Source organism: Pseudomonas salmasensis (assembly GCF_014268375.2).
Taxonomy (GTDB): Bacteria; Pseudomonadota; Gammaproteobacteria; order Pseudomonadales; family Pseudomonadaceae; genus Aquipseudomonas; species Aquipseudomonas salmasensis.
Window position 1 is genome coordinate 346,029 of record NZ_CP077083.1, and the last position, 230,686, is coordinate 576,714.

At 59.8% G+C, this 230,686-nt stretch carries 193 protein-coding genes, 1 tRNA gene and 2 pseudogenes (2 of these 196 only partly in view); 113 read left to right on the forward strand and 83 right to left on the reverse strand.

All coding sequences use genetic code 11. The features are described 5' to 3' along the window. Both HU731_RS01395 and oxdA read right to left on the reverse strand, forming a co-directional pair. Positions 1-659: the 5' portion of a transporter gene (locus tag HU731_RS01395; RefSeq protein WP_186606707.1), read on the reverse strand. Its footprint begins 208 nt before the window's first position; 659 of the gene's 867 nt are visible here — the first part of the coding sequence; its start codon is at positions 657-659; its stop codon lies beyond the left edge, outside the window. An 82-nt stretch (positions 660-741) separates the two neighbouring features. Then, a complete protein-coding gene (gene oxdA / locus HU731_RS01400; protein ID WP_186606708.1) occupies positions 742-1,800 on the reverse strand; it encodes an aliphatic aldoxime dehydratase in 1,059 nt (352 codons plus the stop codon). A 982-nt stretch (positions 1,801-2,782) separates the two neighbouring features. On the opposite strand from oxdA, the gene HU731_RS01405 reads away from it, so the two are divergent. Beyond that, on the forward strand, positions 2,783-3,718 hold the full coding sequence (locus HU731_RS01405) for an AraC-like ligand-binding domain-containing protein (RefSeq protein ID WP_186608173.1): 936 nt from the start codon (positions 2,783-2,785) through the stop codon (positions 3,716-3,718). A gap of 94 nt (positions 3,719-3,812) precedes the next feature. Here the strand turns inward: HU731_RS01405 and HU731_RS01410 are convergent, their stop codons facing one another. Then, positions 3,813-4,727: a LysR family transcriptional regulator gene (locus tag HU731_RS01410; protein ID WP_138763023.1), complete on the reverse strand. Its 915-nt coding sequence runs from the start codon at positions 4,725-4,727 to the stop codon at positions 3,813-3,815. Positions 4,728-4,995: 268 nt separating this feature from the next. Between HU731_RS01410 and HU731_RS01415 the strand changes: the two genes are divergently transcribed. The 4 genes from HU731_RS01415 (at position 4,996) to pgm (ending at position 11,503) form a co-directional block, all read left to right on the forward strand. Continuing rightward, positions 4,996-6,018 (forward strand): zinc-dependent alcohol dehydrogenase family protein, encoded by a 1,023-nt coding sequence (locus HU731_RS01415; protein ID WP_186608172.1) that lies wholly within the window; start codon positions 4,996-4,998, stop codon positions 6,016-6,018. A gap of 705 nt (positions 6,019-6,723) precedes the next feature. Further along, positions 6,724-8,148, forward strand: a complete 1,425-nt coding sequence (locus HU731_RS01420; protein ID WP_186608171.1) for a hypothetical protein — start codon at positions 6,724-6,726, stop codon at positions 8,146-8,148. 36 nt (positions 8,149-8,184) lie between these two features. After that, positions 8,185-9,588 (forward strand): aminotransferase-like domain-containing protein, encoded by a 1,404-nt coding sequence (locus HU731_RS01425; RefSeq protein WP_186608170.1) that lies wholly within the window; start codon positions 8,185-8,187, stop codon positions 9,586-9,588. Positions 9,589-9,859: 271 nt separating this feature from the next. After that, a complete protein-coding gene (gene pgm / locus HU731_RS01430; protein ID WP_186608169.1) occupies positions 9,860-11,503 on the forward strand; it encodes a phosphoglucomutase (alpha-D-glucose-1,6-bisphosphate-dependent) in 1,644 nt (547 codons plus the stop codon). A 114-nt stretch (positions 11,504-11,617) separates the two neighbouring features. Here pgm and HU731_RS01435 read toward each other — a convergent pair whose 3' ends face one another. Next, on the reverse strand, positions 11,618-12,313 hold the full coding sequence (locus HU731_RS01435) for a pirin family protein (protein WP_186608168.1): 696 nt from the start codon (positions 12,311-12,313) through the stop codon (positions 11,618-11,620). Positions 12,314-12,530: 217 nt separating this feature from the next. On the opposite strand from HU731_RS01435, the gene HU731_RS01440 reads away from it, so the two are divergent. Further along, positions 12,531-14,993 carry a UvrD-helicase domain-containing protein gene (locus HU731_RS01440; RefSeq protein WP_186608167.1) on the forward strand — a complete coding sequence of 821 codons (2,463 nt, stop codon included), beginning with the start codon at positions 12,531-12,533 and terminating at the stop codon, positions 14,991-14,993. Positions 14,994-15,018: 25 nt separating this feature from the next. Here HU731_RS01440 and HU731_RS01445 read toward each other — a convergent pair whose 3' ends face one another. Further along, complete coding sequence (locus tag HU731_RS01445) at positions 15,019-15,720, reverse strand: aspartate/glutamate racemase family protein (protein ID WP_186608166.1); 702 nt, start codon at positions 15,718-15,720, stop codon at positions 15,019-15,021. A gap of 211 nt (positions 15,721-15,931) precedes the next feature. On the opposite strand from HU731_RS01445, the gene HU731_RS01450 reads away from it, so the two are divergent. Next, positions 15,932-16,603, forward strand: coding sequence for a DUF3313 domain-containing protein (locus tag HU731_RS01450; protein WP_186608165.1), 672 nt, complete (start codon positions 15,932-15,934; stop codon positions 16,601-16,603). Between the two features lie 54 nt (positions 16,604-16,657). On the opposite strand, the gene HU731_RS01455 is transcribed toward HU731_RS01450, so the two are convergent. From HU731_RS01455 to HU731_RS01465, 3 genes are all read right to left on the reverse strand, one after another. After that, positions 16,658-18,058: a DUF1254 domain-containing protein gene (locus HU731_RS01455; protein ID WP_186608164.1), complete on the reverse strand. Its 1,401-nt coding sequence runs from the start codon at positions 18,056-18,058 to the stop codon at positions 16,658-16,660. A 115-nt stretch (positions 18,059-18,173) separates the two neighbouring features. Next, positions 18,174-18,527 (reverse strand): response regulator, encoded by a 354-nt coding sequence (locus tag HU731_RS01460; RefSeq protein ID WP_186608163.1) that lies wholly within the window; start codon positions 18,525-18,527, stop codon positions 18,174-18,176. A gap of 206 nt (positions 18,528-18,733) precedes the next feature. Beyond that, entirely contained in the window at positions 18,734-22,264 is a 3,531-nt protein-coding gene (locus HU731_RS01465; RefSeq protein WP_225931556.1) for an Mcf1 protease effector domain-containing protein, read from the reverse strand. Between the two features lie 286 nt (positions 22,265-22,550). On the opposite strand from HU731_RS01465, the gene HU731_RS01470 reads away from it, so the two are divergent. The 5 genes from HU731_RS01470 to HU731_RS01490 all read left to right on the forward strand — a co-directional run bounded on the left by HU731_RS01470 (position 22,551) and on the right by HU731_RS01490 (position 29,118). Beyond that, positions 22,551-26,048 carry a response regulator gene (locus HU731_RS01470; protein ID WP_186608162.1) on the forward strand — a complete coding sequence of 1,166 codons (3,498 nt, stop codon included), beginning with the start codon at positions 22,551-22,553 and terminating at the stop codon, positions 26,046-26,048. Continuing rightward, the gene (locus tag HU731_RS01475) at positions 26,049-26,879 is read left to right on the forward strand and encodes a CheR family methyltransferase (RefSeq protein ID WP_437180727.1); all 831 of its coding nucleotides are present in this window, start codon (positions 26,049-26,051) and stop codon (positions 26,877-26,879) included. Continuing rightward, positions 26,876-27,475 carry a chemotaxis protein CheB gene (locus HU731_RS01480; RefSeq protein ID WP_186608160.1) on the forward strand — a complete coding sequence of 200 codons (600 nt, stop codon included), beginning with the start codon at positions 26,876-26,878 and terminating at the stop codon, positions 27,473-27,475. The genes HU731_RS01475 and HU731_RS01480 overlap by 4 nt, the downstream gene beginning before the upstream one ends. Further along, positions 27,469-28,662, forward strand: coding sequence for a hybrid sensor histidine kinase/response regulator (locus HU731_RS01485; RefSeq protein WP_047710888.1), 1,194 nt, complete (start codon positions 27,469-27,471; stop codon positions 28,660-28,662). Before HU731_RS01480 ends, HU731_RS01485 begins: the two co-directional genes overlap by 7 nt. A gap of 78 nt (positions 28,663-28,740) precedes the next feature. Continuing rightward, complete coding sequence (locus tag HU731_RS01490) at positions 28,741-29,118, forward strand: response regulator (RefSeq protein WP_032897270.1); 378 nt, start codon at positions 28,741-28,743, stop codon at positions 29,116-29,118. Between the two features lie 73 nt (positions 29,119-29,191). On the opposite strand, the gene HU731_RS01495 is transcribed toward HU731_RS01490, so the two are convergent. The 4 genes from HU731_RS01495 to HU731_RS01510 all read right to left on the reverse strand — a co-directional run bounded on the left by HU731_RS01495 (position 29,192) and on the right by HU731_RS01510 (position 37,047). Continuing rightward, positions 29,192-32,491, reverse strand: a complete 3,300-nt coding sequence (locus HU731_RS01495) for a hypothetical protein (protein WP_186608159.1) — start codon at positions 32,489-32,491, stop codon at positions 29,192-29,194. Positions 32,492-32,612: 121 nt separating this feature from the next. Next, entirely contained in the window at positions 32,613-34,283 is a 1,671-nt protein-coding gene (locus HU731_RS01500) for an ATP-binding protein (protein ID WP_186608158.1), read from the reverse strand. Then, positions 34,283-35,782 carry an ATPase domain-containing protein gene (locus tag HU731_RS01505; protein ID WP_186608157.1) on the reverse strand — a complete coding sequence of 500 codons (1,500 nt, stop codon included), beginning with the start codon at positions 35,780-35,782 and terminating at the stop codon, positions 34,283-34,285. Before HU731_RS01505 ends, HU731_RS01500 begins: the two co-directional genes overlap by 1 nt. A gap of 206 nt (positions 35,783-35,988) precedes the next feature. Beyond that, on the reverse strand, positions 35,989-37,047 hold the full coding sequence (locus tag HU731_RS01510; protein WP_186608156.1) for a tetratricopeptide repeat protein: 1,059 nt from the start codon (positions 37,045-37,047) through the stop codon (positions 35,989-35,991). A gap of 381 nt (positions 37,048-37,428) precedes the next feature. Here HU731_RS01510 and HU731_RS01515 point away from each other — a divergent pair, with 381 nt between their 5' ends. From HU731_RS01515 to HU731_RS01535, 5 genes are read left to right on the forward strand one after another with little or no spacing between them, the layout of a single operon-like run. Beyond that, positions 37,429-39,078, forward strand: a complete 1,650-nt coding sequence (locus HU731_RS01515; protein WP_186608155.1) for an AMP-binding protein — start codon at positions 37,429-37,431, stop codon at positions 39,076-39,078. Positions 39,079-39,099: 21 nt separating this feature from the next. Then, positions 39,100-39,867 (forward strand): SDR family NAD(P)-dependent oxidoreductase, encoded by a 768-nt coding sequence (locus HU731_RS01520; protein WP_186608154.1) that lies wholly within the window; start codon positions 39,100-39,102, stop codon positions 39,865-39,867. A 6-nt stretch (positions 39,868-39,873) separates the two neighbouring features. Then, a complete protein-coding gene (locus HU731_RS01525; RefSeq protein ID WP_186608153.1) occupies positions 39,874-41,064 on the forward strand; it encodes an acetyl-CoA C-acyltransferase in 1,191 nt (396 codons plus the stop codon). Between the two features lie 9 nt (positions 41,065-41,073). Next, positions 41,074-42,201, forward strand: a complete 1,128-nt coding sequence (locus HU731_RS01530; protein WP_186608152.1) for an acyl-CoA dehydrogenase — start codon at positions 41,074-41,076, stop codon at positions 42,199-42,201. Between the two features lie 11 nt (positions 42,202-42,212). After that, positions 42,213-42,986, forward strand: coding sequence for an enoyl-CoA hydratase (locus HU731_RS01535; RefSeq protein ID WP_186608151.1), 774 nt, complete (start codon positions 42,213-42,215; stop codon positions 42,984-42,986). A gap of 159 nt (positions 42,987-43,145) precedes the next feature. On the opposite strand, the gene HU731_RS01540 is transcribed toward HU731_RS01535, so the two are convergent. Further along, positions 43,146-43,418: a DUF1652 domain-containing protein gene (locus HU731_RS01540; RefSeq protein ID WP_003191138.1), complete on the reverse strand. Its 273-nt coding sequence runs from the start codon at positions 43,416-43,418 to the stop codon at positions 43,146-43,148. A 258-nt stretch (positions 43,419-43,676) separates the two neighbouring features. On the opposite strand from HU731_RS01540, the gene HU731_RS01545 reads away from it, so the two are divergent. From HU731_RS01545 to HU731_RS01565, 5 genes are all read left to right on the forward strand, one after another. After that, positions 43,677-44,486 carry a helix-turn-helix transcriptional regulator gene (locus HU731_RS01545; RefSeq protein ID WP_186608150.1) on the forward strand — a complete coding sequence of 270 codons (810 nt, stop codon included), beginning with the start codon at positions 43,677-43,679 and terminating at the stop codon, positions 44,484-44,486. 49 nt (positions 44,487-44,535) lie between these two features. Continuing rightward, positions 44,536-45,942: an NAD(P)/FAD-dependent oxidoreductase gene (locus HU731_RS01550; protein WP_186608149.1), complete on the forward strand. Its 1,407-nt coding sequence runs from the start codon at positions 44,536-44,538 to the stop codon at positions 45,940-45,942. Positions 45,943-45,968: 26 nt separating this feature from the next. Further along, entirely contained in the window at positions 45,969-46,310 is a 342-nt protein-coding gene (locus HU731_RS01555) for a cupin domain-containing protein (protein WP_186608148.1), read from the forward strand. Between the two features lie 60 nt (positions 46,311-46,370). Then, positions 46,371-47,450: a polyamine ABC transporter substrate-binding protein gene (locus tag HU731_RS01560; RefSeq protein ID WP_186608147.1), complete on the forward strand. Its 1,080-nt coding sequence runs from the start codon at positions 46,371-46,373 to the stop codon at positions 47,448-47,450. A gap of 187 nt (positions 47,451-47,637) precedes the next feature. Then, entirely contained in the window at positions 47,638-48,105 is a 468-nt protein-coding gene (locus tag HU731_RS01565; RefSeq protein ID WP_186608146.1) for a M10 family metallopeptidase C-terminal domain-containing protein, read from the forward strand. A gap of 2 nt (positions 48,106-48,107) precedes the next feature. On the opposite strand, the gene HU731_RS01570 is transcribed toward HU731_RS01565, so the two are convergent. Then, positions 48,108-48,893, reverse strand: a complete 786-nt coding sequence (locus HU731_RS01570; protein ID WP_003191146.1) for a helix-turn-helix transcriptional regulator — start codon at positions 48,891-48,893, stop codon at positions 48,108-48,110. 199 nt (positions 48,894-49,092) lie between these two features. Between HU731_RS01570 and HU731_RS01575 the strand changes: the two genes are divergently transcribed. The 10 genes from HU731_RS01575 (at position 49,093) to HU731_RS01620 (ending at position 66,267) form a co-directional block, all read left to right on the forward strand. Continuing rightward, positions 49,093-50,457, forward strand: coding sequence for an APC family permease (locus HU731_RS01575; RefSeq protein WP_186608145.1), 1,365 nt, complete (start codon positions 49,093-49,095; stop codon positions 50,455-50,457). A gap of 9 nt (positions 50,458-50,466) precedes the next feature. Next, the gene (locus tag HU731_RS01580; RefSeq protein ID WP_186608144.1) at positions 50,467-51,570 is read left to right on the forward strand and encodes a DmpA family aminopeptidase; all 1,104 of its coding nucleotides are present in this window, start codon (positions 50,467-50,469) and stop codon (positions 51,568-51,570) included. Between the two features lie 369 nt (positions 51,571-51,939). Further along, the gene (locus tag HU731_RS01585) at positions 51,940-53,373 is read left to right on the forward strand and encodes a serralysin family metalloprotease (protein ID WP_186608143.1); all 1,434 of its coding nucleotides are present in this window, start codon (positions 51,940-51,942) and stop codon (positions 53,371-53,373) included. Between the two features lie 48 nt (positions 53,374-53,421). Next, positions 53,422-53,790 (forward strand): AprI/Inh family metalloprotease inhibitor, encoded by a 369-nt coding sequence (locus HU731_RS01590; protein ID WP_186608142.1) that lies wholly within the window; start codon positions 53,422-53,424, stop codon positions 53,788-53,790. 100 nt (positions 53,791-53,890) lie between these two features. Beyond that, positions 53,891-55,642 carry a type I secretion system permease/ATPase gene (locus HU731_RS01595; protein ID WP_186608141.1) on the forward strand — a complete coding sequence of 584 codons (1,752 nt, stop codon included), beginning with the start codon at positions 53,891-53,893 and terminating at the stop codon, positions 55,640-55,642. Continuing rightward, positions 55,639-56,952: an HlyD family type I secretion periplasmic adaptor subunit gene (locus tag HU731_RS01600; RefSeq protein WP_032897414.1), complete on the forward strand. Its 1,314-nt coding sequence runs from the start codon at positions 55,639-55,641 to the stop codon at positions 56,950-56,952. The genes HU731_RS01595 and HU731_RS01600 overlap by 4 nt, the downstream gene beginning before the upstream one ends. A gap of 2 nt (positions 56,953-56,954) precedes the next feature. Further along, on the forward strand, positions 56,955-58,295 hold the full coding sequence (locus tag HU731_RS01605) for a TolC family outer membrane protein (protein WP_186608140.1): 1,341 nt from the start codon (positions 56,955-56,957) through the stop codon (positions 58,293-58,295). Between the two features lie 125 nt (positions 58,296-58,420). After that, on the forward strand, positions 58,421-61,378 hold the full coding sequence (gene eprS / locus HU731_RS01610) for an autotransporter serine peptidase EprS (RefSeq protein ID WP_186608139.1): 2,958 nt from the start codon (positions 58,421-58,423) through the stop codon (positions 61,376-61,378). Positions 61,379-61,559: 181 nt separating this feature from the next. Further along, a complete protein-coding gene (locus HU731_RS01615; protein WP_186608138.1) occupies positions 61,560-64,667 on the forward strand; it encodes an autotransporter serine protease in 3,108 nt (1,035 codons plus the stop codon). 175 nt (positions 64,668-64,842) lie between these two features. Beyond that, positions 64,843-66,267, forward strand: coding sequence for a polyurethane esterase (locus tag HU731_RS01620; RefSeq protein ID WP_186608137.1), 1,425 nt, complete (start codon positions 64,843-64,845; stop codon positions 66,265-66,267). 59 nt (positions 66,268-66,326) lie between these two features. Here the strand turns inward: HU731_RS01620 and HU731_RS01625 are convergent, their stop codons facing one another. Beyond that, positions 66,327-66,551 carry a YgdI/YgdR family lipoprotein gene (locus HU731_RS01625; RefSeq protein WP_003191162.1) on the reverse strand — a complete coding sequence of 75 codons (225 nt, stop codon included), beginning with the start codon at positions 66,549-66,551 and terminating at the stop codon, positions 66,327-66,329. Between the two features lie 189 nt (positions 66,552-66,740). On the opposite strand from HU731_RS01625, the gene HU731_RS01630 reads away from it, so the two are divergent. After that, positions 66,741-68,387 carry a VRR-NUC domain-containing protein gene (locus HU731_RS01630; RefSeq protein ID WP_186608136.1) on the forward strand — a complete coding sequence of 549 codons (1,647 nt, stop codon included), beginning with the start codon at positions 66,741-66,743 and terminating at the stop codon, positions 68,385-68,387. Further along, on the forward strand, positions 68,384-70,645 hold the full coding sequence (locus HU731_RS01635) for an ATP-dependent DNA helicase (protein WP_186608135.1): 2,262 nt from the start codon (positions 68,384-68,386) through the stop codon (positions 70,643-70,645). Before HU731_RS01630 ends, HU731_RS01635 begins: the two co-directional genes overlap by 4 nt. 102 nt (positions 70,646-70,747) lie before the next feature. Here the strand turns inward: HU731_RS01635 and HU731_RS01640 are convergent, their stop codons facing one another. Continuing rightward, positions 70,748-71,698, reverse strand: coding sequence for an alpha-E domain-containing protein (locus HU731_RS01640; RefSeq protein WP_044273752.1), 951 nt, complete (start codon positions 71,696-71,698; stop codon positions 70,748-70,750). Positions 71,699-71,700: 2 nt separating this feature from the next. After that, positions 71,701-73,110 (reverse strand): circularly permuted type 2 ATP-grasp protein, encoded by a 1,410-nt coding sequence (locus tag HU731_RS01645; RefSeq protein ID WP_098951525.1) that lies wholly within the window; start codon positions 73,108-73,110, stop codon positions 71,701-71,703. 407 nt (positions 73,111-73,517) lie between these two features. Here HU731_RS01645 and HU731_RS01650 point away from each other — a divergent pair, with 407 nt between their 5' ends. The 3 genes from HU731_RS01650 to HU731_RS01660 all read left to right on the forward strand — a co-directional run bounded on the left by HU731_RS01650 (position 73,518) and on the right by HU731_RS01660 (position 74,510). After that, positions 73,518-74,063 carry a hypothetical protein gene (locus tag HU731_RS01650; RefSeq protein WP_014718415.1) on the forward strand — a complete coding sequence of 182 codons (546 nt, stop codon included), beginning with the start codon at positions 73,518-73,520 and terminating at the stop codon, positions 74,061-74,063. Between the two features lie 85 nt (positions 74,064-74,148). Continuing rightward, positions 74,149-74,361 (forward strand): hypothetical protein, encoded by a 213-nt coding sequence (locus tag HU731_RS01655; protein ID WP_186608134.1) that lies wholly within the window; start codon positions 74,149-74,151, stop codon positions 74,359-74,361. Between the two features lie 11 nt (positions 74,362-74,372). Further along, positions 74,373-74,510, forward strand: a complete 138-nt coding sequence (locus tag HU731_RS01660) for a hypothetical protein (protein ID WP_186608133.1) — start codon at positions 74,373-74,375, stop codon at positions 74,508-74,510. On the opposite strand, the gene HU731_RS01665 is transcribed toward HU731_RS01660, so the two are convergent. From HU731_RS01665 to HU731_RS01680, 4 genes are all read right to left on the reverse strand, one after another. Then, the gene (locus tag HU731_RS01665; RefSeq protein WP_186608132.1) at positions 74,501-74,848 is read right to left on the reverse strand and encodes a helix-turn-helix domain-containing protein; all 348 of its coding nucleotides are present in this window, start codon (positions 74,846-74,848) and stop codon (positions 74,501-74,503) included. The two genes, HU731_RS01660 and HU731_RS01665, sit on opposite strands and share 10 nt — an antisense overlap. A gap of 55 nt (positions 74,849-74,903) precedes the next feature. After that, positions 74,904-76,250, reverse strand: a complete 1,347-nt coding sequence (locus HU731_RS01670) for a cation:proton antiporter (protein WP_186608131.1) — start codon at positions 76,248-76,250, stop codon at positions 74,904-74,906. 211 nt (positions 76,251-76,461) lie between these two features. Further along, positions 76,462-76,785, reverse strand: coding sequence for a thioredoxin family protein (locus HU731_RS01675; RefSeq protein WP_186608130.1), 324 nt, complete (start codon positions 76,783-76,785; stop codon positions 76,462-76,464). Positions 76,786-76,996: 211 nt separating this feature from the next. Further along, positions 76,997-77,440: an Lrp/AsnC family transcriptional regulator gene (locus HU731_RS01680; RefSeq protein WP_032897385.1), complete on the reverse strand. Its 444-nt coding sequence runs from the start codon at positions 77,438-77,440 to the stop codon at positions 76,997-76,999. 108 nt (positions 77,441-77,548) lie between these two features. Between HU731_RS01680 and HU731_RS01685 the strand changes: the two genes are divergently transcribed. Next, positions 77,549-78,457 (forward strand): DMT family transporter, encoded by a 909-nt coding sequence (locus HU731_RS01685; protein ID WP_186608129.1) that lies wholly within the window; start codon positions 77,549-77,551, stop codon positions 78,455-78,457. A gap of 76 nt (positions 78,458-78,533) precedes the next feature. Here HU731_RS01685 and HU731_RS01690 read toward each other — a convergent pair whose 3' ends face one another. The 3 genes from HU731_RS01690 to fabF form a co-directional block, all read right to left on the reverse strand. Beyond that, entirely contained in the window at positions 78,534-80,513 is a 1,980-nt protein-coding gene (locus HU731_RS01690) for a peptidase U32 family protein (RefSeq protein ID WP_186608128.1), read from the reverse strand. A gap of 733 nt (positions 80,514-81,246) precedes the next feature. Then, positions 81,247-81,627, reverse strand: a complete 381-nt coding sequence (locus HU731_RS01695) for a RidA family protein (protein ID WP_094774842.1) — start codon at positions 81,625-81,627, stop codon at positions 81,247-81,249. Positions 81,628-81,698: 71 nt separating this feature from the next. Continuing rightward, positions 81,699-82,967 carry a beta-ketoacyl-ACP synthase II gene (gene fabF / locus HU731_RS01700; RefSeq protein ID WP_186608127.1) on the reverse strand — a complete coding sequence of 423 codons (1,269 nt, stop codon included), beginning with the start codon at positions 82,965-82,967 and terminating at the stop codon, positions 81,699-81,701. Between the two features lie 107 nt (positions 82,968-83,074). Here fabF and HU731_RS01705 point away from each other — a divergent pair, with 107 nt between their 5' ends. Next, positions 83,075-83,551: a winged helix-turn-helix transcriptional regulator gene (locus HU731_RS01705; RefSeq protein ID WP_186608126.1), complete on the forward strand. Its 477-nt coding sequence runs from the start codon at positions 83,075-83,077 to the stop codon at positions 83,549-83,551. A gap of 4 nt (positions 83,552-83,555) precedes the next feature. Here the strand turns inward: HU731_RS01705 and HU731_RS01710 are convergent, their stop codons facing one another. The 3 genes from HU731_RS01710 to HU731_RS01720 all read right to left on the reverse strand — a co-directional run bounded on the left by HU731_RS01710 (position 83,556) and on the right by HU731_RS01720 (position 85,513). Further along, positions 83,556-84,425 carry an oxaloacetate decarboxylase gene (locus HU731_RS01710; protein WP_186608125.1) on the reverse strand — a complete coding sequence of 290 codons (870 nt, stop codon included), beginning with the start codon at positions 84,423-84,425 and terminating at the stop codon, positions 83,556-83,558. A 108-nt stretch (positions 84,426-84,533) separates the two neighbouring features. Beyond that, positions 84,534-85,202, reverse strand: a complete 669-nt coding sequence (locus tag HU731_RS01715; protein WP_186608124.1) for a DUF3313 domain-containing protein — start codon at positions 85,200-85,202, stop codon at positions 84,534-84,536. Then, complete coding sequence (locus tag HU731_RS01720; RefSeq protein ID WP_186608123.1) at positions 85,202-85,513, reverse strand: hypothetical protein; 312 nt, start codon at positions 85,511-85,513, stop codon at positions 85,202-85,204. The genes HU731_RS01715 and HU731_RS01720 overlap by 1 nt, the downstream gene beginning before the upstream one ends. Before the next feature lie 119 nt (positions 85,514-85,632). Here HU731_RS01720 and HU731_RS01725 point away from each other — a divergent pair, with 119 nt between their 5' ends. The 7 genes from HU731_RS01725 to HU731_RS01755 all read left to right on the forward strand — a co-directional run bounded on the left by HU731_RS01725 (position 85,633) and on the right by HU731_RS01755 (position 94,329). Continuing rightward, positions 85,633-86,388 carry a response regulator gene (locus HU731_RS01725; RefSeq protein WP_186608122.1) on the forward strand — a complete coding sequence of 252 codons (756 nt, stop codon included), beginning with the start codon at positions 85,633-85,635 and terminating at the stop codon, positions 86,386-86,388. Then, positions 86,385-87,713 carry an ATP-binding protein gene (locus tag HU731_RS01730; protein ID WP_186608121.1) on the forward strand — a complete coding sequence of 443 codons (1,329 nt, stop codon included), beginning with the start codon at positions 86,385-86,387 and terminating at the stop codon, positions 87,711-87,713. The genes HU731_RS01725 and HU731_RS01730 overlap by 4 nt, the downstream gene beginning before the upstream one ends. Before the next feature lie 139 nt (positions 87,714-87,852). Further along, positions 87,853-88,692 (forward strand): helix-turn-helix transcriptional regulator, encoded by an 840-nt coding sequence (locus HU731_RS01735; RefSeq protein WP_186608120.1) that lies wholly within the window; start codon positions 87,853-87,855, stop codon positions 88,690-88,692. Between the two features lie 36 nt (positions 88,693-88,728). Further along, entirely contained in the window at positions 88,729-90,111 is a 1,383-nt protein-coding gene (locus HU731_RS01740; protein ID WP_186608119.1) for an aspartate aminotransferase family protein, read from the forward strand. A 145-nt stretch (positions 90,112-90,256) separates the two neighbouring features. Next, positions 90,257-91,624 carry an APC family permease gene (locus HU731_RS01745; RefSeq protein ID WP_186608118.1) on the forward strand — a complete coding sequence of 456 codons (1,368 nt, stop codon included), beginning with the start codon at positions 90,257-90,259 and terminating at the stop codon, positions 91,622-91,624. A gap of 149 nt (positions 91,625-91,773) precedes the next feature. Continuing rightward, the gene (locus HU731_RS01750) at positions 91,774-93,264 is read left to right on the forward strand and encodes an aldehyde dehydrogenase (RefSeq protein ID WP_186608117.1); all 1,491 of its coding nucleotides are present in this window, start codon (positions 91,774-91,776) and stop codon (positions 93,262-93,264) included. Between the two features lie 132 nt (positions 93,265-93,396). Continuing rightward, entirely contained in the window at positions 93,397-94,329 is a 933-nt protein-coding gene (locus tag HU731_RS01755) for a cupin domain-containing protein (protein ID WP_186608116.1), read from the forward strand. Between the two features lies 1 nt (position 94,330). Here HU731_RS01755 and HU731_RS01760 read toward each other — a convergent pair whose 3' ends face one another. Then, on the reverse strand, positions 94,331-95,236 hold the full coding sequence (locus tag HU731_RS01760; protein ID WP_186608115.1) for a LysR family transcriptional regulator: 906 nt from the start codon (positions 95,234-95,236) through the stop codon (positions 94,331-94,333). Positions 95,237-95,341: 105 nt separating this feature from the next. Next, positions 95,342-95,569, reverse strand: coding sequence for a hypothetical protein (locus tag HU731_RS01765; RefSeq protein ID WP_003191203.1), 228 nt, complete (start codon positions 95,567-95,569; stop codon positions 95,342-95,344). A 217-nt stretch (positions 95,570-95,786) separates the two neighbouring features. Here HU731_RS01765 and HU731_RS01770 point away from each other — a divergent pair, with 217 nt between their 5' ends. From HU731_RS01770 to HU731_RS01790, 5 genes are all read left to right on the forward strand, one after another. Next, on the forward strand, positions 95,787-97,514 hold the full coding sequence (locus tag HU731_RS01770) for a hydrogenase maturation protein (protein WP_186608114.1): 1,728 nt from the start codon (positions 95,787-95,789) through the stop codon (positions 97,512-97,514). Between the two features lie 143 nt (positions 97,515-97,657). Then, entirely contained in the window at positions 97,658-98,284 is a 627-nt protein-coding gene (locus tag HU731_RS01775; RefSeq protein WP_186608113.1) for a dTMP kinase, read from the forward strand. 10 nt (positions 98,285-98,294) lie between these two features. Then, positions 98,295-99,062, forward strand: coding sequence for a hypothetical protein (locus tag HU731_RS01780; protein ID WP_186608112.1), 768 nt, complete (start codon positions 98,295-98,297; stop codon positions 99,060-99,062). Positions 99,063-99,080: 18 nt separating this feature from the next. Continuing rightward, entirely contained in the window at positions 99,081-99,674 is a 594-nt protein-coding gene (locus HU731_RS01785) for a hypothetical protein (protein WP_186608111.1), read from the forward strand. Between the two features lie 112 nt (positions 99,675-99,786). Continuing rightward, positions 99,787-100,035, forward strand: coding sequence for a CsbD family protein (locus tag HU731_RS01790; protein WP_014718439.1), 249 nt, complete (start codon positions 99,787-99,789; stop codon positions 100,033-100,035). A gap of 72 nt (positions 100,036-100,107) precedes the next feature. On the opposite strand, the gene HU731_RS01795 is transcribed toward HU731_RS01790, so the two are convergent. Together HU731_RS01795 and HU731_RS01800 are read right to left on the reverse strand one after the other, a co-directional pair. Next, entirely contained in the window at positions 100,108-101,538 is a 1,431-nt protein-coding gene (locus tag HU731_RS01795; RefSeq protein ID WP_186608110.1) for an amino acid permease, read from the reverse strand. A 105-nt stretch (positions 101,539-101,643) separates the two neighbouring features. Then, positions 101,644-102,678 carry a histone deacetylase family protein gene (locus tag HU731_RS01800; RefSeq protein WP_186608109.1) on the reverse strand — a complete coding sequence of 345 codons (1,035 nt, stop codon included), beginning with the start codon at positions 102,676-102,678 and terminating at the stop codon, positions 101,644-101,646. Between the two features lie 119 nt (positions 102,679-102,797). Here HU731_RS01800 and HU731_RS01805 point away from each other — a divergent pair, with 119 nt between their 5' ends. Then, on the forward strand, positions 102,798-103,298 hold the full coding sequence (locus HU731_RS01805) for an Lrp/AsnC family transcriptional regulator (RefSeq protein ID WP_186608108.1): 501 nt from the start codon (positions 102,798-102,800) through the stop codon (positions 103,296-103,298). A gap of 184 nt (positions 103,299-103,482) precedes the next feature. Here the strand turns inward: HU731_RS01805 and HU731_RS01810 are convergent, their stop codons facing one another. Then, positions 103,483-103,653, reverse strand: a complete 171-nt coding sequence (locus HU731_RS01810) for a helix-turn-helix domain-containing protein (protein ID WP_186608107.1) — start codon at positions 103,651-103,653, stop codon at positions 103,483-103,485. 20 nt (positions 103,654-103,673) lie between these two features. Here HU731_RS01810 and HU731_RS01815 point away from each other — a divergent pair, with 20 nt between their 5' ends. Continuing rightward, positions 103,674-103,862: an AbrB/MazE/SpoVT family DNA-binding domain-containing protein gene (locus HU731_RS01815; protein ID WP_186608106.1), complete on the forward strand. Its 189-nt coding sequence runs from the start codon at positions 103,674-103,676 to the stop codon at positions 103,860-103,862. A gap of 246 nt (positions 103,863-104,108) precedes the next feature. Here the strand turns inward: HU731_RS01815 and HU731_RS28895 are convergent, their stop codons facing one another. Both HU731_RS28895 and HU731_RS28900 read right to left on the reverse strand, forming a co-directional pair. After that, the gene (locus tag HU731_RS28895; RefSeq protein ID WP_411829346.1) at positions 104,109-104,972 is read right to left on the reverse strand and encodes a methyl-accepting chemotaxis protein; all 864 of its coding nucleotides are present in this window, start codon (positions 104,970-104,972) and stop codon (positions 104,109-104,111) included. A gap of 42 nt (positions 104,973-105,014) precedes the next feature. Beyond that, positions 105,015-105,722 (reverse strand): annotated as a pseudogene (locus HU731_RS28900) (MCP four helix bundle domain-containing protein); the annotation flags it as partial. Positions 105,723-105,880: 158 nt separating this feature from the next. On the opposite strand from HU731_RS28900, the gene HU731_RS01825 reads away from it, so the two are divergent. Next, positions 105,881-107,092 carry a multidrug effflux MFS transporter gene (locus tag HU731_RS01825; protein WP_186608104.1) on the forward strand — a complete coding sequence of 404 codons (1,212 nt, stop codon included), beginning with the start codon at positions 105,881-105,883 and terminating at the stop codon, positions 107,090-107,092. Positions 107,093-107,575: 483 nt separating this feature from the next. Here the strand turns inward: HU731_RS01825 and HU731_RS01830 are convergent, their stop codons facing one another. After that, positions 107,576-108,490 carry a site-specific integrase gene (locus HU731_RS01830; RefSeq protein ID WP_056783188.1) on the reverse strand — a complete coding sequence of 305 codons (915 nt, stop codon included), beginning with the start codon at positions 108,488-108,490 and terminating at the stop codon, positions 107,576-107,578. Positions 108,491-108,598: 108 nt separating this feature from the next. Further along, positions 108,599-109,411, reverse strand: coding sequence for a M949_RS01915 family surface polysaccharide biosynthesis protein (locus tag HU731_RS01835; protein ID WP_186607629.1), 813 nt, complete (start codon positions 109,409-109,411; stop codon positions 108,599-108,601). Between the two features lie 411 nt (positions 109,412-109,822). On the opposite strand from HU731_RS01835, the gene arnC reads away from it, so the two are divergent. From arnC to HU731_RS01910, 15 genes are all read left to right on the forward strand, one after another. Further along, on the forward strand, positions 109,823-110,857 hold the full coding sequence (gene arnC, locus HU731_RS01840) for an undecaprenyl-phosphate 4-deoxy-4-formamido-L-arabinose transferase (protein ID WP_186607628.1): 1,035 nt from the start codon (positions 109,823-109,825) through the stop codon (positions 110,855-110,857). Further along, on the forward strand, positions 110,854-112,845 hold the full coding sequence (arnA, locus tag HU731_RS01845) for a bifunctional UDP-4-amino-4-deoxy-L-arabinose formyltransferase/UDP-glucuronic acid oxidase ArnA (protein WP_186607627.1): 1,992 nt from the start codon (positions 110,854-110,856) through the stop codon (positions 112,843-112,845). The genes arnC and arnA overlap by 4 nt, the downstream gene beginning before the upstream one ends. Next, the gene (gene arnD / locus HU731_RS01850; protein WP_186607626.1) at positions 112,845-113,729 is read left to right on the forward strand and encodes a 4-deoxy-4-formamido-L-arabinose-phosphoundecaprenol deformylase; all 885 of its coding nucleotides are present in this window, start codon (positions 112,845-112,847) and stop codon (positions 113,727-113,729) included. Before arnA ends, arnD begins: the two co-directional genes overlap by 1 nt. After that, positions 113,726-115,381, forward strand: a complete 1,656-nt coding sequence (arnT, locus tag HU731_RS01855; protein ID WP_186607625.1) for a lipid IV(A) 4-amino-4-deoxy-L-arabinosyltransferase — start codon at positions 113,726-113,728, stop codon at positions 115,379-115,381. Before arnD ends, arnT begins: the two co-directional genes overlap by 4 nt. Further along, positions 115,378-115,725, forward strand: a complete 348-nt coding sequence (gene arnE, locus HU731_RS01860) for a 4-amino-4-deoxy-L-arabinose-phosphoundecaprenol flippase subunit ArnE (protein ID WP_186607624.1) — start codon at positions 115,378-115,380, stop codon at positions 115,723-115,725. Before arnT ends, arnE begins: the two co-directional genes overlap by 4 nt. Then, positions 115,722-116,135, forward strand: coding sequence for a 4-amino-4-deoxy-L-arabinose-phosphoundecaprenol flippase subunit ArnF (gene arnF, locus HU731_RS01865; RefSeq protein WP_186607623.1), 414 nt, complete (start codon positions 115,722-115,724; stop codon positions 116,133-116,135). The genes arnE and arnF overlap by 4 nt, the downstream gene beginning before the upstream one ends. Next, positions 116,132-117,514 carry a UDP-glucose dehydrogenase family protein gene (locus HU731_RS01870; RefSeq protein ID WP_034127447.1) on the forward strand — a complete coding sequence of 461 codons (1,383 nt, stop codon included), beginning with the start codon at positions 116,132-116,134 and terminating at the stop codon, positions 117,512-117,514. Before arnF ends, HU731_RS01870 begins: the two co-directional genes overlap by 4 nt. After that, positions 117,515-119,137: an ArnT family glycosyltransferase gene (locus tag HU731_RS01875; protein WP_186607622.1), complete on the forward strand. Its 1,623-nt coding sequence runs from the start codon at positions 117,515-117,517 to the stop codon at positions 119,135-119,137. A gap of 332 nt (positions 119,138-119,469) precedes the next feature. After that, positions 119,470-119,646, forward strand: a complete 177-nt coding sequence (locus HU731_RS01880; protein WP_186607621.1) for a hypothetical protein — start codon at positions 119,470-119,472, stop codon at positions 119,644-119,646. Between the two features lie 165 nt (positions 119,647-119,811). Continuing rightward, complete coding sequence (locus HU731_RS01885) at positions 119,812-120,519, forward strand: HPP family protein (protein ID WP_186607620.1); 708 nt, start codon at positions 119,812-119,814, stop codon at positions 120,517-120,519. Between the two features lie 350 nt (positions 120,520-120,869). Next, a complete protein-coding gene (locus HU731_RS01890; protein WP_186607619.1) occupies positions 120,870-122,408 on the forward strand; it encodes an acyl-CoA dehydrogenase family protein in 1,539 nt (512 codons plus the stop codon). 1 nt (position 122,409) lies between these two features. Further along, positions 122,410-124,023: a cytochrome P450 gene (locus HU731_RS01895; RefSeq protein ID WP_186607618.1), complete on the forward strand. Its 1,614-nt coding sequence runs from the start codon at positions 122,410-122,412 to the stop codon at positions 124,021-124,023. After that, the gene (locus HU731_RS01900) at positions 124,008-124,883 is read left to right on the forward strand and encodes an alpha/beta hydrolase (protein ID WP_186607617.1); all 876 of its coding nucleotides are present in this window, start codon (positions 124,008-124,010) and stop codon (positions 124,881-124,883) included. Before HU731_RS01895 ends, HU731_RS01900 begins: the two co-directional genes overlap by 16 nt. Positions 124,884-124,999: 116 nt before the next feature. After that, positions 125,000-126,103 carry an enoyl-CoA hydratase/isomerase family protein gene (locus HU731_RS01905; protein ID WP_186607616.1) on the forward strand — a complete coding sequence of 368 codons (1,104 nt, stop codon included), beginning with the start codon at positions 125,000-125,002 and terminating at the stop codon, positions 126,101-126,103. A 3-nt stretch (positions 126,104-126,106) separates the two neighbouring features. Continuing rightward, positions 126,107-127,258, forward strand: coding sequence for an acyl-CoA dehydrogenase family protein (locus tag HU731_RS01910; RefSeq protein WP_186607615.1), 1,152 nt, complete (start codon positions 126,107-126,109; stop codon positions 127,256-127,258). A gap of 105 nt (positions 127,259-127,363) precedes the next feature. Here HU731_RS01910 and HU731_RS01915 read toward each other — a convergent pair whose 3' ends face one another. Further along, positions 127,364-127,876: a GNAT family N-acetyltransferase gene (locus tag HU731_RS01915; RefSeq protein WP_186607614.1), complete on the reverse strand. Its 513-nt coding sequence runs from the start codon at positions 127,874-127,876 to the stop codon at positions 127,364-127,366. A gap of 227 nt (positions 127,877-128,103) precedes the next feature. Here HU731_RS01915 and HU731_RS01920 point away from each other — a divergent pair, with 227 nt between their 5' ends. From HU731_RS01920 to HU731_RS01935, 4 genes are all read left to right on the forward strand, one after another. Then, the gene (locus tag HU731_RS01920; RefSeq protein WP_186607613.1) at positions 128,104-129,075 is read left to right on the forward strand and encodes a helix-turn-helix transcriptional regulator; all 972 of its coding nucleotides are present in this window, start codon (positions 128,104-128,106) and stop codon (positions 129,073-129,075) included. Positions 129,076-129,172: 97 nt separating this feature from the next. After that, the gene (locus HU731_RS01925; protein WP_186607612.1) at positions 129,173-130,045 is read left to right on the forward strand and encodes a transporter; all 873 of its coding nucleotides are present in this window, start codon (positions 129,173-129,175) and stop codon (positions 130,043-130,045) included. Between the two features lie 21 nt (positions 130,046-130,066). Continuing rightward, positions 130,067-131,221 carry an MFS transporter gene (locus HU731_RS01930; RefSeq protein ID WP_186607611.1) on the forward strand — a complete coding sequence of 385 codons (1,155 nt, stop codon included), beginning with the start codon at positions 130,067-130,069 and terminating at the stop codon, positions 131,219-131,221. Beyond that, positions 131,218-132,330, forward strand: coding sequence for a histone deacetylase-like amidohydrolase (locus tag HU731_RS01935; protein WP_186607610.1), 1,113 nt, complete (start codon positions 131,218-131,220; stop codon positions 132,328-132,330). The genes HU731_RS01930 and HU731_RS01935 overlap by 4 nt, the downstream gene beginning before the upstream one ends. Here the strand turns inward: HU731_RS01935 and HU731_RS01940 are convergent. The 3 genes and pseudogenes from HU731_RS01940 to HU731_RS01945 form a co-directional block, all read right to left on the reverse strand. Further along, positions 132,320-133,459: a glycerate kinase gene (locus HU731_RS01940; RefSeq protein ID WP_186607609.1), complete on the reverse strand. Its 1,140-nt coding sequence runs from the start codon at positions 133,457-133,459 to the stop codon at positions 132,320-132,322. The genes HU731_RS01935 and HU731_RS01940 overlap by 11 nt on opposite strands. A 98-nt stretch (positions 133,460-133,557) precedes the next feature. Continuing rightward, positions 133,558-133,656: pseudogene (locus HU731_RS28215) on the reverse strand (outer membrane lipoprotein carrier protein LolA); the annotation flags it as partial. Positions 133,657-133,664: 8 nt separating this feature from the next. Continuing rightward, the gene (locus tag HU731_RS01945; protein WP_186607608.1) at positions 133,665-134,765 is read right to left on the reverse strand and encodes a sugar diacid recognition domain-containing protein; all 1,101 of its coding nucleotides are present in this window, start codon (positions 134,763-134,765) and stop codon (positions 133,665-133,667) included. Positions 134,766-134,922: 157 nt separating this feature from the next. On the opposite strand from HU731_RS01945, the gene HU731_RS01950 reads away from it, so the two are divergent. Next, positions 134,923-136,233 (forward strand): MFS transporter, encoded by a 1,311-nt coding sequence (locus tag HU731_RS01950; protein ID WP_186607607.1) that lies wholly within the window; start codon positions 134,923-134,925, stop codon positions 136,231-136,233. A gap of 189 nt (positions 136,234-136,422) precedes the next feature. Continuing rightward, a complete protein-coding gene (locus HU731_RS01955; RefSeq protein ID WP_186607606.1) occupies positions 136,423-137,289 on the forward strand; it encodes a hypothetical protein in 867 nt (288 codons plus the stop codon). A gap of 22 nt (positions 137,290-137,311) precedes the next feature. Here the strand turns inward: HU731_RS01955 and HU731_RS01960 are convergent, their stop codons facing one another. Beyond that, positions 137,312-138,016, reverse strand: coding sequence for an SDR family oxidoreductase (locus tag HU731_RS01960; protein WP_186607605.1), 705 nt, complete (start codon positions 138,014-138,016; stop codon positions 137,312-137,314). Between the two features lie 101 nt (positions 138,017-138,117). On the opposite strand from HU731_RS01960, the gene HU731_RS01965 reads away from it, so the two are divergent. The 3 genes from HU731_RS01965 to rarD all read left to right on the forward strand — a co-directional run bounded on the left by HU731_RS01965 (position 138,118) and on the right by rarD (position 141,030). Then, positions 138,118-139,020 (forward strand): LysR family transcriptional regulator, encoded by a 903-nt coding sequence (locus HU731_RS01965; RefSeq protein WP_186607604.1) that lies wholly within the window; start codon positions 138,118-138,120, stop codon positions 139,018-139,020. A gap of 81 nt (positions 139,021-139,101) precedes the next feature. Continuing rightward, a complete protein-coding gene (locus tag HU731_RS01970; RefSeq protein WP_186607603.1) occupies positions 139,102-140,112 on the forward strand; it encodes an aldo/keto reductase in 1,011 nt (336 codons plus the stop codon). Positions 140,113-140,148: 36 nt separating this feature from the next. Continuing rightward, positions 140,149-141,030: an EamA family transporter RarD gene (gene rarD, locus HU731_RS01975; RefSeq protein WP_186607602.1), complete on the forward strand. Its 882-nt coding sequence runs from the start codon at positions 140,149-140,151 to the stop codon at positions 141,028-141,030. A 69-nt stretch (positions 141,031-141,099) separates the two neighbouring features. Here rarD and HU731_RS01980 read toward each other — a convergent pair whose 3' ends face one another. From HU731_RS01980 to HU731_RS01990, 3 genes are all read right to left on the reverse strand, one after another. Beyond that, positions 141,100-142,320, reverse strand: coding sequence for a dermonecrotic toxin domain-containing protein (locus HU731_RS01980; protein WP_186607601.1), 1,221 nt, complete (start codon positions 142,318-142,320; stop codon positions 141,100-141,102). 293 nt (positions 142,321-142,613) lie between these two features. Continuing rightward, the gene (hppD, locus tag HU731_RS01985; protein ID WP_186607600.1) at positions 142,614-143,690 is read right to left on the reverse strand and encodes a 4-hydroxyphenylpyruvate dioxygenase; all 1,077 of its coding nucleotides are present in this window, start codon (positions 143,688-143,690) and stop codon (positions 142,614-142,616) included. A 246-nt stretch (positions 143,691-143,936) separates the two neighbouring features. Further along, on the reverse strand, positions 143,937-144,860 hold the full coding sequence (locus HU731_RS01990) for a DMT family transporter (RefSeq protein WP_186607599.1): 924 nt from the start codon (positions 144,858-144,860) through the stop codon (positions 143,937-143,939). Between the two features lie 77 nt (positions 144,861-144,937). On the opposite strand from HU731_RS01990, the gene HU731_RS01995 reads away from it, so the two are divergent. Continuing rightward, positions 144,938-145,816 carry a LysR family transcriptional regulator gene (locus HU731_RS01995; RefSeq protein ID WP_186607598.1) on the forward strand — a complete coding sequence of 293 codons (879 nt, stop codon included), beginning with the start codon at positions 144,938-144,940 and terminating at the stop codon, positions 145,814-145,816. Here HU731_RS01995 and HU731_RS02000 read toward each other — a convergent pair whose 3' ends face one another. From HU731_RS02000 to HU731_RS02020, 5 genes are all read right to left on the reverse strand, one after another. Then, on the reverse strand, positions 145,817-146,524 hold the full coding sequence (locus HU731_RS02000) for a fimbrial biogenesis chaperone (RefSeq protein WP_186607597.1): 708 nt from the start codon (positions 146,522-146,524) through the stop codon (positions 145,817-145,819). Positions 146,525-146,556: 32 nt separating this feature from the next. Continuing rightward, on the reverse strand, positions 146,557-147,561 hold the full coding sequence (locus HU731_RS02005) for a fimbrial protein (RefSeq protein ID WP_186607596.1): 1,005 nt from the start codon (positions 147,559-147,561) through the stop codon (positions 146,557-146,559). Between the two features lie 35 nt (positions 147,562-147,596). Continuing rightward, positions 147,597-150,137: a fimbria/pilus outer membrane usher protein gene (locus tag HU731_RS02010; RefSeq protein WP_225931572.1), complete on the reverse strand. Its 2,541-nt coding sequence runs from the start codon at positions 150,135-150,137 to the stop codon at positions 147,597-147,599. Between the two features lie 83 nt (positions 150,138-150,220). Continuing rightward, positions 150,221-150,994, reverse strand: coding sequence for a fimbria/pilus periplasmic chaperone (locus tag HU731_RS02015; protein ID WP_186607594.1), 774 nt, complete (start codon positions 150,992-150,994; stop codon positions 150,221-150,223). 53 nt (positions 150,995-151,047) lie between these two features. Beyond that, positions 151,048-151,608 (reverse strand): fimbrial protein, encoded by a 561-nt coding sequence (locus HU731_RS02020; protein WP_032897223.1) that lies wholly within the window; start codon positions 151,606-151,608, stop codon positions 151,048-151,050. A gap of 290 nt (positions 151,609-151,898) precedes the next feature. Between HU731_RS02020 and HU731_RS02025 the strand changes: the two genes are divergently transcribed. Both HU731_RS02025 and HU731_RS02030 read left to right on the forward strand, forming a co-directional pair. Next, positions 151,899-153,440, forward strand: a complete 1,542-nt coding sequence (locus HU731_RS02025; protein WP_186607593.1) for an EAL domain-containing protein — start codon at positions 151,899-151,901, stop codon at positions 153,438-153,440. A gap of 198 nt (positions 153,441-153,638) precedes the next feature. Beyond that, the gene (locus HU731_RS02030) at positions 153,639-154,004 is read left to right on the forward strand and encodes a histone-like nucleoid-structuring protein, MvaT/MvaU family (protein ID WP_014718508.1); all 366 of its coding nucleotides are present in this window, start codon (positions 153,639-153,641) and stop codon (positions 154,002-154,004) included. A 111-nt stretch (positions 154,005-154,115) separates the two neighbouring features. Here the strand turns inward: HU731_RS02030 and HU731_RS02035 are convergent, their stop codons facing one another. After that, the gene (locus HU731_RS02035; protein WP_186607592.1) at positions 154,116-154,652 is read right to left on the reverse strand and encodes a DUF4946 domain-containing protein; all 537 of its coding nucleotides are present in this window, start codon (positions 154,650-154,652) and stop codon (positions 154,116-154,118) included. Between the two features lie 180 nt (positions 154,653-154,832). Between HU731_RS02035 and gloA the strand changes: the two genes are divergently transcribed. Beyond that, the gene (gloA, locus tag HU731_RS02040) at positions 154,833-155,354 is read left to right on the forward strand and encodes a lactoylglutathione lyase (RefSeq protein WP_186607591.1); all 522 of its coding nucleotides are present in this window, start codon (positions 154,833-154,835) and stop codon (positions 155,352-155,354) included. Positions 155,355-155,461: 107 nt separating this feature from the next. Here gloA and ahpF read toward each other — a convergent pair whose 3' ends face one another. From ahpF to HU731_RS02055, 3 genes are all read right to left on the reverse strand, one after another. Then, a complete protein-coding gene (gene ahpF, locus HU731_RS02045; RefSeq protein ID WP_186607590.1) occupies positions 155,462-157,027 on the reverse strand; it encodes an alkyl hydroperoxide reductase subunit F in 1,566 nt (521 codons plus the stop codon). Between the two features lie 130 nt (positions 157,028-157,157). Then, entirely contained in the window at positions 157,158-157,721 is a 564-nt protein-coding gene (ahpC, locus tag HU731_RS02050) for an alkyl hydroperoxide reductase subunit C (protein WP_003191303.1), read from the reverse strand. 133 nt (positions 157,722-157,854) lie between these two features. After that, the gene (locus tag HU731_RS02055) at positions 157,855-158,787 is read right to left on the reverse strand and encodes a site-specific integrase (RefSeq protein WP_186607589.1); all 933 of its coding nucleotides are present in this window, start codon (positions 158,785-158,787) and stop codon (positions 157,855-157,857) included. Positions 158,788-158,955: 168 nt separating this feature from the next. On the opposite strand from HU731_RS02055, the gene HU731_RS02060 reads away from it, so the two are divergent. Further along, entirely contained in the window at positions 158,956-159,963 is a 1,008-nt protein-coding gene (locus HU731_RS02060) for a DNA-binding protein (RefSeq protein WP_186607588.1), read from the forward strand. Here HU731_RS02060 and gorA read toward each other — a convergent pair whose 3' ends face one another. Both gorA and galU read right to left on the reverse strand, forming a co-directional pair. Then, on the reverse strand, positions 159,964-161,322 hold the full coding sequence (gorA, locus tag HU731_RS02065; RefSeq protein WP_186607587.1) for a glutathione-disulfide reductase: 1,359 nt from the start codon (positions 161,320-161,322) through the stop codon (positions 159,964-159,966). It abuts the gene before it with no gap. Between the two features lie 105 nt (positions 161,323-161,427). After that, entirely contained in the window at positions 161,428-162,267 is an 840-nt protein-coding gene (gene galU, locus HU731_RS02070) for a UTP--glucose-1-phosphate uridylyltransferase GalU (RefSeq protein WP_003173830.1), read from the reverse strand. A 311-nt stretch (positions 162,268-162,578) separates the two neighbouring features. Here galU and HU731_RS02075 point away from each other — a divergent pair, with 311 nt between their 5' ends. Together HU731_RS02075 and HU731_RS02080 are read left to right on the forward strand one after the other, a co-directional pair. Further along, positions 162,579-162,764, forward strand: a complete 186-nt coding sequence (locus tag HU731_RS02075; protein ID WP_003191311.1) for a hypothetical protein — start codon at positions 162,579-162,581, stop codon at positions 162,762-162,764. Positions 162,765-162,901: 137 nt separating this feature from the next. After that, positions 162,902-163,183 carry a hypothetical protein gene (locus tag HU731_RS02080; protein WP_003191312.1) on the forward strand — a complete coding sequence of 94 codons (282 nt, stop codon included), beginning with the start codon at positions 162,902-162,904 and terminating at the stop codon, positions 163,181-163,183. A 5-nt stretch (positions 163,184-163,188) separates the two neighbouring features. On the opposite strand, the gene HU731_RS02085 is transcribed toward HU731_RS02080, so the two are convergent. Both HU731_RS02085 and HU731_RS02090 read right to left on the reverse strand, forming a co-directional pair. Continuing rightward, positions 163,189-163,419: a hypothetical protein gene (locus HU731_RS02085; RefSeq protein ID WP_032897196.1), complete on the reverse strand. Its 231-nt coding sequence runs from the start codon at positions 163,417-163,419 to the stop codon at positions 163,189-163,191. A 145-nt stretch (positions 163,420-163,564) separates the two neighbouring features. After that, entirely contained in the window at positions 163,565-163,915 is a 351-nt protein-coding gene (locus tag HU731_RS02090; protein ID WP_003191317.1) for a hypothetical protein, read from the reverse strand. A gap of 212 nt (positions 163,916-164,127) precedes the next feature. Between HU731_RS02090 and HU731_RS02095 the strand changes: the two genes are divergently transcribed. The 11 genes from HU731_RS02095 (at position 164,128) to HU731_RS02145 (ending at position 173,866) form a co-directional block, all read left to right on the forward strand. Then, positions 164,128-164,430 (forward strand): DUF1883 domain-containing protein, encoded by a 303-nt coding sequence (locus HU731_RS02095; RefSeq protein ID WP_003191319.1) that lies wholly within the window; start codon positions 164,128-164,130, stop codon positions 164,428-164,430. Between the two features lie 26 nt (positions 164,431-164,456). After that, complete coding sequence (locus HU731_RS02100) at positions 164,457-164,624, forward strand: hypothetical protein (protein WP_098951408.1); 168 nt, start codon at positions 164,457-164,459, stop codon at positions 164,622-164,624. Between the two features lie 3 nt (positions 164,625-164,627). Continuing rightward, the gene (alkB, locus tag HU731_RS02105) at positions 164,628-165,293 is read left to right on the forward strand and encodes a DNA oxidative demethylase AlkB (protein ID WP_186607586.1); all 666 of its coding nucleotides are present in this window, start codon (positions 164,628-164,630) and stop codon (positions 165,291-165,293) included. Between the two features lie 75 nt (positions 165,294-165,368). Next, positions 165,369-166,442, forward strand: a complete 1,074-nt coding sequence (gene ada / locus HU731_RS02110; protein WP_186607585.1) for a bifunctional DNA-binding transcriptional regulator/O6-methylguanine-DNA methyltransferase Ada — start codon at positions 165,369-165,371, stop codon at positions 166,440-166,442. Positions 166,443-166,513: 71 nt separating this feature from the next. After that, complete coding sequence (locus tag HU731_RS02115; RefSeq protein ID WP_186607584.1) at positions 166,514-167,578, forward strand: NAD(P)H-dependent flavin oxidoreductase; 1,065 nt, start codon at positions 166,514-166,516, stop codon at positions 167,576-167,578. Between the two features lie 112 nt (positions 167,579-167,690). Beyond that, positions 167,691-168,443 (forward strand): molybdate ABC transporter substrate-binding protein, encoded by a 753-nt coding sequence (modA, locus tag HU731_RS02120; protein WP_186607583.1) that lies wholly within the window; start codon positions 167,691-167,693, stop codon positions 168,441-168,443. Continuing rightward, positions 168,444-169,124, forward strand: a complete 681-nt coding sequence (modB, locus tag HU731_RS02125; RefSeq protein ID WP_186607582.1) for a molybdate ABC transporter permease subunit — start codon at positions 168,444-168,446, stop codon at positions 169,122-169,124. Between the two features lie 5 nt (positions 169,125-169,129). After that, a complete protein-coding gene (gene modC / locus HU731_RS02130) occupies positions 169,130-170,209 on the forward strand; it encodes a molybdenum ABC transporter ATP-binding protein (RefSeq protein ID WP_186607581.1) in 1,080 nt (359 codons plus the stop codon). A 74-nt stretch (positions 170,210-170,283) separates the two neighbouring features. Next, positions 170,284-171,333: a DNA topoisomerase IB gene (locus tag HU731_RS02135; protein ID WP_186607580.1), complete on the forward strand. Its 1,050-nt coding sequence runs from the start codon at positions 170,284-170,286 to the stop codon at positions 171,331-171,333. Between the two features lie 124 nt (positions 171,334-171,457). Continuing rightward, positions 171,458-173,092 carry an ATP-binding cassette domain-containing protein gene (locus HU731_RS02140; protein ID WP_186607579.1) on the forward strand — a complete coding sequence of 545 codons (1,635 nt, stop codon included), beginning with the start codon at positions 171,458-171,460 and terminating at the stop codon, positions 173,090-173,092. 69 nt (positions 173,093-173,161) lie between these two features. Next, entirely contained in the window at positions 173,162-173,866 is a 705-nt protein-coding gene (locus HU731_RS02145; RefSeq protein ID WP_186607578.1) for a YoaK family protein, read from the forward strand. Between the two features lie 148 nt (positions 173,867-174,014). On the opposite strand, the gene HU731_RS02150 is transcribed toward HU731_RS02145, so the two are convergent. From HU731_RS02150 to HU731_RS02165, 4 genes are all read right to left on the reverse strand, one after another. Continuing rightward, complete coding sequence (locus HU731_RS02150) at positions 174,015-174,368, reverse strand: hypothetical protein (RefSeq protein ID WP_186607577.1); 354 nt, start codon at positions 174,366-174,368, stop codon at positions 174,015-174,017. A 172-nt stretch (positions 174,369-174,540) separates the two neighbouring features. Further along, positions 174,541-174,852: a branched-chain amino acid transport AzlD family protein gene (locus HU731_RS02155; protein WP_003191337.1), complete on the reverse strand. Its 312-nt coding sequence runs from the start codon at positions 174,850-174,852 to the stop codon at positions 174,541-174,543. Beyond that, positions 174,849-175,544 carry an AzlC family ABC transporter permease gene (locus HU731_RS02160; protein ID WP_032897176.1) on the reverse strand — a complete coding sequence of 232 codons (696 nt, stop codon included), beginning with the start codon at positions 175,542-175,544 and terminating at the stop codon, positions 174,849-174,851. The genes HU731_RS02155 and HU731_RS02160 overlap by 4 nt, the downstream gene beginning before the upstream one ends. A 71-nt stretch (positions 175,545-175,615) precedes the next feature. Continuing rightward, on the reverse strand, positions 175,616-175,831 hold the full coding sequence (locus HU731_RS02165; protein WP_003191339.1) for a hypothetical protein: 216 nt from the start codon (positions 175,829-175,831) through the stop codon (positions 175,616-175,618). Between the two features lie 177 nt (positions 175,832-176,008). Here HU731_RS02165 and HU731_RS02170 point away from each other — a divergent pair, with 177 nt between their 5' ends. The 8 genes from HU731_RS02170 (at position 176,009) to HU731_RS02205 (ending at position 183,865) form a co-directional block, all read left to right on the forward strand. Further along, on the forward strand, positions 176,009-176,365 hold the full coding sequence (locus tag HU731_RS02170; RefSeq protein WP_186607576.1) for a metalloregulator ArsR/SmtB family transcription factor: 357 nt from the start codon (positions 176,009-176,011) through the stop codon (positions 176,363-176,365). A 19-nt stretch (positions 176,366-176,384) separates the two neighbouring features. Beyond that, complete coding sequence (locus HU731_RS02175; RefSeq protein WP_186607575.1) at positions 176,385-177,668, forward strand: arsenic transporter; 1,284 nt, start codon at positions 176,385-176,387, stop codon at positions 177,666-177,668. An 11-nt stretch (positions 177,669-177,679) separates the two neighbouring features. Beyond that, entirely contained in the window at positions 177,680-178,162 is a 483-nt protein-coding gene (locus tag HU731_RS02180; protein ID WP_186607574.1) for an arsenate reductase ArsC, read from the forward strand. Positions 178,163-178,448: 286 nt separating this feature from the next. Continuing rightward, a complete protein-coding gene (locus HU731_RS02185; RefSeq protein WP_186607573.1) occupies positions 178,449-179,060 on the forward strand; it encodes a LysE family transporter in 612 nt (203 codons plus the stop codon). Between the two features lie 318 nt (positions 179,061-179,378). Further along, positions 179,379-179,672 (forward strand): hypothetical protein, encoded by a 294-nt coding sequence (locus tag HU731_RS02190; RefSeq protein ID WP_186607572.1) that lies wholly within the window; start codon positions 179,379-179,381, stop codon positions 179,670-179,672. 235 nt (positions 179,673-179,907) lie between these two features. After that, positions 179,908-182,622, forward strand: a complete 2,715-nt coding sequence (mgtA, locus tag HU731_RS02195) for a magnesium-translocating P-type ATPase (RefSeq protein ID WP_186607571.1) — start codon at positions 179,908-179,910, stop codon at positions 182,620-182,622. A 64-nt stretch (positions 182,623-182,686) separates the two neighbouring features. Then, positions 182,687-183,034 (forward strand): DUF2493 domain-containing protein, encoded by a 348-nt coding sequence (locus tag HU731_RS02200; RefSeq protein ID WP_003191350.1) that lies wholly within the window; start codon positions 182,687-182,689, stop codon positions 183,032-183,034. A gap of 18 nt (positions 183,035-183,052) precedes the next feature. Beyond that, positions 183,053-183,865, forward strand: coding sequence for a PA4824 family protein (locus HU731_RS02205; protein ID WP_186607570.1), 813 nt, complete (start codon positions 183,053-183,055; stop codon positions 183,863-183,865). Here HU731_RS02205 and HU731_RS02210 read toward each other — a convergent pair. Continuing rightward, positions 183,862-184,560: a tellurite resistance TerB family protein gene (locus HU731_RS02210; RefSeq protein WP_186607631.1), complete on the reverse strand. Its 699-nt coding sequence runs from the start codon at positions 184,558-184,560 to the stop codon at positions 183,862-183,864. The two genes, HU731_RS02205 and HU731_RS02210, sit on opposite strands and share 4 nt — an antisense overlap. 124 nt (positions 184,561-184,684) lie before the next feature. Here HU731_RS02210 and HU731_RS02215 point away from each other — a divergent pair, with 124 nt between their 5' ends. Continuing rightward, on the forward strand, positions 184,685-185,212 hold the full coding sequence (locus tag HU731_RS02215; RefSeq protein WP_186607569.1) for a DinB family protein: 528 nt from the start codon (positions 184,685-184,687) through the stop codon (positions 185,210-185,212). A gap of 482 nt (positions 185,213-185,694) precedes the next feature. On the opposite strand, the gene HU731_RS02220 is transcribed toward HU731_RS02215, so the two are convergent. Continuing rightward, entirely contained in the window at positions 185,695-186,171 is a 477-nt protein-coding gene (locus tag HU731_RS02220) for a hypothetical protein (RefSeq protein WP_186607568.1), read from the reverse strand. A 223-nt stretch (positions 186,172-186,394) separates the two neighbouring features. On the opposite strand from HU731_RS02220, the gene HU731_RS02225 reads away from it, so the two are divergent. Then, positions 186,395-186,481, forward strand: a tRNA-Leu gene (locus HU731_RS02225). 536 nt (positions 186,482-187,017) lie between these two features. Here HU731_RS02225 and HU731_RS02230 read toward each other — a convergent pair. The 15 genes from HU731_RS02230 to ycaC form a co-directional block, all read right to left on the reverse strand. Further along, a complete protein-coding gene (locus HU731_RS02230) occupies positions 187,018-187,380 on the reverse strand; it encodes a PIM8 family immunity protein (protein WP_186607567.1) in 363 nt (120 codons plus the stop codon). Positions 187,381-187,698: 318 nt separating this feature from the next. Next, positions 187,699-188,022 carry a hypothetical protein gene (locus HU731_RS02235; protein ID WP_225931573.1) on the reverse strand — a complete coding sequence of 108 codons (324 nt, stop codon included), beginning with the start codon at positions 188,020-188,022 and terminating at the stop codon, positions 187,699-187,701. Further along, positions 188,015-188,251 (reverse strand): hypothetical protein, encoded by a 237-nt coding sequence (locus tag HU731_RS29080; protein WP_496198646.1) that lies wholly within the window; start codon positions 188,249-188,251, stop codon positions 188,015-188,017. Before HU731_RS29080 ends, HU731_RS02235 begins: the two co-directional genes overlap by 8 nt. A 149-nt stretch (positions 188,252-188,400) precedes the next feature. Continuing rightward, positions 188,401-188,838, reverse strand: a complete 438-nt coding sequence (locus tag HU731_RS02240) for a WapI family immunity protein (RefSeq protein ID WP_186607566.1) — start codon at positions 188,836-188,838, stop codon at positions 188,401-188,403. Between the two features lie 205 nt (positions 188,839-189,043). After that, positions 189,044-189,256 carry a hypothetical protein gene (locus HU731_RS02245; protein WP_186607565.1) on the reverse strand — a complete coding sequence of 71 codons (213 nt, stop codon included), beginning with the start codon at positions 189,254-189,256 and terminating at the stop codon, positions 189,044-189,046. A gap of 1 nt (position 189,257) precedes the next feature. Beyond that, positions 189,258-206,168 (reverse strand): hemagglutinin repeat-containing protein, encoded by a 16,911-nt coding sequence (locus HU731_RS02250; RefSeq protein WP_186607564.1) that lies wholly within the window; start codon positions 206,166-206,168, stop codon positions 189,258-189,260. Between the two features lie 33 nt (positions 206,169-206,201). Then, on the reverse strand, positions 206,202-207,923 hold the full coding sequence (locus HU731_RS02255) for a ShlB/FhaC/HecB family hemolysin secretion/activation protein (RefSeq protein WP_186607563.1): 1,722 nt from the start codon (positions 207,921-207,923) through the stop codon (positions 206,202-206,204). Positions 207,924-208,194: 271 nt separating this feature from the next. Then, the gene (locus HU731_RS02260) at positions 208,195-210,054 is read right to left on the reverse strand and encodes a calcium-binding protein (protein WP_186607562.1); all 1,860 of its coding nucleotides are present in this window, start codon (positions 210,052-210,054) and stop codon (positions 208,195-208,197) included. Between the two features lie 369 nt (positions 210,055-210,423). Beyond that, positions 210,424-211,041 (reverse strand): hypothetical protein, encoded by a 618-nt coding sequence (locus HU731_RS02265; protein WP_186607561.1) that lies wholly within the window; start codon positions 211,039-211,041, stop codon positions 210,424-210,426. Next, complete coding sequence (locus HU731_RS02270) at positions 211,041-211,739, reverse strand: hypothetical protein (RefSeq protein ID WP_044274066.1); 699 nt, start codon at positions 211,737-211,739, stop codon at positions 211,041-211,043. Before HU731_RS02270 ends, HU731_RS02265 begins: the two co-directional genes overlap by 1 nt. Positions 211,740-211,793: 54 nt before the next feature. Continuing rightward, positions 211,794-212,555: a phosphate ABC transporter ATP-binding protein PstB gene (gene pstB, locus HU731_RS02275; RefSeq protein WP_019817112.1), complete on the reverse strand. Its 762-nt coding sequence runs from the start codon at positions 212,553-212,555 to the stop codon at positions 211,794-211,796. A 76-nt stretch (positions 212,556-212,631) separates the two neighbouring features. Beyond that, the gene (gene pstA, locus HU731_RS02280; protein ID WP_003191515.1) at positions 212,632-213,525 is read right to left on the reverse strand and encodes a phosphate ABC transporter permease PstA; all 894 of its coding nucleotides are present in this window, start codon (positions 213,523-213,525) and stop codon (positions 212,632-212,634) included. After that, entirely contained in the window at positions 213,525-214,490 is a 966-nt protein-coding gene (pstC, locus tag HU731_RS02285; RefSeq protein WP_003191517.1) for a phosphate ABC transporter permease subunit PstC, read from the reverse strand. Before pstC ends, pstA begins: the two co-directional genes overlap by 1 nt. A 74-nt stretch (positions 214,491-214,564) precedes the next feature. Next, complete coding sequence (gene pstS, locus HU731_RS02290) at positions 214,565-215,596, reverse strand: phosphate ABC transporter substrate-binding protein PstS (RefSeq protein WP_032897158.1); 1,032 nt, start codon at positions 215,594-215,596, stop codon at positions 214,565-214,567. A gap of 823 nt (positions 215,597-216,419) precedes the next feature. After that, positions 216,420-217,046, reverse strand: a complete 627-nt coding sequence (ycaC, locus tag HU731_RS02295) for an isochorismate family cysteine hydrolase YcaC (protein ID WP_003191542.1) — start codon at positions 217,044-217,046, stop codon at positions 216,420-216,422. Between the two features lie 349 nt (positions 217,047-217,395). Between ycaC and HU731_RS02300 the strand changes: the two genes are divergently transcribed. After that, positions 217,396-218,292 (forward strand): LysR family transcriptional regulator, encoded by an 897-nt coding sequence (locus tag HU731_RS02300; protein WP_186607560.1) that lies wholly within the window; start codon positions 217,396-217,398, stop codon positions 218,290-218,292. A 65-nt stretch (positions 218,293-218,357) separates the two neighbouring features. Here the strand turns inward: HU731_RS02300 and HU731_RS02305 are convergent, their stop codons facing one another. Beyond that, a complete protein-coding gene (locus tag HU731_RS02305; RefSeq protein WP_003191546.1) occupies positions 218,358-218,816 on the reverse strand; it encodes an Hsp20 family protein in 459 nt (152 codons plus the stop codon). A 225-nt stretch (positions 218,817-219,041) separates the two neighbouring features. Here HU731_RS02305 and HU731_RS02310 point away from each other — a divergent pair, with 225 nt between their 5' ends. Beyond that, on the forward strand, positions 219,042-219,470 hold the full coding sequence (locus HU731_RS02310) for a glycine zipper domain-containing protein (protein WP_186607559.1): 429 nt from the start codon (positions 219,042-219,044) through the stop codon (positions 219,468-219,470). A gap of 161 nt (positions 219,471-219,631) precedes the next feature. On the opposite strand, the gene treS is transcribed toward HU731_RS02310, so the two are convergent. Together treS and HU731_RS02320 are read right to left on the reverse strand one after the other, a co-directional pair. Next, on the reverse strand, positions 219,632-221,695 hold the full coding sequence (gene treS / locus HU731_RS02315) for a maltose alpha-D-glucosyltransferase (RefSeq protein WP_186607558.1): 2,064 nt from the start codon (positions 221,693-221,695) through the stop codon (positions 219,632-219,634). 185 nt (positions 221,696-221,880) lie between these two features. Next, positions 221,881-222,669 (reverse strand): AraC family transcriptional regulator, encoded by a 789-nt coding sequence (locus HU731_RS02320; protein ID WP_186607557.1) that lies wholly within the window; start codon positions 222,667-222,669, stop codon positions 221,881-221,883. A gap of 187 nt (positions 222,670-222,856) precedes the next feature. Here HU731_RS02320 and HU731_RS02325 point away from each other — a divergent pair, with 187 nt between their 5' ends. The 5 genes from HU731_RS02325 (at position 222,857) to HU731_RS02345 (ending at position 229,360) form a co-directional block, all read left to right on the forward strand. Continuing rightward, positions 222,857-224,482 carry an APC family permease gene (locus HU731_RS02325; RefSeq protein ID WP_186607556.1) on the forward strand — a complete coding sequence of 542 codons (1,626 nt, stop codon included), beginning with the start codon at positions 222,857-222,859 and terminating at the stop codon, positions 224,480-224,482. An 11-nt stretch (positions 224,483-224,493) separates the two neighbouring features. Continuing rightward, positions 224,494-225,420, forward strand: a complete 927-nt coding sequence (locus HU731_RS02330) for a 4-hydroxyproline epimerase (protein ID WP_186607555.1) — start codon at positions 224,494-224,496, stop codon at positions 225,418-225,420. 37 nt (positions 225,421-225,457) lie between these two features. Continuing rightward, positions 225,458-226,405: a dihydrodipicolinate synthase family protein gene (locus HU731_RS02335; RefSeq protein WP_186607554.1), complete on the forward strand. Its 948-nt coding sequence runs from the start codon at positions 225,458-225,460 to the stop codon at positions 226,403-226,405. Between the two features lie 133 nt (positions 226,406-226,538). Beyond that, entirely contained in the window at positions 226,539-228,110 is a 1,572-nt protein-coding gene (locus HU731_RS02340) for an aldehyde dehydrogenase (NADP(+)) (RefSeq protein WP_186607553.1), read from the forward strand. 2 nt (positions 228,111-228,112) lie between these two features. After that, positions 228,113-229,360: an NAD(P)/FAD-dependent oxidoreductase gene (locus HU731_RS02345; protein WP_186607552.1), complete on the forward strand. Its 1,248-nt coding sequence runs from the start codon at positions 228,113-228,115 to the stop codon at positions 229,358-229,360. A 3-nt stretch (positions 229,361-229,363) separates the two neighbouring features. On the opposite strand, the gene HU731_RS02350 is transcribed toward HU731_RS02345, so the two are convergent. Together HU731_RS02350 and HU731_RS02355 are read right to left on the reverse strand one after the other, a co-directional pair. Then, the gene (locus tag HU731_RS02350) at positions 229,364-230,278 is read right to left on the reverse strand and encodes an ADP-ribosylglycohydrolase family protein (RefSeq protein WP_186607551.1); all 915 of its coding nucleotides are present in this window, start codon (positions 230,276-230,278) and stop codon (positions 229,364-229,366) included. A 37-nt stretch (positions 230,279-230,315) separates the two neighbouring features. After that, on the reverse strand, positions 230,316-230,686 hold the 3' portion of the coding sequence (locus HU731_RS02355) for a transcriptional regulator SouR (protein WP_186607630.1). It continues 613 nt past the right edge of the window; the window shows 371 of its 984 coding nt (coding positions 614-984); the start codon falls outside the window, past its right edge; it ends in the stop codon at positions 230,316-230,318.

Here is a 230,686-nt window from a genome sequence, read left to right on the forward strand (position 1 = left end):
ATACCAAAGGTGGTGGTGGCGTCCGGCATGTAACGCCCCATGATCTGCGCTGCGTAGGACACGTCCTGCTTCAGGCGGTCGGCATTGGCACCGTAATCGGTGTTGTCGCCATACCAGGTCGCGCCGCCGACCAGGTCCATCGCCCATTTCTCTGTGAAGTGCTTGACGTAGGCACTCTGCAGTTCGAATTTCCAGCGATTCTCCCCGAGGTTGAGCGCATCGTCCTTGTCATACGTGCCCGAAGGCACATACACATAGGGGGCGATACTGAGGGTGTCGCGGGCTTCGTTGAACCGCCATTTCACCGGCGCGGTGAGGATCAAGTCGCCCACGCCGCGAGTACTGCCCAGTGCCGAGGCGTCACCTGCGCCGGAGACGTGGCCGAAAGGCAAAAGAAATTGCGGGTCGATGGTGACCGTGTCGCTGAGTGCATACACATGGAGCAGACGCAGGATGCCGACGTCGGAGGTCACCCTGAAGTCAGAGCTGGCCTTGTGGCCGTTGGCGTAAGCCGAGTCCGTAGTGGCGTGCTGGTAATAAATCGCCCCGATAGTGGCACCGACCGGATATTGCTCGTAGTCGCCAGGCGCGACTTCACCCGCGTTCGCGTGGAGGGCGGGTAACAGGGTGGAGAGGGTCAGCAGGTGGATCTTGTTCATTGTTTATTCCTCGCACAGGGGACCGGGCCACCCGTGAAGGGTGGCAAGGCGGTAGAAGCTGGGGGTTAAACGCCGAGGGCGCTCAGGCTGTGGGCGGCAGGGCGTCGCGCAACATGCCGGTTTGCGCGTGACAGTTGATGTACTCGAAGACCTGGCTCTTGGCGTCGGACACGGACACCTCGTGGTACAGCCTCAACTTCTTCAAGCCCGCGGCCACGCGAAAGAACGTCACGAAAATACGCAGGTGGGTCGGGTGGGATTCGGCCCAGCGTTCGAGTTTCTCCACTGAGCGCCAGTGACCGATGTTGTAGCTCAGGTCGAGCACGTTGCCGTCCAGGTCGATATTGCGCACGAACCTGTTGCTGTAGCAGCCCAACGGCTGGCCGTTGTCCCGCAGGAAGTCCATGCCGTCCTGTAACGTCGGCAAAATTTCATCGAGGTAGAGCGAGCGCTCCTCTGCCTCGGCATCCGCCCAGTCCTGGCCGGAACGAATCAGTGTGAGGTTGTCATGCCCCAGCACCACCACGCGTCCGCCCTTGGCGGGGTCGCCCGCGACCACTTGCAGCTCGCTCGTGGGCTTCATCCAGTCGGTCTGGGAGATCGGGAAACGGTCGCGCATCGAGCCCCAGTAGCCGTGCTCTTCGATCTCGCCACTGGTGGCATCCATAACTGCGCCGACCCCGGGCAGGTTCTCCTGGAAGGCGTATAGCGTCTCGAACTGCTCAGCGCGCGGCGCGGTGATTTCGCGGAAGTAACCCAGGCCTTCACCCAGGCGATCCGGCGAACTCCACCAGTCATTCACCTGGGGTGAACGCAACCAGCGGCAATGGGCGGCAGGGTCTTTCCAGTACCCGACCACAATCAGATTATCAAAGCCGCTGCTGTCGGTGTGCTGAGTCAAATCGTAGTTCTGCGGGCCGTCGGCCTGGCTGAAACTGCCGACGATATGACGCATAGCCTGCAATGCAGCCGCGCGCTGGGCATCGCCTTGAAATTGCACCCCCAGATAAGCCATCACCACTTGTTGCAGCTGCTCGTCAGCGCGCGCCACCCACATCGGGAACGGCGGTTGATACTCCTCGGGCACGCGGCGGGACAGGGTGCGTGGGCATTTGAGATGTGTGTCGATTGCAGATTCCATCTTGAGCTCCTCGTTATTTTGGTTCAGGCCTACGGGTGGGCGTCAGCGCGTCGGCGGCAGGCTGCGCTTGGCGACCTGCCGTCGGTGCAGCAGCTGCATGGTTCCCCATTCAATCAACCAATAAGCCGACTCCTCAGGCGCGAGGTCGCGCCGTTGCAGAAGCCAGGAGGAATCAGCCAATCGTGGTGCAGAGTGTCGATGCATGGCGTACCTCATCAGCGGGGTATGAGCTGCTGTGAGGTGGAAATTAGGCCGGCAGAGGAGGGCGCGCTTTGTTCGGTGAGACAACCGCTTGGTTGGCAAAGACAGGCCGGCTACGGAGGTTTACCTGTGGTCTTCGTTGGTGCACACGGGCTGATGATGTGATGTGCTGTGCCCTTAAACGGGCCACAACTGCGGTGCGACGCGGGCCAACTGTGGGAGCTGGCTTGCCTGCGATGGCGGCCTGCCAGTCGATATCTATCTACCTGACACCCCGCGGTCAAACTTGTGGGAGCGGGCTTGCTCGCGAAGGCGGCCTGGCAGTCAACACAGTTGGACCGTGTACATATCCATTGCTGCGGTAACGGCCACTTAGGGTTCCGCCTGACGGCGGGTCACTTTGGAAAAGAGCCCCAAAGTAACCAAAGGGCTCTTGCCCCACCACTCGGCACCTCGCCTAGGCTCGGTGTGCCCGTAATCGGCCAGTGATTTGGGGGGCCGCCGCCACGCGCCATCCATGGCGCGGGGCGGCTAAACCGGCATCCCTGCCGGTTTACCCCCCAAATCCCTGTCGAATTCCGGCCAGCGTGGTTTAACGGGGCGCCTGAGATCAAGATCACAAGCAGATCAAGATCAAGAGCGGCTCGCTTCGCATCGTAGTTACCGTTGGCTACAGCCGGCCTGCCACTGCGTTTGGCGTGTTAATTGCTTCGATGGCTGACAATTGGCCGCACGTTACAACTTCTCGCGCGCCTATTGCATCGTTGTCGAGGTCAGCGTCATGAACCCGAACACTCAGTATTCGACCCTTGCCGTCCCTGCAACACGTCGGTTTGATTATTGGAAAGAAGTGGTCTGTCGCCATTGCCTGGCGGCCGATAGCAAACCCTTGTCCCAGAGCCGCTTTGATGGCTCGCTCACCCTTAATACAGTCGGCGCGCTGGACATTTGTACGCTGTCTTCGCCGCTGCATTACTGGGAGCGTTCCGAACAGCACCTGCGCAGCGGCCCGGCTGAAGATTTATGGTTGGGTTTCGCTCGAAAGGGCCATGGGCAAATCGAGCAAGGCTCAAGAAAAGCCAACCTGGCAACGGGCAATTTGTTTCTTTATGACGCAACACAGGCGTTTCGCTTCAGCCTGGGTGGTACCGAAAACCACTTGATCCGTATTCCCAGAGCGTTGCTCACCGAGCGCCTGCCGCGCATTACCGAGTACACCGCGATGGTCCTCGACGACCGGCGCCCAGGTGTCGTGCCCTTGCGCGAAATGCTGCACCAGGCCGCGAGCACGCCTGCGTCGCTGCAGGATGAGCGCATCTCCAATCGTTACTCAAGTGCTGTGCTTGATCTGCTGGTGATCAGCCTGGAACTGCAGGACCTGAAAACCAGCCATCAGGAAATGGACCTCTACGGCCGCATCATGCAGTACATCCAACGCCACCTGACCGAGCCGGACCTGTCGATCGAAGCCATCGCCAAAGCCCACAACGTGTCCACCCGCACCGTTACACGGGCCTTCGCCCGCTACCAGAAAACCCCCGTTGCAGAGATCTGGAAAGAGCGCCTGAATGCCAGCCGAGAAGCGATCGAGCGGGGCCAGGTGCGCTCGGTGTCTGAGGCGGCGCTGGACTTTGGGTTTTCTGATTTTTCGCATTTCAGCCATGCGTTTCGTAAGGCATTTGGCGTGGCGCCGAATACGCTTTTGCGCCGGAATTGAGGTTGGCGGGGTATTAAATCGTTGAGAGAAGGGGCGCTTTTGCCGGGTAGCGAGCCTCTGAAAAGCCAGGAATGATCAGCCTTCCCGGCGACGCCTAGAGACTATCCGGATCCCCAAAGAACATCTGAATCCGCGACCTCAACCACCGCTCCCCCGGATCATTATCCTGCGAACCTCGCCACGCCATGTGCAGCTCAAACGAGCGCACCGGCAACGGCGGGTCTTCGGCCCGCAACCCACCCGCCGAGGTCAGCGCTTCCGCCGCATAATCCGGCACGGTGGCCAGAATGTCCGTACCCGCCAGCAACGTGCCCAGGCCATTGAACTGTGGCACCGCGAGCACAACGTGGCGCTTGCGGCCGAGTTTTTCCAGCTCTTCATCGATAAATCCGCTCAAGTCGCCGGCAAAGGACACAAGCGCGTGGGGCCGTGAGCAGAAGTCGTCCAGGCTCAGCGAGCCCGGTACGCTGTCGGCGCGCAGCAGTTTGGGCAGGCTGCGGCGCAGTACCTTGCGTTTGGCGTTGGCGGGCAGGTCGGCGGTGTAGCTGACGCCGATGGAGATTTCGCCGGAGGCGAGCAGGTTGGGCATCAGGATGTAGTTGACGCGGCGTACCACCAGCACGATGCCGGGGGCTTCCGAGCGCAGGCGTTTGAGCAGCTGCGGAAGCAGGGCGAATTCCACGTCGTCGGACAGGCCTATACGGAACACGGCAGTGCTGGTGGCCGGGTCGAATTCGGCGGCGCGGCTGACGGCGGTGGAGATCGAGTCCAGGGCCGGAGAGAGCAGGGCGAAGATTTCCACGGCGCGGGCCGAGGGTTCCATGCTGCGTCCGGTGCGCACGAACAGGGGGTCATCGAACAGCCCGCGCAGGCGTGACAATGCCGCGCTGATGGCCGGCTGGCCGAGGAACAATTTCTCGGCGGCGCGGGTCACACTGCGCTCATGCATCAAGGTTTCGAATACGATCAAGAGGTTAAGGTCGACACGACGCAGGTCGTTACGGTTCATCTTGTGTCCTGGAAGAGTCAGCAAACTTGATGTGAGCGGTCACGTAGCAACCCCTGAGGTTCGATTCAGAAGGATGACCGGCATGAATCTTACGGGGAAAGGCTGGTACTCTGCACCGGCTAATTGATTTTTCCTACGATAGTTGAGGGGTGTTCCTCCTTCGCGGAATCAATGACAGGCATGTCGACTATTAATGGTGACCGGTGGTCTTACCCCCAAAGCCCAGATAAAGTTCATGGCATTAGAGGTTACTTTGACGAGGTTTGCGATGTCCCGCACGATCCGTTTTCACAAGTTTGGTCCGGCCGAGGTGCTCAAATGCGAAGAGCATGCAGCCGCGCAGCCCGCACCGGGCGAAGTGCAGGTGCGTGTCGACGCGATCGGCATCAGTTGGTATGACATTCTGTGGCGCCAGAACCTGGCGTCTTCCCATGCACGTCTGCCTTCTGGCCTGGGCCATGAAATGGCCGGTGTCGTAGTTGCCCTCGGCGACGGCGTGGATGACTTGGCGGTGGGCGATAAGGTGGCCAGTTTTCCGGCCGAGAGCCCCAATGATTACCCGGTGTATGGCGAGCAGATCGTCTTGCCCCGTTCGGCCCTGACCCGCTACCCGGATGTCTTGAGCCCGATTGAAGCCAGCGTGCATTACACGCCGCTGCTGATTGCGTACTTTGCCTACACGGACCTGGCGAGGGTCAAACCCGGCCAGTTTGCCCTGGTGACCGACGCCAGCCACTGTGCCGGCCCTTCTTTTGTGCAACTGGGTAAGGCCCTGGGTGTGCGGGTGATTGCCGCCACCAAAGACAGTGCTGAGCGCGAATACCTGCTGTCCCTCGGGGCGGAAAAGGTCATTGTTACCGAAGAACAAGACCTGCTGATGCAGATCAACAAGTTCACGGACAACCGTGGCGTCGACGTGGTGTTCGATGGCCTGGGTGGCCCGCAGATGTCGCTGCTTGGGGACGTTCTGGCGCCGCGTGGCAGCCTGGTGCTGTATGGCCTGCAAGGTGGCAACCAGACGCCGTTCCCGGCCTGTGCGGCGTTTCAGAAGAACATTCAGTTCTTTGTGCACTGTATCGGCAACTTCACCGGCAAGCCGGAGTTGGGCATTATCCAGGACCAGGTGGCGTTGCAGCGTGCGTTACGCGATATCAACCAGCTGACAGCCGACCGGGTGCTTGTCCCACTGAAGACCACGGTATTTCCGTTCAGTCAGTTCGTCGAAGCGCACCGATACATGGATGAATGCCCGTGCCGCGAACGGGTGGCGTTGCAGGTTGAAGCTGTTTGAGCTGTAGGAGTATTCGCAAATGAATACTCCGGCGCCTGAGCTGATGAGGCAAATGCGCCATTTGACAGGGCTTAACCCGCACTGGGGTTGAGCCGCCGCAGGGGCGTTCTACCCCGCAAACAATACCGTTATTGCCGTGCGCCGCCCTGAAATCCAGTGCGGCGCTTGTGTGTGGGCGTCATTTAAGTTGGGCAGGCAGGTCATCTGAGCTGCTTTTTGACGCTGTTCTGTATCTGTTAATCATTATTTGAGTGCCGATAATTGAGTCTTCATTGTCATCTCAAGGATTGAGCCATGATTGATTACACGGCAGTTGCGTCACGCACCTTCAGAACTAACGAGGCTCGGATTGTTTTTCCCGGCAAGTGCAAAACGAATACCCTTTTGCTTTACGCGCAGCCCAGGCGCGCAGGTGATTAATATTCGTCGGACAATTCTCTAATTGCTTAGTTAAAACAGTGTAGGACGTTGTCGGAACATTCCTAAGGCTAACAGCTATTTCGCTGGAGCCCGCGCAGGCGCTGGATCCTCCGGCGGGGCGGCCATAGGCGCCATCAATGCTCTCACCTGCGCTTTTGTTGCAAGGTGCTAATGTTGACTCAAACTTGTGCTGCGCGCTGGATGACAAGCCTACAGATGTAATAGGTCGAGCAACGCTGTTTGGTAGTTGCTTGAAACTGATATTTCAACTCAGGTAGTAGAACGATGAGCACTATTCATGAACAAGCCATGAGCTATGTTTACCAGCAAGTTCTGCAACGTTTAATCGGGCACTTTACGCGTGCCGAACGAACGTCACTTCAATTGCTCGTTCAGCGAATCGTGGTGGCCGCAGGCGGCATGGAACAAGTGGGCAATTACAAAGTACTGATCGCCCACGGTGGCGGCGAAGTGAGCAGCTATACCCTCGCGTTGCTGCGTGCGGCGCAACTGACCATTGCCGGACGCTCGCCCAAGACTTTTCAGATACGGGTGGCAACATTGCGGCATGCCGGTATGACCCAGGCAACGCTCGACTCCCTGAATCAAGGCTACGCAGCGCTGTTCTTCCATGACGACCCACGGGTAGAGCTGTTGATGGTGGAAAACCATGAGGTGCTGCCCTTCAACCATCAGCGTCCGGCGTCCAGTGCCGCTCGGGAAATCAGCCAGCGTAACAAATTGATGATCGGGCACCTGACGTCCGGCGATATCCGCGCCGCCCTGTGCGACGACACACTCCTGGCCCTCGGCGATTTCTATCAGCGGGTCGCTACCTGGAACGGCGGCGTGCATGCCCTGGTCAGCGGTGATTCAGCGCGCAAGCAAAGCCAGTACATCGCGTGGCTGAAAAAAAATGCGCTGGCGACCGGCCTTGCCTTTGCGCCCGGCAAGCCATCGTCGCTCAACGGGTGGTTTGCACGCATGGAGGAATGGAGCGTGGGTTGCTACCGCGACCTCTATGGCGAGCACTATGCCGGCAACGAAAGTCCGGGCCGGGGCGGGCATCGTTATTTGGCCTATATCGGCATCGCCGACCTGCTCAAGGACGCCGACGTCGGCCATGCGCCACTGCTTACCGGGTTCCTCGCCCACAAGCGGGACCCGTTCGAGTTCCATTTCAGCCATCCTGCCTATCCCAACCCATTGCTCATGGCGCATTTGCACGGCGTGCAGGCCCAGTGTCTGCGTGAGCTGTCCTACGAACATGGCGTCGCGGGGTTTGTTCGACGTGCGGCAGACTTCCTGCACCGTAGGCAAGTGCCGGTCGCGCTGATCAAAGAAGCGTCCGGGCGAGAAGGGCAGTTGCTGTCCACCGCTTATATCCAGGAGTTCTCCGGCCTGGACGACAACCAATTGACCTGCCTGTTGTTTGCGCCCTTCGTTCAGCATGGCGAACGGTTGGAGAGTTTCCTGCGTCAATGCCATCCCGGCATGCTGGTGGCACTCCCCGAACTTCACAAGGCACTGCAGGGCAAGCCCGCTGCGGACATCCTGCACCAATGGCTGGTGGATACCAGTGGGCTGCCGCTGCCGCTGTTGCAGCACCTGTATCGCAAGCGCCCACTGTCGCAAGGGCGCGGCATGCGGGTACGCAAACAAACGTTGGCGCGGCCCAAGGCACGCATCGCCCAAGTGTCGGAGCGTTAGCAACGTGTATTTGTTAATGAAAGCCGGTGATCAACGATGAATCTTCGGGGGGAGCGGCAAGTAGACTTTGCCTATCAGGCGGTGTACCGCTACATGATCAACCTGATCAACGAAGTCAGCCGGGAAACGCCGGTGAAACTGCCGTCCCTGCGGCAGTTATCGACGCGCATGAATGTGTCGATCTCGACGATTCAGTACGCCTATTCGTTGCTGGAAAAGGAAGGGCGGGTGTACTCAGTGGCCAAATCCGGCTACTTCGCCTGGCCCGTGGCCGTGAACGCGCCCGTCATGGCGGGTACTGACCTGCTCGAGCGTTTGTACACGGCCGCACGGCGACCGGCGATGGTGGTGCTCAGTGGCGATGAGCCGGCGCTGTTGGGGTCGCTGGATGGCGCGTTGCTGGCGCTGGAACGCCAACTGGTACGTCGATATCCCCATTACCTGCAACCTTCGCAACCCTGCGGTGTGTGGGAGCTGCGCGCTGCATTGGCCGCCCGTTATACCTCGTCGCCCAGCCGTTGCTGGCAAGCGGATGAGGTGTATGTGGGCGCCGATCTTCAAGGCGTATTGGACATCCTGATTGACGCCCTGGGCCTCAAAGGCACGGTGGTGGTGGTTGAATCGCCCTGCGATTACCTGGTGTTGCGCCTGCTACAGGCCGCTGGCGTGCGGGTTATTGAATGGCCCTGGCGGGCCGACGGTCGCCCGGACCTGAGTACATTGGAGCACCTGCTGCGCCATGAGCCGGTGCACCTTGTGCTGCTCTCATCCGTGGTCAGCATGCCCTCGGGTGACGCCATGTCCGAACACGAGCGGCTGCATGTAGCGCGTCTGCTCGACCAGCACGGTTGCTGGTTGCTAGAGAACGATACCTTTGGTGACCTGAGCTTTGCGCCGCCCGGGTCGGCCTTGCGCAGCCTGGTCAACCCAGAGCGGCTGATTGTGTTTTCTTCGTTCGAAAAGGTACTGGGCCCGGAAGCGCCCTTTGGTTACCTGCTGGCGCGGCAGATGAGCAGTGAATTGCAGCGCCAATTCCTGCTGCGTTCGTTTCGACTGTCCGCCATTCGACAACGCGCCATCGCCCGACTGTACGAAAGCGGCCGGTTCGACCAGCACCTGCAGACGCTGCGCCAGCGCCTTCACGAGCAGGCGCATGCCATGAGTCATCGTTTGGATGCGCGTCTGCAAGGGCGTGTGCATTACCGCATGCCCGTGGCTGGGGCGAGTTTCTGGTTGCAGTCGACGGCGCCGGTGGACATGCGCTTGGTGTTCCAGCGCATGCTCGCCCAGCAGGTGGTGATTGCCCCCGGCGAACTGTTCAGCCTCAGTGGCTTGCACCACCAGCATATGCGCTTGAGCCATACCTTCAGCGGCCATCCCAACCTGGACATCGCCCTGGATACGCTGGCGCAGTCACTACGGCAGGCGCAGATTGAGTAGGAGCGAGCTTGCTCGCGAAAAACGTCAACGATACCGCGCGCTGCCTGAATAAACGCGGCGCCGGTGAGTGTTTCGCGAGCAAGCTCGCTCCTACAACGATCCAATGTGGGAGCTGGCCTGACAGCCGGTCAGGCTGTCAGGCCGAGTGCATATCCTCACCTAAATTATCCGAAATTTCTCTTCAGGCTGTCGGATCGATACCGTCGCGCAGTAGTCCAACTCTCAGTAAACTGTCATTTTTTCCGAAATCCTTCTTTATCGAGGTTTATGCATGACTATCAGTCCTTTTGCGGGCAAACCGGCGTCAGCCCAGTTGCTGGTGGATATCCCGCGACTGGTCACGGCCTACTACACCGGCCAGCCTGATGCAGCGATCTCCACTCAGCGCGTGGCTTTTGGTACCTCCGGGCACCGTGGCAGTTCGTTCGAACTGAGTTTCAACGAGTGGCATGTGCTGGCTATCAGCCAGGCCATCTGCCTGTACCGCGAAGCGCAGGGCATTACTGGCCCATTGTTTGTCGGCCTGGATACCCATGCATTGTCGACGCCAGCCGGTGCCAGTGCGTTGGAAGTACTGGCGGCCAATGGCGTGCACGTGATGCTGGCTGAGGGCGATGAGTACACGCCGACACCGGCGATTTCCCACGCCATCATTTGCTACAACCGTGGCCGTACCAGCGGCCTGGCAGACGGCATTGTGATTACACCGTCCCACAACCCGCCGCAAAGTGGCGGCTACAAGTACAACCCGCCTAACGGTGGCCCGGCCGATACCCACGTCACCAAGTGGATCGAAGCCAAGGCCAACGAGCTGCTGGCCAACAAGCTGGCCGGCGTCAAGCGCATCACGCACGCCCAGGCGCTCAAGGCAGACACCACCCATCGTCATGACTACCTCAACAGCTATGTGGCTGACCTGATCAATGTGATCGACATGGATGCCATCCGCAGCGCCGACCTGCGCTTGGGCGTCGACCCGCTGGGCGGAGCAGGGGTGCGCTACTGGTCGGCGATTGCCGAGCACTACCGCTTGAACCTGGACGTGGTGAATACCGAGGTCGACGCAACCTTCCGCTTCATGAGCGTCGACTGGGACGGCCAGATTCGCATGGACCCGTCTTCCAGCTACGCCATGCAAAGCCTGATCGGGCTCAAGGAGCGTTTCGACGTTGCCTTTGCCTGTGACCCGGACCACGACCGCCACGGCATCGTCACGCCTTCCGGTGGTTTGCTGGCGCCCAACAACTACCTGGCGGTGTCCATCGACTACCTGTTCCAGAACCGCCCGGACTGGCGCGCCGACGCGGCCGTGGGCAAGACCGTGGTCAGCAGCGGCCTGATCGACCGCGTCGCGGCGCGCATCGGCCGTCGCCTGTACGAAGTGCCAGTGGGCTTCAAATGGTTTGCCGATGGCTTGTTCGAAGGTTCGTTGGGGTTTGGCGGCGAAGAAAGCGCCGGCGCCTCGTTCCTGCGCAAAGATGGCAGCGTTTGGAGCACCGATAAGGACGGCCTGATCCCGGCCTTGCTGGCCGCAGAAATGACCTCGCGCAAAGGCCAGGACCCGAGCCAGATCTACCGTGGCCTGACCGATGCCCTCGGTGAGCCGTTCGCCATTCGCGTGGATGCCAAGGCCACCCCAGCGCAAAAAGCCCTGCTGGGCAAACTGTCGCCGGAGCAGGTGACGTCCACGCAGTTGGCCGGGGAGAGCATTCAACAGATCCTCAGCCATGCGCCGGGCAACAATCAGGCGATTGGCGGTTTGAAAGTCATGACCGACAACGGCTGGTTTGCCGCACGGCCCTCGGGCACTGAGGATATCTACAAGATCTACGCCGAAAGCTTTATCGGTGAAGAACACCTCAAGCAACTGGTGGAAGAGGCGCAGGTGTTGGTAGACGGCGCGATCAGCCAATAACTGACATTGTATGTAGGAGCGAGCTTGCTCGCGAAAAACGTCAACGATAACGCGTGCTTCCTGAGTGAACGCGGTGCCGGTGAGTTCTTCGCGAGCAAGCTCGCTCCTACATGATCAGGCCAGGTCCACCAGCACGATTTCGCTGTCTTCAATCGCCGTCACCCGCAGCACCTGCTCATCCTCAACCGCCACACCGTCTCGCGCCTGTGCCCGCACACCATTGACGTCAATCACGCCCGTGGCTGGCACCAGATAGGCACGGCGACCGCTGTCCAACCGGTACTCCGCGCTTTCCCCGGCCTTCAGGTTCGCGGCCACCAAGCGTGCATCCGCACGAATCCGCAAGCTTTCACTGTCGCCAGCCTTGCCGCTGGCCAGCGTTACAAAGCCCTCGCGGTCGCCTTGTGGAAACGGCTTGGCACCCCAGGATGGCGGCAAGCCGGCCTCATTGGGGATGATCCAGATCTGGAAGATTTTGGTCGGCGTGGCCTCCAGGTTGTACTCGCTGTGGGCAATGCCGGTGCCTGCGCTCATTACCTGCACATCGCCGGCTTCGGTGCGGCCTTGGTTACCCAGGTTGTCGGCATGGCTGATGGCGCCTTCGCGCACATAGGTGATGATTTCCATGTCGCGGTGCGGGTGCTGGGGAAAGCCGCTGCCGGGGGCGATGATGTCGTCGTTCCACACCCGCAGGTTGCCCCAGTGCATGCGCTGGGGGTCGTGGTATTCGGCAAAGGAAAAGTGGTGATGAGCGTCAAGCCAGCCATGGTGGGCGCCGCCCAGGCTGGTGAAAGGTCGAAGTTCAAGCATGATCGTCTCCTGTTGATGGGCCTATCATCCAGCAGCGCATGATCGAGAAAAAGCGTAAAAACTGCCGGATTATTATCTGTTTGTTCGATGGTTTATCCCGGTGTTCACTTTCACTTCATCGCTTAAGTGCATGACAGCAAAGCATTTGGCTGGAACTGAGCGGCGTTTCCGGCGACCATGACGGCCTGGTCAAAACAAGCTCACCGCAGGAGTCCGCGTGTCGCAACAACAGCCTGATCTACCCCCCGAACTGCGCCCCTTGGCTGAAATGCCGCTGTTGAAGCGGCTTGCCGCTCGCCTGTTCGGCCATGGCCTCACCCGTTTGCGTGCGCAGCATCGGTTTTCCTGGTTGCACGGCCAGGCGGACGGCTTTCGCAGTGGGCATGAGGCGGGTGTTGAATACGGCTACCGCGAGGGCAAGGCCGATGGCATTGAGGAGGGCCGTCAGGTCCTGTTGATTCGTGACTTTCGCCCCGATGAGCACCGTGCGCCAGGCGTCGATGACAGCCTGTTCGACGATTGGCGATTGCCGCTCACCGCAGAGGTGAAGAAACGCATGAAGGCCGATGTCGCGCGGCTGCTGCCAGCCCATGCGCAGCCAAGTGCGGCGCAATGGAAGATGATCTTCAGCGACACGCCCTCGACCTCGGTGATTGCGGGCGCAGGCGCCGGCAAGTCGACGTCCTTGGTGCTGCGCATCCTGCTGCTCAGCCATTACCTGGGCTTTGAGCTGAGTTCCATGACGGTGGTGACGTTCACCCGCGAGTCGCGCAAGGACTTCATCAACAAGCTCATGGAAATACTCAGCCTGTGGGGCGAACCCCTTGGCAGCAAAGAAGCCCAGGCGGTGGTGCGTACTTTTCATTCGCGCATCTTGCCGATGGTGCGCAGCCTGCCGGGTTTTGAGCGGCTGCAGGCCTTTGAGAACCTCAACGGTGGTTTTGAAGACGCCGACAGCAACGCCTTCGACCTGCGTATCAGCGATGCCCAGCGCCAGCAGATGAACGCCTGTTATCACCGCTTGTATGGCCGCCATCAGCGTTTTCGCGAGTTAATTGCCCCCTTGGCCCGCCATGGCCTTCAGCTCAAGGAGCTGGAGCGCGATCATCCGGACGTGCAAAAGCGCATGGCGGTGACCGAATTGGCGGCCAAGCGCGATGAAGAACTCTGTGATGTGATCGAAGACCTGTGGTTTCGTGCCGGTGCCTGGCCGATCAAAGGCATCGAACCCAGCCGTCAGACGTTTGAAATCAACGGCGCGCAATTTCATTGCCACGGCTATATCCCGGAGCTGGATGCCTGGGTGGTGCTGGGGTTCGATGGGCGCGAAAACCCGCAGATCAGTCGGCCGAACTCGAAACTCTCGGTGCGGGCCGAATGGGCGGTAAAACGCACCTTGTTTCAAGCTTTCTGTAATAAGCCTCTGATATGGATCGATAATTACGAATCTTCCAAGCGCCTTTTGAGCAGCCTGGGCGGCGAGGCCACTGCCGGGCCGGGCTTTGATTACAAGGTCAAAGGCGAACTCGCTTCGGCGCCCCTGTTGGACAGTTTTGTCATGGCGGCCGGGTTTATCGAGAACCTTGGCTTGGATGTGCCTACGGCGATTGGCCAGATGAGCTTCGCCAAGGACGAGCCGGACCGGCTGTTCTTCGAGGCCCTGAGCATTTTCTGGAAGGCCCTGGAAGATCACCTGCTGGAACAGTCGCCGCCGATCATGACCTACAACCGGATGTTCTCCCTGTTTGGCGAAAACACCCCGGAGAACCTCAAGCTGCTGAGTGATCCGCTGTTGCGGCCGATGTCGCACCTGATGATCGATGAGTTCCAGGACGTGTCGCCGCAGATCGTGTCCTGGCTCCGCGCCAGCCTGCGGGAAATCCGCAGCCGCGGGCCGGCCATGCATGTCGGGCGCGGCGCGCAACGCTCGTCGTTGCTGTGCGTGGGGGATGACTGGCAATCGATCTATGGCTGGCGCGGCAGTTCGCCCAAGTACTTCATGGAGTTCAACAAGGAGTTTGTTTCGCCCAGCACTACCCGCGTGATGCTGGGGGAAAACTACCGCAGCCACCAGCACATCATCGACGCCGCCGAACATATCGTACGCAGCGCGCCGGCCATCCCGGGCAAGAAGGCCAAGGCCAGTGGCGAGCCCAAGGCATTGGTGCCCGTCACGGTGTTGGAACGTGACGACGCGGCGCTGGGGCAGCGGTTGCTGGAGCATTATCAGCGGGGCGATTCGATCCTGATGCTTTATCGAAAAAGTAGCGATAAGCTATTGATTCAAGAGCATATTAAGTCTGTAGTTAATGTGGATTCTAGCTTGGCGCCACAGGCGCGCAGGCTCAAACAGCTGACTTATCACAGTGCCAAGGGCCTGCAGGCGGATGCGGTGTTTTTGCTGGGCGATTGTCAGCATGTCACCAGCTCGCCGTACAAGAACCAGGTCTATCGTATGGCCGGCTTGGGCAAGGATGGCGACAGCGAGCCTTATGACAATGCGCAGAGAGACGAAGTATTGCGCCTGGCCTATGTGGGGATTACCCGGGCGGTCAGCCATTGCTATTGGTATGTGGAAAAGCCGGAAGGCCAGGGCGTGAATGTGCCGAGGGCGTCTGAGCGGGTGGATGGCAGGAAAGCTTTTTTTGATGATCAGCGTGCAGTGAAAGGGGCTGGCTGATCTGCGCCGGCCTTGCCCCCAAAAATCACTGTCCAATGCCCGCTAACGCAAACTCCACAGCGGCCTGCGCATGCAGCGCGGTGGTGTCCAGCAGCGGCAAGGCGCTGTGTTCGGGCTGGATCAGCAGGCAGATTTCCGTGCAGCCGAGGATGATCGCCTGGGCACCGCGCGCGGCGAGTGCCTGGATCGCCCGCTGATACACCTGGCGCGAGGCGTCACTGATGACGCCCACGCACAACTCTTCATAGATGATGCGGTGCACCGCCTTGCGTTCATCCGCGTCTGGCACCAGCACCGTGAGCCCCTGGGCAGCGAGGCGCGATTTAAGGAAGTCCTGCTCCATGGTGAACGCGGTACCCAGCAAGCCCACCGTCAAGGTCCCGGCCTCCAGGGCCGCAGCCGCAGTGGCATCGGCAATATGCAGAAAGGGGATCGACACCGCCGCCTCAATGCGCGGCGCCACTAAATGCATGGTGTTGGTACACAGCACCACACAATCAGCGCCCCCGGCCTGCAAGCGTCGCGCGGCATCTTCCAGGATCAGCGCGGTATCGTCCCAACGCCCGGCATGCTGAGCCTGTTCCACCGGGCCGAAATCCACGCTGTACATCAACACTTGCGCCGAACGCAGCGCGCCGAGCTGGTCGCGCACGCGCTGGTTGATAAGGCGGTAATACTCGGCGCTGGACTCCCAGCTCATGCCGCCGATAAGGCCGATGGTGCGCATGTGATGCTCCGGACAAAAAGTGTGGCTTCACCTTACCCACTGCAGGCGGATCAGTCATACGCAGTTACCAGCCAATTCACCGGAGCAGTTCAAATAACCTTGATCAACGATCACTTCTGATCAATATCCGGCGCTAAATAAGGTGCGATGCCTCAACATTGGCTATACCTACCACTCGTTCTTACGATGATGGTCGCCAGGGAGTTCAATAATGAAATTCAGGTTAATGATCGGCACACTGTGCGTCGCTTCGCTCGGTATGGCCGGTTGCGCCAGCAAGGTGGTGCAGCCGGATGAGTATTCAGGGTTTCTTTCCAACTACAGCCAACTCAAGGAAGCCAAGTCACCGTCGGGGGCCGAGGTGATGCGCTGGGTCGATCCACAGCTGGACCTGAGCCGCTACACGGCGGTGTACATCGAGCCCACCCAGTTCTACCCCAAGCCCCAGGCCACCTCCCGGATTCCCGAGAGTACGCTGCGCGGCATCAACGACTATTACAACCAGGCGCTCAAGCGCGAGCTGGCCCAGTCACTGCCCGTGGCCAATGCCCCAGGCCCTGGGGTGATCGTGGTAAGGGCGGCGATTACCGCGGTGAGCAGCAAGACCGAAAGCCTCAAGCCTTATGAATTTATTCCCGTCGCCCTGGTGGCCGCGGCAGTGAGCACCGGCACCGGCATTCGCGATCAGGAAACCACTCTGGGCACCGAGGCGCAGTTTCTCGATGGCAGCACTCATAAAGTGCTGGCCCAAGTGGTGCGCAAAGGCACCGGCAAGCCGCTGGCCAATGATTCTCAGGTCATGAAGGCCGACGATGTGAAAAGCGTCATTGACGGTTGGGCGTCGGACCTGCACCAGTCTTACGTGAAACTGAAAAAACACTGAGTCAAAAAAAGCGCGGCGGGTAATCACCCGCCGCGCTTTTTTTATTCGCCGAGCTTATTTAAGCGGCGTCAACGCTGGCAGCTTCCACTGGCCGCTAGCGACTTCAGGCTTGGGCAGGTAAATGCGCAATACCGCGTAGAACGGGCCGGGCGGGGCTGGCAACCAGTTGCTCTGCTCAGCCTTGGGCGGTTCGTGGTGTTGCAATGCCAGGGTCAGGCCACCGTCGGCGTCGAATTTGAGCGCCGGCAGCATCTGCGAGTTGATCACATAGCGCTTCTTGTGGTTGGGCACCAGCCATTTAGTCTTGGCGTCGTACATCGTCAGCGACCAGAACGCATCGGTCGGCGGCAACTGGTCCTTGGCAAAATGCACGGTGTAGCTGTGGCGGGCACCATTGGCCGGCTTGCCCTCGCTGTCGATAAGGTAGCTTTGGTGCGCCGCTTCATCACTGGAGTGGCCGAACAGGCCCAGCTCGGCACCGGCGTAGCGGTACAGGTAGTTGTTTTGCAGGTGGTCGCGGCTGCCGTACAGCTCTGCGCTGGTCACTTGGTGGGTGTCGACCTTGGCCTTCTTGAACGCGGCGAATTCGGCGCGGCCATCGGCGATGCCGTCTTCCAGGGCCTTGCGCTGCTCGGCGGTCAACTGGTTCACCTTGAACGGCGCGCCTGGGGCGATACCGATCTTGGCGAAGCGCGCCAGCAGGTCTTTTTCGCTGTCCTGAGGCGCGGCGAAGGCCAGCATGAAGTTCAGGTAGCGAAACAGCTGCGGGCCTTCGGTCATGGTTGCCATCGGCTTGGGCCATTGGATCTTCGGCACGTTGGCGGGGGCCGGTTGTTTCACATAGCTGCTCAGCGCCTGCACCTTGTAGCCGTTCTGGATCTGCTTGACCTTGCCCAGGTCTTTGTCATCAAACAGCTGCGTGCGGTAAAGAGCGTAGGCGATGTTGCTTTCGCTGTAGATCACACGGTCGATGTCCACCGGCTGCTGACCTTTCCAGTCTGGCCCGGCAATCATGTAGTGGCCGCCGTTATTGCCGGTACTGCGGGTGCCCAAGTAGGCGAAATTCTGCGTATAGAGGTCGATCAACTGCACCGAGTAGTAGCGGTTGTCTTCGACCTTGGGCAGGGTCAGCACCAGCGGCTCTTTACGCAGGTCCATCCACACGAATGAGTAGGGCGTGTCGACGTTAGGGGTGGTAACTGCATTGTCCTTGGGGGTGAGCACCTGGGCGTTGTTGTCTATACGGTTGAACGGCGCCTTGAAGTGGGCGCCGCCTTTATCCACGGCCTGGGTGTAGAGCGTTTTGTACATCTGCACCACGGGGAAGCCGTACAGGTAGGCTTCCTTGGCGATGGCCCGGGCTTCGCTGGGGCTTGCGGTGAAGTCAGCCCAGGCGCCGGAGCTCATGAAAATCGAGAGGCTCGCCAACAGCAGGCGCGTCGGTTTTCCAATCATGTTGTTGCGTCCTTCCTGAGTGCTATCTGAGAGCGTGGCGTGAAGGCGCTGAGTTTCCTGTTTTATTGGGCGCACGTCACGTTAATCTCTGCAAAGGACGATGGCGGGAGGGGCGTTAAAGCATGGATTTGACTTTGTCGCGCAACTGATCGATCGAGAACGGCTTGGCAATCACCTGCATGCCGGCAGGCACGTCAATGTTTTCGGCATAGCCGCTGGCAAACAGAATCGGCAGGGTGGCGCGCAGTTCGCGCACTTTGGTTGCCAGTTGTTTGCCGTCCATGTCGGGCAGGCCGACGTCGGTCATCATCAGGTCGATGACCTGGGCGGTATCTTGCACCACCGTCAATGCTTGCCCAGCATCAGCGGCTTCGAGCACCTGGAACTCCAACTCTTCGAGGACATCGACGATCAGCATGCGCACGATGGCGTCGTCTTCGACTACAAGGATGGTGGAGGTGGAGGGCATAAGGGATATTCCTGAAAAATGGAGAGCGTACGGGGCTATGGGATTGACTGACTGCTTACTAGTGAGTGTTGCGCTTCCTGGCAAGTTCCCACAAAAGGTGCCTATTGTGATCATTGTGCGGGATAAAGTCTCACACGCGGGCGAAACCCTATGAGCGTTCGCTGGAAAACAAGCGCGCCAACATTCTTAGGCGCGCTGTAAAACCTTTACAGTGCGGCGTCCAACAGCTCTTTGTAAACGTCGTTCACCGTGTCCATATCGCTGGCGGAAAAATCACTGGTTTCATAGAAACTGCCTCCCTTACCCGTTTTGTGCGGATTTAAACTCGCTGCATGTCCGCCACTGTTGAGTGCTTTCTCCATGCCCTCCTGCATTGATTGCAACGTCGTGAATTTAGCCAGCCCGCCATTGGGGTCGTAGAAAAACCAGCTTGTTACGCCTCCTTCAACTTTTATTCCCGCGATCATTGCATGGTCCTTGGTCGCGATTCGGATGGTTTTTGACGTTGGGGAGTTGGTCAGTTCGTCGATGATTTCGAGATGACTTTGCTGCTTGAAGGTTTTGCCCATGTGAAACGCCGATCGGTCTCCCACGACGCGCTGAAAGTTCTGCATCTCCTGAATAAACTCAGCCGCTTTTGTGTCTCCCGGGTTTCTCGCCGCTCGGTAAAGGTTATTCATCAACTCGTCTTCTTTACCGAGCATGATCGCCAAGGCCATGAGGTTGGATAAACCTGCGCAATGGCCGCTGGATGTTATGTCAGTACGTGCGAGATAATCGATCTGCGATACAGGGGTAAAATGCACATCAGGCTTATACACGTCATGTTTGAGAACTGCTGATACGGCCTTGGCCTCCTCGATTCTGCGCGCGGTGAGTTCCTTGACAAGGGCGCCCAGTTGTTCAGGGCTCAAATGATTATTTAGCGCAATACGCAAGAGATGGTTGGAGGATACATTGGCGTCATAGCCCGGCAGGCTATGAGGAACGCCCTGAGTTAAACCTCGCTGATAGGCAACAGCATTCGCTGGCGATTGGGCGCGGGTCAGGATATGCCGAAAAGCCGCGTTATTGGAACCGTGGGCGCGGTCAATCAGAAGTCCCGGCGCACCCAACGGGGTAAAATCCCTGATCGGCGGCCCGTATACGCGGTTTTTCACCGGGTCATAGTGATGCCACTGATTGTTTTTTAATACGGCGACGGTATGACTACTGCGATTTGCGGAGGTATAAGTGCCGATCAGTGCGGTGCCGTGCTCCTTGCTCACGGCCTTGAGCACATCATAGCTGCCCGTAGCCCCGCGTACTGCATTCACGATCTTGGCGCCTTTGTTTCCAAGAAACTGAAGGCCCTTGCCGGCCAACCGTACCCCACCTACCGCTGCGTCGCCCAGCCCTCCCAACGGGTTCAGTGCGCTGAAAGTCGCCATGCCGATCACCTTGGCTACCCGCGCACCCTTGCTTGCAATTGAGGCTGCGGTGCCTGCAATCTTGATAACCTTTCCGGCCGTCGCAACACCTGCCGTCAGGAATCCGAACACATCCAGCCCCAGGTCAACCGCGCCTGCGCCGACATTGCCGTGGCTAAAATTTTTGATCGCGGAATAAAACGGCACCATGTCCAACAGAAAACCTTCGAACACTTTGGACCGTTTGTTATTCTTGTCGTCGTACGTAAGGCCCCGTGCCCGTTCCAGAATGGCCTCATCATCAAAGTTGGTGTGTTCTACAAACGCATCGGCAATGAGTTGACTGCGGGCAGAATTGAAGCTGTCAGGCACGGCGTTGTCTGTCGGTCGCTGTTCCTTGCCAAGCGCGTCGGCACCGTTGGAAGGTTTGAATACCTTGGTTTCGTAGGTTACGTTGCCATTTCGTCTCGTTCCGGGCTCCGCTTTACTGTGGTAAAAGCTCCGAATCGAGCCCTCCGCGAAGCTGATTTCATAAGCAACCGCCTTGCCATCGCGTTCGACGCGTAATAACAACGGCTCTTTTTTGGGGTGGACTTTGTTACGAAAGAACGGAAAGAGTTCTGTGCTCAAGGTTGTGGCTTGTTCTTGAAAAAAGGTGATCTTGCCTAACTCTAAATTCTGCCTGTCTACCAAGGGCAACTGCGCGATCAAGTGCCTTATGGCAGTGTTCATCGCAACTTTCTTTTCCTTAATGGCCGCCTTGAATTCCTGATTGAACGATTCACGCACGCCAAAGGTGGAGGTCGCGTTCAGTTTGTCTACAGGAACCTGCGGGTCTTTACTCTCGTAATGAAGTGGCCCTTTCAAGTCCATCATCACGATATCCCTGAGTGAGTGCGGGCCGACCGGGCCGGGCTCATAATAAAGGTCGCCCCACGGCCTGCGCCGCTCATGCGACACGTGAATCAACCTTTTGTCGTATATCGCTTCCAAGTCGGGAAAGCGCTCTTTGAGTACGATGTCGGCTTTCAGCGCACGAGAGGGCAGGTCTTTCTCGAAGACGTCATTTGCCGAAGCCATCGCTGAGTTGCGTGCTTCGAACTCGCCCATAAGGGCAGCCAGCTCTTCTGCGGTGTAGAGGTGGTCGGCTTTCTTGTCCAACACACGATTCACAACGCCCCAGTCGATCAGGGCTTCGCGTTGCGCATCGTGAGTGACTGACCGGTCGGCCAGGCTTGCACTCTCGGCCTCGAGCATGACCTGTGCGAATGTCATGCTCGCAACCCGGCCGGGGGTCTGGGCTTCAATGGTTGCTGCGGCAACGGTCAGGTTGACCCAGGCCGGGCTGCCGTAGGTCACGGTTTTAGGAATGTCTTTGATCAAAAACACCGGCGCCCGGGATGCCAACAATACGTATGCTGCCGCCGCTGCCATATCAGGGCTGGTCTTGCCGTTGGCCACCAAGTGTTTGCCCAAGTTGTCTACCACTTTCCCAGCGGTTTGGCCCCAGTGGTGTTCGTGGCCAAGATCGAAGCCAGCCAACAGGTTGCGGTTGGTCTCAGTGATGGACTGGGGGTCCAGTTGCAACGTCATCGCTGCCAAAAGATGGTCCATGGCGCTGCTGTCTGTGGCGACATGCTGCATGCTTTCCTGCAAGTGCTTGCCCAGCGCCTGGGCTTGGGTAGAGCTGACCAGCGCATTCAGCGTTTTGACCGGGTCGGCCAGCACCTCGGGCGATAGCGGCGTATGCCTGCACAAATACTCCAGCAGCGATCCGGTTTCCTTGACGGTGGGTTCATCAGGCGTAGCTGCGTAGTTCAGGGTGAAGTTGCGCAAACGCTCCTGCTCATCGGCGCTCATTGGCACCGGCCAGCCTAGTGCGCCTTCCAGGTTGCCCAGCGGGTGCACTTGAGAACGATCAATCACCGCGACAGACAGACCGCAGACTTTGAAATGACTGTCCGGCAATGGCAGCCCGATGCCTTTGATGAACGATTCCAGTGTGGTGCGGGCACCTGTTACCGCGTAAGTCGCCGAGTCCGGGTGTACATCCATCGGGGTTGCCTTGAGCGCCGCTAGCACTTCATGAGCGGGGGCATCCTGGCCCAGGCGCTGAGCGATCCCGGCCAGGGCATCGCCAAGGCGCTTCAAGTTTTGACGGCCGCCCAGTTGCTCGTTCAGATTGGAACTTTGGACGTCAGGGGTGGCTGAGAACACATCGTGGGGCTGCGGTTTAGGGGGAGGGGTATACGGTGTGCTGGTTATGGGTGTCGGCTGTGGCAGGTTAATGAAAGGATTAGAGTGGTTACGTTCCAAGGTGAACGACATATAAGGTACCTGGCTCAGAAAGAAGAATACGCCTGCCTACGAACTCTCCCTGTTCCAAAGGCGCACTGGTGTGTGGGAATGCCCAGTGGCCAGGTTCCCCACTCGCTGATTTGCAGCGGTGGGAACTGTTTCAAGGTACTTTAGGTTGCACGACTAACCGTAAGGGATCAGTGCTGCAAAGCCTCGAGCATTGAGGTTATCGCTGCCAATCAACGCACAAACATAGCGTTGAGCAATGTTATTCGGGCAAACTTGCGGTTTTTCCGCATTTGGCCAAGGCATGCCCATGACACCCGCGTCGTCCGTCGATGAAAAAAGCTTCCGTACCCTGCTGAGCCGAAACGTGGCCTTGCCCTTGGGCGTGGGCGTGCTCAGCGCGGTGTTTTTCGTCTGCCTGATTACCTATTTGCTTTCGGTTATCCAGTGGGTGGAGCACACCGACCGCGTCATTAACAACCTCAATGAGACGTCCAAACTGACGGTTGACCTGGAAACAGGTATGCGCGGCTTCCTGATCACCGGTGACGAGCATTTCCTTGACCCGTACGAAGTCGCCAAGCCGCGGATCATTGCCGACCTGCGCAATCTGCAAGACCTGGTAGCCGACAACCCGCAGCAGGTCGACCGACTCAAGCGCTTGGAAACCTTGCAAACCGAATGGAACAACTACGCGCAGTCGATGATTGAACTGCAGCGCAACAGCGGCGATTACCGGGGCGCTGTCAAGGCGGGCCGGGGCAAGCGGCTCACTGATGAGATCCGCAAGGAATACGAAGACGCGGTGGCGATGGAACAACAGTTCCGTATCACCCGTAACGCAGAAGTCACCCGTACGACGGTGATCAGTGTCACGTTGTACCTGGTGTTTGTACTGGGGTTGAGTGGCTTTCTGGCCTACATCGGCAGGAAGAATTTAATTTCACTTTCAAAGAGTTACAGTGCAAACCTCGCGTCACAACAGAAGATTGCACGGCGCCTGGAGCAAACCGCCTGGCTGCGCAATGGCCAGACCGAACTGGCCGAACAAGTGCTGGGCCAACTGACCCTGAACATGCTGGGGCGCAATATCCTGCAGTTCTTCGCCCAGTACATGGGTTCGGCCGTCGCCGCACTGTATGTGCGCGAAGAACACGGCGGCCTCAAGCGCGTGGCCACGTATGGCTTTTCCCGCGAGCAGGAACAACAGGAACAGTCGATCTACAGCGATGAAGGCATCGTTGGCCAGGCCGCCCAGCGCGATCGCCTGATTCGCCTGGACGATGTGCCGGTGGATTACTTCAAGGTCAGCTCGGGACTGGGCGAGGGCGCGACCCGTAGCGTATTGGTAGTGCCTACCAGCGATGACGACCGTGTCAATGGCGTGGTCGAGTTGGGTTTCCTGCGCCCACTGGATGAGCGTGATATTGAACTGCTGGAACTGATCGCCGGTAATATCGGCACCTCCATCGAAGCCGCACGCTATCGCCAGCGCTTGCAGGAAGTGTTGGCCGAGACCCAGCAGCTCAACGAAGAGCTGCAAGTGCAGCAGGAAGAACTCAAGACCGCCAACGAAGAGTTGGAAGAACAGTCGCGCATCCTCAAGGAGTCCCAGGCCCACCTGGAAACCCAGCAGGCTGAACTTGAGCAGACCAACGAGCAACTGGCCGAACAGACCCAGACCCTGGCCGAACAGCGCGACGCCATGGACCGCAAGAACATCGAACTGAACCAGGCCCAACTGGAGCTGGAAGACCGCGCCGATGAGCTGCAGCGTTCCAGCAAGTACAAGTCCGAATTCCTCGCCAACATGTCCCACGAGCTGCGTACACCGCTGAACAGCTCGCTGATCCTGGCCAAACTGCTGGCAGATAACCCCCAGGAAAACCTCAGTGCCGAGCAGGTCAAGTTTGCCGAGTCGATCTATTCGGCCGGCAATGATTTGCTCAACCTGATCAACGACATCCTGGATATTTCCAAGGTCGAAGCCGGCAAGCTGGAAGTACGCCCGGAAAACGCCAGCGTCGAGCGCCTGGTGGATGGCCTGCGCGGTATGTTCGAGCCGCTGGCAATGGACCGCAAGCTGGGCTTCCAGGTGGACGTGCAGCAAGGCTCGCCAACCCTGCTGTTTACCGATCGCCAGCGTCTGGAGCAGATTCTCAAGAACCTGTTGTCCAACGCCATCAAGTTCACTGAACAGGGCGAGGTCAGCTTGGCGGTGTCCCGTGCGCCGGGGGAGGGCATTGCCTTCACGGTGCGCGATTCCGGCATTGGTATCGCCCCGGACCAACAGGAAAGCATTTTCGAAGCCTTCCGCCAGGCCGACGGCACCACCAACCGCCGTTACGGCGGTACGGGCTTGGGCTTGTCGATTTCCCGTGACCTGGCCACCTTGCTGGGCGGCTATATCAGCGTGACCAGCGAGCCGGGCAAAGGCAGTATTTTCACGCTGGTGTTGCCGGAACAATATGTTGAACGCGACGAGGACGCGGCGCCCATCGAGCCCCCGCGCCAAGTGGTGGTCGCGCCGGCACCGGCGCCCGTCAAGGTGTCGCCATTGCCGGTGGCCGACGCCAAGCTGATCCCACGCTTTGCCGACGACCGCGAAAAAGCACCGTTCAGCACCCGTTGCATCCTGGTGGTGGAAGACGAGCCGAATTTTGCGCGCATTCTGTTCGACCTCGCCCACGAGCTGGGTTACCACTGCCTGGTCGCCCACGGCGCCGACGAGGGCTACAGCCTTGCCGAGCAATACATCCCCGATGCGATCCTGCTGGACATGCGCCTGCCCGACCATTCCGGGCTGACCGTGCTGCAGCGCCTCAAGGAACACGCCAACACGCGCCACATCCCGGTGCACGTGATTTCCGTGGAAGACCGCGTCGAAGCCGCCATGCACATGGGCGCCATCGGTTATGCAGTCAAGCCCACCACCCGCGAAGAGCTCAAGGACGTGTTCGCGCGCCTGGAAGCCAAGTTGACCCAGAAGGTCAAGCGCATCCTGCTGGTGGAGGACGATGACCTGCAGCGCGACAGCATTGCCCGCCTGATCGGCGACGATGACATCGAGATCACCGCCGTAGGCTTTGCCCAGGAGGCCCTCGACCTGCTGCGCAGCACTATCTACGACTGCATGATCATCGACCTCAAGCTGCCGGACATGCTCGGCAACGAGTTGCTCAAGCGCATGGCCACCGAGGATATCTGCTCGTTCCCACCGGTGATCGTATACACCGGACGCAACCTGACCCGTGATGAAGAAGCCGAGCTACGCAAGTATTCGCGTTCGATCATCATCAAGGGCGCGCGCTCCCCTGAGCGCTTGTTGGACGAAGTCACGCTGTTTCTGCACAAAGTCGAATCGCAGTTGTCCCATGACCGCCAGAAGATGCTCAAGACCGCCCGCAGCCGCGACAAAGTCTTCGAAGGGCGCAAAATCCTGCTGGTGGACGACGATGTGCGCAATATCTTCGCCCTGACCAGCGCCCTGGAGCACAAAGGCGCGGTGGTGGTGATCGGGCGTAACGGCCAGGAGGCCATCGACAAACTCAATGAAGTGGACGATATCGACCTGGTGCTGATGGACGTAATGATGCCGGAGATGGACGGTTACGAGGCCACGGCCTTGATCCGTCAGGACCCACGCTGGAAAAAACTGCCAATCATTGCCGTGACGGCCAAGGCCATGAAGGACGATCAGGAACGTTGCCTGGCAGCAGGCTCAAACGATTACCTGGCCAAGCCGATTGACCTGGACCGCCTGTTCTCACTGATTCGCGTATGGCTACCGAAGATGGAACGCATTTAAGTGGAGCAGTGTTTCTTGGATAAGAGCAGCGATATTGAGCTGCGCCTGTTGATCGAGGCGATTTACCTCAAGTACAGCTATGACTTTCGCGACTACTCGGGCGCGTCGGTCAAACGCCGGGTGGCCCATGCCTTGCGCCAGTTCGACTGCGCGACCATTTCTGCACTGCAAGAGCGCGTGTTGCACGACCCGTCGGCGTTCATGCAGTTGCTGCAGTTCTTGACCATCCCGGTGAGCGAGATGTTTCGCGACCCGTCGCACTTTTTGGCGATTCGCCAGGAAGTGGTGCCGTTGCTCAAGACCTACCCGTCGATCAAGATCTGGATCGCTGGCTGCAGCACGGGCGAGGAGGTGTACTCCATGGCCATCCTGCTGCGTGAAGAAGGCTTGCTGGAACGCACCATCATCTACGCCACCGACATCAACCCGGCGTCGCTGGAAAAAGCCAAGCAGGGCATCTTTTCCCTGGATAACGTGCGTGCCTATACCGCCAATTATCAGCAGGCCGGCGGGCAACGTTCATTTGCCGACTACTACACAGCGGCTTACGATTACGCGATCTTCGACAAGACATTGCGCGAGAACGTAACCTTCGCCGATCACAGCCTGGCGACCGACAGCGTATTTTCAGAAACTCAATTAATTTCATGTCGTAACGTATTGATTTATTTCAATAAAAAATTGCAAGATCGAGCGTTTGGCTTGTTTCATGAGTCGCTGTGTCATCGCGGCTTTTTGGTGCTGGGCAGCAAGGAAACCCTGGATTTTTCCGCCTATAGCAAGCAATTCGAGCCCTTGGTCAAGCAGGAACGGATCTACCGCAAATCATGAGCGACGCGCCAGACACCCCGATTCTTGGGATCGAAGCCATCGTCGTCGGCGCTTCCGCCGGCGGCGTCGAGGCGTTGCTGAGTATTTTCGGCCAACTGCCGAGCAGCTTCGGCCTGCCGATCGTTGCCGTGCTGCACCTGCCGGACGAGCGCCGCAGCCAACTGGCAGAAGTCTTTGCGCGGCGCCTGAACATCCCGGTCAAGGAAGCGAGGGACAAAGAAGCGCTGGAGGCGGGCACCTTGTACTTTGCCGGGCCCGGTTATCACCTGTCGGTAGAACAGGACCGCAGCCTGTCCCTGAGCCAGGAAGACCGGGTGCACCACTCCCGGCCCGCCATCGACTACCTGTTTTCCTCGGCGGCCGATGTATATGGGCCGCGCCTGCTCGCCATTTTGTTGACCGGCGCCAACCAGGACGGCGCAAGCGGGCTGGCCCACGTCAAGCAATCGGGTGGCATTACCATCGTGCAGGACCCACAAGAGGCGCGCATTGCCGTCATGCCCCTGGCGGCCCTGGCCTTGCACACACCAGACCATATTCTTTCCTTGAGCCGAATCGGCTCATTGCTGGCTTCCCTGGAACCTTTCCCATGTTAAGTACTGTCCAGGCCAAACTGCTGATCGTCGACGATCTGCCAGAAAACCTGCTGGCCCTCGAGGCGCTGATCAAGCGTGAGGATCGCCAGGTCTTCAAGGCATTGAGTGCCGACGAGGCGTTGTCCCTGTTGCTGGAACATGAATTCGCCATGGCGATCCTCGACGTGCAGATGCCCGGCATGAACGGTTTCGAACTGGCCGAACTGATGCGCGGCACCGAAAAGACCAAGAACATCCCCATCGTGTTCGTCAGCGCCGCTGGCCGCGAACTCAACTACGCCTTCAAGGGTTATGAAAGCGGCGCGGTGGACTTCCTGCACAAGCCTTTGGATATCCATGCGGTCAAGAGCAAGGTCAATGTGTTCGTCGACCTGTATCGCCAAAGCAAGGCGATGAAGCTGCAAGTCGAGGAACTGGAGCGCAGCCGTCGTGAGCAGGAGCTGTTGCTCACGCGTCTGCAGGCCACCCAGGCCGAGCTGGAACAAGCGGTGCGCATGCGTGACGACTTCATGTCGATTGTCGCCCACGAAGTGCGTACGCCCCTCAACGGGCTGATCCTGGAGACTCAACTGCGCAAGATGCACCTGGCCCGAGACAATGCGGCGGCATTTACCCTGGACAAGATGCACGCCATGGTTGACCGCGATGAGCGCCAGATCCAGAGCCTGATCCGCCTGATCGAGGACATGCTCGACGTGTCGCGTATCCGCACCGGCAAACTGTCGATTCGCCCGGCACCCATCGACTTGGCGCAACTGGTGCGCAACCTGGTCGATAACTTCGCGCCGCAAGTGGCCGCCGCCGAGTCGTCCATGCAATTGCAGGCCGAGAGCCCGGTGGAAGGCTGTTGGGATGAGTTCCGCATCGAGCAGGTGATCACCAACCTGCTGACCAACGCACTGCGCTACGGGGCCAAGAGCCCGGTGCAGGTGCGGGTGTATACCGAACATGGCGAAGCGCGGGTAGAGGTGCGCGACCATGGCATTGGTATCAGCGAGGAGAACCAGAAGCGTATTTTTCAGCAGTTCGAACGGGTTTCCGCCAACCACTCCGCCGCCGGCCTGGGGCTGGGCCTGTTTATTTCCGAACAGATCGTGGCTGCCCATGGCGGTACCATTGAGGTCGAGAGCCAGATAGGCGAGGGCGCGCTGTTTCGCGTATGCCTGCCCCTTGAGGTGGCCGAGTGAAATCAATCGTCACCCCAACGCAACCTCTGCGTGACCCCATGGTCGTAACTGCAGCAATTGACCGGACAAAGGCTTCCCATGAGTGAAGATGCACAAGATGTCGTACTGATCGTCGAGGACGACGAATCCATTATGTTTGTGCTGGGCGAGTACCTGGCAGGTTTGGGTTACCGGGTCTTGAAGGCAATCGACGGGGAGCAGGCCTTCGAAATCCTTGCGACCAAGCCGCACCTGGACTTGATGGTGACCGATTACCGCTTGCCGGGTGGGATTTCTGGCGTGCAGATTGCCGAGCCGGCAATCAAGTTGCGTCCGGAATTGAAAGTAATCTTTATCAGCGGTTACCCGCAGGAGATTCTCGACTGCCACAGCCCGATCACGCGCAATGCGCCGATCTTGGCCAAGCCGTTTGATTTGGATACGCTGCAGGAGCATATCCAGAGGTTATTGGCGTAATAACCAAGGTTCTTCTCGAACGCCGAGAAGAACCTTTTAATGCAGGGCGTTTCTTTTCAGCTTGATGCCGCCTTTATGCCGAAGGCACGAAATCCTTTAAAGGCAGGCCATAGGGCTGTTTGCTGACGGGATCAAGTGCATACCATTTGCCATTTTTCTGAGTGGCCGCAATTTTAGTCGTGCTGCCCTCCATCCTGGCGCTCCCCACGATGGCGTTCTCAACGTTCCTGAATATCTTTACAGGGTCATAGTTGACTTTAAGTCGGGGTTGGCTATTTCCGGTGGGGCCGAGGCTGGCTAAGTAACTGATACCTTCCTGCGCCCCGGCCAGTAGAAGGCCCTGGGCATCTATGGGGTTGAGCGCGCCTATTGCGCCACGCAACAACTTTTTCGCGGTGCCCCCCAGCGTAGACGTGGCCGTCCTGACGCCAGTGCCCGCGGCCCGTGCGACCCCGCCGGCGCCGGCCAGGATAAAACCAAATATATCGAGCGACAAATCGATGAGGCCTTCTTGCCAATTGCCTTTGATAAAGTTGGTGATGGCGTTGTAACCCGGAATAAGACCCAACAGGAAATCTTCTAATTTTTGATAAAAAGGTACTTCACCATCGAACGTGGTAGTACCCCGTAGTTCTTCTGCGTAACTGCGGATGTTAATTTTTTTCACCATCGCATCAGCAATGTACTGCGTCTTTTCGCTGGAGAAACTGTTGGGCGCGTTGTGGGTGCTGTTATTAGACCAGGGCGAGAGGACGTTTTCATGGTAGTTGCCATCAGGGGTGATAGGAACAAGGCTCCTTGTACGAGGCACGCTATCACCTATAGCACGGACGCGGCCGGTCGTGTTGTCACGTAAGGAAGGGATGGTGGCAGGCGTTTTATCATTCAGGTCCTCACGCTTTCGAATACTATTGCTTGCGTTATCTATTTCGTAACTATGAATACGTTTATTGCCGTTCTTATCTATAATTTCGCTTTGTACAATGATGCTTGTGGGAGAGCGTTCCACGCCTACCGGATCGCTGTTGTAGCCCCGGACAACATCAAGTTCTCTAGAGACGGTAATGTTCCCATGCTCAATAATTTTTCGATCTTCAAGTGGCAGCTTTGATATCAAATACTTGACTTGCGATTGCACGGCTCGTTCAGAGGCGTCGAGATACAACCTCAGCGCACCTTCAAAATGAGAGTTCACGAAATTGTGTTGGAAATCCCGAGCGGAAATGGTGCTAAGGTCAATGTTTTTATCGCTGGATGTATAGGTATGCAAATCGACTTCCTTGTGGATTTGCGCGGTGTGGACGAATATATCCAGCAATGAGTAGGGGCCTGGAAATGACAAAACGACCGATTCCTTAGGCGTCAGCACTTTTTGTCTGATTTGCTCATCCGATAAATGCGGGTTCTGCTCTTTTATGTAGGCCATTGTCATGTCATGAAGATTAGGGGGCCTCTTCGCAAACGTATTGGAAGCCTCATTCAAGCGATCCACTTGGTCTTTGAATGCAGCACGTACCTTCGCCATATCCTCTTCTGAGTAGCTATCTGCGCTGTTCCAGTCCAGCACGCCGCTCTGCACACCCCAATCTTTCAATGCGTCGTTTTGAGCCTGCTGCTCAACCAGTTTGTCTGCCAGCGTTATCGGTGCCAGCTCATTTCGCATCATGACCTGCGCATACGTCATTTTGCTGGTTGAGCCAGGGGCCTCGGCTTCTAGGCGGGCGACGGCGGTCGTAAAACTTACCCAGGAGTGGGTGCCCTTTACCACTGCTGCGGGTATGTCCTTGACCAGAAGTTCCGGTGCCTTGCGGGACAACAGGATTTCCATGGCAAGCTCCAGGTTTTCAACTGAAGCGATTTTGTTTATGAGTAAGTGCTGAGCCAGCTCATTGTGTATCTCGGCGGAGTTCTTGCCTGAGAGGTTAACGTGGGCCAGATCGAATCCTGCAACTTTGGTCCGGCTGGAGTCTGGCGCAGTCGTGTTGACGCCAAGTGCATCCATCGACGTGTAGAGCGCCGTCAACACCCATTCGGCGATTACGTCGGGCGATGCAATTTCGCCAAATTCACGTTCGGCTGCACGTGCAAAAATTTCAGCATTGGGTGACTTGAGGATGCGGTCGATGGCACCGCTACGGTCGTTCGACACGTCGTCTCCCAGATCAAGACCGCGCGTCAGATAGTCGAGCAAGTTGCGTTCTGGCTGGTCTTCCAAAAACGTATTAGTCATGGAGATGAGTGCACGCTGATCGACATTACTCATCGGCGTTGGCCATGAAAGCGCGCCTCCTAGATCACCATACGCCGGTGTTTCAATTGGCGGGCTTGCCAATGCCTGCGCAATGCTCTTTAACTCAGTCTCATTAGTCGGAAGTGATAGGCCACTTCCTACGAGGTAGTCGCGCAGCGTCACGGCCACACCTGGTTTCAGATTGCGGTCCTTGAAGTAGGACGACGCAGGATCTATCTGGATGGGCGTATCCAGAATAGCGTTAATCCTCTGCTTAATAATTAGGTTATATTCTGCGTGGTCTTTTTCATTGGCAAATGTATTTTTGGAGTCGTGGTCTTCCAGCCCCTCAACGACACTGTCTGCAACCTTTGTTATTTCCGCAATCACAGTATTTCGGTTATTCAGATCGCCCAGCTGCGAGGCTTGGCTATCCAGATGTTCCTTGGAGGGCTTATTGAAGTTTTCAGGGAACAGGTCATCTTTATGTTCCCAGTTGTTGATGTACTGCGTGATGGCTGCCTGTTGCTCAGCAGGCGAAAGAGCGCTGTCAAAAGGCAGGGTATGACCATGAAACTGGGCGATCTCAGCGATCTTCGCACTGGTCGCGGTGGTCGCGGGGTCAACCTTTATGACGTTGCCGGAGCCTGCCAGCGTTTTCGCAGCGCTCTTGAGCAGCGGCCAACCCATAAAACTTTGAAGGTCAAGGGTTCCGGCAGTGGGATTGGCCGGTGAGAAGTCGAAAGCATTTCGGGGCTTGGCGCTTAGGGTGGTGAAACCGATGGTACCGCTGTCGACATTGATCGTGATCTCTTTTGAGAGATCGACGTCATTCGTCTTGGCCCAGTCTTTGAACGCTGGGCTTTTAAGGAGGTTATCCAACAGCGCACGCGACTGCCCGAAGGACGAATCGGGCGGGATACGTTCAACAGTGGCCTGTCGATAGTCTTGATTGCCGGCCGACAATTCTTTCAAGTCCTGGGTGTAGAACTCGAGTAACTTTCGATCCCCCCTTTGCTGAAGGCTTCCTCCACGGCCCGGAAGCTCTGTCGCGATCTCGATGTGGGCAGGTGGTGGTGGATCGGCTTTTGCCGTTTGAGGGGTATGCAAATCCGGCACGCGTGAATTGGAAATAGCAGTCATCAGAAATATTCCTAATCGATGTGGGTAACATGTTGTTCGCCCCCATGTGTGGGCGAACAACCACAACGATTCCATCTATTTCCTGCTCAACCGTAACGCCATATTACGTAGCGCGGCCGCTCTAGGCCTTGATCATCTCCCGGACTTTGGCGGTTAATAAATCGAATGTAAACGGCTTGGTGATCAGTTGCATGCCAGGGTCGAGAAACCCGCCGCGCACGGCCGCATGCTCGGCATACCCGGTAATGAACAACACCTTGAGTTCAGGGCGAATTTGCCGGCCGATTTCCGCCAATTGCCGACCATTCATACCGGGTAAACCGACATCGCTGATCATCAGGTCGATACGCCGTTCGGACTCAATGATCGACACTGCCGTGTTTGCGTCCCCTGCCTCGATAAACCCATAACCCAGCTCCTTGAGCACGGCGCTGACCAGCACCCGTACGGCAGGGTCATCTTCGACGATCAACACGGTTTCCCCTGCATTGGCAAACGGCAGCAATGTCGGGTTGAGCGGTTCCTGGGCCGTGGTTTCGCCGATAAAACGCGGCAGGAACAAGCTGACCGTCGTGCCCTTGTTGACTTCACTGTGGATGGTCACATGCCCACGCGACTGACGAGCGAAGCCGTAGATCATCGACAGCCCCAGCCCGGTGCCCTGGCCGATGGGTTTGGTGGTGAAAAACGGATCGAATACGCGGCCCATCAGGTGTTGCGGTATGCCGCAACCGTTGTCGCTGACACTCAGCTCTACGTAATCGCCCGGTGTCAGGGTGCCGTAGGCGGCGGTGAACACGCTGTCGAGGTGGCGATTGGTGGTTTCCACCCTGAGCGTGCCACCGGTGGGCATGGCGTCGCGCGCATTGATGACCAGGTTGAGCAGGGCGCTTTCGAGTTGGTTCGGGTCGGCTTCGGCCGTCCACAACACCTCGCTCAAGCGCATGTCCAGGCTGATACTTTCATTGATGCTGCGTTGCAACAATTCGCCCATGGCCGTGACCAACTGGTTGATCTGCACGGGCTTGGAATCCAGCGATTGTCGACGGGAGAACGCCAACAATCGGTGGGTAAGGCTGGCGGCGCGGTTCGCGGAGGTCACGCCCAGGTCGATCAGGCTGTCCAGATCATCCAGTTTGCCCCGCGCCACACGCCGGCGCAGCAGTTCCAGGCTCCCAATGATGCCGGTGAGCATATTGTTGAAGTCATGGGCGATACCGCCGGTCAACTGGCCGACAGCTTCCATTTTCTGCGATTGGCGCAGGGCCTCTTCGTTGTGACGCAGTTGGGCGGTGCGTTCTTCCACTTGCTGCTCGAGGGTTTCCAGGGTGCGCTGCAGCCGCAGCTCACTCTCGCTCAAGTCAATCAAGCGGTCCCGCGCCTCGTATTGGCGCCGCCGACCGCGCAGGGCGGCGCTGACCAGGCTGATCAGGGTGATGGGATGGAACGGCCGCTCCAGAAACGTGACGTTACCCAGCAAGCCGCTCAGCCGGGTCGAGCCGTTCTGCTCTTTGCCGCCATGTTGGGTCATCAGTACGATCGGCAGGTCGGACCAAGCCGGCTGCTGGTGCAACAGCTCAAGTAACGGCTCAAGGTCGATGCCACGTAGTGCCTCAGCCGCAATGATGAGCAGGCCGGCGCCATGCGTCAGCTCTTGGCACAGAGCGGCGAGGCTGTTGGCGACGATCCCGCTGTAGCCGGCTTCGTTGAGCATCATCAGCGCCAATGAGCCATCGCGGCCCATGGGCGCCAGCACGATGGCGCGCTCGGAGGCGGGAGATAGGGCCGGCACTAGCCCTCATCCTTGAGCAAAGGAGAGCCGGCGCCCATATAGGTCGGAATGCCCCGCAGCACACCCTGGAAGTTATCCAGGGGAACACCCACCGTCATGCCGCGGCTGCCGATGCGATATTCGCGAATGGTGGACTCATGGGAGCCGGTTCTTTTCTTGATGATCGAAATCGCCCGGCGAACTTTACCCAGGGCCTCGAAATAACGCAGCAGGATCACGGTGTCGGCCAGGTAGGTGATATCGACTGGCGTCTGCATGTCGCCGACCAGGCCGTGCTGGGCCACCGTCATGAAGGTGGCAGCCCCTCGGCGGTTGAGGTACAGCAGCAGCTCATGCATATGCAGGATCAGCGCGTTCTCTTCGGGCATGGCCGCCTGGTAACCGTTGATACTGTCGATGACCACGGTCTTGATACCGCGCTCATCCACGCAGCGGCGCACCCGGTGCGAAAATTCGCCAGGGGAGAGTTCGGCGGCGTCGACCTGCTCGATCAGCAGATTGCCGGTGTCTCGCAACGCCGCGAGGTCGATGCCCATGTTCTTCATGCGCTCGAACAGCAGGCCCAGCTCTTCATCGAAAATGAACAGCGCAGCTTTTTCGCCACGGGCCACGGCAGCAGCGGCGAAGATCATCGAGATCAGCGACTTGCCCGTACCGGCCGGGCCAAGAATCAAGCTGCTGGAGCCAGTCTCGATACCGCCGCCGAGCAGAGAGTCCAACTCCTCGATACCGCTGCTCAAGGTTTGACGGTTGTAACCGCCGCGATGCTCGGCCGCCACCAGGCGCGGGAATACGTGAATGCCGTCGCCCATAATGGTGAAGTCGTGAAAGCCGCCACGGTATTTCTGGCCCCGGTATTTCACCACCCGGATGCGACGACGCTCGGCACCGTAGTTGGGGGTCAGTTCCTCCAGGCGAATCACTCCGTGGGCCACGCTGTGCACGGTCTTATCCAGGGATTCGGTGGTCAGGTCGTCCAGCAGTAATACGGTGGCGTCATAGCGCACGAAGTAGTGCTTGATCGCCAGGATCTGCCGGCGATAGCGCAAGGAGCTTTGCGCCAACAGGCGGATCTCCGACAGGCTGTCGACCACCACGCGGGTTGGCTTGACCCGTTCCACCACTTCAAAGATCTGGCGGGTGGCTTCGCCCAGCTCCAGGTCGGAGGAGTACAGCAGGCTTTGCTGGTGTTCGGCGTTGAGCAGGCTTTCCGGTGGGGTCAATTCGAAGATATGAATATGGTCATCGAGGTCCCAGCCGTGGGATTTGGCGCCCTGGCGCAATTCGTGCTCGGTTTCGGACAGGGTGATATACAAGCAACGTTCGCCGTTCTGTGCGCCGGCCTGCAGGAAGTGCAGGGCCACGGTGGTTTTACCGGTGCCGGGTTCGCCCTCAAGCAAAAACACATGGCTACGCGATAGCCCGCCGGCAAGAATGTCATCAAGACCTTCGATGCCGGTGGCCGCCTTTTCACTCAACTGCTGTTTGGATGTACTCAAGAAGTACCCTCAGGTCACGTACAAGTAGAGGGGCACGCCCGCTAGGACGCGCCATATTCACTTGACCGTAGCGGCACGTAGCGGTTCAACGTTTTGGATCAATTGCAGCCTTATAGGAGCGAGCTTGCTCGCGAAGACCCGGAGGGCGCCGCTGTGAACCAGGCAGCCCGCGTTATCGTTAACGATCTTCGCGAGCAAGCTCGCTCCTACAGGCCCTGCTGTAACGCCGGATCATCCGGGTTCTGTTGCTCCAGTTGGGCGAGCAGCACCTGGACATTCTGCAACTGCCCGGTCTCTTTCCAGTAGTTGACCAACAACACGCGGGCTTTGCGGTTGGCAGGATGCCGCTGGACGATTTCTTCCAATTGACGCTGGGCCGCCTCTACTTCGTCCTGGTCGTGCAGGGTCGTGGCCAGGTCGTAGCGATAATCCGGGTTGTCCGGCGCAAGCTCCACCGCCTTGGACAGGCCGAGCAGGGCGTAGGGGCGTTCACCATGGTGCAGCAGCCACATGCCCAAGGCATGTTGCAGGTAGGCCGACTCAGGGTGTGCAGCCAGTTGCCGGGCCAGCAGTTGGCGCGACTCGTCGGTCTTGCCTTGCTTGTCCAGCAGTTCGATTTGCGACACCACCGCTTGCAGGTTGTCCGGCTGCAAACGCATTGCTTGCTCCAGGGCGTTTTGTGCCTCAGGCAGCAGGGCGCTGTGGATGTACAGGCGCGCCAGTTGAATCCAGCCTTCGGCGGTTTCTGGCTGCGCCTTGAGGGTTTTTACAAATTCGTCGAGCACCTGCTGCAGCGGGCCAAAGTATAAACCCAGGGTGTCCGGCGACAAGCCGAGCAAGGCATTGGCGGCGGCAAAGCGCACCGACTGTTCGGGATCATCCAGCACCGGGCCGAGCAGCAAGGTGCGTTGGCCGGTGGGCACCAGCCCGACGATGCTGTGAATCGCGGCCTCGCGCACCAGCGCTGATTCATTGGCCAGGTCTTTATCAGCCAGCTTCAGCGCCTGGGGGCTGGGGTAATTGGGCAGTTCAGCATGCAAAGCGGCGCGGCGCTCGGGCGACAGGTCCGGCCGGCCCAACTGTTGGTACAACACTCGTGCGGCGCCGGGCTCGCCGTTATGCGCCTGCTTCAAGGCCTTGGAATAGCCATGGGCGATGGCCGGGGGCACGGCCACCGCCGGGGTGCGGGAGAAAAACCAGGTGATCAGTACGATCAGCAACAGGGCGCACAGGCCGATGATGGAGTAACGGCGTGACTTTGACATGCAGGCGTCCGAAAGCTTGGGCAGCTAAAAGTGGACAGCTTCGGTCAGCGCACGGCGAGTGTCAAACCGGTGGTTCAGTGCCACAGGGATTTACGCCTGGCGCTGATTCTGTGGGCGATACATAACCCCTGTGGGAGCTGGCTTGCCTGCGAAAGCGGTGGTGCAGTGACAGCTGTGTCGACTGACACACCGCCTTCGCGAGCAAGCCCGCTCCCACAGAAAGGCGAAAAAGCCCCCCGCGTTTCACTACGGACTGGCCAAACCAGTCAGCCAAGTTGAAAGCTTTGACCATTGCCGCTGCGCCGCTCTGGAGCGACTATTTCAGCGCTTTTATCGAGTTGAAAACGTCCTGAAAATAAAAACACAGAAGGATAGGAAGCGATGCGTGAGTATTTGGCTGCCACCACCGAGTTTGATTACCAGCACACCGTCGACGCCGCACTGGCCGGTAACCTGCAAGCGCTCAACGCCTGTGTGGAATGCTGTGACCGTCACGCGCTACCAGGGCGCATCGCGTTGTTCTGGGAGGGCAAGGACGGGCGTAGCGCCACCTCGACCTTTACCGAGCTGCAGGAGCAGGCCGCACGTTTCGCCAACTTCCTGCTCGCCCACGGCGTCAAGCGCGGTGACAAGGTGGCGGGCCTGTTGCCCCGCACCGCCGAATTGCTGGTGGTGGTGCTGGCGACCTGGCGCATCGGCGCGGTCTATCAGCCACTGTTTACCGCGTTCGGCCCCAAGGCGATTGAACACCGCTTGAACAGTTCCGGCGCAGCGCTGGTAGTCACCGATGCAGTGAACCGCCCCAAATTGGCTGAAGTCGCCGACTGCCCGACCATTGTCACCGTCGCGGGGGCCAAGGGCGAAGGCATCGTGCGTGGTGATTACAGCTTTTGGGCTGAACTGCCCAATTACTCTTCTCACTGCGAGCCGGTGCTGCTGGGCGCAGAGGACCCGTTCCTGCTGATGTTCACCTCCGGCACCACCGGCCCGTCCAAGGCGCTGTCGGTGCCGCTCAAGGCCATCGTCGCGTTCCAGGGCTACATGCGCGACGCCGTGGACTTGCGCCCCGAAGACGCGTTCTGGAACGTCGCTGACCCGGGCTGGGCCTATGGCATCTATTTCGGCGTGACCGGGCCGTTGTCCATGGGCCACCCGATCACCTTCTACGATGGCCCGTTCACCCTGGAAAGCACCTGCCGGGTGATCAATAAATACGCGATCACCAACCTCACCGGTTCGCCCACGGCGTATCGGCTGTTGATTGCCGGTGGCGAACAGTTCGCGCGTTCGATCAAGGGTAAGTTGCGTATCGTCAGCAGCGCCGGCGAGCCGTTGAACCCGGAGGTGATCCGCTGGTTCGCTGACAACCTGGGCGTGACCATCCACGACCATTACGGCCAGACCGAGCTGGGCATGGTGCTGTGCAACCACCATGGCCTGGCGCATCCGGTGCATGTGGGCGCGGCGGGCTTTGCCTCGCCGGGGCATCGCATCGTGGTGCTGGATGACAACCATCAGGAGCTGGCGGCCGGTCAACCCGGCATCTTGGCCATCGACCGCGAGCAATCGCCGATGTGCTGGTTTGCCGGTTACGACGGCGTGAAGACCAAGACGTTCGTCGGCAAGTACTACCTCAGCGGCGACACCGTGGAGCTGAACCCGGACGGCAGCATCAGCTTTGTCGGGCGCAGCGACGACGTGATCACCACGTCCGGCTATCGCGTGGGCCCCTTCGATGTAGAAAGCGCGCTGGTCGAGCACCCGGCAGTGGTCGAGGCTGCCGTGGTCGGCAAGCCTTGCCCGGAGCGCACCGAGCTGGTCAAAGCCTTTGTGGTGATCAGTGAACAATACCGTGCCACCCCGGAGCTGGCTGAAGAGCTACGCCTGCATGTGCGCCAGCGCCTGGCCGCGCATGCGTACCCACGGGAAATCGAATTTGTCAGTGACTTGCCCAAGACCCCGAGCGGCAAGTTGCAACGCTTTATTTTGCGCAATCAGGAAATAGCCAAGGCCCAGGCGGCCGTGGCGTGATCTCTTTAAAAGGAAACAACAATGCAGATTGAAAACAAGGTATTCCTGGTCAGCGGCGGCGCGTCGGGCCTCGGCGCGGCCACCGCTGAGATGCTGATTGCCGCAGGTGCCAAGGTGATGCTGGTGGACTTGAACGCCGACGCCGTGGCCGCCAAGGCCGAGCAACTGGGCGACAACGCCCGCTGCGCCGTAGCGGACATCAGCCAGGAAGCCGCTGCAGAAGCGGCCGTGAAGGCCGCGGTCGAAGCCTTTGGTGGCTTGCATGGCCTGGTCAACTGCGCGGGTGTGGTGCGCGGCGAGAAGATCCTCGGCAAGAACGGCCCGCACGGCCTGGCAAGCTTTGCCCAGGTGATCAACGTCAACCTGATCGGCAGCTTCAACCTGCTGCGCCTGGCCGCAGCGGCGATCGCTGAGACCGAGGCGAATGCCGACGGCGAGCGCGGCGTGATCATCAATACCGCCTCGGTGGCGGCCTTCGATGGGCAGATCGGCCAGGCTGCGTATGCCGCCTCCAAGGGCGCGATTGCCAGCCTCACCTTGCCTGCCGCACGGGAACTGGCGCGCTTTGGTATCCGCGTGATGACCATCGCACCGGGCATTTTCGAAACCCCGATGATGGCCGGCATGACCCCCGAGGTTCGTGAGTCCCTGGCTGCCGGCGTGCCGTTCCCGCCACGCCTGGGCAAACCCGCCGAATATGCCGCGCTGGTACGCCACATCATTGAAAACAGCATGCTCAATGGCGAGGTGATCCGTCTCGACGGTGCCTTGCGCATGGCTGCCAAATAAGGAGCAATGGCTATGAACGACCCTATTGTGATTGTCAGCGCCGTGCGCACGCCCATGGGCGGGTTCCAGGGCGACCTTAAAAGCCTGACCGCGCCGCAACTGGGCGCTGCCGCCATTCGTGCGGCGGTCGAGCGTGCCGGTATCGCCACCGATGCGGTGGACGAAGTGCTGTTTGGCTGTGTACTGCCCGCCGGGCTTGGGCAAGCGCCTGCTCGCCAGGCTGCCCTGGGAGCCGGGTTGGACAAGGGCACGCGCTGCACCACCCTCAACAAAATGTGCGGTTCCGGCATGGAAGCGACGATTCTGGCCCACGATTCGCTGCGCGCTGGCAGCGTCGATGTGGTGATCGCCGGCGGCATGGAAAGCATGTCCAACGCCCCATACCTGCTGGACCGCGCGCGCAGCGGTTACCGCATGGGCCACGGCAAGGTGCTTGACCATATGTTCCTCGATGGCCTTGAAGATGCCTACGACAAGGGCCGCCTGATGGGCACCTTTGCCGAGGACTGCGCCGAACACAACGGTTTTACCCGTGAAGCCCAGGACGCGTTCGCCATCGCCTCCCTGACCCGTGCACAAGAGGCCATCACCCACGGCAGCTTTGCCAGCGAAATCGTCCCGGTGCAGGTCACCGTGGGCAAGGAACAAAAAACCATCCTGCACGATGAGCAACCACCGAAAGCCAGGCTGGACAAGATTGCCAGCTTGAAACCGGCGTTCCGTGACGGCGGCACGGTGACAGCGGCCAACTCCAGCTCGATTTCCGATGGCGCCGCGGCGTTGTTGCTGATGCGTGAGTCCGAGGCGCTCAAGCGTGGCCTCAAGCCCTTGGCGGCGATCCATGGGCACGCCGCGTTTGCCGATGAACCTGGGCTGTTTCCGGTGGCGCCGGTGGGCGCGATCCGTAAGCTGATGAGCAAGACCGGCTGGAGCCTCGACGAAGTGGACCTGTTCGAAATCAACGAGGCCTTCGCCGTGGTCAGCCTGGTGACCATGAGCAAGCTGGAGATTCCCCACGACAAGGTCAACGTGCATGGCGGCGCCTGTGCATTGGGCCATCCCATTGGTGCCTCCGGCGCACGCATCCTGGTGACATTGCTCGCGGCCCTGCGCCAGAAGGGGCTCAAGCGTGGTGTCGCCGCCATCTGCATTGGCGGCGGTGAAGCCACGGCGATGGCCGTTGAATGCCTGTATTGAGGATGACCCATGTTGCCCAATGACGAACAACTGCAAATCAGCGACGCCGCCCGGCAATTTGCCCAGGAACGCTTGAAACCCTTCGCCGCCGAGTGGGACCGCGAGCATCGCTTTCCCAAGGAGGCCATCGCGGAAATGGCCGAACTGGGCTTTTTCGGCATGCTGGTGCCAGAACAGTGGGGCGGTTGTGACACCGGCTACCTGGCCTACGCCATGGCCCTGGAAGAAATCGCCGCGGGCGACGGCGCCTGCTCCACGATCATGAGCGTGCACAACTCGGTGGGTTGCGTGCCGATCCTCAAGTTTGGCAATGATCAGCAGAAAGAGCAGTTCCTCACACCCTTGGCCAGCGGCGCTATGCTCGGCGCCTTCGCGCTGACCGAACCCCAGGCCGGCTCCGATGCCAGCAGCCTGAAAACCCGGGCACGCCTGGAAGGCGACCACTATGTACTCAACGGCTGCAAACAGTTCATCACCTCCGGGCAAAACGCCGGGGTCGTGATTGTGTTTGCGGTCACCGACCCCGCCGCGGGCAAGCGCGGAATCAGCGCGTTTATCGTGCCCACCGATTCGCCGGGCTACACCGTGGCGCGGGTGGAAGACAAGCTGGGGCAACATGCCTCGGACACTTGCCAGATCCTCTTTGAAGACGTGAAAGTGCCGGTGGCCAACCGCCTGGGCGAGGAGGGCGAAGGTTATAAAATTGCCCTGGCCAACCTGGAAGGCGGCCGCGTGGGCATCGCGTCCCAGTCGGTGGGCATGGCCCGCGCCGCCTTCGAAGCGGCGCGCGACTATGCCCGTGAACGTGAAAGCTTTGGCAAACCGTTGATCGAACACCAAGCGGTCGCCTTTCGCCTGGCCGACATGGCCACCCAGATCGCCGTCGCCCGGCAGATGGTGCATTACGCCGCCGCCCTGCGTGACAGCGGCAAGCCGGCGCTGGTGGAGGCGTCCATGGCCAAGCTGTTTGCCTCGGAAATGGCCGAGAAAGTCTGCTCGGCCGCCTTGCAAACCTTGGGCGGTTACGGTTACCTGAACGACTTCCCCCTGGAGCGGATCTACCGCGATGTGCGGGTCTGCCAGATTTACGAAGGCACCAGCGATATCCAACGCATGGTCATCTCACGCAATCTTTAAGGAGCCGATACATGAGTTACGAAACCATCCTGCTTGACGTCCAAGGCCGCGTCGGGCTGATCACCCTTAACCGCCCCGATGCGCTGAACGCCTTGAATGCGCAACTGGTCAGCGAGCTGAACCAGGCGCTGGATAGCCTGGAAGCCAACCCTGAAATTGGCTGCATCGTGCTGACCGGCTCGAAAAAAGCCTTCGCGGCCGGTGCCGACATCAAGGAAATGGCCGAGCTGACCTACCCGCAGATCTACATGGACGACCTGTTCAGCGACAGTGACCGCGTGGCCAACCGCCGCAAGCCGATCATTGCCGCCGTGAATGGTTTCGCCTTGGGCGGCGGCTGTGAACTGGCCTTGATGTGCGACTTTATCCTTGCCGGCGACACCGCCAAGTTTGGCCAGCCGGAAATCAACCTGGGCGTGCTGCCAGGCATGGGCGGCACCCAGCGCCTGACCCGTGCAGTGGGCAAGGCCAAGGCCATGGAAATGTGCCTGACCGGGCGCTTTATCGACGCGGTAGAAGCAGAACGTTGTGGGATTGTGGCGCGTATCGTGCCCGCCGATGAGCTGCTCGAAGAGGCGCTAAAAGTGGCTACCCTGATCGCCGGTAAATCCGTGCCGATCAGCATGATGGTCAAGGAAAGTGTGAACCGCTCGTTTGAAGTGAGCCTGTCTGAAGGCGTGCGCTTTGAGCGCCGGGTGTTCCATGCGGCGTTCGCCACCCAGGACCAGAAGGAAGGCATGGCCGCGTTTGTGGCCAAGCGGGCGCCGCAATTCAAGGATAAGTAACACCGAATGTGTGTGGCTTGCCTACGGCGGCCACACAACTACAGGACGACGCGGGACCTGTGGTGACTGAGCTTGAGCCGCCCCACCGTCCAAGTGTGGGAGCGGGTTTGCTCGCGAAGGCGGCCTTACAGCCGCCACAGCTATACAGGTTGTTTCGCCTCACGCCCGCAACGACAACGGCGGCACAAAACTCTCCAGTTCATCCTCCACGGCCTCGATGATGCGCTCCACATCAGCCGCGTTCATCACCGTGGCGCACGGAATTCCCGCGATGGCGATCAATGTCTCGCCGCTGGCCCGGTCGAACAGGCGGGCGATCATGCTGCCGGGGGCGTCCATGCTGCCCTCGAAGCCCATCGGATGAAAATGCCAGCGCATCAGCTGGCAGGCGTTAGGGAATGTCACTTTGTTCATGTTGCCCACCTTGTTCATTGAGCGCTTCCTTTAGCTCGCGGCAGGGGCCAGGACCTTCACTGGTCATGACAGCTAAGGACTTAAAAATAGCATTCGTTCGCAACGCCAAGGTGACTTTTTGGCGGCCGTTCGGCGGTTGTTTCGCCTAATTTTGATATGGATCATGTCCTACAGAGGAATAGGCAAAAGGCCATTAGTCAGAAGCACGATCTGACCCTTGAAGGGCCGGGTAAACTTCGGCACTCTCAAGCATTTTCCCCCGCCGTAGAGCCCGATATGCCCGACATCGCTCCAGACGATGAGTGCCACAACTCCCACGCTACTGGCGCGCTGGTGCTGCGCCATCACCTGTGCTGGCGCCATCGCGATCTGGACGGGGTGATGGCCTACTATCACCCTGAGATCCAGTACCACGATTTCTTCCAGAACCGTGTGGTGGGCTATGCCCAGTTGCGCGAGTACTTGCAGGCCAGCATGCCCCGTGAGGCAGACGAGGCGATTGAACACACTGATCGCATCCGTGCCGATGGCGATACGGCGTTTATCCAGTACCGCATTACCTTGCGTGGCGGTCAGGGCCTGGTGTCGTTTCGCACCAGTGAGGCCATTACGGTGCGCGACGGGTTGATCTGGCGGGTGAATGAATATGCGTCCCTGGTGCATGAGCAACCGGCCCAGGCACTGCGCCCTACGGTCAGCCGCCTGGGCCTGTCGCCCCAGCAATTGGGTTATATGGCCAATGACCTGCAGCAGTATTTCGAGCGTCAACAGCCCTATCTGGACCCGGAGCTGGACCTGCAGCGGGTCGCCAAGGCCTGTGGCTACAGTCGCAATCAGATGTCCTACCTGCTGAACCAGGTGCTGGGGCAAAGCTTCTATCGCTACGTCAACCAGGCGCGACTCCAGCATGTGCTGGCCGCACTGGACAACGCCGCAGCGCCGGTCAAAGTCGATGAGTTGGCCTTTGCCGCCGGGTTCAATTCACTCTCGGCGTTCTACAGCGCTTTTCGCCAGCACACCGGGCAATCGCCCAAGGCGTACCTCAAACAAATTTCTGTGCGTGCACGCGCGCAAGACAGCCCCTGACGCTGCACTCTAGGATCGGCCCTATCGAACCGAGGTAGGGGAACCTGGCATGCCGGCATGGCGCAGTATCAGTTTATGGATGGACCAGTTGGACGACCCGCTGGCCGCGCGCCCGTCGCTGGAGCACGACCTGGACGTCAATGTGGCGATTATCGGCGCCGGCTACACTGGCCTTTGGACCGCCTATTACCTGAAGCGTCAGGCCCCCGAGCTGAAAATCGCCATCATCGAGGCACAAACAGCCGGTTTCGGCGCATCCGGTCGCAATGGTGGCTGGTTGATGGGCAACCTCTTGGGGGAAGACCGCCTGCTGGCTGAGCTTGCCCCTCAGCAGCGACGCGCTTCGTTTGACCTGCTGCACGGTATTCCCGATGAAGTGGCCCAGGTGCTGGCCCGTGAAGGCATTGACTGCGACTACCGCAAAGGCGGCGCCTTGTATTGCGCCGCACGCTACCCCGAGCAAGAAGTCAGCCTGCGCCGCTATCTGGACAAGCTGTACGCCCAAGGCCTGACCGAAGACGATTACCGCTGGCTCAGCCCGCAGCAGTTGGCCGAGCAGGTCCGCATTGCCAAGCCCTATGGCGGCATCTATGCCCCCCACGTCGCGACGATCAACCCGGCGAAACTGGTGCGTGGCCTGGCGCGCGCCGTTGAGAACCTGGGTGTAGCCATCTACGAGAACAGCCCCGTCACCCATTGGCAGTCCGGCAGCCTGCGCACCGCCAAGGCCAGCGTACGCGCTGCCTGGGTGGTACCTGCTGTCGAGGGTTACGCCAATACCTTGCCGCCGTTGGGCCGCTACCAGTTACCGGTGCAGAGTTTGATCGTCGCCACCGAACCGCTGCCAGCCAGCACCTGGGCAGACATCGGGCTCAGCCAGGGCCAGGCTTTTGGCGAGAGCAGCCGACAAGTCACCTACGGCCAGCGGACGGCCGACAATCGCCTGGTGTTCGGCGCCCGTGGCGGCTATCAATTTGCCGGAAAGTTGCGACACAACTTCGACCTGACGGACAGCGAAGTGGAGTTGCGTCGCTACCTGTTTGGCGAACTGTTCCCGCAGTTGAAGAAGGCCAGGATCACCCACTCCTGGGGCGGCAACCTCGGCATGTCGCGCCGTTTTCGTCCGCACATGCTCTGTGACCCTGCCACTGGCATCGCACTGTCCGGCGGTTATGGCGGGGAGGGCGTGGGCGCCACCAACCTCGGCGGCCGCACCCTGGCCGACCTGATCCTGGGCCGTGACACTTTGCTGACCCAACAACCTTGGGTGATTCGCGAAGGCGGCCTCCAGGCGCTCAAGGCCTGGGAGCCCGAGCCGTGCCGCTGGCTGGGTTACAACGCGATCATTCGCAGCTTTGTCCATGAAGACCAGGTCTTGGCCAACCCCAATACCCCACCCTGGCGCCGCAAGCTGGCAACCGGCATTGCCGGTTTCATGGAAGGCTTCATGCACTGACTCGTTCCACCCACAGGGGAAAACCCATGAGCATCACCCAATTCAAAGACACGCTGAACACCCCTCTGCCGGACTCATCACCGGTAGCGGCGCCCATCGGCGAGCCCATCGCCGTGGCCTCCACGCTGAGCGTGGAGCGCAACGATGGCGTGGAGACCGGCATTTGGGCGTGTACGCCGGGGCGCTGGCGTCGGCAGATCACGTCCCAGGAGTTCTGCCATTTCATCCAAGGGCGCTGCACCTTCACGCCTGACGACGGAGAAACCCTGCACATACAAGCCGGTGACGCACTGATGTTGCCAGCCAATAGCACCGGTATCTGGGATATCCAGGAAACCGTGCGCAAGACCTACGTCCTGATTCTGTAACGCTTTGATCCTTGATCGCCTGCCATAAAAACAGCCCTAAAACCGCCAGGAAATCGAACCATGAAAGCCATTGCCCTGTTGCCCTTGATGTTGGTGGCCTCTATCAGCCAGGCCGCCGAAACCGTGAAGATCTATAACTGGTCGGACTACATTGCACCGGATACCACCAAGAACTTCCAGAAAGACACCGGCATCGGTTTTACCCTTGACGTGTACGACAGCAACGAGACCCTCGACGGCAAGCTGATGACCGGTAAATCGGGCTACGACGTGGTGTTCCCCTCCAACCATTTCATGGCGCGGCAGATCCAGGGTGGGGCCCTTAAAAAGCTCGACAAGAGCCAGTTACCCAACTGGAAAAACCTCAACCCGGTGTTGCTCAAGGCCCTGGAAAACAACGACCCTGGCAATGCCCACGGTTTCCCGTACCTGTGGGGCAGCACTGGCATTGGCTACAACATCGACAAGGTCAAGGCGGTACTCGGCGACAACGCGCCGGTGGATTCCTGGGACTTGATCTTCAAACCGGAAAACATGGCCAAGCTGCAAAAATGCGGGGTCGCCATCCTCGACAACGGCCCGGAACTGCTGCCGGCCGCGCTGAATTACCTGGGCTTGCCGCACCACAGCAAAAAAGCCGAGGACTACAAAAAGGCCGAAGCCCTGCTGATGAAAGTGCGCCCTTATGTGGCCTATTTCCATTCCTCGAAATACACCGCTGACCTGGCCAATGGCGATATCTGTGTCGCCGTCGGTTTCTCCGGCGACATCCTGCAGGCCGAAAGCCGTGCCAAGGAAGCCAAGAACGGCGTGAATATCGGTTACAACATTCCCAAGGAAGGCGCGGCGATCTGGTTCGACATGGTCGCCATGCCCGTCGACGCACCGAATGAAAAAGCCGGCTATGCGTTCATGAACTACCTGCTGCGCCCCGACGTGATGGCGAGTATCACCAACTACGTGCACTACGCTAACGGCAACGCGGCGGCCGACAGCCTGGTAGACCCGGCGATCAAGGCCGATACCAAGGTGTATCCAAGCGCGCAAATGATGGGCAAGTTGTTTGCGCTGCAAGCCATGCCGTTGAACATCGACCGGGTGCGCACTCGGGTTTGGAACACCATTCGCACGGGGCGTTGATTAATACGAAAGCAGCGTTATCGGGAAGGCCGATAAGTCATCGGAATTGGGTTGGATAAATAATCACGTCATAGTTAAGACATTTGATGTCAATTATTTAAAGTGGAAAGTGTTGTTGCCTGCGTGAGAGATTTCGATCCGCAGCGCGCAACACTTTCATACACTCATTACCTGACAGGTGACTTATATGTCTTCCATACAAACCCTTCCCACCGGCGGTACATGGACCCATCCGGAAAACAGCCCGCCCACCTTGCGCGGCACAGACCAGCGTGAGCGCCTCGAAGCCAAGCGCGGCGAGCCCTCCGTCATCATCGGCGGCGGCGGTGCCGACCAGTTGGTGGGGCGCCAAGGTGAGAATACATTCAAATATGAAAAAAGCACCGACTCCCTTAGCGATGACCCCGACACGATCTTGAACTTCAACCCCAAGGAGGATGAAATCGATGTATCCGGGGTATTAAAAGACCACGACATCTCAGCTGTTAATATTCAGCCAGGCCCGCCCGTGGACGTGGGGGATGTGCAACTGACCCATGAGTTTGGCGTGAGCACTTTGAATATCAAGGTCACCCCTGAAGGGCCGAACTTTTCCGTACGTGTTGATGGCGTAAATTTATTGCCGCAGCATATTAATTTCTTTCATTCGGATTAAGCCTATGGATTCTCCAGGTCATGGCCCAACGACTGAATGAACAGGGAAAACAACTCAGGCTGCGACGAGATGTCCAGCTTGGCGTACAAATGCCGGCGGTGCACTTTTACGGTGTCCGGCGAGATCTTCAGGCGTTCGGCCATGGCCTTGGAGGAGAACCCACGCAACACCAGCCGGGCGATTTCCAGCTCGCGGTCCGACAGCACACCGCTGCCGAAATGACTCAGCGCATCGCGAATCTGGCTGTCCATGGCCGGTGCCCGCTGGGTGCTTTGCTGCCAATGCTGCTGCATGAGCGGCAACACCCAGGCCGACAGCGTGGTCAACAGCCCGGTTTCCTCAAAGCTGAAGCGCCGCTGCATGCCCAGTGACAGCGACAGTGTGCCGGCGCCAGGCAATTGCAGGATCAATTGCACCTCGTCTTCCAGCACGTTGTCGTGGAAATAATTGAGGAAGTACTCACTCTGGCGAAAATGGTCCGGCGCCACTTCCTCCAAGCGGTATACGCCGCTGGCATAGTGCTCGCGGCAGGCCTGGTAAAACGGGTCGAGCAGGTACAGGCCGTTGAGGTACACCAGCATCGACGCCGGCTTGCTGCTGGGTTGGGCGTCGTACTCTTCCAGGGCCTGGGGTGGGCCATCCAGCGGGTAGAAAATCGCCAGGGCATTATCGAAGGGCAGGCATTGGTGCAACAACAGCACCAGTTGCTTCCAGAACCGCTCGGTGCCGATCTGAGACAAGGTGCGGCCCAACCCCGCATGCATACCCACTTCCCGGAACAGGCTCATCCAACCATCCCCACCCTAAAATGATCGGCCAAGGGTTAGGCTTCTGGCGAGCACCGTCAAGGGGAGTACGCCAATAGGGGAATTGGCCGACAGGCCCGTCAGCCGATAACGTCGCCACTACTCAACGGGAAGCATATCCCGAGCAAATATCATTTTTCGTTTCTGCCTCACACCAAAAACAACGACAGAGGATAACGATATGAGTGCTACCCCCGCGCCCGATGGCGTGCTCAAGCCCACCCTGAGCGTCTTTGATGTCGTGGCCATTACCGTTTCAGCGGTAACGCCGGCCAGTTCCGTCTTTGTAATCGCCCCGTTTGCCATCCAGCAGGCGGGCAGTGGCGTGTTCCTGGCGTTCGTGATGGCGGCGTTACTCGCGTTGATGTTCGCCTTCTGTTACGCCGAACTCGGCCGCGCCCATAACAGCGCCGGTGGCGAGTACGTGTATGCCAAGCGCGTGTTTGGTGGCATGGCCGGTTACGCCACCTTCCTGACGGTGCTGGTGATGTTGCTGTTTATCCCCCCGGTGTTGGCCACCGGGGCGGCGACTTATCTGAATAACGCACTGGGCACGAAGTTCGACGCGCAAACGGTCGCCCTGGTGATCGTGGTGTGCAGCTACGCCCTGGGCATCCTCAATATCAAGCTCAACGCCTGGATCACCGGCACGTGCCTGCTATTGGAAGTGGCGGCGTTGCTGGTAATTGTGGTGATCGGCTTCGGTAACCCGGTGCAGCCGGCCAGTGTGTTGTTGCAGCCGCAGATCGTCGAAAACGGCGTGTTGCACCTGGCGCCCTGGGCCTTGGTGATCGGCGCCGTCGGCATCGGCCTGTTCTCGTTCAACGGCTACGGCCCAGCGGTGTTGCTGGCCGAAGACATGAAATGCGGCGGCAAGGGCGTGCACAAGGCGGTGCTCTGGTCGTTGGGGTTGGTGGTGGTGATCGAGTTGGTGCCGATCACCGCGCTGTTGATTGGCGCGCCGTCCCTGAGCGAGATGATCAGCAGCCCCGACCCGATCGGCTACCTGTTGACCAGCCATGGCAACGAAACCCTGTCGCGGTTGGTGAGCGCCGGGATTTTCCTGTCGGTGTTCAACGCGATCGTCGCCATCGTGATCCAGATTGGCCGGGTGGTGTTCAGCAGCGGCCGCGATGCGCTGTGGACGCCTGGCATCAACAAGCTGTTCACACGTATCCATCCGCGCTGGGACTCACCGTGGCTGGCGACGCTGTTCCTGGCGATACCCTCGGCGCTGTTGAGCTTCAGCTCCAACCTGGCCGACCTGACCTCGTTCAGTGTATTGCTGATCATGCTGGTGTACCTGGTGGTGGCGCTGAGCGCGCTGATGAGCCGGGTGCTGCTGCGTGATCGCGAGCATCCTTATCGCATGCCGTTATGGCCTCTGCCGGCCATGCTGGCGGTGCTCGGTGCCGGTTACCTGCTGGTCACCTTGATCCTGGAGGCGTCGGTACGCGACATCATGATCATCCTCGGCTTGCTGGCCCTGTCGGTGATTTTGTATTGCATCAGTGGCCGGTTGAGTCCGGCGTTTCAGAAATTGTAAGGAGTGGGTATGCGTGCACGTCAGTTGGGTATCACGTTGGGGCTGGGCATGCCCGGCGAATTGAATGCCATCACCGATGTTCCTGGGGTTCGCGTCGGCCATGCCACGCTCAAGGCGCAGGTCGACGGCAAGCAGGTGCGCACCGGCGTTACGCTGATCCAGCCGCGTGCCGGGGAAGCGCGGCATCAACCGTGTTTTGCCGGCTGCCACGTGCTCAACGGCAATGGCGACGCCACGGGGCTTGAATGGATTAGCGAGGCGGGGCTGTTGACCACGCCGATGGCCATTACCAACACCCACAGTATCGGGGTGGTGCGCGACAGCCTGATCGCCCTGGAGCGCGAGCGCCTGGCGGACCCGGCGGTGTACTGGTGCATGCCGGTGGTCATGGAGACCTACGATGGCCTGCTCAACGATATCTGGGGCCAACATGTGCGCCCAGAGCACGTGCGCCAAGCCCTGGAGCAGGCTGAAAGCGGCCTGGTGCAGGAAGGCGCGGTTGGCGGCGGCACCGGCATGATTTGCCACGAGTTCAAGGGCGGCATCGGCACCGCGTCACGGCGGTTGCCAGCGGAGCAGGGCGGCTGGACCGTCGGCGTACTGGTGCAGGCCAACCATGGCAAGCGCCAGGAGCTGCGGGTCGATGGCTACCCGGTGGGCCGTCACTTGATGGACATTGCCTCGCCTTTTACCGAGCGTGGCACCCCCGGCATGGGCTCCATCGTGGTGATCATCGCCACGGACGCACCTTTGCTGCCCCACCAATGCCAGCGCCTGGCACAGCGTGCGTCCATCGGCATTGCGCGCACCGGTGGCGGCACCGAGGATTCGAGCGGCGACCTGTTCCTGGCGTTTGCCACCGGTAACCGTGATTTGCCACCAGCGGACTATGGGCGCAAGGACCTGCCGCTCAGCACCGGGTTGCAGATGGTCAACAACGATCATATTTCGCCGCTGTTCAGCGCGGCGGCAGAGGCGGTGGAGGAGGCGATCATCAACGCCATTCTGGCAGGTGAAGACATGGCCACCCAAGACGGCGTCAAGGTACCGGGCCTGGCTGGCGAAACCCTCTTGGCGGCGTTGAAACAGTGTGGCTGGAGTGTGTCCCGGTAATGGGGGACAGCGCACTTTAATAGTGCCGATAGTGGCTCTTTAATGTTGCTAATGACACCGTGACAATATATTGGATCCATTAATCAAGTGGGCCGCTCACTTAGAGCGGCTTTACTTGTATTTAATATTTAAATAGTGCTGTGCGCCGATTCGGCCACGCAAACGCAACGGCCCCCAATAAACACTGCGTGGGACTTCTTCAACTTGAACCTGCGTCACAAGTGTGCGATGGAAATAGATGTAGACGAAAGATTTCAAGTTGTGTCAGTTTTCTTACGCCTTCAAAAGAGGTGAGTGATAGGACTATCCTCGCCCGCGAGGTTCCTATCGAACAAAGACTGATGCACTTGCAAACAAGGAAGTACGTTTATGTCAAAAGTAAAAGACAAGGCTATTGTATCTGCCGCGCAAGCCAGCACTGCTTACTCGCAAATCGATAGCTTCAGCCATTTGTATGACCGTGGTGGCAACCTCACGGTCAATGGCAAACCGTCCTACACCGTGGACCAGGCAGCGACCCAGCTGCTGCGGGATGGTGCTGCGTACCGGGACTTTGATGGCAACGGCAAGATCGATCTGACCTACACCTTCCTCACCTCGGCTACCCAGAGCACCATGAACAAACATGGCATCTCGGGGTTCAGCCAATTCAACACCCAGCAGAAAGCACAGGCCGCACTGGCCATGCAATCCTGGGCGGATGTCGCCAACGTGACCTTTACCGAAAAGGCTTCCGGCGGTGACGGCCACATGACCTTCGGCAACTACAGCAGTGGCCAGGACGGCGCCGCGGCCTTCGCTTACCTGCCCGGTACCGGTGCAGGCTACGACGGCACCTCGTGGTACCTGACCAACAACAGCTACACGGCGAACAAAGCGCCGGACCTGAACAACTATGGTCGGCAGACCCTGACCCATGAAATCGGCCACTCCCTGGGCCTGGCTCACCCTGGCGACTACAACGCCGGGAACGGCAACCCGACCTATAACGACGCAACCTATGGACAGGACACGCGTGGCTATAGCCTCATGAGTTACTGGAGCGAGAGCAACACCAACCAGAACTTCAGCAAAGGCGGCGTCGAGGCTTACGCTTCCGGCCCGCTGATCGACGACATCGCCGCGATCCAGAAGCTCTACGGTGCCAACCTCAGCACCCGCGCCACCGACACCACCTACGGGTTCAACTCCAACACCGGGCGTGATTTCCTCAGCGCCTCCTCCAATGCCGACAAGCTGGTGTTCTCGGTATGGGACGGTGGCGGCAACGACACCCTGGACTTCTCCGGTTTCACCCAGAACCAGAAGATCAACCTCACTGCCACTTCGTTCTCTGATGTGGGCGGCCTGGTGGGCAACGTGTCCATCGCCAAGGGCGTCACCATCGAGAACGCGTTCGGCGGTGCGGGCAACGACCTGATCATTGGTAACCAAGTCGCTAACACCCTCAAGGGTGGGGCCGGCAGCGACCTCATCTACGGCGGCGGCGGTGCGGACCAACTGTGGGGCGGCGCGGGCAGCGATACATTCGTGTACGGTGCCAGTTCCGACTCCAGGCCAGGGGCTGCGGACAAGATCTTTGACTTCACCTCCGGTTCGGACAAGATCGACCTGTCTGGTATCACCAAGGGTGCGGGCGTGACCTTCGTCAACGCCTTTACCGGGCATGCCGGCGATGCTGTACTGAGCTATGCCTCGGGTACCAACCTGGGCACATTGGCCGTGGACTTCTCCGGGCACGGCGTGGCGGATTTCCTCGTCACCACCGTTGGCCAGGCCGCTGCCAGTGACATCGTAGCCTGATGTAAAGCGCGCGGCGCTTCGGCGCCGCGCTCCTGGCTGGAGTTGGATATGCCACGTTTTTCCCCTTTGATCGCCTGTGTTGTGCAGGTGTTGTTCGTGTCGGCAGGAGCCCACGCAATGGCTAGCAGTCTTGTATTACCCACCGCCGCGCAGCTTGCCGGGCAGTGGGAGCTGAAGCAGCAGGATCAGGTGTGCGCGCTCAAGTTAGTGGAGCAAGCCAATGCCCTGGAAGGCGATATCGCCTGTGCCGAGCAATGGCTGGGTGACAAGCCGCTGACGTGGTCGCCCACGCCGGATGGCATCTGGTTGTTTAACGCTGAAGGCTCAGGGATCACCCATTTGAATCGCCAGAAAGAGGGCGACTATCAAGCCCGTACTAAAGCTGGCAATGTTGTAACGCTGCAACGAAAACGTTAATTAAAAGTTATAAGCATATAACTCGATTTGTTAGGCGGCCGTACCCTACTTGGTAGGGGTGACCCTTTTGCGTAATTCGCTGCAAGGAAAAACAATTAATATGGCGAAGTCCCATGGGGTGGCGCCCTTATTCAGGGCGCTGGGTGAGTATAAGAGCATTTTGATCAGCGTTGGCTGTTTCACGGCATTGATTAACCTATTAATGCTGGTGCCCTCGATTTACATGCTGCAAGTGTATGACCGTGTGCTGTCCTCCCAGAATGAAACCACCCTGGTGATGTTGACGCTGATGGTCGTGGGCTTCTTTGCGTTTATCGGCCTGCTGGAAGTGGTACGCAGCTTTATCGTGATCCGCATTGGCAGCCAGTTGGAGCGACGTTTCAACTTGCGCGTGTACAAGGCCGCCTTCGAGCGCAACTTGCAGCGTGGCCAGGGGCATGCCGGGCAATCCTTGGGCGACCTGACTGCTTTGCGCCAATTCATCACGGGGCCAGCGCTATTCGCGTTTTTCGATGCGCCGTGGTTCCCGATCTACCTGTTCGTGATTTTCCTGTTCAACGTGTGGCTCGGCGTACTGGCCACGGCGGGCGCGGTGCTGTTGATTGGCTTGGCGTGCCTTAACGAATACCTGACCAAAAAGCCGTTGGGCGAGGCCAGCGGTTATTCGCAGCAGTCCACCCAACTGGCCACCAGCCATTTGCACAACGCCGAAACCATCCAGGCCATGGGCATGCTCGGCGCGCTGCGCCAACGCTGGTTTGGCGTGCATTCGAAGTTCCTGGGCTTGCAGAACCAGGCCAGCGACACCGGTTCGATCATCACCTCCTTAAGCAAATCCCTGCGCCTGTGCCTGCAATCCTTGGTGCTGGGCCTGGGCGCCTACCTGGTGATCAAGGGCGACATGACCGCCGGGATGATGATCGCAGGCTCCATCTTGATGGGCCGCGTACTCAGCCCCATCGACCAATTGATTGCAGTGTGGAAGCAATGGAGCTCGGCCAAGCTGGCCTACCAGCGCCTCGACGAACTGCTGCGCGAGTTCCCGCCTGAGGTCGAGCACATGGCATTGCCCGCGCCCAACGGCCAGGTCAGTTTCGAGCAGGTCAGCGCCGGCCCGCCGGGGCGGCGCATGGCGACCTTGCATCAGGTCAGCTTCAGCCTGGCTGCCGGTGAAGTGCTGGGCGTGCTCGGCGCGTCGGGCTCCGGCAAGTCCACCCTGGCTCGCGTGCTGGTGGGCGTGTGGCCGACCCTGGCCGGTACCGTGCGCCTGGACGGTGCGGATATTCACCGCTGGAACCGCGACGACCTCGGCCCGCATATCGGCTATTTGCCCCAGGACATCGAGCTGTTCAGCGGCAGCATCGCCGACAACATCGCGCGCTTTCGCGAGGCCGACCCGGAGCGGGTGGTCAAGGCCGCGCAACAGGCCGGCGTGCATGAATTGATCCTGCGCCTGCCCCAAGGCTACGACACCGTGCTGGGCGACAACGGCGGTGGTTTGTCCGGCGGCCAGAAACAACGCGTGGCCCTGGCCCGCGCCCTGTACGGCGGGCCGCGCCTGATTGTGCTGGACGAACCCAACTCCAACCTCGACACCGTCGGCGAAGCTGCATTGGCCAGCGCCATCATGCAGATGAAAGCCCAGGGCAGCAGCGTGGTGCTCGTCACCCACCGTTCCTCGGCACTGGCCCAGGCCGACAAATTGCTGGTGCTCGGCGAAGGCCAACTGCAAGCGTTCGGGCCCAGCCAAGAGGTGCTGCGCGCGTTGTCCGGGCAGCAGGAAGCGCCGAAAGAAAAAACCGGTGTCAGTTTCAGTCGTCAGTACCCGGCCGCAAGGAATCCAGGCGCATGAGCAGCCTTACTGTTGAACCTCGTAGCAAAGAACGCGATGCCGGCTTTTTCGTAAAAATGGGCTGGGTGATGACCATTGTCGGTGCCGGCGGGTTTTTCCTCTGGGCCAGCCTCGCACCGTTGGACCAAGGCATCCCGGTCCAAGGCACCGTGGTGGTGTCGGGTAAGCGCAAGGCGGTACAAACCTTCAGCCCCGGCGTGGTCAGCCGCATCCTGGTGAAAGAGGGCGAACTGGTCAAACAAGGCCAGCCACTGTTTCGTCTCGACCAGACCCAGAACCAGGCCGATGTGCAATCGCTGCAAGCCCAGTACCGCATGGCCTGGGCCAGCGTGGCGCGCTGGCAGAGCGAGCGTGACAACCTCTCCAGCATCACCTTTCCCGCTGAGCTAAGCGCCAATCCAGACCCAGCCCTGATGCTGGTGCTCGAAGGCCAGCGCCAACTGTTCAGCAGCCGTCGCGACGCGTTTGCCCGCGAACAAGCCGGGATCCGCGCCAGCATCGAGGGCGCCACGTCACAGTTGAGCGGCATGCGCCGTGCGCGCAGCGACCTGACCGCCCAGGCCCAATCCCTGCGCGCGCAACTGAGCAACCTGCAACCCTTGGCCGACAACGGCTACATCCCGCGCAACCGGCTGATGGACTACCAGCGCCAGTTGTCCCAGGTGCAGCAGGACCTGGCGCAAAACGCCGGTGAAAGCGGCCGGATAGAGCAGGGCATTGTCGAATCGCGGCTCAAACTCCAGCAGCACAGCGAGGAATATCAAAAAGAGGTGCGCAGCCAACTGGCCGACGCGCAACTGCGCAGCCTGACCCTGGAGCAGCAACTGACCTCCGCCGGCTTCAACCTGCAACACAGCGAGATCAACGCGCCGGCCGATGGCATCGCCGTCAACCTCAGCGTGCACACCGAGGGCGCCGTGGTGCGCGCCGGTGAAACCCTGCTGGAGATCGTGCCCCAGGGCACGCGCCTGGAAGTAGAAGGGCATTTGCCCGTGCATCTGGTGGACAAGGTCGGCACGCACTTGCCGGTCGATATCCTCTTCACCGCCTTCAACCAAAGCCGCACGCCACGGGTGCCGGGCGAAGTCAGCCTGATCTCCGCCGACCAGATGCTCGACGAAAAGACCGGTGCGCCGTATTACGTGCTGCGCACCAGCGTCAGCGAGGCGGCGATGGAAAAACTCAACGGCCTGGTGATCAAGCCCGGCATGCCCGCCGAGATGTTCGTTCGCACCGGCGAGCGTTCCTTGCTCAACTACCTGTTCAAGCCGCTGCTGGACCGCGCCGGCTCCGCGTTGACTGAGGAATGAGCATGAAGCCAGTGTTCATTTCGCTGCTGCTGGCGTGTGGCAGTGCCCAGGCAGCCATGGGGCCGTTTGATGTTTACGAGCAGGCACTGCGCAACGACCCGGTGTTCCTCGGCGCCATCAAGGAGCGCGACGCCGGTCTGGAAAACCGCACCATTGGCCGCGCCGGCTTGCTGCCGCGGCTGTCTTACAACTACAACAAGGGCCGCAACAACTCCGAGGCGCACCTGCCTGACGGGCGCGGCGGCAGCTATCGCGACGACCGCAACTACAACAGCTACGGCTCCACCTTCAGCCTGCAACAGCCACTGTTCGACTACGAAGCCTATGCCAACTACCGCAAGGGCGTGGCCCAGGCGCTGTTCGCCGATGAAAGCTTTCGCGACAAGAGCCAGGCGTTGCTGGTGCGGGTGTTGACCTATTACACCCAAGCACTGTTTGCCCAAGACCAGATCGACATCGCCAGGGCCAAGAAGAAGGCGTTCGAACAACAGTTCCAGCAGAACCGGCATCTGTTCCAGCAAGGCGAGGGCACCCGCACCGATATCCTTGAAGCCGAGTCGCGCTACGAGCTGGCCACCGCCGAAGAGATCCAGGCCCTGGATGAGCAGGACGCCTCGCTCCGGGAACTGGGCGCGTTGATCGGCGTGCAAAGCGTCAACATCAACGACCTGGCACCGCTGAACCAAAGCTTCGCCGCGTTCACCTTGACCCCTGCCAACTACGACACCTGGCATGAGTTGGCGCTCACCAACAACCCCGTGCTGGCTTCGCAGCGCCAGTCCCTGGAAGTGGCGCGCTATGAAGTGGAACGCAACCGCGCCGGGCATTTGCCCAAAATCACCGCGTATGCCACCTCGCGCAAGCAGGAGTCCGACAGCGGCAACACCTATAACCAGCGCTACGACACCAACACCATCGGCGTCGAAGTGAGCATGCCGCTGTATGCCGGCGGCGGCATCTCGGCCTCCACTCGCCAGGCCAGCCGCACGATGGAGCAGGCGGAGTACGAGCTGGAAGGCAAGACCCGCGAAACCCTGATCGAACTGCGTCGCCAGTTCAGCGCGTGCCTGTCAGGCGTGAGCAAGTTGCGCGCCTATCAGAAAGCGCTGGCATCCGCCGAGGCGCTGGTGGTGTCGACCAAGCAAAGCATTCTCGGCGGCGAGCGGGTCAACCTCGACGCTTTGAACGCCGAACAGCAGCTGTACAGCACCCGCCGCGACCTGGCGCAGGCGCGTTATGACTACTTGATGGCCTGGACCAAATTGCACTACTACGCGGGCAACTTGCGCGACACCGACTTGGCCAAAGTGGACGAAGCCTTCGGCCCGGATGGAAAACTGTAGGAGCGAGCTTGCTCGCGAAAAACGTCAACGATGACGTGGACATCCTGGCTATACGCGGTGCCAGTGAGTTCTTCGCGAGCAAGCTCGCTCCTACAGGGGGAATAACAATAATAGGGAGTGTGCACATGATCACCGATTCACCGCGTTTCAAACCCTTCACCGCAGGTTCCTTGCTCTTGCTGTCCGTTGCGGCGCAGGCGCAATACACCGAAACCGGCCAACCCGGTAACCCCGCCAGTTGGCGCTCCGCCGAGTACCAGAGCGACTGGGGCCTGGGCCGTATGAAAGCCGATGAAGCCTACGCCGCCGGGATCAGCGGCCAAGGCGTGAAAATCGGTGCGTTGGACTCAGGGTTCGATGCCAATCACCCCGAAGCCGCCAAAGATCGCTTCCACCCGGTCACCGCCACTGGCACCTATGTCGATGGCAGCGCCTTCAGCACCACCGGCGCGCTCAACCCGAACAACGATTCCCACGGCACCCACGTCACCGGCACCATGGGTGCCGCCCGCGACGGCGTGGGCATGCATGGCGTTGCGTACAACGCGCAAGTCTATGTGGGTAACACCAATGCCAACGACAGCTTCCTGTTCGGCCCCACGCCAGACCCCAAATATTTCAAGACCGTGTACACCGCCCTGGTGGACTCCGGCGTGCGCGCCATCAACAACAGCTGGGGCAGCCAGCCCAAGGACGTCAGTTACCAGACCCTGGACAACATGCACGCGGCGTACGCCCAGCATTACAACCGGGGCACCTGGCTGGACGCGGCAGCGGACGTGGCCAAGGCCGGTGTGATCAATGTGTTCAGCGCCGGCAACAGCGGCTATGCCAACGCCAGCGTGCGCTCGGCCTTGCCGTATTTCCAGCCGGAACTGGAAGGCCACTGGCTCGCCGTGTCCGGGCTGGATAAAGCCAATAACCAGAAATACAACAAGTGCGGCGTCGCCAAGTACTGGTGTATTTCTACCCCTGGCGCGCTGATCAACAGCACCATTCCCGACGGCGGGTATGGGGTCAAGTCCGGCACTTCGATGTCGGCGCCCCATGCCACCGGCGCGTTGGCGCTGGTGATGGAACGTTATCCCTACATGACCAACGAGCAAGCCTTGCAGGTGCTGCTGACCACCGCCACCCAGCTCGACGGCTCGATTACCCAGGCGCCCAACGCCATCGTTGGCTGGGGTGTGCCCGACCTGGGCCGGGCGATGCACGGCCCAGGGCAATTGCTTGGGCCTATGGAGGTCAACCTGGCCGCCGGGCAGGGCGATGTGTGGAGCAATGGCATCTCCGACCAGGCACTCATCCAGCGCCAGGCCGAGGACCGCGCCGAGCACACGGCCTGGCAGCAAACCCTGATCGACAAGGGCTGGCAAAACGGCGTGGGCGCCACTGCCAGCCAGCAGGACCAGACCGACTACGCCATCGGCAATGCCCGCGACCAGGCTGCCGCCAACCGCGTGTACGAGGGCAGCCTGATCAAGGCCGGTGCCGGCAGCCTGGTGCTCAGCGGCGACAGCACCTACCGCGGCGCAACCCTGGTCAACGGCGGTCTCTTGGCCGTGAATGGCTCGCTGATTTCGGCGGTGACGGTGAATGACAGCGGCACCCTGGGTGGTTCCGGACGTATCGCCGCGTTGTCGGTAAACAGTGGCGGTCGTGTAGCGCCGGGCAATTCGGTGGGTACCTTGCAAGTAGCAGGAGACGTAAACCTCGGCGCCGGCTCGACCTATGCCGTGGAACTGACGCCCACCAGCAGCGACCGCATTGTTGCCGGCGGCCAGGCGATTCTGGGCGGCGGTACCGTCACGCTGGCGCTGGAAAACAGCCCCACCTTGCTCAGCCAGAGCGAGGCCCAGAGCCTGATCGGCCGCCAGTACTCGATTCTTGAGGCGGCGGGCGGTATCCAGGGCCAGTTTGGGCAAGTGCTGCCCAACTATCTGTTCCTCGGTGGCACTCTCGACTACGCCGCCAATGCCGTGCAACTGAATGTGGGACGCAACGACGCCAGCTTCGCCAGCGTCGGCGCTACCCGCAACCAGCGCAATGTCGCGGCCGCCGCCGAGCAATTGGGCGCCGGCAACCCGGTGTATGAAAGCCTGCTGCAGTCGCAATCGGTTGCCGTGGCCCAGCAGGGCTTGCAGCAACTGTCCGGGGAAATCTACCCGGCGGTGGGTGCGATGCTGATCAACGACAGCCTGCAACTGCGCAATGCCGTAGGCGAGCGCCTGCGCCATGCGCCAGTGTCCGGTGAAAGCAACCTGTGGTTCAAAGCACTGGGCGCCTGGGGCAAGACCGATAGCCGCACTGAAACGGCGGGGTCCACCACTTCCATCGGTGGCCTGTTGGCGGGCGTGGATGGCGCGCTGGATGAGCAGACCCGCGTGGGTGTGGTTGCCGGCTACAGCGACAGCTCGCTGAATATGGGCAGCGGTACCCATTCATCGGCGTCCATCGACAGCTACCACTTTGGCGCGTACGCCGGGCGTGAGCTGGGTGACTGGCGCCTGAGCGTCGGTGGCGCCTACAGCTGGCATCGCGGCGATGTGAAGCGCGACCTGCAATGGGGTGATGTCAGCGGCAAGCAAAAAAACAAGCTGGACGCGACCACGGCGCAAGTCTTCACCGAAGCCGCGTACCGCATCCGCCTGCAAGCAGTGGCGCTGGAGCCGTTCGCCAACCTGGCTTACGTGCATCTGAACAGCGAGTCCTTCCACGAAAAAGGCGATGCCGCTGCCCTGGAACGCGGCAGCGACCGCCGTGATGCGGCGCTCAGCACCCTAGGCGTACGTGCCATAAAAACCCTGGCCCTCAACGACCATCAGCAACTGGACCTGTCCGGTTCGTTGGGCTGGCAACACAGCCTGACCGCGGTGGAGTCCGAAGAACACTTGGCGTTTGTCGCAGGCGGCCCTTCATTTGCCGTGCGCAGTGCGCCATTGCTGCGCGATGCCGCCCTGGTGGGCGTGCAGGCCAGCCTGGCGCTGAATGCATCGACGCGGGTCAACCTGGATTACAACGGCCAACTGGGTGGGCGCGCGAAAACCCAGGGCGTGGGTTTGAGCCTGAACTGGCAGTTCTAAGCACACCGCGAACTTGTAGGAGCGAGCTTGCTCGCGAAGAACTCACAGGCGCCGCGTTGATACAGGAAACCCGCGTTATCGTTGACGTTTTTCGCGAGCAAGCTCGCTCCTACATTGGTGCGGCGGTGTTCTGGAGAAAGTGATTTACACACGTGCAATAAGAAAACTAAGGAAGGTCACCGTGAAAAAACGCAAGTCAGGGTTAACTACCGCCATCCACACAGGCCCGGGCTATCCGCTCAAGGCACTGAGCTGCGTGCCATACGGCGCGTTGCTGTGTTGCCTGGCAAGCCTGGGAACCGCCCAGGCCGCGCCCTACGTGGAAACCGGCAAACTGGGCGACGCCGCCAGCTGGCGCAGCAATGAGTTCAAGGCCGACTGGGGCCTGGGCGCCGTGCACGCCGACACCGCCTATGCGGCCGGCTATACCGGCAAGGGCGTCAAGCTGGGGATCTTCGACCAGCCGGTGTACGCACCACATCCGGAATTCGCCAGCCCCAACAAAGTGGTGACCATTGTCACCGAGGGCATCCGCCAATACACCGACCCGTATATCCCGGTGAAGGCCGGTGATGCATTCCGTTACGATGGCACGCCGTCCCTGGGCTCCAACGGCAAGCTGGGCAACCACGGCACGCATGTCGGCGGGATTGCTGCGGGTAACCGCGATGGCGGGCCGATGCATGGCGTGGCGTTCAATGCGCAAATCATCAGTGCCGAAAACGGTGACCCAGGCCCGGAAGACGGAATTATCCTGGGCAACGATGGCGCGGTGTACAAGGCCGGTTGGGATGCGTTGGTTGCCAGCGGCGCTCGCATCATCAACAACAGCTGGGGTATCGGCATCGGTGACCAGTACGCCAAGGGCGGGCGCGATCCGGCGTTTCCCAATTTCACCGTCAACGAAGCCCAGGCGCAATTCAACACCATTCGACCGATCCTCGGCACCATCGCAGGAGGGGCTTATCAAGGCGCCATCGATGCGGCCCGCAGCGGTGTGCTGACCATCTTCGCCGCGGGTAATGACTACAATCGTAACAATCCGGATGCCATTTCCGGTCTGGCGTACTTTGTGCCGGAGATTGCCCCGAACTGGCTGTCGGTGGCCGCTTTGCAGCAAAACCCGGATACCGCGAGTGCCAACCCCTATGTGATCAGCACCTTCTCGTCGCGCTGTGGCTATGCGGCGAGCTTTTGCGTATCGGCGCCCGGCACCAAGATCTACAGCTCGATCATCAACGGCACCAACCTGGACAACCTCACCAACGACTACGCCAACTTCAACGGCACCTCCATGGCCGCGCCTCACGTGGCCGGCAGCGCAGCGGTGCTGATGGAGCGCTTCCAGTACATGAGCGGTGACCAAATATCCACTGTGCTCAAGACCACCGCCACCGACCTCGGCGCGCCGGGCATCGACTCGCTGTACGGCTGGGGCATGATCAACCTGGGCAAGGCAGTTAACGGCCCCGGGATGTTTATCACCGCGGAGGATATTCCAGCCGAGTTCCGTATCGACGGCGCCTACGGCAGCGGCCAGTTCGTCGCGGACTTGCCGGGTGTCGGCGCGGTGGTGGATGCCGGCAAACCCACCCAGCGTGTGTGCGATGACCTGCACTGCGGCCGGGATGTGTGGAGCAACGACATTTCGGGCCACGGCGGCCTGACCAAGCAGGGCATCGGTACCTTGGTGCTGAGCGGCACCAACACCTACAGTGGGCCGACGCTGGTCAACCAGGGCTTACTGGCAATCAACGGTTCGGTCACCTCCGACGTTACCGTGAGCCAGAGCGGCGTGGTCGGGGGGGCGGGGCGTATCGGTTCGCTTAGCGCAAAAAGCGGCGGCACCGTGGCGCCGGGCAATTCCATCGGCACCTTGAACGTCGCGGGCAACGTCAACTTTGAACCAGGCTCGACCTACGCGGTAGAGCTGTCGCCCACCAGCAGCGATCGCATCGTCGCGGGCGGCACCGCCACCCTCAATGGCGGCACCGTGACCCTGGCCTTGGAAAACAGCCCGACCTTGCTGAGCGCGACCCAGGCCCAAAGCCTGATCGGCCGCCAGTACAACATCCTGCAAGCGGCAGGTGGCGTCACCGGCAGCTTCGCGGCAGTGGTGCCCAACTACCTGTTTGTCGGCGGCACCTTGAACTACGCCGCCAACGGTGTGCAGTTGGATGTGGCACGCACCAACAGCTTCGCCAGTGTGGCCGCCACGCCGAACCAACGCGCCGTGGCCGCCGCCGTCGAGCAATTGGGGGCGGGCAACGGTGTGTATGAAAGCTTGCTGCTGGCACCCACGGCCGCCTCGGCCCAGGGCGCGTTCCAGCAACTGAGCGGCGAGGTTTACCCGGCGCTGGAAACCGCGCTGGTCAATGACAGCCGCTACGTGCGCGAAGCCGTGGGCGAACGCCTGCGCAACGGTGAAATGGGCGCTGCCAGCCAAGCCATCGACAGCCGTGGCAACGTGTGGGTCAAGGCACTGGGTGCATGGGGCAAGACCGACAGCCGCAACGACACCGCAGGCTACACCACCTCCATCGGCGGCATGCTCGCCGGTGTGGACGGCGCCCTCGATGAGGCCACGCGCATTGGCCTGGTGGCCGGCTACAGCGATACGTCGCTGAACATGGGCAGTGGCACCCACAGCCGCGCCTCGGTCGACAGCTACCATTTCGGCGCTTATGCCGGGCATGAAATCGGCGCCTGGCGCCTGACTGGCGGCGCGACCTACAGCTGGCACCGCGCCGATGTCAAACGCGAGCTGCAATACGGCGACGTCAGCGGCAAGCAAAAGGCCAAGGTCGATGCCCACAGCACCCAGGTGTTCACGGAAGCTGCGTACCGCATCAACCTGCAACCCCTGGCCCTGGAGCCGTTCGCCAACCTGGCCTACGTGCACCTGGCAACTGACAGCTTCAAAGAGAAGGGCGACGCCGCCGCGCTGAAAAGTGGCGACGACAGCCGTGACCTGGTGCTCAGCACCCTGGGTATGCGCGCCTTGAAGACCTTCAACATCAACGACCATCAGCAACTGGAAGTCTCCGGCACCCTGGGCTGGCAGCACAACCTGAGCAGCACCGATTCGGAGCAACACCTGGCGTTTGCCTCGGGCGGCCCTTCGTTCACGGTGGAAAGTGCGCCGATGGTGCGCGATGCGGCGTTGGTCGGGGCACGGGTGAGCCTGGCATTGAGCAAGGATGCGCGGGTGAACTTCGATTACAACGGCCTGCTGGCCAGCAAGGAGAAGGTGCACGGCGTCGGCTTGAGCCTGGATTGGGCGTTCTAAAGCTTTAAAATCACTGTAGGAGCGAGCTTGCTCGCGAAGATCGTCAACGATGACGCGTTCCACCTGAAGGAACGTGGCGCACTTGAGTTTTTCGCGAGCAAGCTCGCTCCTACAGGTAACGGATAACAGGTGTTTTGGCTTTCTCTACAAATCCAACAACAGAGAGGCACTACCAATGGGTATCTTTGACTATAAAAACCTCGGTACCGAGGACTCCAAGGCGCTGTTCGCCGACGCCATGGCGATCACGCTGTATTCCTACCACAACCTGGATAACGGCTTTGCCGTCGGCTACCAGAACAACGGCCTCGGCCTGGGTTTGCCCGCCACCCTGGTCAGCGCGCTGATTGGCGGCAGCAACGCCCAAGGGGTCATCCCCGGCATCCCCTGGAACCCCGACTCGGAAAAAGCCGCCCTGGAGGCGGTGCAAGCAGCCGGCTGGACGCCTATCAGCGCCAGTACCCTGGGCTACAGCGGCAAGGTCGATGCGCGCGGCACCTTCTTTGGCGAAAAATTCGGCTACGGCACGGCGCAGGCCGAGGTGTTGGGCAAGTACGATGACGCCGGCAAGCTGCTGGAACTCGGCATCAGTTTTCGCGGCACTTCGGGGCCTCGGGAAAGCGTGGTCACCGACTCCATCGGCGACGTGATCAGCGACCTGCTCGCCGCCTTCGGGCCCAAGGATTATGCCAAGAACTACGCGGGCGAAGCCTTTGGCGGCTTGCTCAAGAACGTGGCGGATTACGCCACTGCCCAGGGCCTGAGCGGCAATGACGTCGTGGTCAGCGGCCACAGCCTTGGGGGCCTGGCGGTCAACAGCATGGCCGACTTGAGCGACAGCACCTGGTCGGGGTTCTATAAGGACTCCAACTACGTGGCCTACGCGTCACCCACCCAGAGCGCCGGCGACAAGGTGCTTAACGTCGGCTATGAAAACGACCCGGTGTTCCGTGCCCTGGATGGCTCGTCATTCAACCTGTCGTCTCTGGGCGTGCACGACAAACCCCACGAATCGAGCACCGACAACATCGTCAGCTTCAATGACCACTACGCCTCATCCCTGTGGAACGTGCTGCCGTTTTCCATCCTCAACCTGCCCACCTGGGTCTCGCACTTGCCCACCGGTTACGGCGACGGCATGACCCGCATCCTCGACTCGGGCTTCTACGAACAGATGACCCGTGACTCCACGGTGATCGTCGCCAACCTGTCCGACCCGGCACGGGCCACCACCTGGGTGCAAGACCTCAACCGCAATGCCGAGGCGCACAAAGGCAATACCTTCATCATCGGCAGTGACGGCGACGACCTGATCAAAGGCGGCAGGGGCGCGGACTTTATCGAAGGCGGCAAGGGCAATGACACGATCCGCGACAGCAGCGGGCATAACACGTTTTTGTTCAGCGGGCAGTTTGGCAACGACCGGGTGATTGGCTACCAGGCGACGGACAAGCTGGTGTTCAATGACGTGGCGGGCAGCAATGATTACCGCGATCACATCAAGGTGGTGGGCGGGGATACCGTCATTGGCTTTGGTACGGATTCGGTGACGCTGGTGGGGGTGAGCAGTCTGTCGGGGGAGGGGATAGTCATCAGCTAACGCATTCGGTATGGGAGCTGGCAAGCCAGCTCCCACATTTGATGGGTGTTGCTAGAGGATCATTTTTCCTTACGCACAGTGGCCACATCATCGGCCTTGATACGAATACGCTTGCCGGCAATATCGGTGAACTCGTAGAAGCCGTCGGCCGTCTTGGCGTTGGGCGTGTCCTTGGTCAAATATTGCGTGCCGTTTTGCAAGGTCACTACGGTTTGCGTGGAGCAACCGGCCAATACCAGAAAAGTGAGTGCAACCAGTGGCAGACCCAAATTCTTCATGTTCATAACCCTTACCTTTAACCCTGAAAAGTCCCGCAGCGTCTGGCTGCGCGGCCATAAATATTACTTGATCAACCCCCTCATCAGATTGTTTTTTTGCAAAAAGTTGCAGGCGCCATTTATCTATTACTGATTGCAACAACCCCTTTGCCCCGGCACTCTGTATGCATAACCAGTATTTGATTGCTTTGCGCCATGGCCAACCCTCTCGAAGCCCCCTTGTATTACCTGCATAACTTCCGCCAAGTGCTGGTGTGGTTGGGGCAACGCTATGCCGATTTGCTCGATGCGCACGAACAGCATTTCATTCAGCAATTTGACAGGTTGCCCCAGGCCTCCCAGGCGTTGTTGGTGCGGATGGTGATGCGCAAGGGCGTGCATTTTCGTGCCACCAAGCTCCATTACCTGGAAATCGGTTGCCCTCATGCGGCGGCGGGGCCATTGCGTGAGTTGGGATGGGTAGAGGATCAAAGCCCGCTGGCGTTTGCCACCCTGTTTGCGCTGCTGCAAAAGGGTGAACTGCTCGGCGCCTTCAAGCCCTGGATCGATCAACCCAAGGGCAACAAGGTCGATTGGCTTGAACCTTTGGCGGCGCAATTTACCGAACCGCGCAGCTTTGCCCAGTGGTGTCCCGACGTGGGGGATGTGCTGTATAGCCTGACGGTGATGGAGTTGTGTGATCGCCTGCGCCTGATGTTCTTCGGCAACCTGCACCAGGATTGGTCGGAGTTCGTGTTGGCAGACCTGGGCATCTACACCTATGAAAAAGTCGAATTCTGCGCCGAGTCTCGCGGCTTACGCAGCCGTGACGACGTGCACGGGTTTGTGTTCCTGCAGCAGTGCCAGCAAGCCTTTGAAGCCGGTGAGGCAGTGGATACGGTGCTGGCGCAGGTCGCCACGTTGTGTACTGACAACCCCTGGCTGGAAAAGCGCCGCGCCAAGCTGCTGTTCCAGATCGGCCAGTATTCTGAGCGTTGCGCCGAGCTGGCACTGGCCGAACAGATCTACCGCAATTGCACTCATCCCGGCGCGCGGGCGCGGTTGATTCGCGTACTGGAGCGTCAGGAGGATTACGCCCAAGCCATGGCCCTGGCGACCGAGGCGCAACAGGCCCCACACAGCGCAGCGGAACAACAACACCTGCTGCGGGTAGTGCCGCGCCTGCGGCGCAAACTAGGCGGGCCGGCGCTGCCCAGGGCCAAGCCCCAAGCGATTGCGCGCCTGGACCTGGCGCTGGTGCAAGAGCCGCTGCTGTCGGTGGAGTCCTGTGTGCTGGCGCACCTGAGTGAACCGGATGCGCCGGTGCATTACGTCGAGAATGGCCTGATCAATTCGCTGTTTGGCTTGCTGTGCTGGGAGGCGATTTTTGCGCCGCTGCCGGGGGCGTTCTTCCACCCATTCCAGCGCGGGCCGGCGGACCTGCACAGCGAAGACTTTTATCAACGCCGTGAAGCCTTGTTTGCCGCGTGCTTTGCACAACTGGAGGACGGTCGCTACAAGGCCAGCATCCGCCAACGCTACGTGGACAAATGGGGCATTCAGTCGCCGTTCGTGTTCTGGAACCTGCTCAGCGAAGAGCTGCTGGAGCAAGCCCTGGCCTGCCTGCCCGCCGAGCACTTGCGTCATTGGTTTACGCGCCTGTTGCAGGATATCCGTGCCAACCGGGCCGGGATGCCGGACCTCATTCAGTTCTGGCCCGCACACAACACCTATCGCATGATTGAGGTCAAGGGCCCCGGCGACCGCCTGCAAGACAACCAGTTGCGGTGGTTGGCGTTCTGCGGCGAGTACCAGATGCCGGTCACCGTTTGCTACGTGCGCTGGGCGGAGCAACTCGCTTGAGTTACAGCGTGGCCGTGCGGGCGCTGTGTGAGTTCACCGCCAAGGTCGGCGACCTCGACCTGCGCTTTACGCCATCGCCCAGCGCCCAGGAAGGCATTGTCGGCCATCGTACGGTGGCGTCCCGGCGCAGCGCGCATTATCAGCATGAGGTTGCCCTGGAGGGCGACTACCACCAGCTCAAGGTGCGGGGCAGGGCTGACGGCTACGACCCGGACGCCAATCGCCTGGAAGAAGTCAAAACCTACCGTGGCGATCTCGCTGCTCAGCCCGCCAACCACCGGCAACTGCACTGGGCCCAGGTCAAGGTGTATGGCTGGCTGATGTGCCAGAAGCTCGGGCTCGATCATATCGACCTGGCGCTGGTGTACTTCGATATCGTCGGCGAAGGCGAAACCGTGCTGAACCAGCGATTCGATGCGCCAGGCCTTGAGCAGTTCTTCAATCAGCAATGCGCGCTGTTCCTGGACTGGGCCCGGCAAGAGATGCAGCATCGCGACGCACGCAACGCCGCTGCGCAGAGCCTGGCGTTTCCCCATGCCGACTTCCGTACCGGGCAGCGCGACCTGGCCGAGTCGGTCTACAAAGCGGTGACTACGGGCCGGTGCCTGATGGCTCAGGCGCCCACTGGCATTGGCAAGACCATCGGCACTATTTTCCCGCTGCTTAAGGCCCTGGCGCCGCAGCAACTGGACAAGCTGTTCTTCCTCACCGCCAAGACGCCCGGGCGCAAGCTGGCCCTGGATGCCGCCCAAGTGCTGTACGACAGCAGCCCCGAGCTGTCACTGCGCGTGCTTGAACTGGTGGCTCGGGACAAGGCGTGCGAACACCTGGACAAAGCCTGCCACGGTGATTCCTGCCCGTTGGCCAAGGGTTTTTACGACCGCCTGCCTGCCGCCCGCCAGGCCGCGTCCCAGGTGCGCCTGCTCGACCAGCGCAGCCTGCGTAACGTGGCGCTGGCCCATCAGGTATGCCCGTACTACCTGAGCCAGGAAATGGCGCGCTGGAGCGACCTTATCGTCGCCGACTACAACTATTATTTTGACTTTGGCGCCATGCTGTTCGGCCTGGCCCAGCTCAACCAATGGCGCGTCGCGGTGCTGGTGGACGAGGCGCACAACCTGGTCGAACGGGCACGCTCGATGTACAGCGCCAGCCTGGATCAATACAGCCTCAAGACCTTGCGCGATAGCGCGCCCGAGACCCTGAAGAAACCCTTGCAGCGCCTGAACCGCGAGTGGAATGCGTTGCACAAGGACCAACTCGCGCCGTATCAGGCGTACGCGGCCAAACCAGACAAACTGCTCCAGGCCCTGAGCCTGTGCACCAGCGCCATGGGCGACTACTTCAACGACCACCCCGAAGCCCTCAGTGGCGACCTGCAAGCCTTCTACTTCGACGCGCTGCAATGGGCCAAAGTGGCCGAGCTGTTCAACGAGCACTTTATCTTCGATATCACTAAACGCCAGTTCAGCGCCAAGCGCAGCAGCTCGACCCTGTGCCTGCGCAATGTGGTGCCGGCCGAGTTCATCCGGCCCAGGCTGACCGCCGCACGCAGCAGCGTGCTGTTTTCCGCGACCCTGAGCCCGCGCCATTATTACGCGGACTTGCTGGGCCTGCCGGCGGATACCGCCTGGGTTGATGTGGCGTCACCGTTCAAGGCCGAGCAATTGCAGGTCAGCATCGTTGACCGCATCTCTACGCGGTTTGTGCATCGCCAGGCGTCGCTGGAACCCATTGTGGAGCTGCTGGCCCGGCAATTCGCCGCGCAACCGGGTAACTACCTGGCGTTTTTCTCAAGCTTCGATTACCTGCAACAGGTGGCCCAGTTAATGGCCGAACGGCACCCGCAGGTTGCGTTGTGGTTGCAGGCGCGGGGCATGGCCGAGGCCGAGCGCCAAGCCTTTTTGGACCAGTTCACTCACCACAGCCAGGGCATTGGCTTTGCGGTGCTGGGCGGCGCGTTTGGGGAAGGTATCGACCTGCCCGGTGCGCGCCTGATCGGTGCCTTTATCGCCACCCTGGGCTTGCCGCAGCTCAACCCGGTGAATGAACAGATCAAGGCACGCATGGGCGCGGTCTTCGGCACGGGGTATGACTACACCTACCTGTATCCCGGCATTCAGAAAGTTGTGCAGGCGGCGGGGAGGGTGATCCGCAGCCAGCAGGATCGCGGGGTGGTGATGCTGATCGACGACCGCTTCGGCGAGTCGCGGGTGCGCCAGTTGCTCCCACGTTGGTGGGCGATCAACCCCCTGTAGGAGCGAGCTTGCTCGCGAAAAACGTCAACGATAACGCGGGTTTTCTGAATAAACGCGGCGCCGGTGAGTTTTCGCGAGCAAGCTCGCTCCTACAGGTGTGTGTTAGACCACTTCCAGGTAGGAGCTTTGTATCTCCCGTGCCAGCTCACGCACGGTGTCGATGAATTCTGTCAGCCGAGTGTGCAGCCCATCTTCCAGAATCTCATCAATCCCCGTGTACCGCAGCCGCGCCTCGAACTCCGCCGCCAGGCGTTGCGCCGTGCGCCCATAACTGCCGGGCAGGTCGGCCAGGATATGGCTCAACTCCTCAATGCAGGCATGCAGCGAGCGCGGTACATCACTGCGCAACAGCAACAGTTCGGATACCGAGCGTGCATTCAAGGCATTCGGATACAGCTCGGTATACGCCTCGAACGACGACAACGCGCGCAGCAGGGCGCTCCACTGGTAATAACCGCGTGCCGAGAGGTCGCTGACTTCTTCGGACTCTTCGCCGAACATTTCATAGCGTGCATCCAGCAGGCGCAGGGTGTTATCGGCGCGCTCGACAAAGGTGCCCAGGCGAATGAAACGGTAGGCGTCATTGCGCATGATGGTGCCCGAGGTTGCGCCACGAAACAGGTGCGAGCGTTGTTTGACCCAGTCACAGAAGTGGCTGATGCCGTGTCGCGCCAGGCCACCGGCGGCGATGCTGCGCATTTCCAGCCAGGTGGCGTTGAGGTTTTCCCACATGTCGGCGGTGATGCGCCCGCGTACCGCATGGGCATTGCCTCGGGCGGCTCGCAGGCAGTTGTAAATGCTCGCGGGGTTTTCTGCATCGAGGGCAAAGAAGTGCAACATGCGCTCGGCATCCAGGGTCTGGTGACGTTCCAGGTAGTTGTCCAGGGTGCCGCTGCTGAGCAACGACATCGCCAATTCGTCCAAGCCATCGCTGCGCCCGGCCTGGGGCATCAAGGACAGCGAATAACTGACTTCCAGCATGCGTGCCAGGTTCTCGGCGCGCTCCAGGTAGCGCGACATCCAATACAGATCTGCAGCCGTTCTACTCAGCATACTCAGCCCTCCACCACCCAGGTGTCCTTGGTTCCACCGCCTTGCGACGAGTTGACGACCAGCGAGCCTTCCTTCAGCGCCACGCGGGTCAAGCCTCCGGGCACCAGGCGGGTTTCCTTGCCCGAGAGCACGAAGGGCCGCAGGTCGATGTGCCGGGGTGCGATGCCGTTTTCGACAAAGGTCGGGCAGGTGGACAGGCTCAGGGTCGGTTGGGCGATATACGCGTGGGGACGGGCCTTGATGCGCTGGCGGAAGTCTTCGATCTCGGCGGCCGTCGACGCCGGGCCCACCAGCATGCCGTAGCCGCCGGAGCCCTGGGTTTCCTTGACCACCAACTGCTCGAGGTTGGCCAGCACATGGGAGAGTTCATCGGGCTTGCGGCATTGGAAGGTCGGCACGTTCTGCAGGATCGGTTCCTCGTCCAGGTAGAAGCGGATCATGGCCGGTACGTAGGGGTAGATCGACTTGTCGTCAGCTACGCCGGTGCCGATGGCGTTGGCCAGCACCACATTGCCGGCGCAGTAAGCCGCCACCAGACCGGGTACGCCAAGCATCGACTCGGGGTTGAACGCCAGGGGGTCGAGGAAAGCGTCGTCAATGCGCCGGTAGATAACGTCCACGGCCTTGGGGCCGTCGGTGGTGCGCATGAACACCTTGAGGTCCTGCACGAACAGATCGGCGCCTTCCACCAGCTCCACGCCCATTTCCCGGGCAAGGAACGCGTGTTCGAAGAAGGCGCTGTTGAAGCGTCCGGGGGTCAGGACGACCACGTTGGGATTGTCCAGGCGGCTGGAGCTCTTCAAGGTTTTGAGTAGCAGGTTAGGGTAATGATCCACTGGCGCGATGCGCTGCTTGGCGAACACTTCCGGGAACAGGCGCATCATCATCTTGCGGTCTTCGAGCATGTAACTCACGCCGCTGGGGGTGCGCAGGTTGTCTTCCAGCACGTAGTAGGTACCGTCGCCGTCGCGTACCAGGTCCACGCCGGAGATGTGAGAATAGATGCCGCGGTGCAGGTCAAGACCGACCATCGCTTTCTGATAGCCTTCATTGCCGAGAACCTGGTCGGCGGGAATGATGCCGGCCTTGATAATGCGCTGGTCGTGGTAGATGTCGGCGAGGAACATGTTCAGTGCATTGACCCGCTGGATGCAGCCGCGCTCGATCAGGCTCCATTCACTGGCGGGGATGCTGCGGGGAATGATGTCGAAGGGAATCAGGCGTTCGGTGTCTTGCTCGTCGCCATACAGGGTGAAGGTGATCCCGGCGCGATGGAACAGCAAATCCGCTTCACGGCGACGCTGGGCCAGCAGTTCGGGCGGCGTATTGGCCAGCCAGCGAGAGAAGTCCTGATAGTGCGCACGGCATACGCCGTTTGCGTCATTCATTTCATCAAAGAAAGATCGAGCCATTCCAGTACCTTGTCAGTGCCCAGTGTGGCTTTGGGTGGCACTGCCGCTTAAAAAAACGCATGTTTTTATGAGCCCGTGGCTGAAGGTGCCAACAGGCCTGGTCCTTACTTTCTTATGGGGGCGGCTCTGGGTCGGGGGGTAACGCATGCTCCTGTTTTCGGGATGGTGAATGGATAAAGCAATGCCTGTGCCGGAATGCCAATAAACCTCTGTAGGAGCGAGCTTGCTCGCGAAAAGCTCACCGGCACCGCGTTTATTCAGGCAGCACACGTCATCGTTGACGTTTTTCGCGAGCAAGCTCGCTCCTACAGAGGGCGGTGGTTGCCCTGAATTGGTGCGCTAACCTACTTGAACTTCACCAGGCCCCGATTCTTCTAAGGAGTTTCGTCACCTTGTGGAGCACCGTCGTGTCCAGAATCATCTCACCCCATACTCCGGAAGCGGCCCTGAACGACCACAGCGAACACAACGCAAAGATCTTCGGCTCGCCCAAGGACCGCCTCGACTTTTACCGGCGCGAGATCCAGTACGAAACCAGCATCCTGGCCAACCGCACCGACGCCTACCTCACGGCGCAATCCTTCCTGGTGATTGCCTTTGTCTCAGGCATGGGCAACCTCAACCCGGAATGGGGCAAATTATTCACCCTGGTGGTGCCGATCTTCCTGGTTTCGCTGGGCATTCTCAGTTCGCTGAATGCCTGGCCAGGTATCCGTGCGGCCTATGAAATCATCGACCACTGGCACTACAAGCAAAGCGAATTGCTGCGCAGCGAGCCGGTGATGGGCATGGCCTACGATGAATCGCCGCTGTTTTCCGAGGTGGAGTCGAGCCACAAGGGCTATCGCAAGTCGTTGTTGTTTTCCATGCGTGCGCCATGGCTGTTCATGGTGTTCTGGCTGGTGTTGGGCATCTATGCGTTTTATATCCAGGTGGACAACCCACTGCGCTGAGCAAGCGAACGGAACTTCAGCCGTGGCCATGACGCCTTACCTCTATGCAGTACAGATTTTTCACCGGCCTGCCAAGAGGTGCCTCATGACCCAACCTAACGATCCCCAGACGAGCAATCGCAACGACCCTGCGATCGACGGCGGCGAGCCCGCCCCTGGCACCGCCGCCGATGCGCCCAAGGACCCAACGCCTGCGAGCGACCCAAAGGCCAAGGAGAACGACTACAGTCCAGACTTCAAGCCTGAGCGCGAGCACAAGCCTGAAACCGATGCCGATATCGATACCCAAGGCGGTTAGAGGAGACGCACATGTCAAAAGAACTGGAAGAAGAACCCAACGACCCGGGCAACGAAGACCCGGGTTCGCTGATGGACGATGCTCAAGTGCCGCTGAGCGAGCCGGATGAAGAAGTGGCAGACGTCGGCAACACTGAAAATCAGGACTGATCCGGCGGCGGACCCGAGGGATTGCTGAGCTTGAAGTAGACGTCTTCCTCGGCTTCGCCGTCCAGCGATACCTCCTGGCCCACCACGCGGTTATCGATCAGCGTCTGCGCCTGGTCGCGGCTGATATTGACCACCGTGCTGCGCTTGCCGGTAATCACATACACCACATCCACCCCATGCTCGGCCAAGGCTGCCAGGTAGTCGGCATGGGGCAGGTCCTCGCCCAGTTCATATTGGCGTTGCTCGCGTGTGGTCACGCCGCCTGCCTGCGCCAGGTATTGCTGCGAATATCCCAGGCGTTGGCGTTCTTCAAGCAAGCGTTGGGCGATCTTTTTCATTAGCTGACTCGCACTGTAGGTCCTGACTGTTTGAAACCACGGCGAGGTGCAGGATTCAATTTTTTTGCGCAGCCTGACGCTCATACCACGCCAGCATCGGCTGAGTGCTCAGGCCATGGACCAGGATGCTCAACGCGATAACCGACAGCGTCAGGTTGACCGCCACCGCACTGCTGGTGCCCACCAGCCCATGGTTGAGCGCATAAAACAGGTAGTAAATGCTGCCGATCCCACGAATGCCGAACCAACTGACCAGGCCGCGTTGCCGACGGTCCAGCAGGCTGCCCCAAGGCATTGCGAATACGCTGGCAGGGCGGATCACACAGAACAGCAGCGGCGCCACCGCCAACGCAGCCCACTCCCAGTGGCTGACCAGCACGATGCCCAAAACCGTCACCAGGAACACCTCCATGGCCCGCTCCACCAGGCTGCCGAAGGCCAGCATGTCGCCCATCATCACGCCTGCTGCGATCTGGGTGTCTTTCAGGTGGCTGACGTCGCCATGCAAGGCTTGCTCGGGCTCGATTTCAAGGTGGCCCACCACCGGTTGCGCCAGGTGCTCGGCGGGTGTCTGGGCGTTACCGGTGGACTTCACCTCGGCCTGACGCAACCCCAGGCCCGCCGCGAATACCGACAGAAAGCCGTAACCGCCCACGGCTTCGGCGCTCACATAAGCGAGAGCGATCAAGGCCAGTGTCAGGTAATCATTGGGCGAGAGGGTGCTGTCGGCATTGATCAGGCGCAGGCGCAACGTCACACGGCCGATACCTCGGCCCATCCAGTAGCCGATCAAAAGCCCGACCGGCACCGCCCACACCAGGTTTTTCAGCACCCAACCGCCGACCCAGTCGCCATCGAAACCGCCGTGTTGCATGAACAGCAGGCCGAAGATCACAAACGGAAAGGCGCTGCCATCGTTGAGCCCCGCTTCGCCCGACAGGGCGAAACGCAGCGCGTCGTAGTCCTGGGCATTGTTGACCTGAACCAGGCCCGCCAGCACCGGGTCGGTCGGCGCCAAAATCGCGCCCACCAGCAAAGACACGCCCCACGACAGATCCAGCAGGTAATGCAGCAACAGGCCGGTGCCGAGGATGGTCAGCAGCATGACCGGGCCGGCCAGGCCGAAGGCGATGCGCCAGGTGCGATGCTTGAGTGGCAGGCGCAGTTTCAGGCCGCTGACGAACAGCGAAAACAGCACCGCCACTTCGGTCAGGTGCTCCATCCAACGCGCCGAACCCTTGATGTCCAGGTGCAGCAGGTCCACGCCCAACGGGCCGATGGCGATACCCAGCAACAGGCACACCGCCGAGGTGGTGACTGGCATCCAGCGCAGGTAGGAGGAGGTGAGGGCGAGGGTGAGCAGCACCGCGCCCAATACGGCCAACCATAAAATGAACGTCATTGTGCGTGTACCCGGCCGTGGTTCATTCAGGTTGGAGGGCCGTGGCCAAGTGCGGGTTCAAACAATCAACGGGCTGAAGTGGCAATCTGTGGGAGCGGGCTTGCTCGCGAATGCGGTATACCCGTCAACATAGTCGGTGACTGACACCCTGTATTCGCGAGCGAGCCCGCTCCCACACTTGACTGTGTTTGGCCTGGAAGATCGTAAAGGGTCACAAGTAGCGATCGAGAAAGGCGCTCAGATCGTTTTTTGAAAAAATGCCTACCTTGGTTGCGTCATGTTCCCCCTTCGTGAAAAGAAATACGGTTGGTAGGGCACGTACGCCATATTTATTTGGTGTTTGTGTGTTTTCGTTCGTATTCAGCTTGGTAACGGTTAACCTGCCCGCGTAGTCAAGTGCTAAGCCTTCCAGAATAGGTTCCAGCAACTTACAGGACCGACTTAACTCATGCCAAAAGAACACCAGCACTGGGCCGTTTGCTTTGAGAACATCCGCGTCAAATGAATCATCTGTAACAACTTGAATGTAGCTCATGAAAATCTTCCTTTTATCTTTAATGAGCATCAGAACCGGCGCGTTGCCTGCCTTGTACTGCGAGGCATCACCGGAAGGCATTTAAAATTAACAACTGCCACAGGCACACGCACCTGTGAAAACTGACAGTTTTTTAGATTGATCGGCGATAGAGCTGGCCGAGTTCACATGCCGCCATGACCTTCCCTTGGCATGGCGCTAATCACAAACCTCAGCGATCCCCCAACGGCGGCAAACGCCGTTTCACCGGGGTTTTCTTCACGATCGCCGTGTTGGTTTCGGCATACCCATTGATCCGGTCCAGCAGGCTGTCCAACTGGTCCATGGTGCGCACATGCAGGCGGGCGATGAAGCAATCTTCGCCGGTGACCTTGTCGCATTCGGTGAACTCGGGGATCGCCTGGATCTGGCGCTCCACTTCCTGCAATTTGCCGGGCAGGGGGCGGATGCGCACGATGGCTTGCAGCAGGTAGCCGAAGTGCTTGGGGTCGATGTCGACGGTGTAGTGGGTCAGCACGCCGCGTTCTTCCAGGCGCCGCAGGCGTTCGCTGACGCTGGGCGAGGACAGCCCGGTGATGCCTGCCAGGGCCTTGAGGGACAGCCGCGAGTCGTCCATCAAGGCGGCGATGAGTTGCTGGTCGATGGTGTCAATCATGGTCTGTGCCTAATAAGAAAAGGTGAATTCGGGGTTTTGCCTTTTTTAGACGCTGTAGCCGTCGCGAACAGATTGCCATACTGGAGCCTCACTTGAGGAGCTTCAATCATGGACTCATCCATCCGTCGCGGGTCGTGGGAAATGGTCGCCGCCATGCTGATCTCGGGCAGCATTGGCTGGTTTGTGCTGGTGTCTGGCGTGTCGGTGATCGAGGTGGTGTTCTGGCGCTGCGTGATCGGCGCGCTGACACTGTTACTGGTGTGCGCCTGGCTGGGTTACCTGCGCCTGGACCTGCTCAGTTGGGCAAAACTGGGGCTGGCCGTGCTCAGCGGCGTGGCCATTGTCGGCAACTGGCTGTTGCTGTTCGAATCCTATTCCCGTGCCTCCATCGCTATCAGCACGGCGGTGTACAACGTGCAGCCGTTTATGTTGGTGATGCTGGCGGCGATGTTTCTGGGTGAAAAAATCACCGTGCAGAAACTGGCGTGGTTGAGCGTGGCGTTCCTGGGCATGTTGGCGATTGTCACCGCCCATGGCGAGCAAACGGGTGGCGGTGATTACCTGGTAGGCATCGCGCTGGCCCTGGGCGCGGCATTTTTGTATGCGATCGCAGCGCTGATCATCAAGCGCCTCAAGGAAGTACCGCCGCATTTGATGGCATTGATTCAGGTGACCACTGGCGCGGTATTACTGGCGCCCCTGGTGCCCTGGAATGGCTTGCCTGCCTCCACAAATGCCTGGGCTGCGCTGCTGACCTTGGGGGTGGTGCACACGGGTTTGATGTATGTGTTGTTGTATGGCGCGATCCAGAAACTGCCAACGGCCATTACCGGCGCACTCTCATTCATCTACCCGATTGCGGCGATCTTTGTGGATTGGATTGCGTTCGGACATCGCCTGGGGTGGCTGCAATGGCTGGGCGTGGCGGCGATTCTGCTGGCAGCGGCGGGGTTGCAGCGGGGCTGGTGGTGGCCCCGCAACCTCGGTAGGAGCGAGCTTGCTCGCGAAGAAGGTTAACGATAACGCAGCGCATCGGGTTGAAACGCGGCGTTCTCAGGTTTTTCGCGAGCAAGCTCGCTCCTACAGGTGAGGGTTAGTGCGTGCCTTGGTAGATAAGGTTTTCCGGGTTGAAATGCTCCACGGCGCTGCCAGGCTGCGGCAGGCCGAGGATATGCCCCTTGATCTTGCCTACCACGTGCATCTCGCAGGGTTTGCAGTCGAACTTCAGGGTCAGCACTTCGTCGCCGTGGATCAATTGCATCGGCGCCACCTTGGTCTTCACCCCGGTCACGCCCTTGGCCTGTTTAGGGCACAGGTTGAACGAGAAACGCAGGCAGTGCTTGGTGATCATCACCGGCACTTCGCCGGTTTCTTCGTGGGCTTCGAAGGCCGCGTCGATCAGCTTCACACCGTGACGGTGGTAGAAGTCCCGGGCCTTCTGGTTGTAGACGTTGGCCAGGAAGGACAGGTGCGCCTCGGGGTACACCGGCGGCGGCGAGGTTTCAGCCTTGCGCCCGCCACGGGGGTGCGCGGCGACGCGTGCGGCAGTCAGCGCTTCGATCACTTCACGGCGCAAGGCCTTGAGCTGCGAGTTGGGGATGAAGAACGCCTGCGGCGCATCCAGCTCGATGCGGGTGGCATGGTATTCGGTGGTGCCGAGCTGGCCGAGCAAGTCGCGCAGGGTGTCCAGCGCCTGTTCCGGCTTGTTGGCCACGCCAAACGGGCCGGGCAGGGTGACGCTGGCGCTGATGCCTTCTTCGCTGGTCGCGGTGATTTGCAGCTGCTCTTCACGCAGGCGCGCGGCCCATGACAAGCCGATACGGCGCTCGGCCGAGGTCTTGAGCAGGGCCTGTTGCCAGTTGTGGTCCAGGTTGCGATTGAGCGGGTGATGCGGGCGCAGTTGATGCAGGCCGGCCGGCATTTCGTTGGGCTCGACGCGGTAGCGGTAGCGCTTCTCACCGTCTTCTTCGAACTCACCCTTGGGCTCGGCGATGTTGGCACGAAAGCCCACCACTTCACGCTTGATCAGCACATTGAGACCGTCGCCGTTGGACAGCGGCTCATGGGTGACCACCTGCAAGTCGCGCTTGCCGGCTTTTTCCACGGTGCCCACGGGCAGGCCGGTGAAGGTCGGGGTGTCAAAGGCGCCGATGTCGATCTTGCGGTCGCTGACAAAATAATCGGTGCTGCCACGGTGGAAGGTTTTTTCCGGGTCGGGCAAGAAGAAGTGCGCGGTACGGCCGCTGGAAGCGCGGGCCAGGTCTGGGCGGTCTTCGAGGATCTCGTCGAGGCGCTGGCGGTAGTAGGCGGTGATGTTCTTCACATAGCCCATGTCCTTGTAGCGGCCTTCGATCTTGAACGAACGCACACCTGCTTCCACCAGGGCACGCAGGTTGGCGCTCTGGTTGTTGTCTTTCATCGACAACAGGTGCTTTTCAAAGGCTACAACGCGGCCTTGGTCATCTTTCAGGGTGTAGGGCAGGCGGCAGGCCTGGGAGCAGTCGCCACGGTTGGCGCTGCGGCCATTTTGCGCGTGGGAGATATTGCACTGCCCGGAGAACGCCACGCACAGGGCGCCGTGGATAAAGAACTCGATGGCCGCATCGGTCTCGTCGGCAATGGCGCGGATCTCTTGCAGGTTCAACTCGCGGGCCAATACCAACTGCGAGAACCCAGCCTGGTCGAGAAACCTGGCACGGCCCAGGGTGCGGATGTCGGTCTGGGTGCTGGCGTGCAGCTCGATCGGTGGAATATCCAGCTCCATCACGCCCAGGTCTTGCACGATCAGCGCATCGACACCGGCATCGTAAAGCTGATGGATCAGCTTGCGTGCGGGCTCCAGCTCGTTGTCATGCAAGATGGTGTTGATGGTGGTGAAGACGCGGGCGTGGTAACGGCGGGCGAACTCCACCAGTTGAGCGATATCGCTCACGTCGTTACACGCATTATGGCGGGCGCCGAAGCTCGGCCCGCCGATATAAACGGCGTCGGCGCCGTGCAGGATAGCCTCGCGCGCAATGGCGACATCGCGGGCAGGGCTGAGCAATTCCAGGTGATGCTTGGGCAAGGACATAGTTTTTTTAGTCAGGCTTGTCACGGTTGAGGCGCGCATTGTAGCCGCGAAATGCCTGGGCGGCATCTACCGCAGGGCTGTCGGCCTAATGCAAGCCCGTTAAGCGAACGCAATGCTCAACGCAACGAAGGCCCAATGTGGGAAGCTGGCTTGCCAGCCGACGCCAATCTAGCTGACACCGCACGATCCCACTGTGGGAGCGGGCTTGCTCGCGAAGGCGGCCTGACGGTCAATACAGTTGGACCGGGTGTATATCCGTTATTTAGGTAACGGCCACTTAGGGTTCCGCCCTGACGGCGGCTCACTTTTGAAAAGCCGGAATGCCGGCCCAGACAAAAGTAAGCAAAACGCTCTTGCCCCACCACTCGGCACCTCGCTTAGGCTCGGTGTGCCCGTAATCCGCCAGTGATTTGGGGGGCCGCCGCCACGCGCCATCCATGGCGCGGGGCGGCTAAACCGGCATCCCTGCCGGTTTACCCCCCAAATCCCTGTCGAATTCCGGCCAGCGTGGTTTGACGGGGCACCTGAGATCAAGATCAAAAGCAGATCAAGATCAAAAGCGGCTCGCTTCGCATCGTAGTTACCGTCGGCTGCTACAGGCTACAAAGTTGTGTAGATACCTATGCTGCGATAGCGGTGGTGAATGTTCCATCGCCATCGCAGGCAAGCCAGCTCCCACCTTTCTGACCGACTTCGACCTCCCGATCAGCTAGGCGCTAACGTCGCCAGAGATTCAAGCCTTGGCAGCCATCGCCGTCACTTCCACGCGCATGCCTTCCACCGCCAAGGCGGCAACGCCCACTGCTGCCCGCACTGGCCAGGGCTTGGCGAAAAAACGCTTGTAGACCTCGTTGAACGCGGCACGGTCGGCCATGTCGGTGAGGTAAATAGTCAAGTGCATAACCCGGTCCATGGAGCTGCCGGCTTTTTCCAGCGCGACTTTCAGCGCTTGCAGGGTGCACTCGCTTTGCTGGGTGATATCGCCCAGCTCCAGGCTGCCATCGGCGTGGGTAGGAATCTGCGTGGAGACCAGGATGCCGTTGAAGCCGATCACGTCAGAGGAGATGGAATCGGCGTCCGGATCAGGGGTATAGGACAGGTCGTGGTTGGCCATGGGCACCTCGTGTTGGCAGGAACAGAAAGGCGCCATGGTCGGTGAAATTCACCCCTGGGGCAAACCCTGGCTCATCTCCAGCGTCGGAACAGCACGCTGGCGTTCACGCCGCCAAAGCCGAAGCCATTGGACAGCGCATATTCAATCGCCATGGGCCGCGCCTCACCACGCACCATGTCCAGGCCGTCGGCGAGGGCGTCCGGGTTTTCCAGGTTGAGTGTTATTGGCGCGACCTGGTCACGCAGGGCAAGCACGGTGAAGACCGCTTCGATGCCCCCCGCAGCACCGAGCAAGTGGCCGGTGGCGGATTTCGTCGAACTGATCGCCGGGCTGCCGCCGGTACCAAATACCGTCTTGATCGCCGCCAGCTCGCCTTTGTCGCCCACAGGTGTGGAGGTTGCGTGGGCATTCAGGTACTGCACCTGCGACGCCTCGATGCCCGCCTGGCGCAACGCTTGAGTCATTGCCCGGCGCGCACCATCACCATCTTCAGGCCCTGCGGTCATGTGATAGGCGTCTGCGCTGGTGCCATACCCCACCAGTTCAGCAATCGGTTGTGCGCCCCGTGCCAGGGCATGCTCCAGTTCTTCAATCACCAGAATGCCAGCGCCTTCGCCCATCACAAAGCCGTCGCGCGCCTGATCGAAGGGCCGCGAAGCACGCTCCGGGCTGTCATTGAAATCGCTGGACAACGCTCGCGCCGCGGCGAAGCCGGCCAGGCTGACGCGATGAATCGCCGCTTCGGCACCGCCGCACACCGCCACGTCGACTTCGCCGGCGCGGATCATTCGCGCTGCGTCGCCGATGGCCTGAACCCCGGCGGCACATGCGGTGACTGGCGCACCCAGAGGGCCTTTCAAGCCATAGTTGATCGACACATGCCCGGCAGCCATGTTGCTCAGAAACGACGGAATGGTGAAGGGCGACAAACGACGAGGGCCCTTGCTGTCGGTGGTGCGCACCGCATCGGCAATGGCCGGGAAACCACCGACACCGGAAGCGATGATGGTCGCCGTGCGTTCCTGCTCATCGAGCGTTTTGGGGGCCCACTTGGCCTGTTTCAGAGCTTCATCTGCCGCCGCCAGGGCGAACAGGATAAAGCGGTCCATCTTGCGCTGTTCCTTGGCCGCCATCAGTCGATCAGGATCAAACCCGGCTTCGGGGTCTTGCAGCACGCTTTGCACCTGGCCGCCGATGCTGACCGCCAGATCACCGATCAATTCTTGCGGCAGACGGCGGATGCCCGACTGCCCGCCCAGCAAGCGCTGCCAAGTGGATTCCACGCTCGACCCCAGCGGCGTCAGCGCGCCCATGCCTGTCACGACGATACGTTTACTCATGCTCAATCGACTCCTGTTGCTTGAAGGATACACAGCGTATGGACGTTACTATCATAATGAAAGTAACATGGCGTCATACAAGTTTGTACTCGCACACAGGAATACTTATGCAGCGCAAATCCCTCATCAGTGCCGAATGCCCCATTGCCCGCAGCCTTGAACGAGTAGGGGAGTGGTGGAGCATGCTGATCATGCGCGACGCCTTGCACGGCCTGCGCCGTTTCGACGAGTTCTCGCGCAGCCTGGGCATCGCCCCCAACATGCTGACGCGCCGTCTTAATGGCTTGGTAGATGCGGGGATGCTGGAGCGCCGTGCCTACAGCGAGCGACCGCCACGGTACGAATATGTGCCGACGGCCAGAGGCGAAGACTTTCGTATCGTGCTGATGGCGTTGGTGGCGTGGGGCAATCGGCATTACGCCCAGGAGGGCATCAGTGTCGAGGTGGTGGAGCGCGAGACGGGCCGACCGGTGCAGCCGGTGATGGCGACGGCTGAAGGTGCGTTGGTGGCGATGGATCAGTGCGAGGTACAGCCCGGCCCGGCCGCCAGCGCGGGTATGCGCCAACGGCTGAGCCGTGAGTGATTGATTACTCTTTTACATCCATGAACTCTTCAGCCCACGCCACATAGCTCTCAGGCAAGGTGTAGGTGTGGGTCAGTTCTGTCGCACTGAGGTTCGAAGTGCTGTGAGTCAGCTGACGCTGGGCACGCAGGCTGTCGTAGGTGGCCTTGATCGCGGCGAAGTAGGCGCCATGCCCAGCCACCACAATGCGTACGCCCAGGCTGGCCAGGCGCTCGCTGTCGTGCAGTTGCGGGTTGCCGTAGGTTACCAGCATCAGCGGAACGCTGAGGTTCTGCGCGATCTGCTCCAGGTGGTCGAAGTCCTTGACGCCGACCATGCAGATGCCGTCAGCGCCGGCCTTTTCATAGGCCTTGGTACGCGCAATCACGTCGGCAGTAGGCAGTACACCGGCATTGGTGCGGGCAATGATCGACAGTTCTGGGTCGACACGCGCCTCTAAGGCGGCTTTGACCTTGCCGATGCCTTCTTCCACGGAAATCAGGTCTGTGGATTTACGCCCGAATTGCGCGGGCAAGAGTGTGTCTTCGATGGTCAGCGCCGCGACGCCGGCGCGTTCCAGTTCCTCGACGGTGCGCATCACGTTCAGGGCGTTGCCGTAGCCGTGGTCGGCGTCTGCAATGAACGGCAACTGCGCAACACGGCCGATACGGGTAGCCTGCTCGACGAACTCACTCAGGGTAATCAACGCAAAATCGGGGGCCGCCAGCACCTGTAGGGAGGCGACTGAACCGCCCAGGATCCCCACTTCAAACCCCAGGTCGGCCGCGATGCGGGCAGACATGGGGTCGAATACGGAGGCGGTTTCAACGCAGATCGGCGTTGCCAGCAGGTCACGGAAATTACGGCGTAGCGCTGAGTGAGAAATCTTGGGCATGGTCTTTCCTGGCTTTGGTCATCGTCAAGTGACGATCAATGTCTATTCGTGGTGCCGGGAGATTACCACGCAGATGCCCGTGTGATTATGACGTTTGAGCAGGGCAGGCTAACGGGTGACGACGCTGTATGTCTGGCCCAGGTCGCGGGCCCAACCGTCGAGCACCGCCTTGACGTTGTCGACGGTCACCACTTGCCGGTCGTTGTCCAGGGGCGTGCCGGTGCCTTTGCGTACCATTGCGGCCACGACATCGCCGGTCGAACCGTCTTCCAGGGACAACTCCGTGGCGATCTCACTGTCCTGGTCGCGGATGCCGGTGGCGGTGCTCACGCCTGCTGCGACCAGGGTGATCGGCAGCCATTCATAAAACCTCAGCCCTTGGGTGCTGGTGGCAATGCGCGTGATGGCGGGCCGTACCGTCAGGGTGTCTGGCCCTGGTTTTGCGGCCAGGTACACGACCTTGCCCAGTTCCGAGCGCAGTACCAGGTCGTAGTAGCCCGTCACGTGGGAGAGGGTGCTTTGGGGGATCCGAGCGCTGGGGGCAACGGCCGGGTAGAACTGGCTGGGCGCCAGGTAGACCTGCTTGTAGCGACCGCGCTTCAAGGCCGGGCTGATCCAGCTCAGGATGGCCTCGCCCGAAGGGCTTTGTTGTGCTTGGAGCAGGCTGTAATCGTGAAGAAACCCGGTATATCGCTCGGGCTCCACCGTTTTGCTGCTGCAGGCAGTAAGGCCCAGGGCGGCCGCTATCAAGAGCGACAGTGAATGCGTGCGGGTCATCAATGGGTGGCCTGTTCGTTTAAGGTGTCGTGGGAAGCCTCGATGTGCAACTGGCCATGGGTCATGATCCAGTGGACAAGCTCGGCGACGGGAATGGAATGGGCGTACTCGACCCAGCGCCCGGCATCCGGGCTGTAGTGTTCGAAGTAGCGACGCAGCACGATACGGTCCAGATCTGCGTTCAGCCCCAGGCACGACTCCTGAAACAACATCGGGCTATCCTGAGCGGGGGACGAGGTGCGCTGGCTCAGTACCAATGGCCGTACGTCGCCCGCGGCCTGCTCGGTGTACCTGCTGCTCGAAACTTTCATAGGCGTCTCCTTGAATGCAAGGCGTGCAGAATGCCGGACAGGTTTTGCCCAAAGATGTCCGGGTTGTGTCCGTGGCGAAGGAATGTTGCTCGATTGAAATAAATGACCCCGACACCGGAATGGTTTTAGATGTCTTTCTTTTTTTGGCTTGGGAACCTGTGAACGTGAGCAGACTGCTGATCGTCGATGACGACATGGAAGTGCTGGCATTGCTGAAGAAGTTTTTCGTCCAGCACGCCTATGAAGTCGACGTGGCCGCCGAGGGCGAGGCCATGTGGGCGGCCATCGCAAAGCAGCGGCCGGACACGATCATCCTCGACCTCATGTTGCCCGGCGAAGGCGGCCTCAGCCTCTGCCAGAAGGTACGGGGGCAGTTCGGCATTCCTATCATCATGCTCACGGCCATGGGCGAGTTGAGCGACCGCATTGTTGGCCTGGAACTGGGCGCCGACGACTACCTGACCAAACCCTTCGCCCCGCGCGAATTGCTGGCTCGCCTGCGCGCCGTGCAACGGCGTGCGGGGCAGGCAGTCAGTGCGGTCGACGAGCGTTCACGCCCGGTGATTGCCTTTGCCGGTTGGCATCTGGATATCACCTGTCGCGAACTGCGCTCGCCTGAGGGCGTCATGATCCCGCTGTCCGGTGGTGAGTTCGATTTGTTGGTGGTGTTTCTCGAACACCCCCAGCGCATCCTCACCCGAGACCAATTGATCGACCTGACCCACGGCCAGGGCCACGACGCCTTCGACCGCAGCATCGACGTGCAGGTCAGCCGGCTGCGGCGCAAGATCGAGCCCGACTGCAAACGCCCGGACCTGATTCGCACGGTGCGCAATGGCGGCTATCTGTTTACCGCGCCGGTGACCCGCTCATGATCCGCCGCCTGTTGCGCCGCGACACCCTGAACCGGCGCATCGCCCTGACCATCCTCGCTGCTATGCTCGCCTCGCTGGCCCTCAACGCCTTGTTCGTGCAGGTGGCCGGGGTGTGGGCGCGCCCGCCCATCGACCGCACGGGGTTGCTGGAGCAGATGGCCGCGACACTGAAAGTGATCGAGGCCGCGCCTGCGCCGTTGCGCTCGCAGCTGGCGACAGCGGCCAGCGATACCCGCCTGCATGTGGCATGGCATACCGACCCTGCGGATTTCGGCCTGCCCAGCGGCGGCAACGTGCTACAAGCCGGCGAAGTCCCTGGGATACAGGCGCTGTTTGGCAAAGGGCGCACCATTGAGGTGTACAGCCCGGACGATTGGCCGCGAGGAAGCCCCGACGCGCATTATGTGGCGCTGGTGGAGTTACTTGACGGTAGCTGGTTGTCTTTCATACCGCCCGAACGCAGTTGGGGCCTGAGCGCACCCACGCGGATTGCCGTCATCATCATCCTGGGGTTGATCGCTACCTTGCTGGTCGCCTGGATCGCCACCCGGCAATTGGCCCAGCCGTTGCAGCGTTTCGCCAGCGCCGCCAGACGCTTCGGTGGCGATCTGCGCGCACCGCCCATCGACATCGAAGGCCCCCACGAAATACGCCAGGCCACTATCGCCTTCAACGCCATGCAGGCGCAGATCCAGCATTTTATCGGCGAACGCACCCAGATGCTGGCAGCCATCTCCCATGACTTGCGCGCGCCCTTGACGCGGATTCGCCTGCGCTGCGAGTTCATGGAAGACCTGGACCATCAACACAAGCTGATTCGTGATGTCGAAGAAATGCAGTCGATGATCAACGCCGCGCTGGCGTTTTTTCGCGACGATACGGTGCTGGAGCACAGCACGGCATTCGATCTGTCTGAACTGCTGCAAACCATCATCGATGACTATCGCGACCAGCAGCTTGAGGTCGACTTTTGCGGGCCGCCCCATCTGGTCTATCACGGCCGGCCGCTGGGGCTTAAACGGGTGGTGGTCAACCTGCTGGAAAACGCCGCCAAATATGCCCGGAACCCCAGCATTGCTCTGAGTGTTGACGACCAGAGGGTATGCATCGAGGTCAGCGACGAGGGCCCGGGGATTCCTGAAGCGGACCTGGAGCGTGTATTCGACCCGTTCTTTCGTCTCGAGACCTCACGCAACCGCAACACAGGCGGTGTGGGGCTTGGGCTCTCGGCGGCGCGGGCGATTGTGCGCGAGCAGGGCGGTGAACTGAGCCTGAGCAATCGGCGTGGTGCGGGGTTGGTGGCCCGGGTTGAATTGCCACGATAGCTTGATGCGAGGCCGCCAAACGCGCCCCTCACCCTAAGGGGTGATTTCGATGACTTTGCGGGTGTGGGACTATCACTTCAGTCCCCGGCGCCAGTGACCTGGTGTCGCACCCCAACCGTTATGACGGCGAGTCTTCGACGTGGAAAATGATCGACTGTCTTCAGCCCAGTGGTTCGAACAGATCGCCAGGGTCACCGAGAGCATCGGGCACGCGGGGTTTGCCGCCACGTTGTTCGAAGCCCTGGGGTGTATCCACCCCATTCAGGCCACCACCTTGTACCTGTACCCCCATGACGGCATGCCCAGCGCATTGTTCGAACTGGACGGGCCATGGCTACCCCAGGGCAATGTGCGCCAGTACCTCTCCGGTTTTTACTTGCTCGACCCGTTCTACGGCGCCTGCGTCGAGGGCGCGGCATCCGGCTGCTACGACCTCGCCGACGTAGCGCCCGATCACTTTGAGCACAGCGAGTACTACCAGTCGTTTTACCGCCATTCGCACCTGGAGGATGAGCTCAACTACATCCTGCAAGCGAGCAACGGCTTGAGCCTGGCAGTGTCGCTGGCCTTTACGCAGAAGCTCGATGCGGCCACCACCTTGCAATTCAAGCGCATAGCGCCTTGGGTACTGGCGGTGCTGGGCAAGCACTTTGTCGGTTTGGATAACCAAGGCGCGCGTTTTGAAAGCCTGTTGGAGCAGCGCATTCACTCGGCGCTCAACAACTTCGGCTCGTCGCTGCTCACCGAGCGCGAATGCCGGATCACCCAGTTGATCCTGCGCGGCCACTCCACGCGCTCGCTGGCCGAACGCCTCGGGGTCTCTGAAGACACCATCAAGTCCCACCGCAAGCACATCTACAGCAAGCTCGACATCGGCACGCAATCGGAACTGTTTTCGCTGTTTATCGACTCGCTGGCCGAGGCCCAGGGCGGGCTGAGCAAAGACCCCCTCGAACGCTACATGAGCAAAGGCCGTTGACCGGCTGCATGACTACCCACAACAAGAGAAAAAGCCATGAACCTACCCTTTGAACCGCAACGCCAGACCCAGGACTACCAGGCCTCGGACGCGGCCCACCATATCCATGCCTTTGTGGATCAAAAGGCACTGAATGCCGAAGGCCCACGGGTGATGGTCCGCGGTGAGGGGCTGTACCTGTGGGACAGCGAGGGCAAGCGTTATCTGGACGGGATGTCGGGCCTGTGGTGCACGCAGCTGGGTTATGGCCGCAAGGACCTGACCGCTGCGGCGGCTGCGCAGATGGATCAGTTGGCGTACTACAACATGTTTTTTCACACCACCCATCCGGCGGTGATCGAACTGTCCGAGCTGCTGTTCAGCCTGTTGCCAGGGCACTACAGCCATGTGATCTACACCAACTCCGGTTCCGAAGCCAACGAGGTGCTGATCCGCACCGTGCGCCGCTACTGGCAGGTGCTCGGCCAGCCGCAGAAGAAAGTCATGATCGGCCGCTGGAACGGCTATCACGGCTCCACCCTGGCGGCGTCTGCCCTGGGCGGCATGAAATTCATGCATGAAATGGGCGGCTTGATCCCGGACGTCGCGCACATTGACGAGCCCTATTGGTACGCCCAGGGCGGTGAGTTGACCCCGGCCGAGTTCGGGCGACGCTGCGCTCTGCAACTGGAAGAAAAGATCCTGGAACTGGGCGCGCAAAACGTCGCCGGTTTTATCGCTGAACCTTTCCAGGGCGCCGGCGGCATGATTTTTCCGCCGCAAAGCTACTGGCCAGAGATCCAGCGTATCTGTCGCCAATACGATGTGCTGCTGTGCGCTGATGAAGTGATTGGCGGTTTCGGCCGTACCGGTGAGTGGTTTGCCCACCAGCATTTCGGTTTCGAACCCGACACACTGTCGATTGCCAAGGGCCTCACTTCCGGCTACCTGCCCATGGGTGGTTTGGTATTGAGCAAACGCATGGCCGAAGCCCTGGTGGAGCGGGGCGGGGTGTTCGCCCATGGCCTGACGTATTCCGGGCACCCGGTTGCCGCGGCGGTGGCGCTGGCCAACCTCAAGGCGCTGCGTGATGAAGGGATTGTGCGCCAGGTGAAGGACGACACCGGGCCGTATCTGCACAAGCTCCTGCACGACGTCTTTGGCAGCCACCCGCTGATCGGCGAGATCCAGGGCACCGGCCTGCTCGCCGCCCTGCAGTTTGCCGAGGACAAGGACACGCGCAAACGCTTTGCCAATGAAAACGACCTGGCCTGGCAGTGCCGCACCTTTGGCTTTGAAGCAGGCGTGATCATTCGCTCGACTCTGGGCCGCATGATCATGGCCCCGGCCCTGGTGGCCAGCCGAGCGGAGCTCGATGAGCTGGTCGACAAGACCCGCATTGCAGTAGACCGTACCGCACGGATTGCGGGAAAGCTGTGAAGGGCTGAGCGCCTGCATGCCGCTCGGTTGAACAAGGTGGGCGCCGGATAGCGGACCGCCCACCGCTCCCAATGGATGACTCATCAAGGGTGTCGATTTGATCGAACGCCGCGGCGCCCTGCATTTCACTTCCCAGGAGTCAGCAATGAATACAATAACAAACGTAGCCGATACTCCCGCCCACCACACTTGCTCTTCACGCCGTTTCCGACAACCCCTGGGCCTCGTCGGGTTGGTGCTGTTCGGCCTGGCGTATATGGTGCCGCTGGCGGTGTTCACCACCTACGGCCTGGTGACCCAGATGACCAAGGGCCACCTGGCCACCGCCTACCTGTTGACCCTGGCGGCCATGCTGCTGACGGCCTACAGCTATGGGTGCATGGTCAAGGCGCACCCTTATTCGGGCTCGGTCTACACCTACACACGCAAGGCGTTTGGCGCCTCTTTCGGTTTTATCGCCGGCTGGACCTTGCTACTGGACTACATCTTCCTGCCGCTGCTCAGCTATTTGCTGATCGGCATCTATCTGTCCGAATACTTTCCTGCCGTGCCCACCGCCGTGTGGGTGCTGGGCTCCATTGCCCTGGTGACGGCGCTCAATCTGGTGGGCATCGAGTCGATTACCCGGGTCAATTGGGTGCTGATCGTGGCCCAACTGGTGTTCATCGTGGTGTTCGTGGCGTTGTCGATCCACAACCTCAGCGGGCAGGCCGAGCCGGTGTCGCTGCTCAAGCCGTTTCACCACGAAGGTTTCAGTGTGCCGCTGATCATGACCGGGGCGGCGGTGCTGTGCTTGTCGTTCCTGGGTTTTGATGCGGTGTCGACCATGGCCGAGGAAACGCCGGACCCGCGTCGCACCATTCCCCAGGCGATCATGGCGGTGTCGCTGATCGGCGGGCTGTTGTTTTTGGTGGTGTCGTATTGCGCCCAGATGGTCTTCCCGCAATGGAATAGTTTTGCCGATCCCGACTCGGCTTCGGTGGATGTGATGCGCCGGGTCGGCGGCGAGCTGCTGGTGAGTGCGTTTACCGCCACCTATGTGGCGGGTTGTTTTGCTTCTGCGATGGTCTCCCAGGCCAGCGTGTCCCGCGTGCTGTTCGCCATGGGCCGCGACGGCGCATTGCCCAGGGTATTCGGCAAGCTGGTGACAAAAAAACGCGTGCCGGCCAACGCGATCATGCTGGTCAGCCTGTTTTCGCTGATTGCCCTGTTTATCAGCCTGGACACCGTGGCCAACATGATCAGCTTTGGCGCGCTGTTCGCGTTTTCGGCGGTGAACCTGGCCGTGATCAAGCATTACCTGGGCGACCAGAAACTGCGCGGCACGCGCAATTATCTGCTGTACGCCGCACTGCCGGGCCTGGGGTTTTTCAGCACGCTGTGGTTGTGGACGAGCCTGTCGGGCATGTCCTTCACCATCGGCCTGTGCTGGATGGGCCTGGGGCTGCTGTGGTTGCTCTGCCTCACCCGAGGGTTCCGGGTGGGGATGCCGCAATTGCACATAGCCGAATAAGCGACATATCCACCCCTTCCCACCGTAGGAGCGAGCTTGCTCGCGAAAAACGTGAACGATCACGCGGGCTTCCTGGAAAAGCGCGGTGCCTGTGAGTTTTTCGCGAGCGAGCTCGCTCCTACCGGTGTCAACCCCTTCAGGAGTACAACATGTTGGACCTCAGCTACTGGCAGCAACGCGCTGCCCGTCAAACCTTCATCAACACCGCCTTGATCGACGGCCAGGCCGTGGCCGCACTGTCCGGGGCGACCTTTGACGCCATCAACCCGGCGACCAACCAGCGCCTTGCACGTGTCGCCGCCTGCGGTGAGGTTGAAGTAGACCTGGCAGTGCGCTCTGCACGCCGCGCCTTTAACAACGGCCCGTGGCGGCGCATGCCTGCGGGCGAGCGCAAGAAAATTCTGCTCAAGCTCTGCGAGCTGTTGATGGCCCACCGCGAAGAACTGGCGCTGCTCGATTCCCTGAACATGGGCAAGCCGGTGATGGACGCCTATAACGTCGACGTGCCCGGTGCCGCCCATGTTTTCGCCTGGTACGGCGAAGCCCTGGACAAACGCTACGATCAAGTCGCCCCGACTGCCGCCAATGCGTTGGCAACCATTACCCGCGAACCCCTGGGCGTGATTGCCGCCGTAGTGCCGTGGAATTTCCCGCTGGACATGGCCGCCTGGAAACTGGCGCCCGCCTTGGCGGCAGGCAATAGCGTGGTGCTCAAGCCCGCCGAACAATCGCCATTCTCCGCCCTGCGCCTGGCCCAACTGGCGCTGGAGGCGGGCATGCCCGAGGGGGTGTTGAACGTAGTGCCAGGCTTGGGCGAGGGCGCCGGCAAGGCCCTGGGGTTGCACCCGGATGTCGATTGCCTGGTGTTTACCGGTTCGACCCAAGTGGGCAAGTACTTCATGCAGTACTCCGCGCAGTCCAACCTCAAACAGGTGTGGCTGGAGTGTGGTGGCAAGAGCCCGAACCTGGTGTTTGCAGACTGTCAGGACCTGGACCTGGCGGCAGAGAAGGCGGCCTTTGGGATTTTCTTCAACCAAGGCGAAGTGTGCTCGGCCAACTCGCGCCTCTACGTGCAACGCTGCATTCACGACGAATTCATCGAGCGCCTGATCGACAAATCCCGTGCCTGGATGCCCGGCAACCCACTCAACCCCGCCAGCGCCGCCGGTGCAATCGTCGACAGTGGGCAAACCGCACGCATCATGCAAGCCATCGGCCAGGCGCATGCAGACGGTGCCACGCTGTTGACCGGTGGCCAACAGGTGAGCATCGAGGGTTGTTCGAACTTCATCCAGCCGACGATATTCGCCAACGTCACCGCTGACATGAGCCTTTCCCGCGAAGAGGTGTTTGGCCCCGTGCTGGCGGTGAGCGCCTTCGATACCGAAGAACAGGCCATACAGCAAGCCAATGACAGCCTTTATGGCCTGGCGGCATCGGTGTGGAGTGATGACCTGAACCGTGCGCACCGCGTGGCGCGTGCCCTGAATGCCGGTACCGTGTCGGTCAACACCATGGATGCCCTGGACGTGACCGTGCCTTTCGGCGGCGGCAAACAGTCGGGGTTCGGGCGCGATTTGTCGCTGCATTCGTTTGATAAGTACACGCAGCTGAAAACCACCTGGTTCCAGTTGCGTTAACTGCCCCGTTTTGCATAACTGCTGTGCCGTCACAGGCATTCATCCGCCAGCGCGCAATGCCTATAGTCCACTCACCCCGTGCAGCGCGTTCAACCGCGCTGCGCGATCCAGCCCAAGACTGAGGTGAGCCTGATGAACCGTGAATTCGACCCCGCACTGACGGATATCAACCAAGTCGACGCCGAGTACTTCGAGTACAGCAAGGCGGCAAACCCCATCAGCGCCAATCTGATTTCCCGCATTCCCTACCACAGCTTTCCCGCCTCGCTGTATGACCGTGGCCCCTCGCGCGTGGTACCGCTGGACCTCAGCGAGGCCTTGGGCTGCGAAGGCCCTGCGACAGGCCCCGGACTGTGCGCGAACTTCATGCGCCTTAACCGTGGCGACACGTTATCCCTGCAACCCAGCGCCACCTCACAGGTGTTCTACGTGATTGCCGGGGAGGGCAGCGTGGTTCAGGGCGAGTATGAGATTCAATGGTCCAAGGGCTGCTTTATCGCCCTGCCTGGGTTACAGCAGGCGCACTTCAGTGCCCGCGAGGATGCGCGCCTTTACTATGTGCACGATGAGCCGTTGCTGCGTTACCTGGGGGTGACACCCAGCGCCGATCGCTTTGCGCCGACCCTGTACCCAGCGGCACTGGCCAACGCCAAGTTGCGCGAAGCGGCCGATGACCCCAGGGCGCAGGACCGCAGCCGCATCAGCATCCTGCTGGGCAACCGCCATTTCCCGCAGACGCGCACGGTGACCCACGTGCTGTGGGCCATGTATGGGATTCTGCCGGCGGGATCAATACAGAAACCCCATCGGCATCAGTCGATTGCACTGGACTTCATTATTGATTGCCCCAAGGGTTGTTATTCCCTGGTGGGCACCGAGCTGGACGCGGATGGGCAAATCCGTCACCCGCAGCGGGTCGACTGGTTGCCCGGCCTGGCGTTTGTCACGCCACCGGGTTATTGGCACGCGCACTTCAATGAGTCCGATAGCGAGGCGTTCCTGATCCCGATTCAGGATGCGGGGCTGCAAACCTACTTGCGCGCGTTGGATATTCGCTTCAGTTGAGTCACGTCCAGTCCGGTGTTTCGCCCAGTCGCTCGACAATAAAGTCGATAAAACACCGGACCTTGGACGACACAATGCGCTTGGGCGGGTAGACAAACCACACCGCAAACGCCCGCTCCACGCCCTGGATATGCCATTCCGGTAGCCAGACTACCAAGTCGCCGGCCTCGATACTTCGCGCCACGAGCCAGTCGGGCAACAGCGCAAAGCCCAAGCCTTGGCGCACGGCGATCAGTTGCGCGTCCAGGTCGTTGATTCGAATCGCGCCGTCATGCTGCAGCGGGAGCGCACGGCCGGCGGATACAAAACTGATATTGCCGGTGGTAACCGTGCCTAACACCGCGGGCACACCGGCCAAGTCCGTGGGCGTGGACGGAGGAGGGTGCTGCATGCCAAACGTCGGGCTGACCACCAAGCGGTAATGGCCGTCGCTGAGCTTGCGTGCCTTAAGCGTCGAATCGGCCAGCTCGCCAATGCGGATGGCTAAATCGACGCCGGCATGAATCAAATTGACCTGGCTGTTATCCAGCACCAGTTCCACGCTGATTTGCGGGTAGCGCACCAGAAAGTCATGCAACGCCGGCAGGATGTGGTGGCGAGCAAACGCCGGTGGCAGGTTGAGTTTCAACACGCCGCGAGGATGCTGGTTCAGCGCAGATGTGGCGGCCTTGGCGTGTTCCAGCTCATCCAGCACCCTGCGTGCGTGTACCAGGAAGGTCTGGCCGCCTTCGGTCAGGTGCAGCGTGCGTGTAGAGCGGTTGAACAGCGCGATGCCCAGGTCTTGCTCAAGGTCCTTCACGTAGCGTGAAACCGTTGAGGCCTTGATCCCCAGGCGCTCAGCGGCGCGGGAGAAGTTGTTGCCTTCGGCGGCTTCGATGAAGGCGGTGAGGGCGGTGAAATAGTCCAAGGGCAGCCTCAGGGCAGGGCGATGAGAGGTGCAGGTTGTTGAGTTTTGGCGGGGGCTGTCAACTGCACGACCGTAGAACCACGATGCAGCCCCCGTTTTCATAAATCAGGGCTGCTGGTAATGCCCTGGAATGTCATGGCCTTCATCCGCGGGCTTGTTGCGTTTTTGCACCTGGACGTCGCTCAATTTCGCGTCCTTGAGCTCTGCAAAGCGCTGCCTGAGCAGGGACTCGGCCCATTGCGGGTCCAGCGTGTCTGCATCGTGTTCAAGTGTGCGGCTTTGCGGCTGGTTGTCGAGGATGAAACTGATGAGGTAATGCGGTTTCTCGAACATGAACGTGGCTCCGTTACGGTTAACAAGGCGGACCCGAGCAGGGCATGTTCGTTTGATGAGTTGGCGGCGTGGTGATTCAGAAAAAATAGGCCGCTTTCATCTATTGATCTCGATCAGGTGGGAAGGCTGGCCCGCTCTATAACCTTGGGCGCTTATCGATGGCCAGGGACGGCTCAACGAGCAGCTCTGGTCGCACATTCTCAAGGAAGAGTCAGCCATGCGATCACTGAAGATCCTGTTGTTATCATCGGCATTCAACGGTTTAACCCAACGGGCCTGGCTGGATTTGCGCCAGGCGGGCCACGACCCCAGCGTTGTGGTGTTCACCGATCAAGCCACCGTGTGCCAGCAGGTCGAGGCGTCCGGCGCCGACCTGGTGATCTGCCCGTTTCTGAAGGACCGTGTGCCGCATCAATTGTGGAGCCATCCCCAGCGCCCGGTGGTGATCATCCATCCGGGCATCGTCGGCGACCGTGGCGCCAGTGCGCTGGATTGGGCGATCACCCAGCAGGCCAGCCGCTGGGGCGTCACCGCCTTGCAAGCGGTGGAGGAAATGGACGCAGGGCCAATCTGGTCGACCTGTGAGTTCGACATGCCCGCCCAGGTGCGTAAATCCGAGCTGTACAACGGCCTGGTGAGCGACGCCGCGATGGTTTGCATTCGTGACGTGGTGGCGAAATTCGCCAACGGCTTCGTCCCGACACCGCTCGATTACACCCAACCCAGCGTCATCGGGCGCTTGCAGCCGAACATGACCCAGGCTGACCGCACCTTCAGTTGGTTCGATTGCGCAGGCTTTATCAAGCGCAGCATCGACGCTGCCGATGGCCAGCCCGGCGTGTTGGCGAGCCTGCTGGGCGGGCAATATTACGTGTATGACGCGCACTTGGACGCCCGCCAGGGCACCCCGGGCGAAATCCTCGCGGTGCAGGACGATGCCGTGCTGGTAGCGGCTGGGGATCACAGCCTGTGGATCGGCTCGCTCAAACCCAAAGGCCCAGAGACTTTCAAGCTGCCGGCACGTCACGTTCTGGCTGAGCAGTTGGCCGGCGTGCCGGTGCTGGACAGTTCAATCGCCTGCCAGGCGTTCAACGCACAGGCCTATCAACCGATCCGCTACCAAGAGTTCGGCCACATCGGCGAACTGACGTTCGAGTTCTACAACGGCGCCATGAGCACTGAACAATGCCAGCGGCTGGTAGCTGCATTGCGCTGGGCCAAGGCGCGAGATACCCAAGTGTTGCTGATCAAGGGCGGGCGCGGCAGCTTTTCCAATGGTGTTCACCTCAACGTCATCCAGGCCGCCGACGTGCCGGGGCTGGAAGCCTGGGCCAATATTCAAGCCATCGACGATGTATGCCTGGAGCTGCTCACCGCCCGGCAACTGGTGATCAGCGGCCTGACTGGCAGCGCAGGCGCAGGCGGCGTGATGCTGGCGCTGGCCGCCGACATTGTATTGGCCCGCGAAGGAGTGGTGCTCAACCCGCACTACAAGACCATGGGGCTCTACGGCTCTGAATACTGGACCTACAGCCTGCCACGGGCCGTGGGCAGTGAAATCGCGCACAAGCTCACTGAAGAATGCCTGCCCATCAGCGCCATTCAGGCCCAGCAGTACGGCATGGTTCAGGCCATTGGCCCCCGCTGTCTGCAGGCATTCGGCCTGTGGCTTTTGCAAGAGGCTGACCGTGCGTTGACCGATGACAAGTACCTTCACGCACGCACGCGCAAAGCCACGCTGGAGACTCAGCAAGTTGAACGCTGTCGCGAGCAGGAGCTGACACAGATGCGACTGGACATGGTGGACAACCGCCAGCAGTTTGCCGGGAAGTGCAGCAACTTCGTGCTCAAGCGCAAAACCTGCCAAAGCCCGCAGCGGTTGATTGCGCCGTGGGCGTTGAGGTACGAGACCGGTGTGCCGCAAAGCCAGATGCTGAATGACTGACCGTCGATGCGGGGAGGGCGCGTCAGCCAGTACAGCCTCGCATTGGGCAATAGGGTTGCCCATAATGGAGGCCAACTCGCCCAACCGCACAGACCCCGAGGCCCCATGGAACTGCACAACCTGAACGATAACGCAGCGCTCGTATGACGCGGGCGCTGTTTATTTCGTTGGATGGGCCCAAGGGCACCGGCAAAACCACGCTGTTGGAGGCCGTTACGACAGCGCTGAGGGCCGACAACAAAAAAGTTGTCCGACTGTGCGAGCGCAAAAGCGATCCCTATCGAGCGCAAACGATGGCGCTGGTTAACAAATTCGCCAGAGACCCCAGCCGGGATCTGGAACTTGAGGTGTGTGAGCGCTTTGCTGACAGCCGCAGCTGGATTACCCGACACATACTGGCCGCGCAGCCACCTGACAGCATCATCCTGATGGATCGCTGGTACCCGTCTGATGCCGCGTTTCGTCGGTTGATACCCTTTGCAGACATTCTTGAGCTGAACATTAATCGGCAGGTGCAAGTGCCGGATCTGCATGTGGGGGTTGTCACCACGGCGCAAATATCCTGGGCGCGGGCGGCAACACGACGGCGCGGGCTGAGCAGTACGGTGATGTATAAGCTGGAGGAGCAAGTTGTGTGTACCGAGGCGTTTGAGCGGGCGGCTGTGGGGCAGGGGTGGGTGATGTGTCGCAATGAAGGGACGATTGAAGAGGCGATGAGGCGGGTGGTTTTGCAGATATATAAGGTCCTTCATTCCACGCATCAGGAGTAACGGAGTGCCGTTGAACCAGCAAGATCAGGATGATGTTGGTCATCAGAACAAACGTCACCGAACGAAGAAACTCTATGAAAACGTCGTGATAGGAAACTTCCTGTACGGTCTCGGATTCGCCGTGCGGTCATGTCTAGACGCAAACACCTCGATCCCAAGCGTGGTCAACCTGCTACAGCAGACGCCTGCAGACAAAGAGCTGGCTGACGTACTGCTGAGCTTTCCAGGTGTCGTGCGCTTGATCGAATTCAAGATGAAGGGCGCCAGCCTGAAAAAAGAGCGACTACGACATCGTTTACTCATGGCCGCCCTGACAGGTGAGAATCAGGTATTGGTCGAAACGTCCAGAAGCCTGCACTGGTATGTGGAGGTGGGCGCCAATGACACCGACACGCCTCTGGTTTCGCGAGCCGTTCCATATCTCGACGCCTTCGACGACGAACACTTGGCGTTGTCCGCGGGAAGCCTTGAACGACTCGTGGAGCAAACCGCGCGCGAAGCTGTTCGCGGCCTGGACCCGATGATGCGCGAGCGTTCACAGATATACCTGCGATTTTTACGCAATATTCAAGCTGACGACCCGGTGGGCGCAGGTGGTGTGCTTCTGGTCATGGGCGCAGGTGGAGCAATGCATTTTGTTCAGCTGCGAGACGTCTGTGATTTGAGTATGCCGCACAGGCAATGGCTGGAGCTGGAAATGAGCGGTCCGCAGCTGGAGCGATCTGTGCCTGCATTGGAGCGAAGCATGAAGCGTCCCAAACACCGCGACGGCCCCTAATATGGAAGGTAATGCCCCATGGACGAACACGTGAACGAGAATGACCTCAGCCTGCGGGCCATGGCCGTCGCTGCCAAGGGCATCATGAGCGCAGCGGAAAATGACAGAAAAGCCGCTGAGCAGGCGATTGCGCGTCTTGGCTATCTGGAAAAACGTGTTGAGCAGAGCTTGCAACAGATTCCGACGATACTGGGCGCTTCAGCGGCGCAGATCGCAGATTCAGTGGCTTCAAAGGCGGCCGAGCAGTTGGTTGGCAGGTTCAGACAGGCCGATGCCGCGGCGCTTGATGCGGCGCAAAAGTACCAGGCCGCCAGTGACAGCCTTAAGCGTCGATTCTGCCTCAGCATCTTCGCCATTCATCTAGGTGTGGTATTGCCTCTGGCGTTGCTGTTTTTCTTTGCGGTCCCCAGCACCGATGAGATTGCGCAAAGGCAACGAGAGTTAGCGGTGCTTGAGCAAAACATAGAAGCGTTGAAACGCCAGGGTGGTGACGCTGCCATTATTGACTGCGAGGGACGCCCGTGCGTGCGCACGCGAGAGGTCCCGGGCGAAAATCCCTATCACGATGCCGCTACAGGGAAGAAGACTTATCGGTTGATCTGGACCAAGTGAGCTTCATCAACTTTGAACTAATCACTAAGCCTGTCCACCTAACGCTTTGCACGTTGCCTCAAGCCCGGGGTTTTCCTGGGTTACCCAATCACACACGAAGGTTTGGTTAATCATGAAGAGCGAACAGGTAGAAGGCGTTGTAGAAAAGGTTGCTGGCAAAGCGCAGAGCGCAGTCGGGAAGCTTTTTGGCGATTCGAAGTTGGAAGCCGAAGGCGCTGGACGCCAAGCTGCGGGTCAACTGACGCAAACCTATGGCGACGCACTGGACAGCGTTTCTACATTCGTCAAAGAGAAACCGGTTGCTGCACTGGCAATCGGAGCTGTTGCTCTACTGGTGCTGAAAAGATTGCTTGGTCGCTGAACCTCAACAAGATTTCCCTCGTACTCCTTGGAGTTCCGCGCCAGGAGGTACGAGGGCGGTAAGCCATAGCCCTTAAACCAAGCCTTCGCGTTTGTATTGATTTGCCGAACTGTCAACGCGCTTGGGTTTTCTGGAACAGGTCAACTGGTAAGCAATTGCCAACCATAGGAACCACCCCGGCATGACCATCAAGGCAATTCGGGTGTCTGGTCTCAATGCCAGCAGACAAAGAACAAAGCCCAGAAACGCCAAAGAGAACCAGGCCATCGGCGCGCCGCCAGGCATCTTGTAGGTCGATTTTGCATGCAGGTCAGGGCGAGTGTTGCGATAGGCAATGTACGACGCGAGGATCGTCGACCAAGTGAAAATCACCAGAATTGCTGACACGGTAGAGACGATGGTGAAGGCGGTCATGACTTCTGGAACGATGAACAGCAACAACACGCCCAGCAGCATCAACAAGGTGGTGAACGCCAAACTCAGCAGAGGCACGCTGTTGCTCGACAGACGCCGGAAAATCCCCGGAGCGTTGTCCTGATTGGCCAGCCCGAACAGCATCCGACTGGACGAAAATACGCCACTGTTGGCCGATGAGGCGGCGGATGTCAGCACCACAAAGTTGACAATACCGGCTGCTGCGGGGAACCCCGCAACCAGAAACAGCTCGACGAAGGGGCTCTTGTTGGGCGAAACCTGTTGCCAGGAAGTCACTGCAATAATGCAGGCCAGTGCCAGCACATAAAACAAGATGATTCTGAGCGGAATCGAGTTGATGGCTTTAGGCAGGGTCTTTTCGGGGGAGCGCGTTTCGGCGGCTGCGGTGCCGATCAGCTCGGTGCCCGCAAACGAGAAAATCGCCATCTGAAACCCGGCAAAGAAACCGAACAAGCCGTTGGGGAATGCGCCCTGTTTATCCAGCAAGTTGTTCAGGGACGCGGTGACGCCACTGGGTGAGACAAAGGAGCTGGCAATCAGCACCATGCTCACCCCAATCAGGGCAACGACGGCAATGATTTTGATGATCGCGAACCAGAACTCCACTTCACCGAAGAGCCTGACAGTCAGCACGTTCAAGGCGAACAGTGTTATCAGCATGCCGATGGCTGGTATCCAGGCGGGTACATCAGGGAACCAATACTGAAAAAATCCACCCACCACGACTGCATCACCTATCACTGCAACGCTCCAGCTTAGCCAATATGACCAGCCGAGAAAGAATGCTGCGCGTGGGCCAAGATAGGCACCGGCAAAATCAGCGAAGGTTTTGAAGCTCAAGTTGGAAAGTAACATTTCGCCCATGGCACGCATGACGAAGTAGACGAACAGACCGATGATCATATAGATGAGGATGATCGACGTGCCTGAGAGGGCGATGATCTTCCCGGAACCCATGAACAGGCCTGTCCCGATAGCACCGCCCATGGCCATTAACTGAATGTGACGATTGCTGAGTGTGCGCTGCAGCGCGGGCTGTTCAACCCGCTCGGACGGAGTCGATTTCATTACAAAACCTCTTGATTTTATGTTTTTGAGTTTTGGTAGAAAAGTGGGAATCACGTGACCTTGATAGAGATGTAATGGCTACTGACGGTAGTGGTTTGCGGAGTTTCAGGCCCGTTTGCTCTCGTAACCATGCAGCACATTGACTGCATTGATCCCGATTTCATCGACCATGTAGCCACCCTCCATCACAAACAGGGCAGGGCAGCCCACGCCGGCTATCAGCTCGCCGATGCCGATGAAGTCTTCGCTTTCAAGCAAAAAGTGGCTGATGGGGTCGTCCTTGAAGGTGTCGACGCCCAGTGAAATAACCAGCACGTCAGGGGCAAATTGCTGGAGTTTCTTGCAGGCGTGTAGCAAGGCGTTGCGGTAGTTTTCCCAAGAGGTGTTCTTCGGCAGCGGATAGTTCAGGTTGTAACCTTCGCCGTGACCAGCGCCGACTTCGTGGCTGTAGCCTGAGTAGTACGGATAGGACACCGTCGGTTCGCCGTGCAGCGAGACAAACATGACGTCACTGCGCCCGTAGAAAATATTCTGGGTACCGTTGCCATGATGAAAGTCGACGTCCAATACCGCGACACGCTTGGCGCCTCGGGTAATAGCCTGTTGTGCGGCAATGGCCGCGTTGTTCAGATAGCAATAGCCGCCCATGTATTCACGTGCAGCGTGATGGCCGGGCGGACGGCATAGGGCAAAGGCACTGTCGTGGCCTTCATCGATCAGCGCCAGTCCGGTCAGTGCGATATCGGCACTGGTTTTTACCGCTTGCCAGGTGGTGGCAGTAATGGGCGAGCCGGCGTCCATGGCGTAGAAACCCAGTTTGCCGTCGATGAAAGTCGGGACTTGCTCGTTGGCCAGATCACGCACTGGCCATACCAGCGGCAACGCATCGTGGGTGCGCCCGGTTGCGCACCATTCAGACCAGGCAGATTCCAGAAAAGTTACGTAGCGCTCGCTGTGCGCGTTGACATAGCACGACCGATCAAATGCTCGCGGTTCGATGATCTGGCCAAGACCTACCTGTTTGACCCGATTGTGGACGGTATCGGCCCGACTGGGCTGTTCGAAGGACGGCTTGAGCACGCCGTCTTTCAATTCGGTGCCGTGGTGCAAACGGTGGGAATCACTGAAAACTGTAAACATTGTGCGCATCCGCTGATATGGGCCAGTGCAAATATTCTGTTCCGGCTCTGAAGCGCTTTCTTTGCTTTGTTTTCGTGGTTTACTGGATTATTCGGGCGTTTTTACTCAGGAATGACGTAATGCAGAAAAAAACATCCAAACGCATCAGTCTCGACAACACCGACCTGGCGATTCTCGCGTTGCTGCAGGAGGATGCGGGTATTTCCAACTCTGAGCTCAGTGAGCGCTTGTCGTTAAGCCTGACACCTTGTTGGAGGCGGCGTAAGAGAATGGAGGAGGCGGGTGTGATTAAAGGTTATCAGGCGAACCTTGATCGACGAATGCTGGGGCTGGATATCATGGCGTTCGTGCACATCCGTTTTTCCACCCACGCCGACCACGCTCCCGATGCTTTTGAGGCGGTGATTGCTCAACTGCCTGAAGTGTTGTCCTGTCACAAGATCACCGGGGATGCCGATTACGTGCTGCAAGTGTTGGCAGAGGACCTTGATAGCTACAGTGACTTTATCGAACAGGTGCTCAGGCGTCAGGTGGGTATTGCGTCCATCCAGTCCAGTCTGGCTTTACGCGAAGTTAAGACCAGTAGCCGTATCGCGATACCCAAATCGATTAAGGAGTGAGTGGGCAGGTTAGATCACCTCAGTGATTTAGGCTGCTCATGAACGTCTATGATATGTGATTTAACATAATATACATTATGCGAACCGCCCTATACGGAGCTGGGGGGCTCTTGGAGGCTGCTTTTCACCAGGTGATCAGCGTTAAGGTGTTGCTACTAGCAACACACGTTCAGGACGATGACTCCTAGGCTTGGCCATCTGCCTCGATACGAATCTTGGCGCGTGCAACAACGACCATGGCTTCGACAATGAAAGCCGCGTCACCGGTGTCGTGTGCATCAGCCAAAAATACAGCTACGGCCTCTGAATCAACCAGCGAGTCTGCTGGGTCATAATCATAAATTGGCTCTGTCATCTGATCACCCGGAGAAAATAATGAACCCGAAGCCCAAGGCTAAAAATACGAGCTGGAAAGTCTGCCAGGATGCAGCTGATGGCACTGGCGATTTAATCATACCGCTGACTGACGATCTCCTGTCGGCCATCAAGTTGGCCAGCGGCGACAAACTCGACCTGGAAGTTAAACCTAACGGCACGATAATCCTGACGCCAGTTCGTGCGTAGGACTAATTCAGCTATCTACGCGCCTGATGGCTGCAGCCCATAAAGCACGGGGTTGTTACCGATTACACGTGATTTCACTGGGTGCTAATTTCCTTTCCTTGAGAGATAGCGTTCAAATTTGGAAGATAACGAGCAAGGATGAACTACCCCTAGTTCATCTGTTGATCTACCCTCCTCCTTTTAATAGCCTTTAAGAATAACTAAACTAAATGACTATTTAGTATAGTTATATATGAGTGTCCTCCATCAAAGCCTAAACCTATCCACCGACTGCGAAAGCTTCCCCGCCAAACTCGACAATTCATCCGTCGTCGACGCCGTCTCGCCAATCACCCGACTATTACTTTCCGACATCCCCGCAATCCTCTCCACCTGATGGGCAATCTCATTACTGGCCAGGCTCTGCTCACTAATAGTGCGGGAAATATCATTGACCAATTCAGTGGTACTCAGCGTAGCCTGGAGAATCTCGCGAATGGCGCGTTCCACTTCGGCAGTCACTGCCATGCCCTTATCCACTTGGGCAACGCCCTCCTCCATGCTGATTACCGCTGCTCGGGTGTTCTGCTGGATGCTCCCAACCATGCTGGCGATTTCCTGGGTGGAGGCGCTGGTGCGTCCGGCCAGGCTGCGCACTTCGTCGGCCACGACCGCGAAGCCGCGCCCTTGCTCACCGGCGCGGGCGGCTTCGATGGCGGCGTTCAGGGCCAGCAGGTTGGTCTGGTCGGCAATCCCCTTGATCACCTGGATGATGCTGTAGATCGCTTCAGACTCCTTGTCCAGTGTGCGGATCACTTGGGCTGACTGTTGGGCAGAACGGGCGATGCCGTCCATGTCGCTGACCACCTGGTGAATGACGCGGCCGCCGTCCTTGGCCAGGGTTTCAGCCTGGCTGGCCATGTCCAGGGCACGCTGGGCGTGACGGGTGATTTCTTCGATGCTGGCGGTCATTTCGCTCGCGGCGGCGGCCATGGTGCTGGCGGCGACGCTTTGTTGCTGGCTGCTGCCTGCCACTTCATGGCAACCCTGGCTGAGGCGCTCGCTCATGCCATTGACGCCATGGGCATTGCTGCGAACCACTTCGATCATGCCGCGTAAATCCCGCTGCATCGTCGCCAGGCTGCGAATCAGTGCACTGGCTTCGTCCTGGTTCTTGGGTTCGACAATCGGCTCGCTCAGGTTGCCATGGGCAATGCTCTGGGCAATACGGCTGGCGGTGCGCAACGGCCCCATGATGCTCAGTGTCACCCAACGTCCTTGTGCCAGCAGCAACAGCAGACTTGCCCCCAATACGATGATCAAGGTCCAGTTAGCGTTACTGATGGTTTGCCGGGTACCGGTGCTGGTGAGGTGGGTATGACTTTCGATCAGCTCGCTCAACGCCGCCATTTGATCTTCCAGCTGGCTGAACGCGGCATTGAAGGTCTGCAGTTCCCCACGTGCGGCCTCGGGGTTGTCCAGGGCGAGCGCGACGATGCGCTCGCCGGCACCGATGTAGGTGTCCAGGCTGGGTTTGATTTTTTCCAGGCTGGCCTTGATCGAGGCGTCCAGCGGCAGCTTGAGATTGTCCGCCAGCACCTCGCGAAAGTGCTCGGCATGCTCCTTGATCGAGCTGTTGACCTCGGCCGGCGTGCTGGTGCTTTTGCCCAGCCCGACCAACATGGCCGACAGCACATCCGCACGCAGGGCGTCGTGCATCATGTCGGCTTCCATGTGATTGCGCAGTACCGTCATGCTGACGTCGTTGTCCTGTACCGCGTCGGCCATCCGCGTATTACCCAGGTAACCGGCCAGGCTCATGATCAAGGCGGTGAGCAACCCGGTCGCAATCAACAGCACCAAGCGTAATTTGATCGTCATAGTGATATCCCTGTACCAGGACCGCCGGTTGGGAACCCAACCGTTTCAGTGTCGCTGCTAGCTGTATCGGCAGCTGTTGCTTGTTAGTGAAGCCTAAGTTTGCGGATCTGCGCGGTTCCCTTAAGCTGACCGTCCATTGCTCTACCTGGATCTGCCAAATGCCTCAACGTATCGCCCGTCTCGCCCTGTTGCTGGGCTTGATTACCGCCGTCGGCCCGTTTGCCATCGACATCTATCTGCCAGCGCTGCCCACCCTGGGCACCAGCCTCCAGGCCTCGCCGGCGGCGGTGCAGATGAGTTTGACGGTGTTTTTCATGATTATCGGCGTGTGCCAGCTGTTCTACGGCCCACTCAGCGATGTGTTCGGGCGTAAACCACCGATTTATGCGGGTTTGGTGATTTTTGCCGTTGGCAGTGTTGGCTGCGCGCTGGCACCGACCATCGAAGTGTTGATCGGCTTTCGTGCGGTGCAAGCGTTCGGTGCCTGTGCGGGGATGGTGATTCCACGGGCGATTGTCCGCGACCTGTATACCGGCCATGAAGCGGCGCGCCTGATGGCGTTGTTGATGCTGGTGATGAGTGTTTCACCGATCCTCGCGCCACTGGCTGGCAGCCTGGTGATTTCGAACTGGAGTTGGCGCGAAGTGTTTGCCGTGTTGGCGGTGGTGGCCGTGCTGTGCCTGGTGATGACCGCCGTACAACTGCCAGAAACCCACCCGGCCGAGCGCCGCCTGGGCAAGACCCTGGGCCAGGCGTTCGGCAGTTATGGCGCCCTCCTGCGCGACCCGGTCTTCACGGGGTTGTCGGTGGTGTGCGGGTTTGGGCTGGCGACGTTTTTCGTGTTCATTGGCAGTGCGCCCTTCGTGTACATCGAGTTTTTTGGCCTGACGCCAACCCAGTTCAGCCTGTGCTTTGCGCTCAACGCGGCTTCGTTTTTCGCCATGAGCCAACTGACCGCCCGCCTCAGCGCCCGCTTTGGGCTGGCGCCGTTGATTCGCTGGTCGGTGGTGGGCGTGGCGGCGGTCATGAGCTTGCTGGCGGCCACCACGTTGTGGGGTGACAGCCTGGCCTTGATGATGGGGCTGTTGTTTATCGGTTTTGGCTTTCTTGGCCTGCTATTACCAGCGGCCGGGGTACTGTCGCTGGAGGATCATGGTGCGGTGGCAGGTTCTGCGTCTGCACTGCTGGGCGCGATCCAGATGGTCACGGCGGCTGTGGCGATGACCTTGGTGGGCGTGTTTGCTGACCATACACCGGCGCCAATGTTGATCGGTATTGCGCTGTGTGCGCTGGCCGCGATGCTGACCACCTGGTGGACCTTGCGACGTTTGCCTGCTCATTTGGCTTCAAGCGCCCCGCCCTCTTCCTGAGTATGGTTGTAGCAGCCAACGGTAACCACGATGCGAAGCGAGCCGCTCTTGATCTGCTTTTGATCTTGGCGCCCCGTTAAACCACGCTGGCCGAACGCAGGCTTGAATTCGTGGGTAACCCGGCAGGACGCCGGGTTAGCCGCCCCGCGCCATGGATGGCGCGTGGCGGCGGCCCACGGATTCAAGCCTGTGTTCGGGCACACCGAGCCCAAGCGAGGTGCCGAGTGGTGGGGCAAGAGCCCTTTTGGTTACTTTTGGGGCTCTTTTCCAAAAGTGACCCGCTGTAAAAGCGGAACCCTAAGTGGCCGTTACCGCAGCAATGGATATGTACACAATCCAACTGTGTTGACTGTCAGGCCGCCTTCGCGAGCAAGCCCGCTCCCACAGTTGGATTGTGGAGTGTCAGGTAGAGAGATGTCGGCTTTCAGGCCGTCATCGCAGGCAAGCCCGCTCCCACATTTGGATCGTGGTGTCCCCGCCCCCCTACAAATCAAACCGATCCACCGCCCGCCGCCGCTCATTGTCGTCACGCACGTCATAGCTGGCAGTGGTCTGGATGTTGGTGTGGTGCGCCAGCTTCTGCGCAATCGACAAATCATGCTCCTCGATCACCCGCGTGATAAACGAACGACGGAAATCATGGGGCATGATCTTGACCCCCACCTGATCACCACGCTGGCGCGCGATGTAGTAAATCGCGTGTTTGGTGATGCGTTCCCGGGTGATATGGCTGCCTCGACGAATGCGATTGAACAGGAAGCTATCATCCTGCTCACCTTCCTTGAGCTGCTCGCGACGAAACGCCAGCCAGGCCTGCAGTTTGGCAAACGCCCAGTCCGGCGCGTACTTGACCAGCTCTTTGTTGCCCTTGCCGATCACCCGCAAGCTGCGCTCGTCAAAGTTGATCTGCGCCAGGTCCAGATTCACCGACTCCGACTTGCGCATGCCCGAGCCATATAACAGCCCTATCACCGCGGCATCCCGCAGGCCCTGGGGCCGAGGGTCGGCGGCGCAGACGTCGAGCATCTCGCGGATCAAGGTGCGGCGCAGGTTGCGGCCCTGGCCCAGGCGCGTACCGGGTGTGGCCTTGACCGAGCGCATCTTCAACAGGTGGTCCTGGCTGATCAAGCTCATGCGCCACGCCTCGTTCATCACCCCGCGCACCGCATTCACATACAACGACGAGGTGTTCGGCGCAAAGCCGTCCTCGCGCAAGGCAGCCACCAGTGCGATGACGTGTTCGGGCTGCAGCAGGTGCCAGTCAATTTCTTCGAGGTTGAGGTCTTCGAAACCCAGGCGGTCGGCGGCATCCTGCAGCACGTAGCGCATGGTCAGTTGGCTGGAAGGCGCCAGGCGGGTGAGATAAAGGGTCAGCGGGTTGCAAATGGACTCGGTCAAGGTAGATCAGCCTTTGGATTAAATACACCGACCAACTATTTGATTAGTCGATGTATTTAGTGGATTGGCGAAGGCCGAGTCTAACCCAGGACCGGCCCTTGCACAAAATCACGGGGCGGTGTCGTCGTCCTCGCTGGCTGCCTGGGGTTGGGCCAGGGACTGGCTCCAGTCGGCGTCCTGTTGCTGCATCAGCGCGAACCACTGCTGGCGCATAAAGGCGAGGTAGCTGTCCGGTGCCTTGGCAAAGTCCTTCTCGTCGCCATAGCAGCCCGGCAGTGGCAGTTCGGTGCCCTGCTCCTTGTATTGGCTGACCAACGCTTGCTGCGCCACGACGCTACAGTCAGTAGGCAGTGGCATACCGCGCAAGGCGCCAGCGTCCTCGTCCCACCAACTGGCGCCCACGCGGTCAAGACCACGCAGACGATACTTCTCGGACTTGCCGACATGCATGATCAGCTTGAATTCGTTGGGGCTGACGTCACTGGTGCAAGCGCGTGAATAACCGACGGTAGCCTGGGTATTGCCGTCGCCCAGCAGGTCGGTGACCCTGGTGGCAGCCCGGTCAAAGCGCAGCCCGGCGTCAAACTCGCAGTGCTGCACATCGTCGTACAGCATCCACACGCGCTTGGGGCGCTCGCCACTCAGCACGTACTGCGCCGCGTAGACAAAGGCCGATTGGGTACCATCGTCATCGCGCTCACCGACTTGCTCGGCGAGTACCAGCAGGTTTTTGCCCTGGCGGTCATCCCAGGTATACGCGGCGACTTGCTTGCCGCGCACTTCCACCCCTTCCGGCACCTGGTCCAGAGGCGTCAGCGCGACGCCCTGTTCGGCCCGCACGCTGGTGACACAGGCCACCGTCATCAACAATCCCATCAGCACGGGCCGCAATGGGCCGCGCAAAAGCTGCACGCTATTCATCCGAGTACCCTGGCAAGAGAGGGCTTACTTTACCGGCACTTGAGCGCCAATGCAGAGAAGATTGTTGAAGGGCGCGCATTGGCCGGATCCCAAGGCTGAGATTGAACCAAGCGCCCTGTATAACGCTCCGATACTGCCATCGGACGTCTAGATGTAACGCCTTGATTACCTAGCTGAACCCTAGCTGTCTACCTGTCAAATAAACGGGTTTTTCATCCGCCTTTCATATTCGTTGAACATTTTTGCGCTTAACCTTGTATCCAACACTTCAGAGCAATCCGGGGTTTATCGACTAACCTATTGATTACGCTTTATCTTTAGCTCCGCGTTGTAGTCTGCGGGCTGTAGTTTTGCCCAATAATCACTGCCGTTTTCGCGCTCCAAGTTGCTCCAGCCCGAGGTCATGAATCTTTGAAACCCTACCCTATTCATTGCGTGTCGATCGTTATCCCGGTCTACAACGAACAAGAAAGCCTGCCTGAGTTGCTGCGTCGCACCACGGCAGCCTGCAAGCAACTGGCTTACGAATACGAAATCATCCTGGTGGATGACGGTAGCCGCGACAATTCGGCCCAACTGCTCGAAGACGCCGCCGCCGAAGACGGCAGCAACGTAGTGGCGGTGATCCTGAACCGCAACTACGGCCAGCACGCGGCGATCATGGCCGGCTTCGAACAGTGCCGTGGCGACGTGGTGATCACCCTCGACGCCGACCTGCAGAACCCGCCGGAAGAAATCCCGCGCCTGGTCGAACAAGCCGCCCTGGGTTACGACGTGGTCGCCACCGTGCGCAATAACCGCCAGGACTCGGCCTTCCGCCGCTGGCCGTCGCGCTTGATCAACCTCGCCGTGCAACGCTCTACCGGCGTGGCCATGAGCGACTACGGCTGCATGTTGCGCGCCTACCGCCGCACCATCGTCGACGCCATGCTCGCCTGCCGTGAGCGCAGCACGTTCATTCCTATCCTGGCCAACGGCTTTGCCCGCCACACCACGGAAATCCTCGTGCACCACGCCGAACGTGAGCACGGCGAATCCAAATACAGCGCCATGCGCCTGATCAGCCTGATGTTCGACCTGCTGACCTGCATGACCACCACGCCCTTGCGCCTGCTGTCCATCGTCGGCTTTAGCCTCGCGGCGCTGGGCGTGCTGTTTGCCTTTGCCCTGATCGTCATGCGCTTGGTGTTCGGCGCCGACTGGGCCGGTGATGGCCTGTTCGTGCTGTTTGCGGTGCTGTTCGTGTTCACCGGTGGCCAGTTTATCGGCATGGGGCTGCTGGGCGAATACCTGGGCCGCATGTACAGCGATGTACGTGCCCGCCCACGCTTCTTTATTGAAAAAGTGCTGCGCAACCAACCGGCAGCACCGGCCCCAGTCGTCGTGGTCGACGGCCTGGTGTCTTCCCATACTTCTACTTCTTCTTCGGATCAGGTCCAGTCATGAGTTCAAAAGCTGTTGTATTCGCCTACCACGATATTGGCTGCGCAGGCATTGAAGCGCTGCTCAGCGCCGGTTACGAAATCGCCGCCGTGTTCACCCATGCCGATGACCTTAAGGAAAACAACTTCTACGGTTCCGTCGCCCAACTCTGCGCACGCAACGGCATCCCGGTACATGCTCCGGAAGACGCCAACCACCCGCTGTGGATCGAACGTATTGCCAAGCTGAACCCGGAGTACATCTTCTCGTTCTACTACCGCAACCTGCTGAGCGAACCGCTGTTGGCCACCGCTCGCAAAGGCGCGTTCAACCTGCACGGCTCGTTGCTGCCTAAATACCGTGGCCGCGCTCCGGCCAACTGGGTGTTGGTCAACGGCGAAACCGAAACCGGCGTGACCCTGCATCGCATGGTCAAGCGTGCCGATGCCGGCGCCATCCTGGCCCAGCAGGCAGTCACCATCGAACGCAGCGATACCGGCCTGAGCCTGCACGCCAAACTGCGGGATGCGGCCGCTGCCCTGCTGCGCGATGCCCTGCCACAGCTGGCCCAGGGCAAGCTGAGCGAAACCGCCCAGGACGAGAGCAAAGCCACCTACTTCGGTCGTCGCACCGCCGCCGATGGCAAGCTGGACTGGAAACAGCCCGCCGAGCAACTGTTCAACCTGGTGCGTGCAGTGACCCAGCCGTACCCGGGCGCCTTCTGCGCCGTGGGCGAGCACAAGCTGATCGTCTGGCAAGCCGACGTGGTCAAGGGCAACGAAGGTCTGGCGCCTGGCCGTGTGATCAGCGTCAACCCGCTGCGCATTGCCTGCGGTGAAGATTCCCTGGTGGTCGAGTTCGGCCAGCGCAACGAAAACGGCCTGTACCTGGCGGGCCCGTCCCTGGCCGATGAACTGGGCCTGGTGGATGGCTCTGTACTGCGCGGCGCCGAGTCAGGCCGCAAGCCACGCCGCACTCGCGTGCTGATCCTGGGCGTCAACGGCTTTATCGGTAACCACCTGTCCGAGCGCCTGCTGCGTGACGACCGCTACGAAGTCTACGGCCTGGACATCGGCTCCGACGCCATCGAACGCCTGCGCAGCCACCCGAACTTCCATTATGTGGAAGGCGATATCAGCATCCACACCGAGTGGATCGAGTACCACATCAAGAAATGCGACGTGGTGCTGCCGCTGGTGGCTATCGCCACGCCAATTGAATACACCCGTAACCCGCTGCGCGTGTTCGAACTGGACTTCGAAGAAAACCTCAAGCTGGTGCGCTACTGCGTCAAGTACAACAAGCGCGTGATTTTCCCGTCGACCTCCGAAGTCTATGGCATGTGCCAAGACCAGTATTTCGACGAAGACACCTCCAACCTGGTGGTGGGCCCGGTCAACAAGCAGCGCTGGATCTACTCCGTCTCCAAGCAACTGCTGGACCGCGTGATCTGGGCCTACGGCGACAAGGGCCTGAAGTTCACCCTGTTCCGCCCGTTCAACTGGATGGGGCCGCGCCTGGACCGCCTGGACTCGGCACGTATCGGCAGCTCTCGCGCCATTACCCAATTGATCCTGAACCTGGTGGAAGGCACGCCGATCCGTCTGTTCGACGGTGGTGAGCAGAAGCGTTGCTTCACCGACATTGCCGACGGCATCGAAGCCCTGGCGCGCATCATTGATAACGACAATGGTGTGTGCGACGGCCAGATCATCAACATCGGCAACCCCGAAAACGAAGCCAGCATCCGCCAGTTGGGCGAAGAGCTGCTGCGTCAGTTCGAGGCTCACCCGCTGCGCCACAACTTCCCGCCGTTCGCCGGTTTTCGCGACGTCGAGAGCAAGGCGTTCTACGGCACGGGCTACCAGGACGTGGCGCACCGCAAGCCGAGCATCGAAAACGCCAAGCGCCTGCTGAACTGGGAGCCGAGCGTAGAGATGAGCGAAACCATCGGCAACACGCTCGATTTCTTCTTGCGTGAAGCCATGCTTGAAATTGCGGACAAAAAGTAATGCAGGCAGGTCTTCGCATCGACGTCGACACCTACCGCGGCACCCGTGAAGGTGTGCCGCGGTTGCTCGACTCCCTGGCCGAAGCCGGGGTCAAAGCGACGTTCTTCTTCAGTGTCGGGCCGGACAACATGGGGCGCCATTTGTGGCGCCTGATCCGCCCGCAGTTTTTGTGGAAGATGCTGCGCTCCAACGCTGCCGGCCTGTATGGCTGGGATATCCTGCTGGCCGGCACCGCCTGGCCAGGCAAGCCGATTGGCCGCGACCTGGGGCATTTGATGCGCCAGGCCAAGGCCGCCGGGCATGAAGTCGGCCTGCACGCCTGGGACCACCATGGCTGGCAGGCCAACACCGGGCGCTGGAGCGAGGCACAGCTGGTCGAGCAGATTCGACGCGGCGTAGACACCTTGAGCGACATCCTCGGCGAGCGCATCGACTGTTCAGCGGCCGCCGGTTGGCGTGCCGATGAGCGCGTGGTGCAAGCCAAGCAAAGCTTCAACTTTCGCTACAACAGCGATTGCCGGGGCACCAGCCTGTTTCGACCGACCTTGGCCGATGGCAGTGCCGGCACCCCACAAATTCCGGTAGACCTGCCGACCTTCGACGAAGTCGTCGGGCCGGTGGTGGCTGCCAGCGATTTCAACCGCTTCATTCTTGATCGGTTCAACGCGTCAAAGCTGAACGTCTACACGATCCACGCGGAAGTAGAAGGGATTTTGATGGCCAATGATTTTCGCCAGTTGCTCGCCCAAGCCGGGCAGCGCGGCATCGAGTTCAAACCCTTGGGCGAGCTGTTGCCCACGGATGTGACCACCCTTGCCCAGCAACAGCTGGTGCGCGGCGCCTTGAGCGGCCGCGAGGGTTGGCTGGGAGTGCAGCAGGCATGATTCGCCGCTGGGCTCTGCCCCTGCTCCTGCTGGTGTTCGCCGTGTTCTACCTGCTGCCGTTGGCCACCCACGGTCTGTGGATTCCCGATGAAACCCGCTATGCGCAAATCAGCCAGGAAATGCTGCTGACCGGCAAATGGGCCGCGCCGCACTTCATGGGCATTCGCTACTTCGAAAAGCCCGCCGCAGGCTATTGGATGATTGCGCTGGGCCAGGCGATCTTCGGACAGAACCTGTTCGGCGTACGGTTTGCCTCGGCGTTGAGTACCGGCTTGAGCATTCTGCTGGTGTACCTGGTCTCTCGCCGGTTGTGGAACGACCCGCAAAAGAGCCTGGTCAGCACGCTGCTCTACATGAGCTTCGTCAGCGTGGCCGCGTTGGGCGGCTATGCCAACCTGGACCCGCAATTCACCTTCTGGGTCAACCTGACAGGCGTGGCCTTGTGGTTCTGTTTCGACAGCACCACACGGCGTGCGCGCTTGTGGTCCTGGGCCTTGCTGGGCCTGGCATGCGGCATGGGCTTCATGACCAAGGGCTTTCTGGCCTGGTTGCTGCCGGTGTTGGTCGCCCTGCCCTACGCCGTCTGGCAAAAACGTTTTGGTGAGTTGTGCAAGTTTGGCCCTGTTGCCGTGGTGGTAGCGATTGCCGTCAGCCTGCCGTGGGCGTTAGCTGTGCACCTGCAAGAGCCGGACTACTGGCATTTCTTTTTCTGGCACGAGCACATCCAACGCTTTGCCGGTGAAGCCGCCCAGCACGCCGAACCGTTCTGGTATTACTTGCCGCTGCTGGTGGGGTTCGCACTGCCGTGGGTCGCACTGCTGCCGTCCACGCTCAAGCAGGCCTGGCTGCAACGACGCGTGCCGAAAACCGCGTTCCTGTTGCTGTGGTTGTTGATGCCCCTGGCGTTTTTCAGCCTGGCAAAAGGCAAGCTGCCCTCCTACATCATGCCGTGCATGTTGCCCCTGGCCTTGCTGATGGGCTCGGCCCTGAGTGACAAACTGGCTCAAGGGCGCGGCCGCGTGCTGCGCATCAATGGTTGGTTGAACCTGGCGATCGGTGTGCTGGTATTGCTGGCCCTCAGCTGGTTCCAGTTGAAGAAACCGGTATACGAACCGGGTGAGGAAACCCTCAGCCTGGTGCTGGTGTTTATCTTTTTGTTCGGTTGGATCGTGGTCAATCTGCTGCAAGCGGCACGCCCCTTGGCATTGTGGGCTGCGCCCTTGATCGGCAGTGGCTTACTGGTGCTGCTGGTGCCTGCGGCGTTGCCTCATTCGGTGGTTTACAACAAGACCCCGGACCAATTCATCATCGATCACATCGACGAACTGCAGCCCAGCGTTGCCCTGCTGAGTAACGACCTGGGTGCCGCCTCGGCGTTGTCCTGGCGCCTCAAACGCCCCGATATCACGCTGTACAACACCTCGGGTGAGGTCAAGTACGGCCTGGGTTACGAGGACACGGCGCCGCGCCTGGTCGACCGTAACCGCATCCAGTCATGGATGGCCGAAACCCGTCGTACCGGCGCAGTAGGCGTGGTGATGCGCGTCAATAGCACCGGCGAAAAGGAAGAGCTCGCCCTGCTGCCCACCGACGGCAAGCGTTATGCGCAGGGCAAGATCGTGATCCTGATTTTCCCGCAGGTCGCGCCATGATCACCCTGCTGCTATTGCTCACCGCCTGCCTGCTCACTTGCATGGGCCAGGTCTCGCAAAAATTCGCCGTGGAAAGCTGGCGCGACGTGCCGGACGGCTGGGCACCGAAACTGCGCTCACCGTGGTTGTGGTCGGCGCTGGTGTGCCTGGGCCTTGGCTTGCTGGTATGGCTGCTGGTGTTGCAGCGTCTGGAGGTAGGCGTTGCCTACCCCATGCTCAGCCTGAATTTTGTGCTGGTCACGCTGATGGCGCGCTTTGTGTTTCACGAACCCATTGATGGCCGTCACTGGCTGGGCGTGGGGCTGGTGATTGCCGGCGTGGTCTTGCTGGGGCGTCAGGTATGAGCCGCGTGCGGGGTTTCGCCCTGGCCCTAGGCAGTGTCGGCCTGGTGAGTGGCGCCCAACTGGGCATGCGCTGGAGCATGACGCGCCTGCCCCTCCCCACTGAATGGCTGGCCGCCTTCACCGATAACAGCATCGACCTGGGCGCCCTGAGCGTGGTGAGCCTGGCGATCATCGCCTATGCGCTGTCGATGCTGTGCTGGCTCGGCGCACTGAAGCACTTACCCCTGGGCCGCGCTTATTCGCTGCTCAGCATCAGCTACGCGCTGGTGTATTTGCTGGCCGCCAGCCTGCCGGTGTTCAACGAAGATTTTTCGCTTTCAAAAACCTTGGGGGTGGCCTTGGTCATCCTCGGCGTACTGGTTATCAACTCTCGTCGTGCTAGCACCTCAAGTCCCAGGAATACCCCATGAAAATCAGTGTATTTGGTAGTGGTTACGTTGGTCTGGTCCAGGCCACTGTATTAGCCGAAGTCGGTCACGATGTCATTTGCATGGACGTTGACAAGCACAAGGTCGAATCGCTGCAGAAGGGGCATGTGACCATCTTCGAGCCGGGCCTGGCAGCCATGGTCAAGGACAATCTGGAAAGCGGGCGCCTGCGCTTTACCCACGACGAAAAACTGGCCGTCGAACACGGCGAAGTGCTGTTTATTGCCGTGGGCACGCCGTCGGATGAAGACGGTTCGGCCGACCTGAAATACGTGCTGTCGGTGGGTGATGCAGTCGCTCGCCATCGCGTGGCGCCGGTAATCCTGGTGGAGAAATCCACCGTACCAGTCGGCACTGGTGACACGTTGCGCGACCACATCCTCAATAACCTGCGCGCCGCCGGCCGTGAGCTGCAGTTCGATATCGTCTCCAACCCGGAATTCCTCAAGGAAGGCTCCGCCGTTGCCGACTGCCGCCGCCCGGACCGGATCATCATCGGCTGTGAGCGTGAAGAAGTACGTGACGTGATGCGCGACCTGTACGCGCCCTTCAACCGCAACCACGACCGCATCATCTTCATGGACCTGCGCAGCGCCGAACTGACCAAGTACGCCGCCAACTGCATGCTGGCCACCAAGATCAGCTTCATCAACCAGATCGCCGAGCTGGCCGAACACCTGGGCGCCGACATTGAGTCGGTGCGTCTGGGCATCGGTGCCGACTCGCGCATCGGCTACCACTTTATCTACCCTGGCTGCGGTTATGGCGGCTCGTGCTTCCCCAAAGACATGCGCGCTCTGATCCACAGTGCCAAGCAGGCCAACTGCTCCAGCGATCTGCTCGAAGCCGTGGAAGCCATCAACCAGCGCCAGAAGAGCAAGCTGTTCGAGCGCATCAACGCGTTCTTCCAGGGCAACCTCAAGGGCAAGACGTTCGCCCTGTGGGGCCTGGCCTTCAAGCCCAACACCGATGACATGCGAGACGCCCCCAGCCGTGTGCTGATGGAAGCCCTGTGGGCCGCCGGCGCCAATGTGCGTGCCTTCGACCCGGAAGCGATGCAGGAAACCCAACGCATCTACGGCGACGACCCGCGCCTGATGCTGATGGGCACCCCGGAGTCCACCTTGGGCGGCGCTGATGCGTTGATCGTGTGCACCGAATGGCAGCAATTCAAGGCGCCGGACTTTGACCTGATTCACCAGCGCCTGAAAACCCCGGTGATCTTCGACGGCCGTAACCTGTACGACGGCGAACGCCTGACGCGCAAGGGCTTCAAGTACTTCCCCATCGGCCGCGGCGATTCCTGCGAGTTGCCGATCCCCCAGCAAAACTGGGTGGAACAGGTCAAGGACGCTTGCTAGGTGAACATCGCCTTACCGTCCGGGCAGCGTGCAACGATCCGTCACCAGTCGCTGGGGCTTGGGCTCTTGGCACTGGTGCTGTTTATCGCCGGTAACTGGCACCAGGCGATCATCGGCTTTGATTCGCGCTTTGTGCTGTTTGCCCAGGAAATGCTGCGCCATGGGCCAAGCTTCTTCCCCACCACCTATGGCCAGCCGTATGCCGATTACCTGGCGACGTCGACCCTGCTGACGTGGCTGCTGTCGGTGCCCTTGGGCCAGGTCACCAGCCTGACGGCGTGGCTGCCAACGGCGGTGGCGTCGGCGCTGATTGTGGTGTTGGTCTATCGCCTCACTGCGCCCTACTCACCGCGTTGGGGCCTGCTGAGCATTGCGATGCTGCTGCTCAGCAGTACCTTCGTCAGCGAAACCCGCGCAGTCTCCCTCGATCAGATGCTCGCCGCCGTCGCGTTGGCGGTGTTCTACCTGGGCTATGCCCATGACCATTTCGCCGCCGCCAAGCGCCTGCATTGGGTGTTTTTGCTGTTGCTGCTGGGGTTTGCCATTCGTGGCCCGATCGGCCTGGTGATCCCCACGGGTGTGTTGTGCAGCTACTACCTGATCAACCGCCAGTGGCGCCAGCTGTTCAGCTTCGGCCTGCTGGCACTGGCGCTGCTGGCGGCGTGCGTCGGCCTGTTGCTGCTGCTGGCCAAGCTCAGCGGCGGTGAAGACTTTATGCATGACGTGATTCGCATGCAGTTCCTGGGGCGCATGGACGGCAGTGAAGGCTCCGGCGGTGTGCTGTATTACTTCACCAGCTCTTTGGGCAATTACGCCCTGGCCTATCCACTGGCATTGTTAGTGCTGCTGGCGGTGCTGATGGGCGGCCGACGTGCGCCGGACCCGGCCTTGAAGCTGGTGCTCTACTGCGCAGCAGCGGGTGTGCTGGTGATGCTGGGGCTTTCGGTCCCCCAAGCCAAAAAAGCGCGTTATATCCTGCCGATGTTGCCGATGGCCGCGATCATTGCCGCGTATCCCTTCGTGGTCACGCAGGGGCGACTGTTTGCCTGGCTGCGCACTTTGATGCTGGGCATCTGGACGCTGTTGCCAACCCTGTTGGCCATTGGCCTGGTGGTGGCGCGGCGGCGCTACCCGGAGCCGCTGGCCGACCTTGCGCTGATCTTCGTTGTGCTTGGCATGCTACAGGTGCTGGCGCTGCTGGCATTGTTCCGAGCGCGGCTGCGCACCTGCGGCCCCGCCTTGGCCGCCGTGCTCGCCCTGTGGGCCACCTACATCATGGTGGTCGAACCCCTGGAACGTCAGGTGTACGACACCCGCACCTTCAGCCTCGCCGTCAAGGCGCACGTTCAGCAGCAACCGGCGCCGCTGGTGTTGCATGCACTGGGCAAAGACGCGAAAGCCATCAAGTTCATGGTCAACTTCGATTGCGACAAGGTGCCGTTGTTTACTCAGCTGCCCGCCGAATTGAAACCCGTCCAGGCGCCGGCCTGGATAGTGATGAGCCAGGCCGACTTCCAGGCGCTGGACGATCCGCGCCTGCGCTCAATCACGCCGACGCTCACGGCAGCGTTCGACAAAACCCCCTATGTGTTGCTGCATTTGGCAAAAACCTCGACGCCCTGAGTGCTTTTCCGGCTGCATTGTAAGAAAGAACGCCCACTGCTCAACGAGTGGGCGGCTTTCATCATAGGTACCAAGAAAGTGCCTACATTTGTTTGCGTAATAGCTGGTGCACTTTCCCTTCCGGTGCTCGGAGCCCAACTGTAGACTCGCTGCCACGTGCACTCATTATCTACCACCCGACCGTCAGGACTGCCCTGTAACGCTTGGGTCAGGGCACTTCATAACAACAAGGACGTTGTAGGCTGCCCACGCGCGATGGCTTACTTCATTGAGAGGAAAATGCCGTGCGAGATGACCTGTTAACCGTACCTTTACCCAGGCTGGATCGTTTGATGGCGTTGCGTGACGCACTGGTGGCGTTGAAGGGGCCGCTGGCCGACGATCCCAGGCTGCGCGAAGACCTGCAAGCGCGCCTGATCAACGAAGAAACCCATAGTCGCGTGCTGGGCAAGATCAACCCAGCTACGCCAAGAGCCACCGGGCCAATTACCTATGGCGAAGCGTTTTAATTACATTTATTTTGCATTTAACCCTCATTAATATGCAGTAGCGCCCTGTGTTCAGGCGCGGCACACTGCGCAGGTTCCTTCCCCCAATGTTGGAACCTTCAAAGGGCTGTTCCGGGAAACCAGGCAGGCCTTTTTTTTCGCCCGCCGTTTATGGACCGTCTTTCAATGCTCGCTCGCTGGTTACCCGCTGCAATCAACACCCGTCCCGCCGAATGGAGCCGTGCAGCCATCGGCATGGCCCTGGGCACGATGCTCAGTGTCTGGGCTTGTGCCCAAGTATTCGGCATGGAGGTGGCCCTGCACCTGCTCGGCCCTCTGGGTGCCTCGGCGGTGCTGCTGTTTGCCGTGTCATCGGGCGCGCTGGCCCAACCCTGGTCGATCATCGGCAGTTACCTGTGCGCAGGCGTGGTGGCTTTGCTGGTTGCCCGCGTCCTGGGGCGCACCTTGGGCAGCGCGTGCCTGGCGGCGGGTATGACAGTGGTCCTCATCTGCTGGCTACGCTGCCTGCACCCGCCGGCCGGTGGGCTGGCCATGACCCTGGTGCTGGCCGATCCGGCATCTGTCGCCCTTGGCTGGTACGAACTGGCGCCGGTGATGCTCGGCGCTGGCGCCCTGCTCGCCTGTGCGCTGGCCTATAACAACGCCACGCGTACGCGTTACCCCAAAGGGCTTGCCGAGCCTGCACCGGCCGTAGTCGCCAGCGCGCCCGTGATCGACCCTGCCATCACCGCAGCCGACCTCAAGCTGGCGCTGGCAGAGATGGAACAGTTCTTCGACATCGAGCCCAGTGAGTTGGAGCACCTGATTCATGCCGCCCAAGGCCATGCGCGGCGACGCAGTATTGGTGAGGTACTCGCCAGTCGCGTCACCTGATAGCGCTCGCGACGACTGGTGCATCGCGCCGCTTGCGATCAACCCCGTGACAGCTAAAGTTAAATCTACGCACTTGAAGTTGTCTGCCGTTCAACGATGTCTGGGCCCATGCAGTACCAGTAGCGAAGACAAGGAATGTCTGGCTGTGAATCAGTCGCACTGGCGGTCGCCCATCGTGTACCTCCCCCAGATGCACTCCTCGTATTTTTCCTGCCAGCCCTCCTGCCTGAGTGTTTCGAAAGATTGATTCGAAACAGGAGAGCTTCACCTTGGATAAGCTATTTCAACAACTGCTACGCTCGCCGCTGTTTGAACCGCGCCAGCGTCATCACATTCATCTGAAAACCTATATGGACCTGACCATCAAGCGTATGCATGCGCTTTTTGGCACAGGGCTGATCAATAACGACCTATGGCTGGGGCAACCACGGCAATCGGAATTTGCCTCATTGTGCGAGCTGATGGGCTATCTGGGGGCGTTCGATTACGCGCTCCACTCCTCGGTAGTCGATCATATGATTGCCGTCGACGCCTTGTTCAACCACGGCTCTGCCGCCCAGGTAAAGCGCTATCGAGACGAAGCGGTTCACCTGCACAAGGTCTACGCCTTCGGCTGTACGGAAGTCGCCGTGGGGACCGATGTGCGCAACGTGCGCACCACGGTGACGTACAACCGACAAACCCATGACCTCGTTCTCGACTCCCCGTCACCCGAAGCCTGTAAATGCTGGATAGGCAACGCTTTTCGCGCCGCTCAAGTGGTGATGGTGCTCGCCCGTCTGATCGTTGATGGAGAGGATCAAGGCCACCACTGGTTCCGCGTGGTTATTCGCCAGCGCGAAAATGGTCGACTGCGCAATGGCGTGAAGATAATGGCGTGTGATCCAAAGGGGGGGATTCATGCCAACCAAGTGGCGGCCATACGCTTCTGTCAGATGCGGCTGCCCCTTGATGCGCTATTGCAACGCCACGCCCGCTTCACAGACGAAGGCACGTTTGTCAGCGACTTACCGTTGCACCAGCGTTTTGTCACGGCCCTGAAGACCTTCCTGCAGGAACGGCTGCTGTTCATGGCCGGCATCCGTCATAGCGCCGGGTTGACAGCCCACCTGAGCTATCGCTTCGCCCTGCACCGCCTGCTTCATGCGCCTGGCGGCCAAGTGACGCTATTGAGCCAGCCCTTGTTTCGTCAACGTCTGTATGCCGTACAGCTCAAGGCGCTTGCGCTCAAATACCTGGAGCAGGCAGTGCGCAAACGCTTCGAGGCTGAGTGGGCACACGAGGCCAGGCGCAAGGAACTCCATGTGCTGGCAGCCGTTTGCAAAGCAGTGGGCGCCTGGCAAGGGCTGGAGGTGATGGCACGCTCTCGCGAGCTGTGTGGCTCCCAAGGTTTTCATCATTACAACCAGGTTGTTACTCAACGCATGGACTGCGAGATTGCCAATACCTTTGCCGGCGACAGTTCAGTCATGGCCTATCAAGTCATTAAAGATGCCCTTGCACGGCCTCGGTTCGTCGACAGCCCTCCCAACACTATCGGCCAGCGCGTCGAAGCGAAAATCATCGGGGAATGCCTCCCACCTGCCGGGTTTACCCACGGGCAGGCGTTGGGCGTTGTGTACGCCAGGGCGTTGGACCTGGTGATTCAAGAAGTCGAAGACGCAAAGCTGCTTACGCCCGCGACGGTGGAGGACCTGATCGGCGAGTTCGCTGACTACCTTTATCCCTGGGGTGTCCGTAAACCAGCAAGGGCCGGGCTGGATGTCAGACCACAGCAGATCGAAGCGCTGGCCATGTTGCTCAAACCACCGCAAATCCTGGTCAGCGCACTGATCGATTGCCCTGATTACATCCAGCAGTTCACCCGCACACTCTACGAGGAGCAATGACATGGCTCTGCAATCGCTACCGGACTTTTGCGACCCGACAACCATCGGTGACCCCTACCCAGCATTCGCTTATCTGCGCCATCACCACCCGTTGTACTGGTCGCCCCACTACAAAGCCTGGTTGATGACCCGGTTTGACGATGTCGCCAGCGCGCAATCCGACGCCCAGCGTTACTCCTCCAATCGAATGCGTGAACTGGTAAATGCCCAAGTGCCCGCGCACGAGCGAGCCGCACTGGAACCCTTCATCGAGAAGGCCGCACGCTGGATGTACTCCCAGGACGGCAAGGCGCACGAGGCAGGCCGCAAAGTGTTGGGCAAGGCGTTTACGCCGCGATCCATCGACGCGTTGGCGGGCGATATTCAACTGATTGTGGATGACCTTCTGGAACAACTAAGCCCGCAGCCAGAGTTGATGAGCGAACTGTTCAACAAGATTCCTGCGCTGATCCTCGCGCACATTTTCGGCATTGCCGCAAAGGACGCGCTGAAAGTGCGGCGCTGGACGGATGCGATCATCGTATTCATGGTGGGTAGCACCGACCCGGCATTCGGGCCTCGAGAAGCGTTGCAAGCCATGGAGGAAATGTACGCACACTTCGCCCGGTTGGTAGAGGACCGCCGCCAGTCACCGGGTGACGATCTGATCAGCCAAGTGATTGCTGCCGGTGACGAAGCCGGCATGAGCAAGGACGATGTGCTGGCTCAACTGGCCTTTATCGTGGTGGCGGCTACAACGACCAGCGCCGACCAACTGGGCATCATTTTGTTTTATCTGCTCACCCATCCACAGGCGCTGGCAGAGCTGAAAACCGACCCGAACCTGATCCCGAACGCCATCGAAGAGTCACTGCGCATCTGCCCGGCGGGGCAACTGAGCCATCGCGTCGTCACCGAGGACGTCACGTTGCACGGTCAGACGATGCGCAAAGGTGATCTGGTGTACTTGATCCGAGCGGCGGCCAATCGCGACCCACGCCATTTCACCGACCCCGAACGCTTCGACATCCATCGTAAGAAACACGACCATCTGGCATTTGGTCGTGGCCCGCACTTCTGTATGGGCACATTGCTCTTCAAGCTGGAAGCAAAGATTGTGTTCGGTCGTCTATTGCAGCGTTTTGCGCACCTGCGACTGATAGATGGGAAACCGCCGACATGGCGCACCAATAGTTTGCAATTTCGTGGGCTAAGTCATATCCACGTCGCGCTGGAACCTATGGACAGCGGTATCACCCGCTGCTTTTCTGCGGCGCCATGGGAGAAGAATGGCGGGTATTGTCGAGCACTCCGTGCAGGCAACCTGGTTGTCACCAGTGGCACGGTGGCATTCGATGAGCAAGGCAACCCCTATGCGCCAGGGGATGTGTACCGCCAGACCCGGCGTTGCCTGGAGATCATCGAAGCCGCGCTCAAGCAACTGGGAGTGGACAGAACCCTAGTAGTCGCTACGCGCATGTACACCACCGATGTTGCCTGGTGGCCGCAAATCGCCAAGGCTCACCAGGAGTTCTTCAGCCATTGTCCGCCGACCACTATGTTACTGGGCGTCAATCAATTGATCGCGCCTGCCTATCTCATCGAAATAGAGGCGCAAGCATGGACCGGCCTCTGATGACTCCCGAAGGGGCGCGCACAGCGGTACGTGACGCAGTGGTGATGGATGTGCAGGACCACTGGATTGAGGGGCCTGAGCGCAGGGTCCGCATACGTCTATATCGGCAACCAGCGGCCTTGCCGGCCCCGGTGCTGTTGTATTTTCACGGCGGCGGATGGGTTGCGGGCGATCTGGATACCCACGATAGCTTCTGCCGGATCATGTGCGAATGGGCGCGGTGTGCGGTGGTTGCTGTCGATTACGCCCGGCCACCGGAATATCGCTTCCCAGCTGCGGTGCAAGATTGTTACGCCGTTACCGAATGGGCCGCGACCCAGGGCTGTAGCCTGGGCCTGGACAGCACTCGGCTGGCGGTAGCGGGGGGTGGGTCCGGTGGTGGCCTGGCTGCGGTAATCTGCCAGATTGCCCGTGATCGTTGCGGGCCCTACATCGGTTTTCAAATGCTGTTGTACCCCGTGCTCGATTGCCTGGCGCGCAATCGTTCACGAATTCAGTTCGCCACTGGCTTTGGCCTCACCGCAGAAATACTGGACTGGTATCTCGCGCAGTATGTAAACGCAGGGCAATCGCTCGCCCATCCCTGGCTCTCGCCCGCACGCCATGCGTCTTTGCACGGTTTGCCCGAGGCGCTGATTCTGAGTGCCGACTGCGATTTACTGCGCGATGAGGGCCGGGCCTATGCACGGCAGTTGAAAAAGGCCGGTGTACGAGTGCGGCACACTGTATTTAGGGGAATGCAGCACGGATTTATCAATTACCCCGGCAAACACCACTCGGCACAAAAAGCCATACGCCTTTGCGCACAAGCCCTGATTGAGCACTTTGCCCTCGACCCAGGCACGCACGGCACTGCATAAATGCAACAACGACCTGCACGATTCCGGGTTGTACGGGGCAAATTTGCACTGGTACGATCACAAGAGAGTTCACCCGCGAACATCTTGATAAAGACAATAAAAGCAGGGAGTTAGAGATGACTGCTCAGGTTTCATCCCAAGCAAGCCACGCCGAGACCCAGCAGGACGCTGTTCTGGCACAGGTGCGTAACCATATCGGCCACCTCACCCTCAACCGCCCCGCCGGCTTGAACGCCATCACCCTGGACATGGTCCGCCAGTTAACCGCGCACTTGCAGGCCTGGGCCGACGACCCCGAGGTCTACGCCGTGGTACTGCGCGGCGCCGGTGAGAAGGCCTTTTGCGCCGGCGGCGACATCCGTTCGCTGTACGACAGCTTCAAGCAAGGCGACACCCTGCACCAGGACTTCTTCGTCGAGGAATATGCCCTCGACCTGGCCATCCACCACTACCGTAAACCCGTACTGGCACTGATGGACGGCTTTGTCCTCGGCGGTGGCATGGGCCTGGTGCAAGGCGCAGACCTGCGGGTGGTCACCGACCGCAGCCGCCTGGCGATGCCGGAAGTGGCCATCGGGTACTTCCCGGATGTGGGCGGCAGCTATTTCCTCTCGCGTATTCCTGGCGAACTGGGCACTTACCTAGGGGTGACCGGCGTACAGATCCGTGCGGCGGATGCCTTGTACTGCGGGTTGGCAGACTGGTACATCGACAGCGCCAAGCTGGTTGAGCTGGACCAGAAACTCGACGGCCTGCAATGGCACGACTCGCCGCTCAAGGACTTGCAAGGCGCACTCGCCAAGCTCGCCGTACAGCAATTGGCCGACGCCCCGCTGGCGGCCTTGCGCCCGGCCATTGACCATTTCTTCGGGTTGCCGGACGTGCCCAGCATCGTCGAGCAACTGCAACAAGTCACCGTAGCCGATAGCAACGACTGGGCGCTGACCACCGCCAACCTCATGCAGACCCGCTCGCCCTTGGCCATGGCCGTGACCCTGCAGATGCTGCGCCGTGGCCGCCACTTGCCGTTGGAGCAGTGCTTTGCCCTCGAGCTGCATCTGGACCGCCAATGGTTCGAACGCGGCGACCTGATCGAAGGGGTTCGCGCGCTGATCATCGACAAGGATAAAACCCCGCAGTGGAACCCTCCCACCCTCCATGCTCTGGATGCCAGCCATGTCGAGAGCTTCTTCCGCGACTTCGTGCAGATTGGGAAATAAGCCATGCAAGATCTTGAATACACTGAAGAACAAGTGATGATCCGCGACATGGCGCGCGATTTTGCCCGTGGCGAAATCGCCCCCCATGCCCAGGCTTGGGAAAAGGCCGGCTGGATCGACGACGCCCTGGTGGCGAAAATGGGCGAGCTGGGCCTGCTGGGTATGGTCGTCCCGGAAGAATGGGGTGGCACCTACGTCGATTACGTCGCCTACGCCCTGGCCGTGGAGGAAATATCCGCCGGTGACGCTGCGACGGGCGCGTTGATGAGTATCCATAATTCAGTGGGTTGCGGGCCTATCCTCAACTACGGCACAACCGAACAGAAACACACCTGGCTGGCCGAACTCGCCAGCGGCCAGGCCATCGGTTGCTTCTGCCTGACCGAACCTCAGGCGGGTTCCGAAGCCCATAACCTGCGCACCCGTGCCGAGTTGCGTGACGGCCAATGGGTCATCAATGGCGCCAAGCAGTTTGTCAGCAACGGCAAGCGCGCCAAGTTGGCCATTGTGTTCGCCGTGACCGACCCGGAACTGGGCAAGAAAGGCATTTCGGCGTTCCTGGTGCCGACCGATACCCCAGGTTTTGTGGTGGATCGCACCGAGCACAAGATGGGCATTCGTGCGTCAGACACCTGCGCCGTCACCCTCAACCACTGCAAGGTTCCTGAAGCCAACCTGCTGGGGGAGCGTGGCAAGGGCCTGGCCATCGCCCTCTCCAACCTGGAAGGCGGACGCATCGGTATTGCCGCCCAGGCCCTGGGCATTGCCCGCGCCGCGTTTGAAGCTGCGCTGGCCTACGCCCGTGATCGGGTGCAGTTCGACAAGGCGATCATCGAACACCAGAGCGTGGCCAACCTGCTGGCCGACATGCAGACCCAGCTCAACGCTGCACGTTTGCTGATCCTTCACGCCGCGCGCCTGCGTACCGCCGGCAAGCCATGCCTGTCTGAAGCCTCCCAGGCCAAGCTGTTTGCCTCGGAAATGGCCGAGCGGGTCTGCTCCAAGGCAATGCAGATCCATGGTGGGTATGGGTACCTGGAGGATTACCCGGTAGAGCGCTACTACCGGGATGCACGGATCACGCAGATTTATGAAGGCACCAGCGAGATACAGCGGATGGTGATTGCCAGGGAGTTGAAAAACTACCAACTCTAACTGACATGACAAAAAAACCGGGGAAGCTGGCTCGCCTGCGAGGCAGGTACCTCGGCACATCAGCGCAGTTGCGCCGAAGTTGTGTCGATACCTATGTTTACTGGATCAAGCCGACGTGCGCAGGCGTGCCATGCTCAGGGTATCGACAAACACGCCATCACGCAGGGCGTAGTCGCGCAGCCGCCCTTCCACCTCGAAGCCGAACTTGCGGTACAGGTTGTGCGCAGCTTCGTTGTCGGCGTAGACCGTCAGTTCTACACGGCGCAAGTTCATCCAGTTGTCGGCCACCTCCAGCGCGGCCGCCAACAGCCGCGAACCGACGCCCTTGCCCTGCCAGGCAGGCGCGATGCCCATACCCAATGAGCCAACGTGGCTCTGGCGTACGCGCAGGTACTGCTCAAGCCCCAATTGGCCAATCACCTCAGCGCCCTGCAACGCCACCAGTTGCAGGCGCCGCTCGTTATCCATCACCAGGCGCTTGCGCCACATCTCAACCGACTGAAAAGGCATTTGCAGCACCTGACGGCACACAGCCGGTTCGTTGTAGAGCGCGGCGACGCCCTCCAGGTGGGCCTCGGTAAAACGCTGGATCACGATAGACGGTTCAGGCACGTGCATTGCTTTTCATCCTTTGAAAGACAGGTGGCCGGCCAGTGTAGAGGCTAAGTCGCCCATCTGACGAGCCGGAGTTTTCCCACCGGCCAACCAGCACCATCCTGCATCTGAACGATGGCGATCCCTGCGCGCAGCGCCGATACTCAGCCCAGGCCCTGCCCCGTCAACCCGACGCTTTGGCCTTCACCCTGTGACGAGAACAACAAAAAAAGTCCCACAGAGGAACACCCATGAATCGCCTTGATCCCGCGAGCCTGTTGCAGGCTTTCAGCACCCTGACCCTGGACCTGCAACGCCTGGCCCAACACCAGGACATCGAACACTTTCAACACCATGCCCTGGCGCGCCTCAACCAATTGCTGGCCTTCGACAGTGCCTGGTGGGGGCGCTCGGCGGTCATCAATGGGGTGCCGCACGAACACAACAGCTACCTCCACCAGTTGCCCCCCGACTATCTGGCGGACTGGCAGTCGATCCGCCATCTGGACGTGACCGTTGCCCGGGTGCATGCCTCGCCCGGCGAGGCGGTGATCATCGATATGCGCGACCCCGCCAACGGCAGCGCCTTGAACTGGCTGGGGCAACGCCACGGCCTGGGTGAATTGCTGTGTGTGATCCATATCGACGCGCAAACCCATCTCAGCCACCACCTCACGCTCTACCGCCAACCCACCGCGCCCACGTTCAACGCGCAGGATTGCCAGTTGCTCAATAACCTGATGCTGCACCTGGTGGCGGCGGTCTCGGCGAACCAGATCCGCACCTTAGTGGCCATGCGTGAAACCCTGACCAGCCCGCGCAATCTCGCCCTGGCGGTGTGCGACCCACGGGGAGTATTGCAATGCGCCGAGCGCGGGTTTGTCGACCTGCTGCTCACCGAATGGCCGCAATGGTGTGGCCCCACCCTGCCAGTGCCCCTGGATGAGCGCGGGCATGACGGCAAGCACATCCATATCCAGGTGTCCCCCGTGGGCGACCAATTGCTGCTGGCCGCGCGCGTCAACCGCGCCCTGCCCCAGCTCAGCCCACGGGAAAACGACGTGGCCCAAGGGTTTGGCGAGGGCAAGACCTACAAGGAAGTGGCCCGCGACCTTGGCCTCTCACCCAATACCGTGCGCCACCATATTCGCGCCATCTACACCAAGCTCGGCGTCAAGGACAAGGCGCGCATAGCGCACCTGGTGCACGCCCCGCCCGACTGACCCTGCCCGTTTCTCCCACGGTTTACCACGGTCGTTTTTTAACGGTCACGGGCTGCTGTTGCCCTTTTTTCGGCCTTCTCACACGAGACGCTTCTTCATGACTTCCACATGCTTACGTAACCTGACAGTGCTGTGCGCAACCCTGCTCAGCCTCGACAGCCAGGCGGCCGACCTCAATGCTCGCGACTTTTTCGCCGCCCCACCGGGTACCAACCTGGGTGTGTTGTACCTGCCCGCCACCCGCGCCGGTGATTTCCATGGCCCCGCCGACAGCACGGGCAAGGCCGACCTGCGGGTCAACGCCGTGGCTTACCGCCAGGTGTATTTCACCGACGCCTGCGGCACCTTGTGCACGCCGCAATTCATCCTGCCCTTTGCCGACATCAGCGCCCGCCTGCCGGGCGCCAGCCAACGCAGCCGCGAGCGCGGCCTGGGCGACCCACAGGTGGGCGGTACGCTGTTTTTCGTCAACGACCCAACCTCGCGCACTTACAGCGGCCTATTGAGCCTGATCACCGTGCCGGTGGGTGAGTACCACAGTCAAAACCCGGACGTGTCCCCCGGTGCCAATCGCTGGGGCGCCACCTTTGTCTACAACTACACCCACGGCATCGGCGAGAAATGGGTGCTGGAAGCCAACCTGGAAGCCCAGCTTTATGGTCGCAATGACGATTACTTTGGCAGCGAACTCAAGCAAGCCCCGCTGTATCGCCTGCAGGCCTTCGCCTCGTATGACTTCAGCGCCGCCACTTACGGCGCACTGCGCCTGATCCAGGCCGACGGTGGCGCGCTGCGCCTCAACAACCGCCGCCTCGACGACACCCACAAACGCTATACGCAAGTCGGCTTCGAACTCGGGCATTGGCTCGACCGGCAAAACCAACTGATGGTCAGCCTTTCGCAAAACGTTGCGGCTTCCAATGGCTATGCCGGCACCGAGGCGTTATTGCGCCTGGTGCATGTGTTCTGACCCCTTTCCTGGAGCTTGAAAATGCCCATTTCCACCTCTGCAATAACGGCACGGCTGGCGGCGATCGTGCTGTTTGCCGCCATCACTCCGACTATCCTGATGACCGCTCCCGCCGTGGCCGCGCAGTTGGCCAGCCAGTGGCAACTGAGCCCGGCGCGTATTGGCGACTTGTTTTCCGTGGAGCTGGGCGCCATGAGCCTGGCGACATTACCCGCCTGGTGGTGGCTCAAACGGGTTGACTGGCGCACCGCCGCCCGGGTCGCCGCGCTGTTGTTCATTGCCGCCAACCTGCTGTCGATGCTCGCCGACACCTACGCCGTGCTACTGGTGTTGCGCGGTGCCAGCGCCCTGGCCGGCGGCTCGTTGATGATCCTCTGCCTGGCCAGTGCCGCCACCACCGCCAACCCCAGCCGGGTGTATGGCTTGTGGGTGATGGGGCAGTTGGTCGTCGGGGCCCTCGGCCTGGTGGCGCTGCCTGGCTTGTTCGAACGATTTGGCTTGAATGCCTGTTACCTGATCCTGGCGGGGTTGATGACCCTGCTGCTGCCATTGGCGCGGGCTTTTCCCGCCGGTAGCCCAGCGTTGCCGGCCAACCGCGACCCGGTATTGCCCGGCTCACGCTGGAAAGCCGCCCTGGGGGTTGGCGCGGTCCTGGCCTTTTACATCAGCCTCGGTGGCGTGTGGACCTTTATCGGTGCCCTGGGTGCCAGTGCCGGGATTTCTGCGCAGCACAGCGGTGAAATCCTCGCCATCGCCACCGTGATGGGCATTGCCGGCGCCGCGAGCGCCTCACTGATCGGCGCTCGCCTGCCGCGTGGAGTGCTGTTGTTGCTGGGTTACACGCTGATGGCGGCTGCGGTGCTCTTGCTGGTCGGCCAGCCCGCCTTGCTGCGATTCGCCCTGGCCGCGCTGCTATTCAAATTTACCTGGACCTTCATCCTGCCGCTGATCCTGGCCTGCCTGGCCGACCTCGATCACAGCGGCAAGCTGATGAACGCCTCCAACCTGGTCATCGGCGGGGGGCTGGCCATCGGCCCAGCGCTCGCCGGCCGCCTGATCGAAGCCAGCGGCGGGTTCAGCCTGCTGTTGCTCGGTGCTGCCGCTATCACCTTGCTGTCGCTGGTGATGATCGTCGCCAGCCGTCCCCACTCCCCCACTGAACTGGAACCGGTATGAACCCAACCACCGCATTTTTCTTCGACGAAATGAGCCTGTGGCACAGCGCCGGCGCGCATGCGCTGACCCTGCCCGTGGGCGGCTGGGTGCAGCCGCCGGCCGGCAGCGGGCATGCCGAATCACCGGAGACCAAGCGCCGCTTGAAAAGCTTGTTGGATGTCTCCGGACTGAGCCGCCACCTGCACCTGCATAGCGCGCCGCCCGCCAGTGAAGAGGACCTGCTGCGCGTCCACAGCCGTGCTTACCTGCAGCGTTTCAAGGCATTGAGCGATGCCGGCGGCGGTGAGCTTGGTCCCCAGGCGCCGATAGGGCCGGGCAGCTACGAGATTGCGCAGCTGTCCGCCGGACTGACCCTGGCCGCCGTCGACGCGGTGCTCAAGGGCCAGGCGTACAACGCCTATTCGCTGTCGCGGCCACCGGGGCATCATTGCCTGGCAGACAGCGCCATGGGCTTTTGCTTTCTCGCCAACATCGCCATTGCCATCGAGGCTGCCAAGGCCTGCAACGGGCTGGGCAAGGTCGCCGTGATCGACTGGGATGTGCACCACGGCAACGGCACGCAGTCGATCTTCGAAGAACGCGCCGATGTGTTGACGATTTCCCTGCATCAGGACGGCTGCTACCCGCCCGGTTACAGCGGCGAGCAGGATCGCGGCCGGGGTGTAGGCCTGGGCGCCAACATCAATATCCCGTTGCCGCCAGGCAGTGGTCACGCCACCTACCTACAGGCCATGGAGCGTATCGTGGTGCCCGCGCTGGAGCGCTTCGAACCGGAGTTGATCATCGTTGCTTGCGGTTATGACGCCAACGCCGTCGACCCACTGGCGCGCATGTTGCTGCACAGCGAATCGTTCCGGTTAATGACCCGCGCGCTGCGTCTGGCAGCCGATCGCTTATGTCAGGGCCGCCTGGTGCTGGTGCACGAAGGCGGCTACAGCGAAGCCTATGTGCCGTTCTGCGGCTTGGCGACCCTGGAGGAATTGAGCGGCGTGCGCACAGCGGTGCAAGACCCGATGCTTGAGTTTGTGCAATTGCAGCAACCCGGTGCGGCGCTGCAGGGGTTTCAAGAGCAGTGGGTGGAGCGGCTGGCGCGCGGGGTCAGCGAGTAGCTGCCAGACGCCATACCCGCGCAATGTCCGAGGCCCGCTCACGCAACAGGCGCGGCGCCTCGTGACAGGCTTGCTCCAGAGACATCGGCCCCGACGGCAAGGCGAACGCTGCATCCACACCGTGGGCGTACATCTGCTCGTAGCCGTCGCCCAAGGTGCCCGCGACCACTATCACCGGCACGCCATGCCGCTGGGCAATGCGCGCCACGCCGAACGGAGTTTTGCCCCGCAGCGTCTGGGCGTCGAAGCGGCCTTCGCCGGTAATCACCAGATCGGCGCCGCGCACCGCTTCATCCAGGCCAACCAATTCAGCGACCACCTCAACCCCCGGACGAAACTGTGCACCGAGGAACGCCTTGGCGGCAAAGCCCAGGCCACCGGCGGCGCCGCTGCCGGGTTCGTCGCGCACATCTTTGGGCAGCACCTGGGCGCAATGGTCGGCGAAGTGGTCAAGGGCAGCATCCAGTTGTGCCACTTGCTCGGGGCTCGCGCCTTTTTGCGGGCCAAAAATTGAAGACGCACCGTGAGGGCCGCACAGCGGATTGTTGACGTCGGCGGCGATTTCAAAACGCACCTGTGCCAGGCGCGGGTCCAGTTGTTCAAGACTGATATGGGCCAGGCGTGCCAATGCCAACCCACCCGACGGCAGTGACTGGCGTTCGCTATCCAGTAGCTGCACGCCAAGGGCCTGCATCGCCCCTGCCCCGCCATCGTTGGTGGCACTGCCGCCAATCGCCAGGATAATGCGCTGCGCCCCGGCATCCAGCGCGGCGCGGATCAACTCGCCGGTGCCGTAGGTGGTACTTGAACATGCGTCGCGCTGCCCCGGCGCGACAAGTTGCAAGCCGCTGGCCTCGGCCATCTCGATCATCGCCGTATGGCTGTCGGCCAGCCAGCCCCAACGCGCTTCAACGCTGTCGCCCAGTGGGCCTCGGACCGCTTGCCTGCGCAGTTCACCCTTACACGCAGCGAGCACCGCATCCACCGTGCCTTCACCGCCATCGGCCATCGGGCATTGAAGCGCGTGCGCATCCGGCCAGACCTGGGCCCAGCCATCGGCAATCGCCTGGGCGACGCCTGCGGCACTCAGGCTGTCTTTGAACGAGTCGGGGGCGATCACGATTTTCATGGGCTTTCTCCGGTTTTTATAACGCCCATGCTGCCAGTTGGCTGGGGCAATGACGCGGGGCCGATGCACAAGTGTGGGGCGGGTTTGTTGTTCATTCCGACAATACTCGTTGTAGGAGCGAGCTTGCTCGCGAAAAACCGGAGCGCGCCGCGGTGAATCAGGTGCCCCGCGTTATCGTTAACCACCTTCGCGAGCAAGCTCGCTCCTACAGGGGGTGGGGTAGTAGTTGGACGCCCAGGTACAAGGCAAGCATCCCATCGAGCGTCAGCGGGTCTACGCCGCTGAGTTCGGCTATGCGTTCCATGCGGTAGCGCAGGCTGTTGCGGTGGATGCCCAAGGCGTCGGCACACGCCTGGCTTTGCCCATCGTGTTCGCACCAACTGCGCAACGTGGCAAGCAGTTGCCCGTTGCTGTCCTTGGCCAACACCTTGCGCAACGGGTTGAGCAGCTCGTCCAGGGCATCGTCGTTGCGATGACGCCACAGCATCACCGGCAGGCGGTAACGGTTGAGGGTCAACAGGCGTGATTGCGGCAGGATATCGCGGCCATAGGCAAGCAGATCCCCTACCCTTCGGTAACAGCGGCGCAGCCCCGCCAAACCTTCCGCTTGCCCGCCGACGGCCACGCGCAGGATGTTCCAGCCCAGGCCGTCGAGTTTTTCCAGCAAGCGGGGGTTGTCGACCTGCACCGCAGCGGGTCGGCACCACAGCAAGGAAAATTGCGCAGAACTGACGCACCAACTGTCCGGGTAACGGCTGGCGAGCCAGGCGCTCAGCGTCTCAGCCGATTGGCCGGGGCCCAGTTCAAACAGGTAGGGTGTGCGCGCCAGTTGTGGCTTGAGCCCCAGTTGCTGGGCTTCGTCCACCAGGCGCGGAGAGTCGCCGCTGTCGGCCAACAGCAGGGCCAGCAGATCATCGCAGCGCTGGCGTCGCCATTGTTGCTCGGCTTGCTGATGACGCTGGCTGACCAACATTTCAGCGGTCATGCGCACCAGTTCGGCATAGGTGCGCAACCCATCCGGCTCACCGGTGATACCCAGCACGCCGATCAGGCGTTGATCATGCAGCAGCGGCAGGTTGATGCCCGGCTGCACGCCCTTGAGATGTTTGGCGGTCTGGCCGTCGATTTCCACCACACGCCCATTGGCCAGCACCAGTTGCGCACCTTCATGGCGAGTGTTGATACGCTCCGGCTCGCCGCTGCCCAGGATCAAGCCCTGGCTGTCCATGACATTGACGTTATGGGGCAGGATCGCCATGGTGCGATCGACAATCTCCTGCGCCAGGGCATGATCCAGCTCGAACATGGGGTTAATTTCCTAAAAAGGGTTGTTCACCGGCACAGCGCAAAGGCGGCTTGGCTGTGCGCCAGCACAAAGACAGTGGCCCATCACGTCACCGAGACTGTCAGGGCGGTCAACGTTACCCTCGCACCGCAAAAAATCATAATAAAGAGAGAATCCCATGTCACAGAGCGCCACTGCCGCACTGGCCAGCGATGACGATAAAAACGCCATCTACAAGCGCATCACCCTGCGCCTGATCCCCTTCATCTTTATCTGCTACCTGTTTAATTACCTCGACCGGGTAAACGTTGGCTTTGCCAAGCTGCAGATGCTCGATGCGTTGAAATTCAGTGAAACCGTGTACGGCCTGGGGGCCGGGATTTTCTTTATCGGCTACGTGCTGTGCGGCGTGCCGAGTAACCTGGCGCTGACACGCTTCGGCCCGCGGCGCTGGATCGCGTTGATGATGATCGCGTGGGGCACGCTCTCCACATGCCTGCTGTTTGTGACCACGCCTACGCATTTCTACACCTTGCGCTTGTTTACGGGTGCCGCTGAAGCCGGCTTCTTCCCCGGCGTGGTGTTGTACCTTTCGCAGTGGTTCCCGACCTTCCGCCGTGGGCGAATCATGGCGCTGTTCATGTCGGCCATTCCGGTGTCCGGCTTGCTCGGCAGCCCGTTTTCCGGCTGGATTCTCAATCACTTCGCCGCCGGCCAAGGTGGCTTGGCCGGCTGGCAGTGGATGTTCCTGCTGCAAGGCATCCCGACCGTAATCCTCGGCGCCCTCGCCTATTTCCTGCTCAGTGACAGCTTCGCCAACGCCAAGTGGCTCAAGCCCCATGAGCGTGCAGTGCTGGAAGCCGACCAGGCCACGGACCTGGCGAACAAACCCAAAGCCACCAGCGACTCCCTGGCCGACGTGTTCAAGAACCCGGCGATCTGGGCGTTCGGCCTGATCTACTTCTGCATCCAGAGTGGCGTGTATGCGATCAACTTCTGGCTGCCGTCGATCATCAAGAACCTGGGCTTCAACGACAACCTGGTAATTGGCTGGCTCAGCGCGATTCCGTATCTGTTGGCGGCAGTGTTCATGCTGCTGGTGGGCCGCTCCGCCGACTTGCGCAAGGAACGCCGCTGGCATCTGGTGGTGCCGATGTTGATGGGCGCCCTCGGCCTGGTCATTGCGGTGAACTTCGCCACCACGCCGGCCATCGCTATTCTCGGCCTGACCATCGCCACCATGGGCGCCCTCACCGGCCTGCCGATGTTCTGGCCGGTGCCCACCGCGATGCTCAGTGCGGGTGCGGCGGCAGGTGGCTTGGCGTTGATCAACTCCATGGGGCAGATGGCGGGGTTTCTCAGCCCGTATATCGTCGGCTTCGTGAAAGATGCCACCGGGTCTACGGACGTGGCGTTGTACCTGCTGGCGGCGGTGATCGTGGGCGGGAGCGTGTTGGCGTTGCGGATGACGCGTACGCTTAAAGCATAACGCTGTAGCGATAAGCGTCTTTGAAGCAGAGGTAAGCCTCAAGGGCGCCATTCGTGGTGACCAAAAGCACAAAGTTCGGAATAAAAACACCATCGTTTAAGCCTGTCATATTTGACAGTATTCAGCTTCTCTAAGGTTCATTACGCTTCTGGTGTGGCAATTCCACACTCACCTCAGAGGAGCATTGATATGAGCCGCGAAACAGTAAGAGGCACAACGGGAACCTTTGTAGTCACAGTCCGAGGTGCCCAAGACATCGATTTTGAAGGCGACCCCAGCGAAATGCGGCTGGAACGTGAGTGGAACGATGAATGGCATTTGGTGGGACTGCGCCGTTTATCCAATAAGCCCGAGGACTTTGAGGCTTGTGATGTGTATCTTCCGGCTGATCTACCCACGGACGGAACCCCAAAGAGTTACCAGTTTGGAAACAACACAGCCAGGCTTCACTTTTGGACCCGTGAAAATCAGGGCAACCAAACTTATGTCGCATTTGAAGGATCAGTGGAAGTGACTTTCGACGGTACGCATATAACAGCATCGTTCTCGTGTACAGCAGCATTTGGAAGCAGCCAGTTGAAGCTTACTAATGGCAAGGCAGACCTGACAGGTCTTTCCATTGCCTTGACCTCTCAATACCCAGCAACGGGCGAGTTGAGCGTGGACTTCCAGGGAGGGCCACTACCGGGTTCGAAATTTGTCGCAACTGAACTCAGAATTGATAGCTCAGATTTCGACGGCCACCGCCCAGATCGCCGAATATTTATTGGCGACCATTACGACAAAGACCTGCCGCTGACTCGAAATATTTTTGCCATCGTGATCAGGAAGGACGAGAAAGGCCTGACCCATGATTTAGCCGATAGCAACAACGTCTGGATTCAGTTTCAACGACTTGACATGTACGGGACGGTGACAGCCCATGCAGGTACGCTAACACTCAACGAAGAAGTCACCGACGACCATGCCTCTGGTGAGTTTTCCTGTTCCTTTCGACGAAATGACGGGCCTGTGTTTACAGCCGAGGGGACGTTTCGGCTCACCAGAGCCGAGTGAATCGGTTCACCGGTGGGGTGCCTTACACTTGCCCCCCACCGTCAATGTCAATGATGCTGCCAGTCATAAAGCGGTTCTCCATAGCCAGCACATACCCCGCCGCCACTTCTTGCGCCTGCCCCACCCGCCCAACCGGCAACGCCCCGCCCGCCTTGGCAAACATCGCCAAGCGCTGCTCTTCGCCAAGCCCTGCGTAGGCCGGTGTGTCGATCACCCCCGGGCTGATCACATTGACCCGACGCGGCGCCAGTTCCTTTGCCAGTTGCTTGCCCAGCGCCTCGGTCGCGGCGTTAATGCCGGTCTTGATGAACTGTCCGGCCGCCAATTTACGCCCCAGTTGGCCCGAGGTCAGGGTGATACTGCCCTGTTCGTGCAAAAAGCGCAGCGCGTGTTGAATGGCCCGTAGTGAGCCCCAGAGCTTCACATCGAAGTTGTCCTGAGCTTCATCCAGGTTGGTTTCACTCAAGGGCTTGGCCTGCACCGAAGGCCCCGAGGTGTAGACCAGATGGTCAAACCGCCCCACGGTCTCGAACAGTCGCTGCAAGGAGGCGCTGTCAGTGACGTCCACCGGCTCGCTGCGCAGGCCGTTGGCGGAACTTGATGCCAAGCGGCGCCCAGCCACGACCACCTGCGCGCCCCGTGCCAAGGCTGCCTGGGCCACTGCCGCGCCAATACCGCTGCTGCCGCCAATAACAATGACGGTTTTACCGCTCAGAGAAGAGGTCATGAGAAAACTACCTGGGTCAGAAAGTGAGCGTTCATCTTCCCAGCTTGGTAATCGATTAAAAATCCGGGTAAAACGACAAGATCTTTAAAGGATTTTTATCAATGAGCTCGATTCTCGACCTTGAAGTCTTCGTGCGCAGTGCCGACACCGGCAGCCTCACGGCCGCCGCCCGTGGCCTGGGCCTCACGCCAGCAGCGGCCAGTATTGCGCTCAAGCGCCTTGAAACCCGCCTCGGCATCCGCCTGCTCGCGCGCTCCACGCGTAGCATGCGCCTGACTGAAGAAGGCCGGCGTTACCTGGACAGCGTGCGGGTGGCGCTGGAGGCGTTGTCGGAAGGTGAGCACGCCATCAAGCAACAAGGCCAGAGTCTCAGCGGTTTATTGCAGTTGGCCGCGCCCTCGGATTTTGGCCGCAATGTGCTGCTGGGTTGGCTGGACGAGTTCAAGCTGGAGCACCCTGATATCCGCTTGCAACTGTTGCTCAACGACAGCAATGCCGACTTGTTTCGCGACACCGTCGACATTGCCTTGCGCTTTGGCGTGCCGAGGGACTCCAGCTTGGTGGCGCTGCCGGTAGTAACCGATCACCATCGCATTGCCTGCGCCAGCCCTGAGTACCTGGCGCGCCACGGCACACCGCTTAAGCCCCAAGACTTGGCCCACCACAGCACGCTGCGCTATATGCGCCGGGGCCAGGCCAATAGCACCTGGTATTTCCGCCAGGGGCCGTTGCTTCAAGAGGTTGAGGTGAGCGGTGACTATCTCAGCGACGACGGCGAGATTGTCCGCCGCTGGGCGTTGGCGGGGCATGGCATTGCCTATAAGGCCAACCTGGATGTGGCCCGTGATATCCAGGCTGGGCGGTTGGTACCCCTGCTACCCGACTGGCAAGGCGAACCCGCTCCGTTCAACCTGATGTGCCCGCACCGCCTGCAAGTGTCGGAACGCGTGAAGGTGCTGCATCGATTTTTACAGGCCCGCTGCGTGACTTTGCTACGCACATGAAGAAATGCGCCCAGGGCTTGTTCCAGAGCGCTCGGGTCTGGTATTGCATCACTTACATTTGCGTGCCATGAGGAGCTTTGCATGATTTACCGCACATTGGGCCAGTCCGGGTTAAAGGTCAGCGCTCTGACCCTCGGCACCATGATGTTTGGCGAACAGACCAGCACCGAAGATTCGCTGCGCATCATCGACAAGGCCTGGGACCAGGGCATCAATTTCATCGACACCGCTGACGTGTACACAGGCGGGCGCTCCGAGGAGATCGTCGGCGAGGCGATTGCGCGCAACCGCCAGGATTGGGTGGTGGCCTCCAAGGTCGGCTTCGGCCCTGCCGATGGCGTGCCCAACCGCAGCGGTTTGAGCCGCAAGCGTCTGTTCAACGCGCTGGACGCCAGCCTGGCACGCCTGGATACCGACTACCTGGACATCTACTACCTGCACCGCGAAGACCACGACACGCCGTTGGAGGTCACCGTGTCCGCCATCGGTGACCTGATCCGCCAGGGCAAGGTCCGCTACTGGGGCCTGTCCAATTACCGGGGTTGGCGCATCGCCGAAGTGATTCGCGTGGCTGAACGCCTGGGCGTCGATAAACCCATCATCAGCCAGCCGTTGTACAACATCGTCAACCGTCAGGCCGAGGTCGAGCAGATCACCGCTGCAGCGGCTTATGGGCTGGGCGTGGTGCCTTACAGCCCGCTGGCCCGAGGGGTGCTCAGTGGCAAGTACGCACCGGACGTCACGCCTGAACCCGGCAGCCGTGCCGCGCGCCAGGACAAGCGCATCCTGGAAACCGAGTGGCGAGTTGAATCACTTCGCATTGCCCAGCAGATCCAGCAATACACCCAAGGGCGTGGCGTGGGGATCGTCGAGTTCGCAATTGCCTGGGTGCTGAACAATGCGGCGGTGAGCTCGGCAATTGTAGGGCCACGGACCGAGGCGCAGTGGGATGCCTACACCGGTGCGCTGGCGGTGAAGATAAGCGCTGAAGACGAGGCGTTCATTGATTCGTTGGTCACGCCGGGGCATTCGTCCTCGCCGGGGTTCAACGATGTCGGGCATTTTGTATCCGGTCGATTGGCACGCCTGTAGACTACCCGCGCAATAATTGGCTTTCGCGAGGACAGCGTGTCTAAAGGTGTTGTGTTATCGGTCTTGGCCTCGGTGTTGTTTGCCGTGATGTATTACTTCACATCACTGCTTACGCCCCTGAGTGGCCTGGAGATTTTCGGCTGGCGCATGTTGCTCACCGTGCCGTGCATGACGGTGTTCATGCTCGTCAGCGGTGAGTGGCGCAGGGTCTGGGAGCTGCTGCGCATGCTGGCGGCCAGGCCACGGCTGATTGGCGGTGTGCTGGTGTCGTCGGCCTTGCTCGGCGTGCAGCTGTGGTTGTTCATGTGGGCACCGCTCAATGGGCGCAGCCTGGATGTATCCGTGGGGTATTTCCTGCTGCCGTTGACCATGGTGCTCACCGGGCGCCTGGTCTACGGCGAGCGCCTGTCACGCCTGCAACAGATCGCCGTGGTGTTTGCCGCGCTGGGTGTGTTGAACGAGTTGTGGCAAGCCGGTGGTTTTTCCTGGGCAACACTGGTGGTGATCATCGGCTATCCGGTGTACTTCGTAGTGCGTAAATACCTGAGCACCGATCATCTGGGTGGGCTGTGGCTGGACATGGCGTTGATGCTGCCGGTGGCCTGGTGGTTTGTACAAAGCGGCGAACAAGGCTTTGCCGTACTGGATGGGCATCCAAAGCTCTATGCATTGATTCCCATGCTGGGCCTTATCAGTGCCTCGGCGCTGGTGAGCTATATCATTGCCAGTCGTTTGCTGGCGTTCAGCCTGTTCGGGCTGCTGAGCTATGTGGAGCCGGTATTGCTGCTGGGCGTGGCGTTGCTGTTGGGCGAAGGTATCCAGGGCGCGCAATGGCTGACTTACATCCCGATCTGGTTGGCGGTAATGGTGCTGGTGTATGAGGGGTTCAAGCATTTGGTGCGTCAGCGCCGGGCTTGAATTGAAAGCTGGGAGTGAACGGGTACTGCGGGGGTATCCGTACCCCGCTGTGTGACAGCGAAGATAGATTCAGGCCTTCACTTCGGGTGTCGACTCTTCTGGGGTGCCCACCTTCCTTTCGATGACGTCAGCCACTGTGTTCAACCTATCCCGCCACTTGCCGTACTGGGGAATATTACTCTGGGCTTCATCGCCAAGTTTCTCCAAATGGGCATCCATCACTTCCTGGCTGACGCCAAATACCTTACCGAGCCGATTATCGCGGTTCAACTCAAGCAGCGTGCCCTTTACGGGGTTTTTCAGTACCTCTTCGATGGACGCCGCCACGTCGTCAGGCACTCCGAACTGCTGCAATGCAGTCCCAAGACCGTCACCGGGATTTCTGAGCTGCTTGACGAGATAATCCCAAAAGTCGCTCAGATCATTAGGCCCCGTTTTACTATAGGCTTGGGCTGCTACTTTCTGTTCGGTGAACTCAGCGAATGTAATGGGCTCACCAAGCGGGTCCTTATTGTTCAGCCCGTTTCTGACGAAGTAGTAACCGTCCTGACTGCCACCACGGAAATTCCCATACGCGTCGTAATCGAAGATGACCGCTTTTCCGTCTTCCCGGGTGCCTATATAGGTCGCTCTGCCATCGGGATGGAGTTCGTGGAGCTTAACGTTGGATAGGCCATTGACCTCAACTGGCGGGACGGTCACGTCCTTGTTCAAACGCTCGAAAATATCGCCTCGCTCTCGACCAAAACTTCCCACCACCACGCTGGAGTCTTTTTCTGAGCCAAACTGGCTTAGTCGTGTCCTGACCCGTTCCTCCTGCTTGGGTGCTTCAGAATGAGAAAAGTGCCGCGCAAATCGGTTCAGCTCGGCAGGGTCGTTGGCTACAGCCTTAACCCATTCAGTTAGCTCTCCAACGGTGTTGAACTCATGAAACGACGTCACTTCATCTTCCGGCATATACACGATGAAGTTAGGGCCTTCGGCCGTGGCGGGCACACGTTTGATTACCATCATGTCTTTGGATTGGACGCCATCGACGGCAAAAGTCGAAACGCTTACGCATGGCGCGCCGGGTTTGTCAGGCTTCACTGCCGCCTTCGTCAACTGATGCCCCCCGGCGGTGAGTGTGCCGCCCAAGTATTCGGTTTCACCGTCATCGAGAAACTTTTTACGCGCCTGATCGACCGGGTCTACACGACCGGTTGAACGGACATTGCGTACTGGCCCTGCCTGTTCCGTTGACACAGATGGGCCAATCGGGCGTTGAAGGGTGGGAGAATTCACATTCACAAGAGGGCCTCTTCATAGTGGGCACGCAAGCTTTTGTCTGCGTCCTACCCTCTGAGTGATATTCCAAGAAACATCCGTTCCCAATAAAGCGCAAGTTATTTGCAACACGATGCATCAGGCACAAAAAAGCCCGGTAAAAACCATAATCCTTGTAGGAGCGAGCTTGCTCGCGAAAAACTCACAGGCGCCGCGTTCATTCAGGATGCCCGCGTTATCGTTGACGTTTTTCGCGAGCAAGCTCGGTCCTACAAACAGTACGGTAAAAGCCGGGCTTTCTTGCTTTAGCCAGTCGCTTAATCGGCGGTCAGTACACCACGACGCACCTGGTCGCGCTCGATCGACTCGAACAGCGCCTTGAAGTTGCCCTCGCCAAACCCATCGTCGCCTTTACGCTGGATGAATTCGAAGAACACCGGGCCCATCAGGGTTTCCGAGAAGATCTGCAGCAGCAGGCGCTTGTCACCGGCAACCGACGAACCGTCCAGCAGGATGCCGCGCGATTGCAACTGGTCCACGGGCTCGCCGTGGTTCGGCAAGCGGCCTTCGAGCATTTCATAGTAAGTGTCTGGCGGCGCGGTCATGAAACGCATGCCAATCTTCTTCAATGCATCCCAGGTCTTGACCAGGTCATCGGTGAGGAACGCTACGTGCTGGATGCCCTCGCCGTTGAACTGCATCAGGAACTCTTCGATCTGCCCGGCGCCCTTGGACGATTCTTCGTTCAACGGGATACGGATCTGGCCGTCCGGCGCGCTCATGGCCTTGGAGGTCAGGCCGGTGTACTCGCCCTTGATATCGAAATAACGCGCTTCACGAAAGTTGAACAGTTTCTCGTAGAAATTGGCCCAATAGATCATGCGCCCGCGATAGACGTTGTGGGTCAGGTGGTCGATGACCTTCAGGCCAGCACCTACCGGATGGCGGTCAACGCCTTCAAGGTAGACAAAGTCGATGTCATAGATCGAGTTGCCTTCGCCGAAACGGTCGATCAAGTACAACGGCGAACCGCCAATGCATTTGATCGCCGGCAGGTTCAATTCCATCGGGCCGGTGTCGATGTGGATCGGCTGGGCGCCCAGTTCCAGGGCACGTTTGTAAGCCTGCTGCGAGTCCTTGACGCGAAACGCCATGCCGCACACCGACGGGCCATGCTCGGCCGCGAAATAGGAAGCGAGGCTGTCGGGCTCGTTGTTGAGGATCAGGTTGATCTCGCCCTGGCGATACAGGTGCACGTTCTTGGAACGGTGGGTGGCCACTTTGGTGAAGCCCATGATCTCGAAGATCGGCTCCAGGGTGCCTGGGGTGGGCGATGCAAATTCGATGAATTCAAAGCCCATCAGGCCCATTGGGTTTGCATGGTGGTCGGTCATGTTCGGTGCCTCATCATTCTTGTAGGTAGCAATTGATTAGTTGCGAGCAAGGATGAGGCTGGAGGGTGGCGCACAAGAAAGGCCTCGCACGCTGCGGGCGAGGAAGTCACCAAAGATGAGGGGGGAGCCAAGTAGCTTCATGGTGTCATCAGTCTCTGACGGCCGAGGCTTGCGTGAGCGCAAGTCCATATTCTTGTATGCGTAAACTGATTCTACACAGCGTAACCAGATTTGTCCGTACTCTTATCAAATCCCCATTGCCCTGCCCTGTGCAAGGGGTTTGTTGCACAGGTAGATGCCCAGCAGGATGACGACGCCGCCCAGCAACATGGGCATCGTCAGCGGTTCGTCCAGTAGCACCGCGCCGCAAATCACCGCCGTCAACGGGTTGAGGGCGATGAACACCCCGGCGCGTGTGGCGCCTATGCGACGAATGCCATCGTAATAGCCGATATACGCCAGCGCCGAGCCCATCACGCCCAGGTACATCAGGCTGAGCAGTTGCGGCAGATCAATGGCGCGCAGCGCTGCGACGGTCACGTTGGGTGAAACCAGCGCCGCAGCGCTTAGCATCAGCGTGCCCAGCAACACCGACCAGGTCACAGTCTGCAATGGCCCCAAGCTCTGATTGAGCCCACGGGAGAACAGCGTGTAAACGCCCCACCCCGCCACGCAACCGAGGATCAGCAGGTCGCCGGCCCAGGTCATGGTCGCGCCCTGCAAGGCCTGGGGGTTGCGACTGATGATGACAGTCGCCGCGCCTGCCAGGCAGAACGCGATGCCGACACATTGGATGCGGCCCAGGCGCTCCTTGAACAACCACCAGGACGCCAGGCCGATCACCGCTGGGTTCAGCGCGACAATCAACGAGGCGCGTGACGCATTGATGTATTGCAGCCCATAAAAGAAGCACAAGTTGTAAAAGAAAATCCCGAAGAACCCCAACACCGCCAATTGGCCCCATTGCCGCGTGCTCGGGCGGACCAAGGGCGTACGCGATAGGGCCATGAACAGCAGCAATGCAACGCTGGCCAAGGCGAAACGCAGGGTGGCGGCCAGCAACGGATGGACCTGGTCAGCCAAATAGCGCCCGGCGACAAAGGTGCCGCCCCAGATCATGGTGACAGCGGCAAGCTTCAGATAAGTGAGGCCATCGGCGATATGACGCATAAGGGGGTGCTCGGGTGAGGAAAGAATGGGGGTATTCTTTGGCTAATCACTCCTCATCGTAAAATGAGCTTTAACTCATGACCCTGACCCAACTGGAAATCTTTTCTCTTGTGGCCGAACTTCAAGGTTTCACCAGTGCGGCGCATCGCCTGGGGATCAGCCAGTCGGCGGTGTCCCACGCAATCAAGGCCTTGGAGCAGGAACTGGGGGTGGCGTTATTTCGGCGCCATCAGACGACGGTGGAACTGAGCGAGATCGGCGCCCAATTGCTGGGGCGCGCCCGGGCCATGCTGGGGCTGGCCAACACCTTGGCGCAGGAAGCGGCGGATGCGCGTGGCATGAAGCGTGGCACGCTGCGTATCGGCTCGTTCGGGCCGACCGCTTCGATTGGTTTGTTACCGCCTATCCTCAGTCGCTTTCGCCAGGTTTATCCGGGTATAGAAGTGCATGTGGACGAAGGCCCTGATCGCCAGGTCATCCAATGGCTGGACGAACGCCGAGTGGATATCGGTTTTGTGGTGCTGGAACAGGAACGCTTCGATACGGTCCCGTTGCTGGAAGATCAACTGGTGGCGCTGCTGCCGGCCGGTCATCGGTTGGCCGCCAGTGAGGCCGTGACCCTGCAAGCACTCTGCGATGAACCCTTTATCCTGACTGAAGCCGGTTCGTCCGAGCTGGTGATGCGCTTGTTCAGCCAGGCCCGTTTGCAGCCCCAAGTGCGGTACCGCTGTGCGCAGTTGCTCAGCACGTTGGAAGCGGTCAGCCGGGGCGATGGTTTGAGTGTGGTTGCGCAGGCTTCCTTGCCGGAACGTGCCGACTCGCGTTATGTGGCGTTGCCATTGGCGCCGCGGGTACCGCGTCGTATCGGGCTGGCGGTGCTGGATCGGCGTCTGTCTTCACCGGCTACCCTGGCATTCATCGCACTGGCGCAAAAGTTGTACCCCTCGTCCACTTAGTTACCTGCCTATGCGCAACGTCCTCTCATGCGTCGCACCATAGTCGTCCAATGTAGTGAAACGCAGCGTCGGCGTACCTCGCCAGGGTATAACCCAACCCGTCATCATCAGCTCGACCGTGGAGCGCGGGGCCAGCATCGGCGGGTTTTCATGGCGGTATTCGACGCCTTCAAGGCTCAGCACCACGCTGGATAACGTCACATGAAAGGCACTCGCGTTGCGCACCCGCAGCACTGGACGATCATCGGCCAGTTGCCATTGCAGCGCTGCGACGGCATCTTCCACCCTGCCTGGCAATGCAGTGGGGCGCAGGAACAGTTTGATGCGCGTGCGAAACGCCAGTTGCAGTTGATGGCTTGCCGCGTCAGTGGGCCGGATCCCCAGCACATTCAGCCAATACACCCCTTCCTGGGGATCGACCATGGCGGGTCTGGGAACCGGGTGATAGATCACCCGTAACGCGTGCGCCTTGCCCGCCTCCATTCTCAGGATCGGTGGCGTGACGGTAAAGGGTACGTCACTCAGTTCCGGCGTAACCAGGGGGTCGCCTTCATCGATCCATACTTGCACGAGTCTCGGGCTGTCCGCCTCGTTGCGCAGGTTGAGGGTTACCCCCCGTGCTGTGGCCGCATAAACGAGCCGGGTGCGATCAATGACGATTTCGGCCTGCGCCATCGCCATGTAAGCCGTCAGTGCCAGGGCGAACACGCATTTCCAGAAGACTCGGTGCATCACGCCGACTACCGATAGGCCATGGTGAAGGTCGCCAGCCCATTAGCCGTGCCAGGGCGGACGGTGGCGCCGGTCTGTAGGTAGCGCGCGGTCAACGGAATCTGGAAGGTGCCGTTGCCGGTGCTGCCTGCCAACCATTGATTCTGCGTGCCGATGGCGGCGGCATCGGGGCCGTAGCTGATCAGGCGATTGCCAAACAGCAGTTGCAGCGCCACGCCCTTGGCGGTGGAGTTGGCGGTCAAGGTCAGTTGATCGCTGCGATTGGCCGGTTGGGTCTGGTCGGTCAAGGTCAACAGCACATCGCTCTCTGCGCCGCCGCCACCGGCGCATTGCAAGGTGATGGTGCGGGTGGCATTGCCGGCCACGCTGCCAATACCCTTGAACGCCTTGCTGTCCACCGCCCCCAGCGCAATTGCCACGGAGGGCGTCGAGACGGTGCAGGTGGGTTTGCTCGGCGGGCCCACTTCGACACTGCCGAAGTTGAACGCATGATGTGTGTCGCTGGTGTACAGGTACAAGCCTGCGAAGGTTTGCGGCGTAATGGTGCCGCCCTGGATCGGGCCGGTCACCACGAAGAACAAGCGCCCACGCAGGCCCCACGTAGGCAAGCCCGGATGGATCGGGCCACGCAACACCGTGACGCCGGTGGTTACGGTTTGCATTGGCCCCACGTCACGATCCTGCGCCATAAAGGCAAACCCGACGCCATTCACGCCGGTCAGGTGCACCGGCATGACGACCCCGGAGTGGAAGAAGTTGCGCCCCGTCCAGGGAATTTCTCGAGCAATCCGCGTGGAAGACCAATAGCGAACAATGAGGTTGGGTGGGTAAGTACACCGCAAGCCATGCGCCACCTCTACCGGGTAACCGTTCGGGTTGCCCAGGGCCTGGCCGACCACAGGGTTGGCGGGCACCGTAATGCGCGGCACCGACAGCACCGTCGGCGGCGCGGGCGTACAGGTCGCCTTGGCCTGGGCATGGGGTGCGCTGGCGAGGGCGATGCAGGTCATCATGACAAGCCCTGCCAGATGTTGTGTACCGGTGCTGATCATCGGCTGCTGACCTCGTCGTTAGCGATGTTGGCGTAGCACCGGCTGGCCAATTGGTCGGCATTTTCCTGGCGGTACCCCGCTGGGCGCGGTGGCAGACGGTATTGGATATAGCAGCGGTCACCTGCCGCCTCGGTCCAACGTACGGTCAGCGTGCCCTGGTCGGCCACGCCGCGCACAAACGCCTTGCCGGCTTGCCCAATCACCCCGACTTCCCTGCCCTGCTCGTCGAACACCTGGGCGGCAAAAGGCAGTGGCTGGCCGTTACGATGGGTCGCCTTGATCACCACCGCACGGCCACTGACGGTTTCAAACTTGACCAGCGACACCGCGCCCCATGTCGGTACCACGGAATGATTCGACTCCTTGAGTTCCACATCCATGGCCATGCCCTCAGGGTCGATATCCACCTCATTGGGGTGGTAGGCCCGCAAGCTTGGCAGCACGCCGTAGCCGTGCGTGTCGATGCGTACACCGCCACCGATCTGCGCGCCCTGGGCATCCGGCGCATACACCAGTGCCGACGCTTCACCGAGGCTTTGCGAGAGGGTCACGCCACCCCCATGGGCAATCAGCCCGCCGTCGGCACTCATGGACACTTGCGCATTGTTGCCACTCTGGCCGTAACCGGCGCGCAGGTTGGCCGTGCTGCTGCGATACCCGGCGTAGGCATTGAAGCTGGAACCGGCCTGGCTCCCCGTGCCCTGGCTACCTGCCAGGCCGTAGTGCGCCTGTGCCGCGTCGCCGAGCAAGCCATTGATGCCCACTTGCTGCTGACGGCCCTTTGACTCACCGGTGTCGCGCGACAACGCGCTGCTCAGTGTCGGCGCCGAAGTGCCCTGGCCCAGCGGCATCGACAGCGTGAGCGCCAGTCGATTATCGACGCGACCGGGTTGCAACGTGCGCCCGAAGAAGATCGCGTCACTGCGCTCACGATCGCTGGGTTGGTGGGTGTCGCTGACCCTGGAGCGCTGCGCTGAAATGTTCCAGTTGAGCCGCTTCCAGCGTGACCCATAACTGAGGGTGAAGGATGTCTGGCGACCTTGGCGGCTCGCCCAGTAGTCAACCGAACTGCCGTACAGGCTCAAGGTACCTTCCCCCAATTGCTGGCTGATCGTCAGGTCCAGACGGCTTTTCTGTCGGGCATAACGCTCAATGTTCCCATGCTGACGCGCCAATTCCTGCACGTTCAAAGCATCCGGCAGGCTCAGGTAGCCGGCCGTGGAGAAACGGTAGGCGCCCAGCGCAAAATGCGTTCCGGAAAACGGCAGGTTCTTGTTGTAGGCCAGGCCCCAACTGTGGCCGCCAACCACCCCGCTGCCCTCAAGGCGGGTGCGCGAATGCGTGGTGTCCAGGGCAAATGCGCCGATGGGCGTACTCATCGCCAGCCCGGCCTTGCCCTGAAAGTAACCTTTGGAAAGCGTGCTGCCGCCATAAAGGCTCAGGCCATCGGTAAGGCCATGCTGCAAGGTGCCCTGAAATAACAGGGGGCTGTCACCGCTGACTCCGCGTTGCTGCACCTGGCCCAAGGTCGTGCTGTAGTGGGTGGCGCCCTGACGCAATAACTGTGGGGCCACCGAATACGGCACGACAAAGGTGGTGCGGCGCCCGTCCACCTCGGTGACGCTGACATTCAGGTCGCCGCCGTAGCCCGTGGGGTAAAGATCGTCGATGACAAAGGGGCCTGGGGCTACCTGGGTTTCGTAGATCGTGTAGCCGTTCTGGCGCACGGTCACCGTGGCATTGCTGTCGGCGATGCCGCGTATCTGCGGAGCATAACCTTGTTGCGACGGCGCCAGCATGCGGTCATCGCTCGACAGGGTGATGCCCCGTACCCGCACGCCGTCGAGGATCTGGCCGTTACTGAAGCTGTCGCCAAGGGTCAGTTGCGAACGCCAGGCCGACAAGGGCCGTTGCAGGTACGTGGCGGTGTGTTGATAAGGCAGCAGACCGCCTCGGGAGGTCCAGGCCTGGCCGCCTTGATGGCGCAGGCGCCAGTCGCCCAGGTTGAGGCCGCCGTTGAGGCCCAGGTAACCGCGACCTTCCCCCGCCCCCGAGGTCACCGCGGCGGCGCTGAAGGTGTAATTGAGCAGCGCAACGTCGAGCCCTCTGTCCCAGCGGGCCGGGTCAACGTAACCGCGCGCGGCACGGCTGAGGTGGGCTTGGGGGATACTGACGTCGAGCGTCAGGGTCTCGGTGTCGAGTTGACTGCTGGCCAGGGGAATCCATTGGGTAAATTCCCGGCACTGCGTGTCGGCGCTGCGTTCAACAGTTGGCAATACGATCCCAAGCTGGGCGAGTTCCAGCACGCTCACGCAGGGCTGAACGCCGTCCTGCGCCTCTCGGGAGACAAAGCTGATTTCACGGCGCCCCGCCGATTGCCCGTTGAGGATCACATCCACACGATAGACGCCCGGCGCCAATGCATTACCCGTATTGAAACGTGAAATATCCACGACAGTGGACAAGCCGCTGGTAAACGCCTCGATATCAAACAACAGCGGCGTGGCCTCGGCCGGCAACCATAAGGTAGTGAACACAGCCAGCGACACCATCAGCCGTGAGTTTCCCAACAGCCAGGTAACCAAGGGATGCCACGTAGATCGCAAGTAAACAGACATAATCAGAACTTCAGGGGCGCTCGCTGCGGCGCGGAGAATGCGCCGTAATCATTGATGTATTTGAAATGCACCTGAGCGTCCGCTGGAATCGTCGCCAGGGCACCGCGTACAGGCAGTTCCAGGCTGGCACCGGGGGGCACCATGCCTTCTTGTACCGGTATCAGATGGGCGTCAGGCCGAGGGCCCAGCGCCAGTGCCACCTCGTTGAAGGTCACGTGAAAGGCCGTAGGGTTGTGTACGCGCAGTACGGCTGCGCGCTCGGTGCGCCTCAAACTCCAGCGCAGTTGTGCGGGCGCCTGGTCTGCACTGCCCGGCAAATGACGGGGGCGAAAAAACACTTTGGTGCGGATACGAAAAGCAAACTGCAGATGGTTGCCCTCAGGGGTTTGCTCGTCGAGTTCGGCCGCGTTGACTCTTGGGGGGATCTCCAAGGCATTGAGCCAGAACAACGATTCTCGATCTGACGGCAGCGGCTCCTGGGTGTAGACCAGCCGCACGCCCTGGCTTCTGCCCGGGTCCAGGCGAAACACCGGGGGCGACAGGCTGAACGGCACGTCGCTAAGGGAGGGATCCCGAGTCGCATCGCCTTGATCCAGCCACACCTGGACCAGACGCGGTGCCCGTTTGTCGTCGTTGGTCAGGCGCAGGGTAATTTCGCGGCGCTGTTGGGGGTAGACGTGCCGTGTGCCATCGATCACCACACCCGCTACGGTCGTGGAGGGTAAGCCTGCGATGAGCGCGAAGGTGAGGCTCGCCAGTAATGTGCGAGAAAGCATGAGTCCGTCCTTCAAAGCAGGGCCTGGCACTTCGCCAGGTACCCAGGCCTTGATCAGGGGAAGGTCACGGAATACAGCACCTGCGTGCTGATCGGGCCGGCTGTCGCTGCCCCCGTGGCGAAGTATTGAGCCGCAAATGGCAACGTCACCGCGCCGCCGTCAGGCACTGTCGCGGTACTCGAACTCAGGCCCAGTCGAAGGTCCAGGGGCTGGTTGGTGACGCCGTCCACAATTTGTACTTCAACGAACTTTGCGGGTTCCGGCGTGGCCGGCGCCTGATTGACCAGGTTGCCGGTAGCCGGGTTGATCGCTGGGCTGCTGCTCTCAAATAGCACTGCGACCACCGTGTCCTTCGGGCAACTGCCCACCTGGATAAAGAACGGCTTTACCCCCGCCGTCTGCCCGGCTGCCTTGAGTGCGCTGGCCTGGACCTTGTGCAGCGCAATGGCAAAGTCCGGCCCTGCGCCAGGTGCAGCGCCTGCCCCGCCACTGATGCTGCAGGTGGTGCCAGTGATCTCACCGGTCAGGGTAATAGTGCCGTCCGCCGCGAACGCCGGTAGAGCGACAACGCTGTTAGCCATCAACCAGGCAACGGCCAGTGCGATTTTTTTCATTGCTGCAAATTCCTGTGGTGTCGTTAAAAGGCTGCAAGGCGACTTCCGACATTCGAAAGGCACGCGCCGACCGTCCCGCCAAAATTGGGCTGGCACGGCACTGAGAGAGGCTGGAGGGGTACGGTCCTGAGTCTCTTACTTCTTGCAACGATGTTTATGTTGCCTAGATGAAACGCCCGCCACAACTGACCGAACGGCTAGGTCAACCCGCTTGAAACAACTGAGCAGGCCTGCGTAATGCCATCTATCATCGGCTTATCTCACTCTTTTTCTCGCGACTGACTGCCCCTATGCCCCTGACCGTCAAAGGCCCACGAAGCCGAGCCGCACGCTATTTCATCAGTGCAACCAGCGGCGTATTGCCCATTTTGTTGGGGGTTGTGATTCTGTACTGGCAGGCCGAGCGCACCCTTGAACAAAGCACGGCGCAAACCGCTCAAGAAGCGGTGCGCCAGTTCGACCTGATGCTCGACAATACCGCCATCGCTGCCCAGGCTTTGCTGCCGCTGGCTGGTAAACCTTGTGACAGCGCCGCCAAGTTGGCGCTACGTGAACAAGTCACGCGTCGGCCGTTTGTGCGGGCCACCACGCTGTCCTGGCAGAAAAACATCTATTGCAGCTCGTTGTTTGGCGGTCGCTACCAATCGCCCGTCAACCCGGACGACTACGTGAATGGGCGCCTGTGGTTGATGAAAGGCAACCCCGTCACACCCGATACCGCCCTGCTGGTGTACCGCCTGGTCCAAGGCGATCAAGGTGCGTTTGCCTCGGTGGACGGCTACCACCTCACCAACGCATTGCGCTTGATCAGCCGTTACGCGTACTTGGTATTGCACGTCGGCCCGAACTGGCTGGGTGCGGACGGCAAGGTGCATCAAGGCGCGTTGCCAGTATTTGCCGTGGCGCCACAACGCCTGGCTTCCGAGCGCTATCAATACAGTGTCGAGGCCGGGATGCCCGAGGGTGAAGTCTGGCGCTACATGCAGGCGCGGTATCCGGCGCTGTTCAGCCTGGTGGTGTTCTTCGGGATCTTGGCGGGGCTGCTCGCTCACTGGCTGCAAAAACGTTCGTCCGCGCCGACCCACGAGTTACAACGTGCCTTGGGAGCCAATGAGTTCATCCCGTATTTCCAACCGGTGGTACGCGGTGACACACGCCAATGGGCGGGCTGTGAGGTGCTGATGCGTTGGAAACATCCCAAAGAAGGCCTGGTACGGCCAGACCTGTTTATCCCCCTGGCTGAAGACTCGGGCCTGATCGTGCCAATGACCCGCGCCCTGCTGCGCCAGACCGCCGCGCAATTGGCGCCCCATGCCGCACGCTTCAGCCCTGGCTTTCATATCGGCGTGAATATCACTGCGCGCCATTGCCAGGACATGGCGCTGGTGCAGGACTGCCGGGAATTTCTGGCCGCGTTCCCACCCGGCCAGGTCACCCTGGTGCTGGAGTTGACCGAGCGGGAGCTGATCGAACCCACCGAGACCACCCGCCGCCTGTTCGAGGCGCTGCATGATTTGGGCGTCATGATCGCCATTGACGACTTCGGCACCGGCCACTCCAGCTTGGGCTATTTGCGCAATTTCAATGTTGACTACTTGAAGATTGATCAGAGTTTTGTCGCCATGATCGGTGCCGATGCGCTGTCGCGGCATATTCTCGATAGCATCATAGAGTTGTCGGTCAAGCTCGACCTAGGCATTGTTGCCGAAGGCGTAGAAACAGCCCAACAGTGTGAATACCTGGTTGCCCAAGGTGTGGATTTCCTACAGGGCTATCTGTTCGGCCGTCCATTACCGTGCGATGAGTTCATTAAATCGTTGGGAGGCGAGTGAATAGCCTTGCGCAACCCATGATGAAAGATTGGTCTTTCTCCAAAAGACATGATTTACTCGGGATGAATTAACTACTACAATTTTTTCTGCCTGTGCAGAACTCGCAGAAGGGTCTTTTTCGTTGACGTGGCTTAACGTTCTTGGCTTATAGCTTTGTCTGCAGTTGATATCAGCAACTACATTATTGGAGTACAGATTTTGTCCAGACTCGCCGAATTTCGCGCAGCAGAAAAAGCCCTTCAAGAGCAGCTTGCACAGCTGGAGTCCTTGAAGAACGACGCTGGCCTGAAGAAAGAAATCGAATTCGAAGAAAAGCTCAAGACGCTGATGGGTAAATACGACAAAAGCCTGCGTGATGTGATCGCTATCCTCGATCCAGCGCCACGCAAAGGCGGCGCACCGGCCGCCGCAGCGCCAAAACAGCGCCGCGCACGGGTGGTCAAGGTTTACCACAACCCGCACACCGGCGAGCTGATCGAGACCAAAGGTGGCAACCACCGCGGCCTCAAAGCCTGGAAAGAACAGTACGGCGCTGCCACTGTAGACTCCTGGCTTCGCGGCTGAAACATGTACTAAAAAAAAGCCCCGCATACGCGGGGCTTTTTTTGCTCTAACAGTTCGAAATCGAACTTAAATCAGCGTTCATGTTGTTCAAATTCGCTCAGCTTGAGCGCTTCAAAGTTTCAGACTGTTACGCACCAAACTGACTTCCTCCTTGCTCGCCTCGTACGCTTGCGCCTGGCCGGCGTATGAAAAAACATAGGCTTTGTCGACATCCAGCGCACCGACTAATGTTTGCGACAATACGTGTCGACCATTCTCGGTAATCACACAGGTAGTTTCCAACGCGTCAAGACGACTCAATGTCGTGGGGTGCATTTTGCTGCACACGCTTTGATAACCGCCACGGGCAAAGTCTTTCTGGATCGACTTGCGCATCTCCAGCAACACGCCGGGAAGATTAACTTTATGGCCGGCCTCAATCGGCGTTCCGGTCAACTCCATGACCATCAACGTCGCACCATTTTCATCATTCTTGATCGCTCGCTGCCGGGACACTGCTTGGGGTTGGGCAGGAGGCTCGCCGTCAGGCACGACTTCTTCGACCTGCCAACCGCTGGGCCAATGAACTTCCGGCTCGGCGGCCAGCACAAACGGGCTGCCCAACAACCCGCACACAGCACTCAACAACAGCCTACGAAACTCGATCATTGCAAAAAACACCCAAGGTTCCAGCGGCAAAGTGTGCGGCCCGGCACGCGCCGGCCGCAAGGGCTTGGGCGCGTTTTTTCATTTGGCGCAGCCGGTGAGCCTTGCGTATCATGGCCTGCCTGCATGGAGGCAGGCCGCAAGCCAATGGACCGCTCATCTCACATTTTTTCTGGAGGGCCCATGAGCCTGCACGAATTGAACACCTTCCCGGGCGTCACTGCCCAGCCCGACAATGCCACTGCGAACTTCGTGTTCAACCACACCATGTTGCGGGTCAAGGACATCACCAAGTCGCTGGACTTCTACACGCGCATCCTGGGTTTCTCTCTGGTCGAGAAACGTGATTTCCCCGAAGCCGAATTCAGCCTGTACTTCCTGGCCCTGGTGGACAAGGCCCAGATCCCGACCGACGCCGCCGAGCGCACCCAGTGGATGAAGTCGATTCCAGGCATCCTCGAACTGACCCACAACCACGGCACCGAAAACGATGCCGACTTCGCCTACCACAACGGCAACACCGACCCGCGTGGTTTTGGCCATATCTGCATCTCGGTGCCGGACATTGTTGCGGCGTGCGAACGCTTCGAAGCCTTGGGCTGCGATTTCCAGAAGCGTCTGACGGATGGCCGCATGAAGAGCCTGGCGTTCATCAAGGACCCGGACGCTTATTGGGTCGAGATCATCCAGCCGGCGCCGATGTAATAAGCACTGCGTGACGCACAGCGTCACCGGATGCATTCCCACGCGTAGCGTGGGAACGAGAAAAACCCCATGATCACTCATGGGGTTTTTCATTTTCAGCTAAGGATTTAAGCCGGAGCAGAGGTACGGATCAGGTGATCGAATGCGCTCAACGAAGCCTTGGCGCCCTCGCCTACTGCAATCACGATCTGCTTGTACGGCACAGTCGTTACGTCACCGGCGGCGAACACGCCAGGCAATGAAGTCTCGCCACGGGCATCGACAATGATCTCGCCACGCGGCGACAGTTCTACGGTGCCTTTGAGCCAATCCGTGTTGGGCAGCAAGCCAATCTGCACAAAGATGCCTTCCAACTCGATGGTCTTGAACTCACCGCTGTCACGGTCCTTGTAGGCAAGGCCGGTGACTTTCTGACCATCGCCTTTGACTTCACTGGTCAATGCGCTGGTGATCACATCCACGTTCGGCAGGCTGTAGAGCTTGCGTTGCAATACAGCATCGGCGCGCAGCTTGCTGTCGAATTCAAGCAAGGTGACATGGCTGACGATACCGGCCAGGTCAATGGCCGCTTCCACGCCGGAGTTACCGCCGCCGATCACCGCCACACGCTTGCCCTTGAACAACGGGCCGTCGCAATGCGGGCAGAAGCACACGCCCTTGGCCTTGTATTCTTGCTCACCGGGCACACCCATCTCTCTCCAGCGCGCGCCAGTGGCCAGGATCACGGTCTTGGACTTGAGGGTCGCACCGCTTTCGAAGCGAATTTCGTGCAGCTCACCGGCATTTTTCGCCGGTACCAGGCTGCTGGCGCGCTGCAGGTTCATGATGTCGACATCGTACTGACGCACATGGGCTTCCAGTGCGCTGGCCAGTTTCGGCCCTTCGGTTTCCTGTACCGAGATAAAATTCTCGATGGACATGGTGTCCAGCACCTGGCCACCAAAGCGTTCAGCTGCCACACCGGTACGAATACCTTTACGTGCCGCATAGATGGCAGCCGAGGAACCGGCCGGGCCACCGCCCACCACCAAGACGTCGAAGGCGTCCTTGGCGCTGATTTTCTGCGCGGCTTTCTCGATACCGCTGGTGTCGAGCTTGGCGAGGATCTCTTCGAGGCCCATGCGGCCCTGGCCAAAGTTGACCCCGTTCAAGTAGACGCTTGGGACCGCCATGACCTGGCGCTCATCGACTTCGGCCTGGAACAGTGCGCCATCAATCGCAACATGGCGGATGTTCGGGTTCAGTACCGCCATCAGGTTCAGCGCCTGGACCACGTCCGGGCAGTTCTGGCACGACAGCGAGAAGTAAGTCTCGAAGCTGAACTCGCCTTTGAGGGCGCGGATCTGTTCAATCACCTCGACACTGGCCTTCGACGGGTGGCCACCGACTTGCAGCAGGGCCAGCACCAGCGAAGTGAATTCATGGCCCATGGGGATGCCGGCGAAACGCAGGCTGATATCGGCACCCGGGCGGTTGATGGAGAACGATGGCTTGCGCGCATCAGTGCCATCGGTGTTCAGGGTAATCAGCGTAGAGAGGCTGGTTACGTCCTGCAAAAGAGCAAGCATTTCCTGGGATTTCGCACCGTCGTCGAGGGAGGCGACGATCTCGATCGGCTGGGTGACCCGTTCCAGGTATGACTTCAACTGAGCTTTAAGATTGGCGTCCAACATACGGGCGATTTCCTGTTCATTCGGTTTATTGCAGACAAAAAAACGCCCGAGCGACTCTCGCCCGGGCGTTTTGAGGGCGGATGCAGCTTACTTAAGTGCGGATACCCGCCCTTGATACACGTTCACAGACTTAGATCTTGCCGACCAGGTCCAGAGACGGCGCCAGAGTGGCCTCGCCTTCTTTCCACTTGGCTGGGCAGACTTCACCTGGGTGGGCAGCAACGTACTGAGCGGCCTTGATCTTGCGCAGCAGCTCGGAAGCGTCACGGCCTACACCACCGTCATTCAGTTCAACGATCTTGATCTGACCTTCTGGGTTGATCACGAAAGTACCGCGGTCTGCCAGGCCAGCTTCTTCGATCAGCACGTCGAAGTTGCGGGAGATGGTCAGGGTTGGGTCGCCGATCATGGTGTACTGGATTTTGCCGATGGCTGGCGACGTGTTGTGCCAGGCCGCGTGGGCAAAGTGGGTGTCGGTGGAAACGCTGTAGATTTCGACGCCCAGCTTCTGGAATTCGGCGTAGTTGTCAGCCAGGTCTTCCAGTTCGGTTGGGCAGACGAAGGTGAAGTCGGCTGGGTAGAAGAATACAACCGACCACTTGCCTTTCAGGTCAGCGTCGGTCACATCGACGAAGCTGCCGTTTTTGAAAGCGGTGGCTTTAAACGGTTTTACTTGGCTGTTGATGATAGGCATCGTTGACTCTCCGTCAGGGGTTAAGAAGTTGATGAGGTGAATCCTACCGGCTCTTTCGGTCGATGGCTCATTGGCAAACCTGATGCTGACGATTGGCTTTCTCTATCAGGTGACTGTATTAATAGAAGAAATCTCAAATCAGCGGCTGGGTTGCCAGGGTCATGCCTAGAAACGGCGTCGCTTCAACATAGCGCATCGCAGATTTCATGTCGTTCCAGCCGACGTAACTCATCAGCGACTTCAAATCCCAACCGCTGCGATGTGCCCAAGTGGCGAAGCCCCGACGCAAGGAGTGGCTGGTGTATTGCTCGGCAGGGATGCCTGCGCGCTCAAGGGCCTGGCGCAATAACGGGATCACGCTGTTGGGGTGCAAGCCCTCCTCGCCCAGGTTGCCCCAGCGATCGATGCCACGAAATACCGGCCCTCGCACCAAAGCCGAGGCGCTGAGCCACTCGCTATAAGCCTGCACCGGGCACAGCCGCAGCAACGCCGGGGTCTGGTAGGTCTTGCCGAGATTGTCGCGATCACTTTTGCTGCGCGGCAAGTACAGGCTGATGCCTGCGCCTGGCACGGCCTGCACATGCTCAATGCTCAATCGGCACAGCTCATCACTGCGAAACCCGCGCCAGAAACCCAGCAGAATCAGCGCAGCGTCGCGCTTGGCCCGCAGCAAGCGCGGCTGGTCGTGATGCTCGCCGGCCTGTTTGGCTTCAGTGTCCAGGGCAGCGATTACTTGCTCCAACTGCGTGAGCTGCAAAGGCTCGGCCTGCCGCTCACGCGCCGGGTGCACGGCGCGGATGCCCTTGAGCACCTTGCGTACCACCGGCGCCTTCGTCGGGTCGGCAAACCCTTGGCTGGTATGCCATTGCGCCAAGGCCGAGAGCCGCAGTTTCAAGGTATTGACTGCCAACACTCCTGCATGCGCCACCAGGTAGCGCGCCACGCTGTCGCTGGTGGCTGGCAGGAACCCTCCCCAACTGACTTCGAAATGCTCGATGGCCGCGCGGTAGCTGCGGCGCGTGTTGTCGCGGGTGGCGGCGTTGAGATATCGGTCCAGGTCGCTCATAGGCGTCTTTTCGTACTGCTGGCGGATGAATGGCTGTTGAGATGCTTATGACACGGGATAATACGCCAATATCCCAGCTGTTAAATCATGAATTTAAACAAGTTTTCAATCATGATATGGTATGTATCTACATACCATGTACCACATTACTAAATCGACGGAGATCCCATGGCTCGCGGCGGCATTAACAAAGCAGTAGTGCAAACGGCACGCCTGGCGATCCTCGCCCGTGGCGAAAACCCCAGCATCGATGCAGTGCGTATCGAAATGGGCAATACCGGCTCGAAAACCACCATTCATCGCTACTTGAAAGAGCTGGACGAAAGCGAGACGCGCCAGACCATCACCCAAGCGCCGATTGATGATGAGCTGGGCGAGCTAGTCGCACGCTTGGCCCAACGCCTGAAAGAAAAGGCCCAAGAGCCGATCGACCTGGCCCTGGCGCAATTCGAGCAACACAAAGCCGCCCTGCTCGCCCAGGTAGAAACCCTGGAAGAGGCGCACACCCAGCTCAAACAGCAATTTGATATCCAGGCCGCAGCCCTGGCCGAAGAAAGCGCGGCACTGCAAACCGCCAGCACCAGCCTGCAGACCGAGCAGACCCGTAACGCCGGGCTGAGCCAGGCATGCAGCGATTACGAGCTAAGGCTTAACGACAAAGACGAGCAGATTCGCTCACTGGAAGAAAAACACCTGCACGCCCGTGATGCGCTTGAGCATTACCGCACTGCCATCAAGGAGCGGCGCGAGCAGGAACAGCGTCGCCATGAAGGCCAGTTGCAGCAGGTTCAGGCCGAATTGCGGCAGGCACAGCAAAGCGCGCTGGTGCGCCAGGATGAAATCACCCAGTTGCATCGCGATAATGAACGCCTGCTGAGTGAGCAGCGAGTGACCGCCAAGGAATTGAATGCACTGCAGGAGCAGACTCGCCAGGACCAGGCTCTACAACTGCAACTCAAGGAGCAGCTCAGCCAGATCGAAAGTGAACGCACCCTGCTCCAGGAACGCCTGCGCGTGGCCGTGCTGGACAGCCAATCACGCCAAGCCGCACTGCTTGAACATCAGCAGCACAACAAGGCGCTTGAGCTGAACCTGGTCAAGGCCCAGGCAAGCATCGAAGCCCTGCGCCTGGCGGCCGTCGTTGCAACGGCGCCAGAGGCAGCAGAGCCAAGCTGATCAGTCCGCCACAGGCGTGCGCATGGTGACGAATTCCTCCGCCGCCGTAGGATGCACGCCGATGGTCTCGTCGAAATGCTGCTTGGTCGCGCCCGCCTTGAGCGCGATCGCCAGCCCTTGCACGATCTCACCCGCATCCGGGCCGACCATGTGGCAACCCAGCACCTTGTCGGTGTCGGCGTCGACCACCAGCTTCATCAGGGTCTTTTCCTGGCAATCGGTGAGGGTCAGCTTCATCGGCCGGAAACGGCTTTCAAAGATCTGCACGTTATGGCCGTTCTTGCGTGCCTCTTCTTCTGTCAGGCCGACTGTGCCGATATTCGGCAGGCTGAACACCGCCGTCGCGATATTGGCGTAATCCACCGCGCGGTATTGCTCGGGCTTGAACAAGCGCCGCGCCACGGCCATGCCTTCAGCCAGGGCCACGGGCGTCAGTTGCACACGACCAATCACATCGCCAATCGCCAGGATCGACGGCTCGGCGGTCTGGTAGAGATCATCCACCGCAACGAAACCGCGCTCGTCCAGTTTGACCCCGGTATTTTCCAGGCCCAGGTTATCCAGCATCGGACGGCGGCCGGTGGCGTAGAACACGCAATCGGCTTCCAGCACGCGACCATCCTTCAAGGTGGCTTTGAGGCTGCCGTCGGCTTGCTTTTCGATACGTTCGATGTCGGCATTGAACTGCAAGTCCAGGCCGCGCTTGGTCAGCTCTTCTTGCAGATGTTTGCGCACCGAACCATCAAAGCCGCGCAAGAACAGGTCGCCGCGATACAGCAAGGAAGTGTGTGCACCCAGGCCGTGGAAGATGCCGGCGAACTCAACGGCGATATAACCGCCGCCCACCACCAGCACGCGCTTGGGTAGCTCTTTAAGGAAGAATGCCTCATTGGAACCAATGGCGTGCTCGCGCCCTGGAATCTCAGGGATCTGCGGCCAGCCACCGGTGGCGATCAGGATGTGCTTGGCAGTGAAGCGCTCACCGTTGATCTCCACCTGATGGGCATCAACCAGGCGTGCATGCCCTTCGTGCAATGTGACGCCGCTGTTGACCAACAGGTTGCGATAGATGCCGTTGAGGCGGTTGATCTCGCGATCCTTGTTGGCGATCAAGGTCGCCCAATCAAAGTTCGCCTCGCCCAGGGACCAGCCAAAGCCGCTGGCCTGTTCAAAATCTTCGGCAAAATGCGCGCCGTACACCAACAGTTTCTTTGGCACGCAGCCGACGTTTACACAGGTGCCACCCAGGTAGCGACTCTCCGCCACAGCCACCTTGGCGCCAAAGCCAGCGGCAAAGCGCGCCGCGCGAACACCGCCGGAACCGGCGCCAATTACATACAGGTCAAAATCGTAGGCCATTTCACTCTCCTCGGCAGGACACCAGCATACCGACTTACTTGGGGCTGAAAAACGAAAAAGCCACCCGAAGGTGGCTTTCGCTTAAAACGTACCGGCAAGCGTGAATCAGTAAGCCTTGCCCGTCTTGTAGAAATGCTCGTAGCAGAAGTTGGTCGCTTCGATGTAGCCCTCAGCACCGCCGCAGTCGAAACGCTGGCCCTTGAACTTGTAGGCAATCACGCAACCGTCTTTGGCTTGCTTGAGCAGAGCGTCGGTGATCTGGATCTCGCCGCCCTTGCCTGGCTCGGTCTCTTCGATCAGCTTGAAGATGTCCGGAGTCAGGATGTAACGACCGATGATCGCCAGGTTCGACGGTGCATCTTCTGGTGCTGGTTTCTCGACCATGTCGCGTACACGAATCAGGCCATCGCCAATATCGTCACCGGCGATAACACCGTACTTATTGGTTTCGGTTGGGTTGACTTCCATCACCGCAACGATAGTGCAACGGTACTTCTGGTAGAGCTTGACCATCTGGGTCAGCACACCGTCGCCTTCCAGGTTGACGCACAAGTCATCCGCCAGGACCACGGCGAAGGGTTCGTCACCGATCAGTGGGCGGCCGGTAAGGATGGCGTGGCCGAGGCCTTTCATCTGAGTCTGACGGGTGTAGGAGAACGAGCACTCGTCGAGCAATTTACGGATACCGACCAGGTATTTTTCCTTGTCGGTGCCCTTGATCTGGTTTTCCAGCTCATAGCTGATGTCGAAGTGGTCTTCCAGCGCGCGCTTACCACGACCCGTGACGATGGAGATCTCGTTCAAACCGGCATCCAGAGCCTCTTCCACACCGTACTGAATCAGTGGCTTGTTCACCACTGGCAGCATTTCTTTGGGCATGGCTTTGGTCGCTGGCAAGAAGCGAGTGCCGTAACCGGCTGCTGGGAACAAGCATTTCTTGATCATATGAGTCCTTACAAAGGGCTGTGCGTACGGAATTCGGCGCAGTCTAATCAGGCCGCAGTCACCTTACAATGGGTGCTGCTGGCGTTGCGATGTCATCATAGAGAAAAAATGTCGGCGTAAGTTCCGCTGATCCTGCAAAGGGTGTCACCAACGGTCAGTCAGAACCCACCTCGGCCCCTTGTTGAAGAAGGGTTGCATTGGTTTTAGCACGCTTTTGCCCCCCTGGCACTGACCTGCAACAACTTGCGCCCTGCCCCGGCATTTGGCGCTATCATGGGCGCCTTGAACCAAGACCACGAGATTGCCAACAGATGTCAGAACCCAAAGGTGTAAACGGCTACCTGATCACGAAGCGAGCAGACGGCTGGCACTTGATCAATTTTCACGGCGACAGCGTTGCCGGCGTATTCGAGACCGAAAGCATGGCGATTGCCGTAGCCGAAGTGTTTGTGGATGAGGCAGGTCATGCTTCGAGCAAGCGGCCGAAAACCAAGTAATCCACATCTGTTGCGCAAGAAGCCCCATGACAGGGGCTTTTTTGTTTGTCTGTACCTAGATGGCAGTTCGCTATAACCTTCAACAACGCCACGACAGTGTCAGCGCGCCCCTCCAATACCCTCGATGACGAACCTCTATGAAAAAAATCCTGGCACTGACCGCAGTACTGGCACTCGCTGGCTGCACCACCGCGTCCGACACCTTGCTGAAGAATGGCGAACAAGGCCTGACCATCGACTGCTCCGGCGAGGCCAATTCATGGGCCAGTTGCTACGAGAAGGCGGACGCATCCTGCGCGGGCACCGGTTACCGTATCGTCGGCACCAATGGCACGCCGGCGCTCAAGGAAAGCGACAAGACCCTGGGCCAGGACGTGGGCAACTTCAAAGGCCGCAGCGTGGTGGTGGTCTGCAAGTAAACCGGCTACAGGTGCACTTCAGCGAACTTGATCCCCAGGCCACGCAGGAGTTCGATCAGGTCATCCAGGCGCGCGAATGATTCGACCTCATCCTGCTCGTCCACCAGGAAGTAGCTGCGCCCGCCGCTCTTCTTGAAAAATACGATCCACTCGCCCAAATCGGCGGGGTTCTGGATGACATGGGTGGCCGAAATCTGCCCTTCGGCATGGCGGGCCTTGACGTGTTCTCGTTTCATAACGGGCTTTCCAGAAAAACAAATGCCGCTCAAACCCAGGGTTTGAGCGGCATCTTTGTGGTGAATGCCCGACAGTTTAACGGATGCAGCCCGTCCCTGCAGGGTGATGGCTTTTTTTATCGGGTTTGAGGGGTGGGCCTGTGGCTCAACCGGAAATGCACTCTTCCCCTGCCTTCTTCACGTCGCCCGGGCGGATGGGCACATTGGACATGCTTTCATAAAGCTTGATGCTGCTACCGCTGGAGCGGTCTTCGATTTCAAAGATTGCCGAAGGGTCTGCCGAAAACTTCTGCGGCACGATCACCTGAATGCCGTCTTTATGGGGCTCGATCTGCGGCGGCCGACGGGTCGCCTCCAGTTTGCGCACCACACACGCCGCATATTCCTGCGGCTTCTTCCCTGAGATGACCACCAATGTTGGCGGGGTCTGCTTGATATCTGCAACCGAAGCACACCCACCGATTGCCAAGGCCAGCACCAACACACTCCACTTCATACAAAAACCTCCGATAAAGACCCTACGACAGCGGGGATGGTAATTTTCTCCCACCAACGTAGGATTTATCTGTGATAACTCGGTAAATAACTGTTTTAAATTGTCGAAGTCGTCGACGACGGCCCGATAATAAACGCGCTGGGGCTGATAAACTCCATCTTAACCTACGTATCGTTCTGATTTTTCAGAAAAAGCCCTTCTGGAGACACCCCATGAAATTCATCCACCAGCGTGAGCACCTCAACGAGGGAGACATTGTTGTCATCGAATGCTCGCAGACCTGCAATATTCGCCTGATGAGTGATGCGAACTTTCGCAGCTTCAAAAACGGCGGCCGCCATACCTACCACGGCGGCGCATTTGATAAATTCCCGGCCAAGATCACCGCGCCCAGCACCGGGTTCTGGAACATCACCCTGGATGTGGTGACCCGTCGCGCCATCAGCGTGACCCGCAAGCCTGCGTTGTCCCACAAGATCCGCATCGTTCGTCGTACCAGCAGCAAGCTGAGCTGACCCGAACACCTGACAGGAAAAAAGCTGTGACCACCACAACCAAATACGTCATCAAGTACAAGCTCAACGGCGAACGCCGCTTTGAATTTGCCCAACTGCACAGCAACAGCGTCGAAGAAGCCAAACAAGCATTGGCGAAAATTCATGATGCCAGCGACGAAATTACCGACATCAACGTGAGCAAGGCGCTGTAAGCCATGCCGGGCCCTACCGCCGATTTGTTTGCCGATGATGCCCTGCAACAGCCTGCCGGGCGCGAGCAAATTGGCGAAGAGTCCTACGTACTGAGGGGCTATGCCCTGCCCTGGATCGAGCGGTTATTGCCTGAACTGCGGCGTGTCCTGGCTCAATCACCGTTTCGGCAGATGGTCACCCCCGGCGGCTTTACCATGTCGGCGGCGCTAAGCAGTTGCGGCGAGTTGGGTTGGACCACCGACACCCGCGGCTATCGCTATAGCCCACTCGACCCGCGCAACCAACAACCCTGGCCCGCCATGCCCGACACGCTGCGCCAATTGGCGGTGGCGGCGGCCACTGAAGCGGGCTTCGACGGTTTTTCGCCCGATGCCTGCCTGATCAATCGTTACGTACCGGGGGCGAAAATGTCCCTGCACCAGGACAAGAACGAGCGCAGCTACAGCGCGCCCGTGGTCTCGGTGTCCCTTGGGCTACCGGCGATTTTCCTGTTCGGTGGGCATGCGCGCAGCGACAAAACCCAAAAGGTCTCGTTGTTCCATGGTGATGTGGTGGTGTGGGGCGGCGTTGATCGCCTGCGCTTTCATGGCGTGATGCCGATCAAGGACGGCGTGCATCCGATCATGGGCCCGCAGCGCATCAACCTGACCTTTCGCACCGCTGGCTAATTTGACCGCAAGCTTCGGAGTGTCGATTGCGCGCAGCAGGCTTAATCTGCTCCTGAACCGTCAAGAGTGCAGGCCATGAACAACGAACACGATCCGCGCTGGGCTGCCATTGTTGCCCGTGATGCCAAGGCCGACGCCTTGTTTGTCTACGGCGTGAAAACCACCGGCGTGTATTGCCGCCCCAGCAGCGCTTCGCGTTTGCCGCGCCCGGAAAATATCGAATTTTTCGACACGCCGGCGCAGGCCGAAGCCGCCGGTTATCGCCCGAGTAAACGCGCTGCCGGCGACCAGACCCAGTTGGCCGCTCACCATGGGCAATTGGTGGCCGAGGCCTGCCGGCAAATCGAACAGGCCGAAACCCCGCCTAGCCTGGACATGCTCGCCCGATGCGCCGGGCTGAGTCCGTTTCACTTCCACCGCGTATTCAAAGCCAACACCGGTCTGACCCCCAAGGGTTACGCCAGCGCCCTGCGTTCGCGCAGAGTGCGCGACGGCCTCAAGGGCCAGCATTCGGTGACGGACACCCTGTACGACGCGGGCTTCAACTCCAATAGCCGCTTTTATGAAGCCGCCGACCAAGTGCTCGGCATGAAACCCCGAGACTACAAAGGCGGCGGCGCCAATAACACCATCCGCTTTGCCGTTGGCCAATGCTCGCTGGGGGCGATTCTGGTAGCGCAAAGCCAACGTGGCGTGTGTGCGATTTTATTGGGCGATGATCCGGGCAAACTGGTGCGCGACCTGCAAGACCAGTTTCCCAAGGCTGAGTTGATCGGCGCGGATCAGGGTTTCGAACAACTGGTCGCCCACGTCGTCGGCTTTGTCGAGGCCCCTGCACTGGGCCTGGATTTGCCCCTGGACTTGCGCGGCACGGCCTTTCAGGAACGGGTGTGGCAGGCGTTGCGGGAAATCCCTGTGGGCAGCACTGCCAGCTATGCGCAGATTGCCGAGCGTATCGGCGCGCCCACCTCCTTTCGCGCGGTGGCCCAGGCTTGTGGTGCCAACCACCTGGCGGTGGCCATTCCCTGTCATCGCGTGGTGCGCAGCAATGGCGAGCTGTCGGGCTACCGTTGGGGCATAGAGCGCAAGCGCCAGTTACTGGAGCGCGAAACCCAGCCCCACAAAACGCCGCTGTCGTCCAGTGAATAAAACAGACTGGCCGGGTGCCGATCGCCCTGCTAAAACAGCGAAAAGCCCGACTAACGCTGGAGACGCACCCCATGAGCAACTGGCCAGACACCCGCATTCTTGACCTGTTGGGCATTGAGGTGCCGATCATCCAGGCGCCGATGGCTGGCGCGACGACCACCTCCATGGTCATCGCCGCCCAGCAAGCCGGCGCCCTGGGCTCCATGCCTGCCGCAGCCTTGAGCCTGGAGCAACTGCGCGACGCCTTGACCCTCATCCGCCAGGCCAGCAACGCGCCGCTCAACATCAACTTCTTCTGCCATCAACCGCCTGATGCCGATGAAGCGCGGGACCAGGCTTGGAAGGCCTTGCTGCAACCTTACTACCATGAGCTGGGCGCCGACTTCGACGCGCCAACGCCGGTGTCCAACCGCGCGCCGTTCAATGACGCAGCCTGCCAGGTGGTGGAAGAATTTCGGCCAGAAGTGGTGAGTTTTCACTTTGGCCTACCAGAGAAGTCCTTACTGGACCGGGTAAAAGCCACCGGTGCCAAGGTGCTGTCATCGGCCACCACCGTCGAGGAAGCCGTGTGGCTGGAACAGCACGGCTGCGACGCGATTATCGCCATGGGCCTTGAAGCCGGTGGGCATCGTGGTCTGTTTCTCAGCGATGACCTCAACAGCCAGATCGGCTTGATGGCGCTGTTGCCACAGATCGTCGACGCGGTGAACGTGCCGGTGATTGCCGCGGGCGCAATTGGCGATGCGCGTGGCATCGTCGCCGCCTTTGCCCTCGGCGCTTCAGCGGTGCAGATCGGCACGGCCTACCTGTTCACGCCCGAAGCCACTGTAAGCGCTTCCCATCACCACGCGCTGCGCCATGCCCAGGCCAGCGAAACCGCGCTGACCAACCTGTTTACCGGTCGCCCGGCGCGGGGCATCGTCAACCGGGTGATGCGTGAGCTGGGCGCAATCAACTCGGCGGCGCCAGCGTTTCCTAAAGCCGGTGGTGCGTTGATGCCGCTCAAGGCCAAGGATGAAGCCGGTTTCAGCAACTTGTGGGCGGGCCAGGCCTTGAGACTGGGCAAGGACCTTTCCACTTTTGACCTGACACGCCAATTAGCCGAGCACAGCTTGAGCAAACTCACCTGCGGCTGACCTGAGCAGCAACTTGGCACTGTACCGGCAATGGCCAACCGCTATATATTCCCATACATAGCGGTAAGCCTTCTTACCTACACCCTGCCGTACACCTTCAAGGAGTTGCTTGATGATGACCCGCGTTTCGCGCCTGGCCCCCCTGCTTGCCGCCTTTGCCTTGGGTACGGCCCATGCCGATGAAGTGCAGGTGGCCGTGGCCGCCAACTTCACCGCCCCGATCCAGGCGATTGCCGCCGACTTCGAGAAAGACACTGGCCATAAACTGGTCGCGGCTTATGGTGCTACCGGGCAGTTCTATACCCAGATCAAAAATGGCGCGCCGTTTGAAGTGTTCCTCAGCGCCGATGACACCACCGCGCAAAAACTCGAAAGCGAAGGCGCTACCGTCAAGGGCTCACGTTTTACCTACGCGGTCGGTACCCTGGCGCTGTGGTCAGCCAAAGAAGGCTATGTGGATGCCATGGGCGACGTACTGAAGAAAGACCAATTCAAGCACTTGTCCATCGCCAACCCCAAAACAGCGCCCTACGGCCTGGCCGCCACCCAGGTACTGGCCAGGGAAGGCTTGACCGACAAGGTCAAGGACAAGCTCGTCGAGGGCCAGAACATCACCCAGGCTTATCAGTTTGTTTCCACCGGCAATGCCGAGCTGGGGTTTGTCGCCTTGTCGCAGATCTACAAGGACGGCAAAGTCACCGGCGGTTCGGCGTGGATTGTGCCGACCGCCATGCATGACCCGATCAAACAGGACGCCGTGATCCTCAACAAGGGCAAGGACAGCGCCGCCGCCAAAGCCCTGGTGGACTACCTCAAAGGCCCGAAAGCCGCTGCCGTTATCAAATCCTACGGCTACGAGCTGTAAATGCCCCTGTCGAGTGCTGATTTTTCTGCGATCTGGTTGACCGTCAAACTGGCCTCGCTGACCACGTTGATCCTGTTGATCATCGGCACGCCGATTGCCCTGTGGCTGTCGCGTACCCACTCCAAGTGGCGCGGCCCCATCGGCGCAGTGGTGGCGCTGCCGTTGGTGTTGCCGCCAACGGTCATCGGCTTCTACTTGTTGTTGGCCATGGGGCCCAACGGCTACGTCGGCCAGTTCACCCAGTGGCTGGGCCTGGGCACCCTCACCTTCAGTTTCGCCGGGCTGGTGATTGGCTCGGTGATCTACTCCATGCCCTTCGTGGTGCAGCCGTTGCAGAATGCGTTTTCTGCCATCGGCACGCGCCCGCTGGAAGTGGCCGCGACCTTGCGCGCCAACCCGTGGGACACGTTTTTCACGGTGATCCTGCCGCTGGCACGCCCTGGGTTTATCACCGCCTCGATCCTGGGCTTTGCCCATACCGTCGGTGAGTTCGGCGTGGTGCTGATGATCGGCGGCAATATCCCGGACAAGACCCGTGTCGTCTCGGTGCAGATCTACGACCACGTCGAGGCCATGGAATATGCCCAGGCCCATTGGCTGGCCGGGGCCATGGTGGTGTTCGCCTTTCTCGTGTTGCTGGCGCTCTACTCCAGCCGCAAAACCAAGATGGGCTGGAGCTGATCGCCATGATGGATATACGCCTGCACCTGACGTACTCTGCCTTTGCATTGGATGTAAACCTGCAATTGCCCGGCCGTGGCGTGAGCGCGCTGTACGGGCATTCCGGCTCTGGCAAGACCACCTGCCTGCGCTGCATCGCAGGTTTAGAACGCGCCGAACACGGTTTTGTGCAAATCAACGACGAGGTCTGGCAAGACAGCCGCAAAGGGCTGTTTGTGCCGCCGCATAAACGCGCCCTGGGCTATGTGTTCCAGGAGGCGAGCCTGTTTCCTCACCTGTCGGTGCGCGCCAATCTGGAGTTCGGCCTCAAACGTATCCCACGCCCGCAACGGCGCGTGGACATGGCCCAGGCCACCGAACTGTTGGGCATCGGGCACTTGCTTGAGCGTCACCCGCAACACTTGTCCGGCGGCGAGCGCCAGCGCATCGGCATCGCCCGCGCCTTGCTCACCAGCCCCAAGTTATTGTTGATGGATGAACCGCTGGCGGCCCTGGACAGCCAACGCAAAAGCGAGATATTGCCTTACCTGGAACGCCTGCACGACGAGCTGGATATCCCGGTGCTCTACGTCAGCCACGCCCAGGACGAAGTGGCGCGACTGGCCGACCATATCGTCTTGCTCAGCGACGGCAAGGCCCTGGCCAGCGGCCCTATCGGCGACACCCTGGCGCGCCTCGACCTGCCCCTGGCGCTGGGCGACGATGCCGGGGTGGTGATCGCCGGCAGCGTTGTTGCCTACGACGCGCACTATCAGTTGCTCACCCTGCAGTTGCCCGATTGCCCGTTGCAGATGCGCGTGGCCCATGCCCCTCTGGCAGTGGGCAACCCGCTGCGGGTCAAGGTCCAGGCGCGGGATGTGAGCCTGAGCCTGCAGGCCGAAGAACACAGCAGTATCCTCAACCGCTTGCCGGTGACCGTCAGCCAAACCATCGGCGCGGATAACAGTGCCCATGTACTGGTGCGCCTGGACGCTGGCGGCACGCCGTTACTGGCGCGCATCACGCGCTTCTCCCGCGACCAGTTGCAATTGCATCCGGGCCGGACGCTGTGGGCGCAAATCAAGGCAGTGGCGGTACTGGCTTAAGCATTTGGCACGACCGCAGGGCGCTGCGGTCAATCAGACATACCGGCCTGATTTGTTGCCAAGGAACCCGCCCTATGCCTGACTCTCCGTTACCCACCGACCTGCCCCGCGACCTGCATTATGTGGATGACACCCAGCCCGGCATCCGCCGAAAAAAAGTGCGGGGCACGTTCCAGTATCTGAACGCCAAGGGCGAGCGCATTACCGACGCGGATGAGATCAAACGCTTGAATGCGCTGGCGGTGCCACCCGCCTACACCGATGTGTGGATCTGCGCCGACCCTCGCGGCCACCTGCAAGCCACCGGCCGCGACGCCCGTGGCCGCAAGCAATACCGTTACCACCCACGCTGGCGCGAGGTGCGCGACAGCGACAAGTACTCGCGCTTGCAGGCTTTTGGCGCCGCGTTGCCCAAATTGCGCAAACAGTTGGAAGCGCAAATCGCCGAGCCGGGGTTTACCCGCGAAAAGGTGTTGGCCACGGTGGTGATGTTGCTGGACGCCACGCTGATCCGCGTCGGCAATACCCAATATGCCCGTGAAAACAAATCCTATGGGCTGACCACCTTGCGCAACCGCCATGTGGACATCAAGGGCAGCGAGATCCAGTTCCAGTTTCGTGGCAAGAGTGGCGTGGAGCATCAAGTCAGCGTCAAGGATCGACGCCTGGCCCGGGTGGTCAAGCGCTGCATGGAATTGCCGGGGCAAAACCTGTTCCAGTACCTGGATGAAGACGGTGAGCGGCATACCATCAGCTCCCAGGACGTCAACGACTACCTGCACAGCCTGACCGGCGAAGATTTTACCGCCAAGGACTACCGCACCTGGGCCGGCACGGCGATGGCGCTGGCGGTGTTGCGCGAGTTGGCGTGGCAGCCCGAATCCGACGCCAAGCGGCATGTGGTGGCAATGGTCAAGGATGTCGCCCGGCAGTTGGGCAATACGCCGGCGGTGTGTCGCAAGTGCTATATCCACCCGGCGGTGCTTGAACATTTCAGCCTCGGCCAATTGTCGAAGCTGCCCAAGCCGCGAGTGCGCAAAGGCCTGAAAGCCGAAGAAGTCGCGCTGGCGATGTTCCTGGAAAAACTCGCCGAAGACTTGCCGCGAAAAGTTAAGGTGGGTTAGGCTCTGCCTCCCTTCTGACTGACAGGATGACCGCCGACGTGAACATCTAAGCCTTCCAAAATGTATCTGCAACGAGCCGCCTGGCGCGCTTGTTGGCCTGTTCGACATTTTTTTGGAGGTGCTGATGACTGACGTCAAACGGCTGCCCGCGCTTGTTTCCCTGCAACACCTGTCTTTCCAGTTCGCCAATGGCGAAACCTTGCTGGCCGACGTGAACCTGTCCATTGATCAAACGCCTACCGGTATCGTCGGGCGCAATGGACGGGGCAAAAGTATCCTGGCGAAGTTGATGGCCGGCGTGCTGCTGCCCTCCTCCGGCACGCTGAAAAAACCCGCCAATGTTGCCTATGTGCCCCAGGCCATCGCGGTTCAAGCAAGGCAAACCATCGCTGATATCACCGCAACTGCCGCGGCCTTGGCTGCCCTTGAGCGCATGGCCCAGGGCGATGCACGCGTCGGTGACCTGGAGCTGATCGACGACCGCTGGGACCTGGCCGAGCGCCTGCGCCAGGCGCTGGATGCAGCGGGTTTGTCGACCCTCAGCGCCAGTACTCCGGCCGATCAACTCAGCGGCGGCCAACTCGCCAGGGTTGCGCTGATCGGGGCGTTGTTGGCGGCGCCGCAGTTGCTGATTCTGGATGAGCCAAGCAACCACCTTGACGCTGCCGGGCGCGATTGGCTGTTGCGCGTACTGGGCGCTTGGCGCGGCGGCCTGGTGGTGGTCAGCCATGATCGGCAGTTGCTCAACGCCATGGGCCGCATCATTGAACTGTCGCCCCTGGGCATTCAGGTCTATGGCGGCAACTACGATGCCTATCGCCAACAACGCGATACTCACCAGCAGGCCGCGATTGCCGCGTGGGAGCAGGCGCGTCTGGCCCGCAGCCGCGAACGTCGGCGCCTGCAAAAAGATCACGACGACCTGCAGCGCCACGCCGCACGCGCACGTAAACAGGCCGAGACCGCCAACGTCGACCGTTTTACCAAGGCCCGCTGGAAAAGCGCAGCCAAGGAGATTGTCAGCACGGTACGCAGTGCCCATCACGATCACAAAAACCAACTCGACGCCCAAGTGCGCCAAGCTTACGAGCGCGTGGCGGATGAGACGCCCACACTGCTCGCATTACCAGGCTCAACCGTCCCGAATGGCCGCCAGGTGCTGGGGCTGGAACAGGCGCAATTACCCTGGCTTGATCCCCTGGCACCCGCCAGCTACGTGACGCTCAACCTGACAGGCCCGGCTCGCGTTGCCGTGCGTGGGCCGAACGGTTGCGGCAAATCGACCTTGCTCAAACTGCTCGCCGGCCACTGGCGGGCGGTCAGCGGCGAGTGCAACGTCGCGGTGCCCAGCGCCTATATCGATCAGCACCTGGCGCTGCTGGACGACCGACGCAGCCTGGTCGAACAACTCAACTTGCTCGATACGCCATTGGCCGAAGCCGAACTGCGCACACGCCTGGCGTTGTTGCAGCTGGACGCGCTGCGGGTCACGCAGCCCGCAGGGCACCTCAGCGGCGGCGAGCGTTTGAAAGCCGCGATGGCGGTAGCCTTGTGGCGTGAAACACCGGCGCAGTTGCTATTGTTGGATGAACCCACCAACCACCTGGACCTGGAATCGGTACTGGCGTTCGAGCAGGCCTTGAAGGGCTTTACCGGCGCGCTGCTGGCCGTGTCCCATGACGAGGCGTTCTTGCAGGCGATCGAGCCGACTCACCATCTGACGTGGCACGCCACCGGCTGGCAACTGGAGCGTGTCTGAGGTCATTGCGCGGACAGGCAAAGCGTCCTACGGTAGTGGCCGGATAATCTCACCGAGGAAACCGGCCCCATGCTGCCTTCATCCCGCAAGCCTTACGCCAATGCCACGCTCGCCTATCGACAGCGCTGGCGTGGCCGCGTGGGCTTGATGCTGGTGGCCTGCCTGTCGGTGCTGGCGGGCATGACCGATGCCATCGGTTTTATGGCCAGCGGCGATTTCGTCTCGTTCATGAGTGGTAACACCACACGCCTGGCGGTGGCCATCAGCGCGGGCGACCTGGGGCTCACCGGGCGCCTGGTGTTGTTGGTCGCCACCTTCGTGGTCGGCAATGCCTTGGGCGTATTGGTCAGCCGTTTCAGCAAGCGCCACGCGTTGCCCTTATTGCTGTGCATCGGCGCCTTGCTCTGCGCTGCGGCGTTGTGGCCTGCCACCGACACCTTGCCTGCGTTGCTCGCAGCGATTGTTGCCATGGGCATGCTCAACGCGGCCGTCGAGGAGGTGAACGGATTACCGGTGGGGCTGACCTACGTCACCGGGGCGCTGTCACGTTTTGGTCGCGGGCTGGGCCGCTGGTTAATGGGCGAGCGCCGTAATGGCTGGCGCGTGCAACTGATTCCGTGGGCCGGGATGTTTATCGGCGCGGTGATCGGCGCCCTGCTGGAACAGCAGATGGGCCTGCGTGCACTGTGGGTCAGTGGTGCGTTGGCCGGGGCTTTAGGGGTGGTGACACTGTTGATTCCGCGACGCTGGCACTTGGGTTTTATGCCCCGTTGAGGTTGGAGTGGAGGAGCTCGTTCGACGTTTAAGCCTCGACATCCGTGTACCGGTAAAGAGCCATCACGTCGAACGAGCGAGTGAATCATAAGCCAATGCCCGGCGGCTGTCCCGCCAGGCGTTTCGGAATATGACTAAGGCAACCGACTTACAGACAAGTGGCCAGTGCTGCCAGGCGACGTTTAGCCGGCATAGTGTCCTGTGCGGCATAGTAGTTGACCTTGGAACCCGCACCGGTGCTGAGTACATCGACAAAGTAATCGCCACCGGTGGTGTACACCGTGAAGCCACCCGCCTCGGTCGCTTCCTTGAAGCCGCCGGCATCCACGCCGAACACGCTTTCATCCTGCCAGCCGAACTGGATGCACTGGGCAACCACCAGGGTGGCCTTGTCTGACGCCAGGGTCTTATAGGGGCTGCCTGCGCGCGCCTCTTTCATCTTCGAACCGGCGCAACCGGCCAGTGCCGCCAGTATCAATGCGCCCATTACCACTCTGTGCATGCCATTGCTTCCTTGGAAAAACCGTGACTCTACCATTGTGCCGAGGCCAACTGACGTGCCCATGAACTTTGTTTCACTGTGAAGGGTAAACACGCCGCCTATAGTGGCCTGGCTCATTTTTTAGAAGTCTCCCTTCTGCCCGCCACCCCGCGGGCTTTTTTTTGCCTGGGTATCAGAGCCACCAACGCAGCAGATAGAACAGCGCCATGCTCAATAGCACGGTGGTCAATACGCTGCGTGTCCAGTACATCAACGCCACGGCGCAGATACCGGCCAACAGGTAAGGGTTGGTCGGGCTCAGGTTGAGCTGATGGTCCGCCAGGAAAATAATCGGCCCGCAGATCGCCGTGAGCATGCCCGGCACGGCGAAGCCCAAAAATTCACGCGCACCGCGATTGAGCCGCACCGGCAGTCGTGGCTCGATAAACAGGTAACGGTTGAAGAACACCACCAGGCCCATGGCCACAATCATCAGGTAAATCATCGTTGCCCCACTCCCAGCCGCTTGCAGGCAAACCCCGCGCTCATCCCCAACACACCCGAGACCACCACCGCCGACTCCCAGTGCAAATAACTCAGCCAGACCGAGCACAACAGCGCGACCGCCACGCATACCACCGTGGGCACGTCGCGCACCACGGGGGTGATCAAGGCGATAAAGGTGGCGGCAATCGAGAACTCCAGCCCCAATTGATCAAGGCCGGGAATGCTCTTGCCCAGCACAATGCCGGCGAGGGTGAAGAGGTTCCAGATCAGGTAAAACGTCAGGCCGACGCCCAGGGCGTACCAGCGATTGAAGGTCTGGCGGTCATAGTGGTTGACCAGGGCGAAGAACTCATCGGTCAACAAAAAACCCAGGCTCATGCGCCAGCGGGTGTTGAGCGAAGACAGGGTAGGCCGCATGTGCATGCCATAAAGCAGATGCTGGGAGGTCAGCAGCAAGGTGGTCAGCACAATGGAAATCAGGCTGGCACCGCTCTTGACCATGCCAATGGCCACCAACTGTGCAGCACCGGCAAACACAATGGCCGACAAACCTTGGGCTTGCAGCGGGGTAAATTGCGCGTCGATGGCCATGGAGCCGGCCAGCAACCCCCAGGGCGCACAGGCCAGGGACAAGGGAATGACGGCGATGGCGCCGCGGGTGAAGGCGTAATGAGGTAATGCAGTAGGCATGGAAACGGCTCATCGACAGACAGTCGACAAGCATGCCAGCACCCACGAAGGCGTGTCTTGAACGATCTTGCTCAGGCGAGCTTTACCGACACCTGCTCTACCGAATCCCGCGCTTCGCGCAATTCGTAGGCATCCTGGTTCAGCCGGTGGATGGTGTTGAGCAGGCGCTGGCGCAGCACTTCATCGCCGAGTTTTTCCACGGCGCGCATCAGGTCGAACGCCGCGGTTTCGTTATTTTCCGCGACGGAATCCAGGGTCTTGCGCAGGTTGCGGGTGGCTCGGGTCACGCGGGGTCTTCCTTCATCAGCAATGGGCAGGCACGTTAGGACATTTGTGTTTCATTTTAATTTCAAACAGTTGTGGTGGTTTCACAGGCGTTTGATCCATATCAACTGAAACAAGATTTGACCGATATATATGGAAATACGTATATTCAAATATCTCTACTTGAACAGTCCTTGACCATGTCAGACCTCTTCTCCCCTCCCACCCTGTTCAAGTGCCTGGCCGATGCCACCCGTGCACGGGTGACCTTATTGATCCTGCGCGAGGGCGAACTTTGCGTGTGTGAGTTGATCCATGCCTTGGACGACAGCCAGCCAAAAATCTCCCGCCATCTCGCGCAATTGCGCAGTTGCGGCCTGCTGGTGGACCGCCGTCAAGGGCAATGGATCTACTACCGCATCAATCCGGCACTGCCCGCCTGGGTCACTCAGGTGCTGGACACCACCCTACAAGCCAACCTGCCATGGTTGCAGGACGACGCACTGCGTCTGAATGCAATGGGCGACCGACCACAACGGGCCAGCACCTGCTGCTGAGCCATCGGAGCGTTTATTCATGCTTGTCGCCATTGCGATTTTCCTCGTCACCATCGTGCTGGTCATCTGGCAACCCAAGGGCCTGGGCGTCGGCTGGAGTGCCACCCTGGGCGCGATCCTGGCGCTGGCGTGTGGGGTGATCAGCCTGGCGGACATCCCGGTGGTGTGGCACATCATCTGGAACGCCACCGGTACCTTTGTCGCGCTGATCATCATCAGCTTGTTGCTGGACGAGGCCGGCTTCTTCGCCTGGACAGCCCTGCATGTGGCGCGTTGGGGCCGTGGTCGCGGGCGGCGGTTGTTTGCTTATATGGTGCTGCTCGGTGCGCTGGTATCGGCGCTGTTTGCCAATGACGGTGCGGCGTTGATCCTGACGCCTATCGTGATGTCGATGCTGCTGGCCTTGCGATTTTCCCCGGCGGCGACCCTGGCCTTCGTCATGGGCGCAGGGTTTATCGCCGACACGGCGAGCCTGCCGCTGGTGGTGTCGAACCTGGTGAATATCGTCTCGGCGGACTATTTCAAGATTGGCTTCAACGAATACGCCGCGGTGATGGTGCCGGTGAACCTGGTCAGTGTCGCCGCGACGCTCGCGGTGCTGCTGTGGTTTTTCCGCCGGGATATTCCGCAGACCTACGACCCGGCCGACCTGGATGACCCCGCCAGTGCCATCCATGACCGTGCGACCTTTCGCGCCGGCTGGTGGGTGCTGGGTATTCTGCTGGTCGGCTGTTTTGCCCTGGAACCGCTGGGCATTCCCATCAGTGCGATTTCGGCGGCCTGTGCGGTGTTGCTACTGGTGATTGCTGCCAAAGGTCATCAGATTTCCACGCGGAAAGTCCTCAAGGAAGCCCCGTGGCAGATCGTGATTTTTTCCCTGGGTATGTACCTGGTGGTGTATGGCCTGCGTAACGCCGGCCTGACCGATTACCTGGCCACCTGGCTCGACAGCTTCGCCACCTACGGCGTGTGGGGCGCGGCCATGGGCACGGGGGTGCTGACGGCGCTGCTCTCCTCGGCCATGAATAACCTGCCGACCGTGCTGATTGGCGCATTGTCCATCGAATCCAGCCATGCCGTGGGCCTGGTCAAGGACGCGATGATCTACGCCAATGTGATCGGCAGCGACCTGGGCCCGAAAATTACCCCCATCGGCAGCCTGGCCACCTTGCTGTGGCTGCACATCCTGGCGCGCAAAGGCATCACCATCACCTGGGGTTACTACTTCAAGGTCGGGATCGTGCTGACCCTGCCCGTGCTGCTGATCACCCTCGCCGCCCTCGCCTTGCGCCTGAGCTTTTAAAGGAGCACACCATGAAAGTCCTGTTCATGTGTACCGCCAACAGTTGCCGCAGCATCTTGTCCGAGGCGATGTTCAACCACTTGGCGCCGTCGGGCTTCAAGGCGATCAGCTCTGGCAGCTTCCCCAAGGGTCAGGTCCTGCCCCGCAGCCTCGCCACGTTGCAGGCGGCGGGCATCAGCACTGACGGCCTGTACAGCAAAGGCAATGACGCCTTTAAAGACAGCCCGCCGGATGTGGTCATCACCGTGTGCGATAAAGCAGCCGGTGAAGCGTGCCCGGTGTATTTCGGCCCAGCGGTGAAGACGCATTGGGGCTTGGAAGACCCTTCCGAGGTGCAGGGTAACGAGGCGCAGGTAGAGGCTGCATTCACGGCCACCCTCGACATTATCGCTGCACGCTGCGAGGCGTTTTTTTCGCTGCCCTTTGCGAGTTTATCGCCGGATGAATTGAAGGCTGAAGTCGACCGCATTGCCTCAACACCGCAGCCGTTGTAGGAGCGAGCTTGCTCGCGAAAAACTCATAGACACCGCGCTCATTCAGAAAACACGCGTTATCGTTGACGCTTCTCGCGAGCAAGCTCGCTCCTACAGGGACCAGTGCCAGGCGCTGATTTTGTGGGTAATGCATGACCAGTGTGGGAGCTGGCTTGCCTGCGATAGCGGTGGTTCAGTTGAAGATTGAGTGGCTGACATACCGCCATCGCGAACGTTCCTACAGAGGACGTGGTATCCCCCTCCCGGACTGACGTATGCTCTGGCACTTTCTCGAAAGGACCTGAGCATGCTGTCGATCTTTGTTTATGCGTTGGTATTCGGCTTTGTCTTTTGCCTCTCCCCCGGCGCCGTACTGGCAGAAACCCTGCGCCGCGGTTTGCTCTATGGTTTCACACCGGCCTTGCTGGTGCAGTTCGGCTCGCTGGTGGGAGACGCCGTCTGGGCCGTGATTGGCCTCACCGGTATCGCACTGCTGATCCAGCATGATGCAGTGCGGGTTCCACTCACCATCGTCTGCGCGTTGTACCTGGGCTGGTTGGGCATTCGTAGCCTGATCGATGCGTGGCAGTTACCGGCAACCGACAACGCCCCTGCCAGCTCAGGCAAAAATGCGTTGGCGGTGGGCGCGGCGATCTCCCTGGCTAACCCGAAAAACATCGTCTACTGGGGCGCCCTGGGCAGCGCACTGTCGGGTATTGTCGGCGCCACCCCCAGCCATGGGCAGACCCTGACGTTTTTTGCCGGTTTTATGCTGGCGTCGGTGCTCTCGTGTTTTCTAACCGCCGCCTTGGTAAACCTGCTACGCAAGAACGCCTCCCCGACATGGCAGCGCGTCAGTTATGCGGCCTGCGGTTTAGTATTGATCTACTTGGCACTACTCGCCGCGCACGGTATATGAAGTTATCCAGCGAGTAACTTGCGCTTACCTTTTGTCTGAACAAACTCTGAACACCGGATAATTTAATTAATCATACGTTGACATTCACTGGTGCCCTGAGTAGATTGCCCGTGCCCGCAACTGGGGCCTTTTTTAAACCTCACAAAAGAAGCCAATGGACACAGTATCTAGTCGCTGTCCGAGCACCGCCTCTGCGGGCATCGGGCGCCAAACCCAGAATATGACAGGACTCGCGTTCCAGGTCCGGTAAGCTGCGCTAGAGCTTGATGCTCCACCGTAACTGCCTCACCGGTCGCCCGTCCGGTCCCGAGGTGTGTTATGACCTTCCAACTCCTTGTTTTGCCCGATACACGCACACTGGTGGCCGCCCTGCGCGCCAAGCTGTGCCGAGCACCCGTGGGCTTTTCGCCAACCCGCTCGACCTTTGCCATACCCTCCCCTCAAGTGCGCCCGGCCCCGCCGCTGGCGCACTGGCGTATCAGCCCTGAAAGCGGCCACCTGGTGCAGCACTGGGATCACGCCGACCCTCAAGACCCGCAGAGACCCAAGGTTTCCAGCCTGTCGCAAGCGCGCTTGCTGTTCGGTCTTTACCTGAGCGCTCGCGCCGCCTGACCTGGCTGGAAACAACAACTTTCTTATTGATGACCCTGGAGTTCGTTATGAACAGATCCAGTAGTAGCCCGCTGCACGTTAGTTAATTAACGCGCCGTTAGCGGGCCCTTCAGAAGTTATGTGAACACCTTATTTAAACCGATCGCAAAGTTTGCGGCTCGGCATGCTTTCGCTCGCCTGTCTGCAGGTAAGTACCGGTATGTTTTGTCGAGAATTGGCGACAGGAGTACAGACAATGAGCGCCGTAAAAAACACGCCTCTGCACAAGAAAAATGGCACCACCCCCGACACCAAGCTGTCGATGCGTGCCGCCCGCGAAGCCCACAATGGCCTGGCGGCCACCCTCGCCAATGTACGGGCCACCCAGGACGGCCTGACCGAACTGGACGCCTCGGCGCGCCTGCAACGGGAAGGCTATAACGAAGTCGCCCATGACAAGCCGCCGCACGCGATCATCCAATTCCTGCAGGCACTGAACAACCCGTTCATCTACGTGCTGTTGACCCTGGGCGGCATCAGCTTTGTGACTGACTGCTGGCTGCCGATGCAGGAAGGCGAAGAAGCCGACCCGACCAAGGTTGTCATCATCATGACCATGGTGTTGCTCAGCAGCCTGCTGCGTTTCTGGCAGGAACACCGCTCGGCCAAATCCGCCGAGGCCCTCAAGGCCATGGTGCGCACCACCGCCACCGTGCTGCGCCGCGAGCAGGTTGGTGCTCAGCCCACCTTGCGCGAAGTGCCGATGCGTGACCTGGTGGCCGGCGATATCGTGCAGTTGTCTGCCGGCGACATGATCCCCGCCGATATCCGCCTGATAGAGTCCCGCGACCTGTTTATCAGCCAGGCCGTGCTGACCGGTGAAGCCTTGCCGGTGGAGAAGTACGACACCCTGGGTGATGTCACGCAAAAATCCGCCTCTACCCTCGCCGCCGACCAGGGCAACCTGCTGGACTTGCCGAACATCTGCTTCATGGGCACCAACGTGGTGAGCGGCCGTGCCAAGGCTGTGGTAGTGGCAACGGGGCCGCGCACTTACTTCGGCTCCCTGGCCAAGGCGATTGTTGGCTCGCGGGTGCAAACCGCCTTCGACCGTGGCGTGAACAGTGTCAGCTGGCTGCTGATCCGCTTCATGCTGGTGATGGTGCCCATCGTGTTCTTCCTCAATGGCTTCTCCAAGGGCGATTGGGGCGATGCCTTCCTGTTTGCTCTGGCAGTAGCCGTCGGCCTTACCCCGGAAATGCTGCCGATGATCGTCAGCGCCAACCTGGCCAAGGGCGCTACGGCGATGGCCAAGCGCAAAGTGGTGGTCAAGCGCCTCAATGCGATCCAGAACTTCGGTTCGATGGATGTGCTGTGCACCGACAAGACCGGCACCCTCACCCAGGACAAGATCATCCTCGAGCATCACGTCAATGCCTTTGGCCAGCGCGATGACGCCGTGCTGTCCCTGGCCTGGCTCAACAGCTTTCACCAGAGCGGCATGAAAAACCTGATGGACCAGGCGGTGGTGCAGTTCTCGGAACAGAACCCCAAGTTCCAGGTGCCGTTTGCCTACAGCAAGGTCGATGAATTGCCGTTCGACTTTGTCCGTCGTCGCCTGTCGATCGTGGTCAAGGATGCCGCCGGTGACCATCTGCTGGTGTGCAAGGGCGCGGTGGAAGAGATGCTGAGCATTTCTACCCATGTCATGGAGGCCGGCGAAGCCTTGCCCCTAGATGACCGCCGTCGTGAGGCGCTGCTGGCGCTCGCCAATGACTACAACGAAGACGGTTTCCGCGTACTCGTAGTGGCGACCCGCAATATCCCCAAAGCACTGGCACGCCAGCAATACACCACCAGCGATGAGCGCAACCTGGTGATCCAGGGCTTCCTGACCTTCCTGGACCCACCGAAGGAAACCGCAGGCCCAGCCATTGCGGCGCTACAACAGATTGGCGTGGCGATCAAAGTGTTGACCGGTGACAACGCCGTGGTCACCAGCAAGATCTGCCGCCAGGTTGGCCTGGAGCCCGGCCAGCCGCTGCTGGGCGTGGAAATCGAAGCCATGGACGACGCCACGCTGCTGCGCCGCGTGGAAGAACGCACGGTGTTCGCCAAGCTCACGCCGCTGCAAAAATCCCGCGTGCTCAAGGCGCTGCAAGCCAACGGCCACACCGTCGGCTTCCTCGGTGACGGTATCAACGATGCGCCGGCGCTGCGCGATGCCGATGTGGGCATTTCGGTAGACAGCGGCACCGACATCGCCAAGGAATCGGCCGACATCATCCTGCTGGAAAAGAGCCTGATGGTGCTGGAAGAAGGTGTGCTCAAGGGCCGCGAAACCTTCGGCAACATCATGAAGTACCTGAACATGACCGCCAGCTCCAACTTCGGCAACGTGTTTTCGGTACTGGTGGCCAGTGCGTTCATTCCGTTCATGCCGATGCTGGCGATCCACCTGCTGCTGCAAAACCTGATGTACGACATCTCCCAGCTGGCCCTGCCGTGGGACAAGATGGACAAGGAATACCTGGCCAAGCCGCGCAAGTGGGATGCGAAAAACATCGGCCGCTTCATGATCTGGATCGGGCCAACCTCGTCGATCTTCGACATCACCACCTTTGCGCTGATGTGGTACGTGTTCGCGGCCAACAGTGTGGAAACGCAGACCCTGTTCCAGTCCGGCTGGTTTATCGAGGGGCTGCTTTCGCAAACCCTGGTGGTGCATATGCTGCGCACCCGCAAGATCCCGTTCTTCCAGAGCACGGCTGCCTGGCCGGTGTTGATGATGACCTGCATCGTGATCGCCCTGGGCATCTACGTACCCTTCTCGCCACTGGGTACCCTGGTGGGCCTGCAACCGCTGCCGCTGGCGTACTTCCCATGGCTGGTGGGCACCTTGCTGGCTTACTGCTGCGTCGCCCAACTGATGAAGACGATTTACATCCGCCGCTTCAAGCAGTGGTACTGACCCTCCCCGCCGTTCAAACGCAGGCGGCCGCCCGGTCGCCTGCGTGCAATACAAGGATTTGCTCATGCGCGTGTTGATCTGTGCAGGTCGTCATTACGCCGACACCAAAAAGTCCCGCCATGTGCTGGACGCTTACCACCGCCTGCGCCCGGTGCAGGTGCTGATCCACGGCGGCAACCAGTTCCTGGGCAGTGAGATTGAGGAATGGGCACGGGAAATCGGTATCGACGTGGTGCGTTACCCACCCAATTGGCAGCGCCACGGCAAACAGGCCGAACGCCAGCGCAACCATTTCATGCTGGCGGACAGCCGCCCCGACCTGATCATCGCCCTGCCGGGTGGTGACGATACTTCGGAGCTGGTCTGCCAGGCCAAAGCCAGCGGCATTTCGGTGCTGACCGTAGAAAGCTGAATTCAAGCGAGGTGCATCATGCACAAAAAATACACGCCGGCGCGCCGCGACGGGTTTACCAAATATCGCGCACGCCACGCTCGCCACACCCTGCTGTTACTGCCGCCAGCAAAGCGCCGTGCATTGCAGCGCAACTTGATCTTTATCGGCATAACGCTGGGCCTGGTCTTTGTCGTCGCGTTGATTTCAAAAGCGCAAGCCGCAGGCGGCGCTTATGTGGTGGATGACGGTGCGATCAACGCGCCGGGGGAATGCAACGTCGACGCCTGGTACAGCGCCCAGCGGCACGCGGGCAGTGCCCACAACAGCAATGTGTCGCCCGCTTGCACGTTCAGCGCCATGCCTGCCGTGCAATGGGGCGCCGCGTTGTCACGGGCCGTGGATGCAGGCAAAGGCGAGACGCAAATCAGCCCGCAAGCCAAAGTGCAGGTGCTGTCCCGGCAAGACTTGGGCTTGGAACTGGCGATTGCTGTCGGGGCGCATGTCGCGCTGGATCGCCATCACGGGTTTGATGGCGCAGACCTGAACATCCCACTCACATGGCAACCCCTGGCGCCCCTGCGGCTGAACCTGAACGCGGGCTGGAGCCACGCCTACAACGAGGGTGATCAACAGCATCGCCTGACGTGGGGCACGGGGTTCGAATATCAGTTGGCAGACGCGCTCACACTGATTGGCGAGCGCTATGGCCAGGAAGGCGGCGAACGGGCCTGGCAGGCTGGGCCGCGTTTGCACATCGGCGAATTTGTCGACGTGGACGTGCTGGTCGGGCGCAGCCTGATTGGCGATCGCGCCCAGTGGCTGACCACTGGGGCGACGCTGAGGTTCTAGGCTTTGGCCTGCTGCTCCAGATGCACCTGCAATTGCGGGTCGATTTGCAACTGACCGGCCAGGTCGTCGAGGTAATTACGCTCGGCGTCCTGTTGGTCATCGACCAGCATCACGCTCGCCAGGTAAATCTCCGCAGCGAGTGCCGGGTCATTGGCATACTCGGCAAAATCGGCGGCATCCAATGGCTTGGCGACTTCGGCGTCGAGCCACTGCTGCAATTGTGGGTCGTCGGTATCACGGCCGATCTCGGCAGAAATCATCTCCTTCTCTTGCTCATCGATCCTGCCATCCGCCTTGGCCGCCGCGATCATCGCACGCAGTAAGCCGTGGCTATGGGCTTCGGCTTCAGGCCCTTCAAGCTGGTCAACGGTCTGGATAGCTTGCTGCGGTGCCGAAGCCTGTTGGCGTTGCCAGGCTTGGTACGCCTGGAACGCCGCCATCCCCAGGGACGCCAGCGCCGCGTAGTTCATCCCACCGCCGCTACGCGTCTGGGCAGTACCACCTGCCGGCGCGCCGCCCAACAAGCCACCCAGGCCACCTAATAAACCACCCAAACCGCCGCCCGCCGAAGACGCATTGCCGGTGCCGGCGCCCTTCAACAATCCTCCGAGCAACCCGCCCAGGCCGCCGCCCGAAGCCCCGCCGCCTTGCTGCCCTGCGCGCAACAGTTGTTCCAGTAGATCGCTGGTATTCATGGTGTCGCCCTCCGGGGCGCAATAGTGGCGTTGATCAAACATAGTCCTCCCCTGATGGAACACCATGACCGTCGGGCGGGCAAGCTTTATGATGACGCCATCACGCCGAAGAGGGAGAACCGCGGTGAATCGCATCGAGCATATTGCGTTGATGGCCAGCTATAACCAATGGATGAACCGCAAGGTCTACGACGCCACCAGCACCCTGACGCCCGCACAATTGACCCAGGACCGCCAGGCGTTTTTCGGCTCGATCCTCGGCACCTTGAACCACCTGACGCTGGGCGACACCGTCTGGCTCAAGCGCTTTGCCGAACACCCGGCCCACTTTGCGGCCCTGGCGCCACTCAATGGCATTGCTACGCCCGGTGACCTCAAGCAATTAGCCTTCGCCAACCTTGCTGAATTATCGGCCCATCGCGCCTGGCTGGATCAACTGATCATCGATTGGGCCCACAGCCTGCACGAGTACGACCTCGACCAACGTCTGCGCTATCACAACATGCGCGGCGTGGCCGCCGAGAAACCCTTCTTCGGCCTGCTGGTGCACTTTTTCAACCACCAGACCCACCACCGCGGCCAGGTGACGACGCTGCTGAGCCAGGCGGGTGTAGATGTGGGGATCACCGACTTGCTGGCACTGATTGACTAAGTACAGACACGGTCAATGTGGGAGCTGGCTTGCCTGCGATTGCGGCGCCGCGGTGTGACAGAAATACCGAGATGCCTGCATCGAGCATAGGTATCTACACAATTTTGCAGACCGTAGCAGCCGACGGTAACCACGATGCGAAGCGAGTCGCTCTTGATCTTGCTCTTGATCTGCTTGTGATCTTGATCTCAGGCGCCCCCCCAAATCACTGGCGGATTACGGGCACACCGAGCCTAAGCGAGGTGCCGAGTGGTGGGGCATGAGCGTTTTGCTTACTTTTGCGCTTTTCAAAAGTGAGCCGCCGTCAGGGCGGAACCCTAGGTGGCCGTTACCTAAATAACGGATATGTACCCGGTCCAACTGTGTTGACTGCCAGGCCGCCTTCGCGAGCAAGCCCGCCCCCACAGTAGAATCGCGGGGTGTCAGGAAGATAGATGTCGGCTGTCAGGCCGCCATCGCAGGCAAGCCAGCTCCCACACTAATCACTTCACCTTGCTGCTCAAATTCTCCACACTGCGCTTCAACTCATCCAGGCTACGCTTGAGCCCGTCGATCTCGCCTTTCTGCCGCTCTATCGTGCTCTTCTGCTCATCCACCGTCCGCTTGAGACTCGACAGCTGGCTGTCACTGCTACTGGCACTCGAACCGTCCTTACGCTTGAACTCATCAAACGCACGCTCCTGGCCCTCCACTTTGCTTTTCAAGCTTTGCAGTTCGCTTTGACTCTGTTTCTGCCCAGCTTGCAGCGCCTCGATAGCACCCACGGAAACACCCGACGGCTTCAACACATAGGCACCGCCCACGTCCATCGAGCCGGCCGTCAACTTGTCTGAAGACGACGCACCAAACTCACCCCACCGCACCGCACTCCCCGCCTGCGCCGAGCTGAACACGGCAGTGCCCAACAAACCCGCCACACCCGCGGCCATGATCCAAGCCTGCTTACGGACACCGAGCATCACACGACTCCTTGGGAAATGCCGAAATGGCATATCGCTATGACTGTCATTTATGGGGCTTGTTCCTGGGTTGCTTGCGTTCATCAGGACTTGACACAAAGACCCTGTAGATCACTGATCTGCCACGCTTTTTCCTGCCCATCTTTATGCGGGAAAACCGGCCTGGAGGTTGCGCTGAAGCGGCTAGATCTATATATTCCCAACCCTGTTACACCGCGCTACCGCCCGAATGGCGAAACTGGTAGACGCATGGGACTTAAAATCCCCCGCTCGTAAGGGCGTCCCGGTTCGATTCCGGGTTCGGGCACCATAGATATCAAGGGCTTGCCGGGGAAACCTGGGCAGGCCCTTATCTTTTCTGTTCCGCAATTTTTCTGCTCTTGGAATTGTACTTCTAGGCGTTCTGCCAACCTGACACACCTACCAAGTCCGCCTGGGATCTTAAAGCGCAAATCTGCCCCCTTTTTCCCCGCTTTTTTCCTTTTTATAACCCTTAGGAGGCGCTAAAACGCCTACTCACAATTAAAGAGGACGCACACACCATCCCTCTTCCCGACCAGACTTATCGGCTTTCTATTTACCCCTCCATCAATCGAAATTTCAACCATGAGATCTTGATCTTCAAATGACTGCAACTCCTCAATCAGTTGAGAAATGGTTTTTCCACGCACTATCCAATCAGGAACTTTATTTTTGATCACTTTAAACACCTGCACACTTGATCTTCACATAAAAAACAAAATATTTTTCAGAATTTCATTGCCGAATCTCAAATACCCCCTCAAACTTGAAAATCAGTCCGCTCACTTTTTGTGTTGCTTTTCTGGGCTGACTCAATTCGAGGCTTCAGTCACGAGGCGTACAGCTTAAAACGGAAAACTCACGAGACAGCACTTCAAACCCAGAACCTCCGTAATCTTTAAACCTAAAATTTACGCCTTCAAGCTGGTCTGCCGAAATATTTTCTAACTCAATCTCGCTCAAGTAAAAATCGCCATTTACTTCAGGAACTTTAAAATACCTCACACCCATAAACTTAAGGCCAACGTCATATTCAAAACGATCAAGCTTATAAAGCATGAAAAGCATTATCTCATATGTCGAAACGCTCTCTCCCTCATACTCTTGCCGAACGCCAAAACTCAATACATAATTCAAATTATAGAAATTAAATTCTGGAATGATCGATAGCTTTTCAATTCCGTTCATATCACTTCCTATGGATTGCATATCCCCCCCCCTGACAATCCGATAACACACCAGGCCTAGCGCCCTTTACATTTTGATTTTCTCCATAGAAAAAAGGAAAAAGGACAGATTTATTTTCCAGAAAACCATTCGTTATATCTAAAAGGCCTCGTCAAAACTATAAATAAATCTGTCCCATTTTTTTGTCCCATTTTTTGTCGCTGACAATTTAAAAGTCAGTATGTAGTCTCGCCTAGCTACGCATTTTCCTGACTCCATTACATCCTCATGAAAAACAGATCAGAAGGTGTAAACCCTATTCAGGACAGGTCACTCCATTTAATCAACCGAAAACGATGCGAAATAAAATGACAATTTTTTATCCTCAAGCTCGCTAAACTCATAGCGCATTCTGTCAAAACCAGAATCCAGCTTATTCACACTCATATGCATCAGCTGAGTAAGACCCCCGCCAAAATCACGGGACGCAAACTCGGTGATATCAATGAATCTGATGCGCACGATCTCAGCCCCAATCTTTTCAGATGTCGAAACTGATAAAAATAAATCATAAGTCATCTCATCCATATTCAATTGAATGCTAATTGCATACAAACAATTATTAGCAACAAGCAGCTCATTCAATTCTGGAACATCAATCATTGTTCACCCTCGTTTCCTTGCCCTTGGGACCATAGCCAGGACCATATTCGTAGGTATGCGTGTGCGGATCGGAATGATATTCCGCAGGCTTTCCTTTGTCCCTATACCCGTGATTCGTGTAATCCGTTCTTTTAACCTGCCGCCCATATTGGTCGTACTCGATCACAGATTTTTCCAGCTTCCCGGTCGCAGGGTTATACCTTTCTTGTGCTGTAGTCCCCTTTTTCATTCGACGGGCTCGGCGGCAAGGGTCGAGCTCAGGAAAAATGGTCACTCGAAGTAAATTAAGTAAGTGCCATTCGGGACAGCTTTATTAGTTACAGACAATAACCAAATAAATCTGCCGCATTCTATACCGCCATCTTCTTATGCCGCGACTTAGCGCTCGGGAAACTCCCTTATGGCCTCTTCAACAGAACGAATCAAATTAGCCAAGCCTTTATCATCAACATTGAAAGGCAATGAGAACTCTCTGTCACTTGAGTAATCATACGCTGCGCCCTTAGGGTGGAAATTAAAGTCAAGTATCACTGCCAGCTGCATATCACCCAAATACGAAAATGCCAATTCCCCTTCCGTGAATGCAATCCTTGAAGGTCGCACTCCAGCTTTTAAACTTCTCAACCATCTCAACAGCCTTAATAGTTCATTAGTGCGCAGATAGGGCCCACACGCTCTCCATGGCTCCCCAGCCTTATATTCGACATCTATACTGACAACCAACCAATTAGCATCTACCTCATCCTGCGCACCGGGAAATTCATACCCTTTCACTTTGAGTGAAAACTTATTGCCCTTATCGAATAAGTCAATCATATTTCACTCCCTATTTTTCGCTGGCCTAAAAAAAAGGGGGCAGATTTATTTTCCAATTTTCCAGAGACTCATTCGTTATATCTAAAAGGACTCGTCAACCCTATAAATAAATCTGTCCCCTTTTTTTCATTTTTTATAATCACATCAGCTGGCTAGTTATTAAGTAAGCACCATCCAAATCTGCCACCCCTTTTTCCGTTGCCTTTCAGTCCTCCTCCTGATTAGCCGTATACTCACAATTCAGCAGCATGCACATTCCAGACCTTTTAACAACCAAGCTAATCGGCTTACTTGTCACCCCATCATCAACAGATATCTCGACAAGTAAATTTTTATTTTCAAAACTACTCAATTCCTCAATTAGTTGAGAGATAGTTTTTCCGCGAACAGCCCACTCAGGAATTTTTGGATTTTTCATTTCAATCACCAATACGTTTAAAGTTCACATCAAATGTTCCGTCTCTTGTTTCTCTTTTGCCAAGACCTTTAACTGAATCAGCCATTTTCCAAGCGCCTCCATTATGTCCATCAAGATCCCTCGTAATGTAGCTATTTCCTCGCTTGAAGACAGCCTGCCCATTATGCACCGTTTCATTAATCTTTTTGTACCCCGCGGCCTCCGCAGCCTGCTTAGCCTCCTTGTTGGTCTTATAAACCGGTTCGGCGAGAGGGCGGGGTGCCTTGGAATCTGCACTTTTCCCATTCTTACCTTTGCCGGCGGGCATAACCCCAAACAAAACAGCCGACAGCATTTCTCCACCGCCAATTAGGTATCTGTCGTCTTGAAATGCGGGATTTAGCTCTTTGCCTTCAACAATTTGAGCAACTTTCTGCCCTACGAAGGCGTTCAGTTTGTCCACGTTATCTGAAATCGCTTGGCCTGCCTCGGTCCCCTCGACGGCCTTCATTGCAATGAACTGGACAACTCCTTTTGGACCTTGGGCTGCGGCCAGAACATAAGCAATCGCATCCACACTCTCAGGATGCTCGTTTTTATAAGCCTGTATCGCCCCAAGTTGGCGAATCACACCCTGAAGCTCGTCAATCCCTGTCGGATTGACTTCCGACGTATCCAGTACCACTGCCTGAGGATCGGGTTTATAAGTGCTCGACTCAACAAGCTTCTGCGCGTCGCTAAGCACCTGAGGTTCGATCCCATTTAACGACGCCATACTTCTCAGGACGCTGTCTATGAATTCGGGATCCCCCATTTTTGCCATTGCCGATCGAGGGCTCATACCAGAGAGAATGAGTGCTTCAAGCGTGCTTTCTGCCAAGTCTTTGCCGGCCATGGCTTCTGCACGAGCATCCATCGGACGGCCCTGCATGACTTCCACTCGATTGACTAATGCATGCAATGCCCCGGCGGCCTTGTTGAAGTTGTCCAACGCCGTTTTATCGTAATTGAGTAGCCCATCAGACCATTGCTTCAGCGTTTCTCCAGGTTTGAGCACAGCATCGATGGACGAACTACTCGCATACAAATCCGTTCGTTTTTCATCATCCTTGGTGATCTCATAGGCCTTGCTTACATCCCGGTTCAACCCGGCCGTAGAGTCAGCCCCCGTCTCAGCATCCTTGCGTACAACGATTTCACCTGCCCCCACCGTGGCGCGGACAATCTGCTCTCGCTCTTTCTCGTAGTTCCAACCCTCAACGCTCCAGCCGGTCTTGCCTTCCTTGCCTTTGCCCGCCTGGCTACTGTCTTGTACGGTGTTGCCTTTGCTGTCGTTGCTCCCGGCTTTATAGGTGCCGCCTACGTTCAGGTAGTACCCATGCTCTTTGTCCTGCCCGGCGATATCGCTGAAGCCGAGGGTGCCGGTGTCCAGTTTCAGGTTGCCGTTGTCAGCGGCGATGACGGCTCCGTCGATCTGGGTATGGTTCTCTGTTTTGATATCGACGGCATTCTTGCCGGTGATGCGGGTTTGCTCTTCGACCCAGTCGGTTTTGCCTGTGGTCTTGCCAAAGCCGACCGAACCGCTGACACCGGCGCCCGGGCCGATGGTGGCCGTAACGCTGATATCAAACTCTTTGCCCTTGACCTTGCCCGTATCGGCAACAGACGAAACCTTGAGGTCGCCGCCCACACGCCCCACCACTTCATCGCCTCTGAGGTTCGCTCCGCCGATGGTGGTGTCTTTGCCGCTGGCGAAACCCAGGCGGTCGCCGGCATAGAGGTAAGCCTCTTGTTGGCGTTGGCCTTCTCGCTCCAGGTTACCCTTGCCCATACTGACGCTGACGTAGACGCCAATACCTTCAGAGCCAAACGTCAGGCCTGCTTCCCCGCCGCCACTGTGGCGGTTGTTTTCGCTGTTGCTGTCGTTATGCGCCGAACGAATATTCAAGTCGTTGCCGGCATTCAGCTCGATATCTCGCTGGGCTTTAGCCTGCGTTCCAATCAGGTTCAGGTCATTGCTGGCCTTGAGGTTGATATCGCGACCAGCATCCAGTTGCGAAGCCGTAGAGGAACCCTGGGTGCTCTCGCCTGTCGCCGTACCGAAGCTGCCACCGGCGCCCAACTTGATCCCGCCGCTGGTGCCACCATGAATGCCGCCCCAACTTTGGGTGTGGGTGGTTTCTTCACTGACGCCACCCTTGGCCACGTCAAGCGTGACGTCACGCCCTTTGATATTGATGTCGCGCCCGGCATCCAGTTGGCTTCCCTTCACCAACACATCGTTGCCGGCGTTAAGGTGCAGATCGTTACCGGCGCTTAGCGTCGAAGATCGGTTGGTTTGTTCGATAACCTGCTGGCTATTGGTTTGCTTACTGTTGCCAAACTTCCCGTCCAGCGTCGGCCCGCTGACAAACTGACTGACCGAATCAACTGCTTTGAGCGTGCTTGAGCCCTTGCTGACATTGTCCTCGCCTTTGCCTGCGCCGCTGACAGCGTCCTTGGTATTGGCATAGTTATGGTTGATCGATACGCCCAGGCCGTTGCTCTCTTTCTCGCGTATCTGCTCGGTGAGCACGCTTTCACGCGCAGCATCGATATTGATATTTCTGCCGGCCGTCAGCTCGATATCATTGGCGGCGCCAACGTCAGAGCCGCGTTGGTTGATATCACGCTTGGCGTTGATCGCCACATCTTGCCCGGCGCTGATCTGGCTGCTGGAAGCGGTCTCGTGTTCGACACGATTCTTTTCCCCACTGCCTTCGGTGCCAGCGAAGATGCTGATGCCATTACCGTTACTGGAGATGCTGGAACCTGTCTGTTTTTTCTTCTCCCAGCTACGTTCGCTACTGGTGTCTTGAGCGGCGACCACATTGACGTCGCGCCCGGCATCCAGATTTACATTGCGCCCTGCGCTGATGCCGCTGCCAACCAGGTTGATATCCTGCGCAGCCTGCAAGCTGGCATCACGATCAGCATTTACCTGGCTGCCCACGCTGGTGCTGCTTTGCGCTTCACGGCCGGCTTTTTTCGCTGACGAGATCGCGACCGACGTTGGCCTTTCCGTATATCCAAATTTCTTCTTATGTTCCTCGCTACGGCTATAGGCCGTGTCGTTCGCAGAAATCAGGTTGATGTCACCCGTGCTATTGACCAGCCCGGAGCGCAATTCAGTGTCGTTATCAGCGCTTATCTCACTGGCCCGCACCCGCACATCATTACCCGCAGCCACCACCACATCATTGCCCGCCTCCAACTCACTGCCCACTTGACTCGCAGTAGTCTTCAACTGGCTCTTGCCGCTTTTGGACAGCCCCAGGAACCCGGACTTGGTCTTCTTGCTGTAGGAGCCATGTTCCTCGACCCCCGACAACACCGCGATGTCACCCGTGGCCCCCAGCAACATGTCCCCACCAGCCTTCAACTGGCTGCCGATCACGGTGACGTCACGCCCGCCGTCGATACTCATGCCGCCATCGGCGTTCTTGCTGGCGTTAACGGTCAGGTCTTTGCCGGCTTCGACGACGGAGGCTACGTTGGTGCTGTCGTAACTTTCCCGCTGCTGGCTTTTGCTACGACCGAACGAGCCTTTGCTCTTTTTCGAGTAGAACGAAGCGTCTTCGTCCAGGGCCGAGAGGATGCTCACATCGCGCTGTGCATCGAGGGCCACGTTGCCGCCGCCGGCGATTCGGCTGGCGGTGAGTTCCAGGTCTTTACCGGCATTGAGCGACACGTCGCCGCCGGCCGTCAGCACGCTGGAAACCTGGCTGATGTGGTCCTTGGACTGGGTGACCTTCTTGGACTTGCTGGAGGAATGCTGTTCGTCGGCGGCCGACGAAATACTCAGGTCCTCAGTCGTCGTGATGCTCAAATCACGCTTGGCGTCGATGCGGCTGGCAATGGCGCTGAAGTCTCGCCCTGCCGATACCTTGAGGTCGCGGCCGGCCTCCACACTGGCGCCGTTTTGCGTCACGGTTTCGGTGTGCAGGCGGTTGCCCAGGTCCAAACCATTGCGTTGCTCAACGGCATCGATGTGCACATCGCGGCCAGCGACCAATGTGGTGTCACGCCCGCTTTGCAGCACGCCACCGGTATTGGCGATGTCACGGCCTGCATTCATCGTCAGGTCATTGGCAGCCTCGATGCGTGACGCACTGTCGAGATAGTCGCGTCGCTCGGCAGTACCGTTACCCGTACGGGTCACGGCACGTTCGTTGATCACATCACCTTTGATCGCCGTCAGCGTGACGTCGCGTCCGGCGATGATGCCGCCGGACTTGTTGACGATGTTGTTACCCGCCAGCAGGTCGAGGCGGTTGCCGGCTTCGATCAAGCCGCTGTTGATCAGGTCATTGCCCGCTTTGGCCGACAAATTGTTGGTGGCGCGCAGGGTGCCGGCGTTCTCCAGGTTTTCGCCGGCGATCAGGTTAAGGTCGTTGCCTGCGATCAATGCGCCGTTGGGTGCAAGACGATTGTCGGCCTGGGCCATGTACAGCACCGGCACCAGCACCTTTTCACCGTTCACTTCGTGCTGTTCGAGCCAGACGATGTCGTGGGTCAGCGCCGCGACCTGTTGCGAGGTCAAGGTAACGCCCACTGCCAGGTTCAGTTGCTGCTTGCTCTGGATCGCATTGTCCATCAGGTACTTGAACAGCTTTTCGTCGGTGTTCTGGCCGTCGATAAAGCGCTGCCCTGTGCGTGCTTGCACAGCCTGCTGGATCAAGCGTTGCTCATAGAGCCCGTCGCCCAGGCGCTTGGCACTTTCGTCCGGGTTGTAACCCAGCCCTGCGAGCAGGTAGTCGGAGCTCATGAACTGCTTGAGGTCCGTGAGCACCGGGTTGGTTTCGATCAGGTATTTATGCGGTTGCGACTTTGGCGCGGTAGGCGTGAAGCCTTGCACGCGGTTGATGGTCTGGCTGGCGACCGGAGTGGTTTGCGCCAGCGCATTGACCGGCTGGGCAATCACCTCTGCGACCTGGGTTGGGCTGCTGCCCGCACCTTGTGCGACGGGTGTATTCACCACCGGCTGCACGCCTGGCATAACCGGCGTCACGCCAGGGATGTTCAACGTCGGCCGAGTCGGCTCGCCCGGTGTGGCGACCTGAACGTGGGTGTTTCTTTGGGTCAGCGCCAGCTCTGGCTGATCCGCAGGCCCTGTTACCTTCGCCACTGGCGGCGTTGAACCGCTGGACGGATCTTGGGCGTTGATACCGTCGCCCCGGGCGATTTCACCTGGGGTGATCTGGCTGGGCGTCCAGCCACTGCCGTTGGCCACATCGCCGGCCCCGGCAACGTTAAGTGTTCTGGTGGTGGCGGTGACACCACTGACCTGACGTGCAGTGGAGTCCACCTGACGCGTAGCTGCGCCCTGTTGAGTGACGCTTTTGAAATCGAAGGTGCGCGTTTCAAGCGCCGGTTGTGCATCCTGGCGTTGAGCCAGGCCGAGGGTCGCACCGCCCATGGTCCAGCTTTGTGGGCCACTGGTGGCTTGGGTGGCCTGGGCATCCTCACCCGCCCGGCTACTGAGGCGGAACAGTCCGTGAGTGCCCGTGGGCAAGGTGAACCCGCGTAGCGTCAAGGGGTTGACTTGTTGTTGGGCCAAGTCCGGTGGCAGCTGTGGCGCGAGTTGCACGACCACCGTTGTCGGGGCGCTGGCAACACCCGTGTCCTCATTGCGCGCAGCGCGCCCGGCCAAGGCGGTGAAGGATGTCTCGATGCTGTTGATCAAGGATTTGGTGGCCGTGATGTTCACGGTACCGGCTGCCTGGATGATCGCGGGTGCCAATGACGCGCCAGCGGTCGATACCAAGGTGTCGCCAATCAGCCTGAAGGCTGACAACGCACTGACCGGCAGGCTTTTGGGTCCGGGCTGAGCGTTGTAGGGGTCCATGACACCACGTTTGAAGCGCCAATAAGTACCGTTAGTCGCTTCCATCCGCCAGGTACGGGTACGTGTTCCGGAGTCAGACGCAGCGCCTTTGTTGATCAGCGTATCCGCAGCAATGTTCATGTCAGCGCCAGCAGCGATGACACTGTATTCGTTGAGCACCGTACTGGCGGCAATATCCATACGTCCGCTCGATTGGATCGTCGAAGTGGCCGATGTCTTCAATAACTCAGTTTGATAGTTTTCCGTGCCGACAAAATCGACAACAAAGTGATCGCCACTGCAGTCCCAACAAATGTTGGTGAGTGACCCGCCGCTACCGGGTATTTCTTTAGTGGTGAACTCATCCCGACGGTTAGTCAGGCTGGCAACCTTAAGAGACATATCACCACTGGACTCGATGCTGCCGGATACGTTTTCGAGACTGGCTGCTTTGCTCACCCCATCTCGACCGGCCACATCCAACCGCCCTAGGCTGTAGATATCACCGTACTGGTTCGTGATGGTGTTGCTATGCAAGGTCATGTCGTTGCCGCTGAACAACAAGCCACGATCGTTCAACAAGGCTGCACTGGTGACTGTCACATTCTGTGCGGCACCCAACGTCCCGTAGTTGTTCAGCGTACCTGCCGAGAGTTCGAGATGGGTCGCAGAGGTCAACCGTCCATAGTTGTTCAATTGCCCATCGACGGTGATCAGCGTGTCGCCACCGCCGGTAATCTTGGCTTTATTACTCAGGTCCAACTGAGCCGCATGCAGGTTGAGGACACTCTGGCTGGTGACTCGCCCATTACCGCTGTAGGTGCCCGCGAGGTCGATAGTTGAACTGCCATCACTGGCAATCAATCCATTATTGACCCAGCTCCCCCCCTTCCCTTCCAAGTGCGTCGAAGCCAGCAACTGCCCGGTTTCGGTCTGGGTGAAGTTATTGACGTTAACGTTCAAACGCCCCGCCTGAATGACGCTGGTATTGGTCCAGGTATCCGCATTCAAGGTCAGGCCGCCACGGGTGACAACGGTGCCGCCGGCGCCGGTAACGTTAGGCAATGAGATGTCGAATGTGCCCTCACCCACATGCAGCAACTGCCCGCCGTTGTTCTGGAAGTTGGCGGCCGCCAGGGTCAGGTCCTGGTTGGCGGTTTCCACCGCGCCGTTGCGGTTATCGAACACACTGCCGATCTGGAACTCGGTCTTGCCCGAGCGTCCCAGGGCGCGCAACTTGCCGCCCTGGTTATCGATGGCGTTGGCGGCCACGGTCAGGTTGTTGGTGCTTTCGATCAGGCCGTTGTGGTTGGTCAGTTGGCCATTGAGGCCGAATGCGATCTGGTCGCCGGCTATCTGCCCGGCGCTGTTATCCAGGGCGCTGCCATTGATGCGCATCAGGCCCTTGGCATACAACGCGCCCTGCTGGTTATTGAGGGTTGCAACCGTAAGCAATGCATCGCTGGTTTGCGCGCCAAGATAGCCGCCCTGGTTATCGAGCTGACCGGCATTGAGTAGCAGGCGCTGGCCCTGAATCAGGCCGCCCTTGGGGCTTCCATTGAGGTCATGGCCATTGCGAAGCACTCCCACCACGCCGGCATCGATGGCGCCCTTGAGACTGGCGAGCACACCGCTACGGTTGTCGAAGTTCCCGGCCTTGAGGTGCACGTCACCGGTCTGGCTGATGATATTGCCGCCTTGGTTGTCGAGATCACCATTGACCTCGACCCGCAAGCCGTTTTGCCCCTGCACTTTGCCTTGGGCGTTGACCAGGCCAAAGGCGTTGATGTGCAGGTCGCCTTCCTGACTGTAGATCAAGCCGTCAGCGTTGTTTTGAACGATGGCGCTGGCATCGATGGCCAGCGGACCTTTGGCCGCGACGGTGCCGCCTTGGCTGTTGTTCAGGCCGCCCATGGCCAATGACAGGCGTCCCTGGCTGGCCAGTTGACCGCCGCGGTTATCCACCTCGATGGCACGCTGGAGTAGCAGCGACCCAGTGCCTGCGATCTTGCCGTTGACGTTGCCAAGGTTGCCTTGCAGGTTGAGCACCAGTTGGTCGTTACCCATCAGCGAGCCACCGGTATTGAGCAGGTTGCCACCCGAAACGTTGAGGTCACGCTGGGCGGTGATGTTGCCGGCACTGTTGTCGAGGTCGGCCGCACTCACATCCAATGTCGCACCACTGTCGATCAAGCCGCCCTGGGTGTTGTTCAGCGCGCCAAGCACGCTCAGCGTCTGCTGCGCGCCGCTGGAGATTGCACCGCTGGCGCTGTTATCCAGGCTGGCGGCGCTGACCGTCAATCGCCCTTGGCTGGCCAACGCGCCCTCGCCACTGTTGAGCAAGCGCCCACCGAGGCGCACATCCAGGTTGCCGTTGCGACTGGACAGCGTGCCTTTGTCGCGGTTATCCAAGTGAGTGCCGATCAGGTTGAGGCCCTGCCAACCCGAGATCAGGCCGCCGCGGTTGACCACGTCGCCCGCGTTGAGCGTGAGTAATTGTTGGCTGATAAGCGTACCGGCGCTGTTGTCCAGGTTGCGCCCCGTCAAGCTCAGGGCATTTTGACTGGACAGTTCGCCGCCCTGGTTTTGCAGGTCGCGCATGCGTTGCAAGGTCAGCGGGCCTTTGGCGAAGATCAGGCCTTTGCGGTTATCCAGATCACCGTTTGCCAGGTCCACGCTCAGGCGCTGTTCACCTATCAACCTGCCGCCACGCAAGGCCATGGACGTGAGTGTGAGGTCCATGTCCCCCTTGGCCGATACCTCGCCGCCGTCACTGGCGTCTAAACTTTGTGCAGTGAGTTCCAGGCCGCCCTGGCTGTTGATCAGGCCTTTGGCGCTGTTGTCCACGGCCAACGCATTGAGCGTCAGCGCGCTGGTACCCAGCAGGCTGCCGCCCTGGTTATTGAAGTTGCCCGCATTGACTGCCAATGCTTGCGCGGCGTTGATCAAACCTTGTTGCCCGTTGCTCAGCAGCCCGGTGCTGGTCAATTCAAGGCCGCCACGGCTGGTGAGCGTACCGCCGCTGTTATCGACCGCGGCCGCTTGCGCACTCAGGCTTGCACCCGCAACCAAACCCTTGACGTTAGTGAGTACCTGGTCGATACGCAGCGTCAGGCCCTGGTTGCTGAGAAGGCGGCCACTGCTGTTATCCAGGTTGCGCGCCACGATATTGAAGGCCTGGCCACTGGAGATTTCACCGGCCTGGTTGTTCACACCATTGAGCTGGCTCAGCACCAGCGGGCCGGTCGCGTTGATCAGGCCCTGCTGGTTGTTAAGCTGGCCGTGGTTCAGGTCCAAGGTGAGTCCGGCGTTGCTGAACAGCTTACCGCCTTGTTGGTCGAGTCCATCAACGCTGGCCGTCAGGGCCTGGGCGCTGCCGATGCTGCCAGCGCTGTTGTTCAGTAACCCAGCCTTCAGCGCCAGCGTGTCGCCGCTGATCAGACGACCGCCGGTGTTATTCAACGCGCCAGTGGTCACCCCGACCGCACCTTTGCCACTGAGCACACCGTTCTGATTACCCAGGCTGGCGCTGCGCAGTTGCAGGCTGCTGTCAGTCACCAGCTCACCGCCCTCGTTGTCCACACCACCTGTTAAACCCAGCTCCAACGCCTGGGCACTGGACATGCGGCCCTGACGGTTGACCAGGCTGGCGGCGTTGGCACCCAAACGGCCTTCACTGTTGATCACGCCCTGGCTGTTATTGAGCTCGCCTTTAAGTTCAAGTTGCACAAGCTGTTGAGCGAGCAGCCTGCCATTGCTGTTGTCCAGGTTTTGAGCGCTCAGCATCAGCTGTTTTGTGTTGAGCTGGCCTTGGTTGCGATTCAGCAGTTGGGTGAGCGCAAGGTTCAATGATTGACCCGCCAGCACACGACCCGCATCGCTGTTATCCAGGGTTTGCCCGGTGACGGTCAGGTCGGCGTTGGTCGACAGTTCGCCACCACGGTTGTCGATGCGATCGACGCGCAGTTCCAGCGCTTTATCGGCGCCAACCAGGCCCTTGCGGTTGTCCAGGGACGCAGCACGTATATCCACGGCTGTGGTGCTGATGAGTTGACCGCCGCGGTTATCGACCTGATCGACATCAGCAGTCAGCAAGGCCTTGCCCGATACATCACCGCCACGGTTGTCGAGCCGGGCGGACGACAGCCCCATGGCCCCGTCGGCAATCAGCGTGCCGCGTTGGTTGTCCAGCGCCTGGGTGGCAGAGACTTGCATGACGCCACGGCTGTTGAGCAGCCCATCCGTGTTGTCCAGTCGGGCGCTGCTGGCGTTGAGCGAGGCTGCGCTGATCGCACCTTTGGCGTTGCCCAAGGCGTCTTGAATCTGCAGTGTCAGGCCTTGGTTACTGATCAGCTTGCCGCCGCCGTTATCCAGGTTGCGAGCCGCCAGGCTGAAGGCTTGCTGGCTGGACACTTCGCCACGCTGGTTATTGACATCAGCCAGGTTTTTCAACATCAGCAGCGGGCTATTGATCAGGCCGCCCACGTTGCTCAATTGGCCGTGATTGAGGTCCAGATCGAGCTGGGTATTGCTGAACAGTTCACCGCCCTGCTGATTCAGGCCGGTGAGGGTGGCGGTCAGATTTTTGCTGCTGGCGATACGTCCGCTGTTGTCCACCTGGGTGGCTGCCAGATCCAGGCGATCGGCGCTGGTGATACGGCCATTGTTGTTCAGCGTGCCGGTGGTCAGGGTCAGTGCACCACGGCTGTTGAGCAGGCCTTTGGGGCCGTTGTCCAGGCTCGCGCTGGTGAGCGTCAGGGCGGCATCGGTCTCCATGACGCCGCCTTGGTTGGTGATAGCACCGCTGGCAGCAAGGGTGAGCGCACCTGCCGAAGAGACGGCACCCGCGTCGTTGTTGAGCGTCGCGCTGGTCACCTGCAGGGTGCCTTCGCTGCTGATTTTGCCCAGCTGGTTATACAGCCGACCATCCAGTTCAGTGCCGGGAATGGCTACCAGCGACATGCTCAGCGATTGCTGGCCCGCGAAAGTGCCTTGGCCGTTATCCAGGCGCGCGCCGTTGAAGCGGTTGTCCCGGGCGAAAATTATCCCTTGGGCCTGGTTGATTACATGGGCCACGGCCAGTTCCAATGCGGTACCGGCGATCAGTTTGCCCGCGCTGTTATCCAGGCGCTGCGCCTTGAAGTCGATGCTGCTCTGGCTGGAAATCTCGCCCGCACGGTTATCAACGGCGTCGACCGTGAGTTTCAGCGCTTTTGTGGCACCTACCAGGCCGCCCTCGCGATTGTCCAGGGAGGTCCCGCTAAGGCTCAGCTCATTCTGGGCGACCAACTCACCGCCTTGTTGGGCCAGTACACCGATAGTTGCCTGCAGATCCGCCTGGCTGGCGATGCGGCCAGCCGCGTTTTGTACAGTGTCGGCCGTCAGGCGCAGGGGCCCCACGGCACTGACCAGGCCCTTCTGGTTGCGCAACTGTTGCCCGGCGAAGCCCAAGGCCGCCTTGCTGTTGAGCGAACCGTGTTGGTTGTCCAACTCACCCACATGGAGTTGAAGGTCCTTCTGGGAAAGGATCACGCCTGAGCGGTTGTCGACGTTCGCACTGTGCACCGTCAACAGGTCCTGCCCGGTCAGCCGCCCTTCGCGGTTATCCAAACGACCGGCACGCAGCTCCATCGCACCCTTGGCCAACACCTGCCCTTTGGCCTGATTGTCCAGTAACCCATCAATCGTGGCCTTGAGTTGGCCGTCACTGCCCAATTTCCCGGCCTGGCGGTTATCCAGGCTGGCGGCCTGCACGTTCAACGAGGTGCCGGCCCCGAGTGTGCCGGCCTGATTATTCAGTGCGCCCTTGACCTTCACGTCCAGGCTGACATCACCGAGCACTTGCCCGGCAGTGTTACTCAAACTGGCCGCCTTCAGCTGCGTGTGGCCTGCGCTGACGATTTCGCCCTGGTCGTTAAGCAGGCCCTCATCGACCGCCAGGCGCGCATCCAGCGCGCTGCTGACCTTGCCTTCGCGGTTGTCCAGGCGCGCGGCGTCAAGCTCGACACCGGCGGCTGAAATCAGCCCCTTGACGTTAAGCAGCGCCTGTTCGATTTTTAGGGTCAAGCCATGGTCGCTGAGTACGTTACCGCCGCTGTTATCCAGGGTGTCGGCACGCAAGGCAAAGGCCTTGGCGCTGGAAATTTCACCGTTACGGTTGTCGACACTTTTGAGGTTTTTGAGCAACAACTGCCCTGGCGCGTTGATAAAGCCATCAGCGTTATTCAAGTGCCCCTGGTTCATGTCCAAGGTCAGTTCGCTGTTGCTGTAAAACTCACCGGCTCCGCGCTGGTCAAGGCTGGTGAGGCTGGCGTTGAGCGCCTGGCCACTGGCGATACGCCCCTCGAAACGGTTATCTACGTCGGTGGCTGTGAGGTTGAGGCGCTCAGCGCTGGTGACACGGCCTTGATGCTGGTTAAGCAATACGCCTGTGGTCAGTTGCAGCGCACCGTCAGCAACAATGCGCCCTTGGCTGTTGTCGACACTGCCGGCATTCACCGTCGCCGTATCAGCGCTGAGCACCTCGCCGTTCTGATTGGCAAGGGCATTGGCGGAGGTCAACAGTAACGCCCCGCCGCTGCTGATACGCCCGCCGTTGTTACCCAGGCTGGCGCTGCGCAGTTGCAAGGCGGCGTCGCTGCGCATCACGCCTTGGCTGTTGTCAGCCTGCCCGGCCAGGGTCACGTTGAGGTTGCGTTTGGCGTAGAGACTGCCCTGGGCGCTGTTATCCAGGCGGGTGGCCTTCAGGCTCACATCCTGTTGCGCAGAAACCAGGCCTTTGAGCTGGTTGTTCAGCCTGTCGAGCGTCAACTGAAGCGTGCTATTGGCCAGTACGCGACCGGCATTGCTGTTGTCCAGCTCACGGCCCGTCATCGTCAGTTCGGTAACACTGGAAACTTCACCCCCTCGGTTGTCCACTCTGCCAATGGCTAGGTTCATGGCCTCGCCCGAGTTGAGCAACCCGGCCTGACGGTTATCCAGCTCGTCACCCTTGACCTGCAACTGCCCGACCGAAGTGATGCGGCCACCTCGGTTATCCACGCGTCCCACCTCAAGTTGCGCCCCGGCCTTGCTGGTGAGGCGGCCGTTAGCCTGGTTGTCCAGGCTGGCAGCATTGAGGGTCAACGCTTGGTCGGCGGCAAACAGCCCGGCCTGATTCAACAAACCGGCTGAAATCTGCGCCGTCAGCGTGCCGTCACTGGTTAGCTTGCCGGCGCTGTTATCGAGGCTGGCAACATTGACCGTCAATGCTTGACCGGCGGCCAATGTGCCCTTGCCATTGTTGACGGCGCCGAGGCTGCTCAAGGTCAAGCGGTTATCGCCCTGGACGCGCCCTTGACTGTTATTGAGCGCAGCCGCTTTGACTGCCACCTGCTGACCCAGCAGTTCGCCGGTACGGTTATCCAGCTTACCGTCCACGCTGAGGTCCAGGTTAGAACCGGCACTCAACTTGCCGCCCTGGTTGTCCAGGCTGGCGCTGCTGACCTGCAAGGCCGCCGCGGAAATCAGGCCACGGGTGTTATCCAGTGCCTGGGCGATTCGCAGGGTCAAGGCTTGCTGGCTAAGTACCTTGCCGCCCGCCGTGTTCAAAGCGGTTGCCGCCAGCTCAAAGGCGTGGGCGCTGGAAATTTCACCGCCCTGGTTATCGACGCTGCCCAGTTGCTTGAGCAGCAATTGCCCAGGCGCATTGATCAAACCACCGTTATTGTTGAGGTGGCCACCTTGCATATCCAGGCTTACATCGGCTTGGCTTGCGACCTGCCCGTTACGGCTGTTGTCCAGTGCAGTAACGGTCATCCCCAACTGAGTGGCACTGCGCAGATCTCCGCCTTGGTTGCTCAGCTTGCCCGTTGCAATCTTCAGCTCACCGGCACTCGATAGCGTTGCGTCATCGTTGGTTAAACCGCCGGCATTGATGGTCAGGCGAGCATCGCTGCGCAGCGTGCCTTGGGCGTTGTTCAACTGACCGCCAACATCCACACCCAGCTGGTGTTTGGCGTACAGGCTCCCGCCCGCGCGGTTATCGATGCCTTGTGCGCTGATCTGTACCTGCTGAGCGGCAATACGACCGTTGAGCGAGTTGTTCAAGTCAGCGACGTTCACCTGCAAGTCAGTGCCGGCGCTCACCAGCCCCGCTTGGTTGAGCATATTCGCGGCTATACGCGCCGTCAGCGCCGCGTCGCTGGTCAGCTTGCCCTGACGGTTGTCCAGGCTGGCGCTGTTGACGGTCACGCTTTGCCCGGCGGCCAATGTGCCGGCCTGGTTACTGATCGCGCCACCCGCTTGGAGCCGCAGCGTCCCATCACCCTGCACCAGGCCCTCATCGTTATTGAGCGTCCCAACCCCAAGCACCAGGTGCTTGCCTAGCACCTTCGCGCTGCGGTTATCCAATTCGCCATCGACGTGCAGGTTGAGGCCTTCCATCGCAGCGAGTCGACCGCCTTGGTTAATCAGTGTGCCCGCGCGTACATCCAGGGCCTTGGCGGTTAACCCGCCTTTGGTATTGTCCAGTGCACGGGCAATGCGCACGCTCAAGGCTTGCTCGCTGAGCAGTTTGCCGGCGCTGTTATTAAGCTGGTCCGCGACCAGCTCGAAGGCCTGGGTGCTGGAGATTTCGCCGCCCTGGTTCTCGACGCTGTTCAGTTGGGTCAGCAACAACTGGCCAGGGGAGTTGATCACGCCACCCTGGTTGTTGAGGTGGCCCCGATTGAGGTTCAGGCTCAGATTGCCTTGGCTGAAAAGTTGGCCGCCATTGCTGTTGTCCAGGCTACCTACGGTCAACTGTGCGCCTGAATCGGCACTCACACTCCCGCCTTGATTGGCCAGCGAACCACCCACCCGGGCATTAAGCTGGCCACGGCTGTGAACTCGACCGCGTTGGTCATTGATCAAACTGGCAACATCAATATCCAGGCCGCTGGCTGCAATCAGCCCTGCACCGTTGTTGAGCGCCTGTACGATTTTCAGGCCCAAAGCCTGGTCGCTGAGCAGCTTGCCAGCGCGGTTGTCCAGGCTGTTGGCGGTGAGCGTGAACCCATGAGCGCTGGAAATTTCGCCGCTGCGGTTGTCAACGCTATTGAGATTGTTCAACGTCAGTTGGCCAGCGGCGTTGATCAAGCCACCGTCGCGGTTGTCGAGGTGGCCGTTGCCCAGGTCCAGGACTGCATCGCTGTTGCTGTAAAGGCGCCCCTGCTCATGCTGGTCGAGGCTGGTGACACGGGCAGTGAGGGCCTTGGCACTGGAAATGGATCCACCTTGGCTGTTAATTACCGGGCCGGCCGTGAGTTCGAGGGCGCCACCGCTGGAGAGCACGCCATGTTGCTGGTTGTTGAAGTTGCCGGCGTTGACCTGTGCAGCGGCACTCGATTCGATGCGGCCCTGCTGCTGATTATCCAACGTGCCGGCGATATTCAGCCCCAGTTCGCCCTGGCTGGTGAGGATGCCTGACTGGCTATTGTCCAGTTGCCCGGCGTTGACCTGCGCCATCTGCCCGGCCACCAGGCGACCGCTTTGATTGTTCACCGCCGCGCTGGCAGTCAAGCGCAACGCCTGGCCCGCAGATATCAGGCCGGCGACGTTGTCCAGGCTGTCGACCTGCAAAGTGACTTCAGCAAGGCTTGAGAGCTCGCCCTTGCGATTGACCAACTGCCCGATGCGGCCGCTGAGCCCTCGGTCGCCCACCACCAGGCCTGCGTCAGCATTGAGCAACCGTGCGGCATTCAACTCAATGCGTGCGGCGCTCAACACGCGGCCTTGCTGTTGGTTGTCCAGTTCTTCGGTCGTCACCTTCAGCTGGTTTTGCGCGCTAAGGGTGCCGCCGCGGTTGTCGAGAGTGCCATCCACATTCACGGTCAGGTCACGACTGGCGATGACGGTTTTGCCGTTGTTATTCAACTGGGCAGCAGTGACGTGGATATCGCCCTGAGCATTGCGCGTCTGATCAGCATTGACGCCCGCTTCGATGACGCCGTTGTTGGTCAACACCCCACCGCTTTGCAGCGCCACGCGATCACGCGCAGCCAGGCTTTTTTGATTGAGCAAGTCGCCTTGCGTCTTCATCTCAAGCACACTGCCCGCCGCGACCACGCCCTGGGCTTCAACGCTGCGGGCCTTTACGTCAATGGCACCGGCCGCCGTTGTCTGGCCCATGACCACATGGCCACCGGCATCAATCTGAATATCACCGCCAGCGACCATGTCCCCTGACAACTTCACGCCGACACCCGCCTCGGTCCCCACCAGCTTGACGGCGCCCACATACATGCCGCCCAGCGCCGACGAGTCAATCGCCAGATCCGGCGCCTGGCTGCCATCTGCGGCTCGCGCGGTGGCATTCAAGGTACGTGCGTCCACATCATTACGACCGGCGACGACCGTGAGTTTTTTCGCCTGGATCTGCGCGTTGAGGGTGGTGGCGCGGGTGATGATTTCGAACTGATCGACGTTGCTGGCGTTCAGGCCGGCGCCTTCGATGGCAACACTGCCCTGGTCGACCTGGTAACGAGTGATCTGGCCGTTTTCGATCACGGCTTTACCGGTGGTGAGCGTCGCTTGCGGCGTGTTGATAAAGCCGCAACCGTTACAGCTGATGCCATATGGGTTGGCAACGATCACATGGGCCGATTGCCCGGCCACTTCGGTGTAGCCGCGCAGTTGGCTGGGGCTGCCGCCGTTGACTTCGTTGAGAATGATATTGGCCGCGGTGCCATGGAGATTGGGGTTGCCGACGATAATGCCGCCCAGTTGGGTGGACTGGGTACGGTCGGTGGCGTTATTGAGGATGACCCCGTTGGCGCCGACGTTGTAGTCATGAAATTGGTTGTGCGAGAGTCCGTTGGCATTCGGCGTGGCGATGTTGACAATGGGCACGCCATTCCCCGCTTGCCCGACTGTCGTACCGGGGGCATTCACCACAATGCCGTCTGCCTGGGCCAGCAACGGGTGCCAGAACATGGCGTTGGCCAGAATCAATGCCAATCCACGTTTAGGCAGCCCCAGGAAATGGGAACGGCTTTTTACGGCAGCAGAAGGCTGACGCGCGAGGAATGCGTACTGGCGAACGTCCATGTCATGTCTCAAAGCCCGAAGGCGGTCAAAAATTTAAAGGAAAAAATCCAGACGGAAATAGATCGGCGCTTCACGGTCCGTGATCGCTTCCGGTCGTTCCAAAGAGTGTGCAAAGGTCACGCTGGCCGCGACGTTCTTGCCGCGCGCAAACAACTCCACCGAGTTGCTGCTCATGCGCCCATGCTGCTCGGCGTTGTAGCGCCCATGGCTGATCACGCCCTGGTCATAGCCCAGGCTGCTGCCGTATTCAGTGAACACCGGCTGCATCCAGGCCCAGGTTACCGGCCGGCTCCAGCGCAGGTCGTTGCGCCAATAGCCGCCGCTGTCGCCAGCGAGCATCTGGTCTTTGTAGCCCCGAATCGACGACTGCCCACCCAGGCTCATGCGCTGGGGGCTGAACAACACGTCCTCGCTGTGCTGGCCGGTCATCAAACTGCTGAAGCTGAACGACTCGCCCCACAGTTTGAATGGATACAAATAGCTCACCGTGGCGGTGTACTTGCGATAGCGCGCATCCGGCTGCCCAGGCTTTGGATCGTGATTGGCCTGGGCATCGAATGCGCCGATGCCGTTTTGCATACCGAGGTCAACGTTGAGAAACGAACCGCCGATACGCCGACCATGGTTGATACCTACTTGCGCTTCGCTGAGGCGGTTGCTGCTCAAGGCAAGCTTGCTGTCTTCAATGAAATTGTTGGTGCGAAGATAGGCGATGCCACTGTTCAGGGACGTTTTGCTCAAAGCGTCACGATGGATAACCCGCTCCAGGCGCAACTGGTGAGTCTGACTGTCGCCCGTCTGCTTGAACTTGAAATTGTTGGCCTCGGCCCGGGAGCGGTATTCACTGTCGATATAGCTATACGAGAGGTTCCACCAACCGAACGGCAGGCTATAACTGAGCATCGAATTACGTGAGGTTTTCTGGTGATCGCTGACGGCATCGTGGCCGCCACGCAGCGAAAGTTGGTCGGCCAGGCCCAACGGATTGTCCCAATCCAGGCTGGCGCCCCACTGCTGCTCACCGGTGCTGCGCTGGCCGCCGTTGTGCCGCGACAGGCCGACACGCCAGGGCTTTTGCGCGGTGTTTTTGACCAGTACATCACTGCCCCCCACCGCCTTGCCCGGCGCGAGCTCCATCTGCGCCTGGTTCGATGGCAAACGATTCAACTGATCGACCATCTGCTCGATTTCGCGCAGATTGAGCAGTTCGCCCTGCTTGCCGGGGAAACTCATGGTCAGTTGGCGCTCAGTGATGCCGCTGCCTTCGGCAGATTTCAGGCTCTCCAGCTTACCTTCAACCACTTGAATCTTGAGATTGCCGCTGGAAAGGTCCTGCTGCAGCAAGTAGGCGCGACTGGTGACCAGGCCTTTGGCCAGATAACGGTCGGTGATCACCTTGAGTACTGCGTTGAGCTGCGGCACACCAAGACATTGGCCGACATAGGGCTTGATCAGATCAGCGCGCTCACCGTCGCTCAGCGCATCCGCACCGCCCAGCTCAATGGTTTTGATCGCAAAGCAGCGTGTATCGACGGGGGTTGTCGGGGTTGCCGGCGCGGCGGCTTTACCGGGCAGGTCTTTGAGTTCTTCAAGGCGCCGTTGCTGCTCTTCGAGCAGGCGGTCCTGGCGGTCACGGATCAGGTCGGTGATGCCGGGAGCGTTCTGCGGCGTGGCCGCTTGCGCCCATCCGGAGGTGCCCAGGCAAAAAAAAGCGGACAGCAGGCTTAACCTGGTCCGACGCGGTAAACGCCACACTTTATAGATCCCTCTATATGGCTTTATGCCATCCAATGTGGCGATGATAAGATGTCATTTTGATGGCGTCAATTAACAGTGCAAATTCGTTCAACCCTTCACGCAGAGCTGCTCAGGCTTGAAATGTAGAGTTTTTGCGGGTTTTAACCCTGCCGCCAAGCACTGATGCAGCGTGTGGTATCGAGCCGTTGTGTGAAGCAACAAGCCATAAAAAACCCCACAGCATCAACGACCCTGTGAGGTTTTTACCTTCCGTTTCGCAGGTGTCGCCTCACACCACGCTGATCATCTCTGCACTCAACTGCGCCGCATTGAACCCTACCAAGGTGACACTGCTGTCCCCCGCCAGAATCACGCTGTCACTGCCATGCTGGGTAGTGGCTCCGAGCACAGCATCGGCGTTGGCAAACAGCGACTTGGCGAACACCAGCAGGTCCTGCCCGTTCTGGTGAATGTTGAAGTCGCTGATCACGTCGTGGCCAAACCCGCGTTGATCGAAAACAAACAGGTCGCTGCCCACGCCACCGCTGAGTTGGTCATTGCCCAACCCGCCGATCAAGACGTCATTGCCGCTGACGCCATACAGTGCGTCGTTGCCCGTGCCGCCCAGTAGCGTGTCGTTGCCCTCGCCGCCGTGCAGTAGGTCGTTGCCGGCGCCACCGTCGAGCCGGTCATTGCCGTTCTGGCCAAATATCAGGTCGCGCGCGGCGGTGCCTTTGAGGGTGTCGGCCAATTGGCTGCCTTCGATGGATTTGGCATACGCCTTATCGGCGCCGAACAGGCCTTCGAAGTCGAGTTTGCCACTGGCCACCGTATAGGCCGGCGTGAGGACCTCGCCAATGCCACCGAAGAGCCCGCCGAACACGGGCACATGGCCGAGGCTATTGGCCAGGCCGGTTTCGAACTCCACGTGTTCTACGCCGTGCAACTCCTTCAGGCCGTATTGGCCGCTGCTGTCGTTGAGAAACAACGTGCCATCGCTGAGTTTCACCGCTTCGTAGGAAGACGCGGTGCCTTTGAGGAAGACTTTGTCGTTGCCTTCACCGCCTGCGACGATATCGGTACCGGTACTCACGCGGAAACTGTCGTCACCCTTGAACCCATCCAGGAAGTCATCGCTGCGACCGTCCTGCAGCTTGTCCGAACTGTCGGTGCCCAGCAGGAAGGCCGGTGTGCCGTAGTGGTTGGAGGTGGCGGTCTGTTTGTCGCTGACCCAGGTAAAGCTGCGGCTGATGGCGTCGAGGTTACTGATGATGATGGTGCTGTCGCGTTCGATGTAATCGTAGAAAGTCGATTGGGCGATGCGCTGGATAGGGTTGATGAAAATGCCTTCCAGGTGCGCGGCCCACCCTGACAGGTTGGCAATCGAGAACGGACCATTGGGCCAGGTTGGCAGCGCGTAGATCGTGTCGAACAGCACGATGTTGTCGGTGGTCGAGGTGTAGCTGGCGTCACTGCCTTGAAGCGCGTCGATGATGGCGCTGCCCACGTCGGTCTCTTGCCCCGTGAGACGGTGGACCACATCGTTTTCAAAACCGAAGTTGAAGATGCCGTCGCTGTTGCTGGACTTGGGCGACTCCATGCCAAAGTAATCCGAATCCTTGAAAAAACCGTCTGCCAAAGTGTCCTTGCCAATATACATGCTGTTGGTAACCGAGCCGCCTTGGCTGTAGCCGGTCACCAGAACATCTTTACCGCTCAGGTTATGGCCCGTGGCGTAATCCTTGATTGAATTGAGCAGGTAGTCGTAGCCGTTGATATAAGAGTTGTCGATCATTGCTGGCCAACCCAGCAGATCAATTGGCGAGTTGGTGCCGGCAATGGAAAAACCCATTTTGACTAATTGGCCGCTGTCATCGTATTGACCAAACACCCTGGCCTGGGAGCCGAACACGCCGTCGCCGGTAAAACTTCCAGTGATGTCGGTGTGGCTGCTATCAACCTGCAGTTCGCTCGCGCCGATTTCACGCCAGCCCTTGGGCAGCGCGAAGGTGTTGCCCTCGCCCAGCACAAGCCCCGGAATGTTGTAGAGCGCGCCGACGGTCGCTACGCCACTGGTGTAAGTGGCGAGGGTCCAGGCATCTGAAATCAGGACGCGGGCGTCTTGCCCCTTGTAATCGAATATAGCCATGTCAGTACTCCTTGAGCCCAGCGATCAACACCGAAAGTCAACGGTAATACCTGATGCGTCGGGCTAAACAATATGCATTGAAGTTGTTGTTGTGCATTCTGTTCAGGCTGCTTCGTTGCTTAATATCGAGGTTGACCATTAAGGAAGCTCGTCAACACTAGCCTAGAAGTGCCGCCTTAAAATGACCGACTATCGGATGGCAAGGGTATGTACTCAGGGATATAGACGACAAAAGCGCCATAAGCGCTGTTTGCCGAACAGGAAGGGAAGTTTTGTGTTGTTCGTGACTAATGAGTCAAAGAAAATTAAACCCTTATAGCAAGTTGTGAACTGCAATAAGGGCTCAAGCAGTTCAGGTTTCTCTGGAACTCAGGAAGAATAAACCTCAGCACGTTGGCATACAGGCTGCTTGAACCTGGGCAATTGCTGACGGGCCAGTTGTGCCTGCACGCCCGCGACCGCTTCAAGTACTCTTTGCGCCCAGTGCTCATCCTGTGGGTCAACCACCACCACGCGAAAGCCGTGGTCGTTACCTTCAATGCGCACGCCCTCGGAATCATCCACGTGCAAATCAATATCGAAGGCCGGCGGAAATTTCGAGGGGGTGTTCGACAGCCCGTGCACCGTAAGGGCGTGGTTATGCCGCTCGCTATTGACCACGCCGTCTACACGGATGCCGTACAGCATCAGCCAACGCCTGATGTAGGAAGGCGCCCTGCCCGATGAGGTGTAGACCCAGATACTGCAACCCTGGCGCCGCAGCTCTCGCGTCAACGACCGGGTGCCGATACGCAGCGGTTCTCCCCACCAACGATGAGCGCAGGCCGGCAGCCAACTGCTCTCGACATCAGCGTGGTCAAGTTGGCAAGCCAGCGTGTCGTCGATATCAAAGGAGATGCGTACCCGCGGGCGCTTGGCGGCACGCGTGAGGACCGCTTGCTGGACGGCTTGCACGGCTCGGCTGGCGAGCGTTGGATACCAGCGCATTAATGGCCTCCCTGGTAGATAGGCTGTGGTGTATCGCTCAAGAAAAACGCCTTGGGATCCGGGGCCTGTTCCTCCAGGAAGGCGGCGTACTTTTTCTTGATCTTGGGCAATTCATACAACGCCTTGACCCCATGTTTGGCCGAGTTGCGGATGACCGAGGAAGGATTGAAGTAACCCTCGGCATTTTCCAACGTCAGCACGAACGGTGGCAACCCGGCGCGCATCAGCAGATAGCTGACGATCAGCGAGCCACTGCGGTTGTTACCTTCGATGAACAACTGCGGCTTGCTGAGGATGCGCACATACACGCCGGCCGCACGTTTCCACACCGATTCACTGCGATACGCGCAATACCAGTTGAACAAGTCCTTGATACCGCCTTCAACATTGTTGAAGAAGTGCTCCTCGGTGGCGGCCAGGTGCTGCGCGTATTCCACGCGGCGCGCCGGGTCGCTACCGCAGAGCACCGTGGCGTTGATCTCCAGCATCAGGTCCAGATGATGAAGGTCAAACAGGTCAACGCCCTGTGCGACATAGTCGTCAACCAGCGCATAGCCTTCAAGCACGTTGAGCAGCACTTCGTCGGTCAACGGGTCGCGCGGCTCGGTAAATTGCGTGCTGAGCTCGGCAAAGCGGCTCTGCACTTTACGGAGCGCGCGTTCAATCGCTGACAAATCAAGACGATGCGTTGCAGACATTGGCATTCCTGGGCTGACGGTGGCGCACATGCGGTTTTTATCGAACATAGGGACTCAGCTGAACTTGCCGCTGATGTAATCCTCGGTCATCTGTTCACGCGGGCTGCCAAAAATCTGCGCGGTCGGGCCCATTTCCACCAGGTAGCCGGTACGCGTGCCCTGGGAGATGTCCACCGAGAAAAACGCCGTGGTGTCCGCCACGCGGATGGCCTGCTGCATGTTGTGGGTGACCAGGGCGATGGTGTAATCCTTCTTCAACTCCACCATCAGTTCCTCTACCCGGCGAGTCGCAATCGGGTCGAGTGCCGAGCACGGCTCATCGAGCAACAGCACTTCTGGCTCGGTGGCGATAGCGCGGGCAATACACAGCCGTTGCTGCTGGCCACCGGAGAGCGACAGGCCGCTGACCTTAAGCTTGTCCTTGACCTCATCCCACAGCGCCGCACCTTGCAGGGCGTGCTTGACGCGGTCGCCCAAGTCGCCTTTGTAGCGGTTCAGGCGCAGGCCGAAGGCGACGTTGTCGAAGATGCTCATGGAGAACGGGTTAGGCTGCTGGAACACCATGCCGATGTAACGGCGCACCACCACCGGGTCTACACCCTTGCCGTACACGTCCTGCCCCAGGAAATGCACATGGCCCTCGAAGCGAAAGCCTTTCACCAGGTCGTTCATGCGATTGAGGCTGCGCAGTACCGTACTTTTGCCGCAGCCGGACGGGCCGATGAAACCGGTGATCTTGTTTTTCTCGATCGGCACATGGCTGTCACGCACTGCCATGAAGTTGCCGTAGAAAATCCTGTCCAGCTTGCAGTCCATGACCACAGGCGATTGGGTGACAAACGGAGCGGCTATTTGCGCAGTTGAGACGTTCAAGATTCAGATGCTCCCGTTCTTAATACTTAGGCTTGCCGAAGATACGGCTCACAATATTCACGACCAGCACGATCATCACCAACACCAACGAGGCCGCCCAGGCGAGCTCCAGCTGGTTGTCGAAGGGCATGCCGGAAAAGTTGTAGATCAACACGGCAAGGGACGCCGTGGGGTTCATCACCGCCAGGTCGCCGTCGTGGTAGATCCAGTAGTTGCTGAACAGCGCGGTAAACAGCAACGGCGCGGTTTCGCCTGCGGCACGAGCCACAGCAAGCATTACGCCGGTGAGGATCGCCGGCAGGCCGGTCGGCAAGATGATCTTCCAGATCACCTGCGAGCGGGTGCAGCCCATGCCGTAGGCGGCGTCCTTCATGATCTTGGGCACCATGCGCATCGACTCTTCAGCCGTCAGCACCACGATGGGCAGCATCAATACCGCCAGGGCCACGCCGCCTGCTGGTGCCGAGTAGGTGCCAGTAGTCATCACCACCAAGGCATAGGCAAACACGCCGGCCAGGATCGAAGGCAAGCCGGTGAGCATCTTGGCGGCAAAGCGTGCAGCGTTGGCCAGTTTGCTGTCCGGCCCCAGTTCGGCCAGGAAGATCGCGGCCATGATGCCGACCGGCACTGCGATCGCCGCAGCGATACCGACCATCACAAAGGTGCCGGCCATGGCGTTGCCGAAACCGCCGCCCGTTTCGAAGCCGGTGGGCGGCAGTTCGGTGAACACCTCCAGGCTCAGGCGTGCGCCGCCACGGGTGATCAGCATGTAGAGCACCGAAATCAGCGGCACACTGGCCAGCAGCGCGCCCAGCCATACCAATGTGGTCAACACCAGGCTGCGCAAGGCGCGGCCTTCGAACTTGCGCTGCAGGCTCGGTACAGCGGTGATAGGGGATGTGAGATTCGTCATCATCGATTACCCCGTTGGGCGTAGAGCATGATCATGGAACCAATGACATTCACCAGCAGGGTGATGAACATCAAAACGAGGGCGGCGTACATCAAGACCTCCACCTCGTTGGGCCCGGCTTCAGGGAAGTTCAGCGCCAACAAGGCTGCCAAGGTATTGGCCGGCGCGAACAGCGACAGGGAAATGTTGTTGGCGTTGCCCACCAACATCGCCAGCGCCATGGTTTCACCCAGCGCACGGCCGAGGCCGAGTACCAGGGAGCCGAAAATACCGGTGGCGGCAGACGGCACCATCACCTTGAGGATCGCCTCCCAGTGGGTGGTGCCCATGCCGTAGGCGGCCTGCTTGGTTTTCATCGGCACGCTGGTGAGCGCGTCCTGGGACACGGCGGCAATCGTCGGCAGAATCATGATGGCCAACACCAGCGCCGCCGGCAGCAACCCCGGCCCGCTCAAGGACGTGCCAAAAAATGGTATCCAACCCAGTTCGCTGTTCAACCAGGTGGTCAGTGGCCGAATGGCCGGGATCACCACATAGATGCCCCACAAGCCGTACACCACGCTGGGGATCGCTGCGAGCAGTTCAACGATGGTGCGAAACACCGCCGCCAGCTTGGCCGGCAGAAAGTCCTGAGTCAGGAAAATCGCCATGCTGACGCCGAAAAAGCCTGCAATCAGCAGCGCGATAAAAGCGCTGTAGAGCGTGCCCCAAATGGCCGGCAGGATCCCGTACTTGCCCTGGTTAACGTCCCAGACGCTGCCAAAAAGCACATCGAACCCGTGCTTTTCCATGCCCGGCAAGGCCTTGCGTCCCACCTCGAAGACCAAGGCTGCGACCAACGCCAGAATCAGTACCACCCCGATTCGCGCGAGCCCACGGAAGGTGCGATCGACCAGGAAGTCTTTGGCCGAGGGAGGTTGGCAGGCAGAATCCCGGTTAACCGGTACGACGAAAGGTTTGTTCATTGGCTAATTCCGGAACAGGGGGGAAACGCCCCCGGCGCGGCAAACAGCCCACACCGAGAGCGGCCTCACGGGTGTTACTGAATGTTGGCGGAGGCTTTGCGAACCTGCTCCACCACCGATGGCGGCAGCGGGATGTACCCCATCGAGTCGGCGATTTTCTGCCCCTCGGTCAGGCTGTACTCAACCATTTCGCGCATGGCCTTGGCCTTGGCAGGGTTGCCGTTGTCCTTGCGGAAAATCATCCAGGTGTACGAGGTGATCGGGTAAGACTTGGCACCGTCCGGGTCCGGCAACCAGGCCACCAGGCTTTCCGGCATCTTCACGGCGGCCAGGGCCTCGGCACCGCTTTCGGCGTTTGGCACTACGTACTGGCCGGCCTTGTTCTGCAACTGGGCGAAATCAACCTTGGCCAGTTTGGCGAAGCCGTACTCGATGTAGCCAATCGCGCCTGGGGTCTGGCGTACGGTGGCGGTCACACCATCGTTCTTGGGCGACTTAATGAATTTGTCGCTGGCCGGCCAGTTGACGGTGTTGCCCTCCCCCAGCGCCGTTTTGAATTCAGGGTTGATGGTGGACAGGTGCTTGGTAAATACCGCTGTGGTGCCGCTGGAGTCTGCGCGTACCACTACAGTGATCGGCGTGTCGGTGAGCTTCAGGTCCGGGTTGGCGGCAACGATCTGTGGGTCGTTCCACTTGGTGATCTTGCCCAGGAAGATATTGGAGTAAACATCGCGTGGCAGCTTGAGGCCCTTGGGATTGCCCGGCAGGTTATAGGCCAGCACGATTTCACCGGCGGTCATTGGCAGCAACTGCACGCCTTCGGCGACCTTGGCGATGTCTTCGTCTTTCATGGCCGAGTCACTGGCAGCGAAGTCGACGGTTTTATTCAGGAAGTCCTGCACACCTGCGCCGCTGCCCTTGGATTGGTAATCCACGGTGACGCCAGCGGTCTTCTTGCTGAAATCCTTGAACCAGGTGAGGTAGATCGGTGCAGGGAAGCTGGCGCCAGAGCCGGTGAGGCGTACGTTCTCGGCGGCAAAGGTCACGGAGGAGGCACACAGGGATACCGTAACGGCGAGTGCTGCGGACTTCATCAAGCTTTTCATTAAAAGGAACTCGTTGTGGTGACGGGCTCCCGAACTGTGAAGCAGGGTTGTTACATTTTTATGAAAGTTGAGTGGCGAGATGGCGTTTTGTCCCACTTTGCCGCCACAGGGCTGAATTTTTAGGACATGGGTTAGTAACAAAATACGACTAGAGTGCTGTCATCCTTCTAGCGGTGCTGATCTTGCTCCCGCGACGGTAGAAGCTGATCCCATTGATGCTTCGCGACCCAACTGTGGGAGCTGGCTTGCCTGCGATGACGGTCTGACAGCCAACGCCTATGTTGGAGGGCAATGCCGCCATCGCAGCATAGGTATCTACACAACGCTGTAACGGTGGACGGTAACCACGATGCGAAGCGAGCCGCTCTTGATCTTGCTCTGCTTTTGATCTTAGGCGCCCCGTCAAACCACGCTGGCCGGAATTCGACAGGGATTTGGGGGGTAAACCGGCAGGGATGCCGGTTTAGCCGCCCCGCGCCATGGATGGCGCGTGGCGGCGGCCCCCCAAATCACTGGCGGATTACGGGCACACCGAGCCTAAGCGAGGTGCCGAGTGGTGGGGCAAGAGCGTTTTGCTTACTTTTGTCTGGGCCGGCATTCCGGCTTTTCAAAAGTGAGCCGCCGTCAGGGCGGAACCCTAAGCGGCCGTTACCGCAGCAATGGATATGTACACAATCCAGCTGTGTTGACTGCCAGGCCGCCTTCGCGAGCAAGCCCGCACAGTTGGATCGCGCGTCGGCTATCAGACCTTCGCGTGAGCAAGCTCTCTGGCCACAGATCCAGTGTCGCATCGAATCGGTATAGACCCAGATCGCCAGCAGGCTTACTTGCCTTCAGTCAACGCGTTGTAGCTGGTGAACAGGTTACGGTAGTCCGGAATGTGGTTGGAGAACAACGTCCCCAAGCCCTCGATGTCGTTGCGCCAGTCGCGGTGCAGCTCGCAGGCCAGGCCAAACCAGGTCATCAGTTGCGCGCCGTTGGCCGACATGCGAGCCCAGGCCGATTGCTGGGTCAGTTCGTTGAAAGTACCGGAGGCGTCGGTGACCACAAACACTTCAAAGCCCTCAGCCAGGGCCGACAGCGCCGGGAACGCCACGCACACTTCGGTCACGACGCCGGCAATGATCAATTGCTTCTTGCCGGTAGCCTTGATGGCCTTGACGAAGTCTTCGTTGTCCCAGGCGTTGATCTGGCCTGGGCGCGCAATGTACGGCGCATCCGGGAACAGTGCCTTGAGCTCGGGCACCAGCGGGCCGTTGGGGCCGGTTTCGAAACTGGTGGTGAGGATGGTCGGCAACTTGAAGTACTTGGCCAGGTCAGCCAGGGCCAGCACGTTGTTCTTGAATTTGTCCGGGTCGATGTCACGGACCAATGACAGCAAGCCGGCCTGATGGTCGACCAACAGCACTGCGGCGTTGTCTTTGTCCAAACGAACGTAAGGTGTAGACATCTTCATACTCCTGATAAATAGAGGCAGCGCCCAACATGGGCTTGCCGCAAAAGGCCCCAGCGTATTTAGGTGCGCTGTGAGTCTAGTACTTCGTGGGTGTTTGCCACTGCCTTGGCCTTGATGTAGCTCTGGATCAGAAACCGGTAATACGGCATGGCCTGGGTGTAGACGTTGGCCCACCCAAAAAAACAGTGGAACCACCTTAGTCATCGCGTTCGGAGTTAGGTAGTAGCTGAAACGGGCCGCTCCATCCCATAAATGGAACGATGCAACTGCACCGTGGCAAGGGCACTTGGACGTGCCGGTCATTACAATGCGATCATCGGCTCATTTCCAGGCAGGTGCCTTCATGGACATCAAACAACTTAAATTCCTGATCGCGCTGGAGCAGACGCGCCATTTCGGCCAGGCCGCTGCCCGCTGCAACATCACCCAGCCCACCCTGTCGATGCGCCTGCGCAACCTAGAGGAAGAACTGGGCCTGGAACTGGTGACCCGTGGCCAACGCTTCGAAGGCTTCACCCAGGCCGGCGAACGCGTGTTGGCGTGGGCCAGGACCTTGCTCGCCGCCCATGACGGCCTGTTCGCCGAAGCCGCTGCGTGTCGCGGCCAGTTGGTCGGTAACCTGCGCCTGGGCCTGGTGCCCCTGAGCGGGTTCAACCCGATCAGCTTCATTCAGGGCTTGTCCCACAGCTTTCCGGAACTCAAGTTCAGCCTCACCTCCATGAGCTCGGACAAAATCATCGAAGCCCTGGGCACCAACCAGTTGGACCTGGGCGTGTGCTACCTGGACCACGTCAGCCCCAACTATCTGGAGTTTTTCGAACTGGGCGAGACCCGTGTCGGCCTGCTGTACGACACCCGCCACTTCCACTTCGAAGGCACGCAGATGAGCTGGGAAGAAGCCGCCGAACTGCCCTTGGGGATGATCAGCAATGGCATGCACTATCGAAAATCCATTGACTTGAGTTTCCGCAGCCGCGGTCTCGATCCCCAGCCGATTCTGGAAAGCGACTCCACCTATCAACTGTTCCAGGCCATTCACGAAGGCTTCTGCTGCGCGATCATGCCGTTGGACAGCGGCCTGGAAAGCCCCATCGAGAACCTGGCGTTTATCCACCTGCCGGATGCCAGCGTCCTAGCGCCCCTGGGCATGGTGATGCGCAAGACCGAACCGCGCTCGGCCATCGCCGAGAAATGCTTTGCCGAGGCCAGGCAGTTGTTTGCACCCAATACCCAGCCTTAGCGGGCAGGGTTTGCAGCGAGCACAAAAAAGGCGCCCCGCAGAGCGCCTTTTTACCGCCGATTGTTTTACTGCAAGCTGACCTGACGCAGCTCGGGCTTGGCCTCGCCACCAATCATGATGCGTTTTGGCTTGGCTTCTTCAGGCACCTCACGCAGCAGGTCGATGTTGAGCAACCCGTTGGTCAGGGATGCGCCACGTACTTCGATATGGTCCGCCAAGCGGAACGACAACCGGAACGCACGTTGGGCAATGCCCTGGTGCAGGTAAGCGACCTTATCGTCGGTTTCGCGTTTTCCGCCGGAAACCGTCAATACACCCCTCTCGACCTGAATATCCAGATCCTCCTCGGTCAGGCCAGCGACGGCGATGACAATTCGGTACGCGTCGTCACCGTGCTTTTCCACGTTGTGAGGTGGATAGGAATTCGGAGCCTCGCTGCGCAGCGCCGACTCGAACAGGTCATTGAAGCGATCAAAGCCCACCGATTGACGGAACAGTGGGGCCAACGACAGGGTAGTAGCCATTTTAAAATCTCCTGAGTTTCTCCAAGTGATTTAGTACGCGACCCGGATTCGGCATCGCGTGATCAAAAATTTATGGACGCGCTAAAAAAATTCAAGAGGGCTGAAAAAAATTTTCTTGCGCACGGGCAATCACCGAGCCCCTGGTGCGGTGGCCTGTGCTCTAATCACACTGCCAGGCGTGCTTTAACCCGTGAGCGCCTGAGACAGCCCTTGAGGTACAAAAAAATGAAAATGACATTCCCGGCCCTGGCATTGGGCATCCTGATCTCCCAAGGGGCCCTGGCCGCTGGAGATGGTACGGCGGCGCTGGGAGGCGGTGTCGGCGGTGCGTTGGGCAATGTGGTGGGCCAACAGCTCGGTGGCTCGACTGGCGCGGCCATTGGCGCAGGCGTAGGTGGCGCCGCCGGGAGTGCGGTGGGTGCGCAAAAGGGTAACAAGACCGAAGCGGCGATTGGCGGCGGTTTGGGCTCGGCGGGCGGCTCGCTGATTGGCAATCGCCTGGGCGGCACCACCGGGTCGACCATCGGCGCGGGCGTGGGCGGCGCAGCCGGTGGCGCGCTGGGTAATAACCTGGCCGATGACGAGAGCGGTCATCGTTCAGGCGGTGGCAAGCACAAAGGCAACAAACATAAGCACAAGAACAAGCACCACTGATCGTCTGGCACGGCTCGCCTTGTAGGAGCGAGCTTGCTCGCGAAAAACTTAACGACGCCGCGTTTATTCAGGACGCTCGCGTTATCGTTGACGTTTTTCGCGAGCAAGCTCGCTCCTACAGTAGGCGATAACGTTTACGGTTTGCCAAGCCCAATATCCCTTTACATCGGCGTGCTGCTCACCACCCGCAATGCCAGCCCTTCATAGGCGTCCAGCGTGATCGTGAACGCCCCCTCCTCGGTCAAATCGCCTTCCACCCGCTCATTGATGATATCCACCACCGGTCCCGGTGCGATGTTGGGCAGGTGCAAGGTTTCGGTGATTGGCGTGGCACCAAAGTTCAGCGCCGTGATTTGCGTGCCCTTACCCGCCGGCAGTTCGTGAACCATGATCAACAAGCCTGGGTGCTCGACATCCGGCACCAGGATCTGGCGGCTCGCGGCGATGTCGTAGGCGCGGCGCACGGCGAGGATTTTTTGCAGTTGGGAGGCAAAGGACTCTGGGTCCTGCAGTTGGCTGTTCAGGCTGCCATACAGGCTTTTGGAGCGCGGCATTTGCCCCGCCGACAGCTCAGCGTCGGGGTTCAGGTCTACCAGGTCGTAGGCGCCACGGTGGATCCAGCGGGTGTCGCCATCCTCCATCAGGTGCGCCACCTCTTCGGCCGCCAACGGCAGCGCGCCCACCAGGTCCCAGCCGGACAAGGCAAACACCCCAGGTTGCATGGCGTTGTACATCACCAGCAGCAAGTGGATCTGGCGAATCTGCTGGATATCCGCCGGGGTGATCGCCTCCAGGTCACGAATACCCAGGGCTGCGGTGATGATGCTGGCGGTGGTGCAAGACACGCCGTTGGTGACGAACTTGAGGTTATACGGCGCATGCTCACCGGTCAGCCGTTCGTACATCTGCTCGCGGATATGCTCGCGCAGGATGTTGCCGGGGAAGGTCTGGCCTTGGAACAGGAAGCTGTCATGGGCGTGCAGCGTCCAGAAGTGCACCAGCTCCAGGGTCAGCTCATCGTGGTTCTGTAGCGCGTGAATCAGCGAGCCAGGATCGATGCCGAGGCTGTGCATCTGACGCAGCATCAGGCGCAGGAACTCGGTGTCGCCCATCAGCAACGCATGCTGGTAGGCCGGCCGGGTGATGAAGTCATAGGACAGGTCGGCGCCGCCGTGGGACATAGACGCGATGTCGTCCACGGTAAGGTTGAGCTCCTGAAAACTGAACCCGCCCGCCTTGCGAATGGCGCCGCCGAGCAACTGGTTGCCGGTGATCGACAGCGGATGGCTTTCGGACCAGGCCGTGCCGTCGAGCTTGCGCTCCACGCCGAGAAAGCCGTTGGCATCCAGACGCAGGATTTTCGCGCCCATCACATCAATGGCGTGCAGCGCGTCACCAATGATCATCTGCTGCGCAGCAAACGAAGGGTCGAGCCAGTTGAGCGACGGCTGGCCTTCCTTGAAGTAATGCAGGTATACCCAGCGTCGCGGTTTGCCATCTACGCCGAGCACCACCGGGGTGGCGCTCCAGTCGGTTTCCTTGACGCCGGGCTCGAAGAAAATCACCCGCTGCAATTGGCCGACGATGTAGTGCTTGTCGCGCAGTGCATCCACCTGGGAGGGGCTGAGGTTTTGCGCATCACGCCCGTCGGCCACGTCGGGCAGCAACGGCCAGTCTTCCTCGCGGATTTCGACCATGTGGTAGAGGCCCGGATAGTCCTCATAGGCCATTTCCGCCAGGCGAAAATCCGCGCCTTTGCCGGTGTGGGACGGGATCACATCGTCGATGATCACCGCGTTGTGCGCGGCAGCCATGCGCGTCAAGGCCTGCAACTGCGCCTCGGTGCCCAGTTGCGGGTCGATGTCGAAGCTGATGCGGTCGAAATTGCCGTCGATGGTCGGGGTGTGTTCGGTGCCAGACAAACCACCGGACTTCTTCAACGGGCCGTTGTGAATACCCTGGATGCCGATTTTGGACAAGGTATGCCACAAGGTTTCGTCCCCCAGCGCCTCCAGCACCGTGCCGCCTTCGCGGGTGACAATCGACGCGGGATAAGCGGTGAACCACACGGACGACAAGGCTGAAGCGTCACGCGGCCGGGTCTGTGCATAGGGCTGCTGCCACAGGCGGCCTTGCCCCGAATAAAGCTTGGCCCGCTGCCGCGCTGCGTGGAGCATGGAATGTTGCACCAGCCAGTTCACATGATCGTTGTTCGCCGCGGTCATAAGCTCGGTACCTGTCGTGGTGAAAAGGGTCGGTGTAAGCATATGAGGGGCGTGGGCGCCATTCGTTGCATCGCAATAGAACGCTTACCCTGTAGGAGCGAGCTTGCTCGCGAAAAACTCACAGGCGCCGCGGTCATTCAGGAAGCACGCGTTATCGTTGAGGTTTTTCGCGAGCGAGCTCGCTCCTACATAAGACATTCATCTGCGCTGCCGCCTTGTGTGGCTTGCCGGTACTGCCTTGGGGTGAAGCCAGTTGAAGATTTGAACTGCCGGGTAAACGCGCTGTGATCGGTGTACCCGCATTGCAGCGCCACCTCGGTAATCGGCAGCTCGGTATGCAACAACCGACGGGCATGTTCCAGCCGGACTTTCTGGATCATTTGCCGGGGCGTGAGGTGAAACACGCGCTTGCAGTAGCGCTCCAATTGCGCCACAGAAATCCCGGCGATGCGGGTCAATTCACCCAGGGTGACACGGCGGTTGAAGTGGCTGCGGATGTGTTCGTCCACCGCCGCCAGGCGCTGATAGGCCGGGTGGGTCTCACTGGCCGATTGCAGGTCTACCGAGATTCCGGCCAGGCCGATGATCGCACCGAGCTGGTTGTACAGCGGCCATTTGTGAGTCAGGCACCAGCCCGGTTCGCGGGTGCCATAGAGGTGCAATTCGAGTTGGTCTTCCAGTACCAAACCCTGCTTCAACACACGCCGGTCCTGCTCGGTATAACCGGGGCCCAATTGCGCGGGAAACACTTCGGCGCTGGTCTTGCCCAGCAGCGGTTGCAGCTGTTTGAGGCCGCAGCGTTGCACCAGGGTGCGGTTGGCGAGCACGTAGCGGGCGTCGATGTCCTTGATGAAAATCGCCGCGCTGGGCAGCACATCGAGCATCGGCAGCAACTGCTCTACCCCGCTCAATAGCTGCTCGATGCTGTGGGGCCGGTTGCCCTGGAAAAGGCTCGCGAACGCGCTCTGCAACATGACTTTCTCAGCCCCTTTATTCGTCAACAGCCAGCAGATTGCGCCATGAAGCGAGCGCTGTCGAGCGCAGCAAATTGTGCTGAATTCGTCATCCATCGCCGCATAAAACATCAATCGTCAGCCAGGCCTGTGGGTTCAGGATAGCGCCACTGCATGCCTATCCAATAACTCACAAGAAGGCGCCGCTATGTCAGGCCAAGGCAAGTTCAAGAAACAGCTGTCACTGATGGACCTCACCTTTATCGGGTTGGGGGCCATCTTCGGTTCGGGTTGGTTGTTCGCCGCCAGCCACGTGTCTGCCATCGCAGGCCCGGCGGGGATTTTTTCCTGGTTGCTCGGGGGTTTCGCTGTGCTGTTGCTGGGCATTGTCTACTGCGAACTCGGCGCCGCCCTGCCCCGCGCCGGCGGGGTGGTGCGCTACCCGGTGTACTCCCATGGCCCGCTGCTGGGCTACCTGATGGGCTTTATCACGCTGATCGCGTTTTCCAGCCTGGTGGCGATTGAAGTGGTCGCCTCGCGCCAATACGCCGCAGCCTGGTTTCCCCAACTGACCAAGGCCGGCTCCAGCGACCCGACTACCCTGGGCTGGCTGGTGCAATTTGCCTTGCTGTGCCTGTTCTTCGTCCTCAATTACCGCAGCGTGAAGACCTTTGCCATCGCCAATAACCTGGTGAGCGTGTTCAAGTTCATCGTGCCGTTGCTGGTGATCGGCGTGCTGTTCACCTTCTTCAAGCCGGAGAATTTCCAGGTGCATGGCTTTGCACCGTTCGGCTTGTCGGGCATCGAGATGGCCGTGTCGGCAGGCGGGGTGATCTTTGCCTATCTGGGGCTCACGCCGATCATTTCGGTGGCCAGCGAAGTAAAAAATCCACAGCGCACCATCCCCATCGCCCTGATCCTCTCGGTGCTGCTATCAACGGCCATCTATGTGCTGCTGCAAACCGCGTTCCTCGGCGGTGTGCCCACCGAAATGCTCGCCAATGGCTGGGCCGGCATCAGCAAGGAGCTGGCCCTGCCCTATCGCGATATCGCCCTGGCGCTGGGCGTGGGTTGGCTGGCCTACCTGGTGGTGGCCGATGCGGTGATCTCCCCCAGCGGCTGCGGCAATATCTACATGAACGCCACCCCGCGCGTGGTGTATGGCTGGGCGCAGACCGGCACCTTCTTCAAGATCTTCACGCGCATCGATGAAAAGTCCGGCATCCCGCGCCCGGCACTGTGGCTGACCTTTGGCCTGTCGGTGTTCTGGACCTTGCCGTTCCCGTCCTGGGAAGCGCTGATCAACGTGGTGTCCGCTGCCCTGATCCTCAGTTACGCGGTGGCCCCGGTGACCGTCGCCGCCCTGCGCCGCAATGCACCCGACATGGCGCGCCCGTTTCGGGTCAAGGGCATGGCGGTGCTGGGCCCGCTGTCGTTCATCATCGCTGCGCTGATCGTGTACTGGTCGGGCTGGAACACCGTGTCCTGGCTGCTGGGCCTGCAAATCCTGATGTTTGTGGTGTACCTGCTGTGTGCACGCTGGGTGCCGACCGCGCACCTGAACCTCAAGCAACAGGTACGTTCCTCGGCCTGGCTGATCGGCTTCTACGCCGTGACCATCCTGCTCTCCAAACTCGGCAGCTTTGGCGGTATCGGCGTGATCAGCCACCCGTTTGACACCCTGGTGGTGGCGGCCTGCGCCCTGGGCATTTACTACTGGGGCGCCGCCACCGGCGTGCCCGCCCACTTGGTGCGCCTGGAGCAGGAAGAGGACGAAAGCGAAGCCGTCAGCGACGCGCACTACAGCGCCCCACTGTCCCCGACTACCCACTGATGGAGCGCCTTATGAAACGGCTGCACGTGATTGATTCACACACCGGCGGTGAACCTACACGCCTGGTCATGAGCGGTTTCCCCGCGCTGGCTGGCGACACGATCGCCGACCAGTTGGACCACCTGCGCACCCACCACGATCAATGGCGCCGCGCCTGCCTGCTGGAACCTCGAGGCAATGATGTATTGGTGGGCGCGCTGTACTGCGCGCCGGTCACGCCGGGGGCGACTTGCGGGGTGATCTTCTTCAACAACGCTGGCTACCTGGGCATGTGCGGCCACGGCACCATCGGCCTGGTTGCCTCGCTGCATCATCTGGGGCTGATCCAACCGGGCGTGCACAGCCTCGACACGCCGGTCGGCCCGGTCGCGGCCACCTTGCACGAAGACGGCAGCGTGACCCTGCGCAATGTGCCCGCTTACCGCTATCGCAAACAGGTGCCGGTTGAGGTGCCTGGGCATGGCGTGGTGCTGGGCGACATCGCCTGGGGCGGCAACTGGTTCTTCCTGGTGTCGGATCACGGCCATCAGTTGCAGATGGATAACGTCAAGGCCCTGACCGACTACACCTGGGCGATGCTCAAGGCTCTGGAGGCCCAAGGCATCCGTGGCGCAGACGGTGCGCTGATCGACCATATCGAACTGTTCGCCGACGACCCCCACACCGACAGCCGCAACTTCGTGATGTGCCCTGGCAAAGCCTATGACCGCTCCCCCTGCGGCACCGGCACCAGCGCCAAGCTCGCCTGCCTGGCTGCCGACGCAAAACTGGCCGCAGGAGAACCCTGGGTACAAGCCAGCATCACCGGCAGCCAATTCCTCGGCCGCTATGAATGGGACGGCGAACGCGTGCGCCCATTCATCACCGGCCGCGCCTACATGACCGCCGACAGCACCCTGCTGATCGACGAACAAGACCCGTTTGCCTGGGGCATCTGAGCCCTTGAACAATTCAACTGAAACCGGAGTTAGCACCATGAGCGACAACATCTTTACCGGCTGCATGCCCGCCCTGATGACCCCTTGCACCGCCGAGCGCCAACCGGACTTCGACGCCCTGGTGGCCAAGGGTCGCGAGCTGATCGACATCGGCATGAGCGCCGTGGTGTATTGCGGCTCCATGGGCGACTGGCCGCTGCTCACCGAGGCCCAGCGCCAGGAAGGCGTGGCGCGCCTGGTGGCGGCGGGTGTGCCAACCATCGTCGGCACCGGTGCGGTGAACAGCCGTGAAGCCGTATCCCACGCAGCCCATGCCGCCAAAGTCGGGGCCCATGGTTTGATGGTGATTCCCCGCGTGCTATCCCGAGGTGCTTCGGTCACTGCGCAAAAGGCTCACTTCGCAGCGATCCTCAACGCCGCCCCCAACCTGCCGGCGGTGATCTACAACAGCCCCTACTACGGTTTCGCCACCCGCGCAGACCTGTTCTTCGAACTGCGCCGCGAGCACCCGAACCTGATCGGCTTCAAGGAGTTCGGCGGCGCCGCCGACTTGCGCTACGCCGCTGAAAACATCACTTCCCAGGATGACGATGTGACCCTGATGGTCGGCGTCGACACCCAAGTGGTTCACGGTTTCGTCAACTGCAATGCCACCGGCGCTATTACCGGTATCGGCAATGCACTGCCACGCGAAGTGCTGCAACTGTTGACCCTGAGCAAAAAAGCCGCCAAGGGAGATGCCAAGGCCCGTCGCCAGGCCCGCGAGTTGGAAGCTGCACTGGCGGTGTTGTCGTCGTTCGACGAGGGCTGCGACCTGGTGCTGTATTACAAGCACCTGATGGTGCTCAACGGCGACCAGGGTTACGCCCTGCACTTCAACGAAACCGACGAGCTCAGCGCGGCCCAGCGCCGCTATGCCGAGCAGCAGTACGCGCTGTTCCGCCAGTGGTATGCCAACTGGTCGGCAGAACAGAACGTCGCTTGATTCTTTGTAGGAGCGAGCTTGCTCGCGAAGGTCGTTAACGATAACGCGCTCACCCTGAATGAACGCGTTGTAGGCGCGTTTTTCGCGAGCAAGCTCGCTCCTACAACACTCCTCTGTTTTCCAGGATTTCACCATGACTCTGACAGGCAAGATGCTGATCGGTCAGCAATCCATCTCCGGCCATCGCGATGCGATCCGGGCGATCAACCCCGCCACCAACACCCCACTGGAGCCCGCCTACACTGGCGGGGATGAGCAGCACGTCGATCAGGCCTGCGCACTCGCGTGGGCCGCATTCGACGCTTACCGTGAAACCGCCTTGGCAGATCGCGCCACGTTGCTTGAAACGATCGCCATCCACATCGAGGCCTTGGGTGATGAGTTGGTCGAACGCGCCTGCGCCGAAACCGGCTTGCCCCGCGCACGCATTGAAGGTGAACGCAGCCGTACCTGCGGGCAACTGCGCGCTTTTGCCCGCACCGTGCGCCTGGGCGAATGGCTCGATGTACGCGTCGATACCGCACAGCCCCAGCGCCAACCCCTGCCCCGTGCCGACCTGCGCCAGCGCCATATCGCCCTCGGCCCCGTCGCAGTGTTTGGTGCCAGCAACTTCCCTCTGGCCTTCTCCGTGGCGGGCGGCGATACCGCATCGGCCCTTGCCGCCGGTTGCCCGGTGATCGTCAAGGCGCATAACGCGCACCCCGGCACCAGCGAGCTGGTGGGCTGCGCCATCGCCCAGGCGGTGAAAGATTGTGGCTTGCCGGAGGGTGTGTTTTCACTGCTCTACGGCGCGGGTAACGAGGTGGGTATCGCACTGGTGAGCGACCCGCGTATCAAGGCCGTGGGTTTTACCGGTTCGCGCAGTGGCGGTATCGCCCTGTGCCAAGCGGCGCAGGCACGCCCGGAGCCGATCCCGGTGTACGCGGAAATGAGCTCGATCAACCCGGTATACCTGTTTCCTGCTGCACTTGAAGCTAGGTGCGAAGCCTTGGCCGAAGGGTTCGTCGCGTCGCTGACCCAAGGCGCCGGCCAGTTCTGCACCAACCCTGGCCTGGTGATTGCCCTGCAAGGCGCTGCCCTGGACCGTTTTATCCAGGTCGCCGGTGACTGGCTCTCGCGTTGCTCGGCCCAGACCATGCTCACACCGGGCATCTTCAGCGCCTACGAAACCGGCGTGACCACCCTGGCCAAGCACGCCAAGATCGCCGCCAAGGGCTCGCCAGCAACCGGGCCGAACCAGGGCCAGGCCCACCTGTTCGTGACCCAGGCCGAGGCGTTCCTGAACAATGAACACCTGCAAGCCGAAGTATTCGGCGCTGCCTCGCTGGTGGTGGAATGCCGCGATGTCGAGCAGATGCGCCAAGTGTCCGAACACTTGGAAGGTCAACTCACCGCTACCCTGCAAATGAATGACACCGACCTGCCACACGCACGGGCACTGCTGCCGGTACTGGAGCGCAAGGCTGGGCGCCTACTGGTCAACGGCTGGCCGACCGGCGTAGAAGTGTGTGACGCCATGGTGCATGGTGGGCCCTTTCCGGCGACTTCGGATGCCCGCAGTACCTCGGTGGGTACGGCGGCGATTCAGCGGTTCCTGCGCCCGGTGTGTTACCAGGACTTCCCGGACGTCTTGCTGCCCACCGCGCTGCAGCACGACAACCCGCTGCGGCTGCGGCGCCTGCTCGACGGCCAGCGAGAAGCATAACCATGGCCGAACCCAATCAAGCAGACATCGTAGTAGTCGGCGCCGGCATCATCGGCGTCGCCTGCGCCTTGCAGTTGGCACGCCAAGGCCGGCGAGTCGTGGTGGTCGACGCGCAGGCACCCGGCATGGGCGCCTCCTACGGCAACGCCGGCCACCTGGCGACGGAGCAAGTCTTCCCCATCGCCGACCTGTCGATTCTCAAGCGCTTGCCCGCCATGCTCCTGGACCCCATGGGCCCGCTGCGCCTGGACTGGACCTACCTGCCCCGCGCTTTGCCCTGGTTTATCCGCCTGTTGCTGAACCTGCGGCCTGCGCGTTACCAGCGCACCGTGGCGGGCCTTCGCGCCTTGAACGAAGGTAGCCTGGGCGCGTGGCAACGCTTGTTGCAATCGATTGGGCAAGCGCAACTGCTGCGCGAAGACGGTTCTCTATTGGTGTATGAGCGCGCCGAATCCCGCGCTGCACTGGATGCAGTGCAGCGCCGCATGACTCAGCAAGGCGTCGCCGTGGACTTCTGGAGCGGCGATGCGGTGCGCAAGGCTGCGCCGCAACTGAGCGACGCCATACAAGGCGGTTTGTTCTTCCCCGCTACCGGACACTTTCTGGACCCGTATACGGTGGTTGGCGAGATGGTGAACGCGGCCAAGGCCGAGGGGGTGCAATTTCTTCAGCAGCGCGTTCTGGATGCGCGCCTGGAGGGCAGCGGCGTTTCCCTGATGACCGACCAAGGCGTACTGACAGCGCAGCACGTGCTGATCGCCTGCGGCGCCCACTCGGCCAAACTCACCGCCGCACTCACCGGCAAACAAGTGCCACTGGACACCGAACGCGGTTACCACCTGATGCTGCCCCACGAGCAACAGCGCCTGCCATTCGCGGTCACGTCGCTGGAGCGCAGATTCATCATGACACCCATGACTGGCGGCCTGCGCCTGGCCGGCACGGTCGAATTCGCCGGCCTCGACCGCCCGGCCAATATGCAACGCGCCTGGCAGCTGCACCGGTTGAGCAAAGGGCTGTTCCGACACGACTTGAGCGACAGCGAAGCCACGCCCTGGATGGGCTTTCGCCCTTCCCTGCCCGACTCGCTGCCGATCATTGACCGGGTGTGCGAGGGTAAGGTACTGCTTGCCTTTGGTCACCAGCATCTGGGGCTGACACAAGCAGCGGTGACGGCCGAACGGGTTGGGCAGCTTGCGGCGGGTGAGCGGGTGCCAGAGCTACAGCCTTATCGGCTGGATCGTTTCTGAACCTTACCGTGGTAAGCGCGTAGTGCTGAATAACGCATCAGCCGTTTCTTGGATTTCATCGCGCATCCATAGCTTGTTCAACCAACCGACAGGGATAGCCTGGACGCCGTAATACGCCCCCGCCAGTTGCCCAACGATTGCGGCAGTAGTGTCTGCGTCATCCCCAAGGTTGGCCGCGGCGAGTATCGCGTCAGCAAAGTTGGAGGTCTGATCGAAACACCAGAATGCGGCCTCCAGCGAAGCCACCGCATAACCCGAGCCAACGATTTGAGCAGAGGTTTTATCGCGATAATCGCCAGAGGCGATAGCCTTGACCTTAGGGGCCGACAGCACGGTGTGGGAAAAGCTCAGCACCTGCTTCTTTGGAACACCGCTCAGGGCATTGCTGATAGCCTCGGCCAGCAGCAGGCAGCACTCGATAGCCTCCTGCGCGGCATGAGTAGTTCGCGAGCTTTGCTCGGCAAACAGGTGGATGTGCGCCCTATCTGGAAAGTAAAACAACACCACAGGTGCGAGGCGCATCATTGAACCATTGCCGGCCGAATACGGATGCGTTGAGCCCGCAAAAGCGTTGCCACTTTGCTGAAATTGCTCCAGCGCTTCGCGAACCGTCATGCCGATATCGAAACACTCTCCGGTAGAACTCAAGTAACCCCACTTCCACCAATTCAGGTAACGCCCCATCTGGTCCACCGCGTCAAAACCGCCTTTGCGCAACAGGCTTTCGGCCAGACACAGTGCCATGGACGTATCGTCAGTCCATTGGCCAGGCTTGAGGCTAAACGGTCCGCCGCCCAGCATATCCGTCACGGGAGAAAAGCTGCCACGGGGCATGAATTCAACGGTCGTCCCTACAGCGTCGCCACACGCCAGCCCAAGTAGGCTGCCGCGATAACGATCCAAAAGCGTGATGTCCATTACCACTCCTTGTGAAAATCTTTCTACACACTCCAGGCTACTTGACCAACCGCTTCTCCTTGGAGGGGCGATAGCCGAAATACGCGCTGTAGCATTTGCTGAAATGGCTCGGTGAGACAAACCCGCACGCCACCAGCACATCCACCTGGGACAACTCGGTGTGCTGCAACAGGCGTCGCGCTTCAGTGACGCGCAGTTCCATGTAGTAGCGTTGCGGCGTGGTACCCAGTTGTTCTTTGAACAGGCGCTCCAACTGGCGGCGGGAACGGCCGGCGTAGACGGCGAGTTGATCGAGTTCCAGGGGTTCTTCGAGGTTGGCGTCCATCAGCTTCACCACCTCGCGCAGCGGCGCGCTGACACACATGTTTTCGGTGGGTTTGATACGACGGTAGCGCGACTCTTCGAACG

Coding starts and splice junctions, on each gene's coding strand:
- oxdA (WP_186606708.1), bottom strand. CDS start 1,800: ATGGAATCTGCAATCGACACACATCTCAAATGCCCACGCACCCTGTCC.
- HU731_RS01405 (WP_186608173.1), top strand. CDS start 2,783: ATGAACCCGAACACTCAGTATTCGACCCTTGCCGTCCCTGCAACACGT.
- HU731_RS01410 (WP_138763023.1), bottom strand. CDS start 4,727: ATGAACCGTAACGACCTGCGTCGTGTCGACCTTAACCTCTTGATCGTA.
- HU731_RS01415 (WP_186608172.1), top strand. CDS start 4,996: ATGTCCCGCACGATCCGTTTTCACAAGTTTGGTCCGGCCGAGGTGCTC.
- HU731_RS01420 (WP_186608171.1), top strand. CDS start 6,724: ATGAGCACTATTCATGAACAAGCCATGAGCTATGTTTACCAGCAAGTT.
- HU731_RS01425 (WP_186608170.1), top strand. CDS start 8,185: ATGAATCTTCGGGGGGAGCGGCAAGTAGACTTTGCCTATCAGGCGGTG.
- pgm (WP_186608169.1), top strand. CDS start 9,860: ATGACTATCAGTCCTTTTGCGGGCAAACCGGCGTCAGCCCAGTTGCTG.
- HU731_RS01435 (WP_186608168.1), bottom strand. CDS start 12,313: ATGCTTGAACTTCGACCTTTCACCAGCCTGGGCGGCGCCCACCATGGC.
- HU731_RS01445 (WP_186608166.1), bottom strand. CDS start 15,720: ATGCGCACCATCGGCCTTATCGGCGGCATGAGCTGGGAGTCCAGCGCC.
- HU731_RS01450 (WP_186608165.1), top strand. CDS start 15,932: ATGAAATTCAGGTTAATGATCGGCACACTGTGCGTCGCTTCGCTCGGT.
- HU731_RS01455 (WP_186608164.1), bottom strand. CDS start 18,058: ATGATTGGAAAACCGACGCGCCTGCTGTTGGCGAGCCTCTCGATTTTC.
- HU731_RS01460 (WP_186608163.1), bottom strand. CDS start 18,527: ATGCCCTCCACCTCCACCATCCTTGTAGTCGAAGACGACGCCATCGTG.
- HU731_RS01465 (WP_225931556.1), bottom strand. CDS start 22,264: ATGTCGTTCACCTTGGAACGTAACCACTCTAATCCTTTCATTAACCTG.
- HU731_RS01470 (WP_186608162.1), top strand. CDS start 22,551: ATGACACCCGCGTCGTCCGTCGATGAAAAAAGCTTCCGTACCCTGCTG.
- HU731_RS01480 (WP_186608160.1), top strand. CDS start 26,876: ATGAGCGACGCGCCAGACACCCCGATTCTTGGGATCGAAGCCATCGTC.
- HU731_RS01485 (WP_047710888.1), top strand. CDS start 27,469: ATGTTAAGTACTGTCCAGGCCAAACTGCTGATCGTCGACGATCTGCCA.
- HU731_RS01490 (WP_032897270.1), top strand. CDS start 28,741: ATGAGTGAAGATGCACAAGATGTCGTACTGATCGTCGAGGACGACGAA.
- HU731_RS01495 (WP_186608159.1), bottom strand. CDS start 32,491: ATGACTGCTATTTCCAATTCACGCGTGCCGGATTTGCATACCCCTCAA.
- HU731_RS01510 (WP_186608156.1), bottom strand. CDS start 37,047: ATGTCAAAGTCACGCCGTTACTCCATCATCGGCCTGTGCGCCCTGTTG.
- HU731_RS01515 (WP_186608155.1), top strand. CDS start 37,429: ATGCGTGAGTATTTGGCTGCCACCACCGAGTTTGATTACCAGCACACC.
- HU731_RS01520 (WP_186608154.1), top strand. CDS start 39,100: ATGCAGATTGAAAACAAGGTATTCCTGGTCAGCGGCGGCGCGTCGGGC.
- HU731_RS01525 (WP_186608153.1), top strand. CDS start 39,874: ATGGCTATGAACGACCCTATTGTGATTGTCAGCGCCGTGCGCACGCCC.
- HU731_RS01530 (WP_186608152.1), top strand. CDS start 41,074: ATGTTGCCCAATGACGAACAACTGCAAATCAGCGACGCCGCCCGGCAA.
- HU731_RS01535 (WP_186608151.1), top strand. CDS start 42,213: ATGAGTTACGAAACCATCCTGCTTGACGTCCAAGGCCGCGTCGGGCTG.
- HU731_RS01540 (WP_003191138.1), bottom strand. CDS start 43,418: ATGAACAAGGTGGGCAACATGAACAAAGTGACATTCCCTAACGCCTGC.
- HU731_RS01545 (WP_186608150.1), top strand. CDS start 43,677: ATGCCCGACATCGCTCCAGACGATGAGTGCCACAACTCCCACGCTACT.
- HU731_RS01550 (WP_186608149.1), top strand. CDS start 44,536: ATGCCGGCATGGCGCAGTATCAGTTTATGGATGGACCAGTTGGACGAC.
- HU731_RS01555 (WP_186608148.1), top strand. CDS start 45,969: ATGAGCATCACCCAATTCAAAGACACGCTGAACACCCCTCTGCCGGAC.
- HU731_RS01560 (WP_186608147.1), top strand. CDS start 46,371: ATGAAAGCCATTGCCCTGTTGCCCTTGATGTTGGTGGCCTCTATCAGC.
- HU731_RS01565 (WP_186608146.1), top strand. CDS start 47,638: ATGTCTTCCATACAAACCCTTCCCACCGGCGGTACATGGACCCATCCG.
- HU731_RS01570 (WP_003191146.1), bottom strand. CDS start 48,893: ATGAGCCTGTTCCGGGAAGTGGGTATGCATGCGGGGTTGGGCCGCACC.
- HU731_RS01575 (WP_186608145.1), top strand. CDS start 49,093: ATGAGTGCTACCCCCGCGCCCGATGGCGTGCTCAAGCCCACCCTGAGC.
- HU731_RS01580 (WP_186608144.1), top strand. CDS start 50,467: ATGCGTGCACGTCAGTTGGGTATCACGTTGGGGCTGGGCATGCCCGGC.
- HU731_RS01585 (WP_186608143.1), top strand. CDS start 51,940: ATGTCAAAAGTAAAAGACAAGGCTATTGTATCTGCCGCGCAAGCCAGC.
- HU731_RS01590 (WP_186608142.1), top strand. CDS start 53,422: ATGCCACGTTTTTCCCCTTTGATCGCCTGTGTTGTGCAGGTGTTGTTC.
- HU731_RS01595 (WP_186608141.1), top strand. CDS start 53,891: ATGGCGAAGTCCCATGGGGTGGCGCCCTTATTCAGGGCGCTGGGTGAG.
- HU731_RS01600 (WP_032897414.1), top strand. CDS start 55,639: ATGAGCAGCCTTACTGTTGAACCTCGTAGCAAAGAACGCGATGCCGGC.
- HU731_RS01605 (WP_186608140.1), top strand. CDS start 56,955: ATGAAGCCAGTGTTCATTTCGCTGCTGCTGGCGTGTGGCAGTGCCCAG.
- eprS (WP_186608139.1), top strand. CDS start 58,421: ATGATCACCGATTCACCGCGTTTCAAACCCTTCACCGCAGGTTCCTTG.
- HU731_RS01620 (WP_186608137.1), top strand. CDS start 64,843: ATGGGTATCTTTGACTATAAAAACCTCGGTACCGAGGACTCCAAGGCG.
- HU731_RS01625 (WP_003191162.1), bottom strand. CDS start 66,551: ATGAACATGAAGAATTTGGGTCTGCCACTGGTTGCACTCACTTTTCTG.
- HU731_RS01630 (WP_186608136.1), top strand. CDS start 66,741: ATGGCCAACCCTCTCGAAGCCCCCTTGTATTACCTGCATAACTTCCGC.
- HU731_RS01640 (WP_044273752.1), bottom strand. CDS start 71,698: ATGCTGAGTAGAACGGCTGCAGATCTGTATTGGATGTCGCGCTACCTG.
- HU731_RS01645 (WP_098951525.1), bottom strand. CDS start 73,110: ATGGCTCGATCTTTCTTTGATGAAATGAATGACGCAAACGGCGTATGC.
- HU731_RS01655 (WP_186608134.1), top strand. CDS start 74,149: ATGACCCAACCTAACGATCCCCAGACGAGCAATCGCAACGACCCTGCG.
- HU731_RS01660 (WP_186608133.1), top strand. CDS start 74,373: ATGTCAAAAGAACTGGAAGAAGAACCCAACGACCCGGGCAACGAAGAC.
- HU731_RS01665 (WP_186608132.1), bottom strand. CDS start 74,848: ATGAAAAAGATCGCCCAACGCTTGCTTGAAGAACGCCAACGCCTGGGA.
- HU731_RS01670 (WP_186608131.1), bottom strand. CDS start 76,250: ATGACGTTCATTTTATGGTTGGCCGTATTGGGCGCGGTGCTGCTCACC.
- HU731_RS01675 (WP_186608130.1), bottom strand. CDS start 76,785: ATGAGCTACATTCAAGTTGTTACAGATGATTCATTTGACGCGGATGTT.
- HU731_RS01680 (WP_032897385.1), bottom strand. CDS start 77,440: ATGATTGACACCATCGACCAGCAACTCATCGCCGCCTTGATGGACGAC.
- HU731_RS01685 (WP_186608129.1), top strand. CDS start 77,549: ATGGACTCATCCATCCGTCGCGGGTCGTGGGAAATGGTCGCCGCCATG.
- HU731_RS01690 (WP_186608128.1), bottom strand. CDS start 80,513: ATGTCCTTGCCCAAGCATCACCTGGAATTGCTCAGCCCTGCCCGCGAT.
- HU731_RS01695 (WP_094774842.1), bottom strand. CDS start 81,627: ATGGCCAACCACGACCTGTCCTATACCCCTGATCCGGACGCCGATTCC.
- fabF (WP_186608127.1), bottom strand. CDS start 82,967: ATGAGTAAACGTATCGTCGTGACAGGCATGGGCGCGCTGACGCCGCTG.
- HU731_RS01705 (WP_186608126.1), top strand. CDS start 83,075: ATGCAGCGCAAATCCCTCATCAGTGCCGAATGCCCCATTGCCCGCAGC.
- HU731_RS01710 (WP_186608125.1), bottom strand. CDS start 84,425: ATGCCCAAGATTTCTCACTCAGCGCTACGCCGTAATTTCCGTGACCTG.
- HU731_RS01715 (WP_186608124.1), bottom strand. CDS start 85,202: ATGACCCGCACGCATTCACTGTCGCTCTTGATAGCGGCCGCCCTGGGC.
- HU731_RS01720 (WP_186608123.1), bottom strand. CDS start 85,513: ATGAAAGTTTCGAGCAGCAGGTACACCGAGCAGGCCGCGGGCGACGTA.
- HU731_RS01725 (WP_186608122.1), top strand. CDS start 85,633: ATGGTTTTAGATGTCTTTCTTTTTTTGGCTTGGGAACCTGTGAACGTG.
- HU731_RS01730 (WP_186608121.1), top strand. CDS start 86,385: ATGATCCGCCGCCTGTTGCGCCGCGACACCCTGAACCGGCGCATCGCC.
- HU731_RS01740 (WP_186608119.1), top strand. CDS start 88,729: ATGAACCTACCCTTTGAACCGCAACGCCAGACCCAGGACTACCAGGCC.
- HU731_RS01745 (WP_186608118.1), top strand. CDS start 90,257: ATGAATACAATAACAAACGTAGCCGATACTCCCGCCCACCACACTTGC.
- HU731_RS01750 (WP_186608117.1), top strand. CDS start 91,774: ATGTTGGACCTCAGCTACTGGCAGCAACGCGCTGCCCGTCAAACCTTC.
- HU731_RS01755 (WP_186608116.1), top strand. CDS start 93,397: ATGAACCGTGAATTCGACCCCGCACTGACGGATATCAACCAAGTCGAC.
- HU731_RS01765 (WP_003191203.1), bottom strand. CDS start 95,569: ATGTTCGAGAAACCGCATTACCTCATCAGTTTCATCCTCGACAACCAG.
- HU731_RS01770 (WP_186608114.1), top strand. CDS start 95,787: ATGCGATCACTGAAGATCCTGTTGTTATCATCGGCATTCAACGGTTTA.
- HU731_RS01775 (WP_186608113.1), top strand. CDS start 97,658: ATGACGCGGGCGCTGTTTATTTCGTTGGATGGGCCCAAGGGCACCGGC.
- HU731_RS01785 (WP_186608111.1), top strand. CDS start 99,081: ATGGACGAACACGTGAACGAGAATGACCTCAGCCTGCGGGCCATGGCC.
- HU731_RS01790 (WP_014718439.1), top strand. CDS start 99,787: ATGAAGAGCGAACAGGTAGAAGGCGTTGTAGAAAAGGTTGCTGGCAAA.
- HU731_RS01795 (WP_186608110.1), bottom strand. CDS start 101,538: ATGAAATCGACTCCGTCCGAGCGGGTTGAACAGCCCGCGCTGCAGCGC.
- HU731_RS01800 (WP_186608109.1), bottom strand. CDS start 102,678: ATGTTTACAGTTTTCAGTGATTCCCACCGTTTGCACCACGGCACCGAA.
- HU731_RS01805 (WP_186608108.1), top strand. CDS start 102,798: ATGCAGAAAAAAACATCCAAACGCATCAGTCTCGACAACACCGACCTG.
- HU731_RS01810 (WP_186608107.1), bottom strand. CDS start 103,653: ATGACAGAGCCAATTTATGATTATGACCCAGCAGACTCGCTGGTTGAT.
- HU731_RS01815 (WP_186608106.1), top strand. CDS start 103,674: ATGAACCCGAAGCCCAAGGCTAAAAATACGAGCTGGAAAGTCTGCCAG.
- HU731_RS28895 (WP_411829346.1), bottom strand. CDS start 104,972: ATGCAGCGGGATTTACGCGGCATGATCGAAGTGGTTCGCAGCAATGCC.
- HU731_RS01825 (WP_186608104.1), top strand. CDS start 105,881: ATGCCTCAACGTATCGCCCGTCTCGCCCTGTTGCTGGGCTTGATTACC.
- HU731_RS01835 (WP_186607629.1), bottom strand. CDS start 109,411: ATGAATAGCGTGCAGCTTTTGCGCGGCCCATTGCGGCCCGTGCTGATG.
- arnA (WP_186607627.1), top strand. CDS start 110,854: ATGAGTTCAAAAGCTGTTGTATTCGCCTACCACGATATTGGCTGCGCA.
- arnD (WP_186607626.1), top strand. CDS start 112,845: ATGCAGGCAGGTCTTCGCATCGACGTCGACACCTACCGCGGCACCCGT.
- arnT (WP_186607625.1), top strand. CDS start 113,726: ATGATTCGCCGCTGGGCTCTGCCCCTGCTCCTGCTGGTGTTCGCCGTG.
- arnE (WP_186607624.1), top strand. CDS start 115,378: ATGATCACCCTGCTGCTATTGCTCACCGCCTGCCTGCTCACTTGCATG.
- arnF (WP_186607623.1), top strand. CDS start 115,722: ATGAGCCGCGTGCGGGGTTTCGCCCTGGCCCTAGGCAGTGTCGGCCTG.
- HU731_RS01870 (WP_034127447.1), top strand. CDS start 116,132: ATGAAAATCAGTGTATTTGGTAGTGGTTACGTTGGTCTGGTCCAGGCC.
- HU731_RS01880 (WP_186607621.1), top strand. CDS start 119,470: ATGGCGTTGCGTGACGCACTGGTGGCGTTGAAGGGGCCGCTGGCCGAC.
- HU731_RS01885 (WP_186607620.1), top strand. CDS start 119,812: ATGCTCGCTCGCTGGTTACCCGCTGCAATCAACACCCGTCCCGCCGAA.
- HU731_RS01890 (WP_186607619.1), top strand. CDS start 120,870: ATGGACCTGACCATCAAGCGTATGCATGCGCTTTTTGGCACAGGGCTG.
- HU731_RS01895 (WP_186607618.1), top strand. CDS start 122,410: ATGGCTCTGCAATCGCTACCGGACTTTTGCGACCCGACAACCATCGGT.
- HU731_RS01900 (WP_186607617.1), top strand. CDS start 124,008: ATGGACCGGCCTCTGATGACTCCCGAAGGGGCGCGCACAGCGGTACGT.
- HU731_RS01905 (WP_186607616.1), top strand. CDS start 125,000: ATGACTGCTCAGGTTTCATCCCAAGCAAGCCACGCCGAGACCCAGCAG.
- HU731_RS01910 (WP_186607615.1), top strand. CDS start 126,107: ATGCAAGATCTTGAATACACTGAAGAACAAGTGATGATCCGCGACATG.
- HU731_RS01915 (WP_186607614.1), bottom strand. CDS start 127,876: ATGCACGTGCCTGAACCGTCTATCGTGATCCAGCGTTTTACCGAGGCC.
- HU731_RS01920 (WP_186607613.1), top strand. CDS start 128,104: ATGAATCGCCTTGATCCCGCGAGCCTGTTGCAGGCTTTCAGCACCCTG.
- HU731_RS01925 (WP_186607612.1), top strand. CDS start 129,173: ATGACTTCCACATGCTTACGTAACCTGACAGTGCTGTGCGCAACCCTG.
- HU731_RS01930 (WP_186607611.1), top strand. CDS start 130,067: ATGCCCATTTCCACCTCTGCAATAACGGCACGGCTGGCGGCGATCGTG.
- HU731_RS01935 (WP_186607610.1), top strand. CDS start 131,218: ATGAACCCAACCACCGCATTTTTCTTCGACGAAATGAGCCTGTGGCAC.
- HU731_RS01940 (WP_186607609.1), bottom strand. CDS start 133,459: ATGAAAATCGTGATCGCCCCCGACTCGTTCAAAGACAGCCTGAGTGCC.
- HU731_RS01945 (WP_186607608.1), bottom strand. CDS start 134,765: ATGTTCGAGCTGGATCATGCCCTGGCGCAGGAGATTGTCGATCGCACC.
- HU731_RS01950 (WP_186607607.1), top strand. CDS start 134,923: ATGTCACAGAGCGCCACTGCCGCACTGGCCAGCGATGACGATAAAAAC.
- HU731_RS01955 (WP_186607606.1), top strand. CDS start 136,423: ATGAGCCGCGAAACAGTAAGAGGCACAACGGGAACCTTTGTAGTCACA.
- HU731_RS01960 (WP_186607605.1), bottom strand. CDS start 138,016: ATGACCTCTTCTCTGAGCGGTAAAACCGTCATTGTTATTGGCGGCAGC.
- HU731_RS01965 (WP_186607604.1), top strand. CDS start 138,118: ATGAGCTCGATTCTCGACCTTGAAGTCTTCGTGCGCAGTGCCGACACC.
- HU731_RS01970 (WP_186607603.1), top strand. CDS start 139,102: ATGATTTACCGCACATTGGGCCAGTCCGGGTTAAAGGTCAGCGCTCTG.
- hppD (WP_186607600.1), bottom strand. CDS start 143,690: ATGACCGACCACCATGCAAACCCAATGGGCCTGATGGGCTTTGAATTC.
- HU731_RS01990 (WP_186607599.1), bottom strand. CDS start 144,860: ATGCGTCATATCGCCGATGGCCTCACTTATCTGAAGCTTGCCGCTGTC.
- HU731_RS01995 (WP_186607598.1), top strand. CDS start 144,938: ATGACCCTGACCCAACTGGAAATCTTTTCTCTTGTGGCCGAACTTCAA.
- HU731_RS02005 (WP_186607596.1), bottom strand. CDS start 147,561: ATGATGACCTGCATCGCCCTCGCCAGCGCACCCCATGCCCAGGCCAAG.
- HU731_RS02015 (WP_186607594.1), bottom strand. CDS start 150,994: ATGCTTTCTCGCACATTACTGGCGAGCCTCACCTTCGCGCTCATCGCA.
- HU731_RS02020 (WP_032897223.1), bottom strand. CDS start 151,608: ATGAAAAAAATCGCACTGGCCGTTGCCTGGTTGATGGCTAACAGCGTT.
- HU731_RS02025 (WP_186607593.1), top strand. CDS start 151,899: ATGCCCCTGACCGTCAAAGGCCCACGAAGCCGAGCCGCACGCTATTTC.
- HU731_RS02035 (WP_186607592.1), bottom strand. CDS start 154,652: ATGATCGAGTTTCGTAGGCTGTTGTTGAGTGCTGTGTGCGGGTTGTTG.
- gloA (WP_186607591.1), top strand. CDS start 154,833: ATGAGCCTGCACGAATTGAACACCTTCCCGGGCGTCACTGCCCAGCCC.
- ahpF (WP_186607590.1), bottom strand. CDS start 157,027: ATGTTGGACGCCAATCTTAAAGCTCAGTTGAAGTCATACCTGGAACGG.
- ahpC (WP_003191303.1), bottom strand. CDS start 157,721: ATGCCTATCATCAACAGCCAAGTAAAACCGTTTAAAGCCACCGCTTTC.
- HU731_RS02055 (WP_186607589.1), bottom strand. CDS start 158,787: ATGAGCGACCTGGACCGATATCTCAACGCCGCCACCCGCGACAACACG.
- HU731_RS02060 (WP_186607588.1), top strand. CDS start 158,956: ATGGCTCGCGGCGGCATTAACAAAGCAGTAGTGCAAACGGCACGCCTG.
- gorA (WP_186607587.1), bottom strand. CDS start 161,322: ATGGCCTACGATTTTGACCTGTATGTAATTGGCGCCGGTTCCGGCGGT.
- galU (WP_003173830.1), bottom strand. CDS start 162,267: ATGATCAAGAAATGCTTGTTCCCAGCAGCCGGTTACGGCACTCGCTTC.
- HU731_RS02075 (WP_003191311.1), top strand. CDS start 162,579: ATGTCAGAACCCAAAGGTGTAAACGGCTACCTGATCACGAAGCGAGCA.
- HU731_RS02080 (WP_003191312.1), top strand. CDS start 162,902: ATGAAAAAAATCCTGGCACTGACCGCAGTACTGGCACTCGCTGGCTGC.
- HU731_RS02085 (WP_032897196.1), bottom strand. CDS start 163,419: ATGAAACGAGAACACGTCAAGGCCCGCCATGCCGAAGGGCAGATTTCG.
- HU731_RS02090 (WP_003191317.1), bottom strand. CDS start 163,915: ATGAAGTGGAGTGTGTTGGTGCTGGCCTTGGCAATCGGTGGGTGTGCT.
- HU731_RS02095 (WP_003191319.1), top strand. CDS start 164,128: ATGAAATTCATCCACCAGCGTGAGCACCTCAACGAGGGAGACATTGTT.
- alkB (WP_186607586.1), top strand. CDS start 164,628: ATGCCGGGCCCTACCGCCGATTTGTTTGCCGATGATGCCCTGCAACAG.
- ada (WP_186607585.1), top strand. CDS start 165,369: ATGAACAACGAACACGATCCGCGCTGGGCTGCCATTGTTGCCCGTGAT.
- HU731_RS02115 (WP_186607584.1), top strand. CDS start 166,514: ATGAGCAACTGGCCAGACACCCGCATTCTTGACCTGTTGGGCATTGAG.
- modA (WP_186607583.1), top strand. CDS start 167,691: ATGATGACCCGCGTTTCGCGCCTGGCCCCCCTGCTTGCCGCCTTTGCC.
- modB (WP_186607582.1), top strand. CDS start 168,444: ATGCCCCTGTCGAGTGCTGATTTTTCTGCGATCTGGTTGACCGTCAAA.
- modC (WP_186607581.1), top strand. CDS start 169,130: ATGATGGATATACGCCTGCACCTGACGTACTCTGCCTTTGCATTGGAT.
- HU731_RS02135 (WP_186607580.1), top strand. CDS start 170,284: ATGCCTGACTCTCCGTTACCCACCGACCTGCCCCGCGACCTGCATTAT.
- HU731_RS02140 (WP_186607579.1), top strand. CDS start 171,458: ATGACTGACGTCAAACGGCTGCCCGCGCTTGTTTCCCTGCAACACCTG.
- HU731_RS02145 (WP_186607578.1), top strand. CDS start 173,162: ATGCTGCCTTCATCCCGCAAGCCTTACGCCAATGCCACGCTCGCCTAT.
- HU731_RS02150 (WP_186607577.1), bottom strand. CDS start 174,368: ATGCACAGAGTGGTAATGGGCGCATTGATACTGGCGGCACTGGCCGGT.
- HU731_RS02155 (WP_003191337.1), bottom strand. CDS start 174,852: ATGATTTACCTGATGATTGTGGCCATGGGCCTGGTGGTGTTCTTCAAC.
- HU731_RS02160 (WP_032897176.1), bottom strand. CDS start 175,544: ATGCCTACTGCATTACCTCATTACGCCTTCACCCGCGGCGCCATCGCC.
- HU731_RS02170 (WP_186607576.1), top strand. CDS start 176,009: ATGTCAGACCTCTTCTCCCCTCCCACCCTGTTCAAGTGCCTGGCCGAT.
- HU731_RS02175 (WP_186607575.1), top strand. CDS start 176,385: ATGCTTGTCGCCATTGCGATTTTCCTCGTCACCATCGTGCTGGTCATC.
- HU731_RS02180 (WP_186607574.1), top strand. CDS start 177,680: ATGAAAGTCCTGTTCATGTGTACCGCCAACAGTTGCCGCAGCATCTTG.
- HU731_RS02185 (WP_186607573.1), top strand. CDS start 178,449: ATGCTGTCGATCTTTGTTTATGCGTTGGTATTCGGCTTTGTCTTTTGC.
- HU731_RS02190 (WP_186607572.1), top strand. CDS start 179,379: ATGACCTTCCAACTCCTTGTTTTGCCCGATACACGCACACTGGTGGCC.
- mgtA (WP_186607571.1), top strand. CDS start 179,908: ATGAGCGCCGTAAAAAACACGCCTCTGCACAAGAAAAATGGCACCACC.
- HU731_RS02200 (WP_003191350.1), top strand. CDS start 182,687: ATGCGCGTGTTGATCTGTGCAGGTCGTCATTACGCCGACACCAAAAAG.
- HU731_RS02205 (WP_186607570.1), top strand. CDS start 183,053: ATGCACAAAAAATACACGCCGGCGCGCCGCGACGGGTTTACCAAATAT.
- HU731_RS02210 (WP_186607631.1), bottom strand. CDS start 184,560: ATGAATACCAGCGATCTACTGGAACAACTGTTGCGCGCAGGGCAGCAA.
- HU731_RS02220 (WP_186607568.1), bottom strand. CDS start 186,171: ATGCTCGGTGTCCGTAAGCAGGCTTGGATCATGGCCGCGGGTGTGGCG.
- HU731_RS02230 (WP_186607567.1), bottom strand. CDS start 187,380: ATGAACGGAATTGAAAAGCTATCGATCATTCCAGAATTTAATTTCTAT.
- HU731_RS02235 (WP_225931573.1), bottom strand. CDS start 188,022: ATGATTGATGTTCCAGAATTGAATGAGCTGCTTGTTGCTAATAATTGT.
- HU731_RS29080 (WP_496198646.1), bottom strand. CDS start 188,251: ATGAAAAAGGGGACTACAGCACAAGAAAGGTATAACCCTGCGACCGGG.
- HU731_RS02240 (WP_186607566.1), bottom strand. CDS start 188,838: ATGATTGACTTATTCGATAAGGGCAATAAGTTTTCACTCAAAGTGAAA.
- HU731_RS02245 (WP_186607565.1), bottom strand. CDS start 189,256: ATGAAAAATCCAAAAATTCCTGAGTGGGCTGTTCGCGGAAAAACTATC.
- HU731_RS02250 (WP_186607564.1), bottom strand. CDS start 206,168: ATGGACGTTCGCCAGTACGCATTCCTCGCGCGTCAGCCTTCTGCTGCC.
- HU731_RS02260 (WP_186607562.1), bottom strand. CDS start 210,054: ATGGCTATATTCGATTACAAGGGGCAAGACGCCCGCGTCCTGATTTCA.
- HU731_RS02265 (WP_186607561.1), bottom strand. CDS start 211,041: ATGCGCTGGTATCCAACGCTCGCCAGCCGAGCCGTGCAAGCCGTCCAG.
- HU731_RS02270 (WP_044274066.1), bottom strand. CDS start 211,739: ATGTCTGCAACGCATCGTCTTGATTTGTCAGCGATTGAACGCGCGCTC.
- pstB (WP_019817112.1), bottom strand. CDS start 212,555: ATGGACTGCAAGCTGGACAGGATTTTCTACGGCAACTTCATGGCAGTG.
- pstA (WP_003191515.1), bottom strand. CDS start 213,525: ATGACGAATCTCACATCCCCTATCACCGCTGTACCGAGCCTGCAGCGC.
- pstC (WP_003191517.1), bottom strand. CDS start 214,490: ATGAACAAACCTTTCGTCGTACCGGTTAACCGGGATTCTGCCTGCCAA.
- pstS (WP_032897158.1), bottom strand. CDS start 215,596: ATGAAAAGCTTGATGAAGTCCGCAGCACTCGCCGTTACGGTATCCCTG.
- ycaC (WP_003191542.1), bottom strand. CDS start 217,046: ATGTCTACACCTTACGTTCGTTTGGACAAAGACAACGCCGCAGTGCTG.
- HU731_RS02300 (WP_186607560.1), top strand. CDS start 217,396: ATGGACATCAAACAACTTAAATTCCTGATCGCGCTGGAGCAGACGCGC.
- HU731_RS02305 (WP_003191546.1), bottom strand. CDS start 218,816: ATGGCTACTACCCTGTCGTTGGCCCCACTGTTCCGTCAATCGGTGGGC.
- HU731_RS02310 (WP_186607559.1), top strand. CDS start 219,042: ATGAAAATGACATTCCCGGCCCTGGCATTGGGCATCCTGATCTCCCAA.
- treS (WP_186607558.1), bottom strand. CDS start 221,695: ATGACCGCGGCGAACAACGATCATGTGAACTGGCTGGTGCAACATTCC.
- HU731_RS02320 (WP_186607557.1), bottom strand. CDS start 222,669: ATGTTGCAGAGCGCGTTCGCGAGCCTTTTCCAGGGCAACCGGCCCCAC.
- HU731_RS02325 (WP_186607556.1), top strand. CDS start 222,857: ATGTCAGGCCAAGGCAAGTTCAAGAAACAGCTGTCACTGATGGACCTC.
- HU731_RS02330 (WP_186607555.1), top strand. CDS start 224,494: ATGAAACGGCTGCACGTGATTGATTCACACACCGGCGGTGAACCTACA.
- HU731_RS02335 (WP_186607554.1), top strand. CDS start 225,458: ATGAGCGACAACATCTTTACCGGCTGCATGCCCGCCCTGATGACCCCT.
- HU731_RS02340 (WP_186607553.1), top strand. CDS start 226,539: ATGACTCTGACAGGCAAGATGCTGATCGGTCAGCAATCCATCTCCGGC.
- HU731_RS02345 (WP_186607552.1), top strand. CDS start 228,113: ATGGCCGAACCCAATCAAGCAGACATCGTAGTAGTCGGCGCCGGCATC.
- HU731_RS02350 (WP_186607551.1), bottom strand. CDS start 230,278: ATGGACATCACGCTTTTGGATCGTTATCGCGGCAGCCTACTTGGGCTG.